Source organism: Pseudomonas frederiksbergensis (genome assembly GCF_000802155.2).
GTDB classification, from domain to species: domain Bacteria; phylum Pseudomonadota; class Gammaproteobacteria; order Pseudomonadales; family Pseudomonadaceae; genus Aquipseudomonas; species Aquipseudomonas frederiksbergensis_A.
In genome coordinates, this window is the sequence record NZ_JQGJ02000005.1 from 287263 (window position 1) to 504644 (window position 217382).

193 protein-coding genes, 1 tRNA gene and 10 pseudogenes (1 of these 204 running past the window's edge) are annotated in these 217382 nt (G+C 60.8%); 88 read left to right on the top strand and 116 right to left on the bottom strand.

All coding sequences use genetic code 11. From position 1 onward, the window contains the following. Positions 1–636 carry the 5' portion of an MFS transporter gene (locus tag JZ00_RS12350; protein ID WP_039589754.1) on the bottom strand. 531 nt of this gene lie to the left of the window's left edge, so the window shows 636 of its 1167 coding nt (coding positions 1–636); it begins with the start codon at positions 634–636; its stop codon lies beyond the left edge, outside the window. A gap of 94 nt (positions 637–730) precedes the next feature. Here JZ00_RS12350 and JZ00_RS12355 point away from each other — a divergent pair, with 94 nt between their 5' ends. Beyond that, on the top strand, positions 731–1624 hold the full coding sequence (locus JZ00_RS12355; protein WP_039589752.1) for a LysR family transcriptional regulator: 894 nt from the start codon (positions 731–733) through the stop codon (positions 1622–1624). A 152-nt stretch (positions 1625–1776) separates the two neighbouring features. On the opposite strand, the gene JZ00_RS12360 is transcribed toward JZ00_RS12355, so the two are convergent. From JZ00_RS12360 to JZ00_RS12370, 3 genes are all read right to left on the bottom strand, one after another. Continuing rightward, positions 1777–4167 carry a TonB-dependent siderophore receptor gene (locus tag JZ00_RS12360; RefSeq protein ID WP_039589750.1) on the bottom strand — a complete coding sequence of 797 codons (2391 nt, stop codon included), beginning with the start codon at positions 4165–4167 and terminating at the stop codon, positions 1777–1779. A 118-nt stretch (positions 4168–4285) separates the two neighbouring features. Further along, on the bottom strand, positions 4286–5266 hold the full coding sequence (locus JZ00_RS12365; protein ID WP_046509675.1) for a FecR domain-containing protein: 981 nt from the start codon (positions 5264–5266) through the stop codon (positions 4286–4288). Next, positions 5253–5768, bottom strand: a complete 516-nt coding sequence (locus JZ00_RS12370) for a sigma-70 family RNA polymerase sigma factor (protein ID WP_039589748.1) — start codon at positions 5766–5768, stop codon at positions 5253–5255. The genes JZ00_RS12365 and JZ00_RS12370 overlap by 14 nt, the downstream gene beginning before the upstream one ends. Positions 5769–5994: 226 nt before the next feature. Here JZ00_RS12370 and JZ00_RS12375 point away from each other — a divergent pair, with 226 nt between their 5' ends. Next, a complete protein-coding gene (locus JZ00_RS12375; protein WP_235433079.1) occupies positions 5995–7932 on the top strand; it encodes a M10 family metallopeptidase C-terminal domain-containing protein in 1938 nt (645 codons plus the stop codon). A gap of 70 nt (positions 7933–8002) precedes the next feature. Here JZ00_RS12375 and JZ00_RS31920 read toward each other — a convergent pair whose 3' ends face one another. The 4 genes and pseudogenes from JZ00_RS31920 to JZ00_RS12385 form a co-directional block, all read right to left on the bottom strand. Then, complete coding sequence (locus JZ00_RS31920; RefSeq protein WP_412177672.1) at positions 8003–8860, bottom strand: sensor histidine kinase; 858 nt, start codon at positions 8858–8860, stop codon at positions 8003–8005. Further along, positions 8861–9208 (bottom strand): annotated as a pseudogene (locus tag JZ00_RS31925) (response regulator transcription factor); the annotation flags it as partial. A gap of 201 nt (positions 9209–9409) precedes the next feature. Next, positions 9410–11791 (bottom strand): annotated as a pseudogene (locus tag JZ00_RS31930) (sensor histidine kinase); the annotation flags it as partial. Then, positions 11748–12839, bottom strand: a complete 1092-nt coding sequence (locus tag JZ00_RS12385) for an ABC transporter substrate-binding protein (protein ID WP_039589743.1) — start codon at positions 12837–12839, stop codon at positions 11748–11750. The gene JZ00_RS12385 and the pseudogene JZ00_RS31930, both read right to left, overlap by 44 nt. 430 nt (positions 12840–13269) lie before the next feature. Between JZ00_RS12385 and JZ00_RS12390 the strand changes: the two genes are divergently transcribed. The 4 genes from JZ00_RS12390 to JZ00_RS12405 all read left to right on the top strand — a co-directional run bounded on the left by JZ00_RS12390 (position 13270) and on the right by JZ00_RS12405 (position 20748). After that, positions 13270–14343, top strand: a complete 1074-nt coding sequence (locus tag JZ00_RS12390; protein ID WP_039589741.1) for an HlyD family secretion protein — start codon at positions 13270–13272, stop codon at positions 14341–14343. Continuing rightward, a complete protein-coding gene (rbbA, locus tag JZ00_RS12395) occupies positions 14340–17081 on the top strand; it encodes a ribosome-associated ATPase/putative transporter RbbA (protein ID WP_152668426.1) in 2742 nt (913 codons plus the stop codon). Before JZ00_RS12390 ends, rbbA begins: the two co-directional genes overlap by 4 nt. A 2-nt stretch (positions 17082–17083) precedes the next feature. Then, the gene (locus tag JZ00_RS12400; RefSeq protein ID WP_039589737.1) at positions 17084–18208 is read left to right on the top strand and encodes an ABC transporter permease; all 1125 of its coding nucleotides are present in this window, start codon (positions 17084–17086) and stop codon (positions 18206–18208) included. Positions 18209–18588: 380 nt separating this feature from the next. Next, the gene (locus tag JZ00_RS12405; RefSeq protein ID WP_039589736.1) at positions 18589–20748 is read left to right on the top strand and encodes a methyl-accepting chemotaxis protein; all 2160 of its coding nucleotides are present in this window, start codon (positions 18589–18591) and stop codon (positions 20746–20748) included. A 91-nt stretch (positions 20749–20839) separates the two neighbouring features. Here the strand turns inward: JZ00_RS12405 and JZ00_RS12410 are convergent, their stop codons facing one another. Further along, positions 20840–21094, bottom strand: coding sequence for an Lpp/OprI family alanine-zipper lipoprotein (locus tag JZ00_RS12410; RefSeq protein WP_039590056.1), 255 nt, complete (start codon positions 21092–21094; stop codon positions 20840–20842). A 231-nt stretch (positions 21095–21325) separates the two neighbouring features. Here JZ00_RS12410 and JZ00_RS12415 point away from each other — a divergent pair, with 231 nt between their 5' ends. From JZ00_RS12415 to fnr, 3 genes are all read left to right on the top strand, one after another. Next, complete coding sequence (locus JZ00_RS12415; protein ID WP_039589730.1) at positions 21326–21973, top strand: BON domain-containing protein; 648 nt, start codon at positions 21326–21328, stop codon at positions 21971–21973. Positions 21974–22054: 81 nt separating this feature from the next. Continuing rightward, positions 22055–23878 carry an ATP-dependent zinc metalloprotease FtsH gene (ftsH, locus tag JZ00_RS12420; protein WP_039589728.1) on the top strand — a complete coding sequence of 608 codons (1824 nt, stop codon included), beginning with the start codon at positions 22055–22057 and terminating at the stop codon, positions 23876–23878. 211 nt (positions 23879–24089) lie between these two features. Beyond that, a complete protein-coding gene (gene fnr / locus JZ00_RS12425; protein WP_039589726.1) occupies positions 24090–24842 on the top strand; it encodes a fumarate/nitrate reduction transcriptional regulator Fnr in 753 nt (250 codons plus the stop codon). Positions 24843–24977: 135 nt separating this feature from the next. Here fnr and JZ00_RS12430 read toward each other — a convergent pair whose 3' ends face one another. The 3 genes from JZ00_RS12430 to JZ00_RS12440 form a co-directional block, all read right to left on the bottom strand. Then, positions 24978–26333, bottom strand: a complete 1356-nt coding sequence (locus JZ00_RS12430; RefSeq protein WP_039589724.1) for an MBL fold metallo-hydrolase RNA specificity domain-containing protein — start codon at positions 26331–26333, stop codon at positions 24978–24980. A gap of 93 nt (positions 26334–26426) precedes the next feature. Continuing rightward, entirely contained in the window at positions 26427–27317 is an 891-nt protein-coding gene (locus JZ00_RS12435) for a universal stress protein (RefSeq protein ID WP_039589723.1), read from the bottom strand. 67 nt (positions 27318–27384) lie between these two features. Beyond that, positions 27385–29847: a phosphoketolase family protein gene (locus JZ00_RS12440; RefSeq protein ID WP_459542912.1), complete on the bottom strand. Its 2463-nt coding sequence runs from the start codon at positions 29845–29847 to the stop codon at positions 27385–27387. A gap of 93 nt (positions 29848–29940) precedes the next feature. On the opposite strand from JZ00_RS12440, the gene JZ00_RS12445 reads away from it, so the two are divergent. After that, entirely contained in the window at positions 29941–30924 is a 984-nt protein-coding gene (locus tag JZ00_RS12445) for a zinc-dependent alcohol dehydrogenase family protein (protein ID WP_039589719.1), read from the top strand. Here JZ00_RS12445 and JZ00_RS12450 read toward each other — a convergent pair. Then, the gene (locus JZ00_RS12450) at positions 30914–31807 is read right to left on the bottom strand and encodes a universal stress protein (protein WP_039589716.1); all 894 of its coding nucleotides are present in this window, start codon (positions 31805–31807) and stop codon (positions 30914–30916) included. The genes JZ00_RS12445 and JZ00_RS12450 overlap by 11 nt on opposite strands. Before the next feature lie 250 nt (positions 31808–32057). On the opposite strand from JZ00_RS12450, the gene JZ00_RS12455 reads away from it, so the two are divergent. Beyond that, a complete protein-coding gene (locus JZ00_RS12455; protein ID WP_039589714.1) occupies positions 32058–32621 on the top strand; it encodes a GNAT family N-acetyltransferase in 564 nt (187 codons plus the stop codon). Between the two features lie 51 nt (positions 32622–32672). Here the strand turns inward: JZ00_RS12455 and JZ00_RS12460 are convergent, their stop codons facing one another. From JZ00_RS12460 to JZ00_RS12470, 3 genes are all read right to left on the bottom strand, one after another. Then, positions 32673–33584 (bottom strand): universal stress protein, encoded by a 912-nt coding sequence (locus JZ00_RS12460; RefSeq protein WP_039589713.1) that lies wholly within the window; start codon positions 33582–33584, stop codon positions 32673–32675. A gap of 105 nt (positions 33585–33689) precedes the next feature. Beyond that, positions 33690–34940 (bottom strand): MgtC/SapB family protein, encoded by a 1251-nt coding sequence (locus JZ00_RS12465; RefSeq protein ID WP_412177669.1) that lies wholly within the window; start codon positions 34938–34940, stop codon positions 33690–33692. Positions 34941–34943: 3 nt separating this feature from the next. After that, positions 34944–35168 carry a hypothetical protein gene (locus JZ00_RS12470; protein WP_039589711.1) on the bottom strand — a complete coding sequence of 75 codons (225 nt, stop codon included), beginning with the start codon at positions 35166–35168 and terminating at the stop codon, positions 34944–34946. A 245-nt stretch (positions 35169–35413) separates the two neighbouring features. Between JZ00_RS12470 and JZ00_RS12475 the strand changes: the two genes are divergently transcribed. The 3 genes from JZ00_RS12475 to JZ00_RS12485 are packed head-to-tail and all read left to right on the top strand — an operon-like array spanning position 35414 to position 39665. After that, the gene (locus JZ00_RS12475; RefSeq protein WP_039589710.1) at positions 35414–36337 is read left to right on the top strand and encodes a universal stress protein; all 924 of its coding nucleotides are present in this window, start codon (positions 35414–35416) and stop codon (positions 36335–36337) included. A gap of 55 nt (positions 36338–36392) precedes the next feature. After that, positions 36393–39140 carry a cation-transporting P-type ATPase gene (locus tag JZ00_RS12480; protein ID WP_039589709.1) on the top strand — a complete coding sequence of 916 codons (2748 nt, stop codon included), beginning with the start codon at positions 36393–36395 and terminating at the stop codon, positions 39138–39140. 39 nt (positions 39141–39179) lie between these two features. Continuing rightward, complete coding sequence (locus JZ00_RS12485; RefSeq protein ID WP_039589707.1) at positions 39180–39665, top strand: hypothetical protein; 486 nt, start codon at positions 39180–39182, stop codon at positions 39663–39665. 110 nt (positions 39666–39775) lie between these two features. Here JZ00_RS12485 and JZ00_RS12490 read toward each other — a convergent pair whose 3' ends face one another. The 6 genes from JZ00_RS12490 to JZ00_RS12515 all read right to left on the bottom strand — a co-directional run bounded on the left by JZ00_RS12490 (position 39776) and on the right by JZ00_RS12515 (position 44577). Next, on the bottom strand, positions 39776–40063 hold the full coding sequence (locus tag JZ00_RS12490) for a cyd operon YbgE family protein (protein ID WP_039589706.1): 288 nt from the start codon (positions 40061–40063) through the stop codon (positions 39776–39778). Continuing rightward, positions 40060–40182 (bottom strand): cytochrome bd-I oxidase subunit CydX, encoded by a 123-nt coding sequence (cydX, locus tag JZ00_RS30165; protein WP_039589704.1) that lies wholly within the window; start codon positions 40180–40182, stop codon positions 40060–40062. Before cydX ends, JZ00_RS12490 begins: the two co-directional genes overlap by 4 nt. Positions 40183–40205: 23 nt before the next feature. Continuing rightward, positions 40206–41342, bottom strand: a complete 1137-nt coding sequence (gene cydB, locus JZ00_RS12500; RefSeq protein WP_039589702.1) for a cytochrome d ubiquinol oxidase subunit II — start codon at positions 41340–41342, stop codon at positions 40206–40208. Further along, positions 41335–42906: a cytochrome ubiquinol oxidase subunit I gene (locus JZ00_RS12505; protein WP_039589700.1), complete on the bottom strand. Its 1572-nt coding sequence runs from the start codon at positions 42904–42906 to the stop codon at positions 41335–41337. Before JZ00_RS12505 ends, cydB begins: the two co-directional genes overlap by 8 nt. After that, positions 42903–43079 carry a cytochrome oxidase putative small subunit CydP gene (cydP, locus tag JZ00_RS31235; RefSeq protein ID WP_014338536.1) on the bottom strand — a complete coding sequence of 59 codons (177 nt, stop codon included), beginning with the start codon at positions 43077–43079 and terminating at the stop codon, positions 42903–42905. Before cydP ends, JZ00_RS12505 begins: the two co-directional genes overlap by 4 nt. A 175-nt stretch (positions 43080–43254) precedes the next feature. Continuing rightward, the gene (locus JZ00_RS12515) at positions 43255–44577 is read right to left on the bottom strand and encodes a sigma-54 interaction domain-containing protein (protein WP_039589697.1); all 1323 of its coding nucleotides are present in this window, start codon (positions 44575–44577) and stop codon (positions 43255–43257) included. A 228-nt stretch (positions 44578–44805) separates the two neighbouring features. On the opposite strand from JZ00_RS12515, the gene JZ00_RS12520 reads away from it, so the two are divergent. From JZ00_RS12520 to JZ00_RS12550, 7 genes are all read left to right on the top strand, one after another. Further along, positions 44806–45684, top strand: a complete 879-nt coding sequence (locus JZ00_RS12520) for an MBL fold metallo-hydrolase (protein WP_039589695.1) — start codon at positions 44806–44808, stop codon at positions 45682–45684. Positions 45685–45728: 44 nt separating this feature from the next. After that, entirely contained in the window at positions 45729–47399 is a 1671-nt protein-coding gene (locus JZ00_RS12525) for a bifunctional protein tyrosine phosphatase family protein/NAD(P)/FAD-dependent oxidoreductase (RefSeq protein WP_039589694.1), read from the top strand. Between the two features lie 28 nt (positions 47400–47427). Then, a complete protein-coding gene (locus tag JZ00_RS12530) occupies positions 47428–48231 on the top strand; it encodes a sulfite exporter TauE/SafE family protein (protein WP_039589692.1) in 804 nt (267 codons plus the stop codon). A 42-nt stretch (positions 48232–48273) separates the two neighbouring features. Then, positions 48274–48708: a YeeE/YedE family protein gene (locus tag JZ00_RS12535; RefSeq protein ID WP_039589690.1), complete on the top strand. Its 435-nt coding sequence runs from the start codon at positions 48274–48276 to the stop codon at positions 48706–48708. A 2-nt stretch (positions 48709–48710) separates the two neighbouring features. Then, entirely contained in the window at positions 48711–49130 is a 420-nt protein-coding gene (locus JZ00_RS12540; protein WP_039589687.1) for a DUF6691 family protein, read from the top strand. 13 nt (positions 49131–49143) lie between these two features. Then, positions 49144–49332 (top strand): YgaP family membrane protein, encoded by a 189-nt coding sequence (locus JZ00_RS12545; RefSeq protein WP_039589685.1) that lies wholly within the window; start codon positions 49144–49146, stop codon positions 49330–49332. 95 nt (positions 49333–49427) lie between these two features. Next, complete coding sequence (locus JZ00_RS12550) at positions 49428–50507, top strand: ArsO family NAD(P)H-dependent flavin-containing monooxygenase (protein ID WP_039589684.1); 1080 nt, start codon at positions 49428–49430, stop codon at positions 50505–50507. Here the strand turns inward: JZ00_RS12550 and JZ00_RS12555 are convergent. Genes JZ00_RS12555 through JZ00_RS12585 form a run of 7 tightly spaced genes read right to left on the bottom strand, consistent with a single transcriptional unit; the run spans position 50493 to position 56829 of the window. Continuing rightward, positions 50493–51902, bottom strand: coding sequence for a sensor histidine kinase (locus tag JZ00_RS12555; protein WP_046509683.1), 1410 nt, complete (start codon positions 51900–51902; stop codon positions 50493–50495). The genes JZ00_RS12550 and JZ00_RS12555 overlap by 15 nt on opposite strands. Beyond that, positions 51899–52561 carry a response regulator gene (locus JZ00_RS12560; protein ID WP_039589682.1) on the bottom strand — a complete coding sequence of 221 codons (663 nt, stop codon included), beginning with the start codon at positions 52559–52561 and terminating at the stop codon, positions 51899–51901. The genes JZ00_RS12555 and JZ00_RS12560 overlap by 4 nt, the downstream gene beginning before the upstream one ends. Positions 52562–52572: 11 nt before the next feature. Then, the gene (locus JZ00_RS12565) at positions 52573–53217 is read right to left on the bottom strand and encodes a tetratricopeptide repeat protein (protein WP_039589679.1); all 645 of its coding nucleotides are present in this window, start codon (positions 53215–53217) and stop codon (positions 52573–52575) included. Continuing rightward, the gene (locus JZ00_RS12570) at positions 53214–54023 is read right to left on the bottom strand and encodes an SDR family oxidoreductase (protein WP_039589677.1); all 810 of its coding nucleotides are present in this window, start codon (positions 54021–54023) and stop codon (positions 53214–53216) included. Before JZ00_RS12570 ends, JZ00_RS12565 begins: the two co-directional genes overlap by 4 nt. Beyond that, positions 54010–54684, bottom strand: a complete 675-nt coding sequence (locus JZ00_RS12575; protein WP_039589675.1) for a TenA family transcriptional regulator — start codon at positions 54682–54684, stop codon at positions 54010–54012. The genes JZ00_RS12570 and JZ00_RS12575 overlap by 14 nt, the downstream gene beginning before the upstream one ends. After that, complete coding sequence (locus JZ00_RS12580) at positions 54681–56162, bottom strand: AMP-binding protein (protein ID WP_039589673.1); 1482 nt, start codon at positions 56160–56162, stop codon at positions 54681–54683. The genes JZ00_RS12575 and JZ00_RS12580 overlap by 4 nt, the downstream gene beginning before the upstream one ends. Next, a complete protein-coding gene (locus JZ00_RS12585) occupies positions 56152–56829 on the bottom strand; it encodes a thermostable hemolysin (protein WP_039589671.1) in 678 nt (225 codons plus the stop codon). Before JZ00_RS12585 ends, JZ00_RS12580 begins: the two co-directional genes overlap by 11 nt. Positions 56830–57168: 339 nt before the next feature. On the opposite strand from JZ00_RS12585, the gene JZ00_RS12590 reads away from it, so the two are divergent. The 4 genes from JZ00_RS12590 to JZ00_RS12605 all read left to right on the top strand — a co-directional run bounded on the left by JZ00_RS12590 (position 57169) and on the right by JZ00_RS12605 (position 63903). Further along, positions 57169–57849: a MarC family NAAT transporter gene (locus tag JZ00_RS12590; RefSeq protein WP_039589670.1), complete on the top strand. Its 681-nt coding sequence runs from the start codon at positions 57169–57171 to the stop codon at positions 57847–57849. A 213-nt stretch (positions 57850–58062) separates the two neighbouring features. Next, on the top strand, positions 58063–59262 hold the full coding sequence (locus JZ00_RS12595; protein WP_046509687.1) for an efflux RND transporter periplasmic adaptor subunit: 1200 nt from the start codon (positions 58063–58065) through the stop codon (positions 59260–59262). After that, positions 59259–62468: an efflux RND transporter permease subunit gene (locus tag JZ00_RS12600; RefSeq protein ID WP_039589668.1), complete on the top strand. Its 3210-nt coding sequence runs from the start codon at positions 59259–59261 to the stop codon at positions 62466–62468. Before JZ00_RS12595 ends, JZ00_RS12600 begins: the two co-directional genes overlap by 4 nt. Position 62469: 1 nt before the next feature. Continuing rightward, positions 62470–63903: an efflux transporter outer membrane subunit gene (locus JZ00_RS12605; RefSeq protein WP_039589666.1), complete on the top strand. Its 1434-nt coding sequence runs from the start codon at positions 62470–62472 to the stop codon at positions 63901–63903. 85 nt (positions 63904–63988) lie between these two features. Here the strand turns inward: JZ00_RS12605 and ppk2 are convergent, their stop codons facing one another. Then, complete coding sequence (gene ppk2 / locus JZ00_RS12610; protein ID WP_039589665.1) at positions 63989–64810, bottom strand: polyphosphate kinase 2; 822 nt, start codon at positions 64808–64810, stop codon at positions 63989–63991. Between the two features lie 412 nt (positions 64811–65222). On the opposite strand from ppk2, the pseudogene JZ00_RS30860 reads away from it, so the two are divergent. Together JZ00_RS30860 and JZ00_RS12615 are read left to right on the top strand one after the other, a co-directional pair. Beyond that, positions 65223–65330 (top strand): annotated as a pseudogene (locus JZ00_RS30860) (carbamate kinase); the annotation flags it as partial. 63 nt (positions 65331–65393) lie between these two features. Then, positions 65394–65756, top strand: a complete 363-nt coding sequence (locus JZ00_RS12615) for a DUF5064 family protein (protein ID WP_039589663.1) — start codon at positions 65394–65396, stop codon at positions 65754–65756. A 150-nt stretch (positions 65757–65906) separates the two neighbouring features. On the opposite strand, the pseudogene JZ00_RS31935 reads toward JZ00_RS12615, so the two are convergent. The 4 genes and pseudogenes from JZ00_RS31935 to JZ00_RS12630 all read right to left on the bottom strand — a co-directional run. Further along, positions 65907–66026, bottom strand: a pseudogene (locus tag JZ00_RS31935) (group II intron maturase-specific domain-containing protein); the annotation flags it as partial. A 15-nt stretch (positions 66027–66041) separates the two neighbouring features. Beyond that, positions 66042–66401: pseudogene (locus tag JZ00_RS12620) on the bottom strand (dienelactone hydrolase family protein); the annotation flags it as partial. Continuing rightward, on the bottom strand, positions 66394–67098 hold the full coding sequence (locus JZ00_RS12625) for a phosphoribosyltransferase (protein WP_039589661.1): 705 nt from the start codon (positions 67096–67098) through the stop codon (positions 66394–66396). The pseudogene JZ00_RS12620 and the gene JZ00_RS12625, both read right to left, overlap by 8 nt. 54 nt (positions 67099–67152) lie before the next feature. Next, entirely contained in the window at positions 67153–68043 is an 891-nt protein-coding gene (locus tag JZ00_RS12630) for a universal stress protein (protein WP_039589659.1), read from the bottom strand. A gap of 312 nt (positions 68044–68355) precedes the next feature. Here JZ00_RS12630 and JZ00_RS31490 point away from each other — a divergent pair, with 312 nt between their 5' ends. Together JZ00_RS31490 and JZ00_RS31495 are read left to right on the top strand one after the other, a co-directional pair. Continuing rightward, a complete protein-coding gene (locus tag JZ00_RS31490) occupies positions 68356–69018 on the top strand; it encodes a phosphoribosyltransferase (RefSeq protein ID WP_235433080.1) in 663 nt (220 codons plus the stop codon). A 74-nt stretch (positions 69019–69092) separates the two neighbouring features. Next, the gene (locus JZ00_RS31495) at positions 69093–69281 is read left to right on the top strand and encodes a hypothetical protein (RefSeq protein ID WP_082112078.1); all 189 of its coding nucleotides are present in this window, start codon (positions 69093–69095) and stop codon (positions 69279–69281) included. A 177-nt stretch (positions 69282–69458) separates the two neighbouring features. Here JZ00_RS31495 and JZ00_RS12645 read toward each other — a convergent pair whose 3' ends face one another. The 3 genes from JZ00_RS12645 to gabT all read right to left on the bottom strand — a co-directional run bounded on the left by JZ00_RS12645 (position 69459) and on the right by gabT (position 72034). Next, positions 69459–69947, bottom strand: coding sequence for an Lrp/AsnC family transcriptional regulator (locus JZ00_RS12645; protein ID WP_008146530.1), 489 nt, complete (start codon positions 69945–69947; stop codon positions 69459–69461). Between the two features lie 46 nt (positions 69948–69993). Further along, positions 69994–70650: an HAD family hydrolase gene (locus tag JZ00_RS12650; protein ID WP_039589651.1), complete on the bottom strand. Its 657-nt coding sequence runs from the start codon at positions 70648–70650 to the stop codon at positions 69994–69996. A 91-nt stretch (positions 70651–70741) separates the two neighbouring features. Continuing rightward, on the bottom strand, positions 70742–72034 hold the full coding sequence (gene gabT, locus JZ00_RS12655; protein ID WP_039589650.1) for a 4-aminobutyrate--2-oxoglutarate transaminase: 1293 nt from the start codon (positions 72032–72034) through the stop codon (positions 70742–70744). 286 nt (positions 72035–72320) lie between these two features. Here gabT and JZ00_RS12660 point away from each other — a divergent pair, with 286 nt between their 5' ends. From JZ00_RS12660 to JZ00_RS12670, 3 genes are all read left to right on the top strand, one after another. Then, a complete protein-coding gene (locus JZ00_RS12660) occupies positions 72321–73247 on the top strand; it encodes a 2-hydroxyacid dehydrogenase (RefSeq protein ID WP_039589649.1) in 927 nt (308 codons plus the stop codon). Between the two features lie 224 nt (positions 73248–73471). After that, the gene (locus JZ00_RS12665; protein WP_039589648.1) at positions 73472–74329 is read left to right on the top strand and encodes a GNAT family N-acetyltransferase; all 858 of its coding nucleotides are present in this window, start codon (positions 73472–73474) and stop codon (positions 74327–74329) included. 36 nt (positions 74330–74365) lie between these two features. After that, positions 74366–75073 carry a cupin domain-containing protein gene (locus JZ00_RS12670; protein ID WP_039589647.1) on the top strand — a complete coding sequence of 236 codons (708 nt, stop codon included), beginning with the start codon at positions 74366–74368 and terminating at the stop codon, positions 75071–75073. Positions 75074–75200: 127 nt separating this feature from the next. Here JZ00_RS12670 and JZ00_RS12675 read toward each other — a convergent pair whose 3' ends face one another. The 10 genes from JZ00_RS12675 to JZ00_RS12720 all read right to left on the bottom strand — a co-directional run bounded on the left by JZ00_RS12675 (position 75201) and on the right by JZ00_RS12720 (position 88251). Continuing rightward, the gene (locus tag JZ00_RS12675; protein WP_039589646.1) at positions 75201–76283 is read right to left on the bottom strand and encodes a tartrate dehydrogenase; all 1083 of its coding nucleotides are present in this window, start codon (positions 76281–76283) and stop codon (positions 75201–75203) included. A gap of 34 nt (positions 76284–76317) precedes the next feature. Further along, entirely contained in the window at positions 76318–77775 is a 1458-nt protein-coding gene (locus tag JZ00_RS12680; RefSeq protein WP_039589645.1) for an NAD-dependent succinate-semialdehyde dehydrogenase, read from the bottom strand. A gap of 130 nt (positions 77776–77905) precedes the next feature. Continuing rightward, positions 77906–79063 (bottom strand): acetylornithine deacetylase, encoded by a 1158-nt coding sequence (argE, locus tag JZ00_RS12685; protein ID WP_039589643.1) that lies wholly within the window; start codon positions 79061–79063, stop codon positions 77906–77908. A gap of 70 nt (positions 79064–79133) precedes the next feature. Next, a complete protein-coding gene (locus JZ00_RS12690) occupies positions 79134–80975 on the bottom strand; it encodes an ABC transporter ATP-binding protein (RefSeq protein ID WP_039589641.1) in 1842 nt (613 codons plus the stop codon). Position 80976: 1 nt separating this feature from the next. Further along, the gene (locus tag JZ00_RS12695; RefSeq protein WP_039589639.1) at positions 80977–81852 is read right to left on the bottom strand and encodes an ABC transporter permease; all 876 of its coding nucleotides are present in this window, start codon (positions 81850–81852) and stop codon (positions 80977–80979) included. After that, positions 81849–82805: an ABC transporter permease gene (locus JZ00_RS12700; RefSeq protein WP_039590047.1), complete on the bottom strand. Its 957-nt coding sequence runs from the start codon at positions 82803–82805 to the stop codon at positions 81849–81851. Before JZ00_RS12700 ends, JZ00_RS12695 begins: the two co-directional genes overlap by 4 nt. 40 nt (positions 82806–82845) lie before the next feature. Next, complete coding sequence (locus JZ00_RS12705) at positions 82846–84492, bottom strand: ABC transporter substrate-binding protein (protein WP_039589638.1); 1647 nt, start codon at positions 84490–84492, stop codon at positions 82846–82848. A gap of 83 nt (positions 84493–84575) precedes the next feature. Next, the gene (locus tag JZ00_RS12710; RefSeq protein WP_039589636.1) at positions 84576–85850 is read right to left on the bottom strand and encodes an NAD(P)/FAD-dependent oxidoreductase; all 1275 of its coding nucleotides are present in this window, start codon (positions 85848–85850) and stop codon (positions 84576–84578) included. Between the two features lie 36 nt (positions 85851–85886). Further along, a complete protein-coding gene (locus JZ00_RS12715; protein ID WP_039589634.1) occupies positions 85887–86555 on the bottom strand; it encodes a haloacid dehalogenase type II in 669 nt (222 codons plus the stop codon). 370 nt (positions 86556–86925) lie between these two features. Continuing rightward, complete coding sequence (locus tag JZ00_RS12720; RefSeq protein ID WP_039589633.1) at positions 86926–88251, bottom strand: NAD(P)/FAD-dependent oxidoreductase; 1326 nt, start codon at positions 88249–88251, stop codon at positions 86926–86928. Positions 88252–88744: 493 nt separating this feature from the next. Here JZ00_RS12720 and JZ00_RS12725 point away from each other — a divergent pair, with 493 nt between their 5' ends. Then, on the top strand, positions 88745–90223 hold the full coding sequence (locus JZ00_RS12725) for an aldehyde dehydrogenase family protein (protein ID WP_039589631.1): 1479 nt from the start codon (positions 88745–88747) through the stop codon (positions 90221–90223). A gap of 80 nt (positions 90224–90303) precedes the next feature. Here JZ00_RS12725 and JZ00_RS31065 read toward each other — a convergent pair whose 3' ends face one another. Further along, positions 90304–90564, bottom strand: coding sequence for a hypothetical protein (locus JZ00_RS31065; RefSeq protein WP_160300873.1), 261 nt, complete (start codon positions 90562–90564; stop codon positions 90304–90306). 12 nt (positions 90565–90576) lie between these two features. Beyond that, a complete protein-coding gene (locus tag JZ00_RS12735) occupies positions 90577–91077 on the bottom strand; it encodes an Lrp/AsnC family transcriptional regulator (protein WP_039589627.1) in 501 nt (166 codons plus the stop codon). Positions 91078–91196: 119 nt separating this feature from the next. Here JZ00_RS12735 and JZ00_RS12740 point away from each other — a divergent pair, with 119 nt between their 5' ends. The 3 genes and pseudogenes from JZ00_RS12740 to JZ00_RS12750 all read left to right on the top strand — a co-directional run bounded on the left by JZ00_RS12740 (position 91197) and on the right by JZ00_RS12750 (position 94893). Then, positions 91197–92231 carry a histone deacetylase family protein gene (locus JZ00_RS12740; protein ID WP_039589626.1) on the top strand — a complete coding sequence of 345 codons (1035 nt, stop codon included), beginning with the start codon at positions 91197–91199 and terminating at the stop codon, positions 92229–92231. 48 nt (positions 92232–92279) lie between these two features. After that, positions 92280–93331: pseudogene (locus tag JZ00_RS12745) on the top strand (ornithine cyclodeaminase). Between the two features lie 146 nt (positions 93332–93477). After that, a complete protein-coding gene (locus JZ00_RS12750) occupies positions 93478–94893 on the top strand; it encodes an amino acid permease (RefSeq protein ID WP_039589623.1) in 1416 nt (471 codons plus the stop codon). A 172-nt stretch (positions 94894–95065) separates the two neighbouring features. On the opposite strand, the gene JZ00_RS12755 is transcribed toward JZ00_RS12750, so the two are convergent. The 7 genes from JZ00_RS12755 to JZ00_RS12785 all read right to left on the bottom strand — a co-directional run bounded on the left by JZ00_RS12755 (position 95066) and on the right by JZ00_RS12785 (position 103319). After that, positions 95066–96397 (bottom strand): MFS transporter, encoded by a 1332-nt coding sequence (locus JZ00_RS12755; protein ID WP_039589621.1) that lies wholly within the window; start codon positions 96395–96397, stop codon positions 95066–95068. 88 nt (positions 96398–96485) lie between these two features. After that, positions 96486–97415, bottom strand: coding sequence for a hydroxymethylglutaryl-CoA lyase (locus tag JZ00_RS12760; protein ID WP_039589619.1), 930 nt, complete (start codon positions 97413–97415; stop codon positions 96486–96488). Further along, positions 97412–98602, bottom strand: coding sequence for a CaiB/BaiF CoA transferase family protein (locus JZ00_RS12765; RefSeq protein ID WP_039589617.1), 1191 nt, complete (start codon positions 98600–98602; stop codon positions 97412–97414). Before JZ00_RS12765 ends, JZ00_RS12760 begins: the two co-directional genes overlap by 4 nt. A gap of 108 nt (positions 98603–98710) precedes the next feature. Further along, positions 98711–99622: a LysR family transcriptional regulator gene (locus tag JZ00_RS12770; RefSeq protein ID WP_039589616.1), complete on the bottom strand. Its 912-nt coding sequence runs from the start codon at positions 99620–99622 to the stop codon at positions 98711–98713. Between the two features lie 214 nt (positions 99623–99836). Next, positions 99837–100421: a DUF1349 domain-containing protein gene (locus tag JZ00_RS12775; protein WP_039589613.1), complete on the bottom strand. Its 585-nt coding sequence runs from the start codon at positions 100419–100421 to the stop codon at positions 99837–99839. A 524-nt stretch (positions 100422–100945) separates the two neighbouring features. Continuing rightward, positions 100946–102250, bottom strand: a complete 1305-nt coding sequence (locus JZ00_RS12780; protein ID WP_235433081.1) for an ABC transporter substrate-binding protein — start codon at positions 102248–102250, stop codon at positions 100946–100948. A gap of 241 nt (positions 102251–102491) precedes the next feature. Beyond that, positions 102492–103319 carry a helix-turn-helix domain-containing protein gene (locus JZ00_RS12785; RefSeq protein ID WP_039589608.1) on the bottom strand — a complete coding sequence of 276 codons (828 nt, stop codon included), beginning with the start codon at positions 103317–103319 and terminating at the stop codon, positions 102492–102494. Positions 103320–103735: 416 nt separating this feature from the next. On the opposite strand from JZ00_RS12785, the gene JZ00_RS12790 reads away from it, so the two are divergent. The 8 genes from JZ00_RS12790 (at position 103736) to JZ00_RS12825 (ending at position 110510) form a co-directional block, all read left to right on the top strand. Further along, entirely contained in the window at positions 103736–104326 is a 591-nt protein-coding gene (locus tag JZ00_RS12790; protein WP_003182108.1) for an amino acid synthesis family protein, read from the top strand. Positions 104327–104369: 43 nt separating this feature from the next. Continuing rightward, on the top strand, positions 104370–105203 hold the full coding sequence (locus JZ00_RS12795) for an alpha/beta fold hydrolase (protein ID WP_039589603.1): 834 nt from the start codon (positions 104370–104372) through the stop codon (positions 105201–105203). Next, the gene (locus tag JZ00_RS12800; RefSeq protein ID WP_039589602.1) at positions 105200–106681 is read left to right on the top strand and encodes an aldehyde dehydrogenase; all 1482 of its coding nucleotides are present in this window, start codon (positions 105200–105202) and stop codon (positions 106679–106681) included. Before JZ00_RS12795 ends, JZ00_RS12800 begins: the two co-directional genes overlap by 4 nt. 12 nt (positions 106682–106693) lie before the next feature. Next, positions 106694–107179, top strand: a complete 486-nt coding sequence (locus tag JZ00_RS12805) for a flavin reductase family protein (protein WP_039589600.1) — start codon at positions 106694–106696, stop codon at positions 107177–107179. A gap of 65 nt (positions 107180–107244) precedes the next feature. Beyond that, positions 107245–108720 carry an NAD-dependent succinate-semialdehyde dehydrogenase gene (locus JZ00_RS12810; RefSeq protein WP_039589599.1) on the top strand — a complete coding sequence of 492 codons (1476 nt, stop codon included), beginning with the start codon at positions 107245–107247 and terminating at the stop codon, positions 108718–108720. Next, positions 108717–109106 carry a carboxymuconolactone decarboxylase family protein gene (locus tag JZ00_RS12815; protein WP_039589598.1) on the top strand — a complete coding sequence of 130 codons (390 nt, stop codon included), beginning with the start codon at positions 108717–108719 and terminating at the stop codon, positions 109104–109106. Before JZ00_RS12810 ends, JZ00_RS12815 begins: the two co-directional genes overlap by 4 nt. 85 nt (positions 109107–109191) lie before the next feature. Beyond that, the gene (locus JZ00_RS12820; protein WP_039589596.1) at positions 109192–109944 is read left to right on the top strand and encodes a GntR family transcriptional regulator; all 753 of its coding nucleotides are present in this window, start codon (positions 109192–109194) and stop codon (positions 109942–109944) included. A 2-nt stretch (positions 109945–109946) separates the two neighbouring features. Further along, positions 109947–110510: an NUDIX hydrolase gene (locus JZ00_RS12825; RefSeq protein ID WP_039589594.1), complete on the top strand. Its 564-nt coding sequence runs from the start codon at positions 109947–109949 to the stop codon at positions 110508–110510. Positions 110511–110516: 6 nt separating this feature from the next. Here JZ00_RS12825 and JZ00_RS12830 read toward each other — a convergent pair whose 3' ends face one another. Then, positions 110517–110810 (bottom strand): DUF1330 domain-containing protein, encoded by a 294-nt coding sequence (locus JZ00_RS12830; protein WP_039589592.1) that lies wholly within the window; start codon positions 110808–110810, stop codon positions 110517–110519. Between the two features lie 82 nt (positions 110811–110892). Here JZ00_RS12830 and ribBA point away from each other — a divergent pair, with 82 nt between their 5' ends. From ribBA to JZ00_RS12855, 5 genes are all read left to right on the top strand, one after another. Further along, positions 110893–112002, top strand: a complete 1110-nt coding sequence (gene ribBA, locus JZ00_RS12835; RefSeq protein ID WP_039589590.1) for a bifunctional 3,4-dihydroxy-2-butanone-4-phosphate synthase/GTP cyclohydrolase II — start codon at positions 110893–110895, stop codon at positions 112000–112002. A 229-nt stretch (positions 112003–112231) separates the two neighbouring features. Further along, entirely contained in the window at positions 112232–113257 is a 1026-nt protein-coding gene (locus tag JZ00_RS12840) for an ABC transporter substrate-binding protein (protein ID WP_039589588.1), read from the top strand. After that, positions 113242–114177 (top strand): ABC transporter permease, encoded by a 936-nt coding sequence (locus JZ00_RS12845; protein WP_152668428.1) that lies wholly within the window; start codon positions 113242–113244, stop codon positions 114175–114177. The genes JZ00_RS12840 and JZ00_RS12845 overlap by 16 nt, the downstream gene beginning before the upstream one ends. Positions 114178–114183: 6 nt before the next feature. Then, positions 114184–114993: an ABC transporter permease gene (locus JZ00_RS12850; RefSeq protein ID WP_030142570.1), complete on the top strand. Its 810-nt coding sequence runs from the start codon at positions 114184–114186 to the stop codon at positions 114991–114993. Positions 114994–115010: 17 nt separating this feature from the next. Continuing rightward, positions 115011–116162, top strand: a complete 1152-nt coding sequence (locus JZ00_RS12855; protein ID WP_039589583.1) for an ABC transporter ATP-binding protein — start codon at positions 115011–115013, stop codon at positions 116160–116162. 146 nt (positions 116163–116308) lie between these two features. Here the strand turns inward: JZ00_RS12855 and JZ00_RS12860 are convergent, their stop codons facing one another. Then, positions 116309–117715 (bottom strand): purine-cytosine permease family protein, encoded by a 1407-nt coding sequence (locus JZ00_RS12860; protein WP_039589582.1) that lies wholly within the window; start codon positions 117713–117715, stop codon positions 116309–116311. A 324-nt stretch (positions 117716–118039) separates the two neighbouring features. Here JZ00_RS12860 and JZ00_RS12865 point away from each other — a divergent pair, with 324 nt between their 5' ends. The 6 genes from JZ00_RS12865 (at position 118040) to JZ00_RS12885 (ending at position 122957) form a co-directional block, all read left to right on the top strand. Next, entirely contained in the window at positions 118040–118525 is a 486-nt protein-coding gene (locus tag JZ00_RS12865; RefSeq protein ID WP_039589581.1) for a flavin reductase family protein, read from the top strand. A 36-nt stretch (positions 118526–118561) separates the two neighbouring features. Then, entirely contained in the window at positions 118562–119605 is a 1044-nt protein-coding gene (locus JZ00_RS12870; RefSeq protein WP_039589580.1) for an LLM class flavin-dependent oxidoreductase, read from the top strand. A 62-nt stretch (positions 119606–119667) separates the two neighbouring features. Continuing rightward, entirely contained in the window at positions 119668–119820 is a 153-nt protein-coding gene (locus JZ00_RS31240) for a hypothetical protein (RefSeq protein ID WP_198724814.1), read from the top strand. Between the two features lie 89 nt (positions 119821–119909). Further along, positions 119910–120587 carry a cysteine hydrolase family protein gene (locus tag JZ00_RS12875; protein WP_039589579.1) on the top strand — a complete coding sequence of 226 codons (678 nt, stop codon included), beginning with the start codon at positions 119910–119912 and terminating at the stop codon, positions 120585–120587. Between the two features lie 5 nt (positions 120588–120592). Next, positions 120593–121954 (top strand): purine-cytosine permease family protein, encoded by a 1362-nt coding sequence (locus JZ00_RS12880; protein ID WP_039589578.1) that lies wholly within the window; start codon positions 120593–120595, stop codon positions 121952–121954. A 307-nt stretch (positions 121955–122261) separates the two neighbouring features. Further along, the gene (locus JZ00_RS12885) at positions 122262–122957 is read left to right on the top strand and encodes an EthD domain-containing protein (protein WP_232916644.1); all 696 of its coding nucleotides are present in this window, start codon (positions 122262–122264) and stop codon (positions 122955–122957) included. A gap of 44 nt (positions 122958–123001) precedes the next feature. Here JZ00_RS12885 and JZ00_RS12890 read toward each other — a convergent pair whose 3' ends face one another. From JZ00_RS12890 to JZ00_RS12990, 21 genes are all read right to left on the bottom strand, one after another. Beyond that, complete coding sequence (locus tag JZ00_RS12890; RefSeq protein WP_082112080.1) at positions 123002–124135, bottom strand: FAD-dependent oxidoreductase; 1134 nt, start codon at positions 124133–124135, stop codon at positions 123002–123004. A gap of 316 nt (positions 124136–124451) precedes the next feature. Beyond that, entirely contained in the window at positions 124452–125921 is a 1470-nt protein-coding gene (locus JZ00_RS12895) for an NAD-dependent succinate-semialdehyde dehydrogenase (RefSeq protein ID WP_039589576.1), read from the bottom strand. Between the two features lie 16 nt (positions 125922–125937). Then, positions 125938–126954 (bottom strand): dihydrodipicolinate synthase family protein, encoded by a 1017-nt coding sequence (locus tag JZ00_RS12900; RefSeq protein WP_039589575.1) that lies wholly within the window; start codon positions 126952–126954, stop codon positions 125938–125940. A gap of 28 nt (positions 126955–126982) precedes the next feature. Next, positions 126983–127993, bottom strand: coding sequence for an ornithine cyclodeaminase family protein (locus tag JZ00_RS12905; protein ID WP_039589574.1), 1011 nt, complete (start codon positions 127991–127993; stop codon positions 126983–126985). A 99-nt stretch (positions 127994–128092) separates the two neighbouring features. Next, positions 128093–129043, bottom strand: a complete 951-nt coding sequence (locus JZ00_RS12910) for a LysR family transcriptional regulator (RefSeq protein WP_082112081.1) — start codon at positions 129041–129043, stop codon at positions 128093–128095. Beyond that, complete coding sequence (locus JZ00_RS12915) at positions 129040–129771, bottom strand: FadR/GntR family transcriptional regulator (RefSeq protein ID WP_039589573.1); 732 nt, start codon at positions 129769–129771, stop codon at positions 129040–129042. Before JZ00_RS12915 ends, JZ00_RS12910 begins: the two co-directional genes overlap by 4 nt. Continuing rightward, entirely contained in the window at positions 129768–130553 is a 786-nt protein-coding gene (locus JZ00_RS12920) for a cyclase family protein (protein ID WP_039589572.1), read from the bottom strand. The genes JZ00_RS12915 and JZ00_RS12920 overlap by 4 nt, the downstream gene beginning before the upstream one ends. Next, the gene (locus tag JZ00_RS12925; RefSeq protein WP_039589571.1) at positions 130540–131547 is read right to left on the bottom strand and encodes an NAD-dependent epimerase/dehydratase family protein; all 1008 of its coding nucleotides are present in this window, start codon (positions 131545–131547) and stop codon (positions 130540–130542) included. The genes JZ00_RS12920 and JZ00_RS12925 overlap by 14 nt, the downstream gene beginning before the upstream one ends. Further along, a complete protein-coding gene (locus tag JZ00_RS12930) occupies positions 131538–132530 on the bottom strand; it encodes a fumarylacetoacetate hydrolase family protein (RefSeq protein ID WP_039589568.1) in 993 nt (330 codons plus the stop codon). Before JZ00_RS12930 ends, JZ00_RS12925 begins: the two co-directional genes overlap by 10 nt. Continuing rightward, positions 132527–133099: a cupin domain-containing protein gene (locus tag JZ00_RS12935; RefSeq protein ID WP_039590040.1), complete on the bottom strand. Its 573-nt coding sequence runs from the start codon at positions 133097–133099 to the stop codon at positions 132527–132529. Before JZ00_RS12935 ends, JZ00_RS12930 begins: the two co-directional genes overlap by 4 nt. Before the next feature lie 63 nt (positions 133100–133162). Further along, on the bottom strand, positions 133163–134116 hold the full coding sequence (locus tag JZ00_RS12940) for a PDR/VanB family oxidoreductase (RefSeq protein ID WP_039589566.1): 954 nt from the start codon (positions 134114–134116) through the stop codon (positions 133163–133165). After that, the gene (locus JZ00_RS12945) at positions 134116–135159 is read right to left on the bottom strand and encodes an aromatic ring-hydroxylating dioxygenase subunit alpha (RefSeq protein ID WP_039589564.1); all 1044 of its coding nucleotides are present in this window, start codon (positions 135157–135159) and stop codon (positions 134116–134118) included. Before JZ00_RS12945 ends, JZ00_RS12940 begins: the two co-directional genes overlap by 1 nt. After that, positions 135156–136229: an aromatic ring-hydroxylating dioxygenase subunit alpha gene (locus tag JZ00_RS12950; protein WP_039589562.1), complete on the bottom strand. Its 1074-nt coding sequence runs from the start codon at positions 136227–136229 to the stop codon at positions 135156–135158. Before JZ00_RS12950 ends, JZ00_RS12945 begins: the two co-directional genes overlap by 4 nt. Positions 136230–136268: 39 nt before the next feature. Further along, positions 136269–137471: an MFS transporter gene (locus tag JZ00_RS12955; RefSeq protein ID WP_039589561.1), complete on the bottom strand. Its 1203-nt coding sequence runs from the start codon at positions 137469–137471 to the stop codon at positions 136269–136271. Positions 137472–137597: 126 nt separating this feature from the next. Further along, positions 137598–140132: an efflux RND transporter permease subunit gene (locus JZ00_RS12960; RefSeq protein WP_039589559.1), complete on the bottom strand. Its 2535-nt coding sequence runs from the start codon at positions 140130–140132 to the stop codon at positions 137598–137600. 4 nt (positions 140133–140136) lie between these two features. Further along, complete coding sequence (locus JZ00_RS12965; RefSeq protein ID WP_039589558.1) at positions 140137–141240, bottom strand: WD40/YVTN/BNR-like repeat-containing protein; 1104 nt, start codon at positions 141238–141240, stop codon at positions 140137–140139. 71 nt (positions 141241–141311) lie between these two features. Next, the gene (locus tag JZ00_RS12970; RefSeq protein ID WP_039589553.1) at positions 141312–142676 is read right to left on the bottom strand and encodes a DUF1329 domain-containing protein; all 1365 of its coding nucleotides are present in this window, start codon (positions 142674–142676) and stop codon (positions 141312–141314) included. 12 nt (positions 142677–142688) lie between these two features. Then, positions 142689–144368, bottom strand: a complete 1680-nt coding sequence (locus JZ00_RS12975; RefSeq protein ID WP_039589551.1) for a DUF1302 domain-containing protein — start codon at positions 144366–144368, stop codon at positions 142689–142691. A 127-nt stretch (positions 144369–144495) separates the two neighbouring features. Continuing rightward, a complete protein-coding gene (locus tag JZ00_RS12980; protein WP_039589549.1) occupies positions 144496–145620 on the bottom strand; it encodes an FAD-dependent oxidoreductase in 1125 nt (374 codons plus the stop codon). Between the two features lie 179 nt (positions 145621–145799). Further along, a complete protein-coding gene (locus tag JZ00_RS12985) occupies positions 145800–146162 on the bottom strand; it encodes a Rieske (2Fe-2S) protein (RefSeq protein WP_039589547.1) in 363 nt (120 codons plus the stop codon). A gap of 15 nt (positions 146163–146177) precedes the next feature. Then, positions 146178–147116, bottom strand: a complete 939-nt coding sequence (locus JZ00_RS12990; protein ID WP_039589545.1) for a VOC family protein — start codon at positions 147114–147116, stop codon at positions 146178–146180. A gap of 326 nt (positions 147117–147442) precedes the next feature. Here JZ00_RS12990 and JZ00_RS12995 point away from each other — a divergent pair, with 326 nt between their 5' ends. Next, a complete protein-coding gene (locus JZ00_RS12995) occupies positions 147443–148354 on the top strand; it encodes a LysR family transcriptional regulator (protein ID WP_039589543.1) in 912 nt (303 codons plus the stop codon). 23 nt (positions 148355–148377) lie between these two features. Here JZ00_RS12995 and JZ00_RS31940 read toward each other — a convergent pair whose 3' ends face one another. Together JZ00_RS31940 and JZ00_RS31945 are read right to left on the bottom strand one after the other, a co-directional pair. Next, on the bottom strand, positions 148378–149241 hold the full coding sequence (locus JZ00_RS31940) for a methyl-accepting chemotaxis protein (protein ID WP_412177673.1): 864 nt from the start codon (positions 149239–149241) through the stop codon (positions 148378–148380). Further along, positions 149236–150309 (bottom strand): annotated as a pseudogene (locus JZ00_RS31945) (HAMP domain-containing protein); the annotation flags it as partial. The pseudogene JZ00_RS31945 and the gene JZ00_RS31940, both read right to left, overlap by 6 nt. 425 nt (positions 150310–150734) lie before the next feature. Between JZ00_RS31945 and JZ00_RS13005 the strand changes: the two are divergent. After that, positions 150735–151892 carry an alpha/beta hydrolase family protein gene (locus JZ00_RS13005; RefSeq protein WP_039589540.1) on the top strand — a complete coding sequence of 386 codons (1158 nt, stop codon included), beginning with the start codon at positions 150735–150737 and terminating at the stop codon, positions 151890–151892. 718 nt (positions 151893–152610) lie between these two features. On the opposite strand, the gene JZ00_RS13010 is transcribed toward JZ00_RS13005, so the two are convergent. From JZ00_RS13010 to JZ00_RS13035, 6 genes are all read right to left on the bottom strand, one after another. Further along, a tRNA-Gly gene (locus JZ00_RS13010) sits at positions 152611–152686 on the bottom strand. Between the two features lie 63 nt (positions 152687–152749). Next, positions 152750–153310, bottom strand: coding sequence for a CDP-diacylglycerol--glycerol-3-phosphate 3-phosphatidyltransferase (gene pgsA / locus JZ00_RS13015; RefSeq protein ID WP_039589536.1), 561 nt, complete (start codon positions 153308–153310; stop codon positions 152750–152752). Positions 153311–153342: 32 nt separating this feature from the next. Next, positions 153343–155166 (bottom strand): excinuclease ABC subunit UvrC, encoded by a 1824-nt coding sequence (gene uvrC, locus JZ00_RS13020; RefSeq protein ID WP_039589533.1) that lies wholly within the window; start codon positions 155164–155166, stop codon positions 153343–153345. Between the two features lie 2 nt (positions 155167–155168). Next, positions 155169–155810: a response regulator transcription factor GacA gene (gacA, locus tag JZ00_RS13025; RefSeq protein WP_003200277.1), complete on the bottom strand. Its 642-nt coding sequence runs from the start codon at positions 155808–155810 to the stop codon at positions 155169–155171. A 123-nt stretch (positions 155811–155933) separates the two neighbouring features. Further along, positions 155934–156368, bottom strand: a complete 435-nt coding sequence (locus JZ00_RS13030) for a GNAT family N-acetyltransferase (RefSeq protein WP_039589530.1) — start codon at positions 156366–156368, stop codon at positions 155934–155936. Between the two features lie 10 nt (positions 156369–156378). Continuing rightward, positions 156379–157128, bottom strand: coding sequence for a carbon-nitrogen hydrolase family protein (locus tag JZ00_RS13035; RefSeq protein ID WP_039589528.1), 750 nt, complete (start codon positions 157126–157128; stop codon positions 156379–156381). Positions 157129–157743: 615 nt separating this feature from the next. Between JZ00_RS13035 and JZ00_RS13040 the strand changes: the two genes are divergently transcribed. Then, on the top strand, positions 157744–158814 hold the full coding sequence (locus JZ00_RS13040; protein ID WP_039589526.1) for a 3-deoxy-7-phosphoheptulonate synthase: 1071 nt from the start codon (positions 157744–157746) through the stop codon (positions 158812–158814). Between the two features lie 75 nt (positions 158815–158889). On the opposite strand, the gene JZ00_RS13045 is transcribed toward JZ00_RS13040, so the two are convergent. Further along, complete coding sequence (locus tag JZ00_RS13045) at positions 158890–159942, bottom strand: hypothetical protein (RefSeq protein WP_039589524.1); 1053 nt, start codon at positions 159940–159942, stop codon at positions 158890–158892. A 325-nt stretch (positions 159943–160267) separates the two neighbouring features. On the opposite strand from JZ00_RS13045, the gene JZ00_RS13050 reads away from it, so the two are divergent. The 6 genes from JZ00_RS13050 (at position 160268) to JZ00_RS13075 (ending at position 167213) form a co-directional block, all read left to right on the top strand. After that, positions 160268–161152, top strand: coding sequence for an esterase/lipase family protein (locus tag JZ00_RS13050; RefSeq protein ID WP_039590038.1), 885 nt, complete (start codon positions 160268–160270; stop codon positions 161150–161152). Positions 161153–161226: 74 nt separating this feature from the next. Continuing rightward, complete coding sequence (locus JZ00_RS13055) at positions 161227–161508, top strand: peptidylprolyl isomerase (protein WP_039589523.1); 282 nt, start codon at positions 161227–161229, stop codon at positions 161506–161508. Positions 161509–161644: 136 nt separating this feature from the next. Then, the gene (locus JZ00_RS13060) at positions 161645–163513 is read left to right on the top strand and encodes an extracellular solute-binding protein (protein WP_039589519.1); all 1869 of its coding nucleotides are present in this window, start codon (positions 161645–161647) and stop codon (positions 163511–163513) included. Beyond that, entirely contained in the window at positions 163513–164571 is a 1059-nt protein-coding gene (locus tag JZ00_RS13065) for a microcin C ABC transporter permease YejB (protein WP_039589517.1), read from the top strand. The genes JZ00_RS13060 and JZ00_RS13065 overlap by 1 nt, the downstream gene beginning before the upstream one ends. Next, a complete protein-coding gene (locus JZ00_RS13070; protein WP_039589516.1) occupies positions 164571–165593 on the top strand; it encodes an ABC transporter permease in 1023 nt (340 codons plus the stop codon). The genes JZ00_RS13065 and JZ00_RS13070 overlap by 1 nt, the downstream gene beginning before the upstream one ends. A gap of 39 nt (positions 165594–165632) precedes the next feature. Beyond that, entirely contained in the window at positions 165633–167213 is a 1581-nt protein-coding gene (locus JZ00_RS13075; RefSeq protein WP_039589513.1) for an ABC transporter ATP-binding protein, read from the top strand. A gap of 5 nt (positions 167214–167218) precedes the next feature. Here the strand turns inward: JZ00_RS13075 and JZ00_RS31950 are convergent, their stop codons facing one another. From JZ00_RS31950 to JZ00_RS13085, 3 genes and pseudogenes are all read right to left on the bottom strand, one after another. Further along, the gene (locus JZ00_RS31950) at positions 167219–167671 is read right to left on the bottom strand and encodes a methyl-accepting chemotaxis protein (protein ID WP_411829980.1); all 453 of its coding nucleotides are present in this window, start codon (positions 167669–167671) and stop codon (positions 167219–167221) included. 102 nt (positions 167672–167773) lie between these two features. After that, positions 167774–168583, bottom strand: a pseudogene (locus tag JZ00_RS31955) (PAS domain-containing protein); the annotation flags it as partial. A 124-nt stretch (positions 168584–168707) separates the two neighbouring features. Further along, entirely contained in the window at positions 168708–168923 is a 216-nt protein-coding gene (locus JZ00_RS13085) for a TIGR02450 family Trp-rich protein (RefSeq protein ID WP_039589509.1), read from the bottom strand. A 164-nt stretch (positions 168924–169087) separates the two neighbouring features. Between JZ00_RS13085 and JZ00_RS13090 the strand changes: the two genes are divergently transcribed. The 4 genes from JZ00_RS13090 (at position 169088) to JZ00_RS13105 (ending at position 175038) form a co-directional block, all read left to right on the top strand. Further along, entirely contained in the window at positions 169088–170503 is a 1416-nt protein-coding gene (locus JZ00_RS13090; RefSeq protein WP_039589507.1) for a sigma-54 interaction domain-containing protein, read from the top strand. A 303-nt stretch (positions 170504–170806) separates the two neighbouring features. Next, complete coding sequence (locus JZ00_RS13095) at positions 170807–172198, top strand: GntP family permease (protein ID WP_039589505.1); 1392 nt, start codon at positions 170807–170809, stop codon at positions 172196–172198. Positions 172199–172205: 7 nt separating this feature from the next. Then, positions 172206–172982 (top strand): 3-hydroxybutyrate dehydrogenase, encoded by a 777-nt coding sequence (hbdH, locus tag JZ00_RS13100; protein ID WP_039589503.1) that lies wholly within the window; start codon positions 172206–172208, stop codon positions 172980–172982. 100 nt (positions 172983–173082) lie between these two features. Then, on the top strand, positions 173083–175038 hold the full coding sequence (locus tag JZ00_RS13105) for an acetoacetate--CoA ligase (RefSeq protein WP_039589502.1): 1956 nt from the start codon (positions 173083–173085) through the stop codon (positions 175036–175038). Positions 175039–175076: 38 nt separating this feature from the next. Here the strand turns inward: JZ00_RS13105 and JZ00_RS13110 are convergent, their stop codons facing one another. Next, entirely contained in the window at positions 175077–176192 is a 1116-nt protein-coding gene (locus JZ00_RS13110; RefSeq protein ID WP_039590036.1) for a PilT/PilU family type 4a pilus ATPase, read from the bottom strand. A 132-nt stretch (positions 176193–176324) separates the two neighbouring features. On the opposite strand from JZ00_RS13110, the gene JZ00_RS13115 reads away from it, so the two are divergent. Further along, positions 176325–178862 carry a PAS domain-containing protein gene (locus JZ00_RS13115; protein ID WP_039589500.1) on the top strand — a complete coding sequence of 846 codons (2538 nt, stop codon included), beginning with the start codon at positions 176325–176327 and terminating at the stop codon, positions 178860–178862. 48 nt (positions 178863–178910) lie between these two features. After that, positions 178911–179186: a peptidylprolyl isomerase gene (locus JZ00_RS13120; RefSeq protein WP_019690952.1), complete on the top strand. Its 276-nt coding sequence runs from the start codon at positions 178911–178913 to the stop codon at positions 179184–179186. A gap of 55 nt (positions 179187–179241) precedes the next feature. On the opposite strand, the gene JZ00_RS13125 is transcribed toward JZ00_RS13120, so the two are convergent. From JZ00_RS13125 to JZ00_RS13160, 8 genes are all read right to left on the bottom strand, one after another. After that, on the bottom strand, positions 179242–180156 hold the full coding sequence (locus JZ00_RS13125) for a sugar kinase (RefSeq protein WP_039589495.1): 915 nt from the start codon (positions 180154–180156) through the stop codon (positions 179242–179244). Between the two features lie 54 nt (positions 180157–180210). Continuing rightward, complete coding sequence (locus tag JZ00_RS13130) at positions 180211–181428, bottom strand: amino acid deaminase (RefSeq protein ID WP_039589492.1); 1218 nt, start codon at positions 181426–181428, stop codon at positions 180211–180213. 30 nt (positions 181429–181458) lie between these two features. Beyond that, a complete protein-coding gene (locus JZ00_RS13135; protein WP_039589490.1) occupies positions 181459–182223 on the bottom strand; it encodes an IclR family transcriptional regulator in 765 nt (254 codons plus the stop codon). 74 nt (positions 182224–182297) lie between these two features. After that, positions 182298–182684 (bottom strand): RidA family protein, encoded by a 387-nt coding sequence (locus tag JZ00_RS13140; RefSeq protein ID WP_039589488.1) that lies wholly within the window; start codon positions 182682–182684, stop codon positions 182298–182300. Positions 182685–182709: 25 nt separating this feature from the next. Then, positions 182710–183498, bottom strand: coding sequence for an amino acid ABC transporter ATP-binding protein (locus tag JZ00_RS13145; protein WP_039589486.1), 789 nt, complete (start codon positions 183496–183498; stop codon positions 182710–182712). Continuing rightward, on the bottom strand, positions 183495–184157 hold the full coding sequence (locus JZ00_RS13150) for an amino acid ABC transporter permease (RefSeq protein WP_039589484.1): 663 nt from the start codon (positions 184155–184157) through the stop codon (positions 183495–183497). The genes JZ00_RS13145 and JZ00_RS13150 overlap by 4 nt, the downstream gene beginning before the upstream one ends. A 9-nt stretch (positions 184158–184166) precedes the next feature. After that, entirely contained in the window at positions 184167–184829 is a 663-nt protein-coding gene (locus JZ00_RS13155; RefSeq protein ID WP_039589481.1) for an amino acid ABC transporter permease, read from the bottom strand. A 54-nt stretch (positions 184830–184883) separates the two neighbouring features. After that, positions 184884–185732 carry a transporter substrate-binding domain-containing protein gene (locus JZ00_RS13160; RefSeq protein ID WP_039589480.1) on the bottom strand — a complete coding sequence of 283 codons (849 nt, stop codon included), beginning with the start codon at positions 185730–185732 and terminating at the stop codon, positions 184884–184886. Positions 185733–186083: 351 nt separating this feature from the next. Here JZ00_RS13160 and JZ00_RS13165 point away from each other — a divergent pair, with 351 nt between their 5' ends. Next, the gene (locus JZ00_RS13165; protein WP_039589478.1) at positions 186084–186530 is read left to right on the top strand and encodes a thioredoxin family protein; all 447 of its coding nucleotides are present in this window, start codon (positions 186084–186086) and stop codon (positions 186528–186530) included. A gap of 2 nt (positions 186531–186532) precedes the next feature. On the opposite strand, the gene JZ00_RS13170 is transcribed toward JZ00_RS13165, so the two are convergent. Then, positions 186533–187417 (bottom strand): LysR family transcriptional regulator, encoded by an 885-nt coding sequence (locus JZ00_RS13170; protein WP_039589474.1) that lies wholly within the window; start codon positions 187415–187417, stop codon positions 186533–186535. 96 nt (positions 187418–187513) lie between these two features. Between JZ00_RS13170 and JZ00_RS13175 the strand changes: the two genes are divergently transcribed. Both JZ00_RS13175 and JZ00_RS13180 read left to right on the top strand, forming a co-directional pair. Next, the gene (locus JZ00_RS13175) at positions 187514–188650 is read left to right on the top strand and encodes a DSD1 family PLP-dependent enzyme (protein WP_039589473.1); all 1137 of its coding nucleotides are present in this window, start codon (positions 187514–187516) and stop codon (positions 188648–188650) included. Next, entirely contained in the window at positions 188640–189038 is a 399-nt protein-coding gene (locus JZ00_RS13180) for a RidA family protein (RefSeq protein ID WP_039589471.1), read from the top strand. Before JZ00_RS13175 ends, JZ00_RS13180 begins: the two co-directional genes overlap by 11 nt. A 13-nt stretch (positions 189039–189051) precedes the next feature. Here JZ00_RS13180 and JZ00_RS13185 read toward each other — a convergent pair whose 3' ends face one another. Both JZ00_RS13185 and JZ00_RS13190 read right to left on the bottom strand, forming a co-directional pair. After that, a complete protein-coding gene (locus JZ00_RS13185; RefSeq protein ID WP_039589469.1) occupies positions 189052–189444 on the bottom strand; it encodes a GFA family protein in 393 nt (130 codons plus the stop codon). Positions 189445–189477: 33 nt separating this feature from the next. Next, positions 189478–190401, bottom strand: a complete 924-nt coding sequence (locus tag JZ00_RS13190) for a LysR family transcriptional regulator (protein ID WP_039589467.1) — start codon at positions 190399–190401, stop codon at positions 189478–189480. Positions 190402–190534: 133 nt separating this feature from the next. Between JZ00_RS13190 and JZ00_RS13195 the strand changes: the two genes are divergently transcribed. Next, positions 190535–190936 (top strand): RidA family protein, encoded by a 402-nt coding sequence (locus JZ00_RS13195; RefSeq protein ID WP_039589464.1) that lies wholly within the window; start codon positions 190535–190537, stop codon positions 190934–190936. On the opposite strand, the gene JZ00_RS13200 is transcribed toward JZ00_RS13195, so the two are convergent. From JZ00_RS13200 to JZ00_RS13215, 4 genes are all read right to left on the bottom strand, one after another. Next, the gene (locus JZ00_RS13200; protein WP_039589462.1) at positions 190937–191416 is read right to left on the bottom strand and encodes a VOC family protein; all 480 of its coding nucleotides are present in this window, start codon (positions 191414–191416) and stop codon (positions 190937–190939) included. A 66-nt stretch (positions 191417–191482) separates the two neighbouring features. Beyond that, positions 191483–192784 carry an Nramp family divalent metal transporter gene (locus JZ00_RS13205; RefSeq protein ID WP_039589461.1) on the bottom strand — a complete coding sequence of 434 codons (1302 nt, stop codon included), beginning with the start codon at positions 192782–192784 and terminating at the stop codon, positions 191483–191485. 145 nt (positions 192785–192929) lie between these two features. After that, positions 192930–193169, bottom strand: coding sequence for a hypothetical protein (locus JZ00_RS13210; RefSeq protein ID WP_039589459.1), 240 nt, complete (start codon positions 193167–193169; stop codon positions 192930–192932). Next, positions 193162–193947 carry an MlaA family lipoprotein gene (locus JZ00_RS13215; RefSeq protein WP_039589457.1) on the bottom strand — a complete coding sequence of 262 codons (786 nt, stop codon included), beginning with the start codon at positions 193945–193947 and terminating at the stop codon, positions 193162–193164. Before JZ00_RS13215 ends, JZ00_RS13210 begins: the two co-directional genes overlap by 8 nt. A gap of 262 nt (positions 193948–194209) precedes the next feature. Between JZ00_RS13215 and JZ00_RS13220 the strand changes: the two genes are divergently transcribed. The 4 genes from JZ00_RS13220 to kefC all read left to right on the top strand — a co-directional run bounded on the left by JZ00_RS13220 (position 194210) and on the right by kefC (position 198714). Next, positions 194210–194920 carry a response regulator gene (locus JZ00_RS13220; protein WP_039590035.1) on the top strand — a complete coding sequence of 237 codons (711 nt, stop codon included), beginning with the start codon at positions 194210–194212 and terminating at the stop codon, positions 194918–194920. Further along, a complete protein-coding gene (locus tag JZ00_RS13225; protein WP_039589456.1) occupies positions 194917–196263 on the top strand; it encodes a sensor histidine kinase in 1347 nt (448 codons plus the stop codon). The genes JZ00_RS13220 and JZ00_RS13225 overlap by 4 nt, the downstream gene beginning before the upstream one ends. 101 nt (positions 196264–196364) lie before the next feature. Then, positions 196365–196886 carry a glutathione-regulated potassium-efflux system oxidoreductase KefF gene (kefF, locus tag JZ00_RS13230; protein WP_039589455.1) on the top strand — a complete coding sequence of 174 codons (522 nt, stop codon included), beginning with the start codon at positions 196365–196367 and terminating at the stop codon, positions 196884–196886. 1 nt (position 196887) lies between these two features. Next, on the top strand, positions 196888–198714 hold the full coding sequence (kefC, locus tag JZ00_RS13235) for a glutathione-regulated potassium-efflux system protein KefC (protein WP_039589454.1): 1827 nt from the start codon (positions 196888–196890) through the stop codon (positions 198712–198714). A gap of 12 nt (positions 198715–198726) precedes the next feature. Here the strand turns inward: kefC and JZ00_RS13240 are convergent, their stop codons facing one another. Then, a complete protein-coding gene (locus tag JZ00_RS13240; protein WP_039589452.1) occupies positions 198727–199692 on the bottom strand; it encodes a GlxA family transcriptional regulator in 966 nt (321 codons plus the stop codon). A 92-nt stretch (positions 199693–199784) separates the two neighbouring features. Between JZ00_RS13240 and JZ00_RS13245 the strand changes: the two genes are divergently transcribed. Beyond that, a complete protein-coding gene (locus tag JZ00_RS13245; protein ID WP_039590033.1) occupies positions 199785–200567 on the top strand; it encodes an MBL fold metallo-hydrolase in 783 nt (260 codons plus the stop codon). Positions 200568–200661: 94 nt separating this feature from the next. Here JZ00_RS13245 and JZ00_RS13250 read toward each other — a convergent pair whose 3' ends face one another. Further along, the gene (locus tag JZ00_RS13250) at positions 200662–201816 is read right to left on the bottom strand and encodes a glycosyltransferase family 1 protein (RefSeq protein WP_039589450.1); all 1155 of its coding nucleotides are present in this window, start codon (positions 201814–201816) and stop codon (positions 200662–200664) included. Positions 201817–202197: 381 nt separating this feature from the next. Between JZ00_RS13250 and JZ00_RS13255 the strand changes: the two genes are divergently transcribed. Next, a complete protein-coding gene (locus JZ00_RS13255; RefSeq protein ID WP_039589449.1) occupies positions 202198–204372 on the top strand; it encodes a TonB-dependent siderophore receptor in 2175 nt (724 codons plus the stop codon). A 99-nt stretch (positions 204373–204471) separates the two neighbouring features. Here the strand turns inward: JZ00_RS13255 and JZ00_RS31500 are convergent, their stop codons facing one another. Beyond that, positions 204472–204657 carry a pyocin S6 family toxin immunity protein gene (locus JZ00_RS31500; RefSeq protein WP_235433082.1) on the bottom strand — a complete coding sequence of 62 codons (186 nt, stop codon included), beginning with the start codon at positions 204655–204657 and terminating at the stop codon, positions 204472–204474. A 42-nt stretch (positions 204658–204699) separates the two neighbouring features. Beyond that, positions 204700–204984: pseudogene (locus JZ00_RS13265) on the bottom strand (S-type pyocin domain-containing protein); the annotation flags it as partial. A 247-nt stretch (positions 204985–205231) separates the two neighbouring features. Here JZ00_RS13265 and JZ00_RS13270 point away from each other — a divergent pair. Both JZ00_RS13270 and JZ00_RS13275 read left to right on the top strand, forming a co-directional pair. Then, positions 205232–206158: a hypothetical protein gene (locus JZ00_RS13270; RefSeq protein WP_039589447.1), complete on the top strand. Its 927-nt coding sequence runs from the start codon at positions 205232–205234 to the stop codon at positions 206156–206158. Positions 206159–206308: 150 nt separating this feature from the next. Next, complete coding sequence (locus JZ00_RS13275) at positions 206309–207100, top strand: nucleotidyltransferase domain-containing protein (protein ID WP_232916648.1); 792 nt, start codon at positions 206309–206311, stop codon at positions 207098–207100. Between the two features lie 9 nt (positions 207101–207109). On the opposite strand, the pseudogene JZ00_RS13280 reads toward JZ00_RS13275, so the two are convergent. Further along, a pseudogene (locus JZ00_RS13280) lies at positions 207110–207492 on the bottom strand (HIT family protein). A 67-nt stretch (positions 207493–207559) separates the two neighbouring features. On the opposite strand from JZ00_RS13280, the gene JZ00_RS13285 reads away from it, so the two are divergent. Continuing rightward, the gene (locus tag JZ00_RS13285; protein WP_039589445.1) at positions 207560–207952 is read left to right on the top strand and encodes a VOC family protein; all 393 of its coding nucleotides are present in this window, start codon (positions 207560–207562) and stop codon (positions 207950–207952) included. Here JZ00_RS13285 and JZ00_RS13290 read toward each other — a convergent pair. Next, positions 207937–208689, bottom strand: coding sequence for a gamma-glutamyl-gamma-aminobutyrate hydrolase family protein (locus JZ00_RS13290; protein ID WP_039589444.1), 753 nt, complete (start codon positions 208687–208689; stop codon positions 207937–207939). The genes JZ00_RS13285 and JZ00_RS13290 overlap by 16 nt on opposite strands. A gap of 147 nt (positions 208690–208836) precedes the next feature. On the opposite strand from JZ00_RS13290, the gene JZ00_RS13295 reads away from it, so the two are divergent. From JZ00_RS13295 to JZ00_RS13310, 5 genes are all read left to right on the top strand, one after another. Continuing rightward, positions 208837–210603, top strand: a complete 1767-nt coding sequence (locus tag JZ00_RS13295) for a S8/S53 family peptidase (protein ID WP_039590030.1) — start codon at positions 208837–208839, stop codon at positions 210601–210603. Positions 210604–210690: 87 nt separating this feature from the next. Then, on the top strand, positions 210691–210852 hold the full coding sequence (locus JZ00_RS30190; RefSeq protein WP_080942538.1) for a DUF2986 domain-containing protein: 162 nt from the start codon (positions 210691–210693) through the stop codon (positions 210850–210852). Positions 210853–210918: 66 nt separating this feature from the next. Beyond that, positions 210919–211665, top strand: coding sequence for a hypothetical protein (locus tag JZ00_RS13300; protein WP_196304779.1), 747 nt, complete (start codon positions 210919–210921; stop codon positions 211663–211665). Beyond that, positions 211666–212472, top strand: a complete 807-nt coding sequence (locus JZ00_RS13305; RefSeq protein WP_200900484.1) for a DUF6630 family protein — start codon at positions 211666–211668, stop codon at positions 212470–212472. 168 nt (positions 212473–212640) lie between these two features. After that, complete coding sequence (locus JZ00_RS13310) at positions 212641–213594, top strand: alpha/beta fold hydrolase (RefSeq protein WP_039589443.1); 954 nt, start codon at positions 212641–212643, stop codon at positions 213592–213594. A gap of 15 nt (positions 213595–213609) precedes the next feature. Here JZ00_RS13310 and JZ00_RS13315 read toward each other — a convergent pair whose 3' ends face one another. Genes JZ00_RS13315 through JZ00_RS13325 form a run of 3 tightly spaced genes read right to left on the bottom strand, consistent with a single transcriptional unit; the run spans position 213610 to position 216841 of the window. After that, positions 213610–214017, bottom strand: coding sequence for an ester cyclase (locus JZ00_RS13315; protein WP_039589442.1), 408 nt, complete (start codon positions 214015–214017; stop codon positions 213610–213612). Between the two features lie 23 nt (positions 214018–214040). After that, positions 214041–215183, bottom strand: a complete 1143-nt coding sequence (locus tag JZ00_RS13320; protein ID WP_039589441.1) for an HlyD family secretion protein — start codon at positions 215181–215183, stop codon at positions 214041–214043. Next, positions 215180–216841 carry an MFS transporter gene (locus JZ00_RS13325; protein WP_039589440.1) on the bottom strand — a complete coding sequence of 554 codons (1662 nt, stop codon included), beginning with the start codon at positions 216839–216841 and terminating at the stop codon, positions 215180–215182. Before JZ00_RS13325 ends, JZ00_RS13320 begins: the two co-directional genes overlap by 4 nt. Between the last annotated feature and the right edge of the window lie 541 nt (positions 216842–217382).

Sequence of the window (217382 nt, forward strand, 5' to 3'; positions counted from 1 at the left end):
AACGACGGTGAGTGCCAGCGCGCCCAGCACCGGGCCGCGGCCCAACACTTGGATTTCGGCCAGCACACCGATGCTTTTCGGTGCCGGCACGTTGGGCAAGGCGAACCACAGCGCGGCCATGGCCACCACGCCCAGGCCGGTAATGCCCCAGAACGCGCTGCGCCAACCGAACAGCTCGCCAAACCAGGCCGCCAGCGGCACGCCGCCGATAGTCGCCAGGGTCAGGCCCATGAACATGGCCGCGACCGCCCCGGCACGTTTTTCCGGAGCGACCACGCTGGCGGCGACGATGGAGCCAACGCCAAAAAACGCACCGTGGTTCAGCGAGGTCACGACCCTGGCGACCAAGAGGCTGTAGTAATCGGTCGCCAGCGCTGACATCAGGTTGCCCAGGGTGAAAATCGCCATGAGTCCGATCAGCAAATAACGCCGGGGAATCCTGCCGGTGGTCAGTGTCATCAGCGGCGCGCCGAGCAGTACGCCCAAGGCGTAGGCACTGACCAACAGGCCAGCGGCGGGAATGGAAACGCCGAGATCCGCAGCGATGCCGGGCAACATGCCCATGGGGGCGAACTCGGTCACGCCGATGCCAAAGGCACCCATGGCGAGTGCAACAAGGGGTGGATTGATACGCATGGAAGGCTCCTCATCTATGCCGAAGATGCTACGATTCAACCCTCAAAGGCGGTAGACCGCATTTTTTCCAAACACCTTTGCGCGGAAAGCACAAATGGACTTCAACGGCAGATCAGGTGAAATGGCTGTGTTCGCCACGGTGGCGCAGGAAGGCAACTTGTCGGCCGCCGCGCGCTCGTTGGGCCTGACACCTTCGGCGGTCAGTCGGATCATCGCCCGTACCGAACAACGCCTTGGCACTCGCCTGCTGTTGCGCACCACGCGAGCAATCACCTTCACCGCCGAGGGTGAGGCGTATCTGCGCGGCGCCCGGCGGATCCTGGCCGACATGGCCGAAGTCGAAGAAGCCGTCGCAGACCAAGGCGTGCCCAAAGGCCGCTTGCGAGTCAGTGCCGCCCTCGGCCATGGCCGACAGACCATCGTTCCCCTGGTGGCAGCCTTCAGCGCCCGCTACCCGAACATCGTTGTCGACCTCACCCTTGGCGACGAAGTGGTCGACATTCTCGGCGGCCAGGCCGACGTGGCGGTGCGCTTTGGCCATCTGCCCGATAGCCCGCTGACTGCCCGCAAGATCGGCGACACCGGCCAGGTAGTGGTGGCCTCGCCCGCCTATCTGGAGCGCCATGGCACACCCCAGCAACCAGAAGACCTGCTGCGGCACAACTGCCTGCGCTTCAACTTTCGTCGAGCCGAACCCAACTGGCCGTTCATCCGCGACGACAGAGAGTTTTTTCTGAAGGTCAGTGGCAACATCGAATGCAGCAGCGGCGAAGCGCTGGCGCAACTCGCACGGCTAGGTGCTGGCATCGCCCGTATCGGCGAGTTCACCGTCGCCGAGGATCTGCAACGCGGCGATCTGGTACCGCTGCTCGGCGCCTGGAATCCCGGCGACCGGGAGCCGATCCATGCGGTATTTGTCGGGGGACCGGCAATGCCGGCGCGGGTGCGGGTGTTCGTGGACTTTCTGCTGGAGCATCATCGGTTGTGAGTGTTGCGCGAGGTATTTCAGGTAGAACCAAGCGCACTACTGGATTACTCGTCGTTTTATCTTCTGCTAACCGTGCGCGCTTGCCTTTCACAACGGTGCCCGCCATATAGCGGGCACCGCTTCCTGGATGGGAAAAAGGCTTACACGCCTGCTTACCAGCTGTAGCTCACTTTGGCGGTAATCTCGCGACCCGGGTTGTAGAAGTTCGCCGTGCCGGAACCAACCACGTGCTGCTCATCCAGCAAGTTGCTGACGTTCACCGCAAGGTCGGTGCCCTTGGCGATCTCGTAGTTGAAGACGGCGTCGAACAGCGTGGTGCCATCGCTTTTGCCGGAGTTGGCTGCATCGAAGTAATAAGAGCCGACGTAGCGCGCCCCCAAGCCAACGCTGGCATCAGTGCCAGGCACGTCGTAATAACTCCAGAGCGAAGCGGAATGCTTGGGTGCCGTGGAGAACTCATTACCCTTCAGGGAGCTGCCGTCGTACAACGAACCGCGTAGTACCTCGGACTCCATATAGGAATAACCACCTATCAGACTGAGGTTCTGCGTCACCTGCGCCTTGGCCTCCAGGTCGAGGCCACGCGCCCGCGATTCACCCACCGTCTGTTGCTCGATGATGCCGCTCGGCAGCACCACGGCGATGGTGACGTTTTCCTGGGTCAAGTCGTAAACGGCTGCGGAGAACAGTGCGTCCATCCCCATCGGCGCATACTTCACGCCCACTTCGTACTGCCTGCCCGTCTGCGGTGTTACCCCAACCTGAGGCGGAGAGACGGATTCCACCATACTCACATAGGTGGACACCTCATCGTTGACGATATAGGTCAACGCACCTCGATAGGAGGTTTCCGAGAAAGTGTCTTTCTCAGTAGTCAACAAGCCTTTGCTGGTAAGGTCCATCGAGTCGTTGCGCATACCCGCGGTAACGATGAAACGCTCGTAGAACGATAGGTTCTGCTGAAGGAACACAGCCTTGGTGGTCGCGTCTCGCTTGTTGACGGCATACGGGGTGATTGAGCGTGAAACGCCCGTAAACACGGGGTTTGCAATGTCAATCGGGGTCGTCAGGGCGTAGACCGAGCTTTCCTTGGTGGTCGAATCGAGGTACTCCACGCCCACCAGGCTGCTGCTGTCGATGTTCTCGAAGCGAGCATCGTATTGCAGCATCAGATTGCCGTTGAACTGGTCGGCCTCAGTGTCCGTTCCAAACAGATACCGGTCTACGGTAGTACCGACACGTGCGGCGCTGTCGCTGAGGTAAACGTAGCCAAAATCATCGGTCAATTTGCTGTAACGCAGATTGCTGCGCAGTACGAAGCCGTTGTCGAAATCATGGGTGACGTTACCGCTGAGGCTGGTGCGCTCGACATCGTGAAAGTTGTAGCTGGGCTCCCCATAAAATTTGCTGCGGTCGTATTCCTTGTCCAGCGGATAGCCGCCACTGTTGGGCGAACTGTCAGTTTTCAGGTAGTCCAGAATCATGGTGGCTGACGTGTAATCCGTGGGTGCCCAGGTGAGGCCTCCCATTACCAACCGGTTGTCGTCCTGTGAGTGATCGTACTCGCGGTCGCTGTTTTGGCCTTTGGCAGTAAAGCGGCCAGCCAAGGTTTTCTCGTCGTTCAGCGCATCCCCCACATCGATGCCTGTCTCGACATGGTCAAACGAACCGTAGGTCACATAGCCTTGGCCAAACTGCTCGAAGCGCGGCTGTTTGGTCACGAAGTTCACCGAACCGCCCGGGTCCGCTGGGCCAAACAGCGTGGAGTTGGCGCCACGCAGGATCTCTATGCGTTCATAAGCGAACGGATCTTCGCGTACCCCGCGCATCGAACTCAGGGTCAAGCCGTCACGGTAGGTGGTGGCCTGGAAACCCCGGATCTGGAAATAGTCGTTGCGGTCATCCGTACCATAGAAGTCACTCACCACCCCCGGCGTGTATTGCAGCGCTTCTTCCGTGGTGCTGACGCTGCGTTGCTCCATTTCCTTGTTGGTGACAACCGACACCGATGCCGGTGTATTGAGAATGCTGGTTGCCACCTTGCCGCCAACCCAGAGCTCCTTGGCGACCACCGAGTTGGCGTCGTCGTCGGCACTGACCCTGACCTTGGCATTGATGATGAGGGGTGCAAGGCGGTACTCCTCGCCGTCCGTTGCGTCGAGCTCCAGCGGGCCGGCCGGCTTTGGTCGAGGGATCAGCAGATAGGCATTCGGGCCTTGCTGTTCAATTTGCAACTCGCTCCCCTGCAGCAACGATGACAGCGCTGCCGACGTATCAAGCGTGCCATTCACGCCAGCAGTGGTGCGGTTCGCTACACTCGACGCGTCGAAGGAAAGACTGATGCCAGCCTCGCGCGCGAAGCGGTCAAGCGCCGGCGCCAGTGGGCCGGCAGCGATGTTCCACGGTTTGGCTTGATTACTGTGGTCAGCGCTCGGCGTTTGTGCCACCGATGGCAATGCGTAGCTGCTAACGATCAAACCCAAAATCGCACCCTGCAAGGCACGATTTAATGGATGGCGCTGTGAAACCGGGGACGAACTCATTTTCTCGCTCCAAGAAAGGACATCGGCAGACTGGCCTGTATTCCGGCCTTCCTTAGAGGTCGAACGAGAATGAGAAGCCACCTCATTATATTTCAGATGGCAGACAGTTTTGATGGGTTCAGGTGGCAGCGGTCACGGTTACCCAATAACGGGTCCGGTAATCAATGTGCAAATGCAGTGACTGCGCGATCAATGCCAGGACCTGATCGTTGTCGGCGAGCTGGAAGGTGCCGGAAACGCGACGATCCGCGACCTCTTTGGCGCAGCGCAGTACCCCGGGGCGATAACGCGACAACTCCACGATGAAATCATTGAGGCGCATATTGCGCGCACTGATCACCCCGTCACCCCAGCTCCATAGATCCAGACCGTTGTCCCTGAACATTCGGGCGCCACTTGATGTGAACAGCAACTGATTTCCTGCCTGGACGCTGCGGCTCGCAGGCGTTTGACTGGCGCCGGGGAAAACCGTGACTGACCCTTCCTGAGCCGCGACCAGAGTGCCATCATCCAGCTCGCGTGCCAGAAAGCGGGAACTCTGGGCGCGCATGATCCCGTCACGTGATTGCACCCAGAGCGGTCTCGCTCGAGGCGAATGTTGATCCGCGCCGACATTCACGATGATTTCACCACGTCGAAGGATTAACAGGCGCCGCTGGGCGTCGAACTCGCTGTCGACGGCGCTATCGCTATTGAGCTGGATGAGGCTGCCATCATCGAGCTGGAAGCGTCGTTGCTCGCCGGTACTGCTGCGCTGCTGCGCAAGCATGGCGGGTACGGGCGTATAGTCCCGGCCGAGCCAGGCAGCAGTGCCAACCGTAGCCAATATGCCCAGTAGCTTCAGGCTCTCGCGCCGCCGCATTCCATGATGGGTGCCATCAAGGGTTTGTCGGGCCAGTTGAGCTGGCACGCCTGCGAACTCATCCCCAAGCGTTTCCACACGCTGCCACGCCAACACATGCTCCGGGCACTGCTGCAGCCAGTGCTCAAAAGTGCGCTGTGCCTGTTCATCGGCTTGATTGAAGCGAAGGCGCACCAGCCATTGGATCGCCTGCTCGACAATGGCCGGATTGAGCGCCTGCGGCTCACGCCTCGACATAACGCAAGCGATAGCAGTGCTGCAGGGCCGTGGCCAGGTCGCGTTCCACCGTCGCGCGGGAAACACCCAGCTTTTCGGCTATCTGCGCGCAGGTCAGCCCGTCGAGTCGGGCAAACAAAAATGCCTGGCGAACTCGTGGTTTAAGCATATCGAGCATGCGGTCTATGCGTTCGAGCGCATCAAGGATCATCAGCCGGCTTTCTTCCGAGGGAACCTCGTGTTGCGGCAGCAACGCGACGCTTTCCAAGTAGGCACGTTCGAGTTCGCGGCGACGATACTGATCAATCATCAGTCCGCGGGCGATACTGCTCAAATAGGCGCGTGGTTCGCGCAAGGGGCTGGACTGACGGGATTTAAGCAGACGTACGAAGGTGTCCTGCGCCAAATCTGCTGCGTTATCGCGACATCCAATGCGCCGGATCAGCCAGCCTTGTAACCACGAGTGATGGGTTCGATAGAGCAGCCCTAGATCTGCAGTACCTAGTGTTTCATCGCTGCTCATCGGAATCCCGGCAATACATGATTGATAATTAATCGCATTCTACTCACGTGGTAGGTCTTAGGCAAATACGTGGCAGTGCGGCAACTCCTCCAAGACGTTCTCTTCGTTGCGCAAGGTGGCAAGCAGACCCAGCTGTGTCTATTGTTTTGGGCGACGCAAAACTATCGGAGGCATCGACATGGGTCAGAACATCTCGCCCGCCGCTTCATCTGCGCGGAACACAGGCATGGTCGCCACGACCTTATGGGGTTCGGATACCGTCGCCGGCATCGCGGTGGATCCGGACGGGAATATCTGGCTGGGCGCTTACAGTCGCCTGGGACTAGGCGGCGAAGAGGATTCCGGTTTCACCGCCAGCGTGGTCCGGTTCAATGCCGACGGCAGCCTGGACCGCAACTTCAGCGCAGACGGTAAGTCCCTCCTCCCTGTGTCGCTCGATATCGAGGACGGCGGTAATGGCGCCGTCCAGCCGGGAGGGGGCTACCTGGTGGCGCAGTACGTGAAGGTCGGCGACGCCTGGGTGTCGGGCGTAAGTCGTACTTTGGCTGACGGCAGCCTCGATACGAGTTTCGGGAGCGGCGGCACCGCGACAGTACCCTTCTACTGGAATGACGATCTTGGCCAGCAAGCGTCGTTCTCTGTGCAACGCGACGGCAGCTTTTTCGCCAGCGCCGGGTATCCCTCCGGGGAGATCCATATCGCTCGCTTCGACGCGACGGGAACCTTGGTCTCGTCTTTCGCAGACGCGGGAGTCCTGCACCTCCCAGCGTCCGTTGGCATTCACCCCGGCGGCATGATCGACGTTTCGTTGCAGGGAGACGGCAAGGTGCTGGTCACGGGGCAACATACCCTGACCCGCCTCAACCCGGACGGCACCCTCGATAGCAGCTTTGCAAACGGCGGCAGCCTGGCCCTGGAAGTTCACGCAGACGCCCTCGTCATTCAGGATGACGGCAAAATCCTGCTCGCCGGCGCCTCGGGCGGCGTGGCGACCGTCATCCGACTCAACGCCGACGGTTCGCTCGACACCGGTTTCGGTAATCAGGGCCAGATACGTTGGGGCTCGGAAAGCGCGCCTTTCGCAGTCGCCGACATGATCGTGCTGGCCGACGGCAAGTTATTGATTGGTGGAAGCCAGGGCACGAGCGCGGACGGTTACCTGGCCGCCTTGGTGCAGTTGAACCCCGACGGAAGCCTGGACCACAGCTTTGGCAACCCCGACGACGGCTATCACCACATCGACGGTGGCGGCGATGATGACTTCTTGCAAGGTACCGCCTCGTTCGACGATGCGATCTTCGGCGGGGCCGGTAACGATCTGCTCTATGGCCAGCAAGGGCGTGACCTGCTGACGGGCGGTGCCGGGGCCGATACGTTCCGCTATGAGTCAGTTGCAGACAGCTACCGAACCGCAACCACGGCCCATAGCGACCGAATCACCGACTTCGACCCCGGCACCGATACGCTCGACCTCTCCTCCCTGGGCTTTCTCGGGCTGGGCAATGGACATGACGGAACGCTGGCGATACGCGTCAATGAAAGCGGAACGCGGACCTACCTCAAAAGCTTCGAGGCCAACGCGGACGGGGAACGCTTCGAAGTGGTCTTCGACGGCAACCTTGGCCAGACACTGAATGAAACCAACATCCTCTTCCAGCAAGCCAGGCTGACAGGCACCGAAGGAGCCGACCATCTACAAGGCAACGCCCGAGGCGAAATCTTCGAAGGGCTCGCGGGCGATGATCGGCTTTATGGGGCGCTGGGGAACGATGTACTGGTTGGCGGCGAAGGTCGGGACCTGTTGATGGGCGGCGGCAACAACGATGTGTTCCGCTTCGACTTGCTCAGCGACAGCTACCGTACCGCCACCGAAAACCACACTGATCGCCTGATCGACTATACCGCAGGCGAAGACACGATCGATGTGTCCGCCTTGGGCTTTACCCGACTGGGAAATGGCTACGACGGCACACTCGATGTGATTTTCAATCAAGCCAAGAACCTGACTTACTTGAAGAGCTACGAAGCCGACACATCGGGGGCTCGATTCGAGTTGAGCCTGGCTGGGGATCATTCCGGTTATCGTAACCTGGACATCATCTTCGCCGCCCCCCCGGAAGAGGAGGTCTTTCAATTGCTCGGAGTGGTCGACTCCGTGGGTTGAAACTCGAGCGTGGTCATCCCTTGCCTTGGGCCGCTTCCTGGGCGGTCTGAGGCGTTATCCAAGGTCTCCATCACTGCCCCAACGAAGCATCAACGGGAATATCCAGGATAAAGCTTGCCCCTTGCCCAACCCCATCGCTGCGCACGGTCAAGCTGCCGCCCATTTCCTGCGCGGCGAGCGCGCAGCTATGAAGGCCGAAACCATGGCCGTCCTTGCGAGTCGTGAAGCCATGGGAAAAGAGGCGCCCCATATGCTCGGGCGCGATTCCCTTGCCGTTGTCGGCCACCGTGATACGCAAGGTTGGCCCGTCAGTGAGAGACGCGCCAAACGTGACGCAGGGATTGCGATCGACCACGCCTTCGAACGCCTGCCTGGCATTGCGGATCAGGTTCACCAGGATCAGCAGCACCCGGTGCCGGTCGAGCGACAGCAGGGGCAAGTCGGCAATTTCCTTGACCACCGTCATCTGCTGGCTCGCCGATGACCCGGTACTCATGCGCAAGGCATCGTCGATCAATTCCGCGACCGGCACGGTCTCGACGATGCTGACTGCAACGGCATAGGACTGCTGGGCAGTCACGATAGTCTTGATGTGGTCGATGCCCTTGGTGAGTTGCCCGAGTTCATCGATGATGCCTTGCTGCTCTACCGTCACCACCTCCGCCAGCCTGGCCAGGTAGTCAGGGAGCATCTTTCCCTTGGGGTCTGTGGTGAGGAAATCGCCGAGGTCATCGATGTGTTCTTTCATCAGTTGAGCCACCTTGCCCAGCCCTTGGGCTTTGGAGCTGCGCATTTGGTTGCTGACCAGTTCTGCCGATACGTTCACACTGTTGAGGACGTTGCCGACATTGTGCAGCACCGTCGTGGCGATTTCGGCCATGCCTGCCTGGCGGGACTTCGCATGCAGTTCGCTTTGCACCTGGCTCATGCGTAGCGCCGCACGTACGCGGGCCTTGAGTTCCAGCGGCGAGAAAGGTTTGGCGAGATAGTCATCGGCGCCACTCTCCAGCCCTGAAACGCAGGCCTCGCTGCCGCCGCGGGCTGTCACCAGGATCACGGGCAGATGCGCAAAGCCGGGACTGGCCTTGATTCGGGCTGTCAGGCCGAAGCCGTCGAGCTCCGGCATCATCACATCCGAGACGACGACGTCGATGGGTTGGCGCTGCAACAGTGCCCAGGCCTGCTCGCCATCCGTTGCGGTGGCGACGGTGTAATCGCAGCGCAGCAGTTCACTGAGATAGCTGAGCATTTCCGGGCTGTCGTCTACCACCAGCACTTTGGAGCGCAGGGCATGTTCCGGGGGCGGCTCGTCGTCGGCGCCGGGCGTCGAAGCTGGGTCGTCGCGACCGACCTGGCGACCGTCGTCGAAACGCAGGTGGCGCTGCTCAAGGGAGCTTGTCGGGCTCGGTGACGAACGCTCGTGCAGGTTGTCGGCTTCGATCGGCAGCGTGTCCAGCTCAGCCCCCAGCGGCAGCCGGACAAAGAAACATGAACCCTTTCCGGGCTCGCTGTTGACGCCGACTTCGCCGCCCATCAATTCGACCAGATCCTTGACCAGGGCGAGACCGATGCCCGTGCCGCTGTAATGGCGGGTGGCGGAATTGTCGATCTGGGAAAAACGCTGGAACAGCAACGGCAGCTTGTCAGGCGCAATGCCGATCCCGGAGTCTTGCACCGCGAGCTCAAATCGCTCGCCTTCAATCTCACTCACTGCCAAGTGAACGGTGCCGCCAGTGGGCGTGAACTTGATGGCATTGCTCACCAGATTCAACAGGATTTTCTCGAAGTGCCGGGTGTCCAGGAATACCGTGCCAAGCGCCGGATCGACGCTGCAAGTCAGGGTGCAGCCTTTGCCTTCGGCCACCATGGCGGCATCCTCGGCCAGCACGCCAACCGCGTGGTTCAAGTCGATTGGCGCTGGGCACACGTCAAACTTGCCGGCTTCAGCCTTGGAGAAATCGAGGATGTCGTTCACCCGGTTCATCAAGCGCAACGCGTTGCGTTGGGCGCGGTCTATTTGAGCACGCCAGTCCTGCGGCGGGGTGCTTGCCGCCGAGAGTTGCTCCAAAGGGGCGAGAATGAGCGTCAGGGGGGTGCGCAGTTCGTGACTGACCGTGGCAACGAAATCGCTCTTGGCCTGGTTAGCCGTCTCGGCCTGGTTGCGCGCCTGGATAAGTTCGACGGCCTGGGCCTCCAACACCTCGGTCTGTTGGTGTAGCGTGTCGGTTCGCTCGGCGACCATCCTTTCCAAAGAGGCCTGGACTTGCTGTCGTTCGGCTTCGGCTTCGGCCTCAAGTACCCGGATGCGCAGTGCAGTTTCTTGAAATACCCGTACGGCGCGGGTCATGATTCCAATCTCGTCGCCGCGCCCGGCGCTGGCGATTTCGGCGTTCAGGTCACCGGCAGCAAGTCGGCGCATGACCGAGGCGAGGGCCACGATGGGCTGCGCGACAAATCGCGAGGTGCTCCAGGCGATGGCGCCGGCGAGCAAGATGGCGACGGTCCCTGCGATAATCGTGGCGAGCATGCCGAGATCGTTGTGGGCCACGGCGTCGGAGCGCGCTTCACCCGCAAAGCGCGCAACCAACAGGCCGGCGCTCCGTGCCTCGTTGCGAACCTGATCCCGAGCGTCGCTCAAGGCGTTGCTCGCCTGATGGAACCTGGCGAACGCCGCCCGGTAGCCGGCGATCTGATCGCCGACAGTCGAGGGCGTCGCCTTGGCTTGCAGCTCGACGGACGAAGGGAGCACCCGAGAGAGACGGGAGAGCTCGTCCAGGATGGCGCCGACAGCGCTGGCGATCTCGGGCGACGGTGACAGGCGAAACGACAAGGTCTGCGCCTCCAGGGTGGCCACGCGCTCGGCGAAACGCTTGGACAACGCGGCGGCATTGTTCAGCAACCCGGTGGCGGCCTGAATGTCGCTTGCGTCATGGGCGACGTGCCCCTCCCTTTCACCCAGCATTGCCTCAAGGCGCCCGGCCACCTCGCCGACGTTGGCGAGCTGCCGCAAAGCCTCGTCTCCCCGCAGCTTGGGCGCCTCGCCAAGGTGTCCTACCGCCTTGCAGGAAGCAGCGACCGCCGCCGCCAACTGGTCCTGGGCGTCTCTCTCCTGCGGCGCTTGCATCACCTCGCGCAATTGCTCGACCACCGGCAAAAGTGCGACGCAAGCGTTGCGCGCCGCAGTAGTGGCCTGCCCCTCCCCGGTCACGAGCAGCGTGGCTACATTGGCGGTGATGATCCGTTCACTGTTGCGCAGGACGTCCAGGATGCGGTGGGCACTTTCGACGTTGCTCGCCCGCGTCGCATGCTCGGCGGCGCGGGAAGCAACGCCCTTCAAACCCTCGGCAATGCCCTGCTCGACGAGGGTCGTCGCCTCACGCATCCGGCCGTAGTGGGTTGTCATGTTCTCCGTTTCGCCATCCATGGTCAGGGTCGCCGCCCGCAAGGCGGTGATGGCCGCGGCGAGCCTTTCCAGGCTCCCCTTGAGCGATTGCGCCTCTGCCACCGGAATGGCCGTGAGGCCGGCGATCGCCGTCGACACCATGCCTTCGGCCTGGGACAAGCTCTCCTGGTCGCGGGTGGCGATGAAGTTTTCCACCCGGCCGGTGGCCCCGTTGACCGAGGCCAGGATTTCTGCGGAATGGCTGGCGGAATCCACCGCACGCACCATGCCTCGCAGGCCGTAGAGGTTCACGAGCGATACCGCCAGCATCAGCAATACCAGGGCCGCGACCGCCAACCCGATCGTGACGGCAATAGGCCTGTCGGTGGCGAGTTTGAATGTCACCATGGTGCCTCGCCTCCCCGGCCTGCCACTACTGCTTCGTGATCTCCGGTAAAGGCGTCGGCGGCGCCGCATTGTGGATCGCCGCGTCGATCATCGCCGCAACGGAAGCCTGGCTGTAGACGGGATTGGCGGCACCGCCCACGGGCATGGTAGCGAGCCAGGCGTCGAGGTCCTTCGCATCGATACGCACCAGCGGCACTTCGACGAACTTCGGCACCTGCTTGCCCGCCAGAATCTGCTGGGCCACCCAGAAGCCCACCTGGGAAACGCTTGGGGAAGCCGAAACCGAGACGGTCTCGTAGCCATTGGCATCGCGTTCCTGTTTCCACAGGGCGAGTTCGTCCTGGCGGTTCCCCATCACAATGATCGGCAAAGGGCGACCTGCCGCCTTGAACGCCATGGCCGCGCCATAACCGTCACCTCCTTGAGTCGCCACGGCATCGATGTTGGGCAACGACGGCAGCGCCAACGCCACTTCCTTGCGTGCGACGGAAGCGGTCCAGTTCCCGTAGACAGTCTTGACGAACTTCAGGCCGGGATAGTCGCTGGCGGCCTTGCGAATGCCGTCACTGATGTTTTTATCGGTGGCATCGCCAGCAATGCCGCGAATCTCCAGCAGCGTTCCGCTCCCCTTGAGGCGCCCGGCGATATAGTCAATCTCCACGCGGCCCATGGCGGACCAGTTGTAGTCCACGGTATAGACGCAACGCTCGGTGACCAGGCTGGCCATGACCACTACAACGATGCCCGCATTGCACGCATCGCGAATCACCCCGTCGAGGGCCGTGTCGGAGGCGGCGAGGATGACGATGGCGTTGACACCATTGACGATCATGTCCTGGATATGGGCCGCCTGTTCCGACGCCGAGTTGTTGGCGCTGACCACCGGAGCCTCCCGGACCAAGCCATCCTTTTGCGCCTGGACCGCGATCTCCTGCCAGTTGCTCACCATCACCTTGCGAAAGTCGCTGCCCGCGTAGGAGTTGCTGAACGCAATGCTATGGCTTGCGGTAGAGCCGCTGGCGATGCCGCCGTCAGCCGCTTGGGCGGCAAGCATCGCCAGCCCCGTCATGCAACCGGCGAAGCGACACAAGGATGTGTGAATCGGTTTAGCGTTCATGCCGCTCTCCTTCGCGCGTGGGCATCAACCACCTGCACCTGCCGACAGCTTGACTGTGCAGCGGCTGCGGCGTTGACGCACACCGCATCTTCAGCGGGACATACCGCCTCATCCATCAATAGAACCGGGCATGAAGAACCAGACACATAGCGCTCCTTTCCTTGGTAGCCAATACTTGAAGTCCATACATCGCCTGCAATCGCAGTGAGCATAGTCTCGGCATGTCCGCTTCGCGCGCGCCATGGACGATTTCGGCCGACTGGACGCCTGCAAGGTCACAGCGGGAGATGAGACTCGCTTTTTCCCTTCTCCTGCTACTTTGATTTCGGCATTTAACAGGCAAATCTTTAACGCAGATCAACAAAGCGCCCCTGGTTCCAGCCCTATCATCCCCCAGCGCCAAACCTTCGCTGAAAGCTGAGAGGCAGGGATGAACGACGTAACCGGTAGATGGCTCAAGCGAGGGGCTCTGGGGAGCTTGGTTGTGCTGGGTGTGCTTGGCGCCTGGTATGTGTTGAAACCTGCCCCCGTGAATCCTGACTTCGCCAGCGGCAATGGACGGATCGAGGCCACTGAAGTGGATGTGGCGAGCAAACTGGCCGGACGCATCGATACCATTCTGGTGGCCGAAGGCGAGCAGGTCAGCGCCGGCCAGGTGCTGGCGCGCATGGATACCCAGGCGCTGCAGGCCGAAATACGCCAGGCCCAGGCCCAGTTGCAGCGGGCCCGTACCGCGAAATTAACGGCGGCGGCGCTCGTGGCTCAACGGGAAAGCGAAAAGATCACCGCACGGGCAGTGGTTGCCCAGCGCCAGGCTGAGCTGATTGCCACGCAGAAACGCTTTGCCCGCACCGAGATTCTGGTGGGACGCAACGCCCTGGCCAGGCAACAACTGGACGACGATCGCGCGCTGCTGGACAGCGGCCATGCGGCGCTGGCCGCTGCCAATTCGCAGGTATTGACCGCCCAGGCCGGTATCGAGGCCGCCAAGTCGCAAGTGGAAGAGGCCCAGGCCAGCATCGAGGCGGCAGCAGCGACCGAGCAACGCTTGCAGGCGGACTTGGCCGACACCGAGCTCAAGGCGCCTCGGGATGGACGCGTGCAGTACCGCATCGCCGAAGAAGGCGAGGTGATTCCCGCCGGGGGCAAAGTCTTGAATCTGGTGGACCTGAGCGATGTGTACCTGACGTTCTTCCTGCCCACCGACCAGGCCGGCCGAGTCGCCATCGGCAGCGAGGCGCGTGTGATCATCGATGCCGCCCCGCAATATGTGATTCCCGCCAATATCAGCTACGTGGCCAGCGTCGCGCAGTTCACGCCCAAAACGGTTGAGACGGCCAATGAACGGGAAAAGCTGATGTTCCGTATCAAGGCGCGAATAGACCCTGGACTGCTGCGCAAGCACCTCAGCCAGGTGAAAACCGGCGTGCCGGGCGTAGCCCATGTTCGGCTCAACCCTCAAGCCCAATGGCCAGCCGAACTTGAACTCAAGGTGCCGCAATGATGGGCGAGGTCGCTTGGGTGGCACGCCTGCAGGATATAAGCTTGCGGTACGGCAGCACCCTCGCCCTGGACAGCATTACCCTGGACATTCCCGCCACCGGCATCGTCGGGCTTATCGGTCCGGACGGCGTCGGAAAATCCAGCCTATTGGGGCTGATCGCGGGCGCGCGAGCCCTGCAGCAGGGGCACCTCACCGTACTGGACGGTGATATGGCCAACGTTCGTCATCGACAAACCTTGTGTCCACGCATCGCCTACATGCCCCAAGGCCTGGGCAAGAACCTTTACCCGACACTCTCGGTATTCGAGAACCTGGATTTTTTCGCCCGCCTGTTCGGACAAGGCCGGCGTGAGCGTCGGCAACGCATCGATGCCTTGTTGGCCAGTACCGGGCTGACGCCCTTCGCCGACCGCCCCGCAGGTAAATTATCCGGTGGGATGAAACAGAAACTGGGGCTCTGCTGTGCGCTGATCCACGATCCCGACCTGCTGATCCTTGACGAGCCCACCACTGGCGTCGACCCCCTGGCCCGGAACCAGTTCTGGGAACTGATCGCCGGGCTGCGCGCACACCGCCCCCAAATGCGCGTCTTGGTGGCCACGGCCTACATGGAAGAGGCTGAGCGCTTCGAGCATTTGCTGATGATGGACGCGGGCAAGGTTCTGGCCAGCGGTTCACCCGCACAGATCCGCCAACAAACTGAATGCCAGAATCTGGAAGCGGCTTTTATCGCCCTGCTGCCGCACAGTCGTCGACGTGGCCATAAACCGCTGGTGATCGCGCCCCGCGTCCAACCCGCTGGAGAGTCGGTGATCGCCATCGAAGCCCGCGAATTGACCTGTCGCTTCGGCGCTTTCACCGCCGTGGACAGTGCCAGTTTCCGCATTGAGCGTGGGGAGATCTTTGGTTTCCTGGGCTCCAATGGTTGCGGCAAATCCACCACCATGAAAATGCTGACCGGTTTGCTTGCGGCCACTTCGGGACAGGCGTGGCTGTTTGGCAAGCCGATCGACCCGAAAGACCTCAAGACTCGCCAGCGTGTCGGCTACATGTCCCAGGGCTTTTCGCTCTACTCTGAGTTGACGGTTCGGCAGAACCTGGTGCTGCATGCGCAGTTGTTTCATGTGCCTGCGGACGAAGTTGGCAGCCGCGTCGCCGAGGCCGTCGAGCGTTTTGGTCTCAAGCAAGACCTTGACGCCCTGCCCGATCGTCTGCCGCTGGGTATCCGCCAGCGCCTGTCGCTCGCCGTCGCGCTGATCCACAAACCCGATGTGCTGATTCTCGATGAACCCACCTCTGGCGTAGACCCGATTGCGCGGGACGCTTTCTGGCAACACTTGCTCGACCTGTCGCGCAATGACGGCGTGACCATCTTCATTTCCACGCATTTCATGAACGAAGCGCAGCGCTGCGACCGGATCTCCTTCATGCATGCCGGGCGAGTGCTGGTCAGCGGCGCGCCCGAACAGTTGGTCATCGATCGCGGGTTAAGTAGCTTGGAGCAAACCTTTGTCGCTTATCTGGAACAAGCCGCCAGCAGCACGGCGACCGCGGCGCCACGCGGGCAAACGGGCGACGTGCCCAGCGTCGACGCTCCCTCGGCCATTGTCTCCACGCGCCGCCGCAGCGGGTTCAGCAGCCTACGCATGTTCAGCTACGCCCGGCGCGAAACCATGGAAATTCGCCGTGACCCGATTCGTCTCACATTGGCCGCGCTGGGCACGGTATTGCTGATGTTCATCATGGGTTACGGCATCAGCCTGGACGTCGAAGACCTGTCTTACGCGGTGCTGGACCGCGACCAGACCACCACCAGCCAGGCCTACATCCGCAGTTTCTCCGGTTCGCGCTACTTCATCGAACAGCCTGGGCTGCAGGATTACGCCGATCTGGAGACCCGCTTGAAAAGCGGGGCGATCGCCCTGGCGCTGGAAATCCCCCCCAACTTCGGGCGTGACCTCAAGCGGGGGGCCCAGCCGACAGTGGCCGCCTGGGTGGACGGCGCGATGCCCATGCGCGCGCGCACCATAGAGGGTTACGTGAATGGCCTGCACAACGGCTATCTGGCGGAGCTCGGGTATGGCGGGACCGCGCTGGCCAACGTAGAGGTGCGTTACCGCTACAACCCGGACGTGGAAAGCTTGCAGGCGATGGTCCCAGCCATTATTCCGCTGCTGTTGATGATGATTCCGGCGATGCTCACCGCGTTGGGTGTCGTGCGGGAAAAAGAGATGGGCTCGATCATCAATCTGTATGTCACGCCGGTGACACGCCTGGAATTCCTGCTGGGCAAACAGCTGCCCTACGTGGCCATGGGCATGTTCAACTTTTTCCTGATGTGCGCTTTGGCCGTCTGGGTGTTCGCCGTGCCACTCAAGGGGAGTCTGTGGGTGTTGAGCCTGGGCGCGTTGCTGTACATCGGCACCTCCACGGGGTTGGGCCTGTGGATGTCGACGTTCATGAACAGCCAGATAGCGGCCGTGTTCGGCACCGCCATCGCTACTTTGCTGCCGGCTATACAGTTTTCCGGCTTGATCAACCCGGTGTCGTCGCTCGAAGGCTTCGGCGCGATGGTCGGCATGGTCTACCCCACCGCACAGTTCCTCACCATCAGCCGAGGGATCTTCTCCAAGGCCTTGGATTTGCAGGCGCTGGCACCCTATTTCTTGCAACTGCTGGTGACGGTGCCAATCCTGATTGGCCTGAGCGTGCTCTGCCTACGTAAACAGGAGCGTTAGCCATGCACAGTCTCATGAACATCCTGCGCCTGGGCATCAAGGAATTTCGCAGCCTGTACCATGACCGAGCGATGCTGATCCTGATCATATGGGCGTTCTCGTTCGGTATTTACTCCGCAGCCTCCGGGATACCGGAGACCTTGCACCATGCACCGCTGGCCATCGTCGATGAAGATCATTCGCAACTGTCCGAACGGTTGAATACGGCTTTTCAGCCGCCCTACTTCTTGCCTGCCGCGAAAATCAGCAACCGGCAAGTCGATGCCGGCATGGACAGCGGTCGCTACACCTTCGCCCTCAACATTGCGCCCGACTTCCAGCGCGACGTCCTCGCTGGAAGACGCCCCAGCCTGCAGCTCAATGTCGACGCCACCCAGATCGGCCAGGCGTTTACCGGCGCAGGTTATATCCAGGCCATCGTTGCCACTGAAGTGGCCGAATTTGTCCGTGGTGCGCGCAATACGCCGGCCACCCCGGTGGGCTTGGCCATGCGCATGCAGTTCAATCCCAACCTGACCCAGGCCTGGTTTACCTCCGTGATGGAACTGATCGATTACGTCACCATGGTGTCGATCATCCTCACCGGCGCCGCACTGATTCGAGAGCGTGAACACGGCACCATTGAACATCTGCTGGTGATGCCGCTGCGCGCGTTTGAAATCATGACCGCCAAGGTCTGGTCCATGGGACTGGTGGTGCTGGTGGCCACTGCCTTCGCCGTGTGGGTGGTCGTTCAAGGCTGGCTGGAAGTACCCATCAATGGCTCGATCGGGTTGTTCCTGCTGGGAACCGCATTGCATCTGTTCGCGACCACCTCCATCGGCATCTACTTGGGCACGGTGGCGCGCTCAATGCCGCAACTCGGGCTGCTGAGCATCCTGATCCTGATTCCACTGCAATTGCTTTCCGGAGGGGCGACCCCTCGTGAAAGCATGCCGGAGCTGGTGCAAAACCTGATGCTGGCCGCTCCAACCACGCACTTTGTGAGCTTCGCCCAGGGCATTCTGTATCGCGGCGCGGGCTTGGCAATTGTCTGGCCGCAGTTCCTGGCAATTGCAGCTATCGGTGCACTGTTTTTCTTCGCGGCGCTATTTCGGTTTCGCCGTGCGATAACGCAAATGGCCTGAGCTCGGCCAGAGCCCTTCTTCCAGCCTCGGCCTACAGCGGCAGCGGCCAATGCCGCTAGAACCTGTACAAAAAATGTACCAAAGTACAATTTATTGATGCCTTTGTGCCATCAATAATCCCGCCCAACGTGCCTGATCCACCTATTCATAAGAGGCCCCGACATTCACCGGGTCGCTCCTGCACGCTCGAATCAACATCAAAAGACTGTGGAAAGGACCTCCCGCCAGAGCCAAGAAGTAACGTCGCTACATGCGCCAGTTGAGTCATCTACCTGGACATGTCGGTTGCCAACCAAGCCAACGTTATTGGCCGGACCGTGCAAAACATAAGGGTTGTTGCCGCGATCTCGGCACACCCAACGATTGGGCTGAGAGGCTTTATGAAACTCAAATCGCTGCAAATCAGAATCTGCATGACGGCGGGCATCTGCCTGTTTGTTTCATCACTGAGCCTGGTGCTCTACGGGCTATTCTCCGCCAGGTCTAACGAGCAATACGTCGCTACCGAGGTCTCGGCCCTGGTCGAGCGTTCGACTATCCGGGAGATCCAGAACCTGGCGGAATCCCGGGCCAACGCCATCCAGGCCAAATTGCAGAATGCCCTGGATGCTGCGCGGACCATGGCCAACGCGTTTGCCGCGAGCAAAACCTCACAAAGCCCTCTAGTGATGGGCCGGGAGCAGATCAACGCCGTATTGCTCGGGGTGCTCAAGGATAACCCTGACTTCAATGGCACCTATTCCTGCTGGGAACCGGACGCATTGGACGGCCAGGACCTTGCGTTTCGCACGGCCCAGGATGGGAGCAATCCGGAGACCGGCCGGTTTACACCTTATTGGACGCGCAGCGCAGGCGGCCACATCGCGGTGCAGCCGCTGGTTGAATATGACTCCTTGGACCGCCATCCCAACGGCGTGCCTAAGGGCGGTTGGTACAGCGGTCCCCGCGACACCCTGAAAGAAAGCGTGCTTGACCCCATTCCGTACGTGGTCCAGGGAAAAAATGTCTGGCTGACCACCCTGTCGGTGCCGATTGTTTCAAACGGCAAATTCCACGGCGTGGTCGGGGCCGACTTCGACATCGCCTTTATCCAGAAACTCAGCGAGCAAATGTCCGCTGAGCTTTATGGCGGCAAGGGTTCGGTATCGATCCTCAGTAACCAGGGTCTGGTGGTGGCAGACAGTCAACGCACCGACTTGATTGGCCAACCCATCAAGGCGTTGTTGCCTGAGTCTTGGGAAACGGTGTTGAGCGCCATCCAGAGCGGTCGCGGTAATGGCCTGCTGAACGCGCACACCCAGCAGATCGAGGTGTTGATGCCCATTGAACTGGGCCGCACCGGTAAACCGTGGGCGGTCCTGATCCGCCTGCCCAAGGCGGTGGTCATGAGCCAGGCCATTGCCCTGGAGCAAGAACTGCAGACACGCAGCATCAACAACAGCATCTGGCAGGTCTCTGTCGGCTTGGGGATCTCGCTGCTGGCCTTGGTCGCATTGTGGTTTGCCGCTGCGAAAATCGTCGGCCCCATCCGCGAAGCCGCTGCCTTGGCCGCCAACATCAGCCTTGGGGACTTCTCCCGGCGCCTGGTGCAGAAAACCGAAGATGAAGTCGGGCAGTTGTCCGCAGCGTTGAACGACATGTCCGAGAGCCTGCAAAGGCAAGTGCGGGTCGCCGAGCGCATTTCCGAAGGCGACCTGGACCTGGAGGTTCGCTTGTCCTCGCCTCACGACACCTTGGGCAAATCGCTGGAGAAGATGGTCAGCAATCTCAATCAATTGATTTCACAGGTTCAGTCCAGCGCGACCCAGATCACCGGCAGTTCAGGACAGGTCACCGATCTGAGCCAGTCGTTGTCCGAGGGCGCAGCTAACTCCGCATCGTCCATTACCGAAATCAGCGCAGTCATGACCCAGATGGCCGCCCAGACCCGGGACAACGCCGCCAACGCCAAGAAAGCGGATGAGCAATCCCAGGCATCACGGGCCGACGCCGGAGAAAGCGATCAATTGATGGGTGAATTGATCGCCGCCATGGCGGAAATCGACGACTCAGGTAAAGACATCACGGCGATCATCACGACCATCGACAATATCGCCGCGCAAACTAATTTGCTGGCCTTGAACGCAGCCATCGAGGCCGCTCGGGCGGGTGAGCTGGGACGGGGGTTTGCCGTCGTGGCCGACGAAGTCCGCAGCCTGGCAGCGCGCAGCGCCGAGGCCGCCCAACAAACGGCCGCGCTGATTGCCGACTCTTCAAGCAAGACGCAACGCGGCATGGTCATCGCGAGCCGCACCGCCGAATCGTTGAAAAATATCGTCAATGGAACCGGCGCGGTTTCCAGCCTGGTGTCGCTGATCTACCAGGCCTCCAGCGAACAGGCCTCCGGATTGCAGCAAGCGAGCATCGGGCTTGAGCAAATCGATGAAGTGACCCAAAAGAACCAATCCAACTCGCTGGAATGCGCGGTGGCGGCCAAGGATCTTTCGGAACGGGCCGCGCTCATGCAGCGTGAATTGGGCAGGTTCAAGGTCAAACGGTAACCCGCAGCGCAACACTAAGTGCTAGTCCCCGTGGACAAGATATTGGATGCCATCGACGCCGGTCTGTGGCACCCAAAATCAAGCAGTCCAATCATTTACGAGGCATTTTTTCGTTCATCCCGCCGATGCGGATCGTCGCCTCTTCGGCGGTACGTTGGGTCTGGTTGGCAATTGCTTCAGCCTTGTCTGCCTTGATATAGGCCTCGTCGGCCCTGAGCCGAGCGCTTGCGGCGTTATTCTCTGCCGACTCCAATCGCGCATCGAGTTCCTGAGCGAGCCTGTGGCTGCAACCGGCGCTCAGCGCCAGGACTATTCCCAACAAAGCGATGGGCAAATATTTGTTCATGCTGCTGTCCTCGGTCGTGGGAAGCAGAAAGTTCTCCCGTTGCCCCACTATCGAGCGCCATCGCTCGCTGACCCTGATCCTTATCAAACCAAGGGCCAGAAAAGTCACCGTTCCCGAGGCTCACTTCGGTCTTTCTGATTTAGCTCAATGTCGTTGCGGCGCTCAAGCGTAGAAAAAACCACACCGGGCAGTCGCGGCCCGCATTTTCGCCACCTCATGGAGGATCCTGAAATGAGTGATTTGAGCCTGCGAAATACCGTTCTTGAAGCACTTGAATTCCAGCCTGATATCAACGCTGCAAATATTGGCGTGGCCGTGGACAACGGCGTTGTGACCCTTTCCGGACATGTCAGCAGCTTTGCTCAGAAAATCAGCGCTGAAAAGATCGTCAAGAGCGTCAAAGGGGTACGCGCCGTGGCAGAGGAAATCCAAGTCCGGCTGGACAAGGGGGCCGGCACGGCAGATGACGTCATTGCCAATCGTGTATTGAACATTCTCAACTGGAGTTCCGACCTCCCCGAGGGCGATATCAAGGTGGTCGTGGAAAACGGTTGGGTCGCTCTGGAGGGCGAAGTGGATTGGCAGTATCAGAGGGAGGCCGCTGAACGGGCAGTATTCAAGTTATCAGGCGTGGTCGGCGTGAAGAACAGGCTCACCCTCCGTCCTCGGGCAGACGTCGGCGATATCCAGCGTCGTATCGAGGAAGCGCTCAAGCGCAGTGCCGAACTGGATGCAAAACAGATTCACGTCAAGGTCGACGGCGATGTGGTAAGGCTCGACGGGAAGGTCCATTTATGGAGCCAGCGTCGATTGGCCGAACGCGCCGCCTGGTCTGTGCCTGGAGTTCGGGAGGTGAACGATCATTTATTACTGGCTTGAACCGAGCCCCCCGGGCAGCCCTGTGCTTCGCGGCAATTGCTGTCTCTGCCGGCACCTGCGAAGCGTCATTGAGTCCAGCTCATGAGAAAAAGCCATCAATGGAACCTGTCTTACTTCCTGGTCGCACTGGTCGTGTTCGGCGTGATGCAACATCTGTTTTTGGAGCGCCCTGTGCAGGTCATTGGGTACAGCCAGTTTTTGCAGCTACTGAACGAACGCAAAGTCAGCGATTTGCACGTAGAAAAAGACCGGATCAGCGGCAGATTACAGGACCCCATCGAAGGGCATGAATTGTTCTCGACCGTGCGGGTCGATCCCACGCTGGCGGCAGATCTCGCCTCTTCCGGCGTTGCGTTTACAGGCGTCAACGAGAACACCTTTCTAAGCGGTCTGCTGGGCTGGTTGCTGCCCTTCGTGCTGATCATGGTGATCTGGCACTTCCTGTTTCGCGGGCTGGCGGAGAAACAGGGCATGGGTGGGCTGATGAATATCGGCAAGTCCCGCGCCAAAGTGTTCGTCGAGCGCGATACCGGCGTGACCTTTGCCGACGTCGCCGGCATCGACGAAGCCAAGGTCGAGCTGGTGGAGATCGTTTCTTTCCTCAAGGACAAGGCGAAATACGCACGCTTGGGGGCGCACATTCCCAAAGGTACATTGCTGGTCGGTCCGCCTGGCACCGGCAAGACCCTGGTCGCCAAAGCTATCGCTGGCGAGGCCGGCGTGCCCTTCTTCTCCATATCGGGGTCGGAATTCGTCGAGATGTTCGTCGGTGTCGGCGCCGCTCGCGTGCATGACTTGTTCGAACAGGCCCGACAAGCCGCGCCTTGCATCATTTTTATCGATGAGCTCGATGCGCTGGGCAAAATGCGCGGCGTTGGCGTCCTGGGCGGCAATGACGAAAAAGAGCAAACCCTCAACCAGCTGCTGGCAGAACTGGATGGGTTCGACCCGCGTGAAGGGGTCGTGCTGCTCGCGGCGACCAACCGCCCCGAGGTATTGGATCCCGCACTATTGCGAGCCGGCCGGATCGATCGACAGATCCTGATCGATCGCCCCGACCGTAAAGGCCGGCAAGCGATCCTCAAGGTTCATCTGCAGAAAATCGTCACCGGCCAGGACCTCGATAGCGAGCGTATCGCCGACATCACCACGGGTTTTACTGGCGCTGACCTGGCCAACCTGGTCAACGAGGCCGCCATCATCGCCACTCGACGCGGTGCCGAAACGGTCAGCCTCGACGACTTCACGGCGGCGGTGGAACGCATCGTGGCCGGGATCGAACGCAAGAGTAGCCTGCTGCACCCCGATGAACGCCAAGTGGTGGCCTATCACGAAATGGGGCATGCGTTGGCGGCCAGCAACCTGCCGGACATGGACCCGGTCCATAAGGTCTCGATCGTGCCGCGTGCCATTGGCTCGCTGGGCTATACCCTGCAGCGACCAACAGAAGATCATTTTCTCGTCAGTTGCCAGATGCTCAAGGACCGCATGGTCGTCCTGATGGCAGGACGTGCCGCCGAATGCCTGGCCTATGGCCAGGTCTCGACCGGGGCGGCCGATGACCTGGCCCATGCCACGGATATCGCCCGCCAGTTGATCACCCGATTTGGCATGAGCGAAGAGCTTGGCCTGGCGGTGCTGGAACGCAAGAATGCGAGCTACCTGGGTGAACGCATGGACATCGGAGACAAGGACTATTCGGAACAAACCGCCAGGGAAGTCGACCTGGGCATTCGCGCCTTGCTCGCTGAAGCCTATCAACGCGCCAGGACACTGCTGGAACGCCATCGGGAAGACCTCTACGCCGGGGCCCGTCTGCTGGTGGAAAAGGAAACCCTGACGCCCGAAGAGTTTGCCCCGCTCCTACCGATTAAACGCGCCGCACTGGCTTTGCGACGGGTTTGACGCCTCTGGCCGTTATCGACCTGTCACAGCGCCTTTATAAGCCCACCTACGATGCAAAAGCGTCATCTAGCAAGCAGCATACTCCAGGTTTGCAACCCATCATCTGAGCCTCAATCTGCGTCTATCGATAGCCGGTATGGCTTTAGGCGACAAAAAACAGGCATAGCTGAGTTGTTCTTCTATGCTTGCTTCAAATAAAGGAATTTGCCCCATGGCCGAGCTTGAACCGCGACTTCTGCAGGTGCATGCCCTCAAGACCGCTTGCTCGAACTGCAGCGTGCTTGAGCTGTGCCTGCCCATCGGCCTGACCGGCGGCGAAGTCGAACGCCTCGACACCCTGATCGCCCAGCGGGTGAAGGTCAAGAAAGGCGCCGCGCTGTATCGCACCGGCGACCCACTGCGCTCGTTGTATGCCGTGAGATTGGGTTTCTTCAAGACCAGCGTCCTTTCAGTGGACGGCCGCGAACAAGTTACCGGTTTCCAGATGCAAGGCGAAATGCTCGGCCTCGACGCTATCAGCACCGATCACTATGCCTGCAACGCGATCGCGCTGGAGGACAGCGAAGTCTGCCCGCTGCATTTCAATCTCCTGGAAAAACTCGCCCACGATCTACCCTCGTTGCAGCACAACCTGAACAAGCTCTTGAGCCAGGAAATCGTGCGCGATCACAGCATGCTGTTGATGCTTGGCAACATGAACGCCGATGAGCGGCTGGCGGCGTTCCTGCTGAACCTGTCGCAACGGCTCAACACACGCGGCTATTCCTCCCGGGAATTTGTCCTGCGCATGGGCCGCGAAGCCATCGGCTCCTACCTGGGCCTGCGCCTGGAAACCATCTGTCGGTGCATCGCCCACCTGCGCCAGGAAGAACTGGTGGACGTGCATGGGCGCAATGTCACAATCATGGACTTGCCTGGTCTCAAGCACAAAGTCGCCGGTTGCCATCGTCATGCCGAGCTTTAGTGCCTGCGCTGCATGACCTCCGGTTTCTATCAATTTCCCCAAAACGCACAGGTCGATATCAAGGGGCAACGTTCGAGCCCCGGCGCCCTCAGAAAAATCCACCGCGGGAGCGAGCCTGCTCGCGAAGGCGGTCGTTCAGAGCTCCACGCTGTCGCGATACTCCGGCACCGACACCGACCACCCCAATTCGTCGCAGATGCGGTGGCGCAAGACATCCGACGCATTGGGCTCGCCATGCACGACATAGGTGTGCCGTGGCGGTGTCGTGAAACCCCGCAGCCATTGCATGATCTCGTCGGCATCGGCATGGGCCGACAGCGTTTGCATCGGCACCACTTCAGCATTGATCGGCACATCCTTGCCATGGATACGCACCGAAGGCTCACCCGCCACGATCCTCGCGCCCCGCGTTCCGCCGGCCTGGAAACCGGGCATCAGCAAGGTGTTGATGGGGTTGGGCGCCAGGCTCTTGAGGTGATGCAGTACCCGTCCTCCGGTAGCCATGCCACTGGCGGCGATGATCACCGCCGGGGTGCGTTGCAGATCCAGGGCCATGGCATCCTTGACCGAGCGCACCGGATGGGCGATGTGGCACATGCCTTCGCACTCCTCCTTCGACAACCGATGCTCGTCACCGAAGCGTTGGTATAACCGGGTCACGTCGATGGCCATGGGGCTGTTGAGGTAGATCGGGATATCCGGGATTGCCCGGCGTTGTTTCAGGCGATACAGGTGGTACATCAACAACTGAGCGCGACCGACGGTGAACGAGGGCACCAGCGTGATGCCACGGCGCAACGCGGTGCGGGTGATCACCTCGGCCAATTGATCTTCGGGGGATTCGTGCGGATGGCGACGGTCGCCATAAGTGGACTCCACCAGCAGGACATCCGCCTGCTCGATGACCTTCGGGGCGAACATCACCGGATCCTCGGGCCGGCCCAGGTCACCGGAACACACCAGCGTCATGCCACCGGCTTGTACTTGAACGGTAGCGGCACCCAGGATGTGCCCGGCGCGCCGCAGCAAAATCGTGACGTCCCGGGCAATCTCCACCGGATGCTCGAAGGCGATCGGGCGCAACAGTTTCAGGGCTCGTTCAGCGTGTTCGCGGGTGTACAGCGGGAAGGCCGGCGAGTGCTTGGAAAAGCCCTTGCGGTTGGCGTATTCCGCCTCTTCTTCCTGCAAGCGGGCGCTGTCGCGCAGCAGGATTTTCACCAACTCGCAGGTCGCTGGCGTGGCGTAGACAGGCCCGCGATAACCATTGCGCACCATGACCGGCAAGTAGCCGCTGTGGTCCAGATGGGCGTGGGTCAACACGATCGCATCCAGGTCACGCATCGGCAGTTCGAAGGGATCCCAGTTATGCAGGCGCAACTGCTTGTAGCCCTGGAACAACCCGCAATCGATCAGGATGCGCTGTTCGTCGTGCTCCAGCAGGTATTTGCTGCCGGTAACGGTGCCCGCGGCCCCGAGAAATGTCATGCGCATGGCGGTGCTCCTGGACAATCGATGGGATCGCTGTTGTTTGCCCAGGTGGACGTTGATTTCCCGTCAATCATTTCGCCGCCAGGACCCATTACGTCACACCGCCAGGACGCTGCACTGCACCTGATACAGGATGTGCTCTGTCGTGCTGCCCAGCAGCCCAAACGGATCGCTGTGCTGGGATCGGCCCATGACGATTACATCCACCTCATGCTCCAGGGCAAACTCACTCAGCGCGGATACTGGATGTCCCAGTAAAAACTGCCTGCGCTCGGCCGGCACGCCGAACAGATTGGCCAATTGCGCAAAGGATTTTTCCTGAGTCCTGCGCAGTTCCTTGCTGAGCTGCGACAGTGAAAAGCCGCCGCCTCCCGCATCGCCCAAGTAAAGCGACGGCACTTCAAAGGCATGCACCAGATGCAACTCGGCGTCGCATTGCAACGCGAGTTCAAGCGCCTGACGGATAATCCTGTCGTTAAGCCCGTTGTTCTGAGCAAACGCACTGGAAGGGTCCACGGCCGCGACGACCTTGCGCGGCAAGGCGTGTCCGGCAGCGCCCACCAGATACAACGGGACGGGGCATTTACGCAGCAATTGCCAATCCAGCGGCGTGAAAAACGCGCGCTTGAGCAGCGACTCATGCTGGACCTGCTTGATCAGCAAGTCGGGTTTGATCTGCGCGACGTGCTCCAGGATGCGCTCGCGCATGCCGTCCACCCACGCCATTTCGGTGGTGACCCGCAGGCCCCGGCGCCGCATCTTGTCGGCCTCCTCTTCCAGCCAATCGCGCTGGTCCTGGAAATAGGTCTGCCGCGCTTCTTCACGAGGCTCCTCCTCCAGCACCGACAAGATATCCAGCGAAGGGATCAGCGCCGTGACATGCAGATGCGCCTTGCTGGCAGCCGCCAGGGCGGCGGCGTGATGGAGGGCGGGCGAATGCCGTTGTGCCGGGTTGAGGATCAACAGCAGGCGTTGATACTGGCTCATGATGGATCTCCCAGGGTAAGGCCCGTACGCCACGATGCAGCGCCAAGGCCGTGGTAGCTACCGGCTCTCATGGCGGCGTAGGCGTCCAGCGCCAATCCTGCACCTCGGGCAAGTCCTGCCCATGTTCGATGACGTAAAGCTGATGCTTCTCCATGGTTTCCCAGTATCGATCACGGGCACCGTCCACCAACGGTCGCAGCCGTGGCACTCGCTGGATGACGTCCAGGGCCAACCGATAACGATCGAGCTGATTGATCACCACCATGTCGAATGGCGTGGTGGTGGCGCCCTGCTCCATGAAACCGTGGACATGAAAGTTGTCATGGTTATGGCGTTTGTAGACCAGCCGGTGGATCAGCGACGGATAGCCATGGAAGGCAAAGATCACCGGCTTGTCCACGGTGAACAACTCGTCGAACGCTGCGTCCGACAATCCATGGGCGTGTTGTTGCGGCGGCTGCAGCACCATCAGGTCCACCACATTGATGACGCGTACGCGCAGGTCTGGCACGTATTGGCGCAGTAGCGTGACAGCGGCCAGGGTTTCGAGGGTCGGCACATCACCGGCGCAGGCCATGACCACGTCCGGGTCTTCATCGTCCTTGCAGGCGAAGGCCCAACGGCCAATGCCGGCCATGCAATGGCGGATGGCCGAGTCGATGTCCAGCCACTGCCACTGCGGCTGCTTGCCGGCCACGATCACGTTGATGTAGTTGCGGCTCTTGAGACAATGGTCGGTCACCGACAACAGGCAATTGGCATCGGGGGGCAAATAGATGCGCACCACGTCGGCACTTTTGTTCGCCACCAGATCGATGAACCCTGGATCCTGATGGGAAAAACCGTTGTGATCCTGACGCCAGACATGGGAAGTGAGCAGGTAATTGAGCGATGCGATCGGTGCCCGCCACGGTATTTGGGCAGCGGTCTTGAGCCATTTGGCGTGCTGGTTGAACATCGAGTCGACGATATGGATGAACGCCTCATAGCAGGAAAACAATCCATGCCGGCCGGTCAGCAAATATCCCTCCAGCCAGCCTTCGCACACTTGCTCGCTGAGGATTTCCATCACCCGGCCGTCGCACGCCAGGTTCGTATCGCCCGCCTCCAGCGCCGCCATCCAGGTCTTGTTACTGACCTCGTACACCGCATCAAGGCGATTGGAGGCGGTTTCGTCCGGCCCGAACAGACGGAAGTTCTGCGCCTCGAGGCTGTGCTTCATCACATCGCGCAGGTAGCCGCCCAGCACCCGGGTTGCTTCGGCCTCGACCGCGCCAGGTGCGTGAAGCTGCACGGCATGATCACTGAACCTGGGCACCTCCAGCGGCTGGAGCAGCAAGCCGCCATTGGCATGGGGGTTGGCGCCCAGGCGCCGGTGGCCCGTGGGCGCCAACGCCGCAATGTCAGGCTGCAACGCGCCGTTGGAATCGAATAACTCTTGTGGCCGGTAGCTCTCAAGCCACTGTTGCAGCTGCATCAAATGCTGCGGCTGTTCCAAGTGACTCAGCGGCACCTGGTGGGCGCGACAAGTCCCTTCCACTTGCAGGCCATCGACCAATTTGGGGCCCGTCCAGCCCTTGGGTGTGCGCAACATCAGCATTGGCCAGAGCTGACGCTCCACGGCACGTTCCGTCGGGTCCATGCGGGCCTTGCGCTGGATTTCGCGAATTTTGAGCAGCATGTCGTCCAGGGTCCTGGCCAACTGCTGATGAACGATTTGCGGGTCATCGCCTTCGACAAAATAAGGGTCATAGCCGTAGCCATACATCAGGGCTGAAAGCTCATCCTCGCTGATCCGCGACAGCAGCGTGGGATTGGCGATCTTGAAACCGTTGAGATGAAGGATCGGCAGGACGGCGCCATCGCGCGCGGGGTTGAGGAATTTGTTGGAATGCCAGCTCGCCGCCAGCGTACCGGTTTCGGCCTCACCGTCGCCGATGACACAGGTCACGATCAACTCAGGATTATCAAACGCTGCCCCATAGGCATGGGCCAACGAGTAACCCAATTCGCCCCCCTCATGAATGGAACCGGGGATCTGTGCAGACACATGGCTGGACAACCCGTACGGCCAGGAAAATTGCCGAAACAGGCGCAGCATGCCGTTTTCATTTCGTTCGATCGCGGGGTAGCACTGGGTGAAGCTGCCCTCCAGATAGCTCTGCGCAACGATGGCCGGGCCGCCATGGCCGGGACCCGTGACAAGGATCATATCCAGATCGTGGGTCTTGATCAGATGGTTGAGGTGCACATAAATCAGGTTCAATCCAGGCGTGGTTCCCCAATGGCCGAGCAGACGCGGCTTCACATGGCCGGCTTGTAACGGCTCACGCAGCAAGGGGTTGTCCTTGAGGTAGATCTGCCCCACGGCCAGGTAATTGGAAGCACGCCAATAAGCATCGAGACCTTCCAACTGGTCGGGGCTTAGAAAATCACTCATCGCATCCTCCTGCTGACTGACGGCGCCTCCTGTCGATCGTCGGAGCCGTCGCCGAACGGCGTTCCATGCGTTGATTCTGAAGCGCAGCAATGATCTGGACTTGATTTACATCAGAACCACGGATGCCAAGGTGCAGGAAGGTGCGGGGAAACCGTCACCGCTTGCCCAGACAGGAGAATCCTCATGCGCGCCATGGTCCTGCATGCACCCGGCCAGCCCCTGCAACGGGAAGAACGGCCCGTGCCCGCACCAGCGCGCGGGCAACTGCTGATCAAAGTCCTTGCCTGCGGTGTATGCCGCACCGACCTGCATCTATTTGACGGGGAGTTGCCCCAGGCCAGTCTACCCAGGGTGCCGGGCCATGAAATTGTCGGGAATGTCATGGCTGTCGGCGCGGACGTGGCTACCGGCTGGATCGGTCGGCGAGTGGGCGTGCCCTGGCTGGGTTGGACATGCGGGATTTGCGAATTCTGCCGCTCAGGACGGGAAAACCTCTGTGACCAAGCATTGTTCACCGGCTGCCAGCTGGACGGCGGCTATGCCGACTACACCATTGCCGATGCGCGCTTCTGCTTCCCGCTCCCCGATGCCCTTGAGGCCGCTGAAGCGGCACCTTTGCTGTGTGCGGGGCTGATTGGTTTTCGCGCCTTGCAGATGGCGCAAGACGCTACTCATTTGGGCCTCTATGGGTTCGGCGCCGCTGCCCACCTGGCAATCCAGGTCGCCGTAGGCCGAGGCCAGCAGGTTTACGCCTTCACCCGTCCCGGCGACGATGCAGGCCAGGCGTATGCCCGATCACTCGGCGCGACCTGGGCCGGGCCGTCGGACAAACTTCCTCCGCACCTGCTGGACGCGAGCCTGATCTTCGCACCCGTCGGCGCGCTGGTACCGCTGGCCTTGCAAGCCACCGCCAAGGGCGGCTGCGTCGTGTGCGCCGGCATCCACATGAGCGACATTCCGCGCTTTCCTTATCGCCTGCTGTGGGAGGAGCGCAGCGTGCGCTCAGTGGCCAACCTGACTCGCGCCGATGGCGTGGCATTTTTCGAACAGATCCAATGCACCCCCGTGCATTGCAACGTGACCTGCTACCCCCTGATCGAAGCCAATCAAGCCTTGGAACGACTACGAAGCGGACAGGTCAACGGCGCCATCGTGCTCATCCCCTGACCGCCAACAGGCTGCCCGGTACCGAATACAAGGCCCGCTCCGTCGTACTGCCGATCAACCGCTCCAGACCGCCACGGTGGGCGGTTCCCATCACCACCACATCGGCCTCGTACCCATCGACGAAATCACGGATAACCGGCACCGGCAGGCCGAGGGTGAAATGTCGACGATCGGCCGGCACGCCACACTGCTCGGCCAGGTTGATAAATGCCGTGTGTAATGATTCACGCAGGGCATCGACATAATCATCATCCCAGGCTCCTGCCAATAGCGACGCTTCGCCGTTGAACGCGACCGACAGATCGCAGGCATAGAGCAGGTGCAAAGCAGCGTCGCATTGCCGGGCCATTTGCGCCGCGACCTCGACAATGCGTTGGTTCAAGGCATTGGCCTGGGGATCGGAGGGATCCACTGCGGCCACGACCCGGCGCGGCGAGCCGTGCACCGCCTGGTTGACCAAGTGCACCGGCACCGGACATTCGCGTAGCAGATGACAATCGAGCGGCGTCGCAAACACGCGCTTGAGCATGGGTTCGAGCGTGACGTCCTTGATCAGCAGGTCAGGTTGGAACTGTTCGACGTAACGAAGGATGTCCAGCAGCGGATGAGTGGTCCAGACGACATGTGTCTCTACGTTCAAGCCCTCCTCCTTGAGCAGCGCCGCCTCCTCCGCCATCCACCGACGATAGCGATGCAAATGACGCTGCACCTCCGTTTCGTCTGTTTTCTCACCCCACAGGTGAGTGCGTGCCGGAGGCTGGACGAACACGCATAGATGCAGCGCCGCACCGCTCGCCCGGGCCAGGGCGCAGGCCCTGCGCATCGCTGCGGAGGGGTGCAAGTCGGGTTCGACGATCAATAGCAAACGTTGGTACTGCCCCATCGCACACCTCCATCGAGTGGTTATCTTCACGGTCGGTGCCAAAGGCACCGCCCCCGCTTCGGCACTGTTTGCAGCGTGCGCCCTTCCACAGTCCATGCGGTTTGATCTGAATCAAATGCAACGCATTCGATGATTGGGTGCGCCGGGGCTGATCCAGATCAGAACCGACGTCCACCACGGGCGTAGAACAACCTGGAACGCGAAGCTTTTTAGCGCACCGCATGCCTATACCCGAATGGAGGATCGACCCATGATCACGGTCAAAGACCACAACGAACGCGCCGCTGCGCTGTATGCCAGCATCAGTGGCAAGCACTGGATCCAGGCGCTCAAAGACGGCCGGCATGTGCTGATCCGACCGCTTCGGGAGGAGGATCGCCAGCGCGAATATGACTTCATCAAGCGCCTGTCTCCCGAGTCGCGGCACATGCGCTTCCTGTCGCAAATCAATGAACCCGGAGCGGTCATGCTCGATCAGTTGATGGATGTCGACTGCAAGACGCGCCTGGCCTATATCGCCCTGGTCCACGACAACGGTCAGTTGATCGAGATCGGTGTCAGTCGCTACTGCGCCACGTCCGAACACGAATGCGAGTGCGCGGTGACCGTCGCCGATCAGTGGCAGCACCTGGGCCTGGGGACGTTGTTGATGGAACATCTGATCGATGCGGCACGTAAAAACGGCTATCGGCAGATGTACTCCGTCGATGCCGCCAGCAACGCCGCCATGCGGGATCTGGCCCACAGCCTGGGGTTCGAGACCCGTACCGACCCCGACGACACCCGGCAGGTCATCCACCGCCTCTATCTCTAGCCATGACACTGTGCGGGTGTCTCTTCCATGGCCCCGCGCAGGTGGTTCCCGTCATGCCTGCGGCTTTATCGCCCAGACGCTGCAAGGCGCCCGTTGCAACAAGAGCTCGGCGGTCGTCCCCAGGCGCTTTTCCAGCCCGTGATGGGCCGTGGTCCCCATAACGATGACATCCGTCTGATGATCAGCGGCGAACCTGCAAATGCTGTTCAACGGTGCCCCCTCGATGAAATGTCGTTGCTGGGGCATGACACCGTGGCGTTCGGCCAAGGATTCGAAGACTTCATGCTGCGCCTCGCCCAACGCCTCATAGATACCGGTTGCCAGGGGCAGTGCCCCAAAGCCCATGTCCGACGCATAGACAGCGGTCCAGTCAAAGGCATGCAGCAGTTCGACTTCGGCGTTGCATTGCTCGGCCAGCTTGACCGCTGCGTCGACGATCTGGTCGTTGAACACCAGGTCCTGTTCCTCACTGCGCAGCACGTCGACGATCGCCAGGACCCGCCGCGGCCGCGGGTTGCGCGAATCGGTGACCAGGTGCACCGGCACGGGACAATCACGCAGCAAGCGCCAGTCCAGCGGGGTGAAGAAGACCCGCTTCATCGCCGGCTCCGGCTGTGCATCCTTGATGATCAGCGCCAGCGGCAACTCCTTGATGTACTGCAGCAGGGCTTGAAAAGCGTCCTTGGCCCAGACCACTTCGCACGTCACCTCGACGCCGTGCCGGCGCGCCAGCTCGGCCTGTTGCCAAAGCCAATGCCGATGGGTTTCCAGGTAACCCTCGCGGGCCTGCTTGACCTGGTCCGGCGCGAACAGGCCAGCCACCGATAACAGTTCCAGATAATCGATGGCGACAATGTGCAGCGGCAGGTCCAAGGCCAGCGCCAGCTCGGTGGCGCGGTCGAATGCCGGCGTACGGATCATGGCGTCAGGCGCCAACAGCAACAAACGGGGAGTCAGGGACATGGAAAACCTCGACGCGTGGCTTTAACACTGAGTGGGTGGAAGATCCCAGAATGAACGCAGGGCAAATGCAGGACTTGATATTGATCAAACTGCCATCATCTGGACTCATAGATTCGGGAGAAACAGCCCGCCCCACATCGCCAGCGTCATCAGTACCTGGCCGGGAATGACGAGCCCGGCGAACCGGCGTCCACCGCTGACCCAGGCCACCACGCATTTGCTCAGGGAGTTGCTGGTCAGGGCCATCAGGACGGGCACGGCGACGTCATCGAAGGGCAATAACCCGCCCTTCGCCAGGGAGGCAATGGAGGCGGTCGAGGCATGGGCGTCGACCAAGCCGCTGAAAATCGCCGTGACGGTCACCCCGGCCTGCCCGAACTCTGCAAGCATGGCCGACGACACAACCGTGATGACAGTCATCGCCACGACTACCGTCAACGCCAGTTTCAGGCTGAAGGCCCCGCCGTGCTTGATCTCTTCGTCGGCGCGCACCCTGGGCCGGGGAAACATCAACACGCCGGTGTAGAGCAGGACCGTCAGCAACCCGCACAGCAACGGCCCCCACATCCAGCCCAATAGCGCCGGCTCCACCGCGCCGATAATCAGCGCCATCTGCGCCAGTGTCGCCAGATTGGCCAGCATGGCGGCCGCGCTCAATATCTTCACATTGATCGGTTCCTTCGCGGCGATGTGCCCCATGGTCGCGACGGTCATCGTAGCGGAGGCAAACCCCGATGCGATTGCGCCGAGGGCATAACCATAACGAGTGCCAAGGGTCCGGACCGCGACGTGCCCCAATGCCCCGACCGCCATCAGCATGACGGTCAGGGCACAGAGGGTGCGAAGGTTGATGGCGTTATATGGCCCCAGGTAACGATCCGGAGCGAGCGGGAGTATGACCAATGCGGCAATCAACAGCATCAGGCCATCGCGCAACTCGACAGCCGTCAGTTGGCTACGGGCGAAATGGTGCAGCGCCTGGCGGCTGGCCAGCAGCCCCGCCATCACCACGCCTACCGCCGTCGCCAGGGCCGGTGCAGTGACGCAGAGCGCGCCCAGCGCCAACACGGCAAACAAGGCCACCTCGCTCGTGATGCCAGGGTCCTTGTCGAGGTTCTTCCAGTACGCCACGGTGACCAATGCCCCCAGCGCAAGCGCGAAAAACCCTAGCAAGGGAGGACCGCCGATCCAGGCGGTGACGTACCCCAACAACGAGGTCACGGCAAACGTGCGCAGGCCGGCGAAATCACGCCTGCCGTCCTCGCCCTTGCGTCGCTCGCGCTCCAGCCCCACGAGCAGGCCGATGCCCAGCGCCGCGCCGGCGTTGGCAAAACCCAGGGCTTCGATCGTGGCCACAGACTATGCCAAATGCGCGGACGTACGTTGCGATGGCGCTGGCACCTCCCGCGCCGCGCCGGGTCGAGCGAACGCACCTTGCGGCCAGGCATGGGGGGCGTCGATCCGCGCCTGCAGCGTTCTGGTGAACGCCTGCGCTTGCTCAAGGCTTTTGAAACCCACACACAACGCATCCAAGCGCACCACCCAGGACGTCCCTGGCTGCCGCTCTTCAATTCGAATAATCATGACCAACCTCCGGTGACGGGTGGGCCTGCATGCCAGGATCAAGTCCTAGCCTGCGCGCCCATCGCGCGGGGCAGCTTGATCGGGATCAAACATTGTGCTGTCGCGCCATCATCGCTCGCGCAGGGCTTTGACGTGGGTTTGATGCAAATCAAGTCACCAAGCGCCACCGCGCTCATGATCGATACCAGACACAGCCCGCGCGACAGTCGCACGGCGCCTACAGGTCCTTGTCCAGGAGGTTTGTCATGTCTACGCAATCACGCTTGATGCTGGTCGTTTCGCCACTGATGGAACACAGTCCGGCGTTCGACCGCGCCGCCGCACTCGCCAAGGCCGAAGGCGCCGCACTGCACATCGTCGCCTTTGATTATCTGGAAGGCCTGGCCACGGCCGGGCTGGTCAATGAACAAGCACTGGAACAGATGCGCCTGGGCTACATCGAACGCCATCGGGATTGGCTGGAAGAACAGGCCAGGCCCCTGCGCAAGCTCGGCATCGAAGTCACCACCGAAGTGACCTGGGTCGAACGTCCCTTGCAGGAAATCCTGATCCACCTCAAGGAAACGCCGATGGCCGCGCTGATCAAGACGGTGGATCCCGAATCCTGGATCTCACGCCTGATGTTCACGCCCCTGGACGTTCACCTGCTGCGCGAATGCGAGGTGCCGTTGCACTTCGTCAACAAAGTCGCCCATGCGCGCCCGCGCAAGATCCTCGCTGCCATCGATCCTTTTCACCGCGACGGGCGCTACAAAGGCCTCAACGACCGGGTCTTGGGCGAAGCCAACAAACTGGCCGCCAGCTGCGATGCGGAGCTGGAAGTCATCTATGCCTACGACCTGTCCTCCATCACCGCGGCCGAATACGGCTTTGGCAACGGCTCGACCTTCTTTTCCTCGGCCCTGGCCCGACAGCTCTACGAATCCCAAGGCGCAGCATTCGAAGCCCTGGCCGAACGCAACGGCATCGCCCCGGAACAACGACGCATGATCATGGGCGATCCGGCCAAGGTGCTGGTCAGCTACGCCGGGGCCCATGACATCGATGTCATCGTCATGGGCCGCGTGCGTTATGGCGGCATCGACAAGCTGATCGGCAGCACCGTGGAAAGCCTGCTGTACAAGATGCCGTGCAGCTTGTGGGTGATTGCACCACAGCAATTTGACTAGGAAGGCCGTCGCCGATGGCCCGTAGAACCGCTCAGCGTTCCAGGAAACCCGGCTGATGAACCGACCCATCGAGACGCCAGCGCAGCAACAGCTCATCGCCACGGACGTGGAGGCCTGGCACGCGCTGTCCGCCGAGCAGGTACTCGAACGGCTGGGTGTCAACGAGCAAGCCGGGCTGGACGCTGCGCAAGTCCAGGCCCGGCTTGCCCGTAGCGGCTTCAATCGCCTGCCGGAATCTTCCCGAAGGCCGGCTTGGCGGCGATTCCTCCTGCAGTTCCACAACATCCTGATTTATGTACTGCTCGGGTCGGCTGTGATCACCGCGATCCTGCAACACGTGTGGGATACGGCAGTCATCCTCGCCGTGGTGGTTGCCAACGCCATCATTGGTTATATCCAGGAAGGCAAGGCCGAAAAAGCCATGGACGCCATCCGCGAAATGCTGGCCCCCCGGGCAACGGTGATTCGTGCCGGCGAACGCCTGGGCATTACCGGCGACGAACTGGTACCTGGCGACATCGTTTTGCTGGAGGCCGGCGACAAGGTGCCCGCAGACCTGCGCCTGCTGCATGCCAACCGGCTCCAGGTCCAGGAAGCCATCCTGACCGGAGAGTCCGCCCCGGTGGAAAAACACACCGAACCGGTACACCCGCAAGCGCCCCTGGGTGATCGCGCCTGCATGGCCTTCAGCGGTACGCTCGTTACGTGCGGACAAGCCACGGGGATCGTCGTCGCCACCGCGACATCCGCCGAAATCGGGCGTATCAGCAACCTGTTGGCAGACGTGGAATCACTGACGACACCGCTGATCCAGCAAATGGACGCCTTCGCACGCTGGCTGACCCTATTGATCCTGCTGATAGCTGGTCTGTTACTCGTCTATGGTCATTTTGTCGGGCATTACGTCTTCGCCGACATATTCATGGTCGTAGTGGGTATGGCGGTCGCCGCCATCCCTGAAGGGCTGCCTGCGGTACTCACCATTACATTGGCGGTGGGCGTCCGGGCGATGGCCCGCCGCAATGCCATCATTCGTCGCCTGCCAGCCATCGAAACACTGGGCTCGGTATCGGTCATCTGCACGGACAAGACCGGCACGCTCACGCGCAACGAGATGATGGTGGTGTCGGTCGTCACCCATGACCTGACCTTCACGGTCGACGGCGCAGGCTATCAGCCTTCGGGCAACATGAATCTTGCCGATCAATTGATCGACACCGCCCATCACCCGACACTGGCCGAACTGGGACGTGCGGCCAGCCTGTGCAATGACGCGAGATTGAGGCTGCACGAAGAGACCTGGAAGGTCGAAGGCGATCCCATGGAAGGCGCATTGCAGGTGTTTGGTGCCAAGGCTGGTATCGACGGCGACGAAGAGCGAGGCACCTGGGCCCGCACCGATGCCATTCCGTTTGACGCCAAACACCGCTTCATGGCGACGCTGCACCACAACCATGACCGGCAAGCGGTTGTTTATGTCAAAGGCGCGCCGGAGCAGGTCCTGGCCATGTGCAAGCAACAGCGGGGCAACGACGGGACAACCGCCCCGCTCGATGCAGACTATTGGCACACGCAGGCCAATCTCATCGCCAGCAAAGGCCAGCGAGTGCTGGCGCTCGCCGTCAGGTCAGTCCCGCCGGAACAGGTCATTCTGGAGTTTGCCGACGTGCAAGGGTCATTGACCCTGCTTGGCCTGGTCGGAATGATCGATCCGCCCCGCCCGGAGACGATCCAGGCGATCAAGCAATGCCAGACGGCAGGCATCGCAGTGAAAATGATTACCGGAGACCACGCCGGCACCGCCTCCGCCATCGGGCGCCAGATCGGCCTGCACAACCCGGACGAAGTGTTGACCGGCGCGGACCTCGACACCCTGGACGATGCGACGCTCAAGGAGTCGCTCAAACGCGTGAACATCTTCGCTCGAACCAGCCCTGAACATAAGCTCAGGTTGGTGACCCTGCTGCAATCGAACGGCATGACCGTGGCAATGACCGGCGACGGCGTCAACGACGCTCCCGCCCTCAAACGCGCAGACGCCGGTATCGCCATGGGTGGCAAAGGCAGCGAGGCCGCCAAGGAAGCGGCGGACGTGGTACTGGCGGACGACAACTTCGCGTCCATCGTGGCCGCGGTGCGTGAAGGACGGACGGTCTACGACAACATCAAGAAAGTACTGAGTTGGACATTGCCAACCAACGCCGGCGAGACGATGACACTCATCGTTGCGCTGCTGTTTGGCTTGACGTTGCCGGTCACGGCCATACAGATCCTGTGGATCAACTTGATTACCGCCATCACGCTGGGTATCGCGCTGGCGTTTGAACCGACCGAAGACAACACCATGCGCAGGCCGCCGCGTTCCAGGCAGGAGCCGCTGATAGGCGGCGCGCTGGTCTGGCACATGGTGCTTGTCTCAGTGCTTTTTCTCTGTGGGGTGTACGGCGTTTTTTCCTATGCCCTGGACCGAGGCTATCCCGTGGAACTGGCCCGTACCTTGGCGGTGAACACCTTGGTCGTGATGGAGATTTTCCATCTGTTCTTCATCCGCAACCTCTACGGCACGTCCCTGACCTGGAAAGCCATTCGCGGGACCAAGGTGGTATGGGCGACCGTCGCGGTGGTGACCGTCGCCCAGTTCGCCATCACCTACGCGCCACCGCTGCAAGCCGTGTTTGCCACACAAGCCGTCCCCTTCATCGACGGCCTGCTGATCATCGGGGTGGGCATTGCGCTGTTCGCCATCATCGAAATCGAGAAACAACTTCGACTGCGTTTAACCGAGTCCGATCGTCAACCGTGACGACTCCCCCGCCCACCCACGCTGCAAGGATTACCAACCATGAACGCATCCAGATTCGCCGCCCTCGCTTTGACGGCGGTGCTTTTCCCCACGCTGACCTTTGCCCAGCAAGACGTCGACGCCACCAAGCCGGCGCCGCAGTCGATGAGCGTTGAGCAATTTGACCAGGATATGGCCAAGGCCCAGGAAAACCTGAAGAAGATGCAGGAACAGATGACCCAGATCCAGAACACCACCGACCCGGCGCAACGCCAGAAACTCATGCAAGAACACCAGGCCACGATGCGGCAAAGCATGCAGATGATGAATGGGATGATGGGGTGTTGCGGCGGCATGATGGGCGGCCACATGAAGGGAAACGGCCCGATGATGGGTTGGAAACAGATGGGCAACCACTATTCCCGGATGACGCCCGAGCAGATGAAGCAACACCAGTACATGATGGACCGGTACATGGGCATGCAACAGATGATGATGGAACAGATGATGCAGCATCAGCAGAACATGGGTACGCCAGCGCCCTAGACCTGTCTCCCAGGGCCGCGGCTGGCCTCCAAGTGCTGCCCACCCCACCTGCCGCGTCGGCAGGTGGGGTTTTGGACAACCGTGCAGTCATCGCGGGCGTGTCATCAGCCTCAGTGCAAGAACTTCAACCCGCCGGCAAGCGCAAGCGCCGCCAGGCAGGTCCAGCCCGAGAACATCCTTCGCCAGACAAGCCTGCGCGGAATGAACCCCACCCCTCTGACGAAGGCCACGCTCATGGCGATGAACAATGCCGTTGCCAGCGCATGGTCGGCTTTTCCGTCCGGCGCCGTCATCAGTGGCGGGTAAAGCGTACAGGCCAACATGATCGTCACCGCGACGGCCAGGCTCAGCCGATGCAGCCGTGACGAAGGCTGGACCTCGGCGACATTCAACGTCATGACTGCGCCTCGTCCCGGTCGCTCATGGCTCGACCGGCCTCGTTCTCACCCCACATTGCATTGAGTATCGCCAGCAATAGTGCAAAACCGACTCCCAGCATCCAGGCGAAATACCACATAGTGCTTTACTCCTCTGTCGACACTAGTAGGCCGAATGTTCGTTGGCGTGGATCTGGGTGGCCGTGACCTTGCCGCGCATGACGCGATACGCCCAACCGGTATAGATCACGATCAATGGCATGAAGAACAACGTGGCCCAGAACATGATGGCCAGGCTCAGGTGACTGGCAACGCTGTCCCACACGGTCAGGCTGGCCGCTGGCATCGATGACGACGGCATGACAAAGGGGAACATCGATACCCCCGCCGTACCGATGACACCGACCACCGCAAGCGATGACGAAGCGAACGCGCAAAGGGTACGCCGCCCCATCAGCAACAGCGCCGCACCGGCTGCGCCGGCCAGGCCAAGCGCCGGTAGCAGCCACAGCCAAGGATAGCGACCATAGTTGGCCATCCAGGCCCCCGCCTCCCTCACGACCGACTTGCCGAGAATGTCTGGCAACCCGCCGGTATCGACGAGTGAGGTGATGCGATAGCCCTCGATCCATTGCAGCCAGATGCCCGCTACGACAAACGAACACACCAGCACGATGGCAGCGCCTATCGCGCCTTTTATCGCCCGGGACTGAATGCCGCCCTCCGTGCGATGGGCCAGGTACGCGCCTCCTTGCAGCGTAATCATCGCGCTGCTGACCACACCGGTCAGCAGCGCGAAAGGGTTGAGCAAATGCCAGAAGCTGCCGGTGTACGTGGACACCAGGTATTCATTGAAGTGAAACGGTACGCCCTGCAATAAATTGCCAAACGCGATGCCGAACACCAGCGGCGGCACGGCCCCACCCACGAAAAGCCCCCAGTCCCAGGTGCTGCGCCATACCGGATGGTGGATCTTGCTGCGGTAGTCGAAACCCACCGGGCGGAAGAACAACGCCCAGAGCACCAGGATCATCGCCCAATAGAATCCGCTGAACGCCGTGGCATAGACCACCGGCCATGCGGCGAACAAAGCGCCGCCGGCGGTAATGAACCAGACCTGATTGCCATCCCAATGCGGCCCCACGGTGTTGATCACGACGCGCCGTTCCATGTCATTGCGCCCCACGAACGGCAGCAGCGTGCCGACGCCCATGTCGTGGCCGTCCATGATGGCGAAGCCTATGAGCAGGACGCCGACCAGCGCCCACCAGATGATCTTGAGCGTGAAATAATCAAGCATGCTGAAGCTCCTTCAACTTGGCGTCATGGACATAACGACCGGTACCGAGGCTGCCAGGCCCCTGGCGGGCGAACTTGACCATCAGGAACATTTCCACCGCCAGCAGGACCGTGTAGAAAACCACGAACCCAGCCAGGGAGCCGTACAGGTTATTGACGCTGAGGGTGGAAACGCTCATGTGAGTCGGCAGCACACCGTAGATGGTCCAGGGTTGGCGGCCGTACTCGGCCACGAACCAGCCCAGCTCACAGGCGAGCCATGGCGCAGGCAGCATCAACAGTGCGCAGCGCAACAACCCGCGAGGATGTGCGCCGCTCGACCTCAAGGTGCTCCAGAAGGCCAGCCCGAAAAGCACGAGCATCGCAAAGCCCAGGCCAACCATGATCCGGAACCCCCAGAACATCGGGGTCACGCGCGGTACGGTATCGTTCACTGCCTTGTCGATGATGGCCGGCGTGGCCTGGTTGACATCCTCGACGTACTTTTTAAGCAGCAGGCCAAAGCCCAGGTCGGCCTTGTACGCTTCGAAAGTATCGAACGCGGCCTTATCGGTGCGATCGGCGCGCAGCGCTTCAAGCGCATTGACGGCAGTAATGCCCCGCAGAATACGTGCGCGGTTTTTCGCCTTGATGTCATGGATGCCGGGAATCTGCTTGCTGACCGAGCGCGTGCCGATCAAGCCCATCACCCACGGCACATCGAGTTCCCAGTTATTCCTGGACTCGGCTTCATTGATGCTGGCAATCAGGGTCAAGCCCGCCGGCGCCGGTTTGGTTTCCCACATGGCTTCCATGGCCGCCAGCTTGGTTTGCTGCGCCTCGCCCACCGTGTAACCCGACTCATCCCCCAGCACGATGACACTCAGCACCGAGGCCAGGCCGAAGGCGGCCGCCACCCGAAAACTACGCTTGGCAAACTCGACATCACGTCCCTTGAGCAAGTACCAACTGGAAATCGACAGCACAAACATCGAGCCGGTGACATAACCGGCAGACACCGTGTGGACAAACTTGGCCTGGGCCACCGGGTTGAAAACCACGGCCCAGAAATCCACCATCTCCATGCGCATGGTGATGTAACTGAATTCAGAACCCACCGGGTTCTGCATCCAGCCATTGGCAATCAGGATCCACAGCGCCGACAGGTTTGTGCCAATGGCCATCAGCAGCGTGACCAGCAAATGATGTTCTTTCTTCAGGCGATCCCATCCGAAGAAGAACAAGCCGATCATGGTCGATTCAAGAAAAAACGCCATCAGGCCCTCGATGGCCAGCGGGGCACCGAAGATGTCCCCGACGTAGTGCGAGTAGTACGCCCAGTTGGTGCCGAACTGAAACTCCAGGGTGATGCCAGTGGTCACGCCCAAGGCGAAGTTGATACCGAACAATTTTCCCCAGAAACGAGTCATGTCTTTCCAGATGACATTGCCGGTCATCACATAGACGCTTTCCATGATGACCAGCAGCCACACCATCCCCACGGTGAGCGGTACAAATAGAAAGTGGTACAGCGCAGTGGCTGCGAATTGCAGCCGTGACAAATCCACCAGTTGTTCTGAGATCACTTGCTTGCCCCTTGAGCCGAGGTGGGTACGCCGAACCTGTCACTGATGGTGTTCGAGTCGACGCTGACGCGCGAATCCTTGATGAACAGCCACCACAGCACGGTCAGCACGACCAGTTTGATCAGCACTGCTGTGAGCAGATGGCGACGCAGTCGTTTATCGGAAATAGTCATGGGGCAAGCATTAGCACGGCTCATGCCAATGCTTCGCTTGATTATTTATCCAGAAAATACAATGAGTTAGAAAACCTCATCGAAAACCGCCGTTGGGCTTTGAGGGAAGAACCACTGCCAAACTGCCAGGGGCTGGCAGTCAATGGCAGTCAGGGTCGGTGGGGGTCAGGTCAGGTCAGGCCAGGCCCTGCTCTTTCAATCGCCGATATAAAGTGCGTTCACTCACCCCCAGGTGTTTGGCCAGTTCGCTGCGGGTGCCCTTGAAAGTGGCCACGAGCTGTTCCAGGTCCCTGCTATCGGGCGCAGGCGTCAAGGCTGGGGCGGACAACGTCACGGGGTTCGACGGCAGGTGCAAGGAATGGATGACGCCGTCGTCGGCAAACAGCGCGGCTCTTTCCAGGACATTTCGCAGCTCGCGGATATTGCCCGGCCAGGAAAACCGCTGCAATTGCATCAGCGCCGCGGGATCGATGGTCAGCCGACGCTTACCTACGCCGGAGCGTTGCAGGAATGAATCCACCAGCAAGCCGATGTCTTCAAGGCGATGACGCAAGGGCGGTAAATGGATGGGAAAAACGCTGATGCGGTAGTACAAGTCCTGCCTGAACTCGCCCTTCTCCACCATCTTTTCCAAAGGCTTATGGGTCGCGGCCACCAGCCGGAAATCGGCGTGCAGGGTTTCCACACTGCCGACACGGCGATAGGTGCCCGACTCGATCAATCGCAACAGCTTCACCTGCATGGCCAGGGGAACGTCGCCTATCTCATCGAGAAACAGCGTACCGCCCTGGGCCGTCTCCACCAGGCCTGCCTTGCGCACGGAGGCGCCCGTAAAGGCCCCTTTCTCGTGGCCGAACAGTTCGCTTTCGAACAAGGTTTCGGTCAACCCGGAACAATCCACCACGACAAAAGGCCCGGCTGCCCGCTCACTGGTTTCATGGACGGCGCGGGCAAACAGTTCCTTGCCGGTGCCGGATTCTCCCAGCAGCAGGACCGGCAACATCGAGGGCGCTACCCGCTGCAGTTCCGCCAGTGCCTGGTTAAAGGCTGGCGAGCTGCCCACCAGCCCCTCATTACTGGGCCGGGCCGATGCGCTACGCACCAGGGTCAGACGCTCCACATAAGCGGTGATGGCGCCATGCTCATTGAGGATCGGGCGCAGTTCCACGTCGACGTGTTCCGGCCCGCGCGGGGTGTGGTGGATGTGCAAGACACGATCGGGACTGCGCATTTCCCTGGCCTTTTTCATCGGGCAGTTCTCACCGGCCTGGTCGCAAGGCACATCGTAGTGGTGGGAAATGCGATAACACTTATGACCAATGAACGGTTTGTCGGCGCTGCCGAACTGACGCAGGTAAGCGGTGTTCGCTGCCAGGATGTTGTAATCCGGATCGAGGACGATCATCGGCTGGGGCTCGTGCTCCAGGAACGAGACCAGGGACTGCACCTGGTCTGGATGTGGAAGCGGGTCTTGGGTGGGAGGCAGGCTGTGGGTCATCGCGGCTCCAGTGAATGCGTCCAGCAAGGGTGGCACTGCCACTATGCCAACAAACGCTGCCATTGGCAGTGGAATTGCCTAAAGATTGTGAGGCGCCTTGCCGACACCCATGAACTAAAATGAATAAAATCATAGCGTTAACGATCTTCATCGCTTCCAGAATCAACATGGCAACCTTCTTGCTGTGTCTGTCCTTCAAGCGGCAGAGAGCCCCGAAGGAGACCGTTCATGACCATCAAACCGCACGTCGAAGGATTTTTCGATCCTGAGACCCACACCGTCAGCTACCTGGTGCTGGACGAGGCGACCCGCCAGTGCGCGTTGATCGACAGCGTCCTGGATTACGACCCCAAATCCGGCCGTACCACAACCACCTCGGCCGACAAGCTGATCGCCAGGGTGATCGAACTGGAGGCGAAGGTCGAATGGATTCTTGAAACCCACGTCCACGCCGACCACCTCACCGCCGCGCCGTACCTGAAGGAAAAACTCGGCGGCAAGATAGGGATCGGCAGCCAGATTGCGACGGTACAGGAAGTCTTTGGCTCGCTGTTCAACGTCAGTGGCGAGATGCCCCGCGATGGCAGTCAGTTCGATCATCTGTTCGTCAATGACGAGACGTTTACCCTCGGTACATTGCAATGCCGTGCGCTCCATACACCGGGCCACACCCCTGCCTGCATGACGTACGTCATCAGCGACGGCGAGGAAACAGCGGCGTTCGTGGGCGACACCTTGTTCATGCCCGACTACGGCACCGCACGGTGTGATTTTCCCGGTGGCGACGCGCATACCTTGTTCCGATCCATCAACAAGGTCTTGAGCCTGCCGGCCAACGCCCTTCTCTACACCTGTCACGATTACCAACCCGGTGGCCGCGAGGTGCAATTTTCCGCCACCGTCGCCGAGCAACGCGCTGACAATGTTCATGTCCGTAACGGCATCAGTGAACAAGCATTCGTGGCAATGCGCACCCAACGCGATGCCTCGCTGGACATGCCGGCGCTCATCCTGCCGTCGGTCCAGGTCAACATGCGGGCCGGGCATTTCCCGGAGCCGGAATCGAACGGCACGTGCTACCTGAAGATTCCGCTCAATCGGCTCTGATAGCACCCGCCCCTATAAGAAAAACCGTCATCACGGAGACAGTCATGGACATCCGCCACCTTGCGTCCGGCCTCTCGATCTCAGGGCAGATTTACCCCGAGCAAATGAGTGAGATCAGAACCAGCGGCTTTCGCGCCATCATCTGCAACCGCCCCGATGGTGAAGGCAGCGATCAACCTTTGTTTGCCGACATCCAGCGTGCGGCGCAAGCGATGGGCATCGAGGCGCACTACCTTGCCGCGGAGTCCGGCAAGGTGACCGATGAGCAGGGCGTTGCCTTCGGTAAATTACTCGACTCCTTGCCCAAGCCCGTGTTGGCGTATTGCCGCTCCGGCATGCGCTCGACGACGATGTGGGCACTGTCCCAGGCCGGCCAGCAGCCCTTGCCGCAGATTGTCGAAGCCGCCAGCAAAGCCGGCTTCGACATGAAAGGCGTCATTCGCAGAATTGCCAACGACGGACGCACCCCTGCTGCCGTGGCCGAGGCCCGACATGCCGTGGTCATTGTCGGCGGCGGCGCGGCGGGCATCGCGGCGGCTTCGAGTCTATTGGCCCGCGAGCCAGACCTGGACATTGCCATCATCGATCCGGCGGATGTGCATTATTACCAGCCCGGCTGGACCCTCGTCGGCGGCGGCGTGTTCGAGGCGCAGCAAACCGCCCACACGATGGGCACGACCATTCCCCGGGGCGTGCACTGGATAAAAGCGGCTGTCGCGGCTTTCGAGCCTGAAAACGACGCCGTCATTCTCGATGGATGCCGGGTGGTCCGCTACGAGCAGTTGATCGTATGCCCGGGGCTCAAACTGGATTGGCATGCCATTGATGGCTTGCCGCAGACGCTGGGGCGCAACGGCGTCACCTCGAACTATCTGTACCACCTGGCCCCCTACACCTGGGAACAGGTGCAGCAACTGCGCAGCGGCCGGGCCATCTTCACGCAGCCCCCCATGCCGATCAAATGCGCCGGGGCCCCTCAAAAAGCCATGTACCTGAGCGCCGACCACTGGCGACGCCAAGGCGTGCTCGGCGATATCGAGATCGACTTCTGCAGCGCCGGGGCAGTCTTGTTCGGCGTCCCCGACTACGTCCCGGCCCTGATGGAATATGTGCGCGCCTATGGGATCGACCTGAATTTCAGCAGTACGCTGACGTCGGTCGATGGACCGGCACAAACGGCGACCTTCAAGTGCGTCAAGGCCGACGGCAGTACTCACCTGGTGACGCACGACTTCGACCTGCTGCATGTGGTGCCCCCTCAGATAGCGCCGGATTTTATCCGCGTAAGCCCTCTGGCCGACGGGGCGGGCTGGATCGATGTCGACCCCGACAGCTTGCGGCATAAGACCTGGGAGAATATTCACGCACTGGGCGATGCGACCAACACCGGCAACGCCAAAACCGCAGCGGCGGCGCGCAAGCAGGCGCCCGTGGTCGCCCATAATGTGCTGGCGGCCATGGGCAAGGCCAAGGGCAGCGCTCATTACGACGGCTACGGTTCCTGCCCGCTGACCGTCGAACGGGGCAAGGTCGTGCTCGCTGAATTCACCTATGGCGGCAAGCTCGCCCCCAGCTTCCCGTCCTGGCTGATCGACGGTACCCGGCCTTCGAGACTCGCCTGGCTACTCAAAGAGCGCATTCTTCCACCGCTGTACTGGAAAGCCATGCTCAAGGGTCGTGAATGGCTGGCGAAACCTGAACTGGCGGACCTATGAAATCAAACCTCTGCTCCAGGAGACCGAGATGATTACCGTCCTGGTACTGGGCTTTGCGGTGGGCGTGATCCTGGCGCTGACCGGGGCCGGCGGCGGCATACTCGCCGTCCCGTTCCTGGTTTTTGGCGTGGGCTTGAGCATGGCCGAAGCCGGCCCCATTGGTTTGCTGGCGGTGGGCCTGGCCGCCACGCTCGGCGCCGTGATGGGCCTGCGCAACGGCATCGTGCGCTACAAGGCCGCACTGCTGACGGCCAGTGCGGGGGTCATCTGCTCGCCGCTGGGCCTTTGGTTGGCGCAGCGCACCCCCAATCGTCCGTTGACGATCCTGTTTGCCTTGTTGCTGATGTACGTGGCGTTCCGGGCCTTGCAAAAAACACTGCCCGCCCGCGTCGGGGCCAAGGCATCCGTCGCGCGCAAGCCGCCGCCCTGTGTCCTGGACGAACATCGCGGCAAGCTGAACTGGACCGGCCCATGTGCGTGGGCGCTCACGGCTTCGGGCATGGTCGCCGGGGTGCTTTCCGGGCTGCTCGGGGTCGGCGGTGGTTTCGTCATGGTTCCAGCGCTCCAGCGCTACACCAATTTGACCACTCAGTCGGTGCTCGCCACGTCGCTGACCGTCATCGCTTTGGTTTCCATGTCAGGGGTGCTGGCGAGTTCGGCGATGGGCCACCTGCAATGGCCAATAGCGTTGCCCTTTTCCATAGGTGCGATCATCGGCATGCTCGGCGGGCGCCTGGTTGCTGACAGGTTGCCGGAATCCTATCTGCAAAGAGGCTTCGCCCTTGTGTCCACGCTCGTCGCGGCCGCGCTGCTGGTAAAAGCCCTGGGTTGAATCGCGTAGTGCAATATCAACGATGTGTAGCGGAGAACGCTGATGAATATTGACTGGCTCAACTTTACGCCGTGGTCATCCCTGGCCGGCGGCATGTTGATCGGCTTGGCGGCCAGTCTGTTCGTGGTCGCCAACGGCCGGATCGCCGGCATCAGTGGGCTGATCGGCAGCCTGTTGCAGCGTGGCAGCGAAGGCCTGGGCGAGAAAGCCCTGTTTCTCCTGGGTCTGCTGGTCGCGCCGCTGTTATGGGGCGTGTTTGCCACCTTGCCGTCGATCGAGTTCCAGAACGGCTGGTTCGGCCTCACTGTCGCCGGCCTGTTGGTGGGGGTTGGCACTCGTTACGGTTCGGGCTGCACCAGTGGTCATGGCGTGTGCGGCCTATCGCGCCTTTCACCGCGTTCGATGGTCGCCACGGGGTGTTTCATGCTCAGCGGTTTCGTCACGGTATTTGTCCTGCGTCACGTGATGGGGGTTTGAACATGCGCAAACTGACGGCATTCGTCGCCGGCCTGCTCTTTGGCTTCGGGCTGCTCCTGGCAGGCATGGCCAATCCGAAAAAAGTACTGGGCTTCCTGGACCTGGCCGGCACTTGGGATCCGTCCCTGGCGCTGGTGATGATCGGGGCGATTGGCACCGCCATCGTCCCCCTGGCCTGGGCGCGCCAACAGACTCATGCGCTGCTGGGCAGTCCCATGCAGTTGCCGGTCAAGCGTGAATTGGACCCACGCCTGATTGGCGGCAGCCTGGTGTTTGGTATCGGCTGGGGCATCGCCGGCATCTGCCCTGGCCCCGCCGTGGCCATCCTGCTGACCGGACACTGGCAAGCCTTTGTATTCATGCTGGCCATGTTGGCGGGCATGTTGTTGTTCACCGCGCTGGAAACCCGGCGCGTCCATTGATCGGGAGATTGCCATGAAAGCCAACATTGGAACCATTGACCGGGGCGCACGTATCGCCGCGGGGCTTGCCCTCATCATCCTGAGCCTGACGGGTTTGATCGGCGCGTGGGGCTGGATTGGCCTGGTGCCATTGGCCACCGGTTTCATGCGTTTCTGTCCGATCTATTCGCTGTTGGGTATCAAGACCTGCAAACGTTGCTGAGGCGTGCTACGGCCCTTCTCCTGGAACGGCCGTTGACCCTGCAAGCCGCCCTCGGAGTCTTGCAACAGACACCCTCGGCCCAAGGAGACACAGCCATGCCCCGCCCACAGCCCGATACATATGATGTTGTCATCATCGGTGGGGGCCAGGCCGGTCTGGCGGTGGCCTATTTCCTGCGGCGCACGCCGCTCTCGTTCGTCATTCTCGACGCCCAGGAAGAACCCGGAGGTGCCTGGCGCCATGGCTGGAATTCGCTGCGGCTCTTTTCCCCGGCGACCTGGAGCTCGATCCCCGGCTGGATGATGCCCCCCGCACAGGAGGGCTATCCTTCGCGTGACCATGTTGTGGATTACCTGAAGCGGTATGAACAACGCTACCAGTTTCCCGTGGTGCGACCAGTGCAGGTCACTCGTGTGGAGCGGACAGAAACAGGCCTGCGCGTCCATGCTCCGGACAGGCAATGGAATGCAAGGGTCGTGGTCAGTGCAACGGGCACCTGGAGCAACCCCTACATCCCTGATTACCCCGGTGCGGCGATGTTTACCGGCCAGCAAGTGCATTCGGCGGACTATGTCGAGGCTACCCCTTTCGCCGGCAAGAAAGTCCTGGTGGTGGGCGGCGGCAATTCGGGCGCGCAGATTCTGGCAGAGGTATCCAAAGTTGCCGAGGCCACCTGGGTGACGCCCACCGAACCGCTGTTCCTGCCTGATGACGTCGACGGACGGGTGTTGTTCGAACGCGCCACCGAACGCCTGAAAGCCCAACAAGAGGGCCAGACCATCGAGCAACCGGTGGGTGGGTTGGGAGACATTGTCATGGTCCCGCCGGTTGTCGAAGCACGCGAGCGCGACGTTCTAAGGGCTGTCCGACCGTTCATATGCTTCACGCGCAACGGAGTGGTCTGGCCCGACGGCCATGAATCAGCGGTGGATGTGGTGATCTGGTGCACCGGCTTCAAGCCCGCGCTGGGCCACTTGGACACCCTGGACGTGATCAATGACGAAGGCCGCGTCGATGTGCAAGGCACCCGTTCGGTACGAGAGCCCAGGCTGTGGCTGGTGGGTTACGGCGAGTGGACAGGTTCGGCCTCTGCCACGTTGATCGGCGTCACACGCACGGCACGCAGCACGGCCAGCGAAATCGCCGCGTTTCTCGGCAGTTCATCCTCGGTTTGAAACTGCCTCGGCAGAAGCTTGGCAAGCCTGGACATCGCCCATTTCCAAGGTCGCGCATAACCCGCCTTCGGGGCGATTCTCCAAACGAATCTGTCCGCCCAGGCGATCGGCGATGGTGCGTACGATGGTCAGGCCCAACCCCGCGCCCTGGTCATTGCCGCGGCTGTAGAAGCGTTCGAAGAGCCGCTCACGCTCAGCCTCGTCGATGCCTGGCCCCTGGTCTTCGACGCAGAGTTCGCAGTGGTCGCCTTTGCGACGCAGCCTTATGGTGATCGTGCCATTGGCAGGGGAAAAATTCGCCGCGTTGGTCACCAGGTTGTTCAAGGCAATATCGATGGCCACGGGATCGACTCGAACCAGGCCGATATCATCGCTGACGTCGAGCACCGGCTCGAGTCCTTTGCTCAACAACCAAGGCGTCATCTGTACCAGGCTCGCGCGAACCGTGGCGGCCAGGTCGTTAAGTGCAGGCGCCTCGGCAGTTCCCTGCGGTTCAAGCCGTGCCATGGTCAGCAACTGATTGACCAGGCGGGTGGTGCGATCGACCCCGGCGAGCAGATGCTCCAGGGACTCGCGACGATTTTGCTCACTCCCCGCCTCCATCAAGTTCTGCGCATGCACTCGCAGCACCGCCAACGGCGTACGCATTTCGTGGGCAGCGTCGGCAATGAAACGCCGCTCACGTCCCATGACCTCCTGGATCTGCGCCAACACACGATTGAGCGCTGCCTGCATGGGCTCAAGCTCCGTAGGGAGCGGCATCAGCTGCAAGGGTTCCAGCGAGCCGGGATGCCTGGCGCGCAATTTCGCCGCCATATCGACCAGCGGCTTGAGGCCCCAGCCGATGGCCAGCCAGATCACCACGGCCAATATCACGCTGCCGATCAGGTTGGGCACGACGGTATGACGGACGATACGATCCACCAGGTCGGCGCGCACGTCGTCGCGCTCACCGACCCAGATCTTCAAGCCGTATTGCTCATCGTCGAGGACGAATGCCCGCCACTTGCGGCCCTTCTGGTCCACGACGTCACTGAAACCGGGCACCACTGGCGGCGCGGTGAACGACGGAGCGCTGGCCGTATGGACCAACACCGCTCCCTGAGAATTCCAGACCTGGAACGCAATCTTGCTTTCGTACGGATGACCGTCGACTTTAGGCTCTGCTTGACCCAGCGTCGAATTGAACGCCTGGTACAGCTCGGCGTGCTCCTTGCTCGCCATCGGCATGCGCATGACGCCCTGCAACAGCCGGGCATTTTGCGCCAACTGGGCGTCGTAGACCTCGGCAATCTCGTGGTTGCTGTCATGCAGGTTGAACACGGTGATGATCAACAGGCCAAGGAACAGCAGGCCGAGAATCAACGTGAGGGTCCGCCGCCGGATCGAACTCATCGGCGCTCCTCCACCAGGTAACCGACACCACGAATGGTACGGATCAGGTCGCTGGAGAATTTCTTGCGCAAGTGATGGATGTGTACTTCCAGCGTATTGCTCTCGGCCTCTTCACTCCAGCCGTAGAGCAACTGCATCAGATGATCGCGGGTCATGACCCGGCCCGGCGGCGAGAGCAGCTCATGGAGCAACTGATACTCCTTGGGGGTCAAGGCAACCGGCCTGCCCTGGTAACTGACTTGCTGGGTGCCAGGGTTCAGGCTGATGCCGGCATGCTCGATCAACGCCTGAGCGCGGCCGGCACTGCGGCGCAACAAGGCCCGTAGCCGGGCCTTGAGCTCCGCCAGGTCGAAGGGTTTGATCAGGTAGTCATCGGCACCGGCGTCCAACCCGGCAATGCGATCCTCAGTCGCGTCCCGCGCGGTGAGGATCAATACTGGCAGGTTGGAGCCGCTGTCGCGCAAGCGACGCAGAACCTGCAATCCGTCCATACGGGGCAGGCCAAGGTCCAGCACCGCCAGGTCGAACGCTTCACTGAGCAGCGAATGCAGGGCGCTGCTGCCGTCCTGGACCCAGTCGACGGTATAGCCTTCGCGGGTCAGCGCCTGACGGATGCCTTCGCCCAAGGCCACATCATCTTCGATCAGTAATAAACGCACGCGCGCTCCGGTCAGTTCAGTTGCTTGTTCACTTGCACCAGTAAAGCCTCGATCTCCTTGCGACGACCGGCATCGGCCGTCTCCCGGCCCGCCCGCGGGGCAGCCTGCAAGGCTTTTTGCAGCGCTGCCTTGGCTTCGTTGTAACGTTTCTGACGGTAGAGGTGATCCCCCCAAAAGTACAGGCTGTCGATGCCATCGGGGTTGAGTTGCAAGGCTTGTGCGAGCATTTGCTCGGCCTTGTCTGAATCACCGAAACCCAGGGGCCAGCCCGGCACCCGGTCATAAAGTGCGCCGAGGCTGGTGTAGGCCGAACCTTGCAGGGCCTTGGGGTCCAGGGCCAGGGCTTTTTCCAGGTCGTTCCTGGCATCCTTGACCTTGCCCAGCGCACCGATCCCACCTTCGGCCCCGGCCCAGCTGCTGTTGACGATGCCGGACCAGATCCACGCTTCGGCCACCGATTGGCGCTCTTGCTTGAATGCCGAAGCCTGGGCGGCGAGCTTTTCGAAGGCATCGGCGCGTTGGCCTTCGGGCAATTCGTATTGAATGTGCGCCCAGCGCTGCTGGATGTCACTGAGGCGTTGCTGGTCAGCCGCTTCCAGGGCCCAGACACTTTGGCTCAAGGCGCCGATCAACAGGCAAGCGAGGATTTTTTTCATGGCTTGAGGTGCTCGTTCTCGGGTTTGTGACTGAAACGACGGACCAGCGGCAGTTGCTTGCGCAGGCCACGGTCCACCAGGTTGGGCAACAGGCTGTTGAGGCCGACGAAAAAGCGTTCAGGCCAGCCCAGATACAACTCTCGACGGTCGCCGATGATCGCGTGGATCACCGCGGCCGCGACGGTTTGCGGGTCGTCGACGTTGGCCTTGAGTGCACGATTGAGTGCGTCGGCGGCCGGGCTGTTCATGGAGGTGCGGGTGGCGCGTGGCGCCACATAGAGCACGCCGACGCGGGTATCGGCCAACTCCCGGCGCAAGGCTTCGGAAAAACCGCGCAAGGCAAACTTGCTGGCGCAGTAGCTGGCATATCCCGGGTAGCCGATCGATCCGTAAGTCGAACCGACGTTGACCACCATGGCGTTATCAGCTTGCTTGAGCAGTGGCAGGAGCAGTTTGGTCAGGCAGATCGGCGCGCTGATGTTCAGCGCCAGCATGGCGTTGATCTCGCTGTCGTCGAGTTGTTCGAGCATGGCGAAGTGATTCACGCCGGCGGCATTGACCAGCAAATTGATGCCGCCAATGGCTTCGGCGGCGGCCAGCACCTTGCGTCGATCAGCCAGAAAAGTCAGGTCGGCATCCACCCAGCACACGTGCTGCGGGTAGCGTTCGATCAGCGGCTGCAAGGCTTCGCGATGCCTCGCCACGGCCAGCACCCGTGCCCCGCTGGCGCACAGCGCGGTAGCGATGGCCAGGCCGATCCCACCGCTGGCCCCGGTCAGCACGACACGCGCGTCACACAGGCGCATGGTCCGGCTCCCCATTGCGAGGCAGGCCCCGGAACATGTCGGTGTACAACCGGTACACCACCTTGGAGGCGTGGATCACCGCCGCCTGGTCCGCCGCATCGTCCAGCCTGTTCATCAGGGCGCGATAAGTCTGCATGTGCTCGATATCCAGGGAACCGTGGGAGCTGAGGTAGCTGAACGCACTGGCCGGAAGTTCCAGGTGCTGGCGAATACTGTCGGCAGCGTGGGTCGCCAACGCAATGCTGGTGCCTTCGAGCACGTTGACCATGCCAAACAGGCCGACGGGGTTGCCTCGGGCGATCAGATCGTAGAGGTAACTGACCATCAGCTCGATGGGCAACGACGGTTGGCCGTTGCGCACCGTGTCCTTGTCACCGCCGCAGGCGGCGATGTCATCCAGCACCCATTGCTCATGACCGTATTCTTCGTCGATGTATTCGCACACGGCCTTGCGCAGCCATTCCAGGCGCGTCGGCAGGCGCGCCCCGCACGCCATCATCAACGGTACGGTGTGGCGCACATGGTAGTAAGCCTGGATCAGAAAGCTGCGGTAGCTTTCCAGGCTGACCCGGCCTTCGAGGGCGTCACGGATGATCGGCAGGTTGAACAGCGTCTGGCGTTCGTGATGTGTCGCTTCTTGCAAGGTGTCGAAAAAACTCATGATGGGGATTCCTCGGACAGAACGGGATCGGTGAGCAGCGTCCGGTACTGCTCGACAATGGCCTCGCGGCGCGGACGGCCGTTGGCGGTGAGCAGGCCGTTGGCCGTAGTGAAAGGTTGATCCAGACGTGTCCAGCGGTGGACACGTGCGTAATCGGGCAGCAAGTCGTTGGCCTTGGCGACGGCCAGCTCCAGCGCTTGATCCGTGCAATCGGCGCGGGTGGGCCAAAGCAGCGCATGGTTGTGAGGCATGGCTTCGCCATAGACGAAGGCCTGGGCGATGGCACCGCCCTGGGTGAGTTCGGCTTCAACCCATTCGGGGTTCACGTTGCGCCCGAAACTGGTCACGAACTGGTGCTTCTTGCGACCACGCAGGTAAAGGAAACCGTCTTCATCGAAATCGCCCAGGTCGCCGCTGAGCCACCATTCGCCGGTGTGCATGGGTTCACCCAGATAACCCAGCAGGTTCGAGCCCTTGATCAGGACTTCACCATCCTCGGCCAGACGCACCTCCACATGGGGCAGCGGCTGGCCGACACTGCCGGCCCGATGGCCCTGCGGTCGGTTGAGACACACCACCGAGGCGCATTCCGACAATCCGTAGCCTTCGAATACTGGCAGGCCCAGGCGCTGGGCCCGTTGCAACAAATCGTGGGACACCCGTGCACCGCCGACGGCGGCGAAGCGGACGGTGTGCGGGTTGAACATCTTCCGTTCAGCGGCCGTAACCAGCATCAATAGCAGTTGCGGCACAAGGATCAGGCTATGCGCCCGGCGCTCGGCCAGGCATCCCAGCAGCCGTGTAGGGTCGACTCCGCTGGCGCCCTGGATGCCCAGGCGTTCCTGGCTGGGCACGCTCAGCATTGCCCCGGCATACAACGCCGCATAGCAGCCAAGGTTCTCCAGCAGAACGGCCAGTGGTAGCAAGGCCAGGTGATGCCTGGTCTCGACTGGGCGGCTGGCCTGCTCCAGTTCACGGGCCACCCGCAGGAGACTCTCGGCGCCCAGGCAGACCCCTTTCGGCGTCCCGGTGGTGCCGGAGGTGAACGTCAACTTGGCCGTGCCCGCCGGCAAACGATTCGGGCCGTCGAAATGCCGCCGCCAGAACTCGCCGCTGTGCTGGTATCCGGCGGCTTGCAGTTCGGCGTCGAACGCCGGTTCGGCGATCACTCGCTCAGCCTGGCTCTGCTCCAGGCAATGGCGACGTTGAGCCTGGCTGAAAAAACCCGGCAGGTAGACGCAGGTCAGTCCTTCGAACAGCGCCGCCAGGTCCCAGAGGACGGCGTCGATGCCATTGTCCAGGGCCAGGGCGACGACCTGAACGTTTTCCTCCCGCAGGCGGTGCTGGCGGTACACCACTTCCGAATACAGCGTTGCGTAGTCGAGCTGCGAACCATCGCCCCACAACGCGATGGCGTGCCCTCGCCGCTGCGCATGCCCGCGCAACGTATCCTTGAACCGCTGCATTTCAGGCGACATCGCAGGTTTCTCCGAGGTTCGTTGGCAACCCCAGCCGACTGAACAGACCGGTATTGCGCAGATGGATGAAACCGGCGCGAATGTTTCCGACGTGGACCCACGGCCGGCTTTCGTAATAGCGGCCCCAGAGGTGGCGCTCCTCACCGAGGCGCTGCGGATCGGCGGGACACAAGGTGACGGGTTTGAGGCCCAGGCGATGAAAGCTGTTGACCAGGCCGATATTGCCGGTGAACGCGACCCACTCCAGGCCGCCCATGGCCAGCAGATACGTGATCGCGATGATGCTCAACCGAGCGCTGCCGGTGTCGCTGGCGGCCAGGTTGCCCACCTCGACGATGCCAGCGCGGTCCACCGGGCGGTCGGCCGCGGCGCTGATCAAGGGTTCGATGGGCTCGTCCAGATAACGCTCCAGAAACAGCCTTCCTTGGGCGGCGCGGCGCACCCCAGCCACAGCGCAGAGCATGCCGTGCGCATCATCGAGTCCGAATAGCTCGGGCATGAAATGCCGGATATCAGCACCGTGGACCTGGCGGAAACGTTGCTGGATAAACGCTTCAAGCTCGGCACGCCGGGGGTGCGCCGGCAGTCCCCGGTGCAAATGGCGGAGCGGTTGGCCAACGTCGCCGAAGGCCAGTGGCAATTGAATGTTCCAATCGAAATCGGGCATGGACCGACGTTCTCCCCTGGGTTGGTGGGGAGAAGTATCGAACCCGTTTCTTAATGAAGTCTGAAGATGGGATACCCGGCAGGCAGTCTGCGCGTCGCTATCCCCGGGAGTGGTGCTTAGCGCGCGAGGCGAAGTGAAGCGTCATGGTTACGGTCCGGGGGATTTACACGCACCACGATAGGGAACCGCTTGGCTGGCTTGCGTGGTACTGCCGCGCCAACCGAGGCGCACATGGGACGACGCTATTGGGCGTCGAACAATCCTTCTGAGACTGGTCTACCCTCATCTTCCAGGCTCATCGCTGCTTTATCAGGGATTCGCGCCCAGAGAGGTTTCGACATGGCAGATCTAGTTAACGCCGTTGCACTTGGGCTGCTGGCTCTTCTGCCACTGATCAACCCGCCGACCACCGTGGCGCTGTTCCTCGCTTTAAGCAAAGGACTCAACCAGCGTGAAAAGAACAAACAGGCGTTCCTGACATCATTTTATGTATTTCTCATCATGGCGCTCACCTACTACATCGGTGAGTTCATCATGAAAATTTTCAGTATCTCCATACCCGGCTTGCGGATGGCCGGTGGCGGGATACTTATTGTGATGGGCTTGAAGATGCTTTTTCCGCCGCCTTCGCAACCTTCGACCCCGACCTCCAGCAACGGCACGCCGGAGACAGCCAACTTTGCCTTCATCCCGCTAGCCATGCCCAGCACTGCCGGCCCTGGGACAATCGCGATGATCATAAGCGCTTCAGCGACGATTAAGCACAGCACGTCTTTTCCAGCCTGGGTATTGGTAACAGCGCCTCCACTGATTTTTTTCTTCACCGCCCTTATCCTCTGGTTATGTTTGAGAGGGTCAGGAATCATCATGCGGGTCACTGGCGCCTCGGGCATCGATGCGATTTCACGCTTGATGGGCTTCTTGCTTGTATGCATGGGCGCACAGTTTGCTATCAATGGCTCGGTGGAAGTCGCACAGACACTCATCGATCAAAATCTTCCTCGGCTGCGCCTCCCGTAGGTCGGTGGGAGAGACGCAGCCACGTTTCCCATACGCGAGACTGCGACGCGTTTACTGCGCCCGTCCTCACGGTTTTATCAATAACTTAACAGTCCGTGCGAGCGTTCGGTCGTGCGGTCGGCATGGCGATCGAAGCCGTCTTTGCTTGCGGGTTCGCGCTGCCCAGATATCGTGACTACGCTCTGTTCGAGGATAGCGCGACGGAGCGTCGACATGGGCATCAGAGCATTTGTTGTCAGGCAGCGTGTTGGTGTACCGGTTGCGCTTCTCGTGGGGCTTTCGAGCCTAATGGGTGGCTGCGGTAAAGAGCCTGTTTCCCCGGCTCGCCAAGCACCTAACGTCACCGTCATGACGGTGACTGCGCGTGATACGCCTGTGACCCTGGAGTTCGTTGCGCAAACCCAGAGTTCTCGCGAAGTGGAGATACGCGCGCGCGTCGCGGGGTTCCTCGATAAGCGGCTGTACACCGAAGGCGATGTGGTGAAAGCCGGGCAAATCCTGTTTCAGATGGACCGAAAACCGTTTGAGGCAGCGTTGGCATCGGCTCAGGGGCAAATGGCCCAGCAACAAGCACGCTGGGAAGTGGCCAAGGCCACCCTCGCCCGCGTCCGGCCGCTGGCCGCGCAGAACGCGGTCAGCAAGATGGACCTGGACAACGCCGTCGGCGCGGAGCGTGAGAGCAAGGCAGCCGTACTCGCCACCGAAGGTTTAGTGCGCACGGCGCAACTGAATCTGAGTTACACCACCATCACCTCGCCCCTCAACGGTCTTTCGAGCGATGCCAGGAAACAGGAAGGCAGCTACGTCACACCCGGCGAATCAGGACTGCTGACGTCCGTATCACAAATGGACCCGATGTACGTCAACTTCAGTCTTTCGGAAAACGAAACCCTGAAATACCGCAACGAAATTGCTGCCGGACGCCTGATATTTCCACCTCGCAGCGATTTTATCGTGGAAATAGTGTTGGCTGACGGCACCGTGGTTCCCGAACGCGGCAAGGTGAGTTTCCTGGCGCCTTCATACAGCCAGGAAACCGGCACCTTTCTCGTCCGGGCGGTGCTCGCGAACCCGAAGGGCCTGCTCCGCCCTGGCCAGTTCGTGCGCGCATTGGCCAAAGGCGCAACCCGGCCAAACGCTATCCTGGTGCCCCAGAAGGCCGTGCTGGAGGGCGCGAAGAGCCACTTCGTCTGGGTCGTCAATACCGAGAATAAACCCGAGCAACGGGTCGTCGAAGTCGGCGAGTGGCAAGGTGAAGACTGGATTATCAGCAAGGGCCTGCGCGCCGGCGAGCGCATCGTGGTCGATGGTGCGCTGAGGGTGACGTCCGGGGGGGCACTGAAAATCGTCGAACCGCCTGCTGCCGGCGCCAATTCGATAGAAGCCGGTGCAACCAGTGGTAACAGCCCATGAGCATTTCCCACTATTGCATTGAGCGGCCGATTTTCGCCTCAGTCATCTCGATCATCATCACCCTGGCCGGCACCGTGGCCATGCTCCAGCTCCCCGTCGCCCAGTATCCAGATATCACCCCGCCGCAGATAACAGTGGCGGCGACCTATCCCGGTGCGGATGCCCAGGTCGTGGCCAACAACGTGGCAGCGCCCATCGAGCAGCAGGTCAACGGCGCGGACAACATGATCTACATGAACTCGTCGAGCTCAGCGACGGGCAACATGACCCTCAACGTATTTTTCGAGATCGGGACCGATCCTTCCCTGGCGCAGGTGGACGTACAGAACCGGGTCAACCTGGCCTTGCCTCAACTGCCCTCCGCCGTGCAGAGCCAGGGCATCCAAGTGCAGAAGAAATCCTCGGCGTTCATGATGGTGCTGGCGGTGTACTCGGCGGGCGACCGCTATGACAGCACCTACGTCGCCAACTACGCCAATCTTTATATCCTCGATGCGATCAAGCGTATCCCTGGCGCGAACCAGGCCAGCATCTTCGGCACGCCAGACTACGCCATGCGGATCTGGCTCAAACCCGATCGCATGGCCCAGTTGGGCATCACCGCCGCCGATGTGCAGAGCGCCGTGGCCAACCAGAACCAGCAATTTGCCGTAGGACGCGTCGGTCAGTCGCCAACGGGCTCTGCCGTGGAGCAATCGTTTGCCGTGACCACCAAGGGACGCCTGACCGAGCCTGCGGAGTTCGAAAACATCATTCTGCGCGCGAGCAGTGAAGGGGTTGCCCTCGTGCGTCTCAAAGACATTGGCCGCGCGGAACTCGGCCAGAAGGACTACTCGCTGCGCAGCACCTACCAAGGCAAGCCGGCGACATTGATTGCGGTGTATCAACAACCCGGGGCCAACGCGCTGGACGTCTCGGCAGCAGTCACCAAAACCCTCGCAGACATGAAGGCAACCTTTCCCGAGGGCATCGAATACAAAATTGTGATGGACACTACCGCGTTCACACGCGCGTCGATCTCCGAGGTGATCCATACCTTCTTCGAAGCACTGGTGCTGGTGGTCGTGGTGGTCTACATCTTCCTGCAGAGCTTGCGCGCCACCTTGATTCCGGTGATTGCGGTGCCGGTGTCAATCGTCGGTACCTTTATCGGCATGTCAGCCCTGGGTTTCTCCGTGAACATGCTGACGCTGTTCGGCATGGTACTGGCCATCGGTATCGTGGTGGACGACGCAATCGTGGTGGTGGAAAACGTCGAGCGCAACATGCACGTCCACAAGATGACGCCCAAGGACGCTGCCAAGCGGGCGATGGACGAAGTCGCCGGTCCGGTGGTGGCCATCGTACTGGTACTGTGCGCGGTGTTTATCCCGGTAGCGTTCATGGGTGGCATAACCGGCCAACTCTACAAGCAGTTCGCAATCACCATCGCCATTTCCGTGGTGATTTCCGGCCTGGTTGCCCTGACCCTGTCTCCAGCGCTCGCTGCCGTGCTGCTCAAGCCGCAGCACGGTAAAAAAAATGCGTTCTTCCGTTGGTTCGAACGCAGTTTCGAGCGCATGACCGAGGGTTACTCACGCGCTGTTGCGTTCATGATCAAACGCTTCTTACTGGCCCTGTTGCTCTTTGCGGGCATGATCGTGTTGATCCTGTTGATGGCGCAGCGCATACCCAGCGCGTTCCTGCCCCCCGAGGACCAGGGGTATCTGCTGGGCGCGATCATCATGCCTGACGCTGCCAGCCTCGACCGAACCGGCGAAGTCGGCAAAGTGGCCAGTGATTTTTTCATGAACGATGAGGCCGTGGAAGGCGTCGCCATCGTCAACGGCTACAGCCTGCTGGATGGGCAGAACAAGAACAATGCCGCCGCGTTCTTCGTCGGCTTCAAGGATTTCGAAGGACGCTACAAGGACTCGGACACCATTGCGCAGCAAAGCGCCCCGGCGGTCCTTCAAAAAGCCGCTCATGGTTTTTCCACCGTTCAGGAAGGCATCATCCTGCCGGTCAACCCTCCGTCGATTCCTGGCTTGGGCACCACCGGCGGCATGGAGGTGTGGATTCAGAGCAAGGGCGACGCGAGCCTCGACCAATTGTCCGAAGTGGTCGGCGCGCTCATGACGAAGGCTAAGGAGCGCCCGGAGCTCGGTCCCATCACCTCGACTTTCAACGTTCATTCGCGCCAGTTGATGGTCGATGTCAACCGCGAAAAAGCAGAGAGCCTCGGCGTGCCAGTGGAAGATGTCTATAGCGCCATGCAAACCATGTTCGGCTCGCTCTATGTCTCACAATTCAACAAGTTCAGCCGGCTGTGGCAGGTCATCCTGCAGGCCGAACCGTCCTATCGCCTCAAGGCCGAAGACCTGCAAGAGATTTACGTGCGCAACAGAAACGGGGAAATGGTGCCACTCAAGGCGGTGCTGACCACCCGCTACGTGACGGGCCCCGACCTGCTGACCCGTTTCAATAACTTCCCGGCGGTCAAGCTGACCGCCAATGCCGCCCCTGGCTACAGCTCCGGCCAGGCGCTCAAAGCGCTGGAAGAAATCAGCGCAGAGATCATGACCAATGATTATTCGCTGGCCTTGAGTGGCGAGGCGTTCGAAGAGAAAAAGAGCGGCGGTGCCTCGTCACAGGTCTTTATTTTCGGCATGGTGATGGTGTTCCTGATACTGGCCGCCCAGTACGAAAAATGGTCCTTGCCCATCGGGGTGCTGCTCGCTGTGCCCTTCGCCCTGTTCGGTGCCCTCCTCGCCGTACTGATCCGAGGCCTGAGCAATGACGTGTATTTCCAGATCGGCTTGACCATGTTGGTGGCACTCGCCGCCAAGAACGCCATCCTGATCTTCGAGTTCGCGGTCCTCAACCGGGAAAATGGCATGTCGGCCTATGACGCCGCGATGACCGCCGCCAAGGAACGTCTACGCCCTATCGTCATGACGTCGCTGGCGTTCATTCTCGGCTGCGTGCCGCTGGCAATTGCCGTCGGCGCATCTGAAAATAGCCGTCACTCAATCGGTACGGGTGTCATCGGCGGGATGTTGGCAGCGACGGTAGTCGCAATCTTTTTCATCCCGCTGTTCTACTACCTGGCGGAGCGGATGTTCGGGAAGAAAGACAGTGCCCAAACGGCCGCTCAACCGGCGCTATCGGCACCACCCGCACAGGTCTCGGGCAGTTCAGCAAGCCACGGGCAGGAGCGCGATTGACATGCACAAGCCCTCTCTCTCGATACTGCTGTGCCTGGGCCTGGCGGGCTGCCTGGTAGGCCCGGATTATGAACGTCCCGACATCGACACCCCGATGGCCTACCGTTATGCGGACAAGGAAGCGAAAAACCTGTCCAACGCGCTGTGGTGGGAACAGTTCCAGGACCCGGTGTTGGATGAGCTGGTCCGAAGTGCCTTGCTTGAGAATAAGGACATCAAGATCGCTGCCGCGCGCGTCGAGCAATTTCAAGGGCGCTACGGTGAGGCCAGGTCCTTGTACTTTCCCCAGGTCGGGTTGGGTGCGCAAGGTCAGCGCAGCCGATCACCACGCGACAATGGCCCAGTGCCCCTGGACTCGTCGGTCGACCCGGTGTTCAACAATTATCAAGCCCTTCTCAGCATGAACTGGGAACTCGACGTATGGGGACGATTGCGGCGCCTCAATGAGTCCGCACGTGCCGATTTGCTTGCATCCGAAGAAGGGCGCCGTAGCGTCATACTCAGCCTGGTGTCGTCCGTGGCGACGAGTTACGTGACGCTACGTGGGCTGGACCGGGAATTGGAAATTGCCCGCACGACAGCTAAGGCGCGTGGTGATTCCTACGAGATATTCAAACTGCGCTATGGCGCCGGCACGATCTCCGAAATGGAGTTGGCGCAAAACCAGTCCGAATACCAGCGGACGCTGGCTTCGGTGGCGCAATTTGAACCTCTCGTCGCGCAGCAGGAAAATTTGCTCGCCGTGCTCATAGGGCGCAATCCAGGCCCGATCTTGCGCGGACGCGACCTGGCGCAACTGACCGTGCCGTCAGTGCCTGCCGGTTTACCCTCAAGCCTGCTGGAACGCCGTCCGGATTTGCGTCAGGCCGAGCTGAACCTGATTTCCGCGAACGCACAGATCGGGGCGGCCAAGGCCCAATATTTCCCGAACATCTCCCTGACCGGGTTGCTGGGCTCGGTCAGCAACCAACTTTCGAACCTGTTTACCGGGCCCGCGGCCACTTGGTCTTATGGCGTCGCGGCGAGCCTGCCCATCTTCACTGGCGGTGGCATCGCAGGGCAGGTCCAACAAGCCGAAGCCTTCCAGCAACAAGCCCTGCTGACGTACCAGAAAGCCATTCAATCAGCCTTCGGCGATGTCGAGAACGCCTTGGTAGTGTCGAGCAAGTCTCGCGAACAGATGGCCTTCCAGGCGGGCCAGGTGGAGGCACTGCGCACTTACGCCCACTATGCACGGCTGCGTTACGACAACGGCTACACCAGCTACATCGAGGTGCTGGACGCAGAACGCAGTCTGTTTGACGCCGAGCTAAATTACACACGCACCCGGAGCTCGGTCTTTACATCCATGATTGATATCTACAAGGCCACCGGCGGCGGCTGGGTGACCGAGGCGGATAAGCTGACAGCTGCCGATGTGCAGGGACAACGCTGACAAACCAGTCTCTCCAACGAAAAGTTAGCGGGACCGTTATTACCCAGGGCGGCTGTAGGTTGAACTTGATTCGCGAGGGTACCTGTCAGAATATTTCAGGAATTCGCTTGATCGGATAATCCGATTCTTCATAGCCGCCTGGTTTCTGCCGCTTGGGCAAGGATACTTTTCCCCTCGGCACTTTCTTGTAGGGGATTCGACTGAGCAAGTCGGTCAAGATGTTGAGGCGCGCCCGGCGCTTATCGTTCGAATCAGCCACCCGCCAGGGGGCGTGTTCTGTGTCAGTCGCCTTGAACATTTCGTCACGAGCACGAGAGTAGTCGTACCAACGGCTGTACGACTTGAGGTCCATGCCGGTCAGCTTCCAGATTTTACGTCCATCCTTGATCCTGGCCTTGAGCCGGCGTGTCTGCTCTTGTTCACTGACTTCCAGCCAATACTTGAGCAGGATGACACCTGAATCGACGATTGCACGCTCGACGTTCGGCGTTGTTTTTAAGAAATTTGCAACCTGCTCCTTGGTGCAAAATCCCATTACCCGCTCGACGCCTGCGCGGTTGTACCAACTTCGATCGAAGATCACCACCTCACCCGCTGCGGGCAAGTGCGGCAAATAACGTTGCACATACATCTGGCTTTTTTCTCGATCGGTTGGTGCCGGTAACGCCACCACACGAAAGACACGTGGGCTGACGCGTTCGATGAGTGCCTTGATTGTCCCACCCTTCCCTGCACCATCACGCCCCTCAAAGACGATACATATCTTGATGCCCTCCTGCTTCACCCATTCCTGTAACTCCACCAGCTTGACATGCAAGCGGCGAAGTTCAGCGAAGTAGTCTTTATTCGCCAGTTTCGTTTTCGCGGCGGTATCGTCTAAACGGGAAACTCTCTTGCCTTTCGCCATACCAAACCTCTGGGATTCAAGGGCCTGACTTTTGATGAATTGATTCGGCAACTCGTATCATCCCGAGGCATGACTGGCTTGTAGAACCGGGCTATACGGGTCTACCTCAGTGTAGATTCAAATAACTTTGCCGCCACTGATTGTCGAACGGGCGTGGCGTTTCTCGGGTTTTTTGTTCGAAAACATTGGGTTTATTTTCGCGTCAACCCGCGTCTCCGGGCGGGGCTTTTCAATATGTAATTGGGCGGCCCGACCCTATTGAGGTCGCAAGTGATTAATCAGCGCATTACCAGACTTTGATCCATGTCAGTTGAGTGAGCAGCAAGCGAAGCTAACCTGCATTCACACTTCTCCGCTCTGGAGTCATGCTGTGCGCGGAGCTCATGTTCGCCACCGCCAAGGACCACACCATACCGGCAAGGTCGCGGTGATCGGGTCGTTGTCGGACATTGAAGCAATCGTGCAGGGTAACGCCGGCACGCGTGTGAGTATCGCTGCGACGGGGATCCGTTATCAGTAAACGACACGCAGGGGCAGCTTCCTTACCCCTGTTCAGAGTTTTCTTTCCACAGGAGAGACGAAAATGGCTAAGTTCGAGCCCGGTCATCTGCACATCGAGCGTCATGCGCTAAACACTGACGATGTCAGCTACGACGTGTGTATCGATTATGAAGTCATGCAGCACCCCAAGGAAGGCAAAGGGATGCACTTCACAATGCACGGCAGCATTCAGGGAAAGGAATTCAGCGAAACGTTTTACCTGCCCAAAGATCAAGCCTACAACTTCGCCAGGAACGTAACGCAAGTTGCCGAGAAATACGGCATCCCTAAGACAATGAGTAGCATCGGCTCGATGCACAAGGATTACGACGCCATGTTCGAAGATGTCCGCGTGCAGTTGAACATGAAATCAGGCGATCCAGTCAAACCTGAGCACTTGGAGTGAGGAGCTATCAAGTCGGGTGATGAGAAAGCGCTCAAGCCGCCAGCGCATCAAACGCCGCGGCAATTTTTCCGGGATTCGAGTAGGAGGCGGCCTCACAGCCGCCGTCCTCTCACACCACCGTACGTACGGTTCCGTATACGGCGGTTCAGGTTATGCGGATAAACCGTTGATCGTATCCAGTATCGAGACCAGTCCAAGCCGATCCCACCGTTTCTTTGGCAGCGCCTGATTCATATGTGACGCTCCCGAGTTCCACCATGGGCATCCGCCACGTAAGGTTGCCGCGGCTGGGGCGGCACCGGTGCTGGCGCCAAACAGACCGATCCGCAGCACGCGCAGTCCAGGGTCGCGGCCGACCCAGTCGATCACCTGGATCAGGCGCCTGGCCAACAAGGGAATATCGAAACGCAACTCCCCGGTCAGATTGTCCATGCGCTGCTCCGACTCCGTGAGCAGGTCGAACAACAGTGAACCCAAGCCACGACGGGCGAGGACATCGGCCACGTATTGATTACGTGGGCTGGTACGGCCGCTGCCACTGCCATGGACGAAGATCACCAGGGCCTGGGTCCTCGCCGGCAAACGCAGATTGGCCGACAACTCGACGCCTGGCAGGTCGATGGATCGAGATTGAGGTTCAAGCATCAGGAGGCTCCGTCGTGCAACCGCTCGCCGCTTCCCGCTGCCAGGCCTGGTGCATGAGATCGATGACTTCTTCGTCCGACGTCTGGGCAAAATCCAAATACCAATAACCGATCGACATCATCCACTCGGGAATGAGCGGGCAAATCACTTCATTCACTTCGCTGCGCAACGCCTCGACCGTTTCCAGCGGAGCAACCGGCACCGCGACAACGATGCGCGCCGGGGACTGCACGCGTACCGCATGAACCGCGGCCATCATGGAGGAACCGGTTGCCAGGCCGTCGTCGATCAGAATCACGACTTGGTCCTTGAGCTGCAAGGCCGGGCGATTACCCCGATACAGCTGTTCGCGACGCGACAATTCCTGCGTTTCCCGGGCGACCACGGCATCGAAACTGGCGCGGTCGATCGGGTGCACCCGCAGCGTGTCGTCGTTGAGAATTTGTATGCCACCACTGGCAATGGCCCCCATGGCAAATTCAGGTTGCGACGGGACGCCAAGTTTGCGCACCAGCATCAGGTCCAGCCGTACATTCAGGGCCGTCGCGACTTCATAGGCCACCGGGACGCCACCACGGGGCAAGGCCAGGATGATGACGTCAGGTCTATTGGCATATTTGAACAAGGGCTCGACCAGTCGCCGACCGGCCTCGACACGGTTCGGCAAAGTGGTTTGCAATGAGGGGCTCTGAATCATGGGAACCTCCTGAGACGATGGTGCCTGTCGGTTCGTTATGGACGATCCTGACCGCTAGATGGCCAGGACGCTGCAAGTTACCCGGTACAGGGTATGTTCGGTCGTGCTGCCCAAAAGTTTCTCCAGGCCATGGGACTGGACCCTGCCCATCACAATCACGTCCATATGCTGTTCATCGGCAAATGCACTCAGCACCGCGACAGGGTGCCCTTCAATGAAGTGACGGCGGTCAGCGGCCACGCCATGTCGGTCAGCCAGATCGAAAAAGGACTTTTCTTGTTCTTTGCGCAACTGCTCGCCAAGGTCCGGTAGCGCTAGACCGCCGCCGCCCATATCGCCCATGTACACCATCGAGATGTCGCAGGCGTACAGCAAGTGCAACTCGGCATCGCATTGGATGGCGAGTCCGCATGCCTGTTGGATGATCCGCTCATTGAGTTCGTTGTCCTGCGCCAGGGTACTGGACGCATCGACCGCAGCCACGACCTTGCGGGGCAAAGGATGGTCGCTTTCACCCAGCAGGTACACCGGTACCGGGCAATGGCGCAGCAAGCGCCAGTCCAGGGGGGTGAAAAAAGCCCGCTTGAACGCTGACTCGTGCTGCACTTGCTTGATCAGCAGGTCGGGCTGCATCTCGGTGACGTGATCGAGAATGTCTTGCTGCATGTCATCGGCCCAGGTCACCTCCGTGGTCACCTCGATGCCTCGGTCGCGCAGGTGATTCGCCTGGTTCTTAAGCCAATCGCGATGGTCTTGCAGGTAGCCTTCGCGCGCCTGCTCCCGGTCACCTTCTTCGAGCAGTGACAACAGTTTCCAGGAAGGGATCAACGCGGCGATGTGCAAGCTCGCACCACTGGCCTTGGCCAGGGCCCCAGCGTGCTCCAAGGCGTGGGAGTGGCGCAGGGCCGGGTTGATGATCAGCAATAACCGTTGATACTGGCTCATGGTCGGACTCCATGGAACTGGCACGTTTGTTCACTACCTATCACCCGCGGGCCATTGTCGTATCTGCCGCTGCAACGGGCACCTTCGTTGTAGGTTCACCATCCTCTGTCAGGGCAATCGTGGCGTTGATATATATCAATGACTTTCGTCGACCAGGCCTTCAACGGCGCATGCGTGTCAGGACGGGTTGGCGGTTCGCCCTCGTCAATCACCGGCCTTTGTTTGGACCGCGATTGATCAATGTCAATCTCGTCAGTGGCAACCGGATTACCTTGGGTACATAACCCATGGTCTACGGACAGGAGAAAGGCGATGACGATCCTATTGGCCAGTCAGCGGGTGCGCCTGTATGACAGCAAAGAGCTGGATGACGTGCTGCAGGCTATGGCGCACAAGGCCGCGACCCTCCTGCCCCCGACCCACGCAGCGCTGATTGGTATCCAGCGCCGGGGCGAACCACTGGCTCAACGGTTACGCGAGTACATTGCGCATCGGACCGGCCAGCCGCAATTGCCTCTTTACCCTCTCCAGGTCAAGCGCTACGCCGACGACCTGCAAGTGCTGCATACCTACACCCAATTGACCGAAAACCCGGCCCTGGGCGGTCTCGACCTGGCCAATACCACCTTGCTGGTGGTCGATGACGTGCTCTTCGAAGGCCATTCGCTCTTGCGCACCTGCGCATACCTGGCGCAACTGGGGGCTCGTCGCGTCCATACCGCCGTACTGTATGCCCGGCGCTCCTTGAGGAGGTCGACGTGCTGGTCACGTTCGGCAGCACTGCCCGGCAACTGGTCGAACAGTTCGCCAAACGCATATCGCATAGCTGGCCCGCCTTCCCAGAGCGTCCATCAGGCCTGGAACATGCCTGTCTGTGGAACGTACGAAAAGGCGAACAAGTGCTGCTGCTCGACCAGGTCCAACCAGACCAGAAGCACCATCGTCACAGCGGCAAGTACGTTTCGGGAAATGTAGGCGCATGGCATGCGTTTCACTTTCCAACCCTGGGCAAAAGTGCCGCGAACCTGACGGAGTTCCTGTCCCTCTCGATGCAACTGTCCGATGTCGCTCTTGGCGAACATATGAAGGCCGGCGATTTTTCCAACTGGTTCCGCCATGTGATCCGAGACGATGTGCTTGCCAACAAGACACGCCTCATTGAAACGGACAGCACCCTGCCCCCCAACAAAGCATTGGAGCAAATCAAACTATGGGTGCAATCGCGCTACCACCTTTAGCGGCATGCCGTTCGCATCCGGGGTCAAGCGCGCTGCTCCGGATTGCGCTTGAACAGTTCCTCAAGCGGCTAGAGCTTATGTTCAAAATCAAATAAAACTAGCCGCCTGCCAGTCCCGATCCTGGGCCTGGGCCTGGGCTGCATCAACCGGAATTCGAGCCTGGCATCGAAAGCGACGTCAGTGGCGCAACAACCTACGCAACGGAACCCCATCCTTGAGCACAGGGGATTTGATGACAATGTAACTGAAGTACTTGGAAATGCCGATATTCTTGTCCAGCAACCCTTCGATCACTTCCTGGTAATGCTGGATGCTACATGTCATGAAGCGCACCAGGTAATCGTAACCCCCGCTGATCAAATGGCACTCCAGTACTTCATCGACCAAGCGAATATTGGATTCGAACTTGGCGAAGTCTTCCCGCTTGTGGTCGCTAAGCGTGATTTCAGTGAAGACCGTGACCGAGTCAGTGATCTTGGCAAGATTGAGATGAGCCCTGTAGCCGGAAATATAACCCGCCGACTCAAGCCGCTTGACTCGCTGCAGGCATGGGCTGGATGACAGCCCCACGGCATCGGCGAGACTGACGTTGGTCATTCGACCGTCCTTTTGAAGTTCAACAAGGATACTGATATCAATTCGGTCTAGTTTTATTAAACCTTCCATCGGGTACCCCTCGGTTGTCTTCAGGTTGACAGCGGTTTTAGCAAATTCAACGGCGCAAAGATAGCTGATGCTGAGCGACGAGGTCGGCCATGCTGGTGATGTAGAAATCGGCAAAATATTCTTGATTATCAGGCTCATGGCCACGGCGGATCAGGCAAAGACCCGCTGACTTTGGCGGTTGTGCCGGCGGCCGGGATACTTGCATGATGTTTTCAGGCTTGAGCTTGTTCGCCTGCAGCCATGCTCCATCCTCCAATGGATTGTTGGCGCGCGAATGCAGGTCCTCGGGAGGGATCCCCAAACGCTCGCAGAGCTGGTCGCGATCCTCGGCATCGCGGTCGCAGTACACCAGCAACCGGTAGAACTTGCGCAGGTACAGCATGGCACCGGGCGCGTCCTCGAACAGCGACCAGTTGCAGGCCGAGCGGGCAAAGCTCATGCCCTCCTCCCAACTGACCTTGAGGCCCAAACGCTCTGCCAGTTGACGATGGGCAAAGCACAATAAACCACTGAAGCCCAGTTCGGAAAAACGCGGATAAAGCCCGCGCACCGCCGCGTCGAATTCCGCCAACACCGCGTCCTTGCCTGGCAGGCCCGGATGGTTGTCGAGCAAGGGTTGCAGGGCCGTCCAGACACCGGAGTCCCGATCCACCAAAACTTCGTCGCAATCGATCAGCAGCGCACGATAATCAGTCAGGTGCATGTGTGTCGCCTCCCATGATGCATTCATCAATCCGTATGCGCTAAATGCCCTCGGTCGGCACATCGTTACAGGTGCCGACCGAGACCTGAGATTAATCCAACACGCGTAGCAAAGCTGCTTCAAGAATGGTCAGTGCTTCGTCGATCTGGCTTTCTTCGGTAACCAGGGGCGCCAAGAAACGCAGGACATTTCGGTACACCCCGCATTTGATCACCAACAGCCCGCCTACCCGGGCCTGGTCGATCAGTCGTTGGGTGAGTTCGGCGTCGGGGCTGCGGGCCTCATCGTCCTTGATCAATTCGATGGCGAGCATGAAGCCGGTGCCGCGTACGTCACCGATACGTGGGTGACGTGCTTGCAAGCGCAGCAGGCCCTGACGCAGCCGCTCGCCCAATGCCCTGCCGCGCTCGAGTAGCTGTTCCTGTTCGTAAGCTTCGATCACCGCCAACGCGGCTGCACAGGCCAAGGCGTTACCGCCATAGGTGCCGCCGAGGCCACCGGGCAAGGGCGCGTCCATGATGTGCGCACGTCCCACTACGCCGGAAATGGGCAAACCACCGGCCAGGCTCTTGGCGACGGTGACCAGGTCTGGCTGGATTCCGGCGTGCTGGAAACCGAACCATTTGCCGGTACGGCCGAACCCGGTCTGGATCTCATCGAGAATGAGCACGATGCCGTGTTGCTCGGTCAAGGCCCGCAGCGCCTGGAGAAATTCCGGTGGCGCGGACAAGAAGCCGCCGTCGCCCTGCACCGGCTCGATGATGATCGCCGCGACGCGATCCGGAGCGACTTGGGTCGCCAGCAATTCGTTCAGCGCCTGCAACGCCATCTCGCTGCTGAAACCGCGATAGGCATTCGGGTAGGGAGTATGGAAGACCTCAGGCGCGAGGGGACCGAAATTCTGCTTGTAGGGCTGGCTCATGCCCGTCAGCGTCGTACCCAGCAAGGTACGCCCATGGAAACCGCCACGGAAGGAAATGATGGCGGGACGATTGGTGTGGGCGCGGGCGATCTTCACCGCGTTCTCCACTGCCTCCGCGCCGGACGTGAACAGCGCCGCCTTATAGGCTTGCTCGCCACCCACGAGTTCGCACAAACGCTTGACCAGGTCGAGATAGGGCTTGTAGGCCACCACCTGGAAGCAAGCGTGGCTGACCTTTTGCAGTTGGGCCTGCACCGCCGCGACCACCTTCGGATGATTGTGCCCGATATTCAAGACGCCAATGCCGCCGACGAAGTCCAGATAGCGCGTCCCGTCCACGTCCCACACTTCGGACCCCTGGGCCCGGTCGATGACCAGCGGATGTGCGGTGACCAAACCCCGTGGCACGAATTGATCGCGTTGACGGAGCAAGCTTGGGGTTTCTTCGACTTTACTGTTCATGGCATCTCCCACAGTGAACCAGGCAACCGGGGAACGGTTGCGATGTGTTCCACAGGTTAAGCGTTCGACGCAATTGTCTAAGCCGAACTTGGCCTCTGGGAAATTCGGATCGACTGTTTTCACCCCGGCAAACAGCAGATTCCTTCAGCCGGCTCCAGCCCCATGGAATCTGCCGGCAAACGCTCCATACAACGCAGTGTCATGCGATTACACAGGCTCTTTCGATACATCCTGCTTTGCCACTCGGGCATGCTGAATGTTCCCTATCCAGTACGAGAAGTGACCCATGGCCCTGCTTTATAAAGCCGACCCGGTACGCGGTGAACTATGGAAGCGTCTATTCGCCGAGCACGCGCCGGATATCGAATGGCGTGCCTGGCCGGACATCGGCGATCCAAAGGACATTCGCTACCTCGCCGCGTGGCAAGCACCGGACGACGTCGAAGCACTGTTGCCGAACCTCGACGTGCTGTTCGCATTGTCGGCCGGGGTCGACCAGCTTGACCTTGACCGCCTGCCCGCCTCCCTGCCGGTAGTCCGTCTACTCGATCCTGGCATCACCCAGGGCATGTGCGAGTACGCCAGCTTCGCCGTGCTCAGCCTGCACCGGGATATGCTCCGTTATCGCCAGCAACAGCTCGCCCGGTGCTGGCAGGCGCACCTGCTGCAACCAGCGGCCCAGCGTCGGGTCGGTGTCATGGGGCTTGGCATGCAGGCCCAGCAGATCCTGGCCACCCTAAAGACCTTTGGTTTCGCCTTATCCGGCTGGGCACGCAGTGAACACACTATTGTTGGCGTGGATTGCTTCGCCGGTGATGAACAACTCCCGGCGTTCCTTGGCCAATGCGACATCGTGATCTGTGTCTTGCCATTGACCGAGCAGACCCAAGGGATTCTCAACCGCCGGTTGTTCCAACACCTGCCCAAGGGCGCGGCCCTGGTCAACATGGGGCGCGGTGGACACCTGATCGAAGAGGATCTGCTCGAGGCCCTGGCCAGCGGCCAGCTCAGTGCCGCGGTGCTCGACGTCTTGCAACAGGAGCCGGCCGCACCGGATCACCCGTTCTGGCAGCATCCGCAGATAGTGCTGACGCCGCATATCGCGGCGATGACCCAACCTGAAAGTGCCTTTGGCGTGCTGCTGGACAATATCCGTCGGCATCAACGCGGCGAATCGATGCTCGGCCAGATTGATCGCCAGCGACGTTATTGACCCGCGCCGCCCCTGCGTCGATGAAAAGCACCGACGAAAAATCCACTGATATTTGCTGCTGAGCCTGCTGCCGATTTGAGCAATAACTGCGGCGCCTGAAGCCGCAACTTATGCAATCTACCGAATCCAGGTGTGCCCCTTGTCAGGCCTGGCGGTAGGTGAGATACCAACACTTTGAGCGGAGAAATCCGCCCGGTCACGCGCCCTGTCCATGGAGATTTGTCATGTCCAACACGCAACGCCCAGCCTACGTCTATCGCGCCATGACCGCTGCCGATGTGGCGGCGGCCCATGCCTTATCGGTGCAGTTGAAATGGCCTCACCGTTTGGCAGACTGGGCCATGCTGCAGCGTGTTTCCCAGGGATTTGTCGCAGAAGACGAAGGTCGTTTGATTGGCACGGCATTCACTTGCCCGCAAGGGGATTACGCCACGATTGGCCTGGTGATCGTCAGCGATGAGTACCAGGGCCAGGGCATCGGGCGCAGATTGATGGAGCTGGCGCTCCAAGCGTGCGGCTCGCAGACCGCCATGCTCAATGCGACGTTGGCCGGCGCCCCCCTTTATGCCAGCCAGGGATTCGTTGACTTTGGCCATATCCAGCAGCATCAGGGCAACGTATTGCCCCCCGTCCCCACAGACCTGCCATCCGGCGAGCGCCTGCGCCGCCTGACCGACGCGGATCGAAGCGGCTTGATCGCACTCGCCAATGCTGGCAGCGGCCTGGATCGGCATGCCGTGCTCAACGATCTGTTCGACAGTGTCGACGAGGTCATGGGCATCGAGCGCGATGGGCAACTGCGCGGGTTTGCCCTGCTGCGTCCATTCGGTCGTGGTCGTTACATCGGCCCGGTCGTGGCAGAAAATCCAGAGCAGGCCAAGCACTTGATCGCCGTGTTGCTGGCACAAGTGCCGGAGACTTTTGTGCGCATGGATGTACCGTCCGACTGCGGCCTGGGTCCCTGGCTGGAAGCCGCCGGGCTGAAGCAGGTCGACACCGTTGCACAAATGGTTCGCGGGACCCCGCCCCAAGCCAGCGGCGGCGTATACCAATTCGCGCTGGTGACCCAGGCCATCGGCTGACTTCCCTACACCATCCCCTCTCGGAGAAACATCCTCATGCTCGAACCCACTGCCGTGCTGTTGGCCCATGCCAACGGCACTCCCGCATCCACAGTGTTCACCCGCGGCTCACTTGGAGCCAACGATCCGTTCGACAGGCAGATTGCTTATATCGGGACCGATGACATGGCTGCCGGCATCGTCCAGGCGAGCGGACGATTCAGCGTCGATGCCTACCCCTACAGTGAAACGATTGTGGTTCACGCGGGCTGCGTCACCTTGCAGAGCCAGGATCACTCGCTCGAACTCAACCCGGGTGACAGCGCTGTGATTGCCCGCGGTACATCCGTTCGGATCGAGGCGCAACCGGGTTCGTTCTGGGCGTTCTGTGCCGATATCCAGCCTGTTGAAGTGGGCAGCATGGGGCTGACTGCTCTCCCCCCGCACACCCTGCTCTCCCCTTCGACGCCTCCGCCTGAGGAATTTTTGCTGAGCCCGACACCGCAATGTCGCTCCAACAATTTGTTTGTCGAAGACGCGACCAATTTGCGTATCGGGATCTGGGATTCGACACCTTATATCCGTAAGGCGCGGCCACACACAATGCATGAGTTGATGCACTTGCTCGAGGGCAGTGTCGTGCTGCACCTCGCGAATGGGACGGGGCTGGTGGTGAATACTGGCGATACGGTGTTTGTGGCTAAGGGGGCTCCTTGCGCTTGGAAGAGCAGCGTCTACGTGCGCAAGTTTTATGTCTGTAAGTGATCGTGTCGTGGGGCTTTTTTTGGTGTGAATATCCGTTGTTGCGGTAACGGCTGCTTAAGGTTCCGCCCTGACGGCGGAACCCTAAGCCGGCGTTACTCAAATAACCGATATACACACCGTAAAAAGCTCACAAAAGCGCCATGGCAATAGCCTGCCCCACATCCTGAGTCGACCCCTGCCCCCCCAGATCAGGCGTAATCGGCCCCTCGGCAATCACCTGCTCGATGGCCCTGAGAATACCGTCATGGGCCGCGCGGTAGCGCTCATCGCCATTGCCGAGGAAGTCCAGCATCAAGGCACCGGACCAGATCATCGCAATCGGATTAGCGATGTTCCGCCCGTAGATATCCGGCGCCGAACCATGAACCGGTTCAAACAGCGAAGGAAAACGTCGCTCCGGGTCGAGATTGGCCGAAGGAGCGATGCCGATGGTGCCAGCGCAGGCCGGCCCGAGGTCAGACAGGATATCGCCGAACAGATTCGACGCCACGACCACATCGAAACGATCAGGCTGAAGCACAAAACGCGCGCACAGGATATCGATGTGTTGCTTGTCCCAAGTGACGTCCGGGTATTGCTGCGCCATGAGCGCGGTGCGTTCGTCCCAGTACGGCATGCTGATGGAAATGCCGTTGGACTTGGTCGCTGCGGTCAGGCGCTTGCGCGGCCGGGTCTGGGCCAGGTCGAAGGCGAACTTGAGGATCCGGTCCACGCCGCGGCGAGTGAACACCGATTCCTGCAGCACGAACTCATGCTCGGTGCCTTCGAACATCTTGCCGCCAATCGAGGAGTATTCGCCCTCGGTGTTCTCGCGGATCACCACGAAGTCGATGTCCCCGGCTTCGCGCCCGGCCAACGGGCACGGCACACCGGGAAACAGCCGTACCGGGCGAATGTTCACGTACTGGTCGAAGTCCCGGCGAAACTTCAGTAGCGACCCCCAAAGAGAAATGTGATCCGGCACCTTGTCCGGCCAACCCACGGCGCCAAAGTAGATGGCGTCGAAGCCCTTGAGTTGTTCAAACCAGTCGCTGGGCATCATCTGCCCATGCTCCAGGTAGTAATCGCAGTTGGCCCAGTCGAGCACTTCGATGCTCAAATCCAATTGCCACTTCTGCGCGGCCTGCTCCAATACCCGCAGCCCTTGCGGCAAGACTTCCTTGCCAATACCGTCGCCGGCAATCGCGGCGATTCTGAATGGTTTGCTCATCAACCGTGCCTCCTCTGTTCAAACGTTGACCGGATCACAACCCACCCATGTGGAAGGCTTTGACTTCAAGGAATTCATCCAGGCCGTACTTGCTACCTTCGCGCCCCAGGCCCGATTGCTTGATACCGCCAAAGGGTGCGACGTCCATGGAAATAAGCCCGGTATTGAGGCCGATCATGCCGAACTCCAACGCCTCGCAGAACCGCCATGAGCGGCGCAGGTCCTGGGTGAAGAAATACGCGGCCAAGCCATAAGGCGTTGCGTTAGCCAAGGCCAGCGCCTCTTCTTCAGTGCTAAAGCGCATCAGTGGCGCCACCGGACCGAAGGTTTCTTCGTTGGCCAGCAGCATCCCAGCGTGGGTTTCGCCGAGTACGGTCGGCTGGACGAACTGGCTGTCGCCCTGGGGAATCTCACCACAGAGTAGACGCGCGCCTTGGCTCAAGGCCTCGTCGATGTGTCGAGCAACCTTGCTGACCGCCGCCGCATTGATCAGCGGGCCTATGTTTATGCCATCCTTCAGGCCATCGCCGACCTTGAGCTTGCCCACCTCCTCCACCAGGCGCTGGGCGAAGCGCTCGTAGATCCCGTCCTGCACCAGAATCCGGTTGGCGCAGACGCAGGTCTGTCCAGCATTGCGGAATTTGCTGAGCATGATGCCGGTCACCGCCTGCTCCAGGTCGGCGTCGTCGAACACAATGAACGGCGCGTTACCGCCCAGCTCCAGGCTCAAGCGCTTGATGTGTTCGGCGCTCTGGCGCATCAGCAGCCGACCGACCGCGGTGGAACCGGTGAAGGAAAGCTTGCGTACCGTTGGGTTGCCGGTCAGCTCTTCACCAATGCCGACAGGCATGCCGGTGACGACGTTGAACACCCCGGCCGGAATGCCGACCCGCTCGGCCAGCACGGCCAGGGCCAGGGCCGACAGCGGGGTCAGGTCCGACGGCTTGACCACGATCGTGCAGCCGGCGGCCAGGGCTGGCGCGCACTTGCGGGTAATCATCGCGTTGGGGAAGTTCCACGGGGTGATCGCGGCGCAAACGCCGACCGGTTGCTTGAGGGTCAGCAAACGGCGGTCACCGCTGGGGGCCTGGATGGTTTCGCCGTAGACCCGTCGGGCTTCTTCGGCGAACCATTTGACGAAGCTGGCACCGTAGCGAATCTCACCCTGGGCTTCCGTCAGCGGCTTGCCCTGTTCGCAGGTCAGGATCAACGCCAGGTCATCGAGGTTGTCGATCATGGCCTGATACCAGCGATCCAGCAGCGCCGCTCGTTCTGCCGCCGGACGTGCGCGCCAGGCCGGCCACGCACGGTCGGCGGCTTCGACGGCGCGCCGGGTTTCGCTGCCTTGTATTGCCGGTACCCGGGCGAGCACTTCGCCGGTGGCCGGGTTGATGACGTCCAGGGTCGCGGCGTTGTCGGCGCCGACCCACTGACCGTCGATGTAAGCGAGTTCCACCAGCAGGCTGGGGTCTTTCAGGCGATTCTTGAGCATGGCGTGGAGTCCTGTTTTGAGACAGTCTCCAGTCTATTGAGTCGCCATGGATGAGGATGCTGAAAACGCCGGCCCTACAGCCGTGAATGCTGAAAATCAGCCTTCGACGGCAGGCTTTACCGCGGCATGACTAAACGTGCATCGAGCCCAGCAGACCCTGTAGAAAACGCTCGCCAGCGTCCATCTGGCTGATCTCGATGAACTCGTCAGGCTTGTGCGCCTGTTCTATCGAGCCTGGACCGCAGACCACCACCGGCACGTTCAGGCGTTGCTTGAACAACCCGCCCTCGGTGCCGAACGAAACTTTTGTGGTGCCGGTGTCCGGGGCGGCAAAGTTTTTCAGGAAACGCACGGCTTCGACGCTTGGGTGGGTGTCGAGGCCCGGATAGACGTTCAAGGTCTCGATTTCGATGGCGGCCACGCTGGAGAGCTTCTTGGCTTCGCTCACGATCAGTTCGGCCCGCTCGCGCATCTGCTCCAGGAACCCGTCCAGGTCGTCCGCTGGCAAGTTGCGCACTTCGAAATCCAGGGTGCACAGGTTGGGCACGATGTTCAACGCCTTGCCGCCGACAATCTGGCCGACATGCACGGTGCTGTAGGGCACGTCGTAATCGCTGTCCTGCGCGCCCTGCTCTTGCAGTTGCTGCTGGCTCAGGCGCAGCGCGGCGATGAAATCGCAGGCCACGTGTATCGCATTGACCGAACGCGGTGCGAGGGAGGAATGCGCTTCCAGGCCGCGACAGTAGGTGCGGTAGGAACCCTTGCCCTTGTGCCCGAGCACGAACTGCATATTGGTCGGCTCGCCAATGACGCACAGAAACGGCCGAACCGGTGCCAGGTGCAGCACATCGAGCAACCGACGCACCCCCACGCACCCGATCTCTTCGTCATGGGACAGCGCCAGTTGCAATGGTCGGCTCAATGGCTGCTCGCTGGCATCAAGCATGGCGTCGATGGCCAGTGCGATAAAGCCCTTCATGTCGCAACTGCCCCGGCCATAGATCCGCCCGTCCCGCACCGTGGCATCAAACGCCGGGACCGTCCAGGCCTGCCCCGCCGCCGGCACCACGTCGGTATGACCGGACAGGAGAATCCCCGGCACGTCCCGTGGTCCGGTGCTGGCAAACAGATTGGCTTTCTGGCCGCTTTCATCCTGGACGATCAGCGACTCGATGCCCTTGGTCAGCAGCAGATCGCGCACGTACTCGATCAAGGCCATGTTCGATTCCGAAGAAACGGTATCGAAGGCCATCAGCCGTTTGAGAATCTCCAATACCCGGGGTTTCATGAGGCCTTGCTCCGTTGCTCGACTGAAGAGAAGACGCGGTGAATGTCGAACGGCCTGACGAAACACCCGTTCATGCATATGCCGCCACGGTCACGTTGTTGGACTGCTGGGTTTTCATCAACTCGGCACTGTCGTGATGGCAAAGGATCTCGCTGCCGCCGACGATCATCCGCCGCTGCGGCGCGACGCAGTTGCACAAGCCGTCGACCCGCACCGGGCAACGACCGAGGAAGGTGCACAGCCCGGGCACGTTGGCTTTCGGGCCAACGGGCGGCAGCGTCTGGCAAGTCGTTGCCCCGCAGGTTTCCAGCCAGCCCTGGCGCAGTTCCGGTACGGAATGGATCAACAGGTCGGTATACGGATGGAACGGCGCCTCGGCAAAGGATTGGCGGGTACCGGCCTGGACCTTGTGGCCGCTGTACATCACCACGATGTCGTCACACAAGGCGCGCACGGTGGAGATATCGTGGCTGATGAACAGATAAGACACCCCCAGTTGCTGGCGCAGATCGCGCAGCAGTTCGAGAATCGCCGCGCCGACCACGGTATCCAGCGCCGAAGTCACCTCGTCGCAGAGGATCAGGTCCGGCTTCGCCGCCAAGGCCCGGGCCAGGTTGACCCGTTGCTTCTGGCCGCCGGACAGTTCGTTCGGTCGCCGGTCGGCCATCGTGCGCGGCAAACGCACCAGGTCGAGCAATTCGCCGATACGCTCGCGCAACGCCGCGCCCTTGAGGCCGAAATACATCTTCAGCGGACGACTCAGGATGGTGCTGACGCTGTGCATCGGATTGAGGGCGGTGTCGGCATTCTGGAAAACCATTTGAATACGTCGGAACTGCTCCTGGGTGCGCGACGACAGACTGCCGCCCAGGGGTTGGCCATCGAAGGTCAGCCCGCCGAGGGCCGGCACCAACAACCCGGCCACGACCCGTGCCAAGGTCGATTTGCCAGAGCCCGACTCACCAATGACGCCAATGGCCTGGCCTCGGCGAACCGTCAGGTCGATGTCTTCCAACACCCGAATCGCTGGCATGCCTTGGGCATTCTTGTTGCCGTAGCCGGCGGTCAGCCCCTGAATGGTCAGCAGGGGTGTGTCTTGGGCGATGTCGCTCGGCGGACGAATCGTCGTGTCCGGGCGCGCTGCCGCCAACAAGCTGCGGGTGTATTCGTGGGCCGGTCCCTTGAGCAACGGCGCCGTGGCGCTGTGCTCGAAGATTTCGCCGCCATTGAGCACGACGATCTGATCGGCCATCTGCGCCACCACGGCCAGGTCGTGGGAGACATAGACCGCCGTGGCTCCCCGTTCACGAACCACCCGCTTGAAGGCCCGCAACACATCGATCTGGGTCGTCACGTCCAGGGCCGTGGTCGGCTCGTCGAGCACCACCAGCAACGGATCGCTGATCAGCGCCATCGCCGCCATCACCCGTTGCAGTTGCCCGCCGGACACCTGGTGGGGATAGCGCTGGCCGATGTGCTCAGGGTCTGGCAGGGCCAGGTCGCGGAACAGCTCGATGGCCTTGGCCTCAAGCACGGCTCGGCTGCCCAGGTCATGAATCAGGGCGCCCTCCACCACTTGGTCGATCAGTTTTTTCGCCGGGTTGAACGCCGCTGCGGCGCTCTGGGCGATATAGGACACCCGGTTTCCCCGCACTTTCTGCAACTGGCTTTCGCCCAACGCCAGCATGTCGTGCTCGCCGATCTGCACGACCCCGCCCGCCAGCCGACAACCGCGCCGGGCATAACCGAGCAGCGCCAGGGCGATGGTGGTCTTGCCGGAACCGGACTCGCCGATCAACGCCAACACTTCACCCTTTTGCAGGGAAAAACTGACGCCTTTGACGATGTCCACCTCACCACGCTCGCCACAGGCCACCACGCGCAGGTCCTGTACTCGAATCAATTCGCTCATTTCAATGACCTCCCGAACGTCGGCTACGTCGCGACGACAACCGGTCGATGAACAGATTCACGCCGATGGTCAGTGTGCCGATGGCCAGGGCAGGAATCACGATGGCTGGCGCCCCTTGATTGAGGCCTCCGATGTTCTCGCGCACCAGCGAACCCAGGTCGGCATCCGGCGGTTGCACGCCCAACCCGAGGAAACTCATGCCACTGAGCAACAGCACGATGAAACCAAAGCGCAGGCCCAGGTCCGCCAGCACCGGGTTGAGTATGTTCGGCAGGATTTCCACGCAGGCGATGTACAGCCGGCGCTCGCCCCGGGTACGGGCCACTTGCACGTACTCCAGGGCTTCGATATTCACCGCCATGCTGCGGGCGATGCGGAAGGCGCCGGGGGTGTAGCTCAACACCGCCGTGCAGATCAGCAAGGTGACCGAGGAGCCGAAGGCCGAGACCATGATCAGCGCCAGCATTTTGCTGGGGATCGAAATGAACGCGTCCATCAGGCGACTGATCAACTCATCCAGCCACTTTGGCGAGACCACCGACAACAGTGCCAGACTGGTTCCCAAGGTGCTGGACAACACCGCGGCCACCAACGCCAGGCCAACGGTGAAACGCGCGCCGACGAGGATCCGGCTGAGCATGTCGCGGCCCAGGTAATCGGTGCCGAACGGGTACGTCGCGCTGAGGCTGTCGAAGACGTTGTCGGAGACCACCTCCCCCACCGGGTGCGGCGCCAGCCACGGGCCGAACATGGCCACCAGCAACCACATGGCACACATCACGGCGCCGAACAGGCCAAGCCAGGACTTGGCGTGGGCGTCTTTACCCAACCCTAGCGCAACGGCCGCCGTCGGGGACTTCACAATGAGGTTGTTCATTGGTTTCTCAGCCTCGGATTGGAAAGTATCGCGCACAGGTCGGCGATCAATACCAACGCCAGGTACGCCGTGCAGAACAACATGGTGCAGGCCTGGACCAGGGCCATGTCGCGGTTGGTCACGGCATCGACCATGAGGCTGGCGATGCCGGGATAGTTGAAGATCGTTTCGACGATCACCACCCCACCCAACAAGTAGGACAGGCTCAGGGCGATGGCATTGGCGATAGGGCCGATGGCATTGGGCAAGGCATGCCGAAGCACGATGCGGATATTGCTCACACCCTTGAGCCGAGCCATCTCCACGTAAGGGCTGTCGAGCTGATCGATCACCGCCGCCCGGGTCATGCGCGACATTTGCGCGACAATCACACAACACAGCGTCATCACCGGCAATGCGTAGGTGCGCATGAACTGCCAGGGTGAGGTGATTTCACTGGCATAGGACAGCGCCGACAACCAGCCCAGGTTTACCGCGAAAATCAGCACCGCCAAGGTGGCGACCAGGAATTCCGGCACCGCCACCATGGTCAAGGTGAAAAAGCTCAGGAAGCTGTCGATGCGCCCGCCCCGGCCCATGGCCGAGCCGATCCCCAGCGCCAACGCCACGGGCACCGACACCAACGCCGTGGCGGCCGCGAGCATCAACGTGTTGGGGACCCGGCCAGCCATCAGATCGATGACCGGCATGGCGTTGGACATCGACATGCCCAGGTCACCGCTGAGCAGGCTGGTCAGCCAGTGCAGGTATCGCAACACACCGGGTTGGTCCAAACCCATTTTCGTCCGCAGGGCCGCCACTTGTTCTGGCGTGGCGAACTGCCCCAGCGCCTGTTGCGCCGCGTCTCCCGGCAGCACCGCCGTGATGGCGAAGACCACCATGGAGACAATCAACAAGGTCACGACCGCCGCCCCCAGGCGGCGGCCAATCAACCAGAGTGTGTTGCTATTCATCATCCGACCCTCACGCAATATGGCCCAAACCCGACGTTCATCAGGCGTCCAGCCAGACTTGCTCGGCAAACATGTAGCCCATGAAACCGCCCAGGGGGTTGGCGCCATAACCCTTGACCCGCTGATCGGCACCATCGATGTTGCTGATGAACACCGGTACGCCAATACCGCAGTGCTCATGCACCAGCACTTGCATGTCGCCGTACATCTTGCCGCGCTTGGCCTCATCGGTTTCACCGCGGGCCTGTACCAACAGTTGGTCGAACTGTTCGTTTTTCCAGCCGGATTCATTCCACGGCGCACTCGACTGGAAGAACTGCGAGAACAGCATGTCGGCATTCGGTCGGGGGTTGATGTTGCCAAAGCTCAGCGGGTGCTTGGCCCAGTGGTTGGACCAATAGCCATCGCTCGGCAGGCGGTTGACGTTGAGCTTGAGCCCGGCCTCTTTGGCGGACTGCTGCAGCAACACCGCGATGTCCACCGAACCGGTCGCCGCCGGCGAGCACATCATCGGCATGCTGATGTCTGCCATGCCGGCTTTCTTGAGCAGGAACTTGGCCTGTTCCGGATCATAGGCCCGTTGTGGCAATTCAGCGTTGTGGAAGCGCGCCCCGGGTGCGATCGGATGATCGTTGCCGACCCTGGCGTAACCCCGGAAGATCGCCGACTTGATCTGTTCGCGATCCAGCAGCAGCTTCATGGCCTGGGTGAATTCCGGGCTTTTGCCGGGCATCTGGTCCTGACGAATGATCAAGTCAGTGTAGTTGCCCGACGGCGAGTCAATGACCCGGTGCTTGGCGCTGGCCTTGATACGGTTCGTCGAACGCGGGTTGACCTCGTTGACGATGTGCACGTCCCCCGATAACAGGGCGTTGATCCGTGACGATTCGTCGGCGATGCCGATGAATTCGATTTCGTCCAGGTACGGCAAGCCGGGCTTCCAGTAATTGGTATTGCGCACGCCAATGGAACGCACCCCAGGCTTGAACTCCTTGACCTTGAACGGCCCGGTACCGATGCCCTGGCTGAAATCGCTGGTGCCTTCGGGAACGATCAGCATGTGCGAGACGGCAAGCACCGACGGCAATTCAGCGTTGGGGCCGCTCAACTGTATCTGCACTTCGTGGGTGCCGACGGCTTTGACGTCGGCGAACTGCGACGCCAGCGGCAAGACCTTGGAGCCGGTGATCGGGTCCTTGTGCCGCAACAACGAAAACACCACGTCGGCGGCGGTCAGTGCCTTGCCATTGTGAAAGGTCACTTCCTTGCGCAGGCTGATCACCCAGAGCGTGGCGTCGGTGGTTTCGATACGCTCGGCCAGTTCCAGTTGCGGCACCATGTGGCTGTCAAAACGGGTCAGCCCGTTATAGAACATGTAGTGGCGCACATAGTCGGTGGACGACGAACCTTTGGCCGGGTCCAGGGTGTCGGCGGTGGAACTGGTCGAGCCCGCGACACGAATGCGACCGCCAGGCTTGCCTTTGCCTGCGCTGGCGACCTCTTCATCGGCGAACAACTTGCCGGCGGTACCGAACAGGCTACCCGCGCCTGCCACCGCCACCCCGGCCAATCCGAGCATTTGCAATGCATTGCGGCGTGACATGCCGCGATTGAGCCCTTCGAAGATGCGCAGACTTTCCGTACCTGTTATCAGCTGGGTGTCGATACTGTTTTTTTTGTCAGTCATGTCAGTTCTACCTTTCGGAAGTGATAAGGCTCGATGGCTCGCGATTAATGCAATGTGTTGAAACCTGAAGCGTCCCCCGCAACTCAATGCAAATAGTCTTGAAGGCGGTAATACGCACCGACCAGAGGCAAGAACCAGGGTTTGCCAAAATGTCCGGGGATGGCCGGCCAATCGAGTTCGCGCCAAGGGTTGGCCTCGACCTTGCCAGCCATGACGTCGGCCATGACTTGCCCCATGTGCACCGACATCTGCACGCCATGGCCGCTGTAGCCCATGGAGTGATAAATGCCGCCGTGCTGGCCGGCCCGGGGCAAGCGATCGGAGGTCATGTCTACCAGTCCACCCCAGCAATAATCGACCTTCACGTGAGCCAACTGCGGGAACATCTGCACCATCGCCGCGTGCAGGACCTTGCCGCTCTTGGCATCAGACACGCTGTCAGACATGGCAAACCGCGCACGCCCGCCAAACAGCAGGCGGTTGTCCGGCGTCAGGCGAAAGTAATTACCGATCATGCGGCTGGTCACATAGGACCGGTGTGCCGGCAGCAAACTGTCGACCAGTGCCTGGGGCAGCACTTCGGTGGCGATCACGAAACTGCCCACCGGCACGATCCGCCGCCGATACCAGCCCAACCCACCCTGCTGAGAGGTGCCAGTGGCCAGCAGGACCTGCGTAGCCTGGAGCGAACCCTTGGTGGTATTGATCCGATAGCCGCCAGCGCTGGCTTTCCAGTCCGTGACGGACACGCCTTGGAAGATCAACGCACCATGACGGGCTGCGGCCTCGGCCAACCCGATCCCGAAGCGCCCGACGTGCATCTGCACGCCGTTGCGCTGCAGCAAGCCGCCATGGAACTGGGCCGAATTGACTTCAGCGCGAGTCTCTTGCGCCGATAGCAACTCGACTTCGGCATCGACCTCCCGCCGAATCAATTCGCAGGTGCGCGCCAAACCTTCGTAATGCATGGGCTTGGCCGCCAGCTTGAGCTTGCCATTGCGCGTGAAGTCGCAGGCAATCTGCTCCTGCTCCACCAGCGAGACGACGCTCTGCACGGCGCTTTCATAGGCCTGGTAATAGGCGCGTGCTTTATCGGCGCCGAGGCTGGCACTCAGTGCCGCGTAATCCTGGGCAACGCCGGTATTGCATTGGCCGCCATTGCGCCCCGACGCTTCGCCAATCACCCGCCCGCCTTCCAGCACCGCCACATTGGCGCCCTTCAAGGCCAGCGCCCGGGCCGCAGCCAGGCCCGTGAAACCACCCCCGACGATCGCCACATCGACCTGCCCGGGCAACGCACCGAGCTGGGCACCGGTAAACTGCGGTGCGGTGTCGAGCCAGTAAGACTCACTGCCCATGTCTAACCCCTTATGCCTTGAAGAGTGCCCAGAGACTCAGAGACCGACCAGACCGGCCAAACCGCCGATGTCCGGGATCTGGTGGTAGCTGTAGCCAGCGTTTCCAGGCAGTTCATGACCGCGGGCAACGAAAGCTTTGTTTTTGATTTTCATGTCGTCGGCCGGCATCAGGTCATAACGGAAGCTCGAGGACACGTGCAGGACATCCTCCGGCCCGCAGCCGAGGTTATCGAGCATGAACTCGAAGGCGGCCAGGCGCGGCTTGTAGGCTTGGGCTTGTTGAGCCGTGAAGACTTTATGGAAAGGCGCGCCGAGCTTGTCGACGTTGGACATGATCTGCTCGTCCATCGCGTTGGAGAAAATCACCAGGGGAATCTTGTCGGCGATTTTCGACAGGCCGGCCGGTACGTCGGCATGGGGACCCCAAGTTGGTACGGCATCGTAGTAGAGCTGGCCTTCGCCTTTGTACTCGACACCCCAGCGCTTGCAGACCCGGGCCAAGGCAGTCTTGAGGATTTCATCATACGGCCGCCAGTCACCCATGACCTGGTCCAGGCGATAGGCCGAGAAATCCTTGACGAACTGGTCCATCTGCTCAGCAGGGACTCGATCGGCGAACAGCTCGCGCGTCATGGTTCCCATCTGAAAGTTGGTCAACGTGCCGTAGCAGTCAAAGGTAATGAACTTGGGGCGAAGGAAGCTCATGAGTGCAGTCCTGAGTGATGGTTGAGGTCATGAGGGGCAAGCAGTTGCGCCGTTTCGCAAGGCTGGGTGCAACGCTGCATCACGGATTTATTACAGCATCATGAGACCGTGCATAAACGGTTAAAAGTATAGGTCGCTTGGCACAAACCACCGTTTTTCGGGGCCTGCTCAGCAGACTGTGCGGGATGCGCCAAGCGTGGGCATTTACGCCGTTTCCAAGGGTTTTGCGGACGTTTATGGTGCGCAAAAACCAGTCGAAACGCTGCGTGCGGCAGAATCTACGCCTGCGTGACACCTGCAATAACAAGAACGGGCGCATCCCCGGAGGATGCGCCCGTTCATTGTTGGGTGGGTTGGATTTCCTGTGCCGTCAGAACTCCGCGACCTTGCCCCAGGCAGAAGATTGAAAGCGGTCCGGGTGATAGGGGCGCGGATCAACCAGTGGGGTCATGTCACAGACAATGTCGGCGATCAAGTGTCCCGCACCAGGACCAATGCCGAATCCATGACCACTGAACCCCGCCGCCAGGACCAGGCCAGGGAGGCTCGCCATCTCGCCGATGCCCGGGACGCCGTCAGGCGTGCTGTCCACATAGCCTGCCCAGGCCGCGGTGACCGACGACGCCTTCAGCATCGGGATCAGGTCTACCGCGCGCTTGTAAGTCAATTCAACCGTCGAGGCGTCGGCTTTCGGATCCAGAATGCGCATGCGCTCCATCGGCGTTGGCTGGTCCAACCGCCAGCGGCCCCAACCCTCGTGCCCCGACAGGACGCCTTGCAGGCCGCCGGGTGCAAGCTTGCGCCACCTGCGCTGGAACATCGGCAGGAATTGCGGTGCGAAACGCAGCAGTTGCGGGGTCGGGTCAACGCGCCCTCTGCCACTGATGGCCAGCGTGAAGCCTCCATCAGCGCGACGGGTCATGGAGACTTCATCCGTGTGGATCGCATCCGGGATCTGTGCGGCGCTCTTGGAAACCGCCAGTATCGTCTGGCGAATGGAAGCCTGGGGAAACCGGATGCCGTACTGACGGCAGAAAGAGGATGCCCATGCGCCCCCGGCCAGCACTGCGAGCTTGGTGCGTATGGTGCCCTTTTCGGTGACGACAGCGGACAGGCGGCCACCCTCGGTCTCGACGCCGCGTGCGGCGCAGCCCTGGTGCACCGTGCCGCCCAGCTTGATGATCGCCCGGGCAACCGCCGGCGCGGCACGGGATGGATCTGCCGTACCGTCGGTAGGCGAAAAGACCCCGCCTTTCCATGGCTTGCCGGTCACCCGACCACGTTCGGCGGCCTGCTGCGCCGTCAGCATGTGGGTTTTTACATTGACGGTGCGGGCAAACTCACCCCATTTTGCCCAACCAGCCAGCTCTTTTTCGTTGTTGGTCAGATAGAGCAGGCCGCACCTTCTGAAGCCGGTGTCTTCCCCAGTCTCTGCCGCGAATTGCTCCCACAGATCCAGGCTTTTGGTCGACAACGGCAACTCGCGGGCGTCTCGATTCTGCTGGCGGCACCAGCCCCAGTTTCGACTCGACTGCTCTGCCCCCACGCGCCCCTTTTCCACCAGCGCGACCTTCATGCCGCGCTTGGCCAGGTAGTAAGCCGTGAAGGTTCCGATGATGCCGCCGCCGATCACGACAACGTCAGCGTGTGTCGGAAGTTCAGAATTCGTCTCTACGGAAATTAACGGTGCTGGCATTTTAGGGATGTCCATTGAGGGCCGCGGGCGTTTAGAAAGCGTCTTGTTCAGCCAGTCGCAGGTGCATTGGCCTACACCGAGGATTGCGACCAGGGCAAGCCGCTGCTCCGTTCTGGAAGCATCAGTGCCGTGCTGAATCTTGGTGTTATTACAACACCAAGAAACCGTGCATAAACGGTTAAAAGTATAGGTCGGCTGATACAAACCACCGTTTTTCGGGATGTGTTCAGCAGACTGTGCGGGATGCTTCGGTACCTGGTGCGAGAGACGCAGTTTTGTGTGTATCCGATATTTGGGTGACGGCGCCTGCTCGCGATGACGCCGGAAAACCCAACATTCATGTGAAGCATTGGCACGCAGCGAGTGAATGCCAAGTTAGTCCGGCAGATACGGCAGATTCTCCTTTGCGCCCTTGAAGAACGGCATATTTTCTCTGGGCTGCTTTGTTAGCTTATTGAGCAGACTCGACATGCTGCTCTAAAGGACCACCTGGATGACTACCCAATCTTCGAATCGCTACAGCGTTGATCTGCAAACCGCCCATCTGTTCTACATCAATGGCGGTTGGTCTGCGCCGGTCAGCCCGGCCAGTTTGCCGGTTGTCAATCCGGCAACGGAGGAAGTCGTTGCACAGGTCGCCAGCGGGTCTGCTGAGGATGTCGATCAGGCGGTCGCGGCGGCGCGTGCCGCGTTTGCCGATTGGTCTGCCACTTCTACAGCGCAGCGTGCGCGGGTGCTGGGCAAGATCCATGAGCTGATCCTTGAACGGAAAGAAGCGTTTGCCCAGGCGATTTCCGTGGAAATGGGCGCAGCCATCGGTTCTGCACGGGCGATGCAAGTGCCCCTGGCGGCCGAACACGTTCGGGTCGCCCGCGACCTGCTGTCCACTTACCGTTTCCAGACAGTCGAGAACGGGACCGCGATCCAACGTGAACCTATCGGCGTCTGCGGCCTCATCACTCCCTGGAACTGGCCGCTTTATCAGATCACTGCAAAAGTCGCCGCGGCGCTGGCAGCCGGCTGCACGGTGGTCCTTAAGCCCAGTGAGTTGTCGCCCCTTAGCGCCCTTCTGTTTGCGCAAGTGGTCCATGACGCGGGCCTTCCACCTGGCGTCTTCAACCTCGTGAACGGCAGCGGTCATGTGGTTGGCGCGGCGATGGCCGCACATTCTGATGTCGACATGATTTCGATAACCGGCTCAAACCGCGCAGGCGCACTGGTGGCACAGGCGGCCGCCCCGACGGCGAAGCGGATCGGGCAGGAACTGGGCGGCAAATCCCCGAACATTCTGCTGCCCGATGCCGACTTTGAAAAAGCCGTCCCACTGGGCGTCATGGCGGCGTTTCGCAATGTCGGGCAATCGTGCAGCGCCCCCACTCGAATGATCGTGCCCAAGGCCCGGCTGGCGGAGGTCGAAGCGCTGGCGGCCGCCACCGCCAACGCAATCATCGTTGGCGATCCGCAATCACCGGAAACGGTACTCGGCCCTATCGCCAATGAGGCCCAGTTCAATCGCGTGCAAGCCATGATCGAGGCCGGCCTGCGTGAGGGGGCCAAACTGCTGTGCGGCGGACTGGGACGCGTGCCGGGTTTTGATAAGGGCTTCTACACCCGTCCGACGATTTTTTCCGAAGTGGATAACGCCATGCGGATCGCCCAGGAAGAAATTTTCGGACCGGTGCTGTGTATCATCGCCTACGCAACCATCGATGAGGCGGTCGCTATCGCGAACGATACGATCTATGGCCTCGGCGCTCATGTTCAATCACAGGACCTTGATCTGGCGCGCACCGTGGCTTCTCGTATCCGCGCAGGGCAAGTGCTCCTGAACTACCCAGCGTGGAATCCCATGGCACCCTTCGGTGGCTACAAGCACTCGGGTAATGGCCGTGAGTACGGCGTCTTCGGCCTCGAGGAATATTTGGAGACCAAGGCGATCGTTGGGTTTGGCGCACCTGACCTAGATCGATAGATTGATAAAGGGCTCGCCGGCCAGCACGGCGACTTGCTGCGGGGCCAGCCACAGCGGGAACAGGCTGCTGTACTGCTCAATCAGGATCCCGGTATCAGCTCGGCCTTGTAGTGTTCGCCTTGGGCTTCGAAATGGATGATGGCAGCGTCGCGCGACAGTTCGCGGCGGCTGACCGGTGGACCGGCGCTGGCCAGTTCCTGCATGCGGGCCTGAATGTCTATCTGCTTTGGAATCGCGAACAAAAGATGACGCGCGCCGAGTCGGTCTTTCTGGAGCGTTTCGAGCAGATGCTTATGACGACGGACGTGGCGGGAAGGTTTTAGGGCCTTCATCCAGCGCAAAAAGTCTAACGTTCAATCCTTGCTCAATTTGGGTATGGCAATACGGCTACCTGCTTTGATTTCGCGCAAAGCCAGACTTGACTGAATAGACGCGATACCGACCTGGCGCCTCAGCACCTGCTCGATAAAGTCGCTATAGCTATCAAGATCCTCTGCCAGCACTTGAAGCACATAGTCGGCGTCGCCGGTGATCTTGTGGCAGGCCAATACCTGTGGCAATTGCGCAATCACTGCCTCGAAGGCGTCCGGAGCGTGATCGGCATGGGTAGAAAAGCGAATGTGCACGAATGCCATGATATCCAGCCCCAGCATTCTTCGATCAAGTGTCGCCTGATAACCCTTGATCACCCCCGCCTCTTCCATTCTCTTGCGCCTTCGCCAGCAAGGCGTGAGGCTCAACGAAAGCCGCTCACTGAGTTCGGCGTTGGAAATGCTCGCATCGTCCTGCAATAACTCAAGAATGGCCAGATCGGTCTCGTCGAGACTGATACGTCTGGATATATTTTTCTTCATTTCGCCATTCCTGAGTTAAATCGTCCGATAAATATAGAGATACACGCAAACAAAGCAAAGAAATCGCGTCCTGACCAGAACAGAATATTTGCACTGGCTCACATTAACGGATGCGCAGAATGTTTACAGTTTTCAGTGATTCCCACCGTCTGCACCATGGCACCGAGTTGAAGGATGGCGTGCTCAAGCCGTCATTCGAGCAGCCCAGTCGGGCCGACACCGTTCACAACCGCGTCAAGCAAGTAGGCCTTGGCCAGATAGTCGAACCGCGCGTGTTTGACCGCTCGTGCTATGTCAATGCGCACAGCGAGCGCTACGTGAGCTTCCTGGAAAGCGCCTGGTCAGAATGGTGCGCAACAGGACGCACTCATGATGCTTTGCCACTGGTATGGCCTGTACGCGATTTGGCCAACGAACAGGTGCCAACGTTTATTGACGGCAAACTCGGCTTCTATGCAATGGATGCCGGTTCACCCATCACCGCCACCACCTGGCAGGCGGTCAAGACCAGTGCCGATATCGCCCTGACAGGCCTGGCACTTATCGATGAAGGCCACGACAGTGCCTTTGCCCTTTGCCGTCCGCCGGGCCATCACGCGGCGCGGGAATACATGGGCGGTTACTGCTATCTCAACAATGCGGCCATTGCCGCACAGCAGGCGATCACCCAGGGCGCCAAACGTGTCGCGGTACTCGACGTCGATTTTCATCACGGCAACGGCACCCAGAACATTTTTTACCAGCGCAATGACGTCATGTTCGTCTCGCTGCACGGCGAGCCGGCCGTGTCCTATCCCTACTATTCGGGGTTCAGCGGTGAAGTCGGCGCCGGCCATGGCGAAGGGTTCAACCTCAACTACCCGTTACCGAAAAACACCGCGTGGGAAACCTACCGCGACGCCCTGCTTCATGCCTGCAGGAAACTTCAGCAATTCGCGCCAGAAGTATTAGTGATCTCACTGGGCGTCGACACGTTCAAGGACGACCCGATCAGCCACTTCCTGCTGGAAAGCGAGGATTTCATCGGGATCGGCGAGCTGATAGCGAGTGTTGGCTGCCCCACCCTCTTCGTGATGGAAGGCGGCTACATGGTTGATGAAATCGGAATCAATGCGGTGAACGTACTGCATGGCTTCGAAAGCAAACGCGCCTGAACACCTCAGCTCTATAACGTTTAACTGGATGGATTGGAGAATAAAAAAATGACGCTCTTCCTAGATGTCGATGATGCCGCACGCCTGTTCGCCAAGGTCGGCATCCGCCGGGCAATCCGTGAGATGGCCACCTACATCGAAGCAGACTATTTACGCTGGGCGCAGTTTGACAAGTCGCCGCGCACGGCAAATCACTCCCCGGACGGTGTGATCGAGTTGATGCCGACCGATGATGGCGAGCAGTATTCCTTCAAGTACGTGAACGGCCATCCGGACAATGGTCAGCAGAACCTGCTGACGGTGATGGCATTCGGTCTGCTGGCCGATGTCCACAGTGGCTATCCAACTTTGCTTAGCGAGCTGACACTGACCACCGCCGTTCGCACAGCGGCAACCTCGGCATTGGTTGCGCGTGCGCTTGCCCGTCCAGGGGCCACCTCGATGGCTCTGATTGGCAACGGCGCTCAGAGCGAGTTTCAGGCGCTTGCCTTCCATAAATGCTGGGCATCAACGAAATCCGCATCTTCGATATCGATCGCGATGCCTCGCTCAAGCTGCTGCGCAACCTGGCGGCTTTCCCGACTATAAAGGTGATTCACGCCAACTCCGTACACGAAGCGGTCAAGGGTGCGCACATTGTCACCACCGTTACGGCCGACAAGGCCTACGCAACGATCCTGACGCCCGAGATGATCGAGCCCGGCATGCATATCAATGCCGTCGGCGGCGACTGTCCGGGCAAGACCGAACTACACGCCGACATCCTGCGCAACGCCCGGGTCATCGTGGAGTTTGAACCACAAACACGGATTGAAGGTGACATCCAGCAACTGGAGGCTGATTCGCCCGTCGTCGAGTTTTTCCGGATTGTGCAAGGCGACGTCCAGGGACGCGAGAGCGATGAACAGGTGACGGTGTTCGATTCCGTGGGCTTTGCCCTGGAGGATTTCTCGTCGCTTCGCTACCTGCAGGCGATGGCGCAAGAACACCAGGTCGGCCGGCACATCCACCTGGTGCCAACGCCTGAAAATATAAAAAACCTGTTCCAGATGCTTGATCAGCAACCGACCAAAGCCGCCCATCTGCGCACGGCCAGTTGACCTCGCGGTGACGCCCCAAGGCATATGCAGCGGGCCGTCACTGTCCAAATAAAACAACACCGTGACCCGCCATTGCATCCCGACAATGGCGCTGGACAACCACTTTTCTGCCAAAACTCAAAAACATAAGATCAAGAGGTTTTGAAATGAAATCGAATTTATCAGAGCAGGTTGAGCAGCCTGCGCTGCAGCGCACGCTCAGCAATCGTCACATCCAATTAATGGCAATGGGAGGCGCCATTGGCACGGGTTTGTTCATGGGCTCCGGAAAGATCATCGCCCTCTCCGGCACCTCGATCATCCTCATCTACATGATCATTGGCCTGTTCGTTTACTTCGTCATGCGTGCCATGGGCGAAATGCTGCTTTCCAATTTGAATTTCAAGACCTTTGCGGATTTTGCTGGCGCCTACCTGGGGCCTCGCGCCGCATTTTTCCTCGGCTGGTCGTATTGGCTGAGCTGGAGCGTTGCAGTGATCGGCGATGCCGTCGTCGTCGGAGGGTTTTTCCAGTACTGGTTCCCCCATCTGCCTGCCTGGATACCGGCCATCGGGATGCTGGCGACACTGTTCGCCCTGAACGTGCTGACGGTAAGGCTTTTCGGTGAAGTCGAATTCTGGTTCGCGATCATCAAGATCATCGCCGTCGTGACGCTTATTGGCGTCAGCATCGTGCTGATTGCCTGCTCGTTCGTTTCTCCCAGTGGCGTTACCGCGTCCCTGGGCCATCTGGTCGATAAGCAGGCTGCATTCCCTAATGGCCTGCTTGGTTTCTTCGCCGGTTTTCAGATGGCCATATTCTCATTTGCCGGCACTGAGCTGATCGGCACCGCAGCGGCAGAAACCCGGTCTCCGGAGCGGACCCTACCCAAAGCGATCAACTCGATTCCGCTGCGAATCATCCTGTTCTACGTGTTGGCATTGGGCTGCATTATTGCCGTGACGTCCTGGCAACAGGTGTCGCCGGTTAAAAGCCCTTTTGTCGAACTTTTCCTCGTCGCAGGCTTTCCCGCAGCAGCCGGCATCGTTAACTTCGTGGTCCTTACATCCGCCGCTTCATCGGCCAACAGTGGCGTATTCTCATCCAGCCGCATGCTGTTCGGGCTGGCGAACCAGGACAACGCTCCGGGTATTTTTCGGCGACTGTCGGGCAACAGCGTACCCCTGCTGAGCCTGGCCTTCACGACAGTGTTGATGCTGCTGGGTGTGCTCGTGCTGTTCATCGTTCCGGAAGTCATGACGGCATTCACCATCGTTTCCACCGTGTCAGCGATTCTGGTGATCTTCACGTGGTCGACCATCCTCGCGTCCTACATTGCCTATCGCAAAAAGCGTCCTGAGCTTCACGCAAAATCGGCCTACAAGATGCCCGGCGGCGTGCCAATGGCATGGTTCTCACTGGCGTTCATGGGCTTCGTTCTGTGCCTGCTGGCCTTGAGGCCTGACACCCGCGTTGCCTTGATGGTCATGCCGGGGTGGTTCATATGGCTGGCCATTGCTTATCAGCTGACACGTAGCTGGAAGCCTAAAGCCGCGGTTGAATCGGCAAGTCAGTTCGGTTGAGCTACCCTAACGAGGCCTCTGCGCCAATCCTGGGCAACACCCGCTGACCTGGCAATGCAGCTAAAGCCTGCTGCTCGCCGTTGCGGTGTGTCGGTCAATAGATAGACTGACCGACACGCCGCAATAATCAGTGAATGAATCGGGGGAGCACGAGTCAACTTTATCTTGAAGATTATCTTTTATCGCGAGTTCTGAGACTTTCAGGCAAGCCCCAAATCAGAAGTGCTGCGGCGATCAGGCTTGTCGCCCCGATGATGTAAAGAGCCGGCGTTGTGCTGCCGGTAAAGTCTTTTATGTACCCAACCATCACGGGACTGACGATGCCGCCCATTTGACCAACCGTGTTGATTAACGCTATGCCGCCAGCCGCCCCGGCCCCGGCGCCAGCAAGCAACTTCGGCGGCAGGGCCCAGAACGCCGGAATCGAGGCGATGATACCGGTGCCCATCAGCGCCAGTGACACGATCAGAAACACCGTGTGATTGGCGAATATCCCGGCACTGACGAACCCGATTGCACCCACAACTATCAAACCGCAGACAAACTTACGTCGCTCGCCTGTTGCATCCGACAAACGGCCAATCACCAGCATGCTGATCGCACCGCATACGTAGGGTACGGCGGTCAACAGACCGATAAGAGTCGGGCTTTCAGTCCCTGCACTTCGGATCAGCTGTGGAGCCCAGAAGTTAAGCCCATAGGACGCCACTTGAATAAGGAAATAAATGAACGCCAGCATTGCGAAGCCTGGCAACTTCAGGGCTGCCAGCAAAGAACCATGTTTCTGATTAGGCTCATGGCTTGCAATACGAGAGGCCAGGTAGGTTTGTTCATCTGCGCTTAGCCAATGGGCATCGGCAATGCGATCTTTTAGCGTGAAAAAAACCACCAGACCTAGACCTACGCAGGGAATGCCCCCCAGCAGGAATAGCCAATGCCAGCCACGCACGTCGAATAAACCGTCCATATGCCCCAGTACCAGACCGGACACGGGCGCGCCTATCAACCCAGCGAACGCAGAGGCCAGGAACAACGTTGAGGTAATACGACCGCGATAGTTTTGCGGAAACCATAACGTTAAGTAGTAGAGCACACCCGGTGCGAAGCCCGCTTCCATGGCGCCGATGAGAAATCGAAGGACATAGAACTGCCATTCGGTCGTCACGAAAATCATCAACGCCGTTGCTACACCCCAGGACATCATGATGCGTGCAATCCAGCGACGTGCGCCCACCTTGTAAAGCATCATGTTGCTGGGGACTTCGAACAACACATAACCGACGACAAACAGCCCCGCGCCTAGTCCATATGCAGTGTTACTTAAGCCAAGATCAGTCTGTAACTGAAACTTCGCGAAACTAATATTTATTCGGTCAAAGAACGCGAACAAATAACAGACCATAATCAATGGCATGAGACGCCACGCCACTTTTGAAATCAGCTTTTTCTCATTTATGGATGCAGCAGAGGTGCCTACATCAGCGGTAGAAACAGAAATGGACATGGTACTTTCTCCAGGCGAGCTCCCTTTAAGGGGCTACTTTGTTTTTGTTGTCTGGTTGACGGCACTGGCCGTCTTATAAAAATCAGATTCAGTGACGGGGTAGCGGATGCAGGTCACAGTTGCGTCCTGCCTTCACCACTTGTCCAGGCAGGTCATGCCCCAGCAATGACGGCAAGGTGCGCGATAGCGTCAGCAACTTCTGGAGGTCGATGCCTGTCGTAATACCCATTTCATCGCAGAGATTCACCAAGTCTTCGGTGCATATGTTCCCGGACGCGCCCGGCGCAAAAGGACATCCCCCCAGCCCACCCAGCGAAGCGTCAAAACGACGAGCGCCAGCTTCATAAGCAGCCAATACGTTGCTCAGTCCCAAGCCACGGGTGTTGTGAAAGTGAAGGGTTATTGCGGATGCTGGCAATCGACCTAACAGGCGTTGCACAAGTCGATAAACCTGACGGGGACTTGCCATCCCAGTTGTATCTGCCAACGTAATGCCCTGTACTCCGAGTTCCAGATAGGCTTCCACCAACCGCATGACGACGTCCTCGTCAATGTGGCCTTCGAACGGGCAGCCGAACGTTGTCGCGACCGTGCCGTTCAGGCGGACAGTGCTGTCGCGGGCAAGCGACACCACTTCATCAAATGCGGCCAGTGATTGTTCGCGGGTCATTCGCATATTCGCCTGGTTATGGCTTTGACTTGCCGACAGCACCAGGTTCAGTTCGTCTGCATTGGCCTGAATAGCGCGCTGAGCGCCTTTCAAATTCGGTATGAGGGCAACGTAGATAACACCAGCATGACGCTTGATGCCCTGGAACACTTGCTCCCCGTCGCGCAAGGCTGGAATGGCCTTGGGGGAGACAAAAGAGCCCGCTTCGATGCGGCTGAAACCGCACGACGACAGCTCATTGATCAGGTTGATCTTGTCCACCGTTTCAACCCAGACAGGTTCAATTTGCAGCCCATCGCGCGGGGAGACTTCCTGGATGATGAGGCGCTGCGAGTAGTCAGTAATCATTGCACCACCCCCCCATCCTTCAAGCGCTGAATCATCTCTTCACTCAGACCTAGATCGCCCAGCACCGCTTGGGTGTGCTGGCCCAGGCTCGGTCCTTGCCAATTCACATTGCCTGGTGTGTCGGACATTTTAGGAACGATGCCTGGCATCTTGACGGAGGCTCCACCCGGAAGATCTGCATCTAAAATCATGCCGCGAGCCAGATAGTGTGGGTCGGCAACGATGTCCGCTACAGAGTAGATGCGCCCGGCAGGCACTTCGGCCTTTTCTAACGTGTCGAGGACGTAATCGATGGGATGCCTGGAGCTCCATTGGCTGATGGCCTCGTCAAGCAGGTTGCACTGGATAGCCCGACCATCATTGTGCGCAAAAGCAGGATTCTCGCCTAAATCAGACCGGCCAATTGCAGCCATAAGACGTTTGAAAATGGGGTCGCTGTTGCCTGCAATAACTACGTACGCACCATCGCAGGTAGGGTAGGTGTTCGATGGCGCGATACCCGGTAGCGCGCCACCGCTGCGCTCACGGACATGGCCAAGCATGTCGTACTCCGGCACGAGACTTTCCATGACGTTGAAGACGCTTTCTGCCAGTGATACGTCCACCACTTGCCCCTCACCCTGCCCCGTCTTGACCCGCAGGAGCGACATCAGTGCGCCGATGACCGCATGCATCGAAGCCAGGGAATCTCCAAGGCTCACGCCGACGCGTGCCGGCGGAATCCCGGGAGTGCCGGTGGTGTACCGAATTCCGCCCATCGCCTCGCCAATAGCACCAAAACCAGGACGGTCACGATACGGGCCCGATTGGCCGTAGCCGGAGATCCGCACCAAGGTCAGCTTGGGGTTCAGCTCACGCAGGACATCCCAGCCAATGCCTAATTTTTCAAGTGCACCAGGCCGCAGGTTTTCAATCAGAACATCGGCGCTTTGCGCCAGCTGCTTGACGATAGCGATGCCTTCGGGGGACTTGAGATTCAGTGCCAAAGACTTCTTGTTCCGCGATTGCAGGTACCACCAAAGGGAGGTGCCCTCATGCAACTTTCGCCATTTTCGAAGGGGATCCCCCTGCCCCAGCGTCTCGATCTTGATAACCTCAGCGCCAAACTCCGCCATGATGCGCGCAGCAAAAGGGGCAGCAATAAGGGTACCGATTTCAATTACGCGGATACCGCTAAGAGCAGTCATGGGTTGTCCTCTGTATTTCTTGGAATTTGAGCCAAGACTAGAGGACATATCCCCGCATAATCCAACGGTGATTTGGAAAGGGGTGTTCGCGTTTCGCGAACGAATGTTTCAAGGCTGGGATTGTTGTAGATGATCAAATAACAACCGGCTAACCGGCGACAGGGACTCGCGCTCACGCACCAGCAACATTAGCGTACGGTTGGACCACTCATCACTGAGGTGTACCGCTGTCAGGCCCAACCCCCTTCCGAATAGCTCAAACGCTTTCAGCGGCAGAATGCCGATGCCCATATTGGCTTGAACCATACGGCACACTGCGTCGAAACCTGGAACATGAATACGCAGACGCAAGGGTTCGCCCAGCGCTTTCGCCGCTGCATGGATACGGTTATTGATGGAGCTGGCGGAGTGCAGGCCTATTTGGTCGTATTTCAATGTCTGTAGAAATGCGACTTCGTCAAAGCTTGCTAGCGGATGGTCATTGCGCATGGCTACGATAAGGCGGTCACTGCGATATGGCACGCTGAAGAGACCTTGCGAATCGCTATCCATTGAACAGATACCAACGTCGGCCACACCGTCGATGATGCCTTGAACTACCCCATCACTAGGGCGCTCTTCCAAATCAACCTTCACTTGAGAATGATTTAATACGAAATCGTGCAGATCCTCCGGTAAGAACTGGATGATCGCCGACAGATTGGCAAGCATGCGAACGTAGCCACGCAGCCCCTGCAAGTGCTCCCCAACCTCAATTCCAACCTTCTCGACCTCGGTCAGCATACGACGGGCATGGTGTAAGAGCGTTTCACCCGCCGCCGTCAGCGTCATCCCTTTTGCAGTGCGCGAAAACAAGGGTATGCCCAGCACCACTTCAAGCTCCACCAACCGCTTGCTGGCAGCCGAAACTGCGATGGCTTCTCTCGATGCAGCGCGCGTCAATGTGCCTTCCTCATGGACAGCCACGAACAACTGCAGGGTTACTAGGTCCAGGCGCCGGATGAGCTGTTTATGGAGCATTAGACGTTTCCAGCAATGGAGAGAAAAACTAGCTTAACCTAGTGCAGCCGTAGTCATAGAATTCGATGTGTGCCTATAAATCCAGCGGCGGCACGCGGCGATTTCTTGCGTCTCACCAGCGACCAGATCGGCGGCAATTTATCGCCGCTCAAGGTGTTCAGAGATCAACGACGGCCTACGAGATGCCCGGCGGCGTCTCAGCATGGGAAGTTCTTTAGCTCAAGTCGTGGAGTTCTTTGGTGGTCGCCGGGCCGATAGTGAATTCGGAAAAGCGCGCTTGGAGACCGCTGCGCTCAGGCGTACAAGCTGTCGGCCCCACCTCATAACTGTCTGCTTCCGGGAACGGGGCCAGACGCAGCAGAGGCCAGAAAATGCCGTCACGGGAGGCCTGGATCCGCAGGGAGCCTTTTGAGACAGTGACCCGCAGATAGAAGTCTTCAAGTTCTTTGAAAGGTTGGGAGACTGACCAGTCCGATTTATCGTCCGTGACGACGGTACTCAGAAATAATTCACCGTCGGTGAACTCCACCCCCGTTTTTATCCAGCGCGTTTCGTCAATTCGCACCATCAGGCCGGCTTGATCGTAAAGGGTGCGAAATTCACCTTGGATACGAATCTGCGCGGTGAATTCGCTAGCCGTTGGGAAACCCAGGAAATGACCGGTATCTCGCATGAAGCCGTAATGAGTTTTACGCCAGAAGTCGGTTTGCTCATCGGTGGTGATCGTGAGGCCGGTTCCATCCGCCACCCAATCTGCGGGTGGGTTCAGCCACGTTCCGGTACGCATGTCGATGCTCATAGTTTTATCCCTTTGTCCAAATGTTAACGCAAGTGATAGGCGTCGATGGCGTTGAGTTCATAAAACGCGCAGCTATCTCAGACTGCGTTTTGACGAGTCGTTCAGCAATAGCCTTGACTTGTGCGTAAGTCGCTGCGGTGGTGCAGACGGGCCAGTCCGAGCCGAACTAAATGCGCCCCAGGCCAAACTCTGTTAGTGCGAGGGAGCGTTCAACAAGACTACGACGGCCAATTCCCTCACGCACCACCATGCTTTCCTCTCGCCCTTCGCCCTGCATTTCTTTCAGGAGCTCAAAATCAGGTCAGCCTGGACGTCATTGATCGCTGCCAAAACCTAGAACTATAAGATCGTAACGGCGGACGCTTTAACATTGCTCTTGCACAACCAGCAAGCATTGGGTGCAGCGATAGGAGAAATAACCAAGTGGTTATCAGAGTAGGGTGGGAAGTGTTGCGGGTCATGCGATGCTGCCATGGGCGCCAAGAATTTTTCACGACAAAATCACGCACCGGGGGACATGCGCTTCAGCGTGGGTTGCTGTAATGAGACAGATTGAACAGCGTTGTCTTCTCGGTATGAAACTCACTGAAAAGCCAATCGCTGGGTGTCGGATACGTCGGCCACCAAGCCATGGATTGCAGGTTGGGAGCGGTGTCCAGCTTCTTGGCCTTATCCCAGATCACCCCCCACTCGCCGGGGCGTAACTCCACTTCCAAGCCAACCTGAGACGCCGTCGCCTGGAACAGTTCAGCAGCGTTTGCATAGACACCGCTGATGTACTGCATCGAGACCTTCCAGTCCTGCTTGGGTACACCGGAGGCTTCCAACAATTGTCGGGCTTTATCCAGATCGTAAGAAGCCATGGGCACGCTGGCATGCCCCCAGATACTGCTGGGCAACGGGCCCTTGGGAACGCTGCCGTAGCCATGCAGAATATCTTTGGTGACACTGTCGTAATCCCAGAGATACTGCAGCGCCTGACGAAATGCCAGGTTGTCCGTAGGGTACTTCTGGGTATTGATCAGAAACTGGAAGTTCTTCCACGAGGGCGCGGTGCTCACTTTGATCGAAGGGTTCTCTCCCAACACCTTGAGCTGGTCAAGAGGAATATCCCAGGCGACACCGGCCTCGCCATTCTTGATCATCTGGGTACGGGTAGAGGCTTCGGACACGACTTTTACGATGACCCGATCGAATTGCCCTTCTTTCCAGCCGCCCCAGTAGCCATCGAAACGTTCGAGCACCACTTGCTGGCCCTGTTCGACCTGCCCAAGCTTATAAGGGCCGGTTCCGATCGCGTTGGGAGCCATCATCCAGTCGTGCCCTTTTTCCACTGCCGCTGGTGCAATGATGTAAGCAGCGTACTGACCTGCCGCGATCAGATTGGCCGGCGTGGGATTTTGAAACTTGAGCACCACCGTATCGTCAGCGACGACCTCGACGGAATCCAACGCTTTCCATACATACGCAGCGCCTTGTTTCAGCGCCTTCACGTATTCAATGGATTTTTTGACCGCTGCGGCATTGAACGCCGAACCGTCATGAAACTTAACGCCGTGTCGCAGCTTGAAGGTCCAGGTCTTGCCGTTGTCGCTGCTTTCCCAGGACGTGGCCAGCCCAGGGGAAAACTCCTCGGCACTGCCCGGAGCGTTATAGACAAGAAGCGTCTCGTAGATATTACCCAGCACCCTCACCTCTTCCGAAAACGCCGAGGCTGGATCCCAATCCTTGAAAGAGGCTCGGTCAGCGACAACCAAGGTATTGTTGGCCGCACACACCAAGCCACTGGTCAACGGCGCGGTAACGGAAAGCGCCATCAACCCTGCCATCAAGGTTCTTTTGAAGTTCATTGGTGTTCCTCTTATTTTTATGATGGGCGCAGCGAATCACTTGCACGAGCAGGCCTTAATCCAACTTGGATGGACGACGTGATTGGTCGGTCGTGAACCTGCCTGAGCGTTGTGGCCCATTATTGATCTGCCGTACGGCCAGCTCAATTTCGCGAACACTAAGAAAAAAACGCCCGATGACGCTTGAAAGCGTCACCTAGCGTCTGTTTTCAAGGCAGGGTTAGAACAACGGCGGAACAAGGTTGAACTCACCCTCGGACGGGCGGATCAGCAGCCGCGCCCTGACCTCGCTGGGGATCTCAGGGGCATCGACCGGAAAGCAGCTGCAACTGGAAAGCGCGTTGCGCAGATCGATCGACTCGCCCAAGTACTCAAACACAATCTGAGCACCAAAAGGACGTCGAAAATTGTCACCGGAGACGCCAAGCACCAAGCCATTGAGAAAGCGGAAACGACTGCGGTAGGAGGGGTAAAGCGCCGACCAGATATAGCCCCGAGACGATAGGTATTCGTGCTCGACGATGTAAATCAGATCGGATGAGGCAAAGCAGAACCCCCGATATTTATTGATGCCGAAACTCTTCAGTTGGTCATCACCCAACCTCACTCGCTCGTAGGTTTTACTCAATATCTTGTTGCCGGAACGGGTCAGGCGGGTTATCGACTTGATCACCTCCCCTGATCCGGAGGGCGACATCAAATAGACGAAGTAGTAACCCTGGTACTTCGACAGCTCCTGCGCGGAGCTTGGAAAAAAATCGGTTGGTACAGCACTGTCCGGCTCTCGCGCCGTGCGCTGCCTGTTGAGCAGAGCGCGGAACGACTCGTGCTCGGAGAATATTTCATCCTCATCCACCCCGAAAAAAGCGCATATCTTGCGAAGGGTGAAGAGCGAGGGAGTCGCCTGCGCCCCCAGGTATTTGTTGAACTGTTGGCGGTTGATATCGAGGGAGCGGCACACCATCGCCACCGACTTGTAGTACCCGCAGAGAAGGCGCAAGTTTTCACTGAAGTCTTGCATCGACCGGGCTGAATTGGAGCTCGCCATTAAAATATTCCTAACGCCACAATGAACAACATACTGGGCTGATCGCCGCTTCGGATCGCGTTCCTGAGCTTGGCAGCGCCAAGCCGTGATCGACGTAAGCACCAAGCCCGACCATAGCGCCTGGGCGAGGGGTGTTCAACCGATACACATGTCTCGGTCTGAACCCGCTCACCTTTATTAACCTCAGCGCCGAGGCAGGTGCTTCCCCTATCAGGCGCGTCATCGCCCAACAACCTTCGCCCCCTGCAATTCTATAATCGGTCCTGAGTCATCGGTGTGCTTCGAGCAATCGCGCTCAAGACCCCTACCCTCCTTCTATCGTCTTCCAATCACAAACTCATCTCAGGGGCTTGCACTGCTGGTATTATGGTATACCATCAGACGCACAAGCTTTTTCATTCCAACCGGAGCAGCTCATGAGTTTCGAAATCCGCAAGATCGTCAGCTATGTCGAAGAAACCTTTATCGAAGGCGGCAAGGCTACTGACAAGCCTGTGACCATGGTCGGGCTGGCCGTCGTGATGAAAAACCCTTGGCTGGGTCGCGGCTTTGTCGAAGACCTGAAGCCTGAAATCCGCGCCAACTGCTCCGACCTCGGCGCGCTGATGGTCGAACGCCTGGTCGGCATCATCGGCGGCGCCGAGAAGATCGAAGCCTACGGCAAGGCCGCTGTAGTAGGCGCCGACGGTGAAATCGAGCACGCCTCGGCCGTCATCCACACCTTGCGCTTCGGCAACCACTACCGCGAAGCGGTCAAGGCCAAGAGTTATCTGAGTTTCACCAACAAGCGCGGCGGCCCTGGCACCTCGATTCAGATTCCGATGATGCACAAGGACGACGAAGGCCTGCGGTCACACTACATCACCCTGGAAATGCAAATTGAAGACGCCCCCCGCGCCGACGAGATCGTCGTGGTGCTGGGCTGCGCCGACGGCGGTCGCTTGCACCCGCGCATCGGCAACCGCTACATCGACCTGGAAGAACTGGCTGCCGAAAACGCCCAGTAATCAAGGTTGATCAGAACAACAAGAAGGCATGCAGGAGCGCTCCATGATTCGGCTCACCGCTGAACTCACCCCGGCGGGCACCAGTTACCTGGCGACCGGCCAAGGCCAGCCCGTGGTTTTGATCCACGGCGTGGGCCTGAACAAAGAAATGTGGGGCGGCCAGGTCGTTGGCCTGGCCACGAAGTACCGTGTGATTGCCTACGACATGCTGGGCCACGGCGCCAGCCCACGCCCGGAAAGCGGCACGCCCCTGCTGGGCTATGCCGACCAACTGCTGGAGTTGCTCGATCATTTGCAACTGCCCCAGGCAACGGTGATCGGCTTTTCCATGGGTGGGCTGGTGGCGCGGGCGTTTGCCCTGCATTACCCGCAGCGCCTGCAAGGATTGGTGGTGCTCAACAGCGTGTTCAATCGCAGCGCCGAACAGCGCGCCGGCGTCATTGCGCGCACCGCGCAGGCCGCCGAGCACGGGCCGGACGCCAACGCCGAAGCCGCCCTGTCGCGCTGGTTCAGCCGTGAATATCAGGCGGCCAATCCGGCGCAGATCGCCGCGCTGCGCCAGACCTTGGCAGGGAACGATCCGCAGGGTTACCTGACCACTTATGAACTGTTCGCCACTCAAGATATGTACCGCGCGGAAGATCTGGCGAGTATTCAGGTGCCGACATTGGTCGCCACGGGCGAACTGGATCCTGGCTCTACGCCGGAAATGGCCGAGCAACTGGCCGAGCGAATTCCCGGTGCGACCGTTGCGGTGCTCGCCGAGCAGCGGCATATGATGCCCGTGGAATCGCCGCGCCTGGTCAACCAGCTGTTGCTGGAATTTCTCGACACGGTTAACGCCCGACAAAACCAAATAAAGGGGATCGTTGCATGACACTCGCACGCTTCCAGATGTGCATCGGCGGTGAATGGGTCGATGCCCTCTCCGGCAAGACCTTTGAAAGCCTGAACCCGGCCCTGGCTCAAGCCTGGGCCGAATTACCCGATGCCGACGAAGCCGATGTCGAGCGCGCCGTGCAGGCTGCGCAGTCGGCTTTCGACAGCCCGGCCTGGCGCGGCCTGAGCGCTACCGCCCGTGGCAAATTGCTGCGTCGTCTTGGTGACCTGATTGCCGAAAACAAAGAACAATTGGCCCAGTTGGAAAGCCGCGACAACGGCAAACTGATCCGCGAAACCCGCGGCCAGGTCAGCTACCTGCCGGAGTTCTTCCACTACACCGCAGGCCTGGCCGACAAGCTCGAAGGCGGCACCCTGCCCCTCGATAAGCCGGACATGTTTGCCTATACGGTGCATGAAGCCATGGGCGTGGTGGCGGCGATCATTCCCTGGAACAGCCCGCTGTACCTCACTGCAATCAAACTGGCGCCGGCCCTTGCGGCAGGCAATACCATTGTGATCAAACCGTCCGAGCACGCCTCGGCAACCATTCTTGAACTGGCTCGCCTGGCGCTGGAAGCCGGCATCCCGCCGGGCGTGGTCAACGTGGTCACCGGTTATGGCCCAAGCACGGGCGCCGCCCTCACCCGCCATCCGCTGGTGCGCAAGATCGCCTTCACCGGCGGCGCGGCCACGGCCCGGCATGTGGTGCGCAGCAGCGCGGAGAACTTCGCCAAGCTGTCGCTGGAGCTGGGCGGCAAATCACCGAATATCATTTTCGCCGATGCCGACCTGGACAGTGCGATCAACGGCGCGATTGCGGGGATTTATGCGGCCTCAGGTCAAAGCTGCGTCTCTGGCTCACGGCTGCTGGTGCAGGACGAAATCTATGATGAGTTCGTCGATCGTCTGGTCGAACGCGCCAAGCGCATCCGCATCGGCAACCCGCAGGAAGACAGTAGCGAAATGGGCCCGATGGCCACTGCGCAACAACTGGCCGTGGTCGAAGGCTTGGTAGCCGATGCCGTGGCCGAGGGTGCGCGTCTGCGTCTGGGCGGCAAGCGTCCAGAGAATCTGGGGGATGGCTGGTTCTATGAGCCAACCCTGTTCGAATGCGACCGCAACTCGATGAAGATTATGCAGGAAGAGGTGTTCGGTCCGGTGGCCTCGGTCATCCGTTTCAAAGATGAAGCCGAAGCGCTGGCGATTGCCAACGACTCGCAGTTCGGCCTCGCCGCCGGCATCTGGACCCGCGACCTGGGGCGAGCCCATCGCCTGGCCCGGGACGTTCGCTCGGGGATTATCTGGGTCAACACCTACCGTGCTGTCTCGGCCATGGCGCCGATCGGCGGTTTCAAGAACAGCGGCTATGGACGCGAGAGCGGCATCGATTCGGTGCTGGCCTACACCGAGCTGAAAACGGTGTGGATCAACCTCTCTCAGGCCCCCATGCCTGATCCCTTCGTGATGCGCTAGGAGACCGCCGACATGATCGAACCCGGCATTTACAAAGACGTCATGAGCTCGTTCCCTTCCGGGGTCACGGTGGTCACCACCCTGGACCCGGACGGTGGCATCGTCGGCATCACGGCCAGCGCCTTCAGTGCGCTGTCGATCGATCCCGCCCTGGTGCTTTTCTGCCCGAACTATGCCTCGGACACTTACCCAATCCTGCGTAACAGCAAGCAGTTTGCGATTCATCTCCTATCGGCCGAGCAGACTGCCGAAGCCTATGCGTTTGCTGGCAAAGGCAAGGACAAGGCCAAGGGCATCGAGTGGCACCTCAGCGAACTGGGCAACCCACTGTTGGGCAAGGCCACGGCGATCATCGAGTGCGAGCTGTGGCGTGAATACGACGGTGGCGATCACGCGATCATCGTCGGCGCGGTGAAAAACCTGATTCTGCCCGAGCAACCGGTCACACCGATGATTTATCACAAAGGCAAGTTGGGCCCACTGCCCACCTTGGCCTGACATCTACACAAAACCCTGTGGGAGCAAGCTGCCACAGGGGTTCGTCACATTTTCCAGGAGCCGGCATGAACCCAGCAGCCTCGCAACTGTTCCGCCAGCAAGCCTACATCGACGGCCAATGGCTGGAGGCGCCCGACGGCGCCCATCAGGACATTTACAACCCGGCCACCGGCGAAAAGATTGGCCAGGTGCCGAACCTCGGCGCCGAACATGCTCGCCAAGCCATTGAGGCCGCAAACAAAGCCTGGCCGGCATGGCGCGCACTGACCGCCAAAGAACGCAGCCAGACGCTCAAACGCTGGCATGGGCTGATGCTGGAGCACGCCGACGCCCTGGCAGAAATCCTCACTCTGGAACAGGGCAAGCCCCTTGCCGAAGCCAAGGGTGAAATCCTCTACGCTGCGAGTTTCATCGAGTGGTTCGCCGAAGAAGCCAAACGCATCTATGGCGACACCATTCCCAGCCACAAAGGCGATGCGCGCATTGTGGTCAGCAAGGAACCGATCGGCGTGGTCGCGGCCATCACCCCGTGGAACTTCCCTGCGGCGATGATCACCCGCAAGGCCGGCCCGGCGCTGGCGGCCGGCTGCCCGTGCATCGTCAAACCGGCGCCGGAAACGCCGTTTTCGGCGCTGGCCATGGCCGCGTTGGCGGAACAGGCGGGGATTCCACCGGGCATATTCAACGTCATCACCGGCGACGCCGTCGCCATCGGTGGTGAGCTGACCGCCAGCCCTCTGGTGCGCAAGCTGTCGTTCACCGGCTCCACGGCCATTGGCAAACTGTTGATGGCGCAATGTGCGCCGACGTTGAAAAAAGTCTCGCTGGAACTCGGCGGCAACGCGCCGTTCATCGTCTTCGACGACGCTGACCTGGAGCGAGCCGTGGAAGGCGCGCTGGTCGCCAAGTTCCGCAATGCCGGGCAGACCTGCGTTTGCGTCAACCGTTTTCTCGTCCAGGCCGGTATCCACGACGCCTTCGTCGCGCGCCTCGCCGAGCGAGTCGCGCAGTTGAGTGTCGGCAGCGGGTTTGAGCAAGGCGTCAACCAGGGTCCACTGATCAACGAACGCGCCGTGGCAAAGGTCGAGGACCATGTACGCGACGCCCTCACCCAGGGTGCCCGATTGCTCTGCGGTGGTGGACGACATGCCTTGGGCCACGGTTTTTTCCAGCCGACCGTCCTGGCCGGCGTCACCACGCAGATGAAAGTCGCCCGGGAGGAAACGTTCGGCCCGTTGGCCGCCGTGTTCCGCTTTGACACCGAAGCCGAGGCTGTGTACTTGGCCAATGACACCGAATTCGGCCTCGCGGCTTACTGCTACACCCGCAACCTGGGCCGGGCCTGGCGCATGAGTGAAGCATTGGAGTACGGCATGGTCGGGATCAACGAAGGGCTGATTTCCACCGAAGTCGCGCCCTTTGGCGGGATCAAATCCTCTGGGCTGGGCCGTGAAGGGTCGAAGTACGGAATCGAGGATTACCTGGAGCTCAAATACACCCTGATGGGTGGCCTGGACGACGATGGGAGCGCACAACGATGAGCAACGAAAAATATGAACAAGGCCTGAAAATCCGCACCCAGGTGCTCGGCGAAGCCTACGTGAACCGCTCGATCAAAAACGCCGATGACTTCACCCGTCCGCTTCAGGAGATGGTCACCGAGTACTGTTGGGGTCACGTCTGGGGGCGTGAGGGTTTGTCGCTTAAAGAGCGCAGCATGATAAACTTGGCGATGATTTCGGCCCTCAATCGGCCCCATGAACTCAAGCTGCATGTACGCGGCGCCTTGCGTAACGGGCTGAGCCGTGAACAAATACGCGAAATTCTGCTTCAGGTCGGTATTTATTGCGGTGTTCCCGCTGCCGTAGACAGTTTCCGGCTCGCCCGTGAAGCATTTGCCGAAGCTGATGCCGAGGCCTCCAGTTAACCCTTGGCTGTTTGATGACCTGAGCACGATGATCCTGGATCGGAGTGCTCTTTTTGCAAGGACAGCCACAATCAGAGCGGACCCCATGAAACGCCTGCCACTCGACGACAGCTTCAAGGTCAATCGCAATCCCGTTACGCTGCGCGAAATCGTGCTGGATAAACTGCGAAGCGCCATCATGAACTTCCAGCTCCTGCCGGGTGATCGCCTGGTCGAACGCGATCTGTGCGATCGCCTGGGCGTGAGCCGCACCTCCGTACGCGAAGCCTTGCGTCACCTTGAGTCCGAAGGGCTCGTCGAATTCGCCGATGCCAAGGGCCCACGGGTCGCGATCATCACCTTGGCCGACGCCGTTGACATCTATGAACTGCGTTGCGTGCTCGAAGGCCTGATCGTCCAGTTGTTCACCCTGCGGGCCAAGGCCAAAGACATCAAGGCCCTGGAAAAAGCCCTGGAGGAAAACCGCAAGGCCCTCAAGGAAGGCGAGTTGCAACAAGTCATCGATTCGGTGCAAGGCTTCTACGACGTGCTGCTCGAAGGCTCCGGCAACCACGTCGCCGCCACCCAGTTGCGCCAGTTGCAGGCGCGCATCAGCTATCTGCGGGCGACTTCGGTGTCCCAGGAAAACCGTCGCGGCAGCAGTAACCAGGAAATGGAACGCATGGTCGAGGCGATCAAGAGCGGCGATCCCCTGGCCGCCCACCAGGCCTGCGTCGACCACGTGCGCGCCGCAGCCAAGGTCGCCCTGGAATACCTCAAGCGCAAACAGGAAGAGACCGGTGAAATCCCCGAAATCATCCCGCCCATCGCCCTCAAAGAACCTCGCATAGGCCGCTAGCCATGTTCAGCCCGAGCTTTTGTCCAAAGTGCGGCGGCAGTGACCTCGATCACCGCCTGCCAGCGGGCGATACCCATGAGCGATTGATGTGTGGCGGTTGCGGCTATATTCACTACGTCAACCCGAAGATCATTGCCGGCTGCATCATCGAGCAGGACGGCAAGTACCTGCTGTGCCAACGCGCCATCCCGCCGCGCCCCGGCACCTGGACGCTGCCGGCCGGTTTCATGGAGGGTAACGAGACCACCGAACAGGCCGCGCTGCGGGAAGTCTGGGAAGAAACCGGTGTGCGCGCCGAAATCGTCTCGCCCTACTCCATCTTCAGCGTGCCGAAGATCAGCGAGGTGTACATCATCTTCCGCGCCACCGCGCTGGAGATCACCGGGCAGTTCGGCCCGGAAACCCTTGCCTACCAGTTCTTCGCCCCGGATGAAATTCCGTGGGACAGCATCTACTACCCGGCCATCCGGCAGATCCTCGAACGTTATATCGAGGAACGCCAGGCCGGGGTCTACGGCATCTACATGGGCAACGACGACAGCGGCAAGATCCACTTCATCCGCTGATACACCTCAGGGCGCGACGCCCTCGACAATGATCACCTCGGCCCGGGCCACGCCTTCGCGGTGCTTCTTCGCCTCCTGATATTGCTCCGAGTGGTAGCAAGCTACCGCTTGCTCATAAGAATCGAATTCGATCACCACGCTGCGCTGCGGCGTGGCCCTGCCCTCCATCGCTTCACTGCGCCCGCCCCGGGCCAGCATTCGACCGCCATACAAGGCGAAAGCCGCCGGCGCGCGTTGGGTGTAATGGCTGTATTGATCGGGGTAGGTGACATCCACGTGAGCAATCCAGTACGCCTTCATAGTGACCTCTCGGTTTATTTTGTATTATGGTATACCACGTGTCCTATCCATTCTGCACCCATCTCAATATAGAGAGCCCAACATGGCCTTTAACAGCATTCAGGAAATCATCGAAGACTACCGCCTCGGCAAGATGGTGTTGCTGGTGGACGACGAGGACCGGGAAAACGAAGGGGATCTGCTGCTGGCAGCCGATTGCTGCAACGCCCAGGCCATCAGCTTCATGGCCCGTGAAGCGCGAGGGCTGATCTGCCTGACCTTGACGGACGAACACTGCCAGCGCCTGGGCCTCGAGCAGATGGTGCCGAGCAATGGCAGCGTGTTCAGCACGGCGTTCACCGTGTCCATCGAAGCCGCCACTGGCGTGACCACCGGTATTTCCGCCGCCGACCGGGCACGCACTGTCGCCGCTGCCGTAGCCGCCGACGCGGGGCCCAACGATATTGTGCAGCCAGGGCATATATTCCCGCTGCGGGCCAAGGAAGGCGGTGTGCTGACCCGGGCCGGGCACACCGAAGCCGGTTGCGACCTGGCACGCCTGGCGGGTTTCACACCTGCATCGGTGATCGTCGAGGTGATGAACGATGACGGCACCATGGCCCGCCGCCCGGACCTGGAGATTTTCGCTCGCAAGCACGGCATCAAGATCGGCACCATCGCCGACCTGATCCACTACCGCCTGAGCACCGAGCACACCGTCGTGCGCATCGGCGAACGGGAACTGCCCACGGTGCACGGCACCTTCCGCCTGTTCACCTTTGAAGACCGCATCGAAGGCGGCGTGCACATGGCGATGGTCATGGGCGACATCCGCCGGGAAGAGCCGGCATTGGTGCGCGTGCATGTGATCGACCCACTGCGGGACCTGGTCGGTGCCGAATACAACGGCCCGTCCAATTGGACGTTGTGGGCGGCATTGCAACGAGTCGCCGAAGAAGGCCGTGGCGTGGTGGTCGTACTCGCCAACCACGAATCCTCCCAAGCGCTGCTCGAACGCGTACCGCAACTGACCCAGCCACCACGACAATTCAGCCGTTCCCAATCGCGCATCTATTCTGAAGTAGGCACCGGGGCGCAGATTCTGCAGGACCTGGGCGTTGGGAAGTTGCGACACCTGGGGCCGCCGCTCAAGTACGCAGGGTTGACCGGGTATGACCTGGAGGTGGTGGAGAGTATTCCTTTCACCGGATAACCCGAAGCAACACACACTCCCCCTGTGGGTGCGCAAGAAAACCAGCCAGACGGATAACCGGTACGGCAAAGTGCTTGCAGAAAGTTTGGAATACCATAATATGATATTCCATAGACCGAGCGCTCCAACCTCCCTTGGCGCGGTCAGTTGCAAGACCGATTGACCCAAAGCTCCCGATAGGTGGGCAAACAGAAGCCCATTCAATAAACACAACAATGAGGGCGTGAAAATGGTGTTGAAGAAAAGTGCAGCCGCAGTTCTTTTTGCCGGCCTGCTGAGTGTCACCAGCCAAGCATCGATGGCCGCTGAAAGCGTCAACTTCGTCAGTTGGGGTGGCAGCACCCAGGACGCGCAGAAACAGGCCTGGGCCGACCCGTTCAGCAAGGCCAGCGGCATCACCGTGGTCCAGGACGGTCCCACCGACTACGGCAAGCTCAAGGCCATGGTCGAAAGCGGCAACGTGCAGTGGGACGTGGTCGATGTCGAAGCCGACTTTGCCTTGCGTGCCGCCGCTGAAGGCCTGCTCGAACCTCTCGATTTCTCGGTCATCCAACGCGACAAGATCGACCCGCGTTTCGTCTCCGACCACGGCGTCGGCTCCTTCTACTTCTCCTTCGTGCTCGGTTACAACGAAGGCAAGCTCGGCTCCGGCAAGCCCCAGGACTGGACCGCGCTGTTCGACACCAAGACCTACCCCGGCAAACGCGCGCTCTACAAATGGCCAAGCCCCGGCGTGCTCGAGTTGGCCCTGCTCGCTGATGGCGTGGCGCAGGACAAGCTCTACCCGCTGGACCTGGACCGCGCCTTCAAGAAACTCGACACCATCAAGAAAGACATCGTCTGGTGGGGCGGCGGCGCCCAATCCCAACAACTGCTCGCGTCCGGCGAAGCCAGCATCGGCCAGTTCTGGAACGGCCGCATCTACGCCCTGCAACAGGACGGCGCCCCGGTCGGCGTAAGCTGGAAGCAGAACCTGGTCATGGCCGATATCCTGGTCATTCCAAAGGGCTCGAAAAACAAGGCCGCCGCCATGAAGTTCCTGGCCAACGCCAGCAGCGCCAAGGGCCAGGCCGACTTTTCCAACCTGACCGCCTACGCCCCGGTCAACGTCGACAGCGTCGCACGCCTGGATTCGGTGCTCGCTCCCAACCTGCCGACCGCCTACGCCAAGGATCAGATCACGCTTGATTTTGCGTACTGGGCCAAGAACGGTCAGGACATCGCGACACGGTGGAACGAATGGCTGGTCAAATGAAAATATCGGCAACGGCACCTCGTCACACCGGGGGCGCCGCCGGTGCGACAACCGTCCAGGCCGTTAAGCCGCAAACGCCGTCGCGGCTGCAACGCTGGCGCGGGGCCGGCAACCTTTTGCCTGCCCTGCTCTTCCTTGGCTTGTTCTTCCTGGCGCCGCTGATCGGCCTGCTGCTGCGTGGCGTGCTGGAACCGGTGCCCGGGCTGGGCAACTACGAGCAACTTTTCGCCAACTCGGCCTATGCCCGGGTGTTGTTCAACACGTTCTCAGTGGCCGGCCTGGTGACGCTGTTCAGTCTGCTGTTGGGTTTCCCCTTGGCCTGGGCAATCACCCTGGTGCCCCGTGGCTGGGGCCGTTGGATGTTGAACATCGTGTTGCTGTCGATGTGGACCAGCCTGCTGGCCCGCACCTATTCCTGGCTGGTGCTGTTGCAGGCATCGGGGGTGGTGAACAAGGCACTGATGGCCCTGGGCATCATCGACCAGCCGCTGGAGATGGTGCACAACCTCACCGGCGTGGTGATCGGCATGAGCTACATCATGATCCCGTTCATCGTCCTGCCGTTGCAGGCGACCATGCAGGCCATCGACCCGATGATCCTGCAGGCCGGCTCCATCTGCGGCGCCAGTCCCTGGACCAATTTCTTCCGGGTATTCCTGCCGCTTTGCCGGCCGGGGCTGTTCTCGGGCGGGTTGATGGTCTTCGTGATGTCCCTCGGTTACTACGTGACGCCGGCACTGCTGGGCGGCGCGCAAAACATGATGCTGCCGGAATTCATCATCCAGCAGGTGCAATCGTTCCTCAATTGGGGCCTGGCCAGTGCCGGCGCGGCCTTGTTGGTGGCGATCACCCTGGTGTTGTTCTACTTCTATCTGAAGCTCCAGCCGGAATCCCCGGTGGGCGCCAGCAACGCGAGGTAAGCCGTCATGCTCCTGACACCCAATGCCATGAGCCGGCGCATGCGGTTCGGCTTGTATTTCACCACTGGCGTGATCGCGTTGTTCCTGCTGCTGCCGATCGTGTTCATCGTGCTGTTGTCGTTCGGCTCGTCCCAGTGGCTGGTGTTTCCGCCACCGGGCTGGACATTCAAATGGTACGGCCAGTTCTTTTCCAATCCTGACTGGATGAGCGCGGCCCTGACCAGCCTCAAGGTCGCGGTGTTGACCACCGTCTGCGCCGTAGCCCTGGGCTTGCCCACCGCGTTTGCCCTGGTACGCGGGCGCTTTCCGGGCCGGGAAATGCTCTATGGCCTGTTCACCCTGCCAATGATCGTGCCGCTGGTGATCATCGCTGTGGCGGTGTACGCGCTGTTCCTCAAGCTCGGCTACACCGGGACGATGTTCGCCTTCGTGGTCAGCCATGTGATCGTCGCGCTGCCCTTCACCATTATCTCCATCATCAACTCGCTCAAGCTGTTCGACCAATCCATCGAGGATGCGGCGGTGATTTGCGGTGCCTCGCGCCTGCAAGCGGTGTTCAAGGTGACGTTCCCGGCGATTCGCCCGGGCATGGTCGCCGGTGCGCTGTTCGCGTTCCTGGTGTCATGGGACGAGGTGGTGCTGAGCGTGATGATGGCCAGCCCGACCCTGCAGACGCTGCCCGTAAAGATGTGGACCACCCTGCGCCAGGACCTGACGCCTGTGATCGCCGTCGCTTCGACGCTGCTGATCGGCCTCTCGGTATTGGTGATGGTGATCGCCGCCGCCCTGCGCCGGCGCAATGAAATCAGCGCTTGAGCGCCTAGGAGAACACAATGAGTGCTGTCAAAGACCCCGCACAACAGAACAACAAGACCCTGGTCAGCCTGCGCAACTTGAACAAGCATTACGGCGACTTTGCCGCCGTGGACGATATTTCCCTGGAGATCCAGGACGGCGAGTTCTTGACCTTCCTCGGCTCCAGCGGCTCGGGCAAGAGCACCACGCTGTCGATGCTGGCCGGGTTCGAAACTCCCAGCAGCGGCGAGATCCTGGTGGACGGCAAATCCCTGGTCAACGTGCCGCCACACAAGCGCGACATCGGCATGGTGTTCCAGCGCTACTCGTTGTTCCCCCATCTGTCGGTGCGCGACAACATTGCCTTTCCCCTGGCGATTCGCAAACTGGCCAGTGCCGAGCGCGAACGGCGGGTCGACGCTATGCTCAAACTGGTGCAACTGGGAGAATTCGCCCATCGCCGCCCTTCGCAACTGTCCGGCGGCCAGCAGCAGCGCGTGGCGATTGCCCGGGCGCTGGTCTATGAGCCACGCATCCTGCTGATGGACGAGCCCCTCGGCGCCCTGGACAAGAAATTGCGGGAAGACTTGCAGGATGAACTGCGCCAGCTGCATCGGCGCCTGGGCATCACCATCGTCTACGTCACCCATGACCAGGAAGAAGCCATGCGCCTGTCCCAGCGCATCGCCATTTTCAGCCATGGCAAGATCGTCGGCCTGGGCAGCGGCTATGACCTCTACCAGAACCCGCCGAACGCCTTTGTCGCCTCGTTCCTGGGCAACTCCAACTTCCTCAAGCTCAAGGCCCAGGGCAATGCTGCGGCGACGTTCGAAGGCCAATCGCTGTCGATCCGCCTGACCGCCGGCCTGCAATCCGAGCAGGATGTGTTGCTGATGGTGCGTCCGGAAAAAGCGTTGGCCCTGAGCGTCGAACAAGCCACCCAGGACCTGCTGCCGGCCGGCTGGAACGAAGTCTCGGCCAAGGTCGTGGAAGTGCTGTTCCTCGGCGAAAGCCAGACTTGCAGTGTAGTGACGTCCGGTGGAACGGCCATGACCGTCAAGGCGCTGTCCGCCGCAGGCATGCCGCTCAAGGCTGGCGACCCGGTGCGAGTGCGCTGGGCCACCGCCGATGCATGCGTATATACCGAATGGGCCGAAAGCGACCTCAACAAGGCTGCTGGCGCTCACTAAGACAAAGGCCCACCAAGGTGGGCCCGTTTTTTCATTGTCACCCTCGGGTCACCACAGCGTCGGGCTGTGGTGACCTTTTTTTTTGCTGCCAAGGTGATGCGGATGCGATGGTTTCAACTGCAGGTCGAATAATCGCTGACGCTTGGTCAGTCCGTGTAGCTCAACCTCGCCGCTTTGCTATGTCGGGTTTGCCCGCGTGTAGCCAGGCAGTAGTACAACGGGCACGTCACCACCAAGCCCACCAGCCATGACAGATCCGCACCCTCGACCAGATTGGCGTACGGGCCGACGTACAACGAGGTGTTTGCAAACGGCAATTGCACGATGATGCCGATGAAATAGGCAATGATCGCGTGGAGATTGAAGCGCCCGTAGATCCCGCCGTCCGCGCGGAAGATCGAAGTGATGTCGTACTCGCCACGCTTGATCAGGTAGAAGTCGATCAGATTGATCGAAGCCCACGGCACCAATACCAGCAACAGCGCCAGGATCAGCCCGATGAATTCAGAAATGAAATCCGCCGACGCACCGAGGGCGACCAGGCAGCAACCGGCCAATATTACGCTCGACAACACCACGCGCACCTTGATACTCGGCGTCCACTGGCTGGCGAACGTCTGGATCGAGGTGATGATCGACAGCACCGCACCGTACAGATTCAGCGCGTTGTGGCTGATGATGTTGAGCAGGAAAAGCACCATCAGAATCGGCCCCAGCCACCCGGTAGACTGTTTCACCGCATCCATCGCTTCAGTACCTTCCGGCGTCGCCAGCACAGCCACGGCGCCAAAGCTGAACGACAGGATTGTGCCCAGCGTCGCGCCCAGGTAAGTGGCCCAAAACGGTTTGGCGATGCCGATATCCGCCGGCAGGTAACGAGAGTAGTCCGACACATAAGGCGAGAAACTGATCTGCCAGATGATCCCCAGCGACACCGTGGCCAGCCAGCCGGACAGATTGAAGGTGCCGCGCGTCAGGAAGTCCGCCGGCAAGTCATGGGCGAAGATGTAGATGAATCCGGCCAGCAACGCGCCGCCCATCACCCAGGTGCCAATGCGATTGAGCGTGTGGATGAAGTTGTAGCCGATCACCCCGATCGCGGTGGCGGCCAGTGCGCCAATCAGAATACTCAGCGGCGCCGGCACGGACGGCGCGATGCCGACGATGGATTTGCCGGCCAGCACGATGTTGGAAATGAAGAAGCCGATGTAGATGATCGCCGCGAAGAACACGATCAGCAGCGCGCCGTAACGGCCGAACTGGCCACGACTCTGGACCATCTGCGGAATGCCCATGCGCGGCCCTTGGGCCGATGCCAGCGCAATCACCACACCGCCGATCAGGTGCCCCAGCGCAATCGCCAGCAGCCCCCAGAGCAGATCGAGATGGAACACTTGGACGACCATGGCGCCGGTAACGATGGGCAGTGGCGCGATGTTGGTGCTGAACCAAAGGGTAAACAGGTCGCGGGCCCTGCCATGGCGTTCCGCGAGTGGGACGTAATCGACCGTGTGATTCTCGATTAACGGGTCTTGCCGGGACATCTGGGACATGTGCATGAACTCGAGTTTGTCTGATCTTGTATTTGTATGAAGCCAAACCAGAGGCGCTTTTCGGCGGCTCCTCAGATGCGAACCATATTATGGTATTCCAACATTTCACAAGACTGATCCGATCGTTGAAGGGCAAGCTGATCCGCTTTTATGAGGGTTCAACACACCCAACCTTGCACGATAGCCCCCGTAAACATTGGGCTTTGTCCCATATAAATGCGTTTATCGGCGGAAATAAAAAGCCCTTGCAAACGACGTATTACGGTATACCATAAGACCTACAAACCTATAAGAACCATGCTCCAGCACCCGAGGACCCTTCCAATGATCGATGCCGCCGTCTACAAACAAGTCATGGGCTCGTTCCCGTCCGGGGTAACGGTGATCACCACGCTGGATGACGACGGGCAGATCGTCGGCCTCACGGCCAGCGCGTTCAGCTCGCTGTCCATGGAGCCGGCCTTGGTGCTGTTCTGCCCCAACTACAGCTCCGACTCCTATCCGGTACTGATCAAGAACAAACGCTTTGCCATCCACGTGCTTTCCGGCAGTCAGCAAAGTGAAGCCTACGCTTTCGCCCGCAAAGGCAAGGACAAGGCGCAAGGGATCGAATGGACGTTGAGCGAACTGGGCAATCCGATCCTGGCCAACGCCACGGCTATCATTGAATGTGAGCTATGGCGCGAATATGAAGGTGGCGACCACGCGATCATGGTCGGCGCCGTGAAGAACCTGATAGTGCCGCAGCACACCGCCGGTCCGCTGGTGTACTGCCACGGCAAGATGGGCGCCCTGCCCGTCCTCGCCTGAATCGACAGTCAATAATAAAGATCCGAGGTAAGCGTCATGAAGTTTTCCCTGTTCGTGCACATGGAGCGTTGGGACGAAAGTGTCAGCCACCGCCAGTTGTTCGAAGACCTGACCGAACTGACCCTGATGGCCGAGGCTGGTGGCTTCAGCACCGTCTGGATCGGCGAACACCACGCCATGGAATACACCATCTCGCCAAGCCCGATGCCATTGCTCGCCTACCTGGCCGCCAGGACCACCACTATCCATCTTGGCGCCGGCACCATCATCGCGCCGTTCTGGCATCCGCTGCGGGTAGCGGGCGAATGCGCACTGCTGGATGTGATCAGTAACGGGCGCATGGAAGTCGGCCTGGCCCGTGGTGCCTACCAAGTGGAATTCGACCGCATGGCCGGCGGCATGCCAGCTTCCTCCGGCGGCCAAGCCCTGCGGGAAATGGTTCCGGTGGTGCGCGCCCTGTGGCAAGGCGACTACGCCCACGACGGTGATATCTGGAAATTCCCCACCTCCACCAGCGTGCCCAAGCCGATCCAAAAGCCCAACCCGCCGATGTGGATCGCCGCCCGCGACCCGGACTCGCATAATTTCGCCGTCGCCAACGGTTGCAACGTCATGGTCACGCCGTTGATGAAAGGCGACGAAGAAGTGCTGGACCTGAAGAACAAGTTCCAGGCGGCCCTGGACAACAACCCCGGCGTGTCGCGTCCGCAATTGATGGTGCTGCGCCACACCCACGTGCATGCCGTCGACGATCCCGAAGGCTGGAAGATCGGGGCCCGGGCGATTTCGAAGTTCTATCGCACCTTCGATGCCTGGTTCGGTAATAAGACGACACCGGTCAACGGCTTCCTGGAACCGAGCCCTGAAGAAAAGTTCGCCGAGCGTCCGGAGTTCCAACTGGAAAGCCTGCACAAGACCGCCATGATCGGCACCCCCGAGGAAATCATTCCGCGCATCAAGTACTATCAGGAACTGGGCGTTGATGAGTTCAGCTTCTGGTGCGATAACAGCCTGCCCCACGCGGAGAAGAAAAAATCCCTGGAGCTGTTTATCAAGCATGTAGTCCCGGCGTTTCGCTGAGTCCACCAACCTGCCCCTCGGACGCGAAGCCGGGGGCTGACTGACGTGTAGGGTCGATTTCAATGATCAATGATCTGCGCCCATCACTTGCCCTTCCCTCCGGCGCCGAGCAGGTTTACATGCGCGGCGAATGGACCGCTTCGCATCTCCATTTCAAGCGCCTGCGCGCCAGCGTTACCGCCAAGCAGAACGGTTTCTGGCAACCCGTTCACTGAGCACAACCGAACTGGAATACATGCACCCGCGTCTCGTCATCACGAGGCGCGCCCGGTGCTTTATGCTTCGCCATGATCAGGTTTGCTCAATGAACAATAAAAACGCGCTGTTGATCATCGACATGCAGCAGGAGGACGGTTTCGTCCTGGACCACTTCGACACGGTGCAAACCAACACCGCCGCCCTGCTCGAGACCGCCCGCCGCCTGCGGGTGCCTGTCATCTATACCCGCCACATCAATCAGGCCGACGGCAGTGACTTGCCGCATGGCGAACCGCTAGCGGCCGATGGCGGTCCCAGCAGTTACCGTGCCAGCACCCGCCAAGTGGAAATCATCGAACGCCTGGCGCCGCAGCCTGAAGAAATCGTTATCGACAAGAGCCGTTACAGCGCCTTCCATCGCACCGATCTGGATGCCCGCCTCAAGGCGCTCGGGGTCGATACCCTGATCATCTGCGGCGTGCAGACCGATGTATGCGTGCTCAGCACGGCATTCGATGCTTTCGCCCTGGGTTTTCATATCCAGCTGGTTAGCGATGCCTGCACGACGACCACGCCAGCGGGACACTACTCGGCGCTGTTGATCATGGCCAACTGGGTCTACGCGCTGGAAATCCTGACTTGCGCCGAATGCCTGCGAGCCCTGGAAAACCGCAAGTACCTAAGCCTGATCCCTGAGCGTCCGGACTTGTTCGCCCACCAGCCCCATGAGCTGGAAAGCACCATCGCCCGTTTGCAAACCCATCTCGTCCGGACTCAGGAGTAATCGCCATGCAAGTCGAAAAAAGAAGCATCGATTTCATCCCTGAGCAAGAACGCCATGGCCAGCCCGGCTCTCTGTTCTTCATCTGGTTTGGCGCGAACATGAACGTCACGACCATCGCGTCCGGCGTGCTGCCGGTAGCGATGGGGTTGAATCTGTTCTGGAGCGCACTGGCGATCATCGTCGGCTCACTGGTGGGGGCGATTTTCATGGCCTCCCATTCTGCCCAGGGACCGAAGCTCGGCATCCCGCAAATGATCCAGAGCCGGGCGCAGTTCGGCGTGCTGGGCGCCGTGCTGCCGCTGCTGTTCGTGATGCTCATTTACTTGGGCTTTTTCGTCAGCAACACCTTGCTCGCCGCGCAGGCATTGGAGTCCGTCAGTCCGTTGCCGGCCACAGGCAATATCTACCTGATCGGAGCATTGTGCTTTGTCGTCGCGCTCTATGGCTATCGCCTGATTCATCGCCTGCAGAAAGTACTGTCGCTTCTATCGCTGTTGGTGTTTATCGCCGCTACGGTGCTCGCCTTGCAGTTGCCGGTCCCGGCCGAACAATGGCTGCCGACGGGTTTCTCGTTGTCGAAATTTCTGGTGGCGGTGAGCATAGCCGTGACCTGGCAACTGTCCTATGCGCCTTATGTCGCCGACTACTCGCGTTACCTGCCGAGCAGTACGTCAGCCGTCAAAGTGTTCTGGTACAGCTATGCGGGTACGGTCAGCGGTGGGACCTGGATGATGATTCTCGGGGCGATTCTCAGCGTTGGCATCACGGATTTTTCCAGCAACGTCAGCAGCCATGTCGCGGGGTTGTTTGGTAGCGGTGCGCTGCTGTTATTCGCCTTCATTATCTATGGCCAGGTGTCGATCAACGTCTTCAACCTGTACGGCGCCTTCATGTCGACCATCACCGTGATCGAACCCTTCGCGCGGCTCAAGGTGACGCCTCGAGTGCGTGGTGTGTTCATGCTAGTGATCAGTCTGGTGGCAACGGCCTTGTGCACCATCAGCCAGGACGACTTCATCAACTTTTTCCTCAACTTCATTTTCTTCATGAGTTACTTCCTTATCCCCTGGACGGCGATCAACCTGGTGGATTACTACTGCTTGCGCAAAGGCCGGTACCGGATCGATGACATCTTCGACAAAGACGGGATCTACGGGCGCATCAACTGGATCGCTTGCGGCAGTTTCGTGCTGGCGATCGTTCTGGAAATCCCCTTCATGAACACAACGTTGTATGTCGGTCCGGTAGCCAATGCCCTGGATGGCGTAGACCTGGCCTGGATCGTCGGGCTGCTGGTGCCGGCCCTGAGCTATTACGGGTTGATGAAACGGGACAAGCGAACCCTGGAAGTCAGCGAATTGTCCTGATAGCCCCGACGCCGGGTGCGATACCCGGCGTTGTCCTTCGCTCGACGGCACATCGCAGATGGCCCAAGGCAATGGGCGATAACGAAACGTGCTCAACGCTCGTTAAGCATGTCAGTGCGCGATACCTACCAGCACGAATACCGATTGGTTTGCGGGACAAACCTGGCCTTATATTTTGGTGTTGAAAAACAATCAGATGAATAACAACCGCACCAAGTGCCTATCAGGTTCAAGACCCGTTGCCCCTGCCAAAAGCGAGAACACGCTCATGATAAAAATCCTAGCCGCTGTACGCAGAAAACCCGGAATGACCCATGCCGAGTTTTTAAACTATGTGGAGCACACACACGGAGCGATCGCTAAAGCCAAGCCGTTAGGCGTTAAAAGGTACGTGCAGAACCATGTCATCGACGCGGCTTTCGGGGTTGACGCCGACAATGCCTACGCACAGTCCTTCCACAAAGATTCCATTACGGAGCTGTTTTTTGAAGACGCGCCAGGTTTGATTCGCACCTTCAGCGATCCCTATACGCAGCAAACCGTAGGCCCCGATGCAAGGAACTTCGCTGACCTTTCCGAGCAGCTCGCTCAATTGATGGATGAATTGGAGACGGCTAGCACCGCTACAGCGCCTCTCCCATGGAAGGTGATGATCCTGCTGAAGAAGAATCCAGCCATGGCGCTCGATCGTTTTTTCGACGCTTGGGACGCAGCTCACGAGAGCATTACCCGGGAACAACCTGGCTTCCAGAACGCCTTACGCCGGTATGTTCGCTCCCGGTACTTACCCGAGGGTGACAAGGTGACGGCCTATTTCGGGCCGAACATCAACGTATACGAAGGTGCCTCCAGCCTGTGGTTTGAAAATGAAGCGGACTTTTCTTTCTTTAGGCAGTATCAGCGAGCGCTGTTTCAAAAACTTGCCGAGGACGGCGTCGCGCTGACATCGGCGTCTTTTTTTGCCTACGTCAAAGAGGTCGTTATTTTCGATCACTGCTCCTGAAGACCAGCAGCGCGACCCTTCCCATTCAGAAGGGTCGCGATCACTCAGATAGGCTCAGCCAACGTCGCAGTAGACTCCCGCATGATCTGCGCATGCTCTTCCTTGTCCCCACCACTTTTCTCTATCTCGCACAGCCGTGCGGAGTTCTCGACCACGAGTTGGCAACGCTCCCAGCGCCGCGTTTCGAACCGGCTCAGGGCCGTCTGTAGATTGCTATTGCCGAGCAATTCTTCGGCAAGCACGATGGCGCTCTCGATACCGATGCCAGCTCCGGAGGCCAGGTGCGGCGTGGTGGCATGCACTGTGTCGCCGATCAGCACGATACGACCCTTGTGCCAGGGCAGCGGCACCAACAGATTGGCCAGCGGACGATAGTCGATATTGGCGCCCGTCTCGTACAGTTGCGGCACCAGCGTTTGCAGGATCGGGGCTGGAAACTCACTTAGCAGGCGCGCCATTTCACCCGGCCAACTGGCCGGATCGATCCACTCGGAAAACTCGCGGTTCTCCATGAGGAACATGTACATGTGCGTTTCGGAGATCGGATTGACGCCAACCTTGGTGCGTCCCAGCCAATGACTGGGACGCACGATTTCCGGCGGACGCTTCAGCACCGCGCGCCAGACGCTCTGATGAATGGGTTTTGGCGAGGGTGCTTGCGGGAAAAAGTCCTTTCGCGTTCGCGAATGCACGCCATCAGCGGCAACGACGAGGTCATAGCGTTCAGTGGTCCCGTCGGTGAAAGACACGTCAATGCCATCGTCATGCTCGATGACGCTGTCGTAGGTGATGCCCAGGCGCACACGGGTCCCCACTTCCCGCGTCCTGTCGGCAAATATTCGAGCCAGTACCGGGCGCAGGATGCCGCCACCACAGGGAATCGGTTTATCGCTGACCGGCGGGCGAAGCGCCAATTGCACGATCAGGTCGCCCACCGGTGAAAACACATCGAAATTGGTCGACAGGTACCCTTCCCCGGCGACCCTTTCCAGAATCCCAACCGTATCAAGCGCTCGCAGCGTGGGCCCACTGAGCGTAATCCCCGCCCCCAAAGGACACCACAACGGATCGATTTCGACGAGGTCCACTTCGACGCCCTGGCGGGCGAGCTGGATAGCCGCGGTCATACCGGAGAATCCGCCTCCGATCACCAGGACCTTACTGACTGCTGCAATCATCACGCTCTCCTAATTATTCTTATTCACTCGGGCAGACATTGCATGGCGCACCGACGAGCTCTGCGGCGTCATCGCATCAACGCCGCAGAAATAGGGAAATGCCGACGTAAAATGCCGGATCAGCCACGAGACTATCGAATCGGATTCCAGCGCTGAAATCGCTTTGCACAATCCGAGGTATCGCTGGCGGCGATGGGTCTCGCAGGTAAGCCGAGGGCATTGCTCGGAGTGCCTGCCTTTGCGGCAGAACAAATACAAAAGCCGATGAACGACGGCTCACACGAACCGCCGTCCACCGGCCTTTAACGACGGTTGTTCACACGTTTTCCAAGCCATCCCAGCAGAGGTATTTAACCTCTAGGAACTCGTCGATTCCCAGGTGAGATCCCTCTCGCCCAAGACCGCTCTGCTTCACGCCACCGAAAGGTGCGACCTCATTTGAAATCAAGCCACAGTTGATGCCCACCATGCCCGACTCGATGCGCGCGGCGTTGCGCCAGATACGCGCCGCGTCACGGCTGAACAGATACGCGGCCAGGCCAAACTCGCTGTCGTTGGCCATGGCAATGGCTTGGTCATCCGTGTCGAAACGCACCAGCGGCATGACCGGGCCGAAGATCTCTTCGCGAGCGACCCTCATTCCATGGGTCACATCAGCCAACAAGGTGGGCTCGAAGAAACACCCGCCCAGCGCATGGGGTTTGCCGCCGGACAGCAGCCGGGCCCCTTGCGCCAAAGCATCATCCACCAGCGCCTGGGATTTTCGTACCGCTGCGTCATCAATCAACGGCCCGACCTGGACACCCGGCTCCAGGCCATTGCCGACCTTCAAGCGTGCCATGCGCTCGACGATGCGCTCCGCCAATGCGTCATAAACCCCTGACTGCACCAACACCCGGTTCGCGCCGATACAGGACTGTCCACCATTGCGAAACTTGGCCAACATCACCCCGTCAGCCGCAGCATCCAGATCAGCATCATCGAAGACAATGAACGGGGCGTTGCCGCCCAACTCCATGGAGCATTTCTTGACCGTCTGCGCCGCTTGCGCCAGCAGCAGCCGGCCCACTTCCGTGGACCCCGTGAAGGTGAGCTTGCGCACCAGCGGGTTGGCCGTAAGCTCACCGGCAATGTCGCGGGTGTCGTTGCCAGTGATCACACTGAAAACGCCGGCGGGCACGCCAGCGCGCTGCGCCAGTTCGGCGAGTGCCAGCGCGGTCAGCGGTGTCTGGCTGGCCGGTTTCACCACCATCGTGCAACCGGCCGCGAGGGCCGGAGCGGCCTTGCGTGTAATCATCGCAGCGGGGAAATTCCAGGGCGTGATCGCCGCGCAGACGCCGATGGGTTCGCGCAGGACCACGATGCGCTGAGTGTCCTTTACGCCCGGAATCAGATCACCGCGCACCCGTGTGGCTTCCTCGCCAAACCAGCGCACAAAAGACGCCGCGTAATCGACTTCACCCCGCGCCTCCTCCAGTGGCTTGCCCTCCTCCAGGGTAATCAGCGTGGCAATGTCCTCGCGATGCTCAACCATCAGCTCATACCAACGACGCAACACCTCGCCACGGCGTTTGGCCGTCAGGCGACGCCATGGGCTAAAGGCCTCATGCGCCGCATCGATAGCCTGCCGGACTTCAGCTTCGCGACAGCGCGGCAACTCGGCCAGCGCCGTCTGATCCACCGGGTTGCGCAACGTGTACCGACCGTACGGCGTCTCGGTCAGCCATTCTCCAGCGATATAGGCACCGTCACGCCACAGCGTAGGATCCTTAAGTAAATGCTTCACTGTGCAACCCTCCCGATCAGCACGGATGACGCCCGATCATGAAGGCGCTGTCAGGATCCGAAGTCACCGGCAACCCCGACGCGACCAACCCTTGACGCAGCGACTTCATGAAGCGATCCGGCACACGCATCGCCGGGGCACGCAGTGGGCCGCCGTTGAAGCCGGCGAGCCAGTCCTGGTATTTCCACATCGTGCGATTGAGTACCCCGGTGCCGCCGGCATAGCTTTGCGCAGCGGCGCCATTGGCACTGCGCGCCGGGTTGACCTTCCAATACAACTCCATCGCCTCTTCGAAGCGGCCCGTGCGGGCCAGTTCGAAAGCTTTCGGGTAGTAGTCGCTCATCCAGGCGGTGTTGCTGGTGCCGGAAAACTGCAACTTCATCAGGCTCATCAACGGGATTGCGTCGCCTTCGATCGGGCAACTGATCACCACCTGATCACGGAAGTGGTAGTACATCTCGCAAATGCCCGCTGGCAACGGAAATCCTTGCTCGGACTTGATGGCGGCGATATTCGGGCAATCGGCCAGGAGGCGACGGACCAACTCCAGCGACATACCCGCCGGATGCACGCGCTCGAAGCCCCAGAGCGGAATCGGGAAGAGCATGACGGCCAGGTCCGTGGCATCGCAGAACGACTTGGTGTAGTCGTAGATTTCCTGCTCGCTGGTCGGCCAGAACTGCGGCGGATAGGAGAGCAGGACGATATCTGCGCCGGCATTCTCGGCAAGCTTCACCGCCTCGATGTTCTCGGCAAGCGTGCCAAAAGCCGCGTGGAAGAACAGGAGCAGGTTTTTCCCCGACTCACGGGCCCAGGCGGTGAACTGTGCGTTCTCCTGGGGAGAGATCGCCAGTTCGCTGCACAGCAACGTGGCGCTGTAGCCCAGGCCGACCGTCTGTTCAATGTCGTGGCGAATGCCACGTTCGTTGAGTAGCTTCAGATCGGCACTGAAACTTGGGATAGTGACCGCCGAGCAGCCCACCAGGTTTTCCCGCGCCCAGGCACGGGCATCTGCTTTCTTGTATGTGGCCATGATGATTTTCCTTCGAACAGTGGAGGGGTTATTTCGAGACAGGGACAATGCTGGCAGGCAGCTCGATGCCGAGGCCTTGTTGCCTGGCGCGCTCATATAGCGCTTGTGCGATGACGACGTCCTGCAGCGCCGAGCCCACCGATTTGTAGAGGACGATGTCGCTTGCGTTCTGGCGCGGGTTGACACGACCCGCCACCAGGTCCGACAGCGCGACCAATTTGTCGGCGACATAAACACCGGCGCTGATCGCAGCAATGGCGTCGCCGGTATCGTGAAGTACCTCTTGCGGCATATCCGCGACGATGCAGACGGCTCGCTCCATCGTGACCGGGTCAACCTCACGTTGCTCAGGCAAGGTGGAACCCAACGACACAACCGTGGCCCCAGGGCAAAGCCAGGCGCCTTGCAGGACCGGAGATTCGTCACGACTGCGGGCGGCACAAATCACCACGTCGCAGTCCTGCACAGCTTCTTGCGCGCTGTTCACCGCCTGGATGTCCAGCCCCGGCCTGAAGCTCTCGGCAAACCGCTCGCGGCTCGCGGGCGTTGGGCTGAACACCCGGACTTGGGCCACATCGCGCACGGACTTGAGGCAGTCCAACGCGCCACGGGCCTCAAACCCCGAGCCAATCACCCCCACCCGCAGCGCGCGCTTGGGCGCCAGCAAATCGACTGCCAGCGCAGCGGTTGCCGCGGTGCGCAAACCCGTCACCCGATTGCCATCGATCAGGGCACTGAGCGCCATGGTTTGCTGGTTGAACAATGCGATCAGGTAGCTGGCGCAGCGCGCCCGCATGGAAGCCGCGATCAACTTGCAGCCCATATGGCCGCCAGTTGGAGGTACAGCGGTCAAACTGCGCAGCCAGATACCGTCGCCCCGGGCCATGGAGCGAGGCGGCACCATGGCATCCGATGCAGGGTGCGCGTACGCCTCGGCGAGCGCGGCAACGGCGGTGCTCCAGTCGGCGAGCGAGGCCACATCGGCGTCGCTGAGAAAAAGCGTCGGGGCAATGACTTGGGACTTTTGGGCGTGATGCATAGCGCTAACCTCGCAATCGGGGATCAGTCGTTGATTGACTGACACCCTACGAGGCGCGCCCCCCGTCGAATACTGCTGGGGATGCAAAGCAGCTATCGCTTAAATCGATGGCATGGACAGATTGCAGATCAGCCGTCGCACTTCACGGGAAGCACGGGTCAAAGGGCGACGGGGCGACTCGACCAGCACGACAAAGCGCTCCAACACGGGCTCGATAATGCGCGATGAAATCAGTCGTTGATCCAGCGAGCCGGGCAGCACAGAGGCAATCGCAAAGCCTCCGCCTGCCGCGACGACTTCGTACTGGAGCTGGACCGAGTCGGCTTCCACGGCCACGCACAGCTCCACGCCTTGCTCGGCAGCCAAATGATCGAGCCTGGCCCTCAGCAGATGCGGCCGCCCAGGCACGACCAATGGCAGCCCCGATAGATTTTCCAGCGCAATGTCTCGATTTTCGAACAGAGGATCGGCGGCGGGTCCTACCAGATGCAGCGGTAGCCTGGCCAACAGATGGGCTTGGCCGATGCTTGCCTCGCTCTCGCGCAGCACCAGCGCCATATCCAGACGACCATCGTGCAACTGCTCTTCAAGTTGAGCGCTCGCGCCCTCGATCAGGTGCAATCTCACCCCGGGCATCTGCGCGCGCACCGCAGAAAAGAGCGTCCCCGCAAACCGGCGCACCGCGGAAGGCAACATGCCCACCACCACCTCCCCCACCGGTTTTCCACGCAGGTTGCGAATGTCGTCGGCAAGGCTTTCAGCGTTCGCCAGAAGATCCGATATACAGGGCAGCAACTGCTCGCCAAATTCAGTCAGCACCACCCCGCGCCCGGTGCGATGGAACAGGCGTTCGCCACATTGCGATTCGAGCAGGGCAATATTGCGACTCACCATGGACTGCGGCATGTCCAGCAGCACGGCTGCTTTGCTGAGACTGCCAGCCGCCACGACACGGACGAACAAGGTCCAGCGAGGATCGATGATGGTGAGCGCCGTGGCAGGCGGCTGCGTGGCCGTGTCCGGCACCGGGTAGCTCTGGTTATCCGTCATGTCATCAACTCTAGGCGGGCCTGGTCCAGGTACTCGCGACTGTCCTGAAGGTGCAGGCGCATCGCGGCACGCGCACACTCAGCGTCCTGATTGAAGATCGCCTGGTAAATCTGTTCGTGCTCGCTTTGCATGCGCTGTTCGTAGTGCTGCGGCTCATCGTGAAACAGCCGCGCGGAATCCAGTCGGCTGCGGGGGATGATGACCTCCCCCAGGTTGAGCAGCGTGTCGGGGATGTAGTGATTGCCGGTCGCCTGGGCAATGCTCAAATGGAACTGGAAATCCAGTGCGGCCCGATCATTGACGCTGACTGCAGGCAGGCCGAGCTGATCGAGCAGCACCCGCAACCCCGCCAACTGATCCGGGCTACATCGCTGGGCGGCGAGCCCGGCGGCTTCCACCTCAAGACCGATCCGAAACTCCATGATCGCCAGCGAGTCAGTGATGATGCCGAGGGTAGCCGGGTCGATGAAGGCCCCCAGCGACAGGGTGCTACCGCGCACAAACGTGCCGATGCCGTGGCGTGTCTCAACCATACCAGCGGCCTGTAGACGCGACATGGCCTCACGCACCACGGTTCTACTGATACCATGCTCGAGCATGAGGGCCGACTCGGTGGGCAACTGCTCACCGCCACGCAGCCGGCCCTCAAGAATGCGCTCTGACAGCAGCGTCTCAAGCCCCTGGGAGAGGCTAGCGCGCTTTTTCCCACCGGCCGCTGGCACGTTCATTCCTCGAAAATCGCTACGGCGCGGACGAAACCGGCCGAGGCGTGCCTGATCTTGTAGGGGAAACACGACACCTGGAAACCATGGGCCGGCAGACATTCCAGGTTGGCCAGTTTTTCCATCTGGCCGTAGCCGATGTCGCGTCCGGCCTTGTGCCCTTCCCAGATGATCGAGGCGTCGCCCGTGGCGGCGAAGCGTTCGCGGGTGTACTTGAACGGCGCGTCCCAGCTCCAGGCATCGGTGCCGACCACGCGCACGCCGCGTTCCAGCAAGTACAACGTGGCCTCACGGCCGATGCCGACCCCGGCGTCCAGATACCCTGGCTGGCCGAACAGCGCGCCGGCACGGGTGTTGACCAGGACAATGTCCAGCGGCCGTAGAACATGGCCAATACGCTCCAGCTCGGCTTGCACTTGTGCGGCGTTGACCACATGGCCATCCGGTAAATGACGAAAGTCCAGCTTCACGCCCGGTTGCAGGCACCAATCCAGCGGCAGCTCATCGATGCCGAAAGCCGGCTTGCCGCCGTCCGTCGTCGAGGCGTAATGCCAAGGGGCGTCCATGTGCGTACCGCTGTGCGTGGTGATCTGCAGGCGCTCAGCCGCCCAGGACTCATCGCCAGGCAGTTGCGCCTTGGACAGGCCAGGAAACATCGCGGCCATTTCCGGCCAGCCTTGCTGATGGTCCATGTAGTCGATTTTCGGCAGCAATGGCGGCGGATCGGTGTAGGGATTGTTGTCCAGGGTGACGGACAGGTCCACGAGGCGGCGTTTAGTTGATTGCATTTTCGCTCACTCCAAGCCCCACCCGCCCACGCACACGGCGCGCCGGGGCAGCAGCTTTCAAACTGTTTCGTATCAAGGCGGCAGCCGAGCCGTCATGGCGAAAGCCAAGGGCACGGGCCTGAGGGGTTTTCATTGCTGGGAAGCTGCCGAACAACGCTTGCAGTCCAGCGTCCGGTGCGAAACTGATCAGCGCGCGACGTTCCTGGCCGAAAGCGGCGGCCAGGGCATCGATGACCTGGGCAATGGACAGGTGCAACAACGGCAGTTGCCAGACGCGTGATTCGCCGAGCTCGGCGGTCGGCAGTTCGGCGGCTCGCAACAGGTTATCGACGCAGCACCGCACCGACATCCACCACGCCTGTGCCTGCGGCGACACCGGGCAGCAATACGGCTCGCCTTCGGCAAAGGCATGCAGCAGATCGCTCATGAACGCCGAGCGCAGCCCATTGGGTTCACGTGGACGGGCGACAATGCCGGGCAGGCGCACGGCACGACCGTCCACCTCGCCCCGTCGGGCAAGGTCGTTGAGTGCCATTTCCACCATCGTCTTGTGCGTACCGTAGCTCAACTGCGGGCGCGGCGCCGCACGCTCATCCATGCGGGCCGGCAGATCGCCGCCGTATACCGCCACGCTGCTGGCGTACACCAGTACCGGCCGACCAGGCTGTTCGCGCAGTTGGTCGAGCAATTCCAGGCTTGCCAGCAGGTTGACCTGATAACCCAGTGAATAATGCTGCTCGGCTGCGCCACCCGGAATGCTGACCAAGTGAAAGACCACATCGATGCCATCAGCCAGCGCTCGGCGCAATAAAGCGGCGTCGGTCACACTGCCGCAATGCCGGCGCATGCGCTTGTCCTCAGCAAACCCCACCAACTCTTTATCCAACAGGATCAACGCGCTGATCGACCGGCCTTGTAACTCGTTGGTTTCGAGCAATCGTTTCACCAGCGCCCGGCCAACAAAACCATTGGCCCCGGTAATCATCACGCGCATGGGAAGCCTCCGCGCACGATGCACTGGTCTATCGCCCCGAACACCGACTGACCTTGCAGATCGAGGACCTCCATGCGCACGCGGTCGCCAAAGCGCATGAAGGACGTCCGTGGCGCGCCGTGCTCGATCATCTCGACGGCACGACGTTCGGCAATGCAGGCAGCGCCCACAGTGGGGTCAGCATTGGAAACCGTGCCGGAACCGATCACGCAGCCGGCCCTGAGGCGCCGGGTCAGTGCTGCATGGGCGATCAACTGATGAAAGCCGAAATGCATGGCACCGCCCTGGGCATGACCGAACCACTGGCCGTTCCATTCAACCTTCAACGGCAAGTGCACACGCCCGTCGCGCCAGGCCTCACCCAACTCGTCGGGGGTGATTGCCACCGGGGCAAAACTTGACGAGGATTTGGCCTGGATAAACCCGAAGCCCGTCTTCATCTCTCGGGGGGCAAGTGCGCGCAAGCTGACGTCGTTGACTTGCACGATGAGCCGGATATGGCCGGCGGCCTCTTGCGCCGAGCAACCCATGGGAACCTCATCGACCACCACGGCGAATTCACCTTCGAAGTCGATGCCATGGGTTTCACTGGGCAGCACGATATCGTCGTGAGCCCCCAGAAAGTCATCGCCACAGCCCTGATACATCAGCGGCGTGTGTTCAACACCTTCGATCGGATCCAGCCCAAAAGCCTTCTGCATCCGCTCGCCATGACTGAGAAAAGACGAGGCGTCCAGCCACTGCCAGGCACGTGGCAAGGGTGCGGCGGCTTGTTGCGGATCAAAGGCAAAGGCCCCGGCCAGCGAGCCTTCGTTCAGGGCGTCATAGCGAGCGCGCAAAGCGGCTTCAACGCTCGGCCAATGCTCGATGGCCTCCTGCAGTGTCCCGGCGATGTCACTGGCCTCCACCGCCCAGGCCAGGTCGCGCGACACCACCAGTAGGCGACCGTCACGGCTGTGATCTTTCAGGGTGCTGAGCTTCATGCCAGTTCTCCTTGCAGCTCGGGGGCGAAGCGACCATCGAGCAGCACAAACAGCATGCGCGCCATCTGCTCGGTGCGATTGCTCCAGGCGTGGTTGGTGCCGCGCTGCACGACGATGTCACCGCGCTTGAGATGCACTTCCTCGCCATCGAGCACCAGCCACACCTCGCCCTCCGTGACAACGCCGTAATCAAGCGTTTCGGTGCGGTGCATCAGCTTGTGTTTGGAACCCGCCTGTCCCGTGCCAGCATGGGCCTGACCAATTTCGGCGAATGCCGCCGCAGCATCCTCGGCGCTGACCTGGTTCTGCACGCTGTCGGGCGGAATATCCACCACCCGGATCACACTGCCCAATGGTGCGGGGCTCAGTTGAAGCGGCTTGTTGGTGGGGTCGTTGCCGTTATCCAGCATGGCCGGGCTCGCGCCGCTGTTCCAAATCTCATGGAAGACCGTGCCGGGCACGGCCTTGAGCGGAAAGCTGTTGGGCGTTGGTCCGCTGAGCGCGACCACCGCCAAGCCTTGGGCATCGTGCCCGGTGACCACGCGTTTGAAACCAGGAAGCTGTTGCATGTTCGAGTCCTCAATCAGTTGGCGAAACGCGCCAGCGGGTAACGATGAATCCATGTAAAAACCTTAAAGATCCAGCACCAGCCGCGCGCTCTTCGCACGGGAGCAGCAAGGCGTGAACTGGTCGTTGCGGGCCCGCTCGGCATCGGTCAGGAACATGTCACGATGGTCCGGCTCGCCCTCCAGTACGCGCGTGAGGCAGGTACCACAGATGCCCTGTTCGCAAGACAACGGGATGTCGATGCCGGCCTCCAGCAACACCTGGGCAACGCTGAGCGTGGCCGGCACTTGGAAACACTGTCCGGTGCTAGCCAGTTGCACCTCGAAACCGCCCGCCTCGCTGACCGGCGCAGCGGCGGCGGTAAAGTACTCGCGGTGCAGTTGCGCCTCGGCCCAGCCCTGCGCGCGCGCCGTGCCGAGCACATGCTCCATGAAGCCGTTGGGGCCACAGACGTACAGGTGACGATCACTGGCCTGCACGGACAGAACCCGAGCACTGTCGAGGCGCTGGGCATCCTCGCCGTCGTCCACATGAACGTGCACGCAATTGGCAAACGCCGAATGGCGGATGTACTCGATAAAGGCCATGCGCCCGGCCGAGCGACCGCAATAGTGCAGCTCGAAAGGCGCGCCGATCCGCGCAAGGCGTTCGGCCATGCAGAGGATCGGCGTGATGCCGATGCCGCCCGCGAACAGCACGCTGTACCCTGCCCCATGTTCCAGAGGGAACAGGTTGCATGGCTCGCTGATGCGCAGGCGACTACCTTCATGCACCTGCTCGTGCATGGCCTGCGAACCGCCGCGAGACGCCGGGTCGAGTAACACGCCCAACAGGTAGCGGTGGCGTTCTTCGGGGTGATTGCACAGCGAGTACTGGCGCACCAGGCCATTGGGCAGATACACGTCGATATGCGAGCCGGCGCTGAAGGCAGGCAGCATGGAATCGTCGACCGGGGCCAGTTCGAAACTGTAGATGCCTTCGGCTTCGCGACGCTTGCGGGTGACGACGACTTCAATCATCACTTGGCACCCGCAGGCTGCTCGGCAGCAATCATCCGATCGAGTACACGCCGCGCGCGGATGGCGCCTGCATCACCGATCAGCAGGACCGGTTTCAAGTCCCAGAACGAAGCATCGCCCATCATGCGCTGCTGGGCCTCGAGCATTGGCAAGTCTTCATCGGTAAAGGGCCGGTTGATCGCGGCCGCTTGTTCGTCAGCGAATCGCTCGGCGAATTCGCCCATTGCCTTGGGAAAACAGACTGAGAACCAATAGTGAGTCGTGGTCTCGGTCTCCGGGGTGAAGAGGTGCGGAATCGGTGTGGAAACGCCCTTATCCCTGGGGAGACCGGTCGCCACTGCGCCGGAAAACAGCAACATGTTCGCAGGCGCATCCCAACGCACATCGATCCAACGGTCCACTGGTGTGCCCTGAGGAATGTTCCAGGCGGTGTAGAGGAACTCCGGCATGATTTCCGCAACCGTCTGGCGATTGGACCAAACGGTGTTGCCCTCCTCTTGCACGCTGGTCAATGCACCCTTGACGCCATCGCCACCCAACGTAGACGGATGCAAGAACTCGATATGACTCAGGTCCATGATGTTGTCGGTTTCCAGCACGTAGTTGGCTTTCGCGTGCAGGTAGCGTTTGCCGACATACCAATGGTCTTCATCCATGCAATTGAAATCCGGAATCAGCGTCGCATCGGCCAAGTGTGGATCACCCATCCAGATCCACAGCAGGCTGTAGCGTTCGACCAGCGGGTAGGCCTTGACCTTTGCCGCCTTGGGAATTGCACCATCGCCGTGGGGGTTATGCACACAGGCGCCACTGCCATCGAATTCCAGGCCGTGGTACGGACAACGCACCGCATCGCCTTTGAGGATTCCCATGCCCAGGGGCGCGAAACGGTGAGGGCAGCGATCGGAAATGGCTTGGGCACTACCTTGGGTATCGCGGAAAAACACCACGGGTTCATTGAGCAGGGTTCGTTGGAACAGCTCCCCGGCCTTGACCTCGGTGCCCCAGGCGGCTGCGTACCAGGTGTTGCGTAAAAAGCTCATCGCGATTCCTCTTTTTCAAAGCTTGATGACGGGCTGGCGTGCGTCGTCGCACGCTCGGTTTCAATCAGCCGACGCAGGACACGTCGACAGCGCACGGCCCCTGCATCGACTGGCAACAGCACCGGGTTAAGGCCAAGCAGTTCAACCTCGCCAAGCTGGCGCTGTTGAGCCTCGACCATGGGTTTGTCCTCACCGGCAAAAATACCGATCAACATGTCCTGGACGAAGGCATTCAACTGCGCATTGTCCTGCTCGAAACTGCGCGTGTTGGCGAAGAAATAATGGGTGTTGGCCGCGTCCTGCGGCGTCATCAGATGCAGGTTCCAGGTCACGGGTCCCTCTTCCCTGGGGCGCCCTGGAGGCGTGGCGCCACTGCCCAGCAACATCAGACCGGGTGCGTGCCAGATGACTTCAGCCCAGACGTCTGCCCGGGTCGGGTCTTCAAGGTGAGCGCCGAACGCCGGCGGCGGCACATCGTCCGGCGCCCACCAACTGATGCGCACGCGATCGTTGGGCAATTCCTCGATGTCGGCGCGCGTGCGTGACAAGGCTCCGCCACCGAGCGTGTCCGGGTGCAGGAAATCAACGTGGCTCAGGTCCATGATGTTGTCGGACAGCAGTTCGTAGTGCGCGCGCGTCGGCAGATACCCATGCCCCTTGGCGTGGGTTGGCGCCTGGTCGAGGAAAGAGAAATCAGGAATCAAGGTGCCGCTGGCCAGGTGACGATCGCCTGGCCAGACCCAGATAGCCCCGTGGCGCTCAACCACCGCGAAGCCGCTAACACAGGCGGCCTTGGGGATGTTTCCTTCGCCATGGGGATTGTGCGTACATTGGCCGCTGCCATCGAAACGCAAGCCGTGGTACGGGCACTGAACGCTGTCACCGACAATCTTTCCCATGTGCAGCGGGGCAAAACGGTGCGGGCAACGATCAGCCAGCGCTTGGATCCGCCCCTGGCTGTCGCGAAAGAAGACCATGGGTTGTTCGACGATGGTCCTGCCAAGCATCGACCCTGGCGCCAGCTCGTCCGCCCACCCGGCGATGTACCAGGTGTTGAGCAAATAACTCATGTTGCTCTCCTCTTGTTCTTGTTTTCTTGAGACGTGAGATCAGCGATCAAGCTCTGCGGCTGCCGCAGCGGGAAAAGCCGACCCGCTGCCGCGCAACCGCATACAGGCCACAGCCACCACAAACTGAACACCCGCAACGATTCCCAACGCGGCGGGCAAGGCGCTGCTCAACCCACCGGTGATCGCCAGCACCACCAGCGGGCTGGCGAACTCACCGGCGAAGAACATCGCCGTGAAGCCGCCGGCGGCGCGGCCGCGCTGCTGGAAATCGACTTGGGCCATGATCCAGGTGAGCAGGGTCGGCATCATCAGGCCAATACCCAGGCCGTTGATCAGTACGGCGATCACCACCCAGCCATGGCTGTCGGCCACCGCCAACAACCCGTCGCCCATACCAGCGGCGACGAAAGCCAGGAGCATCTGCCGGTGTGCCGGCACGCCACTGAACAGACGGAAACTCAACGCGCCAATCAATACACCGAGCTGATTGGCGCCCATGGTCAAGCCGATCCGCTGCGACCCTTCGACATGCAGCAGGTTGAGCAAATAACCGACTTGTACCGGCACGATGAACAGGCTCAAGCCCGCCAGGAATGCCAGGACATACAACGGCGCCAAGGTGCGCCAGGGAAATGCCCTGCTTATCGCCTTCTTCTCGATGACCGCATGCCCACGCGGCTCCCACAGCAACCAGGCCATCAGCGGCAGCAACACCAGCCCCAACCCATACAACGCAAACGGTGTACGCCAGCCGTGTTCGCCGAGCACTCCCCCGACGGCAATGAAAATCGCCGCCGACAAGGAGGTCGCCACCATTTGCAGGGCGAACATGCGTTCGCGCCGCGCGCCGCTGTAGTAGTCGCCCATCATCGTGGTGCAGCAGGTCATGATCGCTGCCTCGGCCAGGCCGATGCCGGCGCGACTGACTACGATCGCCTGCAACGAATCCAGCCAGAGCGGCAGCACGCCACAGATGGTGTAGAGGCACATCGCACCGATCAGCAACGGCTTGCGCCCGAGTCGGTCGGCGATGATTCCGGCGAAGGGTGCAAACAGGGCAATCATTAGCGCCGGTAGCGTCAGGGCGATGGGAACCAGCACCGCGACGCCCTGGGTGTCAGCGAAGTGTTCCTGCATTTGCGGCAGGACGGGGGCCAGCAGCACAGCCCCCAGGACCGGCAAGCAACTGCCGAGCAACAGCAACAAGGACTGCGGCAACCGCGCCTGGCGTTCAACGTTCATCACGCACCTCCGGTGGTTGGGTCGCGCAGAACGCCACCCCGTAAGCGATCAGACCGGTTCGAAGCGCTAGCCAGAGATGCTGCTGGAATTGATACATGCGAGGCATGGGAACGTCCTTTCTTATTGTCATGACGCAATGGGTTGGGCGGCGGGCGTTGCGCGTTGGTCGTGGTCCGGGGTCTGCGAACCAAGGGCCCGCTGCACGCAATCGCCCTCCTCGACCAAGGCAGGCGTGAGCGGCACGCTTGTCGTCAGGCTGGGTTCCGCCGACGTCTGTTCCCGGCTGATCCGCTCGCTCGGCAACAGGAAGTGCGCCAGGGCCGGCAACAGGACCAGCGCACCGACCATGTTCCAGACGAACATGAACGCCAGCAGCACGCCCATGTCGGCCTGGAACTTGATCGGCGAAAACATCCAGGTGGCCACGCCGATCGCCAGGGTCACACCGGTCAGCATCACCACCTTGCCGGTGGACAGCAGCGCCCGGTAATACGCCTCCGACAGGCTGGTGCCCTGGCGCATATGGCCGAGCAGGATGCTCATCACGTACAGCGCATAGTCGACGCCGATGCCCACGCCGAGGGCGATCACCGGCAGGGTCGCGACCTTGACGCCGATGTTCAGCCAGACCATCAGCGCTTCACAGAGGATCGAGGTGAGCATCAGCGGAATCACCGCACACACCGTGGCGCGCCAGGAGCGGAAGGTGATCAGACAGAGCAGGATCACCGCACCGTAGACCCAGAACAGCATTTCCCGATTGGCCTGCTTGACTACAATATTGGTCGCGGCCTCGATCCCGGCATTACCGGCAGCCAGGAGGAACTGGACGTCGTCGGTATTGTTAGCGGCGGCAAATTGTTCGACGTGATCCACCAGGCCGCTGAGGGTTTGCGCCTTGTGGTCGGAAAGGTAGGCGTACAAGGTCAGCAGGCTGCAGTCTTCGTTGTACAACCCGCGTGGCGCCCCGGCGGTGACCATATTGAGCATCGCCTGGTTGTTCTGCAGTTCGTACCACTTCGGGCTGCCTTCGCTCAGGCCCACCAGCATGCGGCGGTTGAGCAACGCCAGGGAGTTGGTCGAATCCACCCCTGGCAAGGTGCGCAACTGCCAGTCGAGGGCATCGACTTTGTTCAAGATGTCATAGCGCGAACAGGCGCCGGCGGGGGTCTTGATCATCACCGCGAACAGATCGCTGCTGGCGCCGTAATGCCGGGTCAGGAATGCATCATCCTGGTTGTAGCGTGAGTCGGCCCGTAGCTCCGGCGCGCCCGCATCCAGATCACCGACTTTCAACTGCAGGCTGACGATGAAGCCGAGCGTCGCCAACGCCAGGCTCAGGGCGATGCACAACGCTGCCCAGCGGCGCTGGGTGAACAGGTCGAGGAAACGCCAAAACCCGTGGCGATGCTGGCCCGCTTGTTCAGCGTGCTCGCTTTTCAGGCTCAGTTGCGCCGCGCGGCCGCTGACCCCGACATAGGAAAGCAGTATCGGCAGCAGGATCAAGTTGGTGAAGATCAGCACCGCGACGCCGATGCTGGCGATCATCGCCAGGTCCTGGATCACCTGGATCTTGATGATCATCAGCACCGCGAAACCCACCGCATCACACAGCAGCGCGGTAAGACCGGCAAGGAACAGACGGCGGAAGGTAAAGCGCGCGGCGACGACCCGGTGCATGCCGCGCCCGATATCCTGCATGATGCCGTTCATCTTCTGTGCGCCATGGCTCATGCCAATGGCAAACACCAGGAACGGCACCAGCACTGAGTAGGGATCCAGTTGATAATCCAGCAGCGGCAGCAAGCCGAGCTGCCAGACCACCGCCACCAACGAGCAGAACACCACCAACAGGGTGCTGCGAATGCAGCGGGTGTACCAATAAAGCACCACCGTGGTGATCAGGATCGCCACGGCGAAGAAGATCAGGATCTGCCGCAGGCCGGCGATGAGATCGCCGACTTTCTTGGCGAAACCGGTGATGCGGATGTCGATGCTGTCGCTCTGGTATTGGCTGCGCAACGACTCCAACTGTTGCGACAGCCGGGTGTAGTCCAATGGTTGACCATCGGGAGTCCGCTGCAGCAGCGGTACTTGGATGATGCTCGATGCCTGGTCGAACGCCACCAGTTGGCCGATTTCGTTGGACAACTGCACGTTGCGCCGCAATGCCGAAAGGCTTGCTGCGCCGCCATCGTAGTTGTCCGGAATGACCGGCCCACCCTCCAGACCCGCTTCTGTCACCGCGACCCAGCGTGTGGCGGGCGTCCATAACGACTTCATGTAGGCGCGATCGACACCGGGCAGCAGGTAGATCTTGTCGCTCAATGCCTGCAAGGTCTTGAGGTAGTCAGCGTCATAGATCTCGCCCCGCTTGTTGACCACGGCGATGCGCACCGCATTGCCCAGCCCGCTCAACTCCTTCTGGTGCTCAAGGTAGTTGGCGATATAGGGGTGATGGGTGGGAATCATTTTTTCGAAACTGGCATTGAGCTCGACACGGCTGGACTGCCAACCCAGCACCAGCGTGGTCGCAAGGCACAGCAGCAACACCCACAGACGATGGTTGAACAATGCTCGTTCGAGCACCGAGCCGGAACGCGGATCAAAGTCATCGAGCGCATTCGCTGGGGACTGGAAAAACTTACCAGGGGACGTCATAACCTCACTCCGAAGCGGCAGTGGCTGGCTGCGCGAGACGCTGCAGCCCGGTGAAACCGGCAACGATCAGACTGCCATCGGCGGCCTCGATCACACTTGAAACAGGTTTGCCCAAGGGTTTGCCCAGTGGCAGCAGCGCTGCTCCGGTCTGCTCGCTGTTGCGAAACAGCATGCCGCCCTGGTTGACCAGCAGCAGTTGGCCGTCGGCCAGGCGGATGGAGTCGTTGAAGGAGATGGGTACGGGAACTGACAGGCGCTGGAAACTTGCACCAGCGTCCTGGGAGATAAAGGCATTGCCCTTCAGGCCGGCGACCACCAGCGCGCCGTCGGCACGACTCTGCAGCGTGAAGAAACTGCCTTCGTAAGGGCTGTCCAACTGGCTGAACGACATCGCGTCGTCGTCCGAGCGCGCCAGGTAGCCCTGCTCACCCGCCAGGAACCAACGCGGTCCCTGAACACTGATGGCGTACAAGTGCAAGCCGCTCGGGTTGGCGATGCTCCCCATCAATGACTGCCAGGTCGCACCGCCATCGGTGGTCTGCAGCGCCAAGCCGTAGGCCCCAACAATCACCCCACGATGCGCATCGATGAACTGGAGCGCCAGGAACGGTTTGTCCGCCCCATCGGCAACAAGACGCTCGGCATTTTGTACCCGTGCCAGGGCGTCGTCCGGGTTGGCTGCCGTGGCCTGCTCAGCCTTGGCGGCATCCAGTTCGAGCCGTGCCACGCGCACGCCGTCGAGCTGCAGCGTCCAGTGCTCGCCGCCATCACGCGTCGTCAGCACAACGCCTGTGTGGCCGACCGCCCAGCCCTGTCGCGCATCGACAAACTGCACCGCCGTCAGGCTCACCGACACTGGCACCGAAGCCTGGCGCCAGCTTTGCCCGTTGTCGTCGGAGAGTAGCACCAGGCCGCGCTCGCCCACCGCAACGAGACGTGTACCTGCACGCGCCAGGCCGATCAAAACGCCGTTCTGCGCAGCCGGTACCTGCATGGCAGGGGTATTCAGCGGCACGTCCACGACAGCCGTGCCGGCCAGGCACTCACTCGTGGCGAAGGGCAAATGCAGGGCCAGGAGCAACGCGCTCGCCTGACTGATTCTGTTCATAACCTACCTCGGACAAACACTCGTATCCCAAGGGCAGCCCGACAGGCCTGCCCTTCACTCTCGGCTCAGGTCTAACGCACGCCGCGCCCAGCCATTGCCGCCGGCGAGAACTCCGAGACCTTGTAGCGATCAACCGCGCGATACTGGTCCGGCAACCCCGCATAGAGATTCTGGATAAACCACGCACCGGAGGTCAGGTCGTAGAAACCGGAGGACAGTTGCACCAGGCCTGGCAGGTCGGGCAGCACGGAAGGCAGCGACCAGAGGGTCTTGGCCAGTTGACCGCTGGCGTCCCAGCGATCGGCGAGCAGGGCTTGCCAAGTGTCCTCGTCGAGGTAGTAGCGGCCCTTGGGCAACTGATGGCGCTTGCCGGCGGCCACCGTCGACTCGACCACCCAGACGCGGTGCAACTCCCAGCGCACGTAATCGGGGTTCAGATGATGCTTGCCCAACAGGTCCTGCGGCTGGGCAGCGTTCTGCACCTTGTTGGTGTTGTAGGGGACATAGATCTCCTGCTTGCCAACCAGCTTCCAGTCGAAGCGGTCCGTGCGCCCGCCCCACACGCTCAGCTCATCGAAGGACATGACCCCGGCGGTGGAAGGCGTCGGCGTATCACAGCAAGCGTTGGGGAGCGTGCGCACCCGGCGCTGGCCGCTCAGGTAGACATGAGCCTGGGATTTGTCGCCGTTGATGTTTTCACGCCCAAGGATCTGCTCGCCGGCACGAATCGCCGGGCCAAGATTGACGAAGTGCACCAGCCAGTAGTCGCCCGAGTAATTTTCAGGGCCGCCCTCCTGGAAGTAGTAGGGCATTTCCTGGGTCAACAGGCCGTCGCTGGTCATCACCTGGTTGCCGTCGGCAGTCATCAGATAGTGGCGGAAATGCCCCGCCACCGAGGTGCCGCGCCAGTTCAGCAAATGGTTCCAGATCGCTTCGGTGCCGTTCTGTGGAATCGGAAACGGGATCCCGCCGTAGGCACCATCGGGGATCAGGCCGGCGCTGCTGTCGACCAGTTTGGCGCGGGTCGCATTCTTGAACGTGTTGTCATAGACCCACTGCGGCGCGGCCGCCGTGCGCCGGGTCGGATAGACATCGATGCGATAGGTGTCCGGGAAACGCTTGAACAGCTCCTTGGTGCCGTCGCTGAGCTTGTCGGCGTACTTGGCCAGGTTCTGGGCAGTGATGCTGTACAAGGGTTTGTCTGCGGCAAACGGATCGCTGCGTTTGCCGCCCGGGACGTAGCCTGGATCAACCTTGGTGTAGCCACCGTCCCAGGCCGGAATGCTGCCATCGGCATTGCCGGCTTTCTCGGCACCGAAGGGCGTCAGGGTCTTGCCCAGCGCGGCCGCTTGTTCGGCGCTGGCGGCCAAGGCCATCGGCGCGGCGGCGGCCAGCAGGGTTAAGCACAAGGCCTTTAGAGTGAACTGAATGGTCATGCGCAAATCCTCTTAGAACGTGGTCTTGACGGAGAAAGCCAGGTAGTCCCGGTCCTTCAACGACTGCTTGTAATTGAACTGGTTGGCGGCGTTGAGGCTGGTGTCCTCGGGGCCGTAGAAGTGGGTATAGGTCAGCCCCACGGTCACTTGGTCCAGGTAGGTGGCGGATACGCCGATGTTCATGTCCCCTCCTCTATCGGGGCCGAACCCGCTGATCACGGCCGACTTGCCCATGGGGAAATAGCTGATGCCCAGCGGCACGCTGATATCGACGCCTGGGAAAAACTGGCGATAGGTCGGCGTGTACACCAGTTTCAGGCCCAGGCCGTCATCGGTGGCGTTAGGGTCCAGGGCTGCGCGGTTCCTGGTCACGGCCAGCAGGCGGTTCCAGGCGATCTCACCTACCAGGCTGGCTTCATTGGCGACGAAGGAAGGGCCCAGCGATGCCAGGACGTTGAGGTTGATGTGAGCCGTACGGCCAACGGCGTACAGGGCGTCGTCATTGTTGTCCGCGTCGACGCCCGGCAGGACGGTCTGGGCGTTGGACACCAGCGGCATGTTCCAGCGCATCGATGCTTCGCCGGCAAAGCTGTACTCGTCCACGGAGGTCGCGAAGCTGGCGCCCAGGACACGGATGTCTTCCGGGTAAACCCAGGAATATTCGCCGACTTGCCCGGTACTGAAGTTCGGCCCGGTGGCATTCGGTTTCAAATACAGCGTTGGGGTTTTCTCGTGGTACTGCAGCGCATACAGGCCGTAATCCGTCGTCCCGGTGTTGTACTTGAGCTGCAGGCCGCCTTGGCCGGAACTCCTGGCTTTCTTGTCCTTGCCATGGAAAAACGCCGCCGGGCTATTGGCATTCCCGCCCAGGAAATCCGGGAATGGCCCGCCGGTGATCAGCCTTTCATTGCCATCGCCGATCGTATCGCTGGTGGAGAAGTAGCTGCCGGCGCCAGGCAAGCGTGTCTCTTCCCACTCCAACTGGTAGAAAGCGCCCAATGACAGGTCATCGGTCAGTTGGTAGGCGGTCGAGAGTTGATTGACCGGCCGGGTGATTTCCTTGAATTGGGTGTTGGGTACCGATTGCGCCTTGACCACGTCCACTGGCGCCATGGCACCGGCAATGCCGTTGCCGCCGAAGAACAGGCTCTCGCCCCAGATCAGGCCGTGGCGCCCGGCGCGAACCGACAAGGTACGGTCGGCCAGCTCACCGTTCCAGTAGACGAAGGCATCCAACAGTTCACCGTCACCACCGTGCAGTTGACGGGTATCACTGGTGAACTCGTTGAACCCCACCGAACGTTGGTTGGCACTGGCCGCGTCGTTGTTATCGTTGCGGTCCTGGTAGACGGTGTCGTACCAGGCGGCACCGCTCAGACGCGCACCAAAGTTGTGAAAACCGATGTCCAGCTCGGAAAGAATATCCAGGCGATTGGAGATCAGCCCCTTGCCGAAGTTGTGATCGCCGTCATTCTGGTTCAACGCCGTCTGCCCTTCGCTGAGCTTGCTGCTGGGCTCCTTCAGGCGCCAGGCCGCGCTGTACTTCAGCGTGTTGTCCCAGCGCAAGCTGAGATCGGGATTGCCGGTGTCGATCTGAAACGCCTGGGCTGCCGAAGCGCCAAGCCCCAGGCTGGCCGCAAGGGTCAGGGTGAAGGGGACGCGCCGCGACGCAGCGAACTTGCGAGTAGCCATCGAAGTAACCCTCTTTATTGTTGTTGTATGTCAGCTCTTCTGGTGAAACCGCGCCCGCAGTCCAACCGGGCCAAGCCTGCACAGGCATGAAACATCCTTGGGGAGCGAATTTGGTTTTGCCGGCGTCTCAGATAGGCTCTGCCGTGACCTCAAGCATCCGTCTGACCAGGCTGATCCGGTCGAAGCTGCTGTCGTGGGCCATTTCCTTGTCACCGGCCAGCACCGAGCTTTCGCTGATGAATTTGCAGCGTTCATAACGGCGCGCCATAAAGCGCTCGAGCTGCTGTTCGACGCTGCCGCCGCCGGCCAACTCCTCGCCAAGCACGACGGCATCTTCGATGGCCATACCGGCGCCCTGGCCCAAGTGCGGCGTCGTGGCGTGCACTGCATCGCCAATCAGCACGACACGGCCGCGGTACCAGGGCTCGCGGACGAACACCACCTCCAGCGGCTTGTAGACCACCCGTTCGCTGTCAGTAATTAGCTCGCGCAGCTCGCCGATCAGCCCGGTGAAACCACTCAGGCGCTGGCGCATTCGGGACGCCAGCGTGGCAGGCTCCACTCTTGGATTGGCGGGTTCGTGGGAGGTCATGAACAGGTACATCTGGTCCTGACCCAGCGGCACCAGTCCGGCATTGCCGGCGGGCCCCTGGAAGGTAGCCAGATGATCGATCCCGGCGGCGCGTGGAAAGTTATAGCGCCACACCGCTTGGCCGGTGAAGCGCGGCAGGTACTGCTCACCGAACAGCAAGCCTCGCAAGTGGGAGTACAGGCCATCGGCGCCCACGACCAGATCGAAATGGCCGCGACTGCCATCGGTGAACAACACATCAACGCCCTCGCCCATCTGCTCCAGCGTTTCGACGCTCAGGCCCAGACGAATCGAGGCCCCCAGGGCAATAGTGGTTTCGCTGAGAACTTGATGCAGGGCCAGGCGCGAGATGCCGACATTGGCTGGGTAGTCGGGGCCGGCCAGGCGCTGACCAGGGATCCGCGCCAGCTGTTCACCGGCGGTGGTATTGATGGTCACATCCTCGAACGCGTAGGCAGCATCCAGGTAGCCATCCAACACACCCAACTTGGCCATCTCACGGACAACGTTACTCTGCTGGATGATGCCAACACCGTAGACGGTCCACTGCGTCTTGAGCTCGACAAGATCGACGACAATGCCTTTGCGACGCAAAGCGATTGCGGCACACAGGCCACCGATACCACCACCGACGATAAGCACCTTTTTCACTGCGTTCATGCTCGTCTCACTCTTATTCTTGTTATTCACGCAAGCGTTCTGCCGGAGCGATCCCAGGCTTCAGAACCCGCTGTGTTTGCACGCATTCGGTACCGCTTTGTGCCCCACTTTCTCGGCAAAGCAGGCGTTTGACTAATCGCATGTAGGGATACGATGTATCAGCTACCGCGATACCTTAATTAAGGTCCACATGCCTCCAACTGACCCGCTTCGAGCACCAGCCAATCGGCTTCTGCATGCCATTGCAGCGCACTCAGGCTTTCCCCCAGGCACGGGCCGTACACGCACAGACCCGTGTCAGGAAGGAACCGCGCACCATGCGCATAACAGACAATCTGGCGGCCATCGACGCTGAGAAAACGGTCTTTGCGATACTCCAGGCGCACCGCCAAGTGTGGGCAACTGTTGCGATAGACGCGCACCTCTGCGTCATGGCGCAGGGCAAACACGCTGTCCTTGCCCGTACCCAGAGGATCGAACCCGCGGGCCTGCCCTTCGACCAATTCATCCAGTCGACAGAGCACCAGGGCCTCGTGACTCATGGACGACCTCCGCGCTCAGGCCTGCTTGGGCGGCGGGCCGCTCGGGAACCACTTTTCCCGGGAAGTGAACAGGAACAACTGCGAGTTATCCGCCGACAACGGCGCTTGGCGCGCTTGCCAGGCGTCATCGTGCTTGTCCATGTCGGCGTCGTATTCAATGTGGCAACCCAACGGGCTGTTGAAGTACCAGAACCAGTTGGAGCCGAAGAGATGACGGCCCGGCCCCCAGAAGCTGGTCCAGCCTTGCTCTTCGAAGCGACGACCGGCCAGCAGTACTTCCGTGCCGCTGCCCATGTGAAAGGTGAAGTGCTCGCAGCCCTTCATGTGCGGCGGCGTCTGGATCATGAACAGGCAGTGATGGTCATCGGAACCGGCCGGCCGCATGAACGGGCCCGCACCGACAAAGGTGTCAGTGGTCACGAAGCCCAGGCGCTTGTAGAAAACTTCGGCCTTGGCTGCGTCCGGCACGAAATACACTACGTGGGACAGGGTCCGTGGCAAGGCCTGCATGTCGGGATTGATGCCAGGTTGGTTGACCGGGCGTTGAGGCGCGTGGCCCGGCGCATTGGTCAGATCGGCTGGTGCGCTGTACGCGCGCCGCACACTGATCTGGAAACCAATGGCAAAGCCCATATCGTCCACGCTGTGCACGGAGCCATCGGCACCGCGGGTCACCGGGCGGTCGCGCCCCAGTTCATCGGCGATGGCCTCAAGATCAGCCATGCTTGCCACGCCATAGACGGTTTCACGAATCGAGGGCGCAGGCCCGATGGCCGCCGGCAGACTGGCATCGTCTGCCCGACGGATAATCACGGCGGTGCCGTCGAGGGCTTCAAAACGACCGCCCTCGCTGTCGACATCGACAGGCAGCAGGCCGTAGTCACGCAGGCAATGAGTACAGGCTTGAATGTCGTCGACACCGAAAATAAGGGCGTCAAGGCCAATGATGTTCATTGAGTTACCACTCCATTGTAATTATTCAGCGCAGGCCAGCACCCCGCTTACGGGAGCAGTGCCAGGCGGTACGCTGCCTTGGCGGGTCTTGGAGTCGATAAAGCGTCACGGCCAACCGACTGTGGGTTGATAGTGAAGGGGTAAAAACTCACTGACTAATCGCTTGTCGGGATGCGACCTATCGGTAAACGCGATACCTGGCTGCGCAGCACAAGCGCTCTGGAAAATCGAACAGGCATCGCACGATTCGCCCACTCACGGCACTTGACGCCGCGATAGGAAGGTCGGAAGGTATTTACAAAATAAATACAAGAATCGAGACCGCCATGCGTTTTAACCACTTGGATCTCAACCTCCTGGTGGCGCTGGATGTATTGCTGGAAGAGCAGAACATCACCCGCGCCGCCGAACGCCTGCACATGACACAATCCGCCACCAGCGGCGTACTGGGCAGGCTGCGCCTCTACTTCGAAGATGAGCTGCTGGCGCAGGTCGGACGCAAGATGCAGCCCACGCCTTATGCCCGCGAACTGGCGGCGCCGGTGCGCCAGGTGCTGCTGACGATCCAGTCCTCGATCACCGCCAAACCGGTGTTCGACCCCGCCACCAGCAAGCGTCATTTTCGCCTGATCACCTCGGACTATCTGATCAGCGTCCTGTTTGCCCGGGTGATCCAGAAGATCTCCCTGGAAGCACCGCATATCACCTTTGAACTGCTCGGCCCTGGCGACACGTCCACCGAGATGCTGATGCGCGGTGAGGCCGACATGATGATCGTGCCTGAACACTACCTGATCGAAGGCCACCCCTCGCAGCTACTGTTTGAAGAAGAACACGTCTGTGTAGTGTGGGACGGCAACACGTTGGTGGGCGACAGCATCAGCCTCGACCAGTACATCGAGATGGGCCATGTCTCGGTGATTTTTGGCCGCAACCGACAACTGAGCGTCGAAGAATGGTTGATGAGCCAGTATGGTTTCACCCGCCGCATGGAAGTGGTGACCCATGACTTCAATACTCTGCCGCAGCTGATCGTCGGCACCCAACGCGTCGCCACCATGCTCCAACGCATGGCCAAGCTCTACGCCAACTACCTGCCGCTACGCATCGTGCAGCCACCAGTAAAAATCCCGGTGATGCGTGAGTTCATGCTCTGGCATCGGACCATGGAGGGGGATCCGATGCACCGCTGGCTGCGGGCGAAAATCAGCCAGATCATCAACGAACTGGAGCAGTAGTTACTGCGCTAGCCAAAGGCGAGTCACGTTCGAAAGTGCCCGACGGCCGCTTTGAGCTCGCCGCCAACCCGTTGCAAGTCGGCCGTTGAGCCTTGCAATTTCAGGCTTTCCCTGGCGCTTCCTTCGGCCACTTCCCGCACCCGCGTCATGCTCTGGCTGACTTGCTCGGCCACCACGCTCTGCTGTTCGGCGGCCGCGGCGATCTGCTGGTTCATCTGCTCGATGCTGGACACCGCCCGGGTGATCCGCGCCAGCGCCTGGGAGGCTTGCGCCGCAAGCACCACCGTTTCATCGCTCAGCACATGGCTGCCTTGCAAGCGCTCGGCGGCGTGTTGGGCTACAGCGCTCAGACGAACGATCAACCCTTCGATTTCCGTGGTTGATCGCTGGGTACGCCGTGCCAGGCCACGCACCTCATCGGCGACCACGGCGAAGCCACGTCCCTGCTCGCCCGCCCGCGCGGCCTCGATGGCGGCATTGAGCGCCAGCAGGTTGGTCTGCTCGGCCACCGCCTTGATCACATCGAGCACACCTCCAATCGCCGCGCTCTCCACCAATAGCGACCGCATGGCCTCAGCGCAACCGCCCATCTCCACAGCCAAATGATCAATCTTGTCACTCGCCTGACGCACCAACTCATCGCCCTCACGCGCCTGTTGGTCGGCATGCGCCACCGCTTCGCTGGCTTGACCCGCGTTGCGCGCGACTTCCTGCGCTGTGGCGGCCATCTGTTGCATGGCGGTGGCGGCCAGCTCGGTTTCCTGGCGTTGGTGTTCGACACCACGGCTGTTACTCAGGGTCACTTCGGCCAGGCTGCCGGCCATGCCGTTGAGCGAGCCGACACCGCGGTCGATGCGTCCGACCAAACCGCGCAGGCTGCCCAGCATGTTGCCCACCGTGCCCAACAGTTGACCCAACTCATCACGACGACCACTGCCTGCCGGCGGATCACTCAGGTCCCCCGCCGCCACGCGTTGGACCAACTGCACAGCCTGGCGCAACGGCTGCACAATCAAGTGACGGATCAGCAGACTAGCGCCAATGCCCAAGGCGAGCGCCAGAACGGTGATCAACCCCAATTGGCGATCGGCATCGCGATTATCGTCCAGGACCGCCTGCCTTTGCTGCTCATCGGCCTGGGCCAGCAGCTGGCTGACCTGCTCAATTTGCGCACTCATCGCCGCACTGCTTTGCGCACTTTGCTCACGGCTGTCGACGAACTCGAGAAAGGCTTTGCGGTAGTCGCCCAAGGCAGTGTTCGCCTCCTGCAGCGACGCACCTTGCTGCTCGTCAAGATCGAGCGCCTGCATGGCGGCCAGCAGGTCACTCATGCTCATTTCCCAGTCGCTGCGGTAACGCTCCTCGCCATCGAGCGAGTAGTACAGCTCGCTGTCACGCAGCTTGGCGAGCTTGTCCCGCAGCGCGGTCGTCTGCTCAAGCAAAACCATCTGATCGCTGCTCGGCGGCGTCCCCTGCCCTAACCGAGCATTAAGCGCATCCAGTTGGTCGAGAAACAGTAGGGTAAAACTGTCGCCAGCCGTCTGCGCCCGTGCCTGCATGCGCAGGCGCGTTTCGCGAGCCCGACGCAACGAATCGGCATAGCCGAGGAACTGCTCCAGGTAAGCGCTGACGGCTGTGCGAACCGCGGTGTGCGTTGCGCTGTTGGTCGGGTGATCATCGAGTTGCCGATTTAGTTTTCCAATCGTCTCGCGGACTTGCTCCAGGCGCTGCGGGGCGAGATCCAGGGCGAATGCTTTCTCGTCGATACGCGCACGCAGGATCAGGGCCTGAACCGCTGACGCCTGACGCGACTGCTCCCCACGTTGCTGCAGCACACCCAGGGAACGAAAAGCCGTGAGCGCTACTCCCAAAGTAACCAGCAGCACCAAGCCAAAGCCCAGCAATAGCTTGGCCCCCACCGACAGATTTCCGAGAACGCGATTCAATATGAGCATGTCCAGTCCCTCGCACGGTCGTGGAAAAACAGCCTGCCTTTGGCGCACAGGCTGATCGCTGTGCCGGATCTGGACTCACTCATCTGCCGATACCTTATTCTTGTTGTTGTGTGCCCCAAACGCCAACCGACGGCGCGGTTCAGCGCCAACTCTAGTGAGTCGGACCTCAACGACACCAATCACATCCTGCGTTATGAGCCATCGCAAAGCACGATGGTAGGTATCCGGATTTGCGGCTTGAGCGGTGCGTAGCCCCCTTGGACCAACGGTGCACACGGCTCTATCTCCGTTCGCAATACCTCCCATCCCGACTCGCGATTGGCCAAACAAGGGGCCTGCCCTTAGCCTGCTTCGAACCGTCAGGTCTGGCTATTCCCGCTCCGGACCTGGTCGCCCGCTTTGCTTGCACAAGGACAATAACAATCATGTTTCGCTACTTCCCGACCAACTACGTGTGGAATCTTTCCGTCGATCTGGCCATTGAAATGGGCGCCCGCATTGGCGAAATCGAAGAAATGTGCGCGCCGCTGCAGGAGGCCGCCAAGCAACCGGACGCCGCTGGCAGCAAGGCCTTCCGGGAGACCTGGGCGAACATGGCCGACAAGCTGTGCGGCCTGGCTGAAGAAGACGAAGGCAAGGGTCGAATGTTGTCTGCCGGTGAAAAATACAACCGCGCCGCGACCTACTACCTGAGCTGCGAACGCCTACAGGCCCACGGTGCCCCTGGCCGGACGGAGCTGTACCAGCGCTTTCTGCACACGTTCCAACGCGGTATCGACCTGGCACGCGAAAACTGCGAGCGCGTTGAAATCCCTTACGAAGGCAAACATATTTCCGGTCTGCTGGTCCGTGCCGAAGGTGTCAGCGGCCCAGCGCCGATTTTGGTGCAGGTCAATGGACTCGACTCCACCAAAGAAATGAAATACCGCGTCGGCCTGCCCGCCTGGCTGGCCAAACGTGGCGTGTCGTCGCTGATCATCGACCAACCCGGGACAGGCGAAGCGCTCCGGCTACATAACCTGACAGCGCGTTTCGACAGCGAACATTGGGCCAGTCGCGTGGTGGATTGGTTGGAAACCCGCGACGATGTCGACGCCAAACGCATTGGGTTGGAGGGCGTATCACTCGGAGGTTATTACTGCCCGCGTGCCGTGGCCTTCGAGCCGCGCTTCGCTTGCGGTGTCGTCTGGGGGGCCAATCATGACTGGCGCGACGTGCAGAAACGCCGCTTGGAAAAGGAAGGCAGCTTCCCGGTCCCGCATTACTGGTCGCACGTCTCGTGGGTATGGGGCGCCAAGGACACCGACGAATTCATGGCCATCGCCGAAAATGTGCATCTGGATGGCATCCTGGATCGCATCAAGGTTCCCTTCCTGGTCACCCACGGTGAAAAGGATTCGCAGATTCCATTGAAGTGGGCACACCGCACTTACGAACAATTGGTCAACAGCCCAAAACGCGAACTGAAAGTCTTCACCGAGCGCGAGGGTGGCGTACAGCACTCGAGCTTCGATAACAGTATCAATGCCGGCCAGTACATCGCCGACTGGGTGGCTGAAGTGCTCGGTGGTCGCACTGCATGACAGGTATGAAATTCATGCTCCGGCATGCGGCCGGGGCCTGAACGTCCGGTGCGACCGCGCGATGGGCATGAATGCGTGCCCATCGCCCCGCCGTCAAAAGTGCTTCGATGGTTGCGCATATTCGATCGGAAGCAGCTTTTAACGAGGGTGTCGTCCGCATTGTGTACCCGTGATTTTGGGTACTGCTTTAACCAACCTTTAGATTTTTGACGTTAACGAGGTGCAAGGCAGACGGAGTAAAACCGTAGACGACGAACAGCCACTCTTCGGCTTAATTGAAGCTCTAGGTATGGATTTCGCCGATGAGCGTTTGCTGGAAGAGACCTCTCCGTCGTCTCCCTATGGACCGGGGGCGTTGGGATGGGAAAACGGCTCTATTGATACCTTTCTTGATGCTGCCGCAGCGGGGGCGACTGCCAGCTCACGCAGTTCCCCTGTGAGTGCCAGTAGATCAAACGTATGGCAACGCTGTGCGGCCATTCTGCTGGCTGGTAAATTTTATGAGTGAGCCCAGCCATTGCGGTTCGAAGGACTACGACCGAACAAAGGCTGCCGGTCGTGAAAATCCACTATCGACTCATACTGCTTCAAACCGCAGGTCTTGAACTGCTCGGCGGTGTTTTCACACAGGCTGGGCCCGAAGTAGCCTGTCGACATGAGTGCAAACATTTTTTAGGCACAAAAAAAGCCACTCATCTGAGTGGCTTTTTTTGAATCTTGGAGCGGGAAACGAGACTCGAACTCGCGACCCCGACCTTGGCAAGGTCGTGCTCTACCAACTGAGCTATTCCCGCGTCTTGGTGTGGCGCATTCTATAGATTCCAAACACGCCGTCAACCCTTTGATTCAAAAAAGTTTTATTTCGGATCGACATCAGTCCGCAGGTGCGGCCAGGCGGCGCGCAGGTATTGAACCATCGACCACAGCGTCAAACCAGCGGACACCAGCAGCAAGCCGTAACCCAACAGGACCCAGAAGGTGAAGTCCGAAGGATTCGCCAGCAGGATAACCAGCGCGAGCATCTGCGCGGCGGTTTTCCATTTACCGAGGTTCGACACGGCGACCTGGGCGCGGGCACCCAACTCGGCCATCCATTCACGCAACGCCGAGACGACGATTTCGCGGCCGATGATCACTGCCGCCGGCAGGGTCAGCCAGAGATTGCCGTGTTCTTGCACCAGCAGCACCAGGGCCACCGCGACCATCAGTTTGTCGGCCACCGGGTCGAGGAACGCGCCGAACGGCGTGCTTTGCTCCAGGCGTCGGGCGAGGTAGCCGTCGAGCCAGTCCGTCGCGGCGGCGAAGGCAAAGACCGAGGCTGAGGCCACGTAGCTCCAGTGGTACGGCAAGTAGAACAACAATATGAAGATCGGGATGAGCAGGACGCGTAGAACGGTAATCAGGTTTGGGATATTCATCGGCACAACTGGCTACGAGGTTGACGGGCATTCTACTCGCTATGCAGGTTCGCATAAATCGACTCTGCGAGCTTTTTACTGATGCCGGGTGCTTTGGCTATCTCCTCGATGCTGGCACGAGACAGTTCCTGCAATCCACCAAAATGTTTCAACAGATCACGCCGGCGCGTCGGCCCGACCCCTGCCACGCCTTCCAGCGTAGAGGTACGGCGGGTCTTGCCACGGCGGGCGCGGTGCCCCGTGATGGCGAAGCGGTGGGCTTCGTCGCGGATCTGCTGGATCAAGTGCAATGCCGGCGAATCGCCCTTGAGGGTGAATTCGTGGGCCGCGTCGTTCAGGTACAAGGTTTCGAAACCCGCCTTGCGCGTCGCGCCCTTGGCTACGCCGAGCAGGATCAGGTCCGGGACCGCCAGTTCGTTGAGTACGTCGCGGGCCATGGATAACTGGCCTTTGCCACCGTCCACCAACAGGATGTCCGGCAACTTGCCCTCGCCGTCCTTGATCTTGCCGAAGCGCCGCATCAGTGCCTGGTGCATGGCGGCATAGTCATCGCCCGGGGTAACGCCTTCGATGTTATAGCGCCGGTAATCGGATTTGATCGGGCCTTCAGGACCGAACACCACGCAGGAGGCAACGGTCGCCTCGCCGCTGGAGTGGCTGATGTCGTAGCACTCGAGCCGCTGCGGCGGCTCATCCAGATGCAGGACATCGGCCAAGGCATCGAACCGTGCCGCGACGTGCTGGCGGTTGGCCAGGCGCGCGCCAAGGGCCTGTTCGGCGTTGGTCACGGCCAATTGCTGCCAGCGCGCGCGCGTTCCACGCACTCGGTGGCTGATGGTCAGTTCTCGACCGCGAAGCTTGTCGATGGCTCCGATCAGGGCCGGGAAGTCTTCGTGGACCACGTTGACGATCAACTCGCTGGGCAAGTCGCGTTCCGGGCTGCTGATGTAGTACTGGCCCAGGAAAGCGGCCATGACTTCCGCCACGTCTTCCTCGATCCCTACCTGAGGGAAGAAATTCTTGCTGCCCAGCACCCGACCGCCCCGCACACTGATGAGATGCACGCAGGCGCCACCGGGGTTGACGAACGCGGCGACGACATCGACATCGCCGCTGCCGCCCTCCATGCTCTGCTGGTCCTGTACACGACGCAGCAACCCGATCTGGTCGCGCAACTCCGCGGCGCGTTCGAATTCAAGGTTGATCGAAGCCTCTTCCATGGCGGCCGACAGTTCATCGGTCAGCGCATTGCTGCGCCCCTCCAGGAACATGACCGAGTGACGCACGTCCTCGGCATAGACCTCGGGCTCGACGAGCCCGACACACGGCGCCTTGCAGCGTTTGATCTGGTGTTGCAGGCAGGGCCGGGTCCGATTCTTGTAATAGCTGTCTTCGCATTGGCGCACGAAAAAGGTTTTTTGCAGCAGGCTCAGGCTTTCACGGATTGCCCCGGCGCTGGGGTATGGGCCGAAATACCGGCCCTTGGCCTTCTTGGCCCCACGATGAATGCTCAGGCGTGGAAAGGCCCCGTCGGACAGGAACACGTACGGGTATGATTTGTCGTCCCGCAACAGGATGTTGTACGGCGGCCGCCATTCCTTGATCAGCGTCTGCTCAAGCAGCAGCGCCTCGGTTTCATTGGCGGTGATGGTGGTTTCGATTTGCGCGATGCGCCCCACCAGCGCGGCGGTTTTTGGTGCGAGGCCCGTCTTGCGGAAGTAGCTGGCCAGGCGCTTCTTGAGGTTCTTGGCCTTGCCGACGTAAAGCAGGCGCGCGTCGCTGTCGAACATGCGGTACACGCCGGGACGGCCGCTGCAGGTGGACAGGAAAGCACTTGGATCAAACTGTTCAGTCATTATCAGGCGCTGGCATCGACCATGCCATGACGCACCGCCAGCAGCGTCAACTCGACGTCACTGCTGATCGAAAGCTTTTCGAAGATACGGTAACGGTAGGTATTGACGGTCTTGGGCGACAGGCACAGCTTATCGGAAATGATCTGGACCTTCTGGCAGCCGACGATCATCAGCGCAATCTGGATTTCTCGTTCGGACAGCGCATCGAAGGGCGAATCGTTGGTCGGCTGGAACGACTTGATTGCCAATTGCTGGGCGATTTGCGGGCTGATATAGCGCTGCCCGGCAAATACCAGGCGGATTGCCTGGACCATCTCGTTCAAGCCGGCGCCCTTGGTGAGGTAGCCCGCCGCGCCCGCCTGCAACAACCGGGTGGGAAACGGATCTTCCTCACAGACAGTCACCGCGACGACCTTGATGTCCGGATGACTGCGCAGCAGCTTACGCGTGGCTTCAAGGCCGCCGATGCCCGGCATCTTGACGTCCATGAGCACCACGTCGGGTTTCAATTCACGCGCCTTGATCAGGGATTCCTCCCCGGATTCGGCTTGGCCAACTACTTGCAGGCCATCAATGTCAGCCAGCATTCGTGTAATGCCCGTACGGACGAGATCATGGTCGTCGACCACTAACACCCTAATCAAGCAGACACCTCACGATTTGGTCTTGTATGGGTTGCCAACACCTTAGCAAAAAGCACTCGGCAGACCTAGGGCAAACGGGCAGATAAAAGTTACAACAAATCTTCGAACTCGATATTCGAAGCCTCAAGCATGGGCGTCTCGCTGCATTCTAAAGAAACACTCATCTTCCCCGACCACCCTCAGCCCCATGCGCTCGTAGAGTTCCCGGGCCGGATTGTCTTTGAAAACGGTAAGCCGCAACGCCGGGCGATGTTCAACTGCCACCATCGCCCAGACCTGTCCTATCGCCCAGGTTCCGGCGCCCTGTCGACGAAACGCCTTGTCGATCTGTAACTCTCGAATATACAAAGCGCGCGCATCACGACTGAGACTGACAAAACCCAGCGTTTGTTCATGGCGGCAGATTATCCAGTTCTGGCGGATGACCCACGCCAGATCGAACGCCTCGTCCTGCCACAGCAAATCATGGCGCAGGTAATAGGTAAGCATGTTGCTGCAAGTCAGCTGACGTGCAAACTCAATGTCACGGGCTTCAGCCGGGCGCCATTCAAGACTCATCGAAACCTCGTCACAGCGCCATGGCCTGACCCGCCCACCCGCTGTCGCCGCGTCGAGCGATGACCAATGCCTCCCCCACGCCTTGAGCCGCAGCCAGCAGCGAACCATCCGGACCCCAGATTGCGCTGCGACCGGCCGACTCCCACCCTCCGGTAGCACCACCATGATTGGCCATCAACACGGCCATGGCATGTTGCCGGGCATAGCTTTGCAGCAGCGTGGTGTCCGGCTCGTAGCCACCCTTGCTGATCAAGACGCCTGCCGCGTACACCGTGGTGCCCTGCCCCGCGGCCGAGGCGGCATGACAGGCGTGGGTGAAGTCGGCGCAGACCGCCAAGGCGACCTGATCCAAATCCATTGGCAACATTGGGCCGCCATGGCCGGGCGCAAAAACGACCTCTTCTCCCGTATGCAAGTGTTGCTTGCTATAGACCCCGAGGGAGCCATCGGCACCGAGGATAAGTGCGCCGATCAGTACTGGCTCGCTTGTCGACAGGCGGATCGGCATGCCGACGACGGTCGTCAAGCACAGCTCTTGCGCCAAGTCGCGCAGCGGCTGCAAGAGGCTGTCATTGGGGAGGATCGCGAGTTTTGCCGCCAGGCCCAGCTCATAGCCAGTAAGCGACAACTCAGGGAAAACCAACAGCTTCACGTCTTGCTCGGCGGCGGCCTGCATGAAACGCAGATGCGCCATGACATTGGCGTGAACATCTCCGGCGACGGAAATGGCTTGTGCGGCGGCAAAGACTGAAGCGTTCATGGATCTTCCAAAAGAGTCAGCACAACTCAGAAGTTTGTCATAACGCCCATCGGACTCAAGCGAGGCGACTGTTTTTAAATGCCCGATAGCATTTTCTTATTGAACGGCTGCCTCGCGCTCTTGTAAGCTCGGACCATTCATCGGAGACAGATCATGTTCAACGCCCGCTCACCGCTTCAACCTGTCAGCGCCTCGCGCTCGGTTGCGGCTGCCCGGGCGAACAGCGTACAGACTCCGGTCAGCTTTTATTTTGGGTATTGGTTTAGCCACTGGCGCGCCTGATACCCAACCGGCGCCCCATTTTCAACGGGTCGCCTTCCAGAGTTTTCCAAACCCCCGGTCGGCCTCCCGACCGGGGGTTTTGTTTTTCAGGCCCCAGACATTTGCAGCATCAAACAACTTGAGGATTGAGCCATGAACTACGCCACTTATTACCGTTACGACAGTTTTTCCGCCTGGCGATTTACCAGCCACCGCTCGGGACAGCTTGCCGCCTCCGATCGGTCACCTACCGGTGGCATGCCTACGTTGCGGGCCATTACGGCCAATTGTCGAACACCCAAATAGGGCCGGCGCGCGGGAATGAACCCGCAGCCCCGCCCAGGAAGCCAGATCATGAATTCGTCCGTCTCCGCTTTGCCGCTGTCCACACTCAACCCTGCCAATGAAGCCCTGACCCTGCGCTTGCCGAGTGCATTACAGCTCAAGCAACAATTGCCGCTTGATAATGCATTGAGCCAACAGGTCAACGCCCATCGCCAAGTCATCCGCGCGATCCTTGACGGCGAGGACTCCCGCCTGCTGGTCATCGTCGGCCCTTGCTCGATCCACGATCCAGAATCCGCTCTCGAATACGCCGCCAACCTCGCTCGCCTTGCCCGGGAAGTGAGCGACAGCATGCTGTTGGTGATGCGCGCCTACGTGGAAAAGCCTCGCACCACTGTGGGCTGGAAGGGTCTGGCCTACGATCCCCATCTCGATGGCAGCGATGACATGGCCACCGGCCTCGAGCTGTCGCGGGAGTTGATGCGTGAGATGCTGCGACTCGGCCTACCCGTGGCCACCGAACTGTTGCAGCCCATGGCAGCCAGCTACTTCGATGACCTGCTGAGTTGGGTCGCCATTGGTGCTCGGACCACCGAATCACAGATTCACCGGGAAATGGCCAGCGGACTGGGCATGCCAGTGGGCTTCAAGAACGGCACCGACGGTGGGGTCGGCATCGCCTGCGACGCCATGCGCTCAGCGGCGCATCCCCATCGCCATTTCGGCATCGACAGCCAGGGGCACCCGGCGGTCATACAGACCCAGGGCAACCCCGATACCCACCTGGTATTGCGCGGTGGCCATCGCGGACCGAATTATGATTGCCAAAGCGTGGCGCAAATCCACGGCGACCTCACGCGCCTGAAAATCCCGGCCCGCATCCTGGTCGATTGCAGCCACGCCAACAGCGGCAAGGACCCGTTGCGCCAGCCCCAGGTATTCGAAGACGTGCTGGAACAGCGAGTGCAAGGCAACCGTGCGCTCGTCGGCATGATGCTCGAAAGTCACCTGTTCGAGGGCTGCCAGCCGTTGGGCGCGACGATGCGCTACGGTGTATCGGTCACCGATGGATGCCTTGGCTGGGCGTCGACCGAGCAACTGCTGCGCCAGGCTCACCGCAGGTTGCGACTGGGGGCCTGAACGGCTCGACGTTTCTCTGCCTTGTGGCGCGGGAGCAAGCTTTCCTCGCCACAAGGGTTGTCGTTTGGGCTTGCCTCAGGCCCTGGCCCGAACCTGAACGGTAATATCCGCCGAGCGCTGGTGCACTTCATCCAGACGCTCGACCTGATAGAAGACACGCACCGATTGTTCTCGCTGTGCTTGCCAATAGGTAGCCGGTACCGTGAAGACGACCGGCTGGCCGGCCGTGGCTTCAGTGATCTCACGCTCCAGGACGTACGGGTAGCTTCCGTTGCATTGCAACCAGACCAACTCGCCCGCTTCCAACCCAACACCATCGATGACCACGGTCGCGGCTCCCTGCAGCCCCTCGACATCCAGCCAGTCCTCTATCAGCTCCGGTATCCTCGGCGCTTCCAGCGGCGGGCGTACCAATGGGCCTAGCCAGACGGATAACGGCTCGGCGCGACGCACTGAGTGCCCTCGCCTGACGACATAGCTCAAGGTCAACGAATGCCCCGAATAGGGTGCGATGTCCGCATGATCGATCCAGAGTGACAATCTGTTTCCAACCGCGTGAGCCTCGATATCCAGTACGTCGCGCCACAACGGCTTGGAATCCAAAGTGGCGAGGAGAATCAATCGATCGCCGGCCGCCATGTTCGAATAAGGCCGCACAGTCACCGTCGTGCCTTCGGCCAGCCGCCCCGGATCAAGGCTGCCGCCCACCGCGTCATTAGCGATCAGTGGCAACAATTGCGGAGCGCTATCGCCGATCTGCAATTGAAGCGCTTGAGAGACCAACACGGCGGGCAACTGCTTACCGGTAACTCGGTACGAGATTTCCAGCGAGCCACCATCAAGCTCAGCGATATGAGGCTCACGCACGACAAAGACCATGCTGCGGCCGACCTGACGCTGCGTGACGAACCGGCGTACTTCGTGGCGGTAATGCTCGCCCTCATTATTGAGTCCGTGCCAATAAAGCAGCAGCTCATCTCCACACGCCATCATCGGGTACGGCTTGATGGAGACGACAGCCCTGCTCCAGGCCGGATCAATGACGCCCTCGCGGGCCCTGGCCAGCGAGGGGGGCGCTAGTTTTCGCAGTGAAAGCCGGCTTCTGCCAGCAGATGATTCAAGGGTCATTTCCAGGCTCCAATCCTTTGGGAAAAGGCACCGTTTCCCGTAACGGCGCCAGACGAAACCATTAGAACGCCGACGCCCGAGTCATACAGCCAGACAACACGACACACAGAGTGGTCTCTTGCGCCTGCCGGTGTGAGTTTCATAGGCATCGGGCTATCGGAAGTGTCCGAATCCAAAATGCCGCCTGACGTCTGTGGAAAGTTTCTCGCGCTTTTTATTCCTATTTCCGCAGCCACCTGCGGTTTCGTCCTACACCGCTCACTACCGGCCTGGATTAAAGTGGTGCCGCAAACATCACATGAACCTCTTCGAAAAAGGTACGAACATGCAACGGAATGCAACCACCCGTTTTCCCATCCTTTTGGTACATGGTTTGTTCGGGTTCGACAGGGTCGGCCCGCTCGAACTTTTCCATCATGTCAAACAGGCATTGCGCACCGCAGGTGCCCGAGTGTTCATCCCGTATGTATCCGCGACACACTCCAACGAAGCGCGCGGCGAACAGTTGCTAGCCCAGATGGAACGGGTTCTTGAAGGAACCGGAGCCGCCAAGGTCAACCTCATCGGCCACGGGCAAGGTGTGTTGGCCGCCCGTTATGCCGCCGCACTGGCGCCCGACACTGTCGCCTCCGTCACTTCGGTCAGCGGCCCCAACCAGGGGTCGGAACTCGCTGACTTCCTGCGCAAGGCCCTGACGCCGGGCCGCTTGCCGGAGCACGTGGCGAATCGAGTCGCCACACTTTTCGCCGATTTCATCACGCTGCTCAGCGGCCAGGCACAACTGCCACAAAATGCAATTGCAGCACTGGCGGCGCTGACCACCGAGGGCGTGGGTGCATTCAATGACAAGTATCCACAAGGCCTGCCCCAGAACTGGGGAGGCCATGGGCCGCAACTGGTCAATGGCGTACGTTATTACTCCTGGAGCGGCACGGTGCAGGACACGCCGAGTCAGAATGGCGATCAAATGGCCGATTCGTTGAATGATTTCTGCCGGGCTTTTTCCAAATACTTCACCACCGAGGCCGGGCAGAACGATGGCATCGTCGGACGCTTCAGCTCACATCTGGGAAAAGTGATCCGTTCCAACTACCCAATGAGTCACCTGGACACGATCAACCCGCACACTGGAGAAGGCTTGCGCAAGGGGAGCAATGCGACAGAGCTCTATGTCAGGCACGCAGAACGCTTGCGGCTCGTCGGACTCTGACGCAATTTGGCAACAAACCCGGAATGATTCCGGTAGGCTGGGCGTTTTTTTACAACACTGAAAGGAAATACCCCATGGCCAAAGCCACTGCCCGCCACATCCTGGTTTCCAGCGAAGAAAAGTGCAACGAACTCAAGGCCCAGATTGAAGGGGGCGCCGATTTCGCAGAAATCGCCAAGGCGAACTCTTCATGCCCGTCCAGCCGCCAGGGCGGCGACCTTGGTTCGTTCGGCCCAGGCCAGATGGTCAAGGAATTCGACACCGTGGTGTTCAGCGCCCCGATCAATGTGGTCCAGGGCCCGGTCAAGACCCAGTTTGGCTATCACTTGCTGGAAGTGACCAGCCGCCAGGACTGATCCCGGCCCAGGCTGTTTACTCGATGGCTGTCTGAATCATTGTGGCGAGGGGCCCTCCCTTCGCCTCAAGGCTGGCGATTCACACGTGACTCGCGTACAAATCGTAGTCATCGATAACCCGGCTCTAAGGCTGACAATGCGACTGGCTTTTCCCTCGTGGCTGTTCACTGCCGTGGTCCTGCTGACTGGCGCCGCAGGCGTGGATGCCGCACCACAACATGCCCTGACCGTTTATGGCGAACCGGCCAAGTACGCCGAAGGCTTCGCCCACTTTGCCTACGCCAATCCCCAGGCTCCCAAAGGCGGGACGATGCGCCGTTCGGCCGTGGAGATCGGCCATTTTGACCATGTGCTGCCCTACATCGACAAAGGCATCGGCGTCAGCCAGGTCGACGGCATGCTCTATTCTCCGCTGGCCCAGCGCTCCCTGGACGAACCCTATACCGTCTATGGCCTCGTTGCCGAGAAGATGGAGCGCGCCGAGGATGGCCTTTCCCTGCGCTTCTACCTCAATCCCAAGGCGCGTTTTGCCGATGGCAAGCCCATCACCGCGCAAGACGTGCGCTACAGCTTCGACTTGCTGATGACACAAGGCAGCCTGCGTTATCGCACGCAATTCGCTGCCGTCAAAGGCGTCGAGGTGGAATCGGAACGCACCGTTCGTTTCGACTTCAAGAACAATGAAAATCGCACCCTGCCGCTGGACGTCGCTACCCTGCCGGTTTTTCCCGAGCACTGGTGGAAGACACGCGACTTCGCCAACGGAGGCGGCTACGAGCCGCCTCTGGGCAGTGGCCCATACCGGGTGAGCAAGGTCGATTCGGGCCGCAGCATCACCTTCGAGCGCAACGCCAACTGGTGGGGCAAGGACCTGCCGGCCAGCCGCGGCCTCTATAACTTCGACCATTTCAGCATTGAGTATTTCGGCGACACCGATGTGGCGCGGCAAGTCCTGCGCGGCGGCGCCTACGACTACAACCGCGAGTTCTCCGCCACGGGGTTTGCCATCGGCTACGACAGCCCGGCCCTGCGCGACGGCCGGCTGCAAAAAGCCCACCTCGCCACCGAGGCGCCCCAGCCGGCCCAGGGTTTCGTGTTCAACCTGCAACGCCCCCAGTTTCAGGACCGCCGCGTGCGGCAGGCGCTGGCCATGCTCTGGGATTTCGAATGGAGCAATCGCCAGATGATGCGCAACGCCTACGTGCGCCAGCAAAGCTTTTTCTCCAACACTGATCTCGCCGCCCGGCAGTTGCCCGATGCGGGGGAACTGGCGATCCTCGAACCGCTGCGCGGCAAAGTGCCGGACGAGGTGTTCAGCCAGGTATTCCAGGCGCCGAAAACCGACGGCAGCGGTGTCATACGTGACAAACAACTGCAAGCGCTGGCGCTACTGGAGCAGGCCGGCTGGAAGCCTCGCGGCGACCGGTTGGTGAATGCCGAAGGCGAGCCGCTGAGCTTCACGTTCCTGAATACCCAGAACGGTATCGACCGCCTGCTGTTGCCCTACAAGCGCACCCTGGCACAAATCGGCATCGACATGAGCATTCGGCGCATCGACTCGTCCCAGTACGTCAATCGGCTCATGAGTCGCGACTACGACATGATCATCACTGGCTATCCGGTCAGCACCTCGCCGGGCATGGAGCTCTACAACTATTTCGGCTCGGCGGCGGCCAACGACCCGGGGGCGAACAACTACATGGCCTTGCAGAACCCTGCCGTGGACGCCCTTATCGATGGCCTGGTCAAGGCCACCACCCAGGACGACATGCTCCGCCACGCCCATGCGCTGGACCGGGTGCTGCAGTGGAACTACTACTGGATTCCCAACTATTACCCGCCAGGCAGTTCGACCGTCTGGTGGAACCGCTTCGGCATGCCGAAAGTACAGGCGAGCAATGACGAAGCCATCGAGAGCTGGTGGGAAGTCAGCACCACGCCCCTGACCAACGAACAGATGACCGCCGAACGCATCAAGCGTGGCTCACCGGGAGGGCATCACTGATGTGGGCCTATATTGCGCGGCGCCTGCTGCTGATTATTCCGACGCTGGTGATCATCCTCCTGGTGAACTTCGTCATCGTCCAGGCCGCGCCGGGCGGGCCGGTGGAACAGGCCATCGCCCAGTTGCAGGGTGTCGGCAGCACCGGCGTCGGCAGCTCGGGCAATGCCATGACCGGCAGCTCCCGCGCCAGCCGGGGCCTGGACCCGCAACTGATCAAGGACATCGAGAAACAGTACGGCTTCGACAAGCCCGCCCACGAGCGCCTGTGGCTGATGCTCACCAGTTACGCCCGCCTGGATTTCGGCAAGAGTTTCTTCCGCGGCGCCACGGTGACCGACCTGATCCTGGAAAAAATGCCGGTGACGATTTCCCTCGGGCTCTGGGCGACGCTGATCACCTACCTGGTGTCGATTCCCCTGGGCATTCGCAAGGCGGTGCGCCACGGTTCGGCATTCGACGTGTGGAGCAGCACCGCGATCATCATCGGCTACGCCATGCCGGCATTCCTGTTCGCGATGTTCCTGATCGTGGTTTTCGCTGGCGGCACCTCGCTCAACTGGTTTCCGGTGCGCGGGCTGGTCTCGGACAACTTCGAATCCCTGTCGACGCTGGGCAAGATCGCCGACTACTTCTGGCATCTGGTGCTGCCGGTCACGTCGCTGGTAATCGGCGGCTTCGCCACCCTGACCATCCTGACCAAGAACTCGTTCCTCAACGAGATCACCCGGCAATACGTGGTCACCGCGCGGGCCAAGGGAATGAGCGAACGCCGCGTGCTGTACGGGCACGTGTTCCGCAATGCGATGCTGCTGGTGGTGTCGGGCATTCCCCAGGCGTTCATCAGCGTATTCTTCGCCGGATCGTTGCTGATCGAGGTGATCTTCTCCCTCGACGGCCTGGGGCGCATGAGCTATGAAGCCGCCGTGTCCCGGGACTATCCGGTGGTGTTCGGTTCGCTGTTCATCTTCACGCTGTTTGGCCTGCTGATCAAACTCATCGGCGACCTCTGCTACACGCTGGTGGACCCGCGTATCGACTTCGCCGCGAGGAACGCCTGATGTTCAAGTTATCGCCCTTGGGGCGGCGGCGTTTCGAGCGCTTCAAGAAAAACCGTCGTGGCTGGTGGTCGCTGTGGCTATTCATCGGGCTTTTCGTCCTGTCACTCGGCGGTGAACTGATCGCCAATGACAAGCCGCTGGTGATGAGCTACGAGGGTTCGCTGTATTTCCCGGTGTTCAAGCGCTACACCGAACAGGAATTCGGTGGTCAGTTGCCGTTCCAGGCCGATTACCGCAGCAACTATGTGCAGAACCTGATCCACAAGGGCAACGGCTGGCTGCTGTTCCCACCCATTGCGTTCAGCGCCGACACGCCCAACTATGACCTCGATCAACCGGCCCCAAGCCCGCCATCGAGCGTCAATTGGCTGGGCACCGACGACCAGGCCCGGGACGTCATGGCGCGGGTCATCTTCGGTGCGCGGGTGTCGATCCTGTTCGCCCTGGCGCTGACCGCCATCAGCGCGCTGATCGGCATTGCCGCCGGGGCCTTGCAGGGTTATTACGGCGGCTGGGTGGACCTGCTGGGACAACGCCTGCTGGAAGTCTGGTCCGGGCTGCCGGTGCTCTACCTGCTGATCATCCTGTCGGGTTTCGTCGAGCCCAACTTCTGGTGGTTGCTGGGGATCATGGCGCTGTTTTCCTGGCTGGCCCTGGTGGACGTGGTACGCGCCGAGTTCCTGCGCGGGCGCAACCTTGAATACGTCAAGGCCGCCAGGGCTTTGGGCCTGTCCGACCGCAAGGTGATCGTGCGGCACATCCTGCCTAACGCCATGAATGCCACCTTGAGTTACCTGCCGTTCATTCTCACCGGGGCGATTTCCACCCTGACGGCCCTGGATTTCCTGGGATTCGGCATGCCGGCCGGCAGCGCGTCCCTGGGCGAGCTGATCGCCCAGGGCAAACAGAACCTGCAAGCGCCCTGGTTGGGACTGACGGCTTTTTTCACGTTGGCGTTGATCCTTTCCCTGCTGGTATTCATCGGCGAGGCGTTGCGCGACGCCTTTGACCCGCGGTCTTGACCCGCGGTCTTGACCACGATCCATGAACGGAACCTTGAGATGAGCGACAACCTGATCGAAATCCGCGACCTGAGCGTGGCCTTCAACGGCCAGGCGGTGGTGCGCAACCTCTGCCTGGATATCCGCCCCGGCGAATGCCTGGCGCTGGTGGGCGAGTCGGGCTCCGGCAAGTCAGTGACAGCCCATTCGATCCTGCAACTGTTGCCGGAAACCGGCACGCGCACAACCGGCAGCATTCGCTATCGCGGTGAAGAACTGGTGGGTGCCGAGGCGAAGACGCTACGGGAGCTGCGCGGCAACCGGATCGCCATGATCTTCCAGGAGCCGATGACTTCGCTGAACCCACTGCACAGCGTCGAAAAACAGATCGGCGAAACCCTGATGCTGCATCGCGGCCTGGGTGGCAAGGCCGCGCGAGCGCGCATCCTGGAACTACTGGCCCTGGTCGGCATCCAGAAACCCGCCGAACGACTCAAGGCCTATCCGCATCAGCTCTCCGGCGGCCAGCGCCAGCGCGTCATGATCGCCATGGCCCTGGCTTGCGAGCCGGAACTGTTGATCGCCGACGAACCAACCACCGCCTTGGACGTGACGGTGCAGCGCAAGATACTGCTGCTGCTAAAGTCGCTGCAGCAGCGCCTCGGCATGTCCTTGCTGTTGATCAGCCACGATCTCAACCTGGTCCGCAGCATCGCCCAACGGGTATGCGTGATGAAGGCCGGGGAGATCGTCGAGCAGGCGCCTTGCGAGACCCTGTTCAGCACACCGAAACATCCCTATAGCTGCGAATTGCTGCACGCCGAGCCGGAAGGCGAAGCCCTGCCCCGGGATGAACGCGAAGACGTATTGCAAGTGCGGGACCTGCGGGTGAGTTTTGCCTTGGGCGGTGGGCTGTTCCGACGCAAGGAATACTTGCGCGCCGTGGATGGCATCAGCCTGAGCATCCAGCGCGGCAAGACCCTGGGCATCGTCGGCGAGTCCGGTTCCGGCAAATCCACCCTCGGCCAGGCGATCCTGCGGCTGATCGAGTCCGAAGGCAGCATTCGTTTCCAGGGCCAGGCGTTGGATCACCTGTCGCACAAGGAGCTGCGACCATGGCGCAAGCAGATGCAGATCGTCTTCCAAGACCCGTTCGGCAGCCTCAGCCCGCGGATGTCGGTGCAGCAGATCATCAGCGAAGGTCTCGAAGTCCACAGCCCGTCCAGCGCCGAGGCATGCGAGGCGCAGGTGATCCAGGCCCTCAGGGAAGTCGGCCTCGACCCGCAGAGCCGCCACCGCTACCCCCATGAGTTTTCCGGCGGCCAGCGCCAGCGCATCGCCATTGCCCGGGCATTGGTGCTCAAGCCGGCACTGATCCTGTTGGACGAACCGACGTCGGCCCTGGACCGCACCGTGCAAAAACAAGTAGTCACCCTGCTCCGGCAGCTCCAGGAAAAGCACGGTTTGACGTACCTGTTCATCAGTCACGACCTGGCAGTGGTGCGCGCCCTGGCCCATGACATGATCGTGATCAAGGATGGCAAGGTGGTCGAGCAAGGCCCCAGCCAGGACGTCTTCGACGCGCCCCAACATCCCTACACCAGGGAGCTGCTGGCAGCGGCGCATCCAGGATCGGCGTGACGCGATCAGGCGTCGCCGCGCTGGTCCATGGCGTGGGCAAACTCGCCAATCACCTCGACCACCTGTTGCGCGCCACGATGGATATCCAGGATGACCGTGCCCGCCTGGTTCGCCAGCTTCACGCCTTGCTCTGCCTTGAGCGTGCTTGACTGCATGCTGGTCACTGCCTGCCTGGCCAGCTCGCGGTTCTTGCCGACCACGTCGGAGATGGCCACGGTGGCCTGGCTGGTGCGGCGCGCAAGGTTGCGCACCTCATCGGCGACCACCGCGAAACCGCGGCCCTGCTCCCCGGCCCGGGCCGCTTCGATGGCCGCATTGAGTGCCAGCAGGTTGGTTTGCTCTGCGATCCCCCGGATGGCGTCGACGATGCTGCCGATCTCTTCGGACTGAGCGCTCAGGGCGCCGATGCCCATGGCGACCTGCTGCAGTTCATCGGCAATGCTCTGCACCACCGTCACCGTCTGCTGGACGACCGAGGTTCCCAGCTGTGTGTGTTCGTCGGTTCTGCGGGACGTTTCGAAAGCCAGTCTCGCCGCCTTGGATTCAGTTTGGCGCTGCTCGACTTCGCGAGTGATGTCGGTGGCGAACTTGACCACGCCATACAAGCGGCCATTGGCGTCATAGAGCGGGTTGTACGTCGCTTGCAGCCAGACCGTCGCGCCTCGTTTGTCGACGCGCTGGAACTGCCCGCTCATGTATTGGCCACGGTTCAGCGCGGCCCAAAAACCGCGATAGGCTTCGTCCTGCACTTCTCGGGGGTTGCAAAACAGGCGGTGGTGTTGACCGAGCACTTCTTCGCGCCGATACCCCATGACCTTGAGGAAATTCTCATTGGCCCGCACTACGGTTCCACTCAGGTCAAACTCGATGATCGCCATCGAGCGGTCTATCGCCTGCATGACACTGGATTCGGCCTGGGCGCGAAGCACGCGCTCATGGCTGTTGCGCAGGATCTGGACAACGCGCTGCACGCCTGAGCCCTGGTCGCGCACCGGGGCGTAGCTTGCCTCCACCCAGATCCCTTCGCCCGCGCGCCGCAGGTGCAGAAACTGGGCCTCGGCGCTTTCGCCGCGTGCCAACTGCTGCCACAACGCCGCGTTTTCCCGACTGCTCCCATAGGCGGGTTCGCAGAACATCGAGTGATGCTTACCCACGACCTCATCGAGGGAATACCCGGTCATCTCGAGAAAAATCGGGCTGGCGCCGAGCACCTGTCCCGTTACCGTGAACTCAACGACTGCCATGGCGCCGTGGAGTGCCGCACGCTCTGCTTCAAGGATCGCCTGCCTGGCCTGAATCTGGTGCAAAGCGTCCTGGTGCTTGCGAGTGCGAATGAACATGGGTACCGCTCCCGGAGACGTTGACTGCATGACGATGGTCCGCCTGAAGGCCGCGACCTTGGCTGGACACTATTAAGCCATCACTTTTCAAAACTTGTACAGTTTTTTGTTTTTGTACAAGTCGCAGATCATGCTTTGTCCACGGTTGTCGGAATCATTTCCAACCCATCTTCCAACGCCTGCTGTCCCGCAGCGCCTGCCAGTCCAAAAGCTCGGTACGCGCGCTGTGAACGGCCTGCAACTCGACCTGGACCGGCGCCCCCAACTCATCGCAAAGCAACTGGATGACCAGGAAATGCTTCTCTCGGTTGACCGGCTCACACGCCGTCCATTTGGAAAGCTTGAGCTTTCGAGGATTAAACTTGTTCATGGAGCGCTCGCGATTTCATGTACATATTCATGCAACTGTACAAGTTTATTGCCGGTCAAACCACGTCGCGTCAGAAGGGAGTGTTGATCAGCCTGCCTGCCCCGGCATAATGCGGCCGAACGACCGGCTGCCTACTGCAAGCCATCCTTTCCTGGAAATGGCCGATGAACCCCACCGAAAGCCTCAAGGATTACAAGCGCGTGCGCACGCTGGCGATCCGCTCGTTGTTCGAGATCATCGAGCAGTCCAGCGAAGGCACGGTGATCGTCGACCGCGATGCAAACATCGTCTGGATGAACGAACGCTACGCACGTCGCTTCGGCCTCAATTCGGCGCAAGAGGCCATCGGCCGGGCCTGTGAAAGTGTCATCCCGGGCAGCCTTTTGCGTGAAGTGGTGCGCACCGGGCGGCCGATCCTGCTGGACATGCAGGACACGCCCAAGGAACCGCTGGTGGTGATGCGCCTGCCGATCCACGACAGCGCCGGCGCGGTGATCGGCGCCATCGGTTTTGCCCTGTTCGATGAGCTGCGCAGCCTGTCGCCGATGCTCAAGCGCTACCTGAGCATGCAGGAAGAACTGGCTTCTACCCGCTCACTGTTGCGGGCACGGCAGACCAAGTACAACTTTGCCCATTTCATTGGCACCAGCGCTGCGGGGCTCGAAGTCAAGCGCCGTGCCCGACGCAGCGCCAGCACCGATTCCCCCGTGTTGCTGCTCGGCGAAACCGGCACCGGCAAGGAGCTGCTGGCCCAGGCGATCCATGGTGCTTCGCCACGTGCCCACAAGGCGTTTGTCAGTATCAACAGCGCCGCCATTCCCGAGTCCTTGCTGGAAGCCGAGTTCTTCGGCACCGCACCCGGCGCCTTTACCGGAGCCGACCGCAAGGGCCGCGCCGGCAAACTGCAAATCGCCCAGGGCGGCACGTTGTTCCTCGACGAAATCGGCGACATGCCACTGCCGTTGCAAAGCAAGCTGCTGCGCGTGCTGCAAGAAAAGGAATACGAACCTGTAGGCTCCAACGAAGTGCTGCAAAGCGATGTCCGGGTCATCGCCGCGACCTCCACCAACCTCGAGGCGGCAATCCAGCGCGGCGAGTTCCGCGCGGATTTGTACTACCGCCTCAACGTCTTGCCGATCCAGGTCCCGCCGCTGCGCGAACGTCTGGACGACCTGCCGGCCTTGAGCGAGGCGATTCTGGAAGAACTGCGCAGCCAGCACGAACTGAACCACGACGCCCTCGACCTGCTGGGCCAGCACGCCTGGCCGGGCAACATCAGGGAGTTGCGCAACGTGCTGGAACGGGCCGCGTTGCTCAGTGACGATTTGGTGCTCACCGCCGCCGATATGCGTGCCGCCATTGGCACTTTTATGCCCGTTGCGCGCGCGGCGAGCCCCAGCCTGGAGCCGTTGCCCCAGGAAACATTCAGCCAGGCCCGGGCCCGATTTGACCGGCATCTGATCGAAACCACCCTCGCGCAATGCGGTGGGCGGGTGATCGAGGCGGCGCAGCGGTTGGGACTGGGAAGGTCGACGCTGTACAAGAAGATGGTGGCGTTGGGGATTGTGGAGTCTCAATAAAGAGACTCGATATCTCCGAACAGGGACATGCTTTTTGAAGCGCTGTCGCGCCTGTCGCGAGCAAGCTCGTGCCCACAGGCATTGGCATTTTTCCTGACGCTGAGATTACATGCGTAAGCAAGCCTGCTCGCGATGAGGCCAGCAGACTCGATATAAATCTCAAAAGAGAGACGAAACTATCGAACTCGTCTTACAACGCAAGATAATCCCCTTATATTTCAATCAGTTACCTATCTGGCACAAAACTCGCTATAGCCCTCTCCACCGCATCACCCACAAAAATAACAATCCAGGAGACACACCATGAGTGTGATCATTGCCTTGGCAGCCCTCACGCTGCTGATGGTTGCCGCCTACCGTGGCTATAGCGTTATCCTCTTCGCCCCCATCGCCGCCCTCGGCGCGGTCCTGCTCACGGACCCGTCCGCCGTCGCCCCTGCGTTCACCGGGGTGTTCATGGACAAAATGGTCGGCTTCATCAAACTGTATTTCCCGGTGTTCCTGCTCGGCGCCGTGTTTGGCAAGCTGATCGAGCTGTCGGGGTTTTCCCGCTCCATCGTCGCGGCGGCGATTCGCCTGCTGGGCACGCGCCAGGCCATGCTGGTGATCGTGCTGGTCTGCGCGGTATTGACGTATGGCGGCGTGTCGCTGTTCGTGGTGGTCTTCGCGGTCTATCCATTCGCGGCCGAGATGTTCCGCCAGAGCAACATTCCCAAGCGGTTGATCCCGGCCACCATCGCCCTCGGTGCGTTCTCATTCACCATGGACGCCCTGCCCGGCACGCCGCAGATCCAGAACATCATCCCCAGCACTTTCTTCAACACCACTGCCTGGGCGGCGCCGTGGCTGGGCGTGATCGGTACGATCTTCGTGTTCTGCTTCGGCATGCTGTTCTTGCAGCGCCAACGCAACAAGGCCCAGCGCACGGGTGAAGGCTACGGCACGGAGCTGCGCAACGAGCCGGAAACCGCTGAAGACATCAAGCTGCCCAACCCCTGGATCGCCGTTTCCCCGCTGCTGGCCGTGGGCGTCATGAACCTGCTGTTCACCCAGTGGATCCCCCAGTGGTATGGCAAGACCCATAGCCTGGCCCTGCCAGGCATGGCGGCACCGGTGACCAGTGACATCGCCAAGCTCACCGCGATCTGGGCCGTGCAAGCGGCATTGCTGGTGGGCATCGTCATGGTGCTGCTGTTCGGTTTCCGGGCCATTCGCAGCAAGCTGGCCGAAGGCAGCAAGAGCGCGGTGGGCGGTGCGTTGCTCGCGGCCATGAACACCGCTTCGGAATACGGTTTCGGGGCAGTGATCGCCTCCTTGCCGGGCTTCCTGGTGTTGGCCGACTGGCTCAAGAACATCCCCAATCCACTGGTCAATGAAGCCGTTACCGTGACGCTGCTGGCTGGCATCACCGGCTCCGCGTCGGGCGGCATGAGCATCGCCCTGGCGGCGATGTCGCAAACTTTCATCAGCGCCGCCAACGCCGCCAATATCCCGCTGGAAGTGCTGCACCGGGTAGCGGCCATGGCCAGCGGCGGCATGGACACCCTGCCCCACAACGGCGCGGTCATCACTTTGCTGGCGGTGACCGGGCTGACCCACCGCGAAGCCTACAAAGACATTTTCTGCATTACGCTGATCAAGACCCTCGCGGTGTTCTTCGTGATCGGTGTGTTCTACGCCACTGGCATTGTGTGAGGTTCCCATGACAACCACTCTTTCGGGCAAGACTGCCCTGGTCACCGGCTCCACCAGCGGCATCGGCCTGGGCATCGCCCTGAGCCTGGCCAAGGCCGGCGCCAACCTGATCCTCAACGGCTTTGGCGATGCGTCGGCGGTGGTCGCCGAAGTCGCGCAACACGGCATCAAAGTCGGCCATCATCCGGCCGATGTCAGCGACCCGGCGCAGATCGCCGACATGCTCGCCTACGCCGAGCGCGAATTCGGCGGGGTCGATATCCTGGTGAACAACGCCGGGATCCAGCACGTAGCCGCCGTGGAGGATTTTCCGGTGGAGCGCTGGGATTCGATCATCGCCATCAACCTGTCCTCGGTGTTCCACGCCACTCGCCTGAGCCTGCCGGGCATGCGCGCCAAAGGCTGGGGGCGGATCGTCAATATCGCTTCGGTGCATGGCCAGGTCGGTTCGGTGGGCAAGGCGGCGTACGTCGCGGCCAAGCATGGAGTCATTGGCCTGACCAAGGTGGTCGGCCTGGAAACCGCCACCAGCAACGTGACCTGCAACGCCATCTGCCCGGGCTGGGTGCTGACGCCGCTGGTGCAGAAGCAGATCGACGACCGCATCGCCACCGGCGTGGACCCGCAACAGGCCCAACATGATTTGCTGGCCGAGAAACAACCCTCCCTGGATTTCGTCACCCCGCCGCAACTGGGGGAACTGGTGCTGTTCCTGTGCAGCGAAGCCGGGAGCCAGGTGCGGGGCGCGGCGTGGAATATTGATGGGGGGTGGTTGGCTCAATAACGCCGCGATCCCGAGCTTTTGTGCAGAGGGAGCTTGCTCCCTCGCCACATCCAGCGCCTTGTGCTGAACTATTTGTAAGCCCCAAAACAAGAGGCAAACCATGTCCGACATTCTCTGGCAACCCAGCCCTGAACGCATCGCCCAGTCGCGAATGGACGCCTTCCGCCGATTCATCAACCAACGGCATTCACTGCGCCTGAACGGTTACCCCGCCCTGCACGCCTGGAGCATCGAGCAGCGCGAAGCCTTCTGGCAGGCCATCGTCGACTTCTCTGGAATCCACTTTCACCAGGCGCCCACCGAGGTGCTGGCAGAGGGCACGCAAATGCCCAGTGCCCGCTGGTTTCCAGGGGCAACGCTGAATTTTGCCGAACACTTGTTGCGCCGCCGCGATAACGCCGTGGCGGTGGTTGCAGTCGACGAAATTGGCGCTGAAGAAAAGCTCACCTGGGCGGATCTCGCCGCCCATGTCGCCGGCCTGCAAAAGAGCCTGCAAGCCGCCGGCGTGACCCGGGGCGATCGGGTCGCCGCCTGCATGCCAAACACCTGGCAAACGCTGGTGGGCATGCTCGCCACCACCAGCCTGGGCGCCATCTGGTCATGCTCGTCGCCGGACTTCGGCACTCAAGGGGTGATCGACCGGTTCGGCCAGATCGAGCCCAAGGTCTTGATCACCTGCGCCGGTTATCGCTATGCCGGGAAAACCATCGACCAGCGGCCCAAGGTCAACGAAATCCTCGAACGGCTTCCATCATTGCAGCAGTTGATCGTGCTGCCCTACGCCCAACCCGATGCGCGCGCCGAGGATTTCAAGACCCCGGCCCGCGTAGCGCTGTGGGACGGTTTTTACCAACGCGGCGGCGAGCCGGTGTTCAGCCCCGTTCCGTTCGATCATCCGCTGTACATCCTGTATTCCAGCGGCACCACCGGCGTGCCGAAGTGCATCGTCCACGGCACCGGTGGCGTGCTGCTGCAACACGCCAAGGAACACGGTTTGCACGTGGACCTGGGCCCCGAAGACCGGCTGTTCTACTACACCACCTGCGGCTGGATGATGTGGAATTGGCTGGTGTCGGCGCTGGCCGTGGGCAGCGCGGTGGTGCTGTATGACGGCTCGCCGTTCCACCCCGGCCCGGAGCGCCTGCTCGACCTGATCGACCGACAAGGCATCAGCGTGTTCGGCACCAGCCCCAAATACCTAGCCGCCCTGGAAAGCCAAGGCATCAAGCCACGCCAGACCCACGACCTGGGCAGCCTGAGGACCATCCTGTCCACCGGCTCAGCCCTGGCACCCCACAGTTACGATTATGTCTACCGCGACTTCAAGGCCGACGTGTGCCTGGCCTCGATGTCCGGCGGCACCGACATCGTGTCGTGCTTCGTCAACGGCAATCCGCTGGCTCCCGTGCGTCGCGGCGAAATGCAGGGCAAGAGCCTGGGCATGGCGGTGCAGGTCTGGAACCCTGCCGGCGAAGCGGTGGTGGGTGAAAAGGGCGAGCTGGTCTGCACCCGGCATTTTCCAGCGATGCCCATCGGACTGTGGAATGATCCGCACCAGGAAAAACTTCGCGCCTCCTACTTCAGCCAGTTCCCGGGCGTCTGGGCCCAGGGCGACTATGCCGAAGAGCTGCCCCACGGCGGCTTCCTGATCCACGGACGCTCCGACGCGGTGCTCAACCCCGGTGGCGTGCGCATCGGCACGGCAGAAATCTATCGACAGGTGGAAAAAGTCGAAGAGGTCCTGGACAGCGTCGCCATCGGCCAGCAATGGCTGAATGACGTGAGGGTGGTGCTGTTCGTGCGCCTGCGTGAAGGCGTGGCGCTGGACGACGCCTTGGAACAGAAGATCCGCCAGGTCATCCGTGCCAACACGACGCCACGCCACGTGCCGGCGAAGATCCTCGCGGTGAGCGATATTCCGCGGACCATCAGCGGCAAGGTCGTGGAGCTGGCTGTACGCAACGTGGTGCACGGCGAGCCGGTGAAGAACACCGATGCGCTGGCTAACCCCGAGGCGTTGGAACAGTTTCGCGGACGGGTAGAGCTTGCGAGCTGAGCGCACCTTGCAACTTTGTGGCGAGGGGCGCCCGACGATCAATCCATAAGCCCCCACTCCCCCGCCGCCGGCTCAGCCGGTGGCGCCGCGCCCGACTCCGCATGCAACTTCAGCCGCAAGCGTAAATTGTTCGCCGAGTCCGCGTTTTTCAGCGCTTCTTCTTCGTCGATCGCACCTTCCACCACCAGATTGAACAATGCCTGGTCGAACGTCTGCATCCCCAGTTCTTCGGACTTTTCCATAATGCCCTTGAGCTCGCCCAGCTCGTTGCGCCGGATCAGGTCGGCCACCGTGGGCGAGCCAAGCATCACTTCCACCGCCGCCCGCCGCTGGCCGGCGCGGGTGCGCACCAGGCGCTGGGAGACGAACGCCTTGAGGTTGTTGCCCAGATCCTGCAGCAGTTGCGGCCGGCGTTCTTCCGGGAAAAAATTGATCACCCGGTCCAGGGCCTGGTTGGCGTTGTGGGCATGCAAGGTGGAAATCACCAAGTGGCCGGTGTCAGCGAAGGCCAACGCGTGTTCCATGGTCTCGCGGTCGCGGATTTCACCGATCAGCACCACGTCAGGCGCCTGGCGCAAAGTGTTCTTGAGGGCAGCATGGAAACTGCGGGTATCCACGCCGACCTCTCGCTGGTTGACGATGGATTTCTTGTGCCGGTGAATATATTCCACCGGGTCCTCGATGGTGATGATGTGGCCGCTGCTGTTGCGGTTTCGGTAATCGATCAGCGCCGCCAGGGACGTCGATTTGCCCGAGCCCGTGGCGCCGACGAACAGCATCAGCCCTTGCTTGTGCATGATGGTTTCCAGCAGCACCTTCGGTAACTTCAGGTCTTCGAAGCGTGGAATATCCAGCTTGACGTTGCGTATGACCATCGACACGTCATTGCGCTGCTTGAAGATGTTGACGCGGAACCGTCCGACCCCCGCCAAGGAAATCGCCAGGTTCATTTCCAGTTCCCGATCGAACTCAAGGCGCTGTTCGGCGTCCATCAATGACTCGGCAAGCCCGGCGATATCGCCGACCTTGAACGCCTGGTTGCTCAGCGGCTTGAGCACACCTTCGAAACGCGCGCAGGGCGGTGCACCGGTGGACATGTAGAGGTCGGAGCCGTCCTGGCTTGCCAGGATTCGTAATAAAGGATCAATTTCCATGGCCATAAAAACTTCCGAAAACTTCAATGGACACGCTGACCCGAGCCAGAAAACTTCAGATCAACCCGCGCTTACCTTCTTCAAAGGATAGTTGAAGCCGCAGCATCGACATGACATCCAGGGATTCCCGTGATGAATGCAGTACCTGCCAGCAGCGACACACAGCAGTTGATCGCCCGTCTGGACTGGACCTCCAGCCCGCTGGGCATCAAAGAGACATGGCCCCAGAGCCTGCGCACCGCCGTGGACATCGTGGTCCATTCGCCGATGCCGATGGCCGTGCTGTGGGGGCCACAGCTGGTCCACTTGTACAACGACGCTTATGCCCGGTTGGTCGGCGACAAGCACCCCAGGGTGTTTGGCCAGCCCACCCACGCCGCCTGGCCCGAACTTCGCGGCGAAACCGAAGGGATCTATCGCAGCGTGTTGCAAGGTCGGACGCGCACCTGCCGCGACCAACAATGGCGCATGCCCTTTGGGGGCCGCCTCTGTGATGTCTGGCTGGACCTGACCTACAGCCCGGTGCACGACGAAAGCGGCAGCGTGGCCGGTGTCCTGGTCACGGCCATCGAGACCGGCGAGCGGCGACGCCTGGCCCAGGAATTCTTACGGCGCTCCGAGGCCAGCCTCAAGGCCCAGCAGGAAAGCGAAGAACGCCTGCAACTGGCCCTGGCGGCCACCGATGCGCTGGGCACCTGGGATTGGGACATCAGCGAGGATCGCTTCATCGCCGACGCGCATTTTGCCTTGCTCCATGGCGTCGACCCGAACCTGTCGCGCCAGTTGCCCATCAGCGCCTATCTCGAAGGCGTCCATCCAGAAGATCGGGCGATGGTCGCGCGCAGCATCAAGCATTGCATCACCCATGGCACCGAATACGCAGAGGAGTACCGGCTGCTGCAGCCCAACGGCGAGTTGCGCTGGGTGTTCGTGCGCGGGCGCTGCTACAAGGATCGCCATGGCCGGCCCAAACGCTTTCTCGGGGCGGCGTTGGACCTGACCGAACGCAAACGCACCGAACAGGCCCTGCGCCAGAGCCAGACCGAGCTGCAGCTGATCATCAATGCCATGCCGGTGCTGATCAGCTACGTTGATCGCGAGGAACGTTTCCGGCTGAACAACAGTGCCTACCTGGCTTGGTACGGGCTGACCCCGCAAGAGCTCTATGGCAAGACCATCCGCGAAGTCATCGGCGACGAGGCCTACGCCGCCCGAGCCGAACAGATCGCCGGCGCCCTGGCGGGCAAACCGTGCAGCTTCACCGTGGAGTCCGCCCACCGCGACGGCCGGCCGCGCCATGCGTTGATCAACTACCTGCCACGTCGTAGCGGTGACGGGTCGGTGAACGGCTTCTACATTTTTGTGATCGACGAGACCGAACGCAAGAAAACCGAGGAAGCCCTGCGCCACCTCAACGAAACCCTGGAAGAACGGGTGATCGCCCGCACCCAACAGCTCGCCGAAGCCAACCACCGCCTGCAAAGCGAAATGTTCGAACGCGAACGCGCCGAAGAGGCGCTGCGCCATGCGCAAAAAATGGAAGCCGTGGGCCAGCTCACCGGCGGTATCGCCCACGACTTCAACAACATGCTCACCGGCATCCTCGGCAGCCTGGACCTGATGCAGCGCTACATCGCCTCGGGTCGCGCCGCCGAAATCGGCCGCTTTACCGAGGCTGCCATTTCCTCGGCCAATCGCGCCGCCGCCCTGACCCACCGCCTGCTGGCTTTCTCCCGACGCCAGTCGCTGGACCGCAAGCCGTTGGACGCCAACACACTGGTGCATTCGCTCGAAGACCTGCTGAGCCGCACCACTGGCGATCACATTGTGTTGCGACTGCAACTGGCCGGCGAGTTGTGGCCGGTCAGTACCGATGCCAGCCAATTGGAAAACGCCCTGCTCAATCTGGTCATCAATGCCCGGGACGCGATGCCCGACGGCGGCGATTTGACCATCGAAACCGCCAACGTCTACCTCGACGGCAGCGACATCAGCACGCTGGAGCCAGTCAAGGCTGGCGACTACGTGATGATCGCGGTGCGCGACAACGGCAGCGGCATGACCCCTGCCGTGTTGGCAAAAGCCTTCGACCCGTTCTTCACCACCAAGCCCATCGGCCAGGGCACCGGCCTCGGGTTGTCGATGATCTACGGCTTCGCGCAGCAATCCGGCGGTCACCTGAGCCTGGACAGCGTCCCGGGCCAAGGCACGCGGGTGCAGCTGTACCTGCCGCGCCTGCACGTCGCGCCGGCTGAACAGGACACGGAACCCTCGGCCACCGATGCACCGGCAGCCATCGCCGGGGAAACCGTGTTGCTGGTGGAAGACGAACCGGCTGTGCGCATGCTGGTACTCGACCTGCTCGCCACCTTGGGCTACACCGCCCTCGAAGCCGAGGACGCCAAGCAGGCCCTGGTTCTACTGGAGTCCGAGCGACGCATCGACCTGCTGGTGACTGATGTCGGCCTGCCGGGCATGAATGGCCGGCAATTAGCGGAAATCGCCCGTCAGCACCGGCCCGATTTGAAGGTGCTGTTCATGACCGGCTATGCGCAGAAAGCCACCGAACGCCAAGGATTCCTGGACCGGGGCATGGACATGGTCGCGAAGCCTTTCACCCTGGACCTGCTGGCGAACAAGATTCGGACGATGATCAACCATGACCACTGACTTGAGGCATAATCGCCGCCCTTTCGCCCCGTTCAGGTCTGTGCCGCAATGAAAGCCCAAGCCCGCCATATCCTGGTGAAAACCGCCGAAGAAGCCGAACAGCTCAAGCAACGCATCGCCAAAGGCGAAGCATTCGACGTATTGGCAAAGAAATACTCCACCTGCCCCTCCGGCAAGCGCGGCGGCGACCTGGGCGAAGTGCGGCCAGGGCAAATGGTTGGCGCCATCGACGCGGTGATTTTCAAGAAACCGCTGCGGGTGGTGCACGGGCCGATCAAGAGCAAGTTCGGGTATCACCTGGTGCAGGTGTTTTACCGGGATTGAAGCGATGATGGCCCCTGTGCGAGGGAGCTTGCCCTCTCGCACAGCCATCCGATGATTACCTGGGTATCAACGCCCCCGGCACCTGGATAACCTGACTCGCCAGCCAATGCCCGGCCTCGGCCGCCTCCGCCGGGCTACCGCCCAACAAGCGGCTCGCCAGGTAGGCGGCGCTGAACGAGTCCCCCGCCGCGGTCGTATCCACCACGCGCTCGACCCGTTGGGCCGGCACCTCATAGAACTGCCCATCACAACGAATCAGGCAGGCCTCGGCACCGCGCTTGAGCACCACCTCCGGCGTACCGAGTTGCCCATAGGCCGCGAACACGGCGTCACTGTCGGCATGGCCGAACAGCGCCTGTTCGTCATCTACCGTCAGCAACGCCAGCTCGACGTAGGGCAACACGCTGCGATAGGCCGTCCGGGCCGCCTCGACCGAAGCCCAGAGCCGTGGCCGGTAGTTGTTGTCGAACACCACTTGGGCACCCCGTCGCCGCGCCTCGATCAAGGTCTCGATGAGTCTGCGCCGACCCTGCTCGCCAATCACCGCCAGGGTGATGCCGCTGAAATACAGCACTTCGTAATCCGGCAACGCGGCGAGGATCGGCGCGGCGGCCGGCGTGGTGAAGCACTCGCGTACCGCAGCCTCGTTGCGCCAGTACAGGAAGCGCCGCTCACCGGCCGCATCGGTCTGGATGCAATACAGACCCGGCAGGCGCCCGGGCAAACGCTGGACCCTGTCCAGGCCTATGTTTTCTTCAGCCCAACTGCGGCACATGGCATCGCTGAAAGAGTCGTCGCCCAGGGCGGTGACGTAATCCACCATGCCCTTGTCGCCCAAGGCGCGGGACAGGTACACCGCCGTGTTCAGGGTATCTCCGCCGAAGCTTTGCTGCAGGCTGCCGTCGGCGCGGTGTTGCAATTCGATCATGCATTCGCCGATCAGGGCGATGCGGGGTTTAGTGTTGCTCATGGGTAATCCTGATATTCAGCAGTGTTCGCGAAGGGCTCAACCCGGTCCCAAGCCTTAGAAACAGGTTTCCATGCTTTCAACCACCCGCAACTGCTCATCCACCAGACACCCCACCCGCCACTTGTCGAACGTCAGGCACGGGTGGGAAGTCCCAAACGCAATGACGTCGCCCACCCGCAGCTCAACCCCCGGCGCCACGGTCATGAACGCATGCTGGTCCATCACCGCCGTCACCTTGCAACTGCTGACGTCATCGCCCGTCACCGAATCCGATCCCGGCTTGTAGCGCTTGAGTGGCACCGGCAACCCGGCGTCGTAGGCGACGTCGCGCTTGCCCAGGGCGATCACCGCGAAGCCCGGCTCCGGCAGCGATTGCACGTGGGCCCAGACTTCCAGGGCCGGGCGCAGGCCTTCGTGCAGGTCGCTACGGCGTTCCAGCACGCAGCACTGGGCGTCCTTGTAGATGCCATGGTCATGGGCCACGTAACTGCCGGGGCGCAGCACGCTGAGGAAACGTCCCTGGGCATTGCGAGCTTCGAAGGATTCGGCGATCAGGTCGTACCAGGCCGAACCCGAGGCAGTGATGATTGGCTTGGCGATCGCAAACGCGCCGCTGTCCTGCAACTGCATCGCCAGCCCCACCAGGGATGCGGCGAATTGACGAATTCCACTGATGGCGTGGTCGCCGTGAATCACCCCTTCGTAGCCCTCGATGCCGGTCAAGGCGAGCGCCGGTTGTGCGCCGATGGCCTCGGCCAGCGCCAATACCTCGGCTTCGGTCCGGCAACCGCAACGACCGCCGACGACGCCGTACTCGATCATCACGTTGAGCCGCACGCCACGAGAGGCGAAATAGGCGCCCAGGTCAGCGACATTGTCCGGATGATCGACCATGCAATGGAATTCAAACGCCGGGTCGGCCAGCAGATCGGCGATCAGCGCCATGTTGGGTGTGCCGACCAGTTGGTTGGCCATCAGCACCCGCCGCACGCCATGGGCGTACGCGGCACGGGTCTGTACCGCCGTGGCGAGGGTCAGGCCCCAGGCGCCGGCGTCGACCTGGCGACGGAACAGCGCCGGGGTCATGCTGGTCTTGCCGTGGGGCGCCAGCTCGGCACCGCTGTCACTGACGAATTTCTGCATCCAGCGGATGTTGTGTTCCAGCGCCTCGCGATGCAGCACCAACGCAGGCAGGCTGACGTCCCGCAGCAAATGAGCGCCCACGGCAGCGGCGCCCTTCTCGACGCCCGTGTTTTCAATGGCAGAAGACATGTTCGAACTCCTCAAACAGCCGCGGCTGTTCTATTCGTTGATGCGCCGGGCCAGGTTGTTGGCGCTTTCGATCAGCACCCGGCGGTAGTCGGCGTAATTGTTCTTGGCGTCCGCTCTGGGGGCGACGATGCACAGCGTCGCGATGGCTACGCCGCTGGGGTCTTTGACCGGTGCCGCAAAGCAGTGGGTGAAGGTGTCGGCGACGCTGTCGAACGAGAAAAACCCGTCGAGACCGGCCTGGCGGATTTCCTTGAGAAATTGCTCCAGGGGCAGGCGCTCGCCGTCCGGCAGGATGAAGTCGTCAGGGTCTATCAGGTCGACGATTTGCTGGTCGCTCAAATGCGTCAGCAGCAGGCGCCCGGACGCGGTCCAGGGAATCGGCGCGTTTTCACCGATGTCCGAGGAAATGCGGAAGTGCCGCTCGCCTTCCTTCATCAGCGCGACCGTGTATTTGCGCCCGTTGAGCAGGCACATCTGCGCCGTTTCCCGGGTCTGGCGCACGATGTCCTGCAAGGCCTGGTCAGCCTCGCGACTCAGGTCGAAATGCCGCAAGTGCGCCTGGCCGAGGAAATACAACTGGCGACCCAGGTACACGTGGCCGTCCTTGCCCACCGGCTCCAGGATGCGCCGCTCCAGCAGCGACGCCACCAGTTCATAGACCGTGGACTTGGGGCTGCCGATGCCGCTGGCGATATCGTTGGGGCGCAGCGGCTGGCCGATTTCCTTGAGGAAATCGAGAATATCGAACGCCCGATCCAATCCCCGGGCCCGGCGTTTGATGGTGTCTTCGGTCATGTCTTTGGTTCCCATTCAATTGGCCGCGAGTGTACCCAGACTGCAAGCTGGTCACAGCTCCTTGTGGCGGGGGATCACTTCTTCTTGTAGGCCACACAATCGATCTCGACCTTGCAATCGACCATCATGCTCGCCTGCACACACGCCCGGGCCGGGGCGTGTTCCGGGCTGAAATATTCGCCGAAGACCTTGTTGAAACTCCAGAAGTCCCGCGGGTCCTCCAGCCAGACACCGCAGCGCACGACGTCTTCCAGGCCATAACCGGCTTCTTCGAGAATGGCGATCAGGTTCTTCATGGTCTGGTGGGTCTGTTCGACGATGCCACCAACGATGATTTCGCCGCTCACTGCCGGCACCTGGCCGGACACGTGCAGCCAGCCATCGGCCTCCACGGCGCGGGCGAAGGGTCGTGGCTGTCCGCCACCTGCGGTGCTGCCGGTGCCGTAGCGCGTAATGCTCATGGGTCTCTCCTTGTTGAATATAAAATTAAAAACGGGTGTTCTTGAGGAATTCCGCCAGGCGCGGCGACTGCGGTCGCTCGAACAGTTCCTTCGGCGGTCCCTGCTCTTCGATACGGCCTTGGTTCATGAAGACAATCTTGTCCGAGACCTCGAAGGCGAAGCGCATCTCATGGGTCACCAGCAGCATGGTCATGCCGTCTTCGGCCAAGCCCTTGATCACATTCAAAACCTCGCCGACCAGCTCCGGATCGAGCGCAGACGTCACTTCGTCAAACAGCATCAGGCTCGGGTTCATCGCAATCGCCCGGGCAATCGCCACGCGCTGCTGCTGACCGCCGGACAACTGACCGGGAAAGTGATTGCGCCGTTCCAGCAGGCCAACCCGCTCCAGCCATTTTTCGGCCAGGGCGACGGCTTCTTCCTTGGGCAGTTTTTTCACCTTGAGCAGGCCCAAGGTGACGTTCTGCAACGCGCTCAGGTGCGGGAACAGATTGAATTGCTGGAACGCCATGCCGGTCATTGCCCGGTGCCGGGCGATGACTTTCTCGGGGTGACGCACACGCTTGCCGTCCACCTCGTCATAACCGATGGACTCGCCGTCGAGCACGATCTGGCCGCCCTGGAACTCTTCCAGCATGTTCACGCAACGCAGCAGCGTGGTCTTGCCCGAGCCACTGGAGCCGATCAGCGTGACCACATTGCCGCGCTGCATGCTCAGGTCCACGCCCTTGAGCACTTCCAGCGGACCGTATTGTTTGCGCAGGCCGCGAATGTCCAGCAGCGGTTGGGCGTTGTTGAGGGGAACGTCAGTCATGGCAAGGCCACCCGCTTTTCAATGCGCCGCCCGAGCAACTCGATGGCGTAGTTGATGATGAAAAAGAGAAACCCGGCGAACAGGTAGAACTCCAGGGTCATGAAATTCCGGGCGATGATCTGCTGTGTGCTGAGCAGCAGCTCGGCGACGCCGATCACCGACAGCAAGGTCGAGGCCTTGACGATTTCGGTGGAGGAATTGACCCAGGTTGGCAGGATCTGCCGCAGCGCCTGGGGCAACAGCACGTAGCTCAGCGCCTGGTAGAACGTCAGGCCGATGGCCTGGCTCGCCTCCATCTGCCCACGGGGCAACGCCTGCAAGGCACCGCGCACGATCTCGGCCACGTGGGAGCCGCAGAACAGCGTAAGGCCCAGCACCCCGGCCTGGAACGCACCGATCTTCCAGCCCAGGGCCGGGGCCATGTAGAAGCAGGCCAGCACCAGCACGAACACCGGTGTTCCGCGAATCAGGTCGACATAGAAACGAAACGGCGCGCGCATCCAGACTCGCCCGTATGTCAGGGCCAATCCGGCGACAACACCGATCAAGGTGCCCAGCACAATCGCCAGCACCGAACATTGCACGCTGGTCAGGAAGCCGTTCCACAAGGTGTCCCGGGCGACCCATAACTCATGTAGCCAACTGGGGGATTCGTACATGGGAAACTCCTAACGGCGGATCGCCAGGCGCTGCTCGAAATACCGCAGCAGCATGGCAATGAGGTAACAGGCCGCGACATACAGGGCCGTGGTCACCAGCCAGGTTTCGATCACCCGGTAGCTCTCCACGTTGATCTTGCGGGCGTAGTAGGTCAGCTCCGGCACGGCAATGGCCGCCGCCAAGGAGGTGTCCTTGAACAGCGAGATGAAGTTGTTCGACAAGGCCGGCAACACGTTGCGCAGCATCACCGGCACGGTGACGTACGCCTTCACCTGCCACTCGCCCAGGCCGATGGCCAACCCTGCTTCCCGCTGCCCCTTGTGGATGCTCAACAGTCCGCCGCGAAACACTTCGGTCAGGTAGGCCCCGGCGTACAGCGACAGCGTAATGACGAACGACGGCAACTTGTCCAGGCGAATGCCCAGGCTTGGCAAGGCGAAGTAGATCAACAGGATCAGCACCAGGATCGGCGTATTGCGGATCACCGTGACATACACCGACGCCAGCACCCGCAGCACCCGATACTTGCTGAGCAGCGCGAACGCCATCGCCAGGCCGATCACGCACCCGATGGCGATCGATACCAGCGCCAGGGAAAGCCCCAGGCCCAGCCCCGCCAGCAGCGTGTCGAAATCGCGCCAGACGGCGGCAAAGTTCAACTGATAATTCATGGTCGGCAGCACCTTCGACGGAGCGCCCACAATGGGCGCCCCGGGCTCACGGGGTCATTTGAACTCAACAGGGAAACCGATCGCCGGCGACGGCAGGTCGACGCCGAACCACTGCTTGAACGACGCCGCGTAGGTCGGGAATTCCACGCCGGTCATGGCCTCATGCAGGGTGGTGTTGACGAAGTTCAGCCAGTCCTGGTCGCCGCGCTTGACCGCACAGGCGTAGGTTTGCGGGCTCCAGGCGTAGGCCGGGCTGCGGTAGCGTCCCGGGTTCTGCACCATCAGGTATTTGACCGAGGACTGGTCGGTGGCGGCGGCATCGGCGCGGCCGGAGTTCACGGCCTGGTACATCAGGTCGACGCTGTCGTACTGGTCGACCTTGGCCTTGGGCAGCGCCTGGTGCACCAGTTCTTCGGCGTAGACGTTCTGCAGCACGGCCACGGTGACGTCATCATCTGCGGCCTTGAGGTCTTCGATTTCCTTGTACTTGCTGTTGGCGGGCAACAGCAGGCCCACGCCTTCGCGGTAGTACGGCAAGGTAAACGCCACCTGCTGGGCGCGACTGGCGGTGACGGTGATGAATTGGCAGCTCATGTCGACCTTGTCGGTCAGCAGGTTGGGAATGCGCGCATCGGACGACTGCACCACGAACTCGACTTTCTCCGGGTCGTTGAACAAGCCCTTGGCGACCATCCGCGCGATATCGATATCAAAGCCCTGCAACTTGCCATCCGCTCCCTGGAAGTGCCACGGCGCATTGGTACTGCCCGTGCCCACGATCAATTTTCCGCGTTGCAGCACGCTGTCCAGCTTGCTGTCGGCCGCTTGGGCGACACCCATGGCAGCCGTCGTGGCCGCGAAGAGAAAAACACACGCTTTGAACAAGGAAGGTCGGCATTGCATGGCAAGCACTCCAGGGTGAGTTTATTCCGCTATACCGGAACATGGTATGTAACAACGGAATAGACAGCAGAAAGTGTGCCACAGCCTTTCGATGCGGTGGAGGGAAAAATGGAACGTCAACGAAATCAGGTAGATAGCGAAACTGCCGATGCGGGTGCGAATCACCGTGCGTTTGCGGTTGCTACCGTTGGCTACGGCTACGGGGTAGCAAGGCCCCAGCGCAAAGCACATCGAGTGCGCCATACACCCCAGCGCACCAAAATGGCGCCGCCGACCTGTCAACCCTGACAGTAGCGATGCCCGGCCGGGTTGCTTATGGTCTAGGGCACGTCTCGAAACAGGGAAGCCGCCATGAGCTCGCTCATCACCCACGTCAGTACTCAAAAGGACTACCGCAAGGCACTCAAGACCTGGCGTCCGGTGGTCTTCTATTTCGGCCATCCGCATTGCTACGCCTGCGGGATGGCCGATCCGCTGTTCTGCAAGGTCGCCGAGGCCTTCGAGACTCGGGCCGTGATCTACAAACTCAGCACCGATCAATCGCCCCGGCACCCGGAAGTCACCGGCACGCCAACCGTGTTGTTCTACAAAGACGGGAAACTGCGCCGCAAGCTCAAGGGCATCGGTGACCCGGCTTCGTTCGTCCAGACCTTCACCGAGCTGGTCGGCCGGACCAAGCCCAGGCGCTTGCCGACACCGCGCCGTCACGATGTGCGCTGGCTGCGCCAGCGACTCAGAACCTTATGCACCGTCCGCCGGGCGCCGGCGCTTTTGCGGCTAAGGGCGACGCCTCGGTAGCGTCAGGTTTTGAGCGCTGTTTCCAAAAAGCTCAGTAGTGCCTGCACGCGCGCACTGCGCAGTTTTTTCGAGGGCACCAGCACGTTGATAGGCGCGCTGTCGAAGCGCCAGTCTGCAAGCACTCGGACCAAACGCCCCTCGGCCAAGGATTGGCTGACGTCCCATTGCGAACGCAACACCAATCCGAGCCCCTCTTCCGCCCACCGCCGGGCCACGCTTCCATCATTGCTCAACATCGCCGGTTTGATGCGCAGCGTCTTGCGCTCCTGCCCTTGGCGGAGGTGCCACAGCGTCACATCCTCGTCGTTTTCCCGGATGCAGATGCAGCGATGCCCGGCAAGTTGCTCGGGTGACGCAGGCGCGCCGTGCTGTTGAAGGTAGGCAGGGCTTGCGCAGAGCCATCGATCATTCGGGGTCAAAGGCCGGGCGACCCACGAGCTGTCGTTGAGGTTGCCGATGTGGATCACCGCGTCACTGTCGTGACGGTCAGGCCAAGGCGTTTCCCGCAGGTCCAGTTGCAAGCACAACTGGGGGTGCAACCGGGCAAAACGGGCCAATAACGGCGCGATGCGTTGCCGCCCATAACCGAACGGCGCGGCGAGCCTGAGCGTGCCGACCAATTGATCATTTTGCTGCTTGAACGATTCCGGGAGCGCTTCGAGTTGCTCCAGCAGCAGCGCGCTCTGGCGGGCAAAGCGCTCGCCATCGGCGGTCAGGCTCAGGCGCCGCGCATCACGGCTGGCCAGGGTCAGGCCAAGCACCGTTTCCAGCTTGCGCAGGCGCATGGACAGCGCAGGCGGCGAGACATTCAAGTGCCTGGCAGCGGCGCTCAAGGATTCGGAACGCGCCAAGGTGACGGACATGCGCAGGTCTTCAAGACTAATCATTCAGTTCAACTTAATGATTGATAACGACGCATTGAACCATGGGTTAACGCGGACTGAGTAGAGTCGCCTCAACTCCCACGCCAACGAGTCCTGCGGATGATAGTTTCTCTGACCCACCTCGACACGCCCGCCGCGCTGATCGATGTACCGCGCATGCAGCGCAACATCCAGCGCATGCAGCAGCGCATGGACAACCTGGGCGTGCGCTTGCGCCCACACATCAAGACCAGCAAATGCCTGCCAACGGTCCGGGCGCAGATCGACGCGGGCGCCCAGGGCGTTACCGTGTCCACCTTGAAGGAGGCGGAACATTGTTTCGCAGCAGGCATCCGGGACATTTTTTATGCCGTCGCCATGGCTCCCGGCAAACTGCCCCAGGCACTGGCGCTGCTGCGCGAGGGCTGCCAATTGAGCATCCTCACCGACAGCTTGGCCGGCGCGCAGGCCATCGTCGACTTTGGCCAACAGCACGATGCCAATTTCGATGTGTGGGTCGAGATCGATTGCGACGGCCATCGATCGGGCCTGAAGGAAGATGACAAGGCACTTGTCCAGATCGCCCGATTGCTCACCCGTGGCGGCTCATCACTTTGCGGCGTGATGACCCACGCCGGCTCCAGCTACGAACTTGACAATCAACCCGCGCTGCAAGCCTTGGCCGAGCAGGAGCGTCGTGTTTGCGTCAGCGCCGCCCAACGCATCCGCGAAGCCGGGCTGGTCTGCCCGCAAGTCAGCATCGGCTCGACCCCGACAGCGCTGTCGGCACAGAACCTGGACGGCGTCACCGAGGTGCGCGCCGGTGTCTATGTGTTCTTCGACCTAGTGATGCACAACGTCGGCGTTTGTCGGCGCGATGAACTCGCGTTGAGCGTACTGACCACCATCATCGGCCATCAGCCTGACAAGGGCTGGATCATCACCGATGCAGGATGGATGGCGATGAGCCGGGACCGCGGGACGCAGCGTCAGCATCGCGACTATGGCTACGGGCAGGTTTGCACCGAACACGGCGACTGGCTCGAAGACCTGCGGTTCGGCGCCGCGAATCAGGAGCACGGCATCATTACCCTGCAGAACCCTGCAAGCCTGGATATCGTCGTGCGTTTTCCGGTCGGCAGCCGCCTGCGCATCCTGCCCAATCACGCCTGCGCGACCGGCGCGCAGTTTCCCCACTATCACGCCTGTGAAGCCACGGGCGAAGTGCACATTTGGAGTCGCCTGCATGGCTGGTGAAATCGAATCGATCCACACGACCCACGCTGCGACGCCGGGCGGACATTACGCTCAAGCAGTCGCGCACCAGGGAATCCTGTACCTCTCCGGGCAACTGCCGGTACGCGCCGATGGCCGCCACAACATTGGCGAACCGTTCGAGGTCCAAGTCGCCGTCGCCCTGGACAACCTGATGGCGATTCTCGACGCGGCGGGTCGAGGACCACACGATCTGTTGAAGGTGACGGTGTACATCGCCGGCATCGAGCACTGGCCAGCGTTCGACCGGATCTACGCACGCTACCTGGGCGAACATCGACCCGCGCGCGCCGTGTTGCCGGTGCCGGCCCTGCACCATGGCTACCTGGTTGAAATCGAAGCGTTGGCTCGCTCGGGGCTCAAATCTTGAAGTGCCTCGTGCCCTACTCCTCTGACCGCCCATTGCCCTCGCGATCACGCTCATACCGCCGCACCAACGCAAACGCCGGCAACCAGGACTCGCGGCGTACGGTCCAGCATTCATAGGTGGGCTTCAGTTGGTCGGGGGCGTCGAGCGCGCCGAGGTGCACTTCGATCTCGTCACCGCTGCGGGCGAACAGCGATGAGCCACAGTCGGGGCAGAAAAAGCGTCCGGCGTAGTCCCGGGTTTCGCCCGTGACGGTCACCGCGTCCTGGGGAAATACCGCAGCGGCGAAGAACAAGGCGCCATGGTGCTTGCGGCAATCCAGGCAGTGGCAAAGGCCGACCCGGTAAGGGCGGCCGGACGCTTCAAGGCGAACGTTGCCGCACAGGCAACCGCCGGTGAATCGGTCCATCGTTGCTCTCCTCTGCAATCGAGAAAAATGTCATCACGCGTGCCGATCAAGGATAGGTGCATGTTGCGCCATCAGCTCCACCACCCAGTCGATGAACACCCGCAGCTTGGCACTGATGTGCCGGTTCGGCGGGTACGCCACGTACATCGGCATCGACTCCAGGCGCCAGTCTTCGAACAGCGGGACCAGCGCACCCTGGGCCTGGTGGATCCGCGACATGTAGGTGGGCAACCAGAGTACCCCGAGCCCCGCCAGGCCTGCGGCCAGGTAGGCATTGCCATCGTCGATCGCCAGCGCATAGCGCCCCTTGATGTGCAGGTGCTCGTCCTGTCTGTGCATGGCATAGGGCAAGGCTTTGCCGGTGCGTGCCCAGAGGAAACCGACGACGCGATGCTGGGAATCCTCCAACTCGCGGGGATGAGCCGGGGTGCCCAAGCGCGCCAGGTAGCTCGGCGCGGCGAAGACGCCAAGGGCCAGGTCACCGACGCGCCGGGCGATCAGCGATTGGTCCGTCAGCTCGCCGCCGCGAACCACGCAATCGACGTTTTCATCAATCATGTCGACGATGCGGTCGCTGACGCCCATGTCGATCTGGATGTCCGGATAGCGCTCGTAGAAGGCCGGCAACGCCGGGATCAGGATCAGCGCCGCCAGTGGGCTCGGCACGTCGACCCGCAGCCGCCCGCGCGGTAGCGCCTGGGCGCCGGACAGGCTGGTCTCGGCATCGTCCAAATCAGCCAGCAGGCGAATCGCCCGCTCGTAAAAGGCTGCGCCGTCCGCCGTGACATTGACCTTGCGCGTCGTGCGGTTGAGCAGCTTGACCCGCAGCCGCGCTTCGAGCTGTTGCACCAACTGGGTCACGGTGGTCTTGCTCATGTGCAGCGTCTCGGCGGCCTTGGTGAAACTGCCGGCCTCGACGACACGCACGAACGCTTGCATCGCGTCGAAACGGTCCATTTGCGCCTCGGATTGTTTGGGTTTGACAAACAGTGAACGCCAAGCTTGCCCGTTTATCGCCCAAGCACAAGCCCCTAGAGTTCTTCCATCGCAGATTTCCGGCCGCTTGCGGCCACATCGATGGAGACACCCCATGACACAGCGTGACGTCGTTTTCCCACCCGGCCGCCAGGCGCTTTATGAGCGCAACCGCTATTCGCCGGCGATTCGTTCCAACGGCTTGCTGTTCGTATCCGGACAGGTCGGCAGCCGCGAGGACGGCTCGCCCGAGCCCGTGCTGGAAGACCAGGTGCGCCGCGCCTTCACTAACCTGCAAGCCATACTCGCCGCCGCTGATTGCAGCTTCGACGATGTGATTGACGTGACCGTCTTCATGGTTGATCCCGAGCAGATATTCGAACGGGTCTGGAGCGTGGTGCCGGAATTCTGGGGCAACGCGCCACACCCAACGCTGACGGCGGTGGGCGTGACGTGGTTGTATGGTTTTCAGTTCGAGATCAAGGTGATTGCCAGGTTGCCTGGCACCGGAAGCTGACTACCCCTTCACCGCCGCCTCGATCGCCGCAATGTCGATCCTGGTCATGGTCATCATGGCCTCGAAGGCGCGCTTGGCGGCGGCTTTGTCGGGGCTTGTGATCGCCTCGATCAACACCCGAGGGCTAATCTGCCACGACACGCCCCATTTATCCTTGCACCAACCGCACGCGCTCGCCTGGCCGCCGTTGTCGATGATCGCGTTCCACAGGCGATCCGTCTCGGCCTGGTCATCGGTTGTGATCTGGAAGGAAAAAGCTTCGCTGTGCTTGAACATCGCCCCGCCGTTCAAGCCGATGCAAGGGATGCCGATCACCGTGAAATCCACGGTGATCACATCGCCCTGGTTGCCTGACGGGTAATCGCCCGGTGCATGATGGATGGCGTTCACTGCGCTGTCGGGAAAGGTCTTGGCGTAGAACTGCGCAGCGTCCTGGGCGTCGCCGTCGTACCAGAGGCAAATCCTGTTCTTATTGTTCATCCGGATTCTCCGAAAGGGACTGGACCGTCAAGTCTAGCAGCCCCTCCGGAGGTCAATGACCCAGACTCAGGTGAACAGATCGACACCCAGTTGGAACGCCACCCACAATGCCAGGCCGGTCGCGAACACCAGCGCAATGTTCTCGAACAGGTTGTTGCGGTACTCCTTGCCCAGCAGGGATTTCTGGTTCGACATGATCAGCAGGCCCAGGGATATTACCGGCAGGCCGACAATGTTCAGCGCGTTGACACCGATGGTCAGGGTCACGAAATCCGGCATGCCCGGCAGTGACCAGATCAATGGTGTGACGAGGATGAAGAGCATGAACCACTTGTGCATCGGGTCGCGGTGGAACTCCTTGCCATAGCGCTCGCGACGCTCAGGCCGCACGTGCTGGAAGGCGTCGGTGATCAACATCGGGAACGCCGTGGTCTTGCCGGAAATACTGGCGAACAGCGTGGCGAACACGCCGATGAAAAACACGTACCAACCGATCGAGCCGAAGAACATCTCCAGGGCCTTGCCCAGGTCGCCCAGGGTTTTCACCTCGATACCGTTTGGCCGCAGGATCTCCGCGCCGACGATCCAGATCGCGAGGTTGATGACGATCCCGACGAACACCGCAAACAACAGGTCGTTGCGCTGGATGCGCTTGTGCTCAGGGCCAACCCAGCCTTTCTGGCGCATGACATACGGGTGGACGAAGTTGGCAATGGAACCCGCTACCGCGCCGATCACCGAGACCGCCACCAGCAGCGCACCGTGCACGCCTTCATCGGGTGGAATGCTGAAGCCGATGGTGCCTTTGACGATCCCGGCGACATCCGGGCCGGACATGACCGCCAGGGCCAGGAACGCCAAGGTCATGATCGCCAGCAGCGCCTTCATCACGCCTTCGATCATCGAATAGATATTGCGCCCGACGAGCATCCACACCGCCAACACCACCGCCACCGAACAGAGCAGTGGGTAGTCGGTCTTGAGCAACATCGCCAAGGCCTCGCCTGCGCCCTTGATCATGTAGGCGTTCATCAGATGCCCCATGAGCAGCGCATACACCAGCAGGAACCAGGCGAAGAACGGATTGAGCTGGGCGTAGCCCTGGAGGATGGTCATGCCCTGGTTATTGCAGAGCTGGAAGCGCGCGATGATGTTGACGATCAGGTATCGCAGCAACAGGGACACCGCCAGCACCCACATCATCGCGTAGCCATAGTTCGCACCGGCCACGGAAGAAGTGATGAGGTCTCCGGCGCCCAGCCAGGACAGTACCGCGATGATACCGGGGCCAAGAAGCTTCAAGAGACGTACGAAGCGGCTCTGCGCAGGGGCCACAGCTTGGCCCTCGGCCGAAGGAATGCTCGACATGAATGGAGTCTCCGTTATTTTTTTGTGAGGAACGGAAACAGTCGACCATATTTCGTACGACATCGTACAACCATAATTAGGTTAGAAGTATGTAAAAATATTTCAACTCCCGGCGTTGTTTATACGCCGGGTAGATCTCCCTTCGTCACGGCGCGCTGCCCTGCTCGCCGTTGTTGATCATCCAACGAATCATGCTCGCCAACGGCACGCGATAGTGCTGGGTTGCGCACAGGCTCGGTTGTTGTGGGTCGTACCATTCGACGTAGCGGCTGAGCAGCACGTGCTGGCCGTCCTCGGCGAGCCGCAACTCGAGCTCACGGCAATGCAGCGTGCCCTGGTCGATGGTTTTCACCCGTCGATGCAGGACCAGCGCCTGGCTATTCATCGGCGCCACCGCGCTCCGGGCATTGCGGTTCGTCCTGGACGGCGCCCAGTTTGCCATCGGCGACAAAATCGGCGCGTCGTTGCGCAATGGCGTCGCGCAGCGCCACGTAATAGTCCGGTTGCTTGCGCAACTGATCGGTGAGCGGCAACGCCTCGGCGCGACCATCGACGACGCCTCCCACGGTCTTGATCGTGCTCAGGGTCTGGACGGTATCGCTGTTGTCGCCGAAGGGGTCTACCACGAAGCTCACCACTTTGCCGGTCGCGTCCCTCAGGTTGGCGGTGCCCAGCAGCGGCAGTTCGACGATCGGTCCGGGGGCAATGTCCCAGACACCAAATGTCTGGCCGAAATCCGACTCGTGGCGTGCAATGCCTATTTTGCCCGACACGTCGATCAGCCCGACGATGCCCACGGTGCTATTGATGACGAAGCGCCCCAGGGTCGTGACCGAACGCTGCCCATTGCCTTGCAGCAGATCGTTGATGAACACCTTGGGCTCGCCGAAGTTGGCGACGAAGTTGTGTACGCCGGCCTGGAACATGTCCGGCAGTTTGCGATAGCCACGGGCGATGGGGGCCAGGGCGTAATCGTCCACGGTCCGGTTGAAGGCGAAGATGCCGCGGTTCACCGGCTCGGCCGGATCATGCACGGCATAGGGAACACTTTCGCAACTGCCCGGCTTGGCAGTGGGCGTACTGGTGCAACCGCTGGCAAGTGCGACCAGCGCAACAACGACGGTGGAACGAACAAGCAGCGGCGCGGGTTTGGTGATCGGCATACAGGGCTATCTCGGGGAGGGATGGGGCGATACCAATCGGCCAACGACGCGGTTCCTGTGGCGAGGCGATTCTTCCCCTCGCCACAGGTTCCGTTCGCCATCGTCCAACCAACTGGAATCGCCCCATCCTGCCGCCGCTTTCTTGCCCGTAGATTTCCAGAATATTGCCCGCCAGTCGCTTTGTTTCCGGACTGAAATATATGACGCAGCCCCGGATTGACCCTAGTATTGCACCCCGTATTCATTGCCCGACGTGACCCCCGTGAGCCATCTACTACTGGTGGACGATGACCTGGAAGTCCTCGCCCTGCTGCGCAAGTTCCTCGAGCAACATGGCTATAGCGTCGAAGTCGCCGCCGACGGTAACGCCCTGTGGCAAGCGGTGGCGCGCCGGCAACCGGACCTGATCATCCTTGACGTGATGCTGCCGGGCGACAACGGGCTGGTGCTCTGCCAGCGCCTGCGCTCCGAGCACCGGGTCGGGATCATCATGCTCACCGCCATGGGCGAATTGAGCGACCGTGTCGTCGGCCTCGAGATGGGCGCCGACGACTACCTGACCAAGCCTTTCGACGCCCGCGAGCTACTGGCCCGGGTGCGCGCCGTCCTGCGGCGCACCGGCGAAGCCAGGGGCACCCTGGGCGACCTCGCCCGGCCGACCCTGGAATTCGAAGGTTGGCAATTGGACGTCACCCGCCGCGAGTTGCGTTCGCCCGACGAGGTCATGATTCCGCTGTCCGCCGGTGAATTCGAATTGCTGCTGGTCTTCGCCGAACATCCACGCCGGGTGCTTACCCGCCAGCAGTTGCTGGATATGGCCCGTGGCGAGACTTTCGATGCGTTTGACCGCAGCATCGATGTCCAGGTCAGCCGTTTGCGGCGCAAACTGGAGAGCGACGTGACCGGCCCGTCGATGATCCGCACTGTACGCAACAGCGGCTACCTGTTCAGTCCCCACGTGGTGAAGCGATGACCCGCGGGCGGGCGAGCGTGCCCCGGTCACGGGACACCGTCGCACGCTGGATCGCCCTGACCACGATGGTGTCGATGCTGACGTTACTGGCCCTCAACGAACTGTTCAGCGTGCTGGCCGGCGCCTGGGCGCGCCCTCCCCTCATGGAGACCGGCCTGATGGACAAGGCCGCGGCCGTCACGCGCATTATCGACTCGGTCCCTGCGGGGCAACGGCACGAAATTGCCCGGGCAGCCAGTGATACGGGGTTCAGCGTGCAATGGCTGCTGAGCCATGAGGAGGCGCGGCTACCCGTCATCGACGATCCCGAGTTCAGCGAAGGCTCGGCTTTCCTGCAGGAGCAACTGGGCAGGCCCGACGCCCGGATCGAAGCCTACGAACCGGGGGACTGGCCCGCCGACGACCCCGCCAGGCGCTACGTGGTGATCATCGAGCTGACCGATCACTCCTGGGTGATCTTCTCCGTCACCTCGCGCAGTTGGGGCCTGGGGGAATGGGCCCGCAACCTGATCATCATCGGGTTGATCCTGCTGTCGACGCTGATCGTCGCCCTGATCGCCACGCGGCACCTCGCGACGCCTCTGGAACGCTTTGCCGAGGGGGCCCGGCGCTTCGGCGTGGATTTCCGGGCACCGCCCATCCCGGTCGTCGGTCCCTTCGAGATCCGCCAGGCAATCCTGGCGTTCAACGCCATGCAGGCCCAGCTCAAGCACTTCGTCCAGGACCGCACGCAGATGCTCGCGGCCATCTCCCATGACTTGCGAGCCCCCCTGACCCGCATGCGCCTGCGCGGCGAGTTCATCGAGGACGCCGAACAGCAATCGAGGCTATTTCGGGACGTCGACGAGATGCAGGCGATGGTCAACGCCGCGCTGGAGTTCTTCCGCGATGAAGCGCGCCTCGAACACGCCACGGCGTTCGACCTGGCGGAACTGTTGCACACCGTCGTCGACGACTTCAGGGACGCGGGCACAGCGGTGTCCTTCGGAGGCGCCCAGCGGTTCGTGTATGTCGGCCGGCCCATCGGGATCAAGCGCGCGCTGACCAACCTCATCGACAACGCGGCCAAATACGGTAGCGAACCGGGTGTCCGGCTGAAAACCTATGCCGATTGCGTCGAGATCCGCATCGTCGATCGTGGGCCGGGCATAGCGCCCCACTATCAGGAGCAGGTATTCGCGCCCTTCTTTCGCATTGAAGGTTCACGCAACAAGAACACGGGTGGCGTCGGCCTGGGCCTGTCGGCGGCGCGGGCGACGGTGCTGGAGCATGGCGGGACGCTGGTCCTCAGGAATCGCCGGGGCGGCGGGTTGGAAGTCAGGGTCTCGCTGCCGCTCAATTGAGCCGGACGAGACGCGACGGCAACAATGCCCTAAACAACACGCGCCTTCCTCGGTAGGATGTCCAGCCTTTTGACCTGGCCCTGTCGCGCGGAACCGCCCCGATGATCCTGATCGTTTACGCCCATCCCTACCCCGACCAGTCGCGGGTCAACCAGCAGATGCTCCAGCGGGCGTCGGCCCATCCAGACGTGGTCATACGGTCGCTCTACGATCTCTACCCGGACTTCAACATCGACGTGGAGGCGGAACAGCGTGCTGCCGAACAGGCTGACCTGATCGTCCTGCAGCACCCGATGTACTGGTACGGCATGCCGCCCCTGCTGAAGCTGTGGATCGACAAAGTCTTCACCCACGGCTGGGCTTATGGCAAAGGCGCCACGGCCCTCAACGGCAAGGGCCTGTTGTGGGCCGTGTCCACCGGTGGCGAACGGGAGCATTTCCAGATCGGCGCGTACCCGGACTTTTCAGCGCTGGCCCAGCCGCTCCACGCCACGGCGCTCTATTGCCACATGCGCTGGCTCGAACCCGTCGCCGTGCATGGCGCGTATGCCGCCGAGTCTGAGGCTCAACGGGCACAAATCGAACATTACGGCGCTCGCCTGGCCGCCTGGAAGGAAGATTGAGATGCAGACGCACAGCCTGATCGAGATGCTCATCTACCTGGCCTCGGCGACGCTGATCGTACCGATTGCCGTGCGCTTCGGCCTGGGCCCGGTGCTCGGCTACCTGCTGGCCGGGTGCGTGATCGGCCCGTGGGGACTGAAGCTCATCACCGATGTGAAGGCCATCCTGGAGTTCGCCGAAATCGGCGTCGTCCTGATGCTGTTCATCATCGGCCTTGAGCTCGATCCCAAACGCCTGTGGGCGCTACGCCGGATGGTGTTCGGCGGTGGTGCCTTGCAAATGTTGGCCTGCGGCGGTGCCATCGCCGCTTTCTGTGCGGCATTGGGCTTGAACTGGACGGCGGCGCTGCTGGTCGGGCTGACCTTGAGCCTGTCCTCCACGGCCATCGCCATGCAGGCAATGAGCGAACGCAACCTGACCGCCACCGCCGTCGGACGCAGCAGTTTCGCGGTGCTGTTGTTCCAGGACATCGCGGCCATTCCCCTGGTTGCCATGATCCCCTTGTTGTCGGCCCACGGCCAAACCCCGTCGGGCATGGCCCTGGCGCTGTCGATCGTGAAGATCGTCGCCGCCATCAGCGTCGTCGTGCTGCTGGGGCGCTACGTGACGCGGCCGCTACTGCGCTTCGCCGCGCGCTCAGGCCTGCGGGAAATCTTCAGTGCCGTGGCGCTGTTCCTGGTGTTCGGCTTCGGCTTTCTCCTCGAAGAAGCCGGGCTGTCGATGGCCATGGGCGCATTCCTCGCCGGCGTGCTGCTGGCAAGCTCGGAATATCGCCATGCCCTGGAAAGCGACATCGAGCCATTCAAGGGCCTGTTGCTGGGACTGTTCTTCATTGGCGTCGGCATGTCGATCGATTTCGGCACGCTGATCAATGCACCGCTGAAAGTCATCACCCTGACCCTGGGTTTCATCCTGATCAAACTGCTGGTGATCAAGACCGTCAGCCGTTTCTTGAACGTCCCCGCCGGCCAACGCTCCTGGCAAGCGGTGCTGCTCGGCCAGGGCAGCGAATTCGCTTTCGTGGTGTTCGGCGCCGCAACGCTGGCCGGCATCCTCACCGACCAGTGGGGCAAGAGCCTGACGCTGGCGGTCGCACTCTCCATGTGCCTGACGCCGCTGCTGATCCTGTTGCTGGACCGGGTGGAGTCGACCACCAAGAAAAACCGCCAGGAATCCGACCTCGTCGACCAGCAGAACCCACGGGTAATCATTGCCGGCTTCGGTCGTTTCGGGCAGATCGCCGGCCGTCTGCTGATGTCCTGCGGCGTCGACGTGGTGGTACTTGATCATGACCCCGACAACATCGAGACGCTGCGCAAGTTCGGCGTGAAAGTGTTCTACGGTGATGCCACGCGCCTGGATCTGCTCCATGCAGCCGGCGCGGCCCAGGCGGTGGTGCTGATCAATGCGATAGACGATCAGCAGGACAACCTGGCGCTGACCCGAATGGCCCAGGAGCATTTCCCCGCGTTGAAACTGATCGTGCGGGCGCGAGACATGGCGCACCTGATCACCCTGCGGCAACTGGGCGTGGAAAGCGCCGAGCGGGAAACATTCGAAAGCGCGCTGGCGATGGGACGCAGCGCCTTGGTGCAGATGGGCGTCGGTGCGTACGAGGCGCGTGAACGCGCCGATCAGTTCCGTCGCCTCAACCTGCAGATGCTCGAGGAAATCGTTGCCCAGCCGGAAGACGATCTCAAGTTCAGGCACGACGCCTACCGGCGCGCCAATGCGTTGCTCACGGAAATGTTCAACGAGGACCGCGCGCACCCGGTCGATAGCTGGCCGGACCATCACCGAAACGAGAAGGAGCAGGCTCGCAGCTGACGCGCCCCAGCGTCACACCCGCCCGAACTGGCGCCGGTACTGCACTGGCGTCAGCCCGGTCAGCGCCTTGAACATCCGCTGCAAGTTGGAGCTGCTGCTGAAGCCCAGTTCGGCGCCGATGCTGGCAAGCGGTAGCGACGTCAGTGTCAGTCGCTCGGCCACTTGATTCAGTTTGATGCACCGGGCATACGCAGCGACGGTCTGACCGGTTTCGTCACCGACTCTGCGCGCCAGCGTCCGCTCGGACATGGCGAGCCGACCGGCCAGCACCTTGACGGTGATCCGCTCCGCCGGGATCTGCTCGACCAAGCCGTGCAACCGGCGCAGCAACCCGTCGGGCTGCTGGATCAGCGCAATGCCCTGGAACGCAGCATGGGGCACGGCGGGACGCGGCAACACCATCAGCCGGGTAATGTCGCGCAGCACATCGCGACTGACGTTGCGCTCAATCAACTGCTCGGCGATGGGCAGATAACCGTTCACCCCCGACGCGGTGGCGTTTCGCTCGTTGAACACGCAGTTCTGTTCGCTCTGCCAGCGGACTTTGCCGTACTGCTCTTGCATGGCCTGCGCCAGCCACCAGGTAATCGTCGCGCCCTGCCCGTCCAATCGGCCGCAGGCGGCCAGCAGGCATACCCCAGTGCAATACGCCCAGAGTTGGCGCCGGGGGCGCTTCGACAGTTCTCTCAAAAGCGGTGCCTGGCCGGCAAGCAGAGTGTCCACCTGCCCGGCGGATTCTGCCCAGAAACCAGGCACCAGGACGGCATCCAGGTCGGCGTCGCCCAGCGCCTTTTCAGCGTGCAGGCCGATACCACGGGCGCAGGTCACCGGGCCGGCTTGCAGCGCGACATACGTCGCCTCGAACAACGTTCGTCCGCCGCGGCGGTTGGCCGCGTGCAGCAGATCGGCGAAGGCGAACAGGCCAGCAGGCATGCAACCGGGAAACAGCAGCAGACCAACACGGAATTTTTTCGGCATGGCTAAAAAGGAATCAGGGATGTCAGATCCTGCCATTATGCCCATCGCCCCGGATCGGCACCATGAAGCGCTCGCTCAAAGAGGAACGCTTCATGAGAATCCAGCAAATCCGCAACGCAACGATCATCCTTGAGTTCGGCCCGTATCGCGTGCTCGTCGATCCCATGCTGGCCGACAAAGGCACGCTGCCGCCGCTTCGCCTGTTCGGCGCGACCCAGCGCAATCCGCTGGTGGAGCTACCGGCGTCGACGGCAAACGATCTGGACACCGTGACTCATTGCCTGATCACACACTGCCAAAAAGGCCACTTCGATCATTTGGATCGCGCAGCGAAACGCTGGCTGCGGGACAGGCAAATCCCGATCATCTGCACGCCCCACGACGCCGGATACCTCGCCAGCCGTGGCTTGAACGTCCAACCACTGGCCAACGATCACGAGCAACCCGGCGCGTTCCTGGGTGGCAGCATTCGCTCCGTCAAATGCACCCATGGACGGGGCCTGGTGGGCAAACTGATGGAGCACGGCGTCGGCTACTTGATCGAGTTGCACGGCGAACCGAGCGTCTACCTCACCGGCGACACCGTGCTCACCCCTGCCGTGTGCGACTTTGTGTTGCGCCATCAACCGCAGGTCAGCGTCGTCCCGGCCGGCGGGGCGCGTTTCGATATCGGCGGCGACATCATCATGGGCATCGAGGAAGCCCTGCAATTCACTCGCCTGTCTCGTGGAACCGTGGTGGCCAATCACCTGGAGGCCATCAGCCACTGCCCGACGACACGAGAGGCGCTGCGCGATGCCGCCGAGATGGCGGGGGTCGCGGACCGGATGTGGATCCCAGAAGATGGCGAGACCTTGGTTTTCCAGCCCGTCTAGGCCAGGGCGTCAAGCTCGGCCAGCATCTGCTGCTCATACAAATCCCTCAGCGCCTGCTGCTCGCCTCGGGCGCACGCGTCGAGGGTCTCGAGGGTTATCGTTGGCATTCGATCTGCTCCTTCATCTGGGCGCAGGTCCTGTCCCAGGACATGCCTTCCAGGGCTTTATCGGCGTATTGCACGACCACGCCTGGCTGTGTGCGCAAGTCCAGCGCAGCCTGGATCGCCTCGATGAATGCCTGGGGTGAATCGGCAATGGCAACGACGCCACTGCCACCGTAGCCATTGACCACATCACCGATCGGCGTGGACACCACCGGGCAACCGCCCGCCAGGTATTCGGGGGTCGTGGTGGGGCAGATGAAGCGGGTGGATTCGTCCAGCGCGAACGGCATCAACGCCACGTCCCAGCCGGCCAGATACGCGGGCAACTCTTCATATTGCTTGGCACCCAGGTAATGAATATTCCGACGGCGAGGCAAGGTGGCCGGGTCGATATTGACCACCGGCCCGACCAGCACGATCTGCCAGTCCGGCCGCAGGGCAGCGAGCTCTCCCACCAGATCGATGTTGAAACGCTCGTCGATGACACCGAAGAAACCCAGCCGCGGGTGAGCGATCTCGGCCTGGTCCGCCGGATCGGGAATCGGCTGCCGGGCCGCGGCAAAGTGTGCGACATCGACGCTGCTCGGCATGGCGTGGACGTTGCCGTGAAGCTGCCGCTTCGCCTCCCACAGGCTGTAGCCGCCGGTAAACACCACGTCGGCCTTGGCCATCAAGCGCCGTTCCATTTCCATCAATGCGGGCGACGCAAATTTGAAAGCCGAGAGCTCGTCCACGCAATCGTATATCACCACGTTGGCCTCCAGGTGTTCAGTGAAGGCCTGGCTCATGGGTGTGAGGTACCAGAGCATCAATTCACTCGGCCAATGTTCCGCCAGCCAGGCATCCAGCAACTCGTGCTGGGCATCGATCACCTGGGTTTCACTCAGTCCTTCGGGAAGCCTGGGCACCAGCACCGTCACGCCGTCGGCCACCGCATAGCGTTCCAAGTGCGCGGTCTGCCTGCCTTCGAAGATAGGTTCCTCGAAAAACAGCACGTCGTAGTCACTGGCCAATCGGGACATCACGTGCTGGGGCCGTTGATGGACGAAGCCCCAGCGCAAATGAGACAGGCACAACAATGTGGGCCGCAGGTTCGTGGCCGACGCGGCGTTGTGCTTGAGGTGAAATTGTTCTTGTTGACTCATCTGACGTTCCTTTTCTGGGGATCGATGCTGGGCCCACCGGAATCTGGCACTGGCCGCCTGGCAAACAAGACCTGGAGACTCCCCTCGCGCTTGGCCCTGTGGACGTTGGAGAAAACCGGTTCCGATGCCGTTCCAAAACTTCTGGAAACCAGCCGACAAACTGCACCCATTGGTCTGTCGGCTGCTGTGAGCGCCCGACAAGGGCATGGCTCGATGCCAGGAGATCCCCGATAAATCGCCGTACCGAAAACGCCTTCCCTTGAAGCAGTAACCGCTCTGCATCAACCCTTCCGGCCCACTCAAAGCTTTAACCTTGTGAAAAATCCTGAGACACTTGAACGCTAATAGTTCTCAACACCATTAGCATCTCAGGACCCATCCATGTCGACTCGCACCCCCCCACCGCTCCATTTCACCCCTGCTCGCGATCTCCTGGCCATGGCTATCTGCATGGCGGCCCTGGCCCCCGCCTATGCCGCTGACAGCGCTACCACGCAGGACACCCAGCCAGTCACGCTGGAACTGGGCGCGACCGAGGTCACCAGCAACCCGCTATGGAGCACCACGGAAGGCACCGAGTCCTACACCACCGGTTCGATGTCGACGGCAACCAAACTTCCGCTGACGATGCGTGAAACACCGCAAGCCGTGACGGTCATCACGCGCCAGCGCATGGATGACCAGGGGATGAGTAATATCAACGATGTGGTCAAGGCGACCCCGGGGTTGTTCCTGGATTTTTCCAACGGGCCTGGCCGGCAGAGTTACAAGGCCCGCGGGTTCAACATCGACAACCTCATGTACGACGGCATCCCGTCGGCCTACAACGGTAATGACGTCGGCTCCCAGCCTAACCTGGCGATGTTTGATCGGGTCGAAATCGTGCGCGGTGCCACCGGTTTGGTGACAGGTGCGGGCAACCCTTCGGCCGCGATCAATCTGGTACGCAAGCGGCCGCTGAACGAGCAGAAAGTCACCCTGACCGGTGCCGCCGGCAGTTGGGACGATTACCGTGGCGAGGTCGATGCGTCCAGCCCACTCAACGACAGCGGCACGCTGCGCGGTCGGGTCGTGACCTCATACCGCGACGCCAACAGTTTCATCGATGATGTCGAAGAGAATCACGGGCTGTTCTATGCGGTCACCGAAGCGGACCTGAGTGAAGACACCACGTTGACCCTGGGCTTTTCCCATCAGAAGGACAAGACCAATTACTTCTGGGGTTCCTCGATGATCGGCCAGGACGGCCATCACCTGGACCTGCCGCGCTCTTACAATCCGGGCACGGACTGGGAGAACAAGGACCAGGAGATCAATACGGTATTCGCCGAAGTCCGTCATCGCTTGGCCAATGACTGGAACCTCCAGGTCAACGCCAACTATTCCGAACAGAACGGATTGTTTTCCGGCTCTTACCAATCGCGCTGGGTCAATAACACCTTGGCACGCACGGTTTACCAGGCCGCCTACGATGACAACCAGGCAGGCGTGGATGCCTTCGCCAGTGGCCCCTTCGAGGCGTTCGGCCGAACCCATGAATTGGTGGTGGGCGCCAGCAAGCGCATCCAGGACAAGACCACCCACAACTACAGCCCATACGACATGAACTGGCCGATCAGCGCGGGTAAACCGAACTTCGTTCGTACCAACAACCAGCGCGACGTGACCACTCAGGATGGCGTCTACCTCACCACTCGCCTGAGCCTGGCCGACCCGCTGAAGTTGATCCTCGGCGGCCGCCTGGACTGGTACGACTACGATAACCGTGATGGCGACAGCGACTACAAGGTCACCCGCAACGTCACCCGTTATGCCGGCTTGATCTACGACCTGAACGACCAATATTCGGTCTATGTCAGCTACAGCGACATTTTCACGCCGCAAACCGAAAAGGATACCTCTGGCAGCCCGGTCAAGCCGATCATTGGCAAGAACTACGAGGTCGGTATCAAGGGCGAGTACTTTGATGGCGCGCTGAACGCGAGCCTGGCGCTGTTCCGCGTCGACCAGGAAAACCGCGCCGTACAGCTGTTCACCGCAAACTGTCCGCAGGCGACCTGCTACGAAGCCTCCGGCGAAATTCGCAGCCAAGGTATCGACTTGGAATTGCAAGGCGCCTTGACCGAAAACTGGCAGGTCGGCGGTGGCTATACCTATGCGCGAACCCACACTATCAAGGATGCTGCCAACCCTCAGAACGTCAACAAGCAGTTCGACACTGACACGCCGGAGCACCTGTTCAAACTGACCACCAGCTACCAATTCCAGGGCCCACTGGAAAAACTGCGCGTCGGCGGCAACGTCTCCTGGCAAAGCCGGATGTACAACGACATCGAGCTCGCCAATGGCAGTCGATACCGCCTCGAACAGGGTAGCTATGCCGTCACGGACTTGATGGCCGGGTATCGGGTCAACGAGAACCTGGATCTGCAGGTCAACGCCAATAACATCTTTGACCGTCGTTACTATTCCACTATCGCTAACTCTGCGAGTTATGGCGGGGATGCGTATGGTAATCCGCGGAATATGATGTTGACGGCTAAGTACAGCTTCTAGTTAAGGCCGAACTTTTTTCTGGTCCTGAAACAGTTCGATCATGTTTCAGGACTACGCTTTGGGACGGGCTGGCGATACGATTCCTTACTGGTGTTCTTATCAGGCATCGACACATGTTCCGATGTAATACTCCAGTCCCGCTGGGAACTCCATACCCAGCACCCGCCCTATTTCTCTTAGCTGCTCGCCTGTTATTTCCAGCTCTCCAGGGCCGATTTCACTGAAGGATTTCCCTTCGGTTATTTGGGCTAGCACTTCATTCTGCTCAGAGTTTTTTATGTACATTCAAACTGCAATGAATCGTCATTTTTGTCGTCGGGATAAAAGGTACTCCGGCGGATAGATCGGGTTGACGATGATGCTGTCCGCCACCGGCGTCGGTGGGTAGATCCAAATGTGCGGGGTTTGGGGCGCGGCTTCCAGTGCGGGGATGCCGAGGGTGTCGGAGGGGTCGGTGGCTGGGGTCCAGATCAGTTCGATGCCGTCGCCAAGGTCTGCGATATATTGGTCAGCACGCGGCGTCAGGTGAACGACGTCAACCATTCCCCAGTCGCGGTTCTGCCCGGTATAGAAGCCATACCCCTTGATACTGCCGTCGGCCTGGACGTGGATTACGAACCTTGGGCAGGTCTTTTGGGCGTGTCACGAGTCACGAATCTCATCCTGAAAATCCAGGAGGGGCGCTAACGCAGGGGATGGGAGTGGCGATGTAAGATGTTTCTTGAAATGATCGCTCCGTTTTCGTCGCGCGATGTAGGGCCGAAAAAATCAGCCGGCCGATCGACTCTGAATCAGCGGTTGAACCACCCGTCACACATCCACCGCCACGTGGGGCCGACGGCTTATCAGGAGCTTTACATTGATCGGATATCGATTCGAGCGCACCGCGCGGGATGACCTGCACATCCACTCGGTCAACCGGGTACAGAGCGTAGTCGTGCTGCTGACCAGTGCGCTGGCGTTGATCTTTCCCGTGGGGGCCGTGCTGGCGATTGCAGACTCGTCGCCAGCGGGCATGGACCCATTGAGCTTGCTGCTGATCGTGCTCGGTCTGCTGCTGATTCCCGCCCTGGGCCTGTCGCTGCTGGTTTACACCGGCACCCGCGAAACCTTGGTGCTATCGCGCCTCGACGGCGAAGGCAAACGCCGCACCCAGAACTTTTTTGGCCGCCGTGAGCGGGTGCACTCGGTGTTCAGGCTCGACGCCGCCAAACACTTCGAACTTCGCCGCCACCCGGAGGCCAAGCCAGCCGCCACCCAACTGTGGCTGGTGATGCGCGACGGCACCACCCACCGTCTGACGAGCAGCAACGTTCCGGTCGTACCGGGAAGCAAACGCACCGACCTGTGGCTGCGTGAGATAAGCGAATACCTGCAGATATCAATGCCCACCGAGGTAACGGTCGGCTCGGCACCCATTGCGAAGGCCGCCTACCGGCCTGCTCCAACCCCGGCGAAGATCGCCAGGCAACGCAAAACAATGGAACCGACGCCTTCGGCGCAAACGACTGAGCAACTAGGCGCACCCGCACGGGCCCTGCTCGCCCTGATTGGCGCCTTCCTGGCGGTGTTTGAGCTGACCCGCGTTATTGCCTTGGTCACTTCGCTGTTTACCGGACGGTTGCGCATTGGCATTTCCCGCCCGACAACCTTCTATTGGGCGGAGCAGCCGATGACCTTTGCATTTCACATGCTTATCGGTGTGGTGGAATTGCTGATCATTGGCGTCATCGCCTGGGGTTGTTTGCGCGTGGCGATCGAAGGGCGGATGAAGTCCAATCCTTGAGGACGATTGTTTCGACCACGGTTCGGCAAGAAAAAGCGGAGCAGAAAGCGCAAGTGCAGCGTTGAATATCACCGAGGCATTCCCGTGATGCTGGACGGGCTGCCCACGGATGGATAGCGTACAAACTAAACTCCGTTTCGATTTGAGGTAATGATGGTTTCCCTAGCTGTTCAGGAAGAAGTTAGAAGTCGCCTGCGCGGCGCAGAACACGAGCACGATGTCCAAGTAGTTTTAGCCGTGGAGTCAGGCAGTCGGGCTTGGGGTTTTGCTTCACCCAACAGCGACTATGATGCACGGTTTATTTATGTGAACAGACCTGAGTGGTACCTCTCTGTTGGCCTGGAGGAGCAACGCGACGTTATCGAATATCCAATCGTCGATGAGATGGATATCAATGGTTGGGATCTGCGCAAGGCGCTGAGACTATTCTGGAAGTCCAATCCGGGCTTTGTGGAATGGGTACAGTCGACCATCATTTACGAGCACTCCGGTTCCTTCCATGAGCGGGCCAAGGCGTTGTTGCCACAGGTGTATTCGGTGGAAAGCGGTATTTATCACTACCGCAGCATGGCGAAAACCAACTACCGGGGGTATTTGCAGGCCCCACAGGTGCCACTGAAAAAATATTTCTATGTCCTGCGCCCGTTGTTATCCGTGCGTTGGCTGGAACAGTTCAACACGCCAGCCCCTATTGAATTCGACAAGCTGCGCGGTGTACTTGATGGAGAGACCGAACTCCAGCAAGCCATTGATGACTTGCTCGCGATCAAGCGCGCGGCTCCTGAAATGGGGCTATCGCCTCAGATCGCTCCCATTCAACTTTTCATTGAACGTGAGCTGAACCGCCTTGAGGCCATCAAGCCCTCACGTAGCGAACGCAAGGAGGTGGAACCACTGCTATCGGAGCTGTTTCGTTCCGTGTTGAAGGAAACCTGGAGCTAACGGTCCGCGCTATTCAATCAACGAGGGGCAGCCGAACTCACCCCGCAGCACCGCCACGGCCTCGTCAACGGACGGCCCCTGTATCGGCGGTGGGTCAGGCCGTTCACAGAACTCCCGCCATGCAAAAAGCGTCAGTTCTGCGCCATCGGTCTGCGGCGAATCGGTTTCCCTCGAGCCGAAGTCCGCTTGGGTTGCAGGTGCGTTTCGATGGCGTGCTGGATTCGCGCCTGCAACACACCCAGTTCGGCCAACGCTTCGATGGGTAGCGATGCCAAGGAGTTCGTCATCCGCTTTGCGCTGAGCATCAGATAGCCGGGCAGTGCACTGTTAATGCGGTGGTTGATGATCCAATGCTCAGCTTCATGGACGATGAAACGAGGCGATATGTGCATAGGATGGCCACCATTCGGAGATCACTGCTATGGTAGGAACAGGCTCTCCCGCTCCCAGGACCAAAAGATGATTTCACATATCTGCATCGGCGTGAACGACTTCGAACGAGCCTATCTCTTCTATCAAGAAATCACGCAAGCGCTCGGCCTTGAACTCAAATTCAAAGACCTTGAACGCCCATGGGCGGGCTGGAAACATCCTGACAATGCGCGCCCGCTTTTTGTAATTGGCAAACCGTTCGATGGCGAATCGGCGACATCAGGAAACGGACAGATGATTGCCCTGCTGGCCCCCGATCGGCAGGCCGTGCGCGACATCCATGCCCTGGCGCTGACCCTCGATGGCCGCTGCGAAGGCCCCCCGGGCCTGCGCCCCGAATATCATCCGGATTATTACGGGGCCTACTTTCGGGACCCTGAAGGCAACAAGCTCTGCGTCTGTTGTCACGATCCGGAGTAACCCGCCCGCGCCCGGCACGCCTCCCCAAACGCGCGGAAAATCGCCCGGTAATCCGGGTGCTCCATCACTTCCCATTCCGGATGCCATTGCACGCCCAACGCAAACGCTCGGCTGCCCTCCACCGAAAGCCCCTCCACCAAGCCATCTTCCGCCACGGCTTCGACGCGCAGGCCCTGCCCAACCCGCGCGATGCCCTGGCCGTGGACGGAATTGACTTCGATAACATCCTTGAGGCCCAGCCGTGCCAGCACACCGCCCGGTCTCACTGTCAGGGCGTGGTTACGGGCGTATTGCTGCTGCACCGGCTCGTTGCTCGGCGGTTCGTGTTCGGCGCCGGGGCCGTCGAGTTGTTGATGGAGCGTGCCGCCGAAGGCGACGTTCATTTCCTGGAAGCCGCGACAGATGCCCAACACCGGAAGGCCGGCCTCGACCGCGGTGCGCCAGAGCGCCAGCGCCAGGTTGTCCCGGGCCGGGTCGTGCTCGGTGCCCGGCGGGCTGGGTGGGCCACCGTAGTGATGGGGCTCGATATTGGACGGCGATCCAGTGAACAGCAGGCCGTCGAGGCCGGCGATGATCCGGGCCGGATCCATCAGCGCCGGGAATACCGGCACGATCACCGGTAGCGCCTCGGCGGCGGTGGCGACGGCCTGGGCGTATTTGTCGTTGCTGAGCTGGACAGTGTGCGGACCGATTTTGCCTGAGCAGGCGATGATTCCGATCATGGGTGGACGAGACATAGGGTTCCCTGGTAGCTCACATGCTTATGGATCGGATTGCGGCGCGGGTCCGGTTGTTCAAATTTGATGACGGACCGTGGGCGTTACCTGAACGAAGCCATCGACGCAGCGGTCGGAACTGCAAACCACGGCAAAGAACCCTCACCCATGCCCTTACGATCCGCTGCCCTCGTCACCCTGTTCGCGTTGTCTGCCTGCACGACGGCAATGGCCCAAGAGCCGTTGCGCCTCGAAAGCCTGAAGCGCTGCGGTGACCTGCTCGAAATCGAGCATCAGCAGTGGTGCCTGACCGTGCGAGGGCTGGGCGAGGCAACGCCGCAACTGACGCTGGGTGAACAAGCGATTCCCGCTGACAGGGTCGAGCGTGACGGGCAACAGCTGCGTCTGCGCCTGGACAGGGCCGATTACCAAAGCGGTCCGCTCTGGTTGGAGGACGGCCCGCGTGCCAGCAATGCCGTCTGGTTGACCCTGCGCAGCAGTCACGTTGTCGCGGCCGGGCCGAATGAGGTGGCGAAGAACATGGACGGCCTGACCACGTATGTGGATCTGGTCAGCGTGTTGATCGAGGAAAGCCACGATGGCCGCCAGGAGGCCGAGCGGCTCGCCGGCAAGTACGGCGCCAAGGTAGTCGGCAGCATTGCGCCGCTCAATGTGTATCAGCTGCGCCTGCCGGCCAAGGACCTGGTGCAGCGCGACGCATTGGTGCTGCGCCTGGGCGGCGAGACCAGCGTCGATGCCGTAGTGATCGAAGAATCCGGGGCTGAAGAAACCGAGCAAGCGCCCACCCAGCCGGAAGAGCCGAAGAAACCGGCCCAGGACTCGGATGAATGGGCCGCGAATCGCTTTCTCGACGCGGTGCATTACTACCAGCGGCGCATCCCCGGACAACAGGCGCCGATCCGACCGCACCCCGTGCGCATCGGCCTCATCGAGCGTGACGTCGATTTCGACACGGCGGACTTCGCCGACTACCTGGGCCCCTGCTCGGTGCCGCGCACCTGCGTTTACGCCCGCGACGCGGATAAACCGGACAACCACGGCACGACCGTCGCGGGCATCCTCGCCGCTCGCTGGAACGACGGTGGCAACACCGGTTTGCTCCGTGGCCTGGACAAGGCCAGCGGCGGCTTCGAAGTGATCGTCGAACGCAACTCCGATGCCGGGATCACCGCCAACATCGCGGCCTCGGTCAACCTCGTCGAGGATGGCGTGCGCGTGCTCAACTGGAGCTGGGGCATTCACCGTGTGGGGGCGAAGGATGTCAAAGGCGACGACGTGGATTCGCTGCTGCGTTCGGGCATCGCCATGAGTGGCTACGAAGAATTGTTGGAGGAGTTTTTCCTGTGGCTGCGCAAGGAGCACCCCGACGTGGTGGTAGTGAACTCAGCCGGTAACGGGTCGTCATTCTCGGGCACCGATGAATATCGCCTGCCCTCCTCGTTCGTCACCGAACAACTGCTGGTGGTCGGCGGGCACCAGCGCAGCGAACGCGCCGGCGTTGCCGTCGACGACCCGGGCTATGCGGTCAAGCGCAACTCCTCGAACATCGACATGCGCGTCGACATCACCGCCGCCGCGTGCACCCACGCCTCCACGGTCAATGCCGGCCAGGATGGCGCGGTGCATTGCGGCACGTCCTATGCCACGCCCATGGTCACCGGCCTGCTGGCGGCGATGCTGTCGATCAATCCGCAACTTCACCCCGAGCAACTGCGCATGCTCCTGCGCCGCAGCGCCATGACCATCGGCGACAATCACGACTTCGAACAAATGGACGGCGAAGACCTCACCGCGCCCATCCTGCCGTCGGAGCGCAACTACCAGCTCAGCGACAAGGATGTGGGCCGCTCGGCACGGCTGGACATGCAAAAGGCGTTGGATCTGTCGGTGCAGAGTCGCGATCGGGTGCGCTGATCCCACCCTAGCCACCGCCCCCTTTCGCCCTTACGATACGTCCACCGCAGCCGCGCTTCGAAACCGTTCAAGCCGAGTAGAAAAACCATGAACCGCCGTAAGAAAATAAACCAGCTACTCAAGGCCAACGCCAAGAAAGCCAGTGCCAAACTGGCACCGAAGAGCAAGGACAGGTACATCAGCAAAGCCGACCGGTTGAAACTGGCGGCTGAAGCCGATCCAGACATCATCGCTGCCCCTGAAAACTGATCGCTACCTTCGCAGGCCAACAGCGACCAGCAAGGCCTCCATCAAATGGACTTACCGGAGATACCCGTGCAACGTCTTTTCCTTTGCATCGCCTTCCTGGCGCTGGCCGCTTGCGCCACCCAGCAAACGCAGACAAAACCTGTCAATACGCCGACGTTCAAGTTCCGCACCGTACCGATGAGGGCCGATGGAAACCCGGTCATCAACCCGGACGTCTTGAAAGCGATCGAGCAACTCGACATGCCCGCGCCAATCAAGACGCTGACCTACGTGGAACTGGCCGGCACCGTCAACTACCCCAAGGAAAGCAGGCCGGAACGTACCGAGTATTTTCTGTCTACCGACCCGGACACCCGCCAGTTGCGCTTCATTCACAAAAGCGAACACCTCAACGGTCGCAAGATCACCTGGCGTGGCCTGTTGATGCTTTCTGGAGTGGAACAGGCCACGATGTCGAGAAATACCGTGGTCATCGACAGCTTGAGCTTTCGTGGCGATTGGCGACACATGCCGGTCGGCAGCCAATTGGGTTACACCCGGCAAGGCAGTAACACCAGCAACCTCATCGGTACCTTGGGCACGGAGCCGAGAGTCTTCGACTGTCGCATCGACCGCGAATTGCCGGCCAAGCAACTGAACCCGGCCCTGAGCGGCCAGGCCAAGGCCATGAGTTGCCAGGAACAGCTTCCGAGCAAGAGACTCCTTCCCGCCAATCATTATTACTATTTGGTCGACTACGGTTTCTTCTACCACGCCAGTACCGACAAGCACGACGGGATTTCCATCGACATGCATGTACAGAGCGTGAAATAAATGACCCTGGACGCCATCGATCCGCTATCGCTCCAACGCATCATCAACACCCACGGCACGCTCGAAGGCGCGGCGTATTTCGATGCCGAGGAAAGCCTTGTCCACGACATATTTCCCGACCGCATCGTGTTCCAGACCAACTATCTGGACTACACCAGCTACGCAGTCGATCTGGCCGAAGGCGCAGTGCGGGTGCGCAAGACGCGGCTGGATAATTACCACCGCGGCCACAATGCCCAGGTGATCGATGACGACATGGATGAAGACGATTGGGTCGAATTGGCCAGCCACTGGCAACGCTTGAGCCGTGACCTGGACACGGCTGGCCAAGGCCCGGGACCGGACATGGCCGATACGCTGGCGGACCTGTTCGATTGCCTGTTCGACGAGGCCCATGCGCAAGCGCTGATCGAGAACATGCCGTCCCCTACCGGTCAATGGGACTGGGCGTGGACACAGCTGCAATCGGCCCTTGCCGGGACCAATCGGCTGGCTGAGTTCGAGTGGAAGGAATGGTCGTTGTCAGGCGTCTACGCTATCAACGCCCTTGCGCCACTACAGGAGCGGGGCATTGAAATCCCCACGCCCGACAGTGCAACCGTCGATGCAGTCAATCACGCCAACGATTGGGAACGGGCGCTGCTCCAGTATTTCAATGGGCGGCTCGAGGCCCACGATCTGAAGCTGTTGGCCATCGGCACGCATTTCGACGAGTACCAAGCGTTTGCCTGCCTGCCCATGAACGGGCTGGGCCTGGCCAATGCGCTGGAAATCATGGGCAGGCTGGGCATCGTCCATAAATACTGAGCCTCTGGTGCGGCGCAATGTCGTCGAGCTTGCAGGTATCTGAAATCCCTATAGTTGCTATCGACACCAGCGCCGTTCTCGTTGCGCTTCGCTCTCTCTAATCTGCCCACCAACGCGATCGACGACGATCTCGGCAGATCAAACCGCCCCCTTATGGAGAGAGAAACGATGAACACATTCAACCGCACCCTCGCTGTGGCAACCTTGGCCCTGGCAACTCTCGGCGCCCAGGCGGCGACGCCTGTCCAGGCCGGCGCCAGTGTCTCGGCAGTCGGTAGCGTGGTGCAGTCCGCCAGCTACATCACCACCAAGGATGGCGTCCAGCTGTATTACAAGGACTGGGGCCCGCGCAACGGCCAGGTCGTCACGTTCAGCCACGGCTGGCCGCTGGACTCCGACAGCTGGGAAAGCCAGATGATGTTCCTCGCCTCCAAGGGCTACCGCGTGATCGCCCACGACCGTCGCGGTCATGGCCGCTCCAGCCAACCGTGGGAAGGCAACGATATGGATCACTACGCCGATGACCTGGCGGCAGTCATCGAAGCACTGAACCTGAAGGACGTGACCCTGGTCGGCTTCTCGACGGGAGGCGGCGAAGTGGCTCGATATATCGGTCGCCATGGCACCGCCCGGGTGAAGAAAGCCGTGCTGGTGTCCTCGGTTCCACCGTTGATGCTCAAGACCGACAGCAACCCCGGCGGCCTGCCGCTGGAAGTATTCGACGGCTTGCGCAAGGCGTCCCTGGAAAACCGTTCGCAGCTGTACCTGGACATCGCATCCGGCCCGTTCTATGGCTACAACCGCAAAGGCGCCAAGCCATCCCAAGGCCTGATCCAATCGTTCTGGGTGCAAGGCATGCAGGGCGGCAGCAAGAACACCTACGACTCGATCGCGGCGTTCTCGGCAACCGACTTCCGCGGCGATCTGAAGAAATTCGACGTGCCGACGCTGGTGATCCACGGTGACGACGACCAGATCGTGCCGATCGATGCCGCAGGCCGCGCCTCGGCAGCGCTGATCAAGGGCGCTCGGCTGATCGTCTACCCCGGCGCGCCGCACGGGCTGACCGAGACCCACAAGGATCGTCTCAACCAGGACCTGCTGATGTTCCTCAAGGAATAACCACAGGCTTTTCGCTCAAGGCCCTTCTTCGGAAGGGCTTTCGCGTTGCAGCGCAGATTCCACCGCCGCCTTATCGATCACCGACCACACCCGAACGATCTTGCCTTGCTCGAAGGCATAAAACACGTTCTCGGAAAATCGAATCCGTCGGCCGTGGGTCGCCAGCCCGAGAAAACGTCCTCGCGGCGAGCAATCGAACAGCAACCGACTCGCGACATTCGGCGGCTCGACCACCAGCAGATCGATGTTGAAACGCAAGTCGGCGATGGTGCTCACGTCGTCTTCCAACATTGCCCGATAACCCGCCAGGCCCACCGGCTTGCCGTTGTAGTGCACGTTGTCGTCGACGAACCTGCCCAAGTCCTGCCAGCGGCGATCATTCAGGCAGGCGATGTAATTGCGATATTGCTCAGCCAAATCCATGTCCAGTCCCTCCGTTCTCTCAGTCACTGCGATTGCCCGTGCTCACCCGCCGTATCGATACTCACCACCACCGACATCCCCGGCCGCAGGCGTTCGCTCTCCGGTTGGCCGGGATCGACCGTGATGCGAACCGGCACGCGCTGGGCGATCTTGACGAAGTTGCCCGTGGCGTTGTCGGCCTGCAACAGGCTGAACTCGGAACCGGTGGCCGGGGAAATCCGCTCGACATGTCCCAGGAACCGGCGATGGCCGAGGGCATCCACGGTGAAGCTCGCCGGCTGGCCGACACGCACCTTGTCCATCTGGGTTTCCTTGAGGTTGGCGATCACCCATTTCTGGTCCGGAACCAGCGCCATCAACTGCGCACCGGAGTTGACGTAGGCCCCGAGGCGCACGCCGATCTGCCCCAACTGACCGTCCCGTGGCGCCACGACGCGGGTGTTGGACAAGTCGATACGCGCCAGTTGCACCGCCGCCTCGGCATTGGCGACGGCGGCTTCGAGCGAGCCGCGATTGACCACCACCGTTTGCAGATCCTGGCGGGCAATCTCCAGGCTGGCCCGAGCCTGCGCCACGGCCGCGTTGGTTTGCGCGCTGGCCGCACGGCTCAGGTCCAGTTCACGCTGGGACACCGAACCGTCCTTGATCAGCGCTTCGTTGCGTCGCAGGTCGGCGGCGCTTTTGCGGGCCTGGGCCTGGCTGTCGGCCAGCGCGGCCTGGCGCAGCGTGATGGTGGCCTCGGCGCTGTTGCGCTGCTGCACGACGTTGGCGAGGGCCGCTTGCTGCACGGCCAGTTGCGCCAGCGCCTGGTCGAGCCGTTGCCGATAGATGCGATCGTCGAGGCGCACCAACAGATCGCCGGCCTTTACGAACTGGAAATCCTGCACCGGCACCTCGTGCACGTAACCGCTCAGCTGCGGCCCGATAATCGTAACCTGCCCGCGCACCAAGGCATTCTCGGTGGTTTCCACGGCGCTGCTGAACGGCGGCAGTTGCCAGGCATAAAGCACCACCAGCACGCCGACAATCGCCACGGCCGCGAACCCCATGGACGAAAAAATCCGCACGCGCAGGGAACGCGGCTTCGTCGCCGGGCCGGCGGGAGGCGCCTGGTCCTCAGGCGTGTCGGCGATGGCGTTGGTGGTCGTGCTGGTCGGTTCGCTCATGAAGAAGTGGCACCGCTGGGTTGTGTCGAAGGGCCAGGCGCTGTGGCGACGGGCTGGGTGGTGCTCATCAGCCACAGGGCACGAATGGAGATCCAGATCATGGTCAACACGGCGATCACCGCGATCAACATGAACACATCGTTATAAGCCAGGACGTTGGCTTCGCGAGTGGCGGCCGCGGCGAGGCTGCGAATGCCTTGCAAGTGCCGCAGGCCCGGATCGCTGATCAGCGAACCCACCGCCGAACCACCGCTGTCCACCCGCGCGGCCACGCGAGGGTCGAACAGCTGGAGGTTTTCCACCAGGTGGCTGGAATGAAACTTCTCCCGTACCACCTGGAAGGTACCGAGCACCGCCGCGCCCACCAAGCCGCCGAGGTTCTGGCAGATCCCGAACAACACGGAAAAACTCACCAGGTTCCGCGGGTTGGTCAACACATTGCGTACACCAAGAATCATCGTCGGCCCGAGGAAAAAAGTACTGCCAAACGCCAGCAGGAACTGACTGAAATACATGTTCTGCGGGCGGCTCAGGTTGTTCGAATAGCTGTCCATGACCGACCCCGTCGCCATCAGCGCCAGGGAAATGATCAAGGGCATGAACAGGTGCGCCGGGTTGATCGTCAGGGCGCTGGTCACCAGCCCGGCGATGCTGCCGATCAGCATCACCACGTAGAGGCTGTGCATCTGTTCGCTGCTCATGTTCAGCGCTTGCAGGAACCCCACCGCCCCGGTGGATTGTTCCGAAGTGACCATGCGAATCAGGACGACCGCCAGGGCCAGGCGGATCATCACCCCGCTGCCGAGCCAGCGCGTCATCAGCATCGGGTTGCTGCGGTTATGCTCGATCGCCAGGCCCGCCAGGATCAACACGATGGACAGCGCCGAGGCGACGCCGATCCACGGCGCCTCCAGCCACCAGTCGATGCGCCCCAGCGACAACACCGCGCACAGCAATGCCACACCGCTGGCGAGCACGGTGAAGGTCAGGAAATCGAGTTTTTCGAAGGTCTTGAAGCGGTCGCCTGGCGGCAACTTAAGCAGCAGCACGCACCCCAACGAGAGCAGCGCCATTCCCAGCTCGAACAGGTACAACCCGCGCCATTCGGCGATTTGCAGCAGGTCTTCGGAAAACAGCCGGGCCATCGGCAAGGCCAGCTGCGAAGTGCCCAGGCCCAGCACCAGCGCCTTGAGCCGCCACTTCGCCGGAAACGCCTGGACCATGTAATAAAGCCCCAGGGAACTGAGGGCGGCGCCGACCATGCCGTGGGCCGCCCGCACGGCAATCGCCGAGCTCAGGTCGTTGACGAACAAATGGCCGAACGTCACCAGGGCATACAGCGCCAGGAACACCTCGGTGAACGCGCGCAAGCCGAACTGCTGACGAAATTTCACCAGCAGCAGGTTCATCGAGACATTGGTCATGACGTAGGCGGCGGGCAACCAGGCCATTTCAGCGGTGGTAGCGCCGAGGGAGCCTTGCAAATAAGGCAGGTTGGCAATCACCAGCGAATTGCCCAAGCCCCCGGTCACCGCCACCAGCACGCCGACCAGCGCGAATGCTAGCCGCTTGGGCGTGGGATGCAGCGGCGTCGAAGGCGAACCTGGCAGCGTCGGCCGTTCGTGGGGCTGCCAGGCGCGAGGGGTGTAATGATCCATTCAGAAACCTTGCAAGGGCATGGCGACTCGTTTAGTGCGGATGAATGCCTGTTCGACGATCGGAAGGTGCAAGAAGTGCCCCTGCGCTCTTGTGCGAGCCCCAGAGTCCTGGTGCCCGCATCGAAGCGAGGCCATTCGACTAATGTCTTACGCCGGTCATCGCATGACCTTGCCCGCTCACGGCTATCCTGATGGCACCGGTTTACCGCGCCACAGTGGGCTGCTTGACGAATTTTAAGGAGCAAAAGCATTGATTTAGCCCACGATCGGACCCTTCACGATGAAAAATCGCGGTAATGGCCAGTTGACAACGAGGAACGCTCCCCAAATAATCCACGCCATGTTGTACGACGACGTATGACAAATAAAAACAACAAAAAGTAGGAGCGCCAGAGTGAGCACACGTGCCCGTTTTTCGTCGAGTCACCGTTCCAGCCGCCGTACCCTTCTCAATTCCACCCCCGCCCTGTCATTGCTAGGTTGCACCGGTCTTGCGCTGTTCATGCCTATGACCGCTGGTGCAGCAGGCTTTGTCGATGAT

Coding starts and splice junctions, on each gene's coding strand:
- JZ00_RS12355 (WP_039589752.1), top strand. CDS start 731: ATGGACTTCAACGGCAGATCAGGTGAAATGGCTGTGTTCGCCACGGTG.
- JZ00_RS12360 (WP_039589750.1), bottom strand. CDS start 4,167: ATGAGTTCGTCCCCGGTTTCACAGCGCCATCCATTAAATCGTGCCTTG.
- JZ00_RS12365 (WP_046509675.1), bottom strand. CDS start 5,266: ATGTCGAGGCGTGAGCCGCAGGCGCTCAATCCGGCCATTGTCGAGCAG.
- JZ00_RS12370 (WP_039589748.1), bottom strand. CDS start 5,768: ATGAGCAGCGATGAAACACTAGGTACTGCAGATCTAGGGCTGCTCTAT.
- JZ00_RS12375 (WP_235433079.1), top strand. CDS start 5,995: ATGGTCGCCACGACCTTATGGGGTTCGGATACCGTCGCCGGCATCGCG.
- JZ00_RS31920 (WP_412177672.1), bottom strand. CDS start 8,860: ATGAGCCAGGTGCAAAGCGAACTGCATGCGAAGTCCCGCCAGGCAGGC.
- JZ00_RS12385 (WP_039589743.1), bottom strand. CDS start 12,839: ATGAACGCTAAACCGATTCACACATCCTTGTGTCGCTTCGCCGGTTGC.
- JZ00_RS12390 (WP_039589741.1), top strand. CDS start 13,270: ATGAACGACGTAACCGGTAGATGGCTCAAGCGAGGGGCTCTGGGGAGC.
- rbbA (WP_152668426.1), top strand. CDS start 14,340: ATGATGGGCGAGGTCGCTTGGGTGGCACGCCTGCAGGATATAAGCTTG.
- JZ00_RS12400 (WP_039589737.1), top strand. CDS start 17,084: ATGCACAGTCTCATGAACATCCTGCGCCTGGGCATCAAGGAATTTCGC.
- JZ00_RS12405 (WP_039589736.1), top strand. CDS start 18,589: ATGAAACTCAAATCGCTGCAAATCAGAATCTGCATGACGGCGGGCATC.
- JZ00_RS12410 (WP_039590056.1), bottom strand. CDS start 21,094: ATGAACAAATATTTGCCCATCGCTTTGTTGGGAATAGTCCTGGCGCTG.
- JZ00_RS12415 (WP_039589730.1), top strand. CDS start 21,326: ATGAGTGATTTGAGCCTGCGAAATACCGTTCTTGAAGCACTTGAATTC.
- ftsH (WP_039589728.1), top strand. CDS start 22,055: ATGAGAAAAAGCCATCAATGGAACCTGTCTTACTTCCTGGTCGCACTG.
- fnr (WP_039589726.1), top strand. CDS start 24,090: ATGGCCGAGCTTGAACCGCGACTTCTGCAGGTGCATGCCCTCAAGACC.
- JZ00_RS12430 (WP_039589724.1), bottom strand. CDS start 26,333: ATGCGCATGACATTTCTCGGGGCCGCGGGCACCGTTACCGGCAGCAAA.
- JZ00_RS12435 (WP_039589723.1), bottom strand. CDS start 27,317: ATGAGCCAGTATCAACGCCTGCTGTTGATCCTCAACCCGGCACAACGG.
- JZ00_RS12445 (WP_039589719.1), top strand. CDS start 29,941: ATGCGCGCCATGGTCCTGCATGCACCCGGCCAGCCCCTGCAACGGGAA.
- JZ00_RS12450 (WP_039589716.1), bottom strand. CDS start 31,807: ATGGGGCAGTACCAACGTTTGCTATTGATCGTCGAACCCGACTTGCAC.
- JZ00_RS12455 (WP_039589714.1), top strand. CDS start 32,058: ATGATCACGGTCAAAGACCACAACGAACGCGCCGCTGCGCTGTATGCC.
- JZ00_RS12460 (WP_039589713.1), bottom strand. CDS start 33,584: ATGTCCCTGACTCCCCGTTTGTTGCTGTTGGCGCCTGACGCCATGATC.
- JZ00_RS12470 (WP_039589711.1), bottom strand. CDS start 35,168: ATGATTATTCGAATTGAAGAGCGGCAGCCAGGGACGTCCTGGGTGGTG.
- JZ00_RS12475 (WP_039589710.1), top strand. CDS start 35,414: ATGTCTACGCAATCACGCTTGATGCTGGTCGTTTCGCCACTGATGGAA.
- JZ00_RS12480 (WP_039589709.1), top strand. CDS start 36,393: ATGAACCGACCCATCGAGACGCCAGCGCAGCAACAGCTCATCGCCACG.
- JZ00_RS12485 (WP_039589707.1), top strand. CDS start 39,180: ATGAACGCATCCAGATTCGCCGCCCTCGCTTTGACGGCGGTGCTTTTC.
- JZ00_RS12490 (WP_039589706.1), bottom strand. CDS start 40,063: ATGACGTTGAATGTCGCCGAGGTCCAGCCTTCGTCACGGCTGCATCGG.
- cydX (WP_039589704.1), bottom strand. CDS start 40,182: ATGTGGTATTTCGCCTGGATGCTGGGAGTCGGTTTTGCACTATTGCTG.
- cydB (WP_039589702.1), bottom strand. CDS start 41,342: ATGCTTGATTATTTCACGCTCAAGATCATCTGGTGGGCGCTGGTCGGC.
- cydP (WP_014338536.1), bottom strand. CDS start 43,079: ATGACTATTTCCGATAAACGACTGCGTCGCCATCTGCTCACAGCAGTG.
- JZ00_RS12515 (WP_039589697.1), bottom strand. CDS start 44,577: ATGACCCACAGCCTGCCTCCCACCCAAGACCCGCTTCCACATCCAGAC.
- JZ00_RS12520 (WP_039589695.1), top strand. CDS start 44,806: ATGACCATCAAACCGCACGTCGAAGGATTTTTCGATCCTGAGACCCAC.
- JZ00_RS12525 (WP_039589694.1), top strand. CDS start 45,729: ATGGACATCCGCCACCTTGCGTCCGGCCTCTCGATCTCAGGGCAGATT.
- JZ00_RS12530 (WP_039589692.1), top strand. CDS start 47,428: ATGATTACCGTCCTGGTACTGGGCTTTGCGGTGGGCGTGATCCTGGCG.
- JZ00_RS12535 (WP_039589690.1), top strand. CDS start 48,274: ATGAATATTGACTGGCTCAACTTTACGCCGTGGTCATCCCTGGCCGGC.
- JZ00_RS12540 (WP_039589687.1), top strand. CDS start 48,711: ATGCGCAAACTGACGGCATTCGTCGCCGGCCTGCTCTTTGGCTTCGGG.
- JZ00_RS12545 (WP_039589685.1), top strand. CDS start 49,144: ATGAAAGCCAACATTGGAACCATTGACCGGGGCGCACGTATCGCCGCG.
- JZ00_RS12550 (WP_039589684.1), top strand. CDS start 49,428: ATGCCCCGCCCACAGCCCGATACATATGATGTTGTCATCATCGGTGGG.
- JZ00_RS12555 (WP_046509683.1), bottom strand. CDS start 51,902: ATGAGTTCGATCCGGCGGCGGACCCTCACGTTGATTCTCGGCCTGCTG.
- JZ00_RS12565 (WP_039589679.1), bottom strand. CDS start 53,217: ATGAAAAAAATCCTCGCTTGCCTGTTGATCGGCGCCTTGAGCCAAAGT.
- JZ00_RS12570 (WP_039589677.1), bottom strand. CDS start 54,023: ATGCGCCTGTGTGACGCGCGTGTCGTGCTGACCGGGGCCAGCGGTGGG.
- JZ00_RS12575 (WP_039589675.1), bottom strand. CDS start 54,684: ATGAGTTTTTTCGACACCTTGCAAGAAGCGACACATCACGAACGCCAG.
- JZ00_RS12580 (WP_039589673.1), bottom strand. CDS start 56,162: ATGTCGCCTGAAATGCAGCGGTTCAAGGATACGTTGCGCGGGCATGCG.
- JZ00_RS12585 (WP_039589671.1), bottom strand. CDS start 56,829: ATGCCCGATTTCGATTGGAACATTCAATTGCCACTGGCCTTCGGCGAC.
- JZ00_RS12590 (WP_039589670.1), top strand. CDS start 57,169: ATGGCAGATCTAGTTAACGCCGTTGCACTTGGGCTGCTGGCTCTTCTG.
- JZ00_RS12595 (WP_046509687.1), top strand. CDS start 58,063: ATGGGCATCAGAGCATTTGTTGTCAGGCAGCGTGTTGGTGTACCGGTT.
- JZ00_RS12600 (WP_039589668.1), top strand. CDS start 59,259: ATGAGCATTTCCCACTATTGCATTGAGCGGCCGATTTTCGCCTCAGTC.
- JZ00_RS12605 (WP_039589666.1), top strand. CDS start 62,470: ATGCACAAGCCCTCTCTCTCGATACTGCTGTGCCTGGGCCTGGCGGGC.
- ppk2 (WP_039589665.1), bottom strand. CDS start 64,810: ATGGCGAAAGGCAAGAGAGTTTCCCGTTTAGACGATACCGCCGCGAAA.
- JZ00_RS12615 (WP_039589663.1), top strand. CDS start 65,394: ATGGCTAAGTTCGAGCCCGGTCATCTGCACATCGAGCGTCATGCGCTA.
- JZ00_RS12625 (WP_039589661.1), bottom strand. CDS start 67,098: ATGATTCAGAGCCCCTCATTGCAAACCACTTTGCCGAACCGTGTCGAG.
- JZ00_RS12630 (WP_039589659.1), bottom strand. CDS start 68,043: ATGAGCCAGTATCAACGGTTATTGCTGATCATCAACCCGGCCCTGCGC.
- JZ00_RS31490 (WP_235433080.1), top strand. CDS start 68,356: ATGACGATCCTATTGGCCAGTCAGCGGGTGCGCCTGTATGACAGCAAA.
- JZ00_RS31495 (WP_082112078.1), top strand. CDS start 69,093: ATGCAACTGTCCGATGTCGCTCTTGGCGAACATATGAAGGCCGGCGAT.
- JZ00_RS12645 (WP_008146530.1), bottom strand. CDS start 69,947: ATGGAAGGTTTAATAAAACTAGACCGAATTGATATCAGTATCCTTGTT.
- JZ00_RS12650 (WP_039589651.1), bottom strand. CDS start 70,650: ATGCACCTGACTGATTATCGTGCGCTGCTGATCGATTGCGACGAAGTT.
- gabT (WP_039589650.1), bottom strand. CDS start 72,034: ATGAACAGTAAAGTCGAAGAAACCCCAAGCTTGCTCCGTCAACGCGAT.
- JZ00_RS12660 (WP_039589649.1), top strand. CDS start 72,321: ATGGCCCTGCTTTATAAAGCCGACCCGGTACGCGGTGAACTATGGAAG.
- JZ00_RS12665 (WP_039589648.1), top strand. CDS start 73,472: ATGTCCAACACGCAACGCCCAGCCTACGTCTATCGCGCCATGACCGCT.
- JZ00_RS12670 (WP_039589647.1), top strand. CDS start 74,366: ATGCTCGAACCCACTGCCGTGCTGTTGGCCCATGCCAACGGCACTCCC.
- JZ00_RS12675 (WP_039589646.1), bottom strand. CDS start 76,283: ATGAGCAAACCATTCAGAATCGCCGCGATTGCCGGCGACGGTATTGGC.
- JZ00_RS12680 (WP_039589645.1), bottom strand. CDS start 77,775: ATGCTCAAGAATCGCCTGAAAGACCCCAGCCTGCTGGTGGAACTCGCT.
- argE (WP_039589643.1), bottom strand. CDS start 79,063: ATGAAACCCCGGGTATTGGAGATTCTCAAACGGCTGATGGCCTTCGAT.
- JZ00_RS12690 (WP_039589641.1), bottom strand. CDS start 80,975: ATGAGCGAATTGATTCGAGTACAGGACCTGCGCGTGGTGGCCTGTGGC.
- JZ00_RS12695 (WP_039589639.1), bottom strand. CDS start 81,852: ATGAACAACCTCATTGTGAAGTCCCCGACGGCGGCCGTTGCGCTAGGG.
- JZ00_RS12700 (WP_039590047.1), bottom strand. CDS start 82,805: ATGAATAGCAACACACTCTGGTTGATTGGCCGCCGCCTGGGGGCGGCG.
- JZ00_RS12705 (WP_039589638.1), bottom strand. CDS start 84,492: ATGACTGACAAAAAAAACAGTATCGACACCCAGCTGATAACAGGTACG.
- JZ00_RS12710 (WP_039589636.1), bottom strand. CDS start 85,850: ATGGGCAGTGAGTCTTACTGGCTCGACACCGCACCGCAGTTTACCGGT.
- JZ00_RS12715 (WP_039589634.1), bottom strand. CDS start 86,555: ATGAGCTTCCTTCGCCCCAAGTTCATTACCTTTGACTGCTACGGCACG.
- JZ00_RS12720 (WP_039589633.1), bottom strand. CDS start 88,251: ATGCCAGCACCGTTAATTTCCGTAGAGACGAATTCTGAACTTCCGACA.
- JZ00_RS12725 (WP_039589631.1), top strand. CDS start 88,745: ATGACTACCCAATCTTCGAATCGCTACAGCGTTGATCTGCAAACCGCC.
- JZ00_RS12735 (WP_039589627.1), bottom strand. CDS start 91,077: ATGAAGAAAAATATATCCAGACGTATCAGTCTCGACGAGACCGATCTG.
- JZ00_RS12740 (WP_039589626.1), top strand. CDS start 91,197: ATGTTTACAGTTTTCAGTGATTCCCACCGTCTGCACCATGGCACCGAG.
- JZ00_RS12750 (WP_039589623.1), top strand. CDS start 93,478: ATGAAATCGAATTTATCAGAGCAGGTTGAGCAGCCTGCGCTGCAGCGC.
- JZ00_RS12755 (WP_039589621.1), bottom strand. CDS start 96,397: ATGTCCATTTCTGTTTCTACCGCTGATGTAGGCACCTCTGCTGCATCC.
- JZ00_RS12760 (WP_039589619.1), bottom strand. CDS start 97,415: ATGATTACTGACTACTCGCAGCGCCTCATCATCCAGGAAGTCTCCCCG.
- JZ00_RS12765 (WP_039589617.1), bottom strand. CDS start 98,602: ATGACTGCTCTTAGCGGTATCCGCGTAATTGAAATCGGTACCCTTATT.
- JZ00_RS12770 (WP_039589616.1), bottom strand. CDS start 99,622: ATGCTCCATAAACAGCTCATCCGGCGCCTGGACCTAGTAACCCTGCAG.
- JZ00_RS12775 (WP_039589613.1), bottom strand. CDS start 100,421: ATGAGCATCGACATGCGTACCGGAACGTGGCTGAACCCACCCGCAGAT.
- JZ00_RS12780 (WP_235433081.1), bottom strand. CDS start 102,250: ATGGCAGGGTTGATGGCGCTTTCCGTTACCGCGCCGTTGACCAGTGGC.
- JZ00_RS12785 (WP_039589608.1), bottom strand. CDS start 103,319: ATGGCGAGCTCCAATTCAGCCCGGTCGATGCAAGACTTCAGTGAAAAC.
- JZ00_RS12790 (WP_003182108.1), top strand. CDS start 103,736: ATGAGTTTCGAAATCCGCAAGATCGTCAGCTATGTCGAAGAAACCTTT.
- JZ00_RS12795 (WP_039589603.1), top strand. CDS start 104,370: ATGATTCGGCTCACCGCTGAACTCACCCCGGCGGGCACCAGTTACCTG.
- JZ00_RS12800 (WP_039589602.1), top strand. CDS start 105,200: ATGACACTCGCACGCTTCCAGATGTGCATCGGCGGTGAATGGGTCGAT.
- JZ00_RS12805 (WP_039589600.1), top strand. CDS start 106,694: ATGATCGAACCCGGCATTTACAAAGACGTCATGAGCTCGTTCCCTTCC.
- JZ00_RS12810 (WP_039589599.1), top strand. CDS start 107,245: ATGAACCCAGCAGCCTCGCAACTGTTCCGCCAGCAAGCCTACATCGAC.
- JZ00_RS12815 (WP_039589598.1), top strand. CDS start 108,717: ATGAGCAACGAAAAATATGAACAAGGCCTGAAAATCCGCACCCAGGTG.
- JZ00_RS12820 (WP_039589596.1), top strand. CDS start 109,192: ATGAAACGCCTGCCACTCGACGACAGCTTCAAGGTCAATCGCAATCCC.
- JZ00_RS12825 (WP_039589594.1), top strand. CDS start 109,947: ATGTTCAGCCCGAGCTTTTGTCCAAAGTGCGGCGGCAGTGACCTCGAT.
- JZ00_RS12830 (WP_039589592.1), bottom strand. CDS start 110,810: ATGAAGGCGTACTGGATTGCTCACGTGGATGTCACCTACCCCGATCAA.
- ribBA (WP_039589590.1), top strand. CDS start 110,893: ATGGCCTTTAACAGCATTCAGGAAATCATCGAAGACTACCGCCTCGGC.
- JZ00_RS12840 (WP_039589588.1), top strand. CDS start 112,232: ATGGTGTTGAAGAAAAGTGCAGCCGCAGTTCTTTTTGCCGGCCTGCTG.
- JZ00_RS12845 (WP_152668428.1), top strand. CDS start 113,242: ATGGCTGGTCAAATGAAAATATCGGCAACGGCACCTCGTCACACCGGG.
- JZ00_RS12850 (WP_030142570.1), top strand. CDS start 114,184: ATGCTCCTGACACCCAATGCCATGAGCCGGCGCATGCGGTTCGGCTTG.
- JZ00_RS12855 (WP_039589583.1), top strand. CDS start 115,011: ATGAGTGCTGTCAAAGACCCCGCACAACAGAACAACAAGACCCTGGTC.
- JZ00_RS12860 (WP_039589582.1), bottom strand. CDS start 117,715: ATGTCCCAGATGTCCCGGCAAGACCCGTTAATCGAGAATCACACGGTC.
- JZ00_RS12865 (WP_039589581.1), top strand. CDS start 118,040: ATGATCGATGCCGCCGTCTACAAACAAGTCATGGGCTCGTTCCCGTCC.
- JZ00_RS12870 (WP_039589580.1), top strand. CDS start 118,562: ATGAAGTTTTCCCTGTTCGTGCACATGGAGCGTTGGGACGAAAGTGTC.
- JZ00_RS31240 (WP_198724814.1), top strand. CDS start 119,668: ATGATCAATGATCTGCGCCCATCACTTGCCCTTCCCTCCGGCGCCGAG.
- JZ00_RS12875 (WP_039589579.1), top strand. CDS start 119,910: ATGAACAATAAAAACGCGCTGTTGATCATCGACATGCAGCAGGAGGAC.
- JZ00_RS12880 (WP_039589578.1), top strand. CDS start 120,593: ATGCAAGTCGAAAAAAGAAGCATCGATTTCATCCCTGAGCAAGAACGC.
- JZ00_RS12885 (WP_232916644.1), top strand. CDS start 122,262: ATGACCCATGCCGAGTTTTTAAACTATGTGGAGCACACACACGGAGCG.
- JZ00_RS12890 (WP_082112080.1), bottom strand. CDS start 124,135: ATGATTGCAGCAGTCAGTAAGGTCCTGGTGATCGGAGGCGGATTCTCC.
- JZ00_RS12900 (WP_039589575.1), bottom strand. CDS start 126,954: ATGGCCACATACAAGAAAGCAGATGCCCGTGCCTGGGCGCGGGAAAAC.
- JZ00_RS12905 (WP_039589574.1), bottom strand. CDS start 127,993: ATGCATCACGCCCAAAAGTCCCAAGTCATTGCCCCGACGCTTTTTCTC.
- JZ00_RS12910 (WP_082112081.1), bottom strand. CDS start 129,043: ATGACGGATAACCAGAGCTACCCGGTGCCGGACACGGCCACGCAGCCG.
- JZ00_RS12915 (WP_039589573.1), bottom strand. CDS start 129,771: ATGAACGTGCCAGCGGCCGGTGGGAAAAAGCGCGCTAGCCTCTCCCAG.
- JZ00_RS12920 (WP_039589572.1), bottom strand. CDS start 130,553: ATGCAATCAACTAAACGCCGCCTCGTGGACCTGTCCGTCACCCTGGAC.
- JZ00_RS12925 (WP_039589571.1), bottom strand. CDS start 131,547: ATGCGCGTGATGATTACCGGGGCCAATGGTTTTGTTGGCCGGGCGCTG.
- JZ00_RS12930 (WP_039589568.1), bottom strand. CDS start 132,530: ATGAAGCTCAGCACCCTGAAAGATCACAGCCGTGACGGTCGCCTACTG.
- JZ00_RS12935 (WP_039590040.1), bottom strand. CDS start 133,099: ATGCAACAGCTTCCTGGTTTCAAACGCGTGGTCACCGGGCACGATGCC.
- JZ00_RS12940 (WP_039589566.1), bottom strand. CDS start 134,116: ATGATTGAAGTCGTCGTCACCCGCAAGCGTCGCGAAGCCGAAGGCATC.
- JZ00_RS12945 (WP_039589564.1), bottom strand. CDS start 135,159: ATGAGCTTTTTACGCAACACCTGGTACGCAGCCGCCTGGGGCACCGAG.
- JZ00_RS12950 (WP_039589562.1), bottom strand. CDS start 136,229: ATGAGTTATTTGCTCAACACCTGGTACATCGCCGGGTGGGCGGACGAG.
- JZ00_RS12955 (WP_039589561.1), bottom strand. CDS start 137,471: ATGAACGTTGAACGCCAGGCGCGGTTGCCGCAGTCCTTGTTGCTGTTG.
- JZ00_RS12960 (WP_039589559.1), bottom strand. CDS start 140,132: ATGACGTCCCCTGGTAAGTTTTTCCAGTCCCCAGCGAATGCGCTCGAT.
- JZ00_RS12965 (WP_039589558.1), bottom strand. CDS start 141,240: ATGAACAGAATCAGTCAGGCGAGCGCGTTGCTCCTGGCCCTGCATTTG.
- JZ00_RS12970 (WP_039589553.1), bottom strand. CDS start 142,676: ATGACCATTCAGTTCACTCTAAAGGCCTTGTGCTTAACCCTGCTGGCC.
- JZ00_RS12975 (WP_039589551.1), bottom strand. CDS start 144,368: ATGGCTACTCGCAAGTTCGCTGCGTCGCGGCGCGTCCCCTTCACCCTG.
- JZ00_RS12980 (WP_039589549.1), bottom strand. CDS start 145,620: ATGAACGCAGTGAAAAAGGTGCTTATCGTCGGTGGTGGTATCGGTGGC.
- JZ00_RS12985 (WP_039589547.1), bottom strand. CDS start 146,162: ATGAGTCACGAGGCCCTGGTGCTCTGTCGACTGGATGAATTGGTCGAA.
- JZ00_RS12990 (WP_039589545.1), bottom strand. CDS start 147,116: ATGAACATCATTGGCCTTGACGCCCTTATTTTCGGTGTCGACGACATT.
- JZ00_RS12995 (WP_039589543.1), top strand. CDS start 147,443: ATGCGTTTTAACCACTTGGATCTCAACCTCCTGGTGGCGCTGGATGTA.
- JZ00_RS31940 (WP_412177673.1), bottom strand. CDS start 149,241: ATGCTGGGCAGCCTGCGCGGTTTGGTCGGACGCATCGACCGCGGTGTC.
- JZ00_RS13005 (WP_039589540.1), top strand. CDS start 150,735: ATGTTTCGCTACTTCCCGACCAACTACGTGTGGAATCTTTCCGTCGAT.
- pgsA (WP_039589536.1), bottom strand. CDS start 153,310: ATGAATATCCCAAACCTGATTACCGTTCTACGCGTCCTGCTCATCCCG.
- uvrC (WP_039589533.1), bottom strand. CDS start 155,166: ATGACTGAACAGTTTGATCCAAGTGCTTTCCTGTCCACCTGCAGCGGC.
- JZ00_RS13030 (WP_039589530.1), bottom strand. CDS start 156,368: ATGAGTCTTGAATGGCGCCCGGCTGAAGCCCGTGACATTGAGTTTGCA.
- JZ00_RS13035 (WP_039589528.1), bottom strand. CDS start 157,128: ATGAACGCTTCAGTCTTTGCCGCCGCACAAGCCATTTCCGTCGCCGGA.
- JZ00_RS13040 (WP_039589526.1), top strand. CDS start 157,744: ATGAATTCGTCCGTCTCCGCTTTGCCGCTGTCCACACTCAACCCTGCC.
- JZ00_RS13045 (WP_039589524.1), bottom strand. CDS start 159,942: ATGACCCTTGAATCATCTGCTGGCAGAAGCCGGCTTTCACTGCGAAAA.
- JZ00_RS13050 (WP_039590038.1), top strand. CDS start 160,268: ATGCAACGGAATGCAACCACCCGTTTTCCCATCCTTTTGGTACATGGT.
- JZ00_RS13055 (WP_039589523.1), top strand. CDS start 161,227: ATGGCCAAAGCCACTGCCCGCCACATCCTGGTTTCCAGCGAAGAAAAG.
- JZ00_RS13060 (WP_039589519.1), top strand. CDS start 161,645: ATGCGACTGGCTTTTCCCTCGTGGCTGTTCACTGCCGTGGTCCTGCTG.
- JZ00_RS13065 (WP_039589517.1), top strand. CDS start 163,513: ATGTGGGCCTATATTGCGCGGCGCCTGCTGCTGATTATTCCGACGCTG.
- JZ00_RS13070 (WP_039589516.1), top strand. CDS start 164,571: ATGTTCAAGTTATCGCCCTTGGGGCGGCGGCGTTTCGAGCGCTTCAAG.
- JZ00_RS13075 (WP_039589513.1), top strand. CDS start 165,633: ATGAGCGACAACCTGATCGAAATCCGCGACCTGAGCGTGGCCTTCAAC.
- JZ00_RS13085 (WP_039589509.1), bottom strand. CDS start 168,923: ATGAACAAGTTTAATCCTCGAAAGCTCAAGCTTTCCAAATGGACGGCG.
- JZ00_RS13090 (WP_039589507.1), top strand. CDS start 169,088: ATGAACCCCACCGAAAGCCTCAAGGATTACAAGCGCGTGCGCACGCTG.
- JZ00_RS13095 (WP_039589505.1), top strand. CDS start 170,807: ATGAGTGTGATCATTGCCTTGGCAGCCCTCACGCTGCTGATGGTTGCC.
- hbdH (WP_039589503.1), top strand. CDS start 172,206: ATGACAACCACTCTTTCGGGCAAGACTGCCCTGGTCACCGGCTCCACC.
- JZ00_RS13105 (WP_039589502.1), top strand. CDS start 173,083: ATGTCCGACATTCTCTGGCAACCCAGCCCTGAACGCATCGCCCAGTCG.
- JZ00_RS13110 (WP_039590036.1), bottom strand. CDS start 176,192: ATGGAAATTGATCCTTTATTACGAATCCTGGCAAGCCAGGACGGCTCC.
- JZ00_RS13115 (WP_039589500.1), top strand. CDS start 176,325: ATGAATGCAGTACCTGCCAGCAGCGACACACAGCAGTTGATCGCCCGT.
- JZ00_RS13120 (WP_019690952.1), top strand. CDS start 178,911: ATGAAAGCCCAAGCCCGCCATATCCTGGTGAAAACCGCCGAAGAAGCC.
- JZ00_RS13125 (WP_039589495.1), bottom strand. CDS start 180,156: ATGAGCAACACTAAACCCCGCATCGCCCTGATCGGCGAATGCATGATC.
- JZ00_RS13130 (WP_039589492.1), bottom strand. CDS start 181,428: ATGTCTTCTGCCATTGAAAACACGGGCGTCGAGAAGGGCGCCGCTGCC.
- JZ00_RS13135 (WP_039589490.1), bottom strand. CDS start 182,223: ATGACCGAAGACACCATCAAACGCCGGGCCCGGGGATTGGATCGGGCG.
- JZ00_RS13140 (WP_039589488.1), bottom strand. CDS start 182,684: ATGAGCATTACGCGCTACGGCACCGGCAGCACCGCAGGTGGCGGACAG.
- JZ00_RS13145 (WP_039589486.1), bottom strand. CDS start 183,498: ATGACTGACGTTCCCCTCAACAACGCCCAACCGCTGCTGGACATTCGC.
- JZ00_RS13150 (WP_039589484.1), bottom strand. CDS start 184,157: ATGTACGAATCCCCCAGTTGGCTACATGAGTTATGGGTCGCCCGGGAC.
- JZ00_RS13155 (WP_039589481.1), bottom strand. CDS start 184,829: ATGAATTATCAGTTGAACTTTGCCGCCGTCTGGCGCGATTTCGACACG.
- JZ00_RS13160 (WP_039589480.1), bottom strand. CDS start 185,732: ATGCAATGCCGACCTTCCTTGTTCAAAGCGTGTGTTTTTCTCTTCGCG.
- JZ00_RS13165 (WP_039589478.1), top strand. CDS start 186,084: ATGAGCTCGCTCATCACCCACGTCAGTACTCAAAAGGACTACCGCAAG.
- JZ00_RS13170 (WP_039589474.1), bottom strand. CDS start 187,417: ATGATTAGTCTTGAAGACCTGCGCATGTCCGTCACCTTGGCGCGTTCC.
- JZ00_RS13175 (WP_039589473.1), top strand. CDS start 187,514: ATGATAGTTTCTCTGACCCACCTCGACACGCCCGCCGCGCTGATCGAT.
- JZ00_RS13180 (WP_039589471.1), top strand. CDS start 188,640: ATGGCTGGTGAAATCGAATCGATCCACACGACCCACGCTGCGACGCCG.
- JZ00_RS13185 (WP_039589469.1), bottom strand. CDS start 189,444: ATGGACCGATTCACCGGCGGTTGCCTGTGCGGCAACGTTCGCCTTGAA.
- JZ00_RS13190 (WP_039589467.1), bottom strand. CDS start 190,401: ATGGACCGTTTCGACGCGATGCAAGCGTTCGTGCGTGTCGTCGAGGCC.
- JZ00_RS13195 (WP_039589464.1), top strand. CDS start 190,535: ATGACACAGCGTGACGTCGTTTTCCCACCCGGCCGCCAGGCGCTTTAT.
- JZ00_RS13200 (WP_039589462.1), bottom strand. CDS start 191,416: ATGAACAATAAGAACAGGATTTGCCTCTGGTACGACGGCGACGCCCAG.
- JZ00_RS13205 (WP_039589461.1), bottom strand. CDS start 192,784: ATGTCGAGCATTCCTTCGGCCGAGGGCCAAGCTGTGGCCCCTGCGCAG.
- JZ00_RS13210 (WP_039589459.1), bottom strand. CDS start 193,169: ATGAATAGCCAGGCGCTGGTCCTGCATCGACGGGTGAAAACCATCGAC.
- JZ00_RS13215 (WP_039589457.1), bottom strand. CDS start 193,947: ATGCCGATCACCAAACCCGCGCCGCTGCTTGTTCGTTCCACCGTCGTT.
- JZ00_RS13225 (WP_039589456.1), top strand. CDS start 194,917: ATGACCCGCGGGCGGGCGAGCGTGCCCCGGTCACGGGACACCGTCGCA.
- kefF (WP_039589455.1), top strand. CDS start 196,365: ATGATCCTGATCGTTTACGCCCATCCCTACCCCGACCAGTCGCGGGTC.
- kefC (WP_039589454.1), top strand. CDS start 196,888: ATGCAGACGCACAGCCTGATCGAGATGCTCATCTACCTGGCCTCGGCG.
- JZ00_RS13240 (WP_039589452.1), bottom strand. CDS start 199,692: ATGCCGAAAAAATTCCGTGTTGGTCTGCTGCTGTTTCCCGGTTGCATG.
- JZ00_RS13245 (WP_039590033.1), top strand. CDS start 199,785: ATGAGAATCCAGCAAATCCGCAACGCAACGATCATCCTTGAGTTCGGC.
- JZ00_RS13250 (WP_039589450.1), bottom strand. CDS start 201,816: ATGAGTCAACAAGAACAATTTCACCTCAAGCACAACGCCGCGTCGGCC.
- JZ00_RS13255 (WP_039589449.1), top strand. CDS start 202,198: ATGTCGACTCGCACCCCCCCACCGCTCCATTTCACCCCTGCTCGCGAT.
- JZ00_RS31500 (WP_235433082.1), bottom strand. CDS start 204,657: ATGTACATAAAAAACTCTGAGCAGAATGAAGTGCTAGCCCAAATAACC.
- JZ00_RS13275 (WP_232916648.1), top strand. CDS start 206,309: ATGATGGTTTCCCTAGCTGTTCAGGAAGAAGTTAGAAGTCGCCTGCGC.
- JZ00_RS13285 (WP_039589445.1), top strand. CDS start 207,560: ATGATTTCACATATCTGCATCGGCGTGAACGACTTCGAACGAGCCTAT.
- JZ00_RS13290 (WP_039589444.1), bottom strand. CDS start 208,689: ATGTCTCGTCCACCCATGATCGGAATCATCGCCTGCTCAGGCAAAATC.
- JZ00_RS13295 (WP_039590030.1), top strand. CDS start 208,837: ATGCCCTTACGATCCGCTGCCCTCGTCACCCTGTTCGCGTTGTCTGCC.
- JZ00_RS30190 (WP_080942538.1), top strand. CDS start 210,691: ATGAACCGCCGTAAGAAAATAAACCAGCTACTCAAGGCCAACGCCAAG.
- JZ00_RS13305 (WP_200900484.1), top strand. CDS start 211,666: ATGACCCTGGACGCCATCGATCCGCTATCGCTCCAACGCATCATCAAC.
- JZ00_RS13310 (WP_039589443.1), top strand. CDS start 212,641: ATGAACACATTCAACCGCACCCTCGCTGTGGCAACCTTGGCCCTGGCA.
- JZ00_RS13315 (WP_039589442.1), bottom strand. CDS start 214,017: ATGGATTTGGCTGAGCAATATCGCAATTACATCGCCTGCCTGAATGAT.
- JZ00_RS13320 (WP_039589441.1), bottom strand. CDS start 215,183: ATGAGCGAACCGACCAGCACGACCACCAACGCCATCGCCGACACGCCT.
- JZ00_RS13325 (WP_039589440.1), bottom strand. CDS start 216,841: ATGGATCATTACACCCCTCGCGCCTGGCAGCCCCACGAACGGCCGACG.